The sequence below is a fragment of the Archangium sp. Cb G35 genome, assembly GCF_001896145.1.
Classification (GTDB): domain Bacteria; phylum Myxococcota; class Myxococcia; order Myxococcales; family Myxococcaceae; genus Archangium; species Archangium violaceum.
In genome coordinates this window covers 113,795-344,480 of sequence record NZ_MPOI01000007.1, presented here as the reverse complement: position 1 = coordinate 344,480, position 230,686 = coordinate 113,795, and the positions used below count along the sequence as shown (strand labels likewise).

At 69.0% G+C, this 230,686-nt stretch carries 180 protein-coding genes and 3 pseudogenes (2 of these 183 cut by a window edge); 107 read left to right on the top strand and 76 right to left on the bottom strand.

Annotation, left to right across the window (positions count from 1 at the left end; all coding sequences use genetic code 11):
- Positions 1-3,965, top strand: the 3' portion of a protein-coding gene (locus tag BO221_RS22895) for an ATP-binding sensor histidine kinase (protein ID WP_073562607.1). 1,333 nt of this gene lie to the left of the window's left edge; 3,965 of the gene's 5,298 nt are visible here — the last part of the coding sequence; its start codon lies off the left edge, out of view; it ends in the stop codon at positions 3,963-3,965.
- A gap of 6 nt (positions 3,966-3,971) precedes the next feature.
- On the opposite strand, the gene BO221_RS22890 is transcribed toward BO221_RS22895, so the two are convergent.
- Positions 3,972-6,374 (bottom strand): endonuclease MutS2, encoded by a 2,403-nt coding sequence (locus BO221_RS22890; protein WP_073562606.1) that lies wholly within the window; start codon positions 6,372-6,374, stop codon positions 3,972-3,974.
- An 80-nt stretch (positions 6,375-6,454) separates the two neighbouring features.
- Here BO221_RS22890 and BO221_RS22885 point away from each other — a divergent pair, with 80 nt between their 5' ends.
- The 14 genes from BO221_RS22885 to BO221_RS22820 all read left to right on the top strand — a co-directional run bounded on the left by BO221_RS22885 (position 6,455) and on the right by BO221_RS22820 (position 22,968).
- Positions 6,455-7,153 (top strand): tetratricopeptide repeat protein, encoded by a 699-nt coding sequence (locus BO221_RS22885; protein WP_073562605.1) that lies wholly within the window; start codon positions 6,455-6,457, stop codon positions 7,151-7,153.
- A gap of 60 nt (positions 7,154-7,213) precedes the next feature.
- A complete protein-coding gene (locus BO221_RS22880) occupies positions 7,214-8,485 on the top strand; it encodes an adenylate/guanylate cyclase domain-containing protein (RefSeq protein WP_083681282.1) in 1,272 nt (423 codons plus the stop codon).
- 18 nt (positions 8,486-8,503) lie between these two features.
- Positions 8,504-9,697, top strand: coding sequence for an exo-beta-N-acetylmuramidase NamZ domain-containing protein (locus BO221_RS22875; protein ID WP_073562603.1), 1,194 nt, complete (start codon positions 8,504-8,506; stop codon positions 9,695-9,697).
- Positions 9,694-10,377, top strand: a complete 684-nt coding sequence (locus BO221_RS22870) for a hypothetical protein (RefSeq protein WP_073562602.1) — start codon at positions 9,694-9,696, stop codon at positions 10,375-10,377. Before BO221_RS22875 ends, BO221_RS22870 begins: the two co-directional genes overlap by 4 nt.
- Positions 10,374-10,934 (top strand): nicotinate (nicotinamide) nucleotide adenylyltransferase, encoded by a 561-nt coding sequence (gene nadD / locus BO221_RS22865; protein WP_073562601.1) that lies wholly within the window; start codon positions 10,374-10,376, stop codon positions 10,932-10,934. Before BO221_RS22870 ends, nadD begins: the two co-directional genes overlap by 4 nt.
- Positions 10,931-12,259: an HNH endonuclease gene (locus BO221_RS56315; protein WP_233166215.1), complete on the top strand. Its 1,329-nt coding sequence runs from the start codon at positions 10,931-10,933 to the stop codon at positions 12,257-12,259. Before nadD ends, BO221_RS56315 begins: the two co-directional genes overlap by 4 nt.
- A 51-nt stretch (positions 12,260-12,310) precedes the next feature.
- A complete protein-coding gene (locus BO221_RS22855; protein WP_073562600.1) occupies positions 12,311-13,651 on the top strand; it encodes a hypothetical protein in 1,341 nt (446 codons plus the stop codon).
- Between the two features lie 71 nt (positions 13,652-13,722).
- Positions 13,723-16,536, top strand: a complete 2,814-nt coding sequence (locus BO221_RS22850; protein ID WP_073562599.1) for an HAD-IC family P-type ATPase — start codon at positions 13,723-13,725, stop codon at positions 16,534-16,536.
- 147 nt (positions 16,537-16,683) lie between these two features.
- A complete protein-coding gene (locus BO221_RS22845; RefSeq protein WP_073562598.1) occupies positions 16,684-17,148 on the top strand; it encodes a response regulator in 465 nt (154 codons plus the stop codon).
- Positions 17,145-18,683, top strand: a complete 1,539-nt coding sequence (locus tag BO221_RS22840) for an ATP-binding protein (protein WP_073562597.1) — start codon at positions 17,145-17,147, stop codon at positions 18,681-18,683. The genes BO221_RS22845 and BO221_RS22840 overlap by 4 nt, the downstream gene beginning before the upstream one ends.
- A complete protein-coding gene (locus tag BO221_RS22835; RefSeq protein WP_073562596.1) occupies positions 18,683-21,343 on the top strand; it encodes an ATP-binding protein in 2,661 nt (886 codons plus the stop codon). The genes BO221_RS22840 and BO221_RS22835 overlap by 1 nt, the downstream gene beginning before the upstream one ends.
- Before the next feature lie 94 nt (positions 21,344-21,437).
- Positions 21,438-21,977: an RNA polymerase sigma factor gene (locus BO221_RS22830; protein WP_073562595.1), complete on the top strand. Its 540-nt coding sequence runs from the start codon at positions 21,438-21,440 to the stop codon at positions 21,975-21,977.
- Positions 21,977-22,636, top strand: a complete 660-nt coding sequence (locus BO221_RS22825) for a DUF1109 family protein (RefSeq protein ID WP_073562594.1) — start codon at positions 21,977-21,979, stop codon at positions 22,634-22,636. Before BO221_RS22830 ends, BO221_RS22825 begins: the two co-directional genes overlap by 1 nt.
- The gene (locus BO221_RS22820; RefSeq protein ID WP_073562593.1) at positions 22,633-22,968 is read left to right on the top strand and encodes a Carotenogenesis protein CarS; all 336 of its coding nucleotides are present in this window, start codon (positions 22,633-22,635) and stop codon (positions 22,966-22,968) included. Before BO221_RS22825 ends, BO221_RS22820 begins: the two co-directional genes overlap by 4 nt.
- Before the next feature lie 20 nt (positions 22,969-22,988).
- On the opposite strand, the gene BO221_RS22815 is transcribed toward BO221_RS22820, so the two are convergent.
- The 3 genes from BO221_RS22815 to BO221_RS22805 form a co-directional block, all read right to left on the bottom strand.
- Positions 22,989-23,462: an SMI1/KNR4 family protein gene (locus BO221_RS22815; RefSeq protein WP_073562592.1), complete on the bottom strand. Its 474-nt coding sequence runs from the start codon at positions 23,460-23,462 to the stop codon at positions 22,989-22,991.
- Between the two features lie 87 nt (positions 23,463-23,549).
- Entirely contained in the window at positions 23,550-24,041 is a 492-nt protein-coding gene (locus BO221_RS22810) for a serine/threonine protein kinase (RefSeq protein WP_073562591.1), read from the bottom strand.
- Positions 24,042-24,057: 16 nt separating this feature from the next.
- Positions 24,058-24,936, bottom strand: coding sequence for a DUF2381 family protein (locus BO221_RS22805; protein ID WP_158079896.1), 879 nt, complete (start codon positions 24,934-24,936; stop codon positions 24,058-24,060).
- Positions 24,937-25,541: 605 nt separating this feature from the next.
- On the opposite strand from BO221_RS22805, the gene BO221_RS54920 reads away from it, so the two are divergent.
- Positions 25,542-25,688 (top strand): hypothetical protein, encoded by a 147-nt coding sequence (locus tag BO221_RS54920; RefSeq protein WP_158079895.1) that lies wholly within the window; start codon positions 25,542-25,544, stop codon positions 25,686-25,688.
- Positions 25,689-26,189: 501 nt separating this feature from the next.
- Here the strand turns inward: BO221_RS54920 and BO221_RS22800 are convergent.
- Both BO221_RS22800 and BO221_RS22795 read right to left on the bottom strand, forming a co-directional pair.
- Positions 26,190-26,651, bottom strand: coding sequence for a putative toxin-antitoxin system toxin component, PIN family (locus BO221_RS22800; protein WP_073562589.1), 462 nt, complete (start codon positions 26,649-26,651; stop codon positions 26,190-26,192).
- A gap of 2 nt (positions 26,652-26,653) precedes the next feature.
- Positions 26,654-30,088 (bottom strand): WD40 repeat domain-containing serine/threonine protein kinase, encoded by a 3,435-nt coding sequence (locus BO221_RS22795; protein ID WP_073562588.1) that lies wholly within the window; start codon positions 30,086-30,088, stop codon positions 26,654-26,656.
- Positions 30,089-30,263: 175 nt separating this feature from the next.
- Here BO221_RS22795 and BO221_RS22790 point away from each other — a divergent pair, with 175 nt between their 5' ends.
- Positions 30,264-32,156 (top strand): nitrogen regulation protein NR(II), encoded by a 1,893-nt coding sequence (locus BO221_RS22790; protein ID WP_083681281.1) that lies wholly within the window; start codon positions 30,264-30,266, stop codon positions 32,154-32,156.
- 10 nt (positions 32,157-32,166) lie between these two features.
- Here the strand turns inward: BO221_RS22790 and BO221_RS22785 are convergent, their stop codons facing one another.
- Both BO221_RS22785 and BO221_RS22780 read right to left on the bottom strand, forming a co-directional pair.
- The gene (locus BO221_RS22785) at positions 32,167-32,676 is read right to left on the bottom strand and encodes a hypothetical protein (RefSeq protein ID WP_073562587.1); all 510 of its coding nucleotides are present in this window, start codon (positions 32,674-32,676) and stop codon (positions 32,167-32,169) included.
- Between the two features lie 37 nt (positions 32,677-32,713).
- Positions 32,714-34,318, bottom strand: coding sequence for a hypothetical protein (locus tag BO221_RS22780; protein WP_073562586.1), 1,605 nt, complete (start codon positions 34,316-34,318; stop codon positions 32,714-32,716).
- A 321-nt stretch (positions 34,319-34,639) separates the two neighbouring features.
- Here BO221_RS22780 and BO221_RS22775 point away from each other — a divergent pair, with 321 nt between their 5' ends.
- Entirely contained in the window at positions 34,640-36,634 is a 1,995-nt protein-coding gene (locus BO221_RS22775) for an ELWxxDGT repeat protein (protein ID WP_083681280.1), read from the top strand.
- 71 nt (positions 36,635-36,705) lie between these two features.
- On the opposite strand, the gene BO221_RS22770 is transcribed toward BO221_RS22775, so the two are convergent.
- Entirely contained in the window at positions 36,706-38,307 is a 1,602-nt protein-coding gene (locus BO221_RS22770) for a bifunctional UDP-sugar hydrolase/5'-nucleotidase (RefSeq protein ID WP_073562584.1), read from the bottom strand.
- A 308-nt stretch (positions 38,308-38,615) separates the two neighbouring features.
- On the opposite strand from BO221_RS22770, the gene BO221_RS22765 reads away from it, so the two are divergent.
- Positions 38,616-39,725 (top strand): hypothetical protein, encoded by a 1,110-nt coding sequence (locus BO221_RS22765; RefSeq protein WP_143195621.1) that lies wholly within the window; start codon positions 38,616-38,618, stop codon positions 39,723-39,725.
- On the opposite strand, the gene BO221_RS22760 is transcribed toward BO221_RS22765, so the two are convergent.
- Positions 39,661-40,917: a styrene monooxygenase/indole monooxygenase family protein gene (locus BO221_RS22760; RefSeq protein ID WP_073562833.1), complete on the bottom strand. Its 1,257-nt coding sequence runs from the start codon at positions 40,915-40,917 to the stop codon at positions 39,661-39,663. The two genes, BO221_RS22765 and BO221_RS22760, sit on opposite strands and share 65 nt — an antisense overlap.
- 546 nt (positions 40,918-41,463) lie before the next feature.
- On the opposite strand from BO221_RS22760, the pseudogene BO221_RS57640 reads away from it, so the two are divergent.
- Positions 41,464-41,568: pseudogene (locus BO221_RS57640) on the top strand (hypothetical protein); the annotation flags it as partial.
- 156 nt (positions 41,569-41,724) lie between these two features.
- Here BO221_RS57640 and BO221_RS22750 read toward each other — a convergent pair.
- Positions 41,725-44,802 (bottom strand): cyclic nucleotide-binding domain-containing protein, encoded by a 3,078-nt coding sequence (locus BO221_RS22750; protein WP_073562582.1) that lies wholly within the window; start codon positions 44,800-44,802, stop codon positions 41,725-41,727.
- A gap of 84 nt (positions 44,803-44,886) precedes the next feature.
- Positions 44,887-45,867 (bottom strand): hypothetical protein, encoded by a 981-nt coding sequence (locus BO221_RS22745; protein WP_073562581.1) that lies wholly within the window; start codon positions 45,865-45,867, stop codon positions 44,887-44,889.
- Positions 45,868-46,011: 144 nt separating this feature from the next.
- Between BO221_RS22745 and BO221_RS22740 the strand changes: the two genes are divergently transcribed.
- The 6 genes from BO221_RS22740 (at position 46,012) to BO221_RS22715 (ending at position 55,866) form a co-directional block, all read left to right on the top strand.
- Positions 46,012-46,704: a hypothetical protein gene (locus tag BO221_RS22740; protein ID WP_233166213.1), complete on the top strand. Its 693-nt coding sequence runs from the start codon at positions 46,012-46,014 to the stop codon at positions 46,702-46,704.
- A 26-nt stretch (positions 46,705-46,730) separates the two neighbouring features.
- The gene (locus tag BO221_RS22735; RefSeq protein ID WP_143195620.1) at positions 46,731-47,729 is read left to right on the top strand and encodes a hypothetical protein; all 999 of its coding nucleotides are present in this window, start codon (positions 46,731-46,733) and stop codon (positions 47,727-47,729) included.
- Between the two features lie 243 nt (positions 47,730-47,972).
- A complete protein-coding gene (locus BO221_RS22730; protein WP_143195619.1) occupies positions 47,973-49,820 on the top strand; it encodes an ATP-binding protein in 1,848 nt (615 codons plus the stop codon).
- Positions 49,817-50,782, top strand: coding sequence for a FecR domain-containing protein (locus BO221_RS22725; RefSeq protein WP_073562580.1), 966 nt, complete (start codon positions 49,817-49,819; stop codon positions 50,780-50,782). Before BO221_RS22730 ends, BO221_RS22725 begins: the two co-directional genes overlap by 4 nt.
- A gap of 4 nt (positions 50,783-50,786) precedes the next feature.
- On the top strand, positions 50,787-52,718 hold the full coding sequence (locus BO221_RS22720) for a hypothetical protein (RefSeq protein WP_073562579.1): 1,932 nt from the start codon (positions 50,787-50,789) through the stop codon (positions 52,716-52,718).
- On the top strand, positions 52,705-55,866 hold the full coding sequence (locus BO221_RS22715; protein WP_143195618.1) for a hypothetical protein: 3,162 nt from the start codon (positions 52,705-52,707) through the stop codon (positions 55,864-55,866). The genes BO221_RS22720 and BO221_RS22715 overlap by 14 nt, the downstream gene beginning before the upstream one ends.
- Before the next feature lie 6 nt (positions 55,867-55,872).
- On the opposite strand, the gene BO221_RS22710 is transcribed toward BO221_RS22715, so the two are convergent.
- Together BO221_RS22710 and BO221_RS22705 are read right to left on the bottom strand one after the other, a co-directional pair.
- Positions 55,873-57,096: a sensor histidine kinase gene (locus BO221_RS22710; protein WP_073562577.1), complete on the bottom strand. Its 1,224-nt coding sequence runs from the start codon at positions 57,094-57,096 to the stop codon at positions 55,873-55,875.
- Between the two features lie 164 nt (positions 57,097-57,260).
- The gene (locus tag BO221_RS22705; RefSeq protein WP_073562576.1) at positions 57,261-60,188 is read right to left on the bottom strand and encodes a hypothetical protein; all 2,928 of its coding nucleotides are present in this window, start codon (positions 60,186-60,188) and stop codon (positions 57,261-57,263) included.
- A gap of 106 nt (positions 60,189-60,294) precedes the next feature.
- Here BO221_RS22705 and BO221_RS22700 point away from each other — a divergent pair, with 106 nt between their 5' ends.
- Positions 60,295-61,578, top strand: a complete 1,284-nt coding sequence (locus tag BO221_RS22700) for a hypothetical protein (RefSeq protein ID WP_083681275.1) — start codon at positions 60,295-60,297, stop codon at positions 61,576-61,578.
- Positions 61,579-61,695: 117 nt separating this feature from the next.
- Here BO221_RS22700 and BO221_RS22695 read toward each other — a convergent pair whose 3' ends face one another.
- Entirely contained in the window at positions 61,696-62,091 is a 396-nt protein-coding gene (locus BO221_RS22695; protein ID WP_073562574.1) for an SET domain-containing protein, read from the bottom strand.
- A gap of 631 nt (positions 62,092-62,722) precedes the next feature.
- Here BO221_RS22695 and BO221_RS22690 point away from each other — a divergent pair.
- Together BO221_RS22690 and BO221_RS22685 are read left to right on the top strand one after the other, a co-directional pair.
- Positions 62,723-63,766: a hypothetical protein gene (locus tag BO221_RS22690; RefSeq protein ID WP_143195617.1), complete on the top strand. Its 1,044-nt coding sequence runs from the start codon at positions 62,723-62,725 to the stop codon at positions 63,764-63,766.
- A 21-nt stretch (positions 63,767-63,787) separates the two neighbouring features.
- Complete coding sequence (locus BO221_RS22685) at positions 63,788-64,765, top strand: hypothetical protein (RefSeq protein ID WP_073562572.1); 978 nt, start codon at positions 63,788-63,790, stop codon at positions 64,763-64,765.
- Positions 64,766-64,772: 7 nt separating this feature from the next.
- Here the strand turns inward: BO221_RS22685 and BO221_RS22680 are convergent, their stop codons facing one another.
- Positions 64,773-65,624 carry a Rossmann-like and DUF2520 domain-containing protein gene (locus tag BO221_RS22680; protein ID WP_073562571.1) on the bottom strand — a complete coding sequence of 284 codons (852 nt, stop codon included), beginning with the start codon at positions 65,622-65,624 and terminating at the stop codon, positions 64,773-64,775.
- A 4-nt stretch (positions 65,625-65,628) separates the two neighbouring features.
- Positions 65,629-68,184 carry an AAA family ATPase gene (locus BO221_RS22675; protein ID WP_073562570.1) on the bottom strand — a complete coding sequence of 852 codons (2,556 nt, stop codon included), beginning with the start codon at positions 68,182-68,184 and terminating at the stop codon, positions 65,629-65,631.
- Between the two features lie 208 nt (positions 68,185-68,392).
- Between BO221_RS22675 and BO221_RS22670 the strand changes: the two genes are divergently transcribed.
- Genes BO221_RS22670 through BO221_RS22645 form a run of 6 tightly spaced genes read left to right on the top strand, consistent with a single transcriptional unit; the run spans position 68,393 to position 74,984 of the window.
- Positions 68,393-69,136, top strand: coding sequence for a YIP1 family protein (locus BO221_RS22670; RefSeq protein WP_073562569.1), 744 nt, complete (start codon positions 68,393-68,395; stop codon positions 69,134-69,136).
- Positions 69,133-70,461 carry a TolC family protein gene (locus tag BO221_RS22665; protein WP_073562568.1) on the top strand — a complete coding sequence of 443 codons (1,329 nt, stop codon included), beginning with the start codon at positions 69,133-69,135 and terminating at the stop codon, positions 70,459-70,461. Before BO221_RS22670 ends, BO221_RS22665 begins: the two co-directional genes overlap by 4 nt.
- Positions 70,458-71,732, top strand: coding sequence for an efflux RND transporter periplasmic adaptor subunit (locus BO221_RS22660; protein WP_073562567.1), 1,275 nt, complete (start codon positions 70,458-70,460; stop codon positions 71,730-71,732). Before BO221_RS22665 ends, BO221_RS22660 begins: the two co-directional genes overlap by 4 nt.
- Positions 71,729-72,493, top strand: coding sequence for an ABC transporter ATP-binding protein (locus tag BO221_RS22655; RefSeq protein ID WP_073562566.1), 765 nt, complete (start codon positions 71,729-71,731; stop codon positions 72,491-72,493). Before BO221_RS22660 ends, BO221_RS22655 begins: the two co-directional genes overlap by 4 nt.
- The gene (locus BO221_RS22650; RefSeq protein ID WP_073562565.1) at positions 72,490-73,722 is read left to right on the top strand and encodes an ABC transporter permease; all 1,233 of its coding nucleotides are present in this window, start codon (positions 72,490-72,492) and stop codon (positions 73,720-73,722) included. Before BO221_RS22655 ends, BO221_RS22650 begins: the two co-directional genes overlap by 4 nt.
- Before the next feature lie 32 nt (positions 73,723-73,754).
- Entirely contained in the window at positions 73,755-74,984 is a 1,230-nt protein-coding gene (locus BO221_RS22645) for an ABC transporter permease (RefSeq protein WP_073562829.1), read from the top strand.
- Between the two features lie 22 nt (positions 74,985-75,006).
- Here the strand turns inward: BO221_RS22645 and msrA are convergent, their stop codons facing one another.
- From msrA to BO221_RS22630, 3 genes are all read right to left on the bottom strand, one after another.
- A complete protein-coding gene (gene msrA, locus BO221_RS22640; protein ID WP_233166212.1) occupies positions 75,007-75,633 on the bottom strand; it encodes a peptide-methionine (S)-S-oxide reductase MsrA in 627 nt (208 codons plus the stop codon).
- 145 nt (positions 75,634-75,778) lie between these two features.
- Positions 75,779-76,987: a hypothetical protein gene (locus BO221_RS22635; RefSeq protein WP_083681274.1), complete on the bottom strand. Its 1,209-nt coding sequence runs from the start codon at positions 76,985-76,987 to the stop codon at positions 75,779-75,781.
- A 140-nt stretch (positions 76,988-77,127) separates the two neighbouring features.
- Positions 77,128-79,038 (bottom strand): hypothetical protein, encoded by a 1,911-nt coding sequence (locus BO221_RS22630; protein WP_073562563.1) that lies wholly within the window; start codon positions 79,036-79,038, stop codon positions 77,128-77,130.
- Between the two features lie 108 nt (positions 79,039-79,146).
- Between BO221_RS22630 and BO221_RS22625 the strand changes: the two genes are divergently transcribed.
- The gene (locus tag BO221_RS22625) at positions 79,147-79,410 is read left to right on the top strand and encodes a hypothetical protein (protein ID WP_143195616.1); all 264 of its coding nucleotides are present in this window, start codon (positions 79,147-79,149) and stop codon (positions 79,408-79,410) included.
- Between the two features lie 3 nt (positions 79,411-79,413).
- Here the strand turns inward: BO221_RS22625 and BO221_RS22620 are convergent, their stop codons facing one another.
- Positions 79,414-80,985 carry a GspE/PulE family protein gene (locus BO221_RS22620; protein ID WP_073562827.1) on the bottom strand — a complete coding sequence of 524 codons (1,572 nt, stop codon included), beginning with the start codon at positions 80,983-80,985 and terminating at the stop codon, positions 79,414-79,416.
- A 131-nt stretch (positions 80,986-81,116) separates the two neighbouring features.
- Between BO221_RS22620 and BO221_RS22615 the strand changes: the two genes are divergently transcribed.
- A complete protein-coding gene (locus BO221_RS22615) occupies positions 81,117-83,087 on the top strand; it encodes a lysyl oxidase family protein (RefSeq protein WP_083681273.1) in 1,971 nt (656 codons plus the stop codon).
- Positions 83,088-83,150: 63 nt separating this feature from the next.
- Here BO221_RS22615 and BO221_RS55485 read toward each other — a convergent pair whose 3' ends face one another.
- On the bottom strand, positions 83,151-83,681 hold the full coding sequence (locus tag BO221_RS55485; RefSeq protein ID WP_073562561.1) for a hypothetical protein: 531 nt from the start codon (positions 83,679-83,681) through the stop codon (positions 83,151-83,153).
- A gap of 138 nt (positions 83,682-83,819) precedes the next feature.
- Between BO221_RS55485 and mtgA the strand changes: the two genes are divergently transcribed.
- Entirely contained in the window at positions 83,820-84,719 is a 900-nt protein-coding gene (mtgA, locus tag BO221_RS22605; protein WP_233166210.1) for a monofunctional biosynthetic peptidoglycan transglycosylase, read from the top strand.
- A gap of 169 nt (positions 84,720-84,888) precedes the next feature.
- Complete coding sequence (locus BO221_RS22600; RefSeq protein ID WP_073562560.1) at positions 84,889-85,539, top strand: archaemetzincin; 651 nt, start codon at positions 84,889-84,891, stop codon at positions 85,537-85,539.
- Between the two features lie 4 nt (positions 85,540-85,543).
- Here BO221_RS22600 and BO221_RS22595 read toward each other — a convergent pair whose 3' ends face one another.
- From BO221_RS22595 to BO221_RS22585, 3 genes are read right to left on the bottom strand one after another with little or no spacing between them, the layout of a single operon-like run.
- A complete protein-coding gene (locus tag BO221_RS22595; protein ID WP_073562559.1) occupies positions 85,544-86,308 on the bottom strand; it encodes a Sir2 family NAD-dependent protein deacetylase in 765 nt (254 codons plus the stop codon).
- Positions 86,309-86,317: 9 nt separating this feature from the next.
- Entirely contained in the window at positions 86,318-86,770 is a 453-nt protein-coding gene (locus tag BO221_RS22590) for a hypothetical protein (protein WP_073562558.1), read from the bottom strand.
- 26 nt (positions 86,771-86,796) lie between these two features.
- Positions 86,797-89,595, bottom strand: coding sequence for an AMP-binding protein (locus tag BO221_RS22585; RefSeq protein ID WP_073562557.1), 2,799 nt, complete (start codon positions 89,593-89,595; stop codon positions 86,797-86,799).
- A 200-nt stretch (positions 89,596-89,795) separates the two neighbouring features.
- Between BO221_RS22585 and BO221_RS22580 the strand changes: the two genes are divergently transcribed.
- Positions 89,796-90,875, top strand: a complete 1,080-nt coding sequence (locus BO221_RS22580) for a DUF3616 domain-containing protein (RefSeq protein ID WP_073562556.1) — start codon at positions 89,796-89,798, stop codon at positions 90,873-90,875.
- 53 nt (positions 90,876-90,928) lie between these two features.
- On the opposite strand, the gene BO221_RS22575 is transcribed toward BO221_RS22580, so the two are convergent.
- From BO221_RS22575 to BO221_RS22565, 3 genes are all read right to left on the bottom strand, one after another.
- Positions 90,929-92,776, bottom strand: coding sequence for a monovalent cation:proton antiporter-2 (CPA2) family protein (locus tag BO221_RS22575; RefSeq protein WP_073562555.1), 1,848 nt, complete (start codon positions 92,774-92,776; stop codon positions 90,929-90,931).
- Between the two features lie 78 nt (positions 92,777-92,854).
- Complete coding sequence (locus tag BO221_RS22570; protein ID WP_073562554.1) at positions 92,855-93,466, bottom strand: hypothetical protein; 612 nt, start codon at positions 93,464-93,466, stop codon at positions 92,855-92,857.
- Positions 93,463-94,023 carry a restriction endonuclease gene (locus tag BO221_RS22565; protein WP_143195615.1) on the bottom strand — a complete coding sequence of 187 codons (561 nt, stop codon included), beginning with the start codon at positions 94,021-94,023 and terminating at the stop codon, positions 93,463-93,465. Before BO221_RS22565 ends, BO221_RS22570 begins: the two co-directional genes overlap by 4 nt.
- Positions 94,024-94,214: 191 nt before the next feature.
- Between BO221_RS22565 and BO221_RS22560 the strand changes: the two genes are divergently transcribed.
- The 5 genes from BO221_RS22560 to BO221_RS22540 are packed head-to-tail and all read left to right on the top strand — an operon-like array spanning position 94,215 to position 104,254.
- Complete coding sequence (locus BO221_RS22560) at positions 94,215-95,120, top strand: DUF2135 domain-containing protein (protein WP_073562553.1); 906 nt, start codon at positions 94,215-94,217, stop codon at positions 95,118-95,120.
- Between the two features lie 15 nt (positions 95,121-95,135).
- The gene (locus BO221_RS22555; RefSeq protein WP_073562552.1) at positions 95,136-95,717 is read left to right on the top strand and encodes a DUF1175 family protein; all 582 of its coding nucleotides are present in this window, start codon (positions 95,136-95,138) and stop codon (positions 95,715-95,717) included.
- The gene (locus tag BO221_RS22550) at positions 95,714-97,321 is read left to right on the top strand and encodes a hypothetical protein (RefSeq protein WP_198956161.1); all 1,608 of its coding nucleotides are present in this window, start codon (positions 95,714-95,716) and stop codon (positions 97,319-97,321) included. The genes BO221_RS22555 and BO221_RS22550 overlap by 4 nt, the downstream gene beginning before the upstream one ends.
- A complete protein-coding gene (locus tag BO221_RS22545; protein ID WP_073562550.1) occupies positions 97,318-102,036 on the top strand; it encodes an MG2 domain-containing protein in 4,719 nt (1,572 codons plus the stop codon). The genes BO221_RS22550 and BO221_RS22545 overlap by 4 nt, the downstream gene beginning before the upstream one ends.
- A gap of 7 nt (positions 102,037-102,043) precedes the next feature.
- The gene (locus BO221_RS22540; RefSeq protein ID WP_073562549.1) at positions 102,044-104,254 is read left to right on the top strand and encodes a SpoIID/LytB domain-containing protein; all 2,211 of its coding nucleotides are present in this window, start codon (positions 102,044-102,046) and stop codon (positions 104,252-104,254) included.
- 243 nt (positions 104,255-104,497) lie between these two features.
- On the opposite strand, the gene BO221_RS56305 is transcribed toward BO221_RS22540, so the two are convergent.
- The 6 genes from BO221_RS56305 to BO221_RS22505 form a co-directional block, all read right to left on the bottom strand.
- The gene (locus BO221_RS56305) at positions 104,498-104,860 is read right to left on the bottom strand and encodes a hypothetical protein (protein WP_233166209.1); all 363 of its coding nucleotides are present in this window, start codon (positions 104,858-104,860) and stop codon (positions 104,498-104,500) included.
- 429 nt (positions 104,861-105,289) lie between these two features.
- On the bottom strand, positions 105,290-107,179 hold the full coding sequence (locus tag BO221_RS22530) for a UvrD-helicase domain-containing protein (RefSeq protein ID WP_073562547.1): 1,890 nt from the start codon (positions 107,177-107,179) through the stop codon (positions 105,290-105,292).
- A complete protein-coding gene (locus BO221_RS22525) occupies positions 107,176-109,449 on the bottom strand; it encodes an ATP-dependent endonuclease (protein ID WP_073562546.1) in 2,274 nt (757 codons plus the stop codon). The genes BO221_RS22530 and BO221_RS22525 overlap by 4 nt, the downstream gene beginning before the upstream one ends.
- 319 nt (positions 109,450-109,768) lie before the next feature.
- Positions 109,769-110,422 (bottom strand): HAD hydrolase-like protein, encoded by a 654-nt coding sequence (locus tag BO221_RS22515; protein ID WP_073562544.1) that lies wholly within the window; start codon positions 110,420-110,422, stop codon positions 109,769-109,771.
- Positions 110,423-110,432: 10 nt separating this feature from the next.
- Positions 110,433-110,873, bottom strand: a complete 441-nt coding sequence (locus BO221_RS22510) for a hypothetical protein (protein ID WP_073562543.1) — start codon at positions 110,871-110,873, stop codon at positions 110,433-110,435.
- Positions 110,874-110,970: 97 nt separating this feature from the next.
- On the bottom strand, positions 110,971-112,224 hold the full coding sequence (locus BO221_RS22505) for a dipeptidase (RefSeq protein ID WP_073562542.1): 1,254 nt from the start codon (positions 112,222-112,224) through the stop codon (positions 110,971-110,973).
- A gap of 207 nt (positions 112,225-112,431) precedes the next feature.
- On the opposite strand from BO221_RS22505, the gene BO221_RS22500 reads away from it, so the two are divergent.
- Positions 112,432-114,081, top strand: a complete 1,650-nt coding sequence (locus BO221_RS22500) for a DUF692 family multinuclear iron-containing protein (RefSeq protein WP_073562541.1) — start codon at positions 112,432-112,434, stop codon at positions 114,079-114,081.
- A gap of 30 nt (positions 114,082-114,111) precedes the next feature.
- Here the strand turns inward: BO221_RS22500 and BO221_RS22495 are convergent, their stop codons facing one another.
- Positions 114,112-115,101 carry a hypothetical protein gene (locus BO221_RS22495; RefSeq protein ID WP_143195614.1) on the bottom strand — a complete coding sequence of 330 codons (990 nt, stop codon included), beginning with the start codon at positions 115,099-115,101 and terminating at the stop codon, positions 114,112-114,114.
- Positions 115,102-115,318: 217 nt separating this feature from the next.
- On the bottom strand, positions 115,319-116,260 hold the full coding sequence (locus BO221_RS22490) for a hypothetical protein (protein ID WP_073562540.1): 942 nt from the start codon (positions 116,258-116,260) through the stop codon (positions 115,319-115,321).
- Between the two features lie 238 nt (positions 116,261-116,498).
- Here BO221_RS22490 and udk point away from each other — a divergent pair, with 238 nt between their 5' ends.
- Positions 116,499-117,134: a uridine kinase gene (udk, locus tag BO221_RS22485; protein ID WP_073562539.1), complete on the top strand. Its 636-nt coding sequence runs from the start codon at positions 116,499-116,501 to the stop codon at positions 117,132-117,134.
- 15 nt (positions 117,135-117,149) lie between these two features.
- Here the strand turns inward: udk and BO221_RS22480 are convergent, their stop codons facing one another.
- Positions 117,150-118,151, bottom strand: a complete 1,002-nt coding sequence (locus tag BO221_RS22480; RefSeq protein ID WP_073562538.1) for an alpha/beta fold hydrolase — start codon at positions 118,149-118,151, stop codon at positions 117,150-117,152.
- A gap of 57 nt (positions 118,152-118,208) precedes the next feature.
- On the opposite strand from BO221_RS22480, the gene BO221_RS22475 reads away from it, so the two are divergent.
- Positions 118,209-119,114 carry a hypothetical protein gene (locus BO221_RS22475; protein WP_073562537.1) on the top strand — a complete coding sequence of 302 codons (906 nt, stop codon included), beginning with the start codon at positions 118,209-118,211 and terminating at the stop codon, positions 119,112-119,114.
- A gap of 28 nt (positions 119,115-119,142) precedes the next feature.
- Here BO221_RS22475 and BO221_RS22470 read toward each other — a convergent pair whose 3' ends face one another.
- A complete protein-coding gene (locus BO221_RS22470) occupies positions 119,143-120,201 on the bottom strand; it encodes a nitronate monooxygenase family protein (protein WP_073562536.1) in 1,059 nt (352 codons plus the stop codon).
- 107 nt (positions 120,202-120,308) lie between these two features.
- A complete protein-coding gene (locus tag BO221_RS22465; RefSeq protein WP_073562535.1) occupies positions 120,309-122,495 on the bottom strand; it encodes a PQQ-binding-like beta-propeller repeat protein in 2,187 nt (728 codons plus the stop codon).
- 103 nt (positions 122,496-122,598) lie between these two features.
- Here BO221_RS22465 and BO221_RS22460 point away from each other — a divergent pair, with 103 nt between their 5' ends.
- The 7 genes from BO221_RS22460 (at position 122,599) to BO221_RS22430 (ending at position 130,891) form a co-directional block, all read left to right on the top strand.
- A complete protein-coding gene (locus BO221_RS22460) occupies positions 122,599-124,884 on the top strand; it encodes an HTH domain-containing protein (RefSeq protein ID WP_073562534.1) in 2,286 nt (761 codons plus the stop codon).
- A 54-nt stretch (positions 124,885-124,938) separates the two neighbouring features.
- Positions 124,939-125,868, top strand: a complete 930-nt coding sequence (locus tag BO221_RS22455) for a HEAT repeat domain-containing protein (protein ID WP_073562533.1) — start codon at positions 124,939-124,941, stop codon at positions 125,866-125,868.
- Between the two features lie 5 nt (positions 125,869-125,873).
- Entirely contained in the window at positions 125,874-126,476 is a 603-nt protein-coding gene (locus BO221_RS22450) for a hypothetical protein (RefSeq protein ID WP_073562532.1), read from the top strand.
- 22 nt (positions 126,477-126,498) lie between these two features.
- Positions 126,499-127,824 carry a homoserine dehydrogenase gene (locus tag BO221_RS22445; protein WP_073562531.1) on the top strand — a complete coding sequence of 442 codons (1,326 nt, stop codon included), beginning with the start codon at positions 126,499-126,501 and terminating at the stop codon, positions 127,822-127,824.
- 107 nt (positions 127,825-127,931) lie between these two features.
- The gene (locus BO221_RS22440; RefSeq protein ID WP_073562530.1) at positions 127,932-128,936 is read left to right on the top strand and encodes a biotin--[acetyl-CoA-carboxylase] ligase; all 1,005 of its coding nucleotides are present in this window, start codon (positions 127,932-127,934) and stop codon (positions 128,934-128,936) included.
- Between the two features lie 15 nt (positions 128,937-128,951).
- The gene (locus BO221_RS22435; protein ID WP_073562529.1) at positions 128,952-129,722 is read left to right on the top strand and encodes a type III pantothenate kinase; all 771 of its coding nucleotides are present in this window, start codon (positions 128,952-128,954) and stop codon (positions 129,720-129,722) included.
- Positions 129,719-130,891: a hypothetical protein gene (locus BO221_RS22430; protein WP_073562528.1), complete on the top strand. Its 1,173-nt coding sequence runs from the start codon at positions 129,719-129,721 to the stop codon at positions 130,889-130,891. Before BO221_RS22435 ends, BO221_RS22430 begins: the two co-directional genes overlap by 4 nt.
- A 63-nt stretch (positions 130,892-130,954) precedes the next feature.
- Here the strand turns inward: BO221_RS22430 and BO221_RS22425 are convergent, their stop codons facing one another.
- From BO221_RS22425 to ald, 4 genes are all read right to left on the bottom strand, one after another.
- Entirely contained in the window at positions 130,955-132,667 is a 1,713-nt protein-coding gene (locus BO221_RS22425; RefSeq protein WP_073562527.1) for a response regulator, read from the bottom strand.
- Between the two features lie 182 nt (positions 132,668-132,849).
- The gene (locus BO221_RS22420; protein WP_073562526.1) at positions 132,850-133,674 is read right to left on the bottom strand and encodes an anti-sigma factor; all 825 of its coding nucleotides are present in this window, start codon (positions 133,672-133,674) and stop codon (positions 132,850-132,852) included.
- 78 nt (positions 133,675-133,752) lie between these two features.
- Positions 133,753-134,421: a sigma-70 family RNA polymerase sigma factor gene (locus BO221_RS22415; protein ID WP_043395563.1), complete on the bottom strand. Its 669-nt coding sequence runs from the start codon at positions 134,419-134,421 to the stop codon at positions 133,753-133,755.
- 215 nt (positions 134,422-134,636) lie between these two features.
- Positions 134,637-135,767 (bottom strand): alanine dehydrogenase, encoded by a 1,131-nt coding sequence (gene ald, locus BO221_RS22410; RefSeq protein ID WP_073562525.1) that lies wholly within the window; start codon positions 135,765-135,767, stop codon positions 134,637-134,639.
- A gap of 172 nt (positions 135,768-135,939) precedes the next feature.
- Between ald and BO221_RS22405 the strand changes: the two genes are divergently transcribed.
- Positions 135,940-137,244, top strand: a complete 1,305-nt coding sequence (locus tag BO221_RS22405; RefSeq protein ID WP_073562524.1) for a radical SAM protein — start codon at positions 135,940-135,942, stop codon at positions 137,242-137,244.
- Positions 137,245-137,331: 87 nt separating this feature from the next.
- Here the strand turns inward: BO221_RS22405 and BO221_RS22400 are convergent.
- Both BO221_RS22400 and BO221_RS57635 read right to left on the bottom strand, forming a co-directional pair.
- A pseudogene (locus BO221_RS22400) lies at positions 137,332-137,835 on the bottom strand (response regulator); the annotation flags it as partial.
- Positions 137,836-138,654: 819 nt separating this feature from the next.
- Positions 138,655-138,957 (bottom strand): annotated as a pseudogene (locus BO221_RS57635) (response regulator); the annotation flags it as partial.
- Positions 138,958-139,066: 109 nt separating this feature from the next.
- Here BO221_RS57635 and BO221_RS22390 point away from each other — a divergent pair.
- From BO221_RS22390 to BO221_RS22365, 6 genes are read left to right on the top strand one after another with little or no spacing between them, the layout of a single operon-like run.
- Complete coding sequence (locus BO221_RS22390; RefSeq protein WP_083681270.1) at positions 139,067-139,582, top strand: chemotaxis protein CheW; 516 nt, start codon at positions 139,067-139,069, stop codon at positions 139,580-139,582.
- Positions 139,579-139,965 carry a Frizzy aggregation protein FrzB gene (locus BO221_RS22385; RefSeq protein ID WP_073562523.1) on the top strand — a complete coding sequence of 129 codons (387 nt, stop codon included), beginning with the start codon at positions 139,579-139,581 and terminating at the stop codon, positions 139,963-139,965. The genes BO221_RS22390 and BO221_RS22385 overlap by 4 nt, the downstream gene beginning before the upstream one ends.
- Before the next feature lie 5 nt (positions 139,966-139,970).
- Positions 139,971-141,197 (top strand): methyl-accepting chemotaxis protein, encoded by a 1,227-nt coding sequence (locus tag BO221_RS22380; RefSeq protein WP_073562522.1) that lies wholly within the window; start codon positions 139,971-139,973, stop codon positions 141,195-141,197.
- 54 nt (positions 141,198-141,251) lie between these two features.
- Positions 141,252-143,546, top strand: a complete 2,295-nt coding sequence (locus BO221_RS22375; RefSeq protein WP_073562521.1) for a hybrid sensor histidine kinase/response regulator — start codon at positions 141,252-141,254, stop codon at positions 143,544-143,546.
- A 19-nt stretch (positions 143,547-143,565) separates the two neighbouring features.
- A complete protein-coding gene (locus BO221_RS22370) occupies positions 143,566-144,573 on the top strand; it encodes a chemotaxis protein CheB (protein WP_198956160.1) in 1,008 nt (335 codons plus the stop codon).
- The gene (locus BO221_RS22365) at positions 144,567-146,213 is read left to right on the top strand and encodes a protein-glutamate O-methyltransferase (RefSeq protein ID WP_073562519.1); all 1,647 of its coding nucleotides are present in this window, start codon (positions 144,567-144,569) and stop codon (positions 146,211-146,213) included. Before BO221_RS22370 ends, BO221_RS22365 begins: the two co-directional genes overlap by 7 nt.
- Before the next feature lie 4 nt (positions 146,214-146,217).
- Here the strand turns inward: BO221_RS22365 and BO221_RS22360 are convergent, their stop codons facing one another.
- Positions 146,218-146,538 carry a polyhydroxyalkanoic acid system family protein gene (locus BO221_RS22360; RefSeq protein WP_043395515.1) on the bottom strand — a complete coding sequence of 107 codons (321 nt, stop codon included), beginning with the start codon at positions 146,536-146,538 and terminating at the stop codon, positions 146,218-146,220.
- 194 nt (positions 146,539-146,732) lie between these two features.
- On the opposite strand from BO221_RS22360, the gene BO221_RS22355 reads away from it, so the two are divergent.
- The 3 genes from BO221_RS22355 to BO221_RS22345 all read left to right on the top strand — a co-directional run bounded on the left by BO221_RS22355 (position 146,733) and on the right by BO221_RS22345 (position 149,761).
- Positions 146,733-147,746 (top strand): hypothetical protein, encoded by a 1,014-nt coding sequence (locus BO221_RS22355; protein ID WP_073562518.1) that lies wholly within the window; start codon positions 146,733-146,735, stop codon positions 147,744-147,746.
- Between the two features lie 66 nt (positions 147,747-147,812).
- Positions 147,813-148,958 carry a DUF1015 family protein gene (locus BO221_RS22350; protein WP_073562517.1) on the top strand — a complete coding sequence of 382 codons (1,146 nt, stop codon included), beginning with the start codon at positions 147,813-147,815 and terminating at the stop codon, positions 148,956-148,958.
- 50 nt (positions 148,959-149,008) lie between these two features.
- Entirely contained in the window at positions 149,009-149,761 is a 753-nt protein-coding gene (locus BO221_RS22345; protein ID WP_073562516.1) for a tRNA1(Val) (adenine(37)-N6)-methyltransferase, read from the top strand.
- A 19-nt stretch (positions 149,762-149,780) separates the two neighbouring features.
- Here BO221_RS22345 and BO221_RS53900 read toward each other — a convergent pair whose 3' ends face one another.
- The 7 genes from BO221_RS53900 to BO221_RS22320 form a co-directional block, all read right to left on the bottom strand.
- Entirely contained in the window at positions 149,781-150,386 is a 606-nt protein-coding gene (locus BO221_RS53900) for a hypothetical protein (protein ID WP_143195613.1), read from the bottom strand.
- A complete protein-coding gene (locus BO221_RS22340) occupies positions 150,383-151,294 on the bottom strand; it encodes a PD-(D/E)XK nuclease family protein (protein ID WP_083681269.1) in 912 nt (303 codons plus the stop codon). Before BO221_RS22340 ends, BO221_RS53900 begins: the two co-directional genes overlap by 4 nt.
- A 20-nt stretch (positions 151,295-151,314) precedes the next feature.
- Positions 151,315-151,788: a hypothetical protein gene (locus BO221_RS53895; protein ID WP_143195612.1), complete on the bottom strand. Its 474-nt coding sequence runs from the start codon at positions 151,786-151,788 to the stop codon at positions 151,315-151,317.
- A gap of 216 nt (positions 151,789-152,004) precedes the next feature.
- On the bottom strand, positions 152,005-152,586 hold the full coding sequence (locus BO221_RS22335) for a hypothetical protein (RefSeq protein WP_073562514.1): 582 nt from the start codon (positions 152,584-152,586) through the stop codon (positions 152,005-152,007).
- A 346-nt stretch (positions 152,587-152,932) separates the two neighbouring features.
- Positions 152,933-154,069 carry a hypothetical protein gene (locus BO221_RS22330; RefSeq protein ID WP_073562513.1) on the bottom strand — a complete coding sequence of 379 codons (1,137 nt, stop codon included), beginning with the start codon at positions 154,067-154,069 and terminating at the stop codon, positions 152,933-152,935.
- A complete protein-coding gene (locus BO221_RS22325; protein WP_073562512.1) occupies positions 154,069-154,905 on the bottom strand; it encodes a hypothetical protein in 837 nt (278 codons plus the stop codon). Before BO221_RS22325 ends, BO221_RS22330 begins: the two co-directional genes overlap by 1 nt.
- Entirely contained in the window at positions 154,902-155,810 is a 909-nt protein-coding gene (locus BO221_RS22320) for an ABC transporter ATP-binding protein (RefSeq protein WP_073562511.1), read from the bottom strand. The genes BO221_RS22325 and BO221_RS22320 overlap by 4 nt, the downstream gene beginning before the upstream one ends.
- A gap of 242 nt (positions 155,811-156,052) precedes the next feature.
- Here BO221_RS22320 and BO221_RS22315 point away from each other — a divergent pair, with 242 nt between their 5' ends.
- Genes BO221_RS22315 through BO221_RS22295 form a run of 5 tightly spaced genes read left to right on the top strand, consistent with a single transcriptional unit; the run spans position 156,053 to position 160,689 of the window.
- On the top strand, positions 156,053-156,262 hold the full coding sequence (locus tag BO221_RS22315; protein ID WP_073562510.1) for a hypothetical protein: 210 nt from the start codon (positions 156,053-156,055) through the stop codon (positions 156,260-156,262).
- Positions 156,263-156,320: 58 nt separating this feature from the next.
- Positions 156,321-157,292 (top strand): porphobilinogen synthase, encoded by a 972-nt coding sequence (gene hemB, locus BO221_RS22310; RefSeq protein ID WP_073562509.1) that lies wholly within the window; start codon positions 156,321-156,323, stop codon positions 157,290-157,292.
- A 33-nt stretch (positions 157,293-157,325) separates the two neighbouring features.
- Positions 157,326-157,868 carry a hypothetical protein gene (locus BO221_RS22305; protein ID WP_073562508.1) on the top strand — a complete coding sequence of 181 codons (543 nt, stop codon included), beginning with the start codon at positions 157,326-157,328 and terminating at the stop codon, positions 157,866-157,868.
- 41 nt (positions 157,869-157,909) lie between these two features.
- The gene (locus BO221_RS22300; RefSeq protein ID WP_233166234.1) at positions 157,910-158,500 is read left to right on the top strand and encodes an RDD family protein; all 591 of its coding nucleotides are present in this window, start codon (positions 157,910-157,912) and stop codon (positions 158,498-158,500) included.
- Positions 158,485-160,689, top strand: a complete 2,205-nt coding sequence (locus tag BO221_RS22295; protein ID WP_073562506.1) for an ATP-grasp domain-containing protein — start codon at positions 158,485-158,487, stop codon at positions 160,687-160,689. The genes BO221_RS22300 and BO221_RS22295 overlap by 16 nt, the downstream gene beginning before the upstream one ends.
- Positions 160,690-160,757: 68 nt before the next feature.
- Here the strand turns inward: BO221_RS22295 and BO221_RS22290 are convergent, their stop codons facing one another.
- The 4 genes from BO221_RS22290 to BO221_RS22275 form a co-directional block, all read right to left on the bottom strand.
- A complete protein-coding gene (locus tag BO221_RS22290) occupies positions 160,758-162,098 on the bottom strand; it encodes a hypothetical protein (RefSeq protein ID WP_073562505.1) in 1,341 nt (446 codons plus the stop codon).
- Positions 162,095-164,158, bottom strand: a complete 2,064-nt coding sequence (locus BO221_RS22285) for a hypothetical protein (protein ID WP_083681268.1) — start codon at positions 164,156-164,158, stop codon at positions 162,095-162,097. Before BO221_RS22285 ends, BO221_RS22290 begins: the two co-directional genes overlap by 4 nt.
- A 233-nt stretch (positions 164,159-164,391) precedes the next feature.
- Positions 164,392-165,171 carry a GNAT family N-acetyltransferase gene (locus BO221_RS22280; protein ID WP_073562503.1) on the bottom strand — a complete coding sequence of 260 codons (780 nt, stop codon included), beginning with the start codon at positions 165,169-165,171 and terminating at the stop codon, positions 164,392-164,394.
- A gap of 23 nt (positions 165,172-165,194) precedes the next feature.
- The gene (locus BO221_RS22275) at positions 165,195-166,349 is read right to left on the bottom strand and encodes an acyl-CoA dehydrogenase family protein (RefSeq protein WP_073562502.1); all 1,155 of its coding nucleotides are present in this window, start codon (positions 166,347-166,349) and stop codon (positions 165,195-165,197) included.
- A gap of 179 nt (positions 166,350-166,528) precedes the next feature.
- Here BO221_RS22275 and BO221_RS22270 point away from each other — a divergent pair, with 179 nt between their 5' ends.
- Positions 166,529-167,473, top strand: a complete 945-nt coding sequence (locus BO221_RS22270) for an NAD(P)-dependent oxidoreductase (RefSeq protein ID WP_073562501.1) — start codon at positions 166,529-166,531, stop codon at positions 167,471-167,473.
- A 6-nt stretch (positions 167,474-167,479) separates the two neighbouring features.
- On the opposite strand, the gene BO221_RS22265 is transcribed toward BO221_RS22270, so the two are convergent.
- Positions 167,480-168,919 carry a carotenoid oxygenase family protein gene (locus BO221_RS22265; protein WP_073562500.1) on the bottom strand — a complete coding sequence of 480 codons (1,440 nt, stop codon included), beginning with the start codon at positions 168,917-168,919 and terminating at the stop codon, positions 167,480-167,482.
- Between the two features lie 163 nt (positions 168,920-169,082).
- On the opposite strand from BO221_RS22265, the gene BO221_RS22260 reads away from it, so the two are divergent.
- The 4 genes from BO221_RS22260 to BO221_RS22245 are packed head-to-tail and all read left to right on the top strand — an operon-like array spanning position 169,083 to position 172,428.
- On the top strand, positions 169,083-170,213 hold the full coding sequence (locus BO221_RS22260) for a LamG domain-containing protein (protein WP_158079894.1): 1,131 nt from the start codon (positions 169,083-169,085) through the stop codon (positions 170,211-170,213).
- A gap of 49 nt (positions 170,214-170,262) precedes the next feature.
- On the top strand, positions 170,263-170,910 hold the full coding sequence (locus BO221_RS22255; protein WP_073562498.1) for a TetR/AcrR family transcriptional regulator: 648 nt from the start codon (positions 170,263-170,265) through the stop codon (positions 170,908-170,910).
- Between the two features lie 32 nt (positions 170,911-170,942).
- Complete coding sequence (locus BO221_RS22250) at positions 170,943-172,277, top strand: P1 family peptidase (RefSeq protein WP_073562497.1); 1,335 nt, start codon at positions 170,943-170,945, stop codon at positions 172,275-172,277.
- A gap of 40 nt (positions 172,278-172,317) precedes the next feature.
- The gene (locus BO221_RS22245; RefSeq protein WP_047858218.1) at positions 172,318-172,428 is read left to right on the top strand and encodes a hypothetical protein; all 111 of its coding nucleotides are present in this window, start codon (positions 172,318-172,320) and stop codon (positions 172,426-172,428) included.
- A 48-nt stretch (positions 172,429-172,476) separates the two neighbouring features.
- On the opposite strand, the gene BO221_RS22240 is transcribed toward BO221_RS22245, so the two are convergent.
- A complete protein-coding gene (locus BO221_RS22240) occupies positions 172,477-172,971 on the bottom strand; it encodes a hypothetical protein (RefSeq protein ID WP_073562496.1) in 495 nt (164 codons plus the stop codon).
- A gap of 115 nt (positions 172,972-173,086) precedes the next feature.
- Between BO221_RS22240 and BO221_RS22235 the strand changes: the two genes are divergently transcribed.
- Both BO221_RS22235 and BO221_RS22230 read left to right on the top strand, forming a co-directional pair.
- Complete coding sequence (locus tag BO221_RS22235; protein WP_073562495.1) at positions 173,087-174,247, top strand: AI-2E family transporter; 1,161 nt, start codon at positions 173,087-173,089, stop codon at positions 174,245-174,247.
- A gap of 60 nt (positions 174,248-174,307) precedes the next feature.
- On the top strand, positions 174,308-175,990 hold the full coding sequence (locus tag BO221_RS22230; protein WP_143195610.1) for a hypothetical protein: 1,683 nt from the start codon (positions 174,308-174,310) through the stop codon (positions 175,988-175,990).
- A gap of 37 nt (positions 175,991-176,027) precedes the next feature.
- Here the strand turns inward: BO221_RS22230 and BO221_RS22225 are convergent, their stop codons facing one another.
- The 3 genes from BO221_RS22225 to BO221_RS22215 form a co-directional block, all read right to left on the bottom strand.
- Positions 176,028-176,768 carry a response regulator transcription factor gene (locus tag BO221_RS22225; RefSeq protein WP_073562494.1) on the bottom strand — a complete coding sequence of 247 codons (741 nt, stop codon included), beginning with the start codon at positions 176,766-176,768 and terminating at the stop codon, positions 176,028-176,030.
- Positions 176,765-178,045 (bottom strand): sensor histidine kinase, encoded by a 1,281-nt coding sequence (locus tag BO221_RS22220; RefSeq protein WP_073562493.1) that lies wholly within the window; start codon positions 178,043-178,045, stop codon positions 176,765-176,767. Before BO221_RS22220 ends, BO221_RS22225 begins: the two co-directional genes overlap by 4 nt.
- A 91-nt stretch (positions 178,046-178,136) precedes the next feature.
- Entirely contained in the window at positions 178,137-178,514 is a 378-nt protein-coding gene (locus tag BO221_RS22215) for a hypothetical protein (RefSeq protein ID WP_073562492.1), read from the bottom strand.
- A 138-nt stretch (positions 178,515-178,652) separates the two neighbouring features.
- Between BO221_RS22215 and BO221_RS22210 the strand changes: the two genes are divergently transcribed.
- The 8 genes from BO221_RS22210 to BO221_RS22175 all read left to right on the top strand — a co-directional run bounded on the left by BO221_RS22210 (position 178,653) and on the right by BO221_RS22175 (position 183,419).
- Complete coding sequence (locus tag BO221_RS22210; RefSeq protein ID WP_233166208.1) at positions 178,653-179,378, top strand: HesA/MoeB/ThiF family protein; 726 nt, start codon at positions 178,653-178,655, stop codon at positions 179,376-179,378.
- Entirely contained in the window at positions 179,366-179,608 is a 243-nt protein-coding gene (locus tag BO221_RS22205) for a sulfurtransferase TusA family protein (RefSeq protein ID WP_043395479.1), read from the top strand. The genes BO221_RS22210 and BO221_RS22205 overlap by 13 nt, the downstream gene beginning before the upstream one ends.
- 3 nt (positions 179,609-179,611) lie before the next feature.
- Entirely contained in the window at positions 179,612-179,884 is a 273-nt protein-coding gene (locus BO221_RS22200; RefSeq protein ID WP_043395476.1) for a ubiquitin-like small modifier protein 1, read from the top strand.
- A gap of 4 nt (positions 179,885-179,888) precedes the next feature.
- On the top strand, positions 179,889-180,500 hold the full coding sequence (locus tag BO221_RS22195) for a ThiF family adenylyltransferase (protein WP_073562490.1): 612 nt from the start codon (positions 179,889-179,891) through the stop codon (positions 180,498-180,500).
- Positions 180,484-181,002 (top strand): Mov34/MPN/PAD-1 family protein, encoded by a 519-nt coding sequence (locus BO221_RS22190; RefSeq protein ID WP_369865344.1) that lies wholly within the window; start codon positions 180,484-180,486, stop codon positions 181,000-181,002. Before BO221_RS22195 ends, BO221_RS22190 begins: the two co-directional genes overlap by 17 nt.
- A 163-nt stretch (positions 181,003-181,165) precedes the next feature.
- Entirely contained in the window at positions 181,166-181,942 is a 777-nt protein-coding gene (cysC, locus tag BO221_RS22185) for an adenylyl-sulfate kinase (RefSeq protein ID WP_073562488.1), read from the top strand.
- Positions 181,943-182,052: 110 nt separating this feature from the next.
- On the top strand, positions 182,053-182,934 hold the full coding sequence (gene larE / locus BO221_RS22180) for an ATP-dependent sacrificial sulfur transferase LarE (RefSeq protein ID WP_073562487.1): 882 nt from the start codon (positions 182,053-182,055) through the stop codon (positions 182,932-182,934).
- 320 nt (positions 182,935-183,254) lie between these two features.
- Positions 183,255-183,419, top strand: coding sequence for a ribbon-helix-helix domain-containing protein (locus BO221_RS22175; protein ID WP_073562486.1), 165 nt, complete (start codon positions 183,255-183,257; stop codon positions 183,417-183,419).
- On the opposite strand, the gene BO221_RS22170 is transcribed toward BO221_RS22175, so the two are convergent.
- Positions 183,416-184,279, bottom strand: coding sequence for a tRNA pseudouridine(38-40) synthase TruA (locus tag BO221_RS22170; protein WP_073562485.1), 864 nt, complete (start codon positions 184,277-184,279; stop codon positions 183,416-183,418). The genes BO221_RS22175 and BO221_RS22170 overlap by 4 nt on opposite strands.
- A gap of 78 nt (positions 184,280-184,357) precedes the next feature.
- Between BO221_RS22170 and BO221_RS22165 the strand changes: the two genes are divergently transcribed.
- From BO221_RS22165 to BO221_RS22150, 4 genes are all read left to right on the top strand, one after another.
- Entirely contained in the window at positions 184,358-185,314 is a 957-nt protein-coding gene (locus tag BO221_RS22165; protein ID WP_233166207.1) for an AgmX/PglI C-terminal domain-containing protein, read from the top strand.
- Between the two features lie 68 nt (positions 185,315-185,382).
- On the top strand, positions 185,383-186,015 hold the full coding sequence (locus BO221_RS22160; RefSeq protein ID WP_043395457.1) for a hypothetical protein: 633 nt from the start codon (positions 185,383-185,385) through the stop codon (positions 186,013-186,015).
- A gap of 205 nt (positions 186,016-186,220) precedes the next feature.
- Positions 186,221-187,498 carry an ATP-dependent Clp protease ATP-binding subunit ClpX gene (gene clpX / locus BO221_RS22155; protein WP_043395463.1) on the top strand — a complete coding sequence of 426 codons (1,278 nt, stop codon included), beginning with the start codon at positions 186,221-186,223 and terminating at the stop codon, positions 187,496-187,498.
- Between the two features lie 177 nt (positions 187,499-187,675).
- Positions 187,676-188,047: an endonuclease domain-containing protein gene (locus tag BO221_RS22150; RefSeq protein WP_198956158.1), complete on the top strand. Its 372-nt coding sequence runs from the start codon at positions 187,676-187,678 to the stop codon at positions 188,045-188,047.
- A gap of 78 nt (positions 188,048-188,125) precedes the next feature.
- Here BO221_RS22150 and BO221_RS22145 read toward each other — a convergent pair whose 3' ends face one another.
- Positions 188,126-189,640 (bottom strand): Hsp70 family protein, encoded by a 1,515-nt coding sequence (locus BO221_RS22145; RefSeq protein WP_073562483.1) that lies wholly within the window; start codon positions 189,638-189,640, stop codon positions 188,126-188,128.
- A gap of 62 nt (positions 189,641-189,702) precedes the next feature.
- Entirely contained in the window at positions 189,703-192,261 is a 2,559-nt protein-coding gene (locus BO221_RS22140; protein WP_073562482.1) for a hypothetical protein, read from the bottom strand.
- Between the two features lie 269 nt (positions 192,262-192,530).
- Between BO221_RS22140 and BO221_RS22135 the strand changes: the two genes are divergently transcribed.
- The 6 genes from BO221_RS22135 (at position 192,531) to BO221_RS22110 (ending at position 201,170) form a co-directional block, all read left to right on the top strand.
- Entirely contained in the window at positions 192,531-194,810 is a 2,280-nt protein-coding gene (locus tag BO221_RS22135; RefSeq protein ID WP_073562481.1) for a PrkA family serine protein kinase, read from the top strand.
- A gap of 134 nt (positions 194,811-194,944) precedes the next feature.
- Positions 194,945-195,835: a serine protease gene (locus BO221_RS22130; RefSeq protein WP_073562480.1), complete on the top strand. Its 891-nt coding sequence runs from the start codon at positions 194,945-194,947 to the stop codon at positions 195,833-195,835.
- A 73-nt stretch (positions 195,836-195,908) separates the two neighbouring features.
- Positions 195,909-196,373, top strand: coding sequence for a cytidine/deoxycytidylate deaminase family protein (locus tag BO221_RS22125; RefSeq protein ID WP_073562479.1), 465 nt, complete (start codon positions 195,909-195,911; stop codon positions 196,371-196,373).
- A gap of 239 nt (positions 196,374-196,612) precedes the next feature.
- The gene (locus tag BO221_RS22120; RefSeq protein WP_073562478.1) at positions 196,613-197,293 is read left to right on the top strand and encodes a histidine kinase dimerization/phospho-acceptor domain-containing protein; all 681 of its coding nucleotides are present in this window, start codon (positions 196,613-196,615) and stop codon (positions 197,291-197,293) included.
- A gap of 67 nt (positions 197,294-197,360) precedes the next feature.
- Positions 197,361-198,794 carry an enhancer binding protein Nla6 gene (gene nla6 / locus BO221_RS22115; protein ID WP_073562477.1) on the top strand — a complete coding sequence of 478 codons (1,434 nt, stop codon included), beginning with the start codon at positions 197,361-197,363 and terminating at the stop codon, positions 198,792-198,794.
- 354 nt (positions 198,795-199,148) lie between these two features.
- Positions 199,149-201,170 carry an ArsA family ATPase gene (locus BO221_RS22110; RefSeq protein WP_073562476.1) on the top strand — a complete coding sequence of 674 codons (2,022 nt, stop codon included), beginning with the start codon at positions 199,149-199,151 and terminating at the stop codon, positions 201,168-201,170.
- 139 nt (positions 201,171-201,309) lie between these two features.
- On the opposite strand, the gene BO221_RS22105 is transcribed toward BO221_RS22110, so the two are convergent.
- Together BO221_RS22105 and BO221_RS22100 are read right to left on the bottom strand one after the other, a co-directional pair.
- Positions 201,310-201,771 carry a hypothetical protein gene (locus BO221_RS22105; RefSeq protein ID WP_073562475.1) on the bottom strand — a complete coding sequence of 154 codons (462 nt, stop codon included), beginning with the start codon at positions 201,769-201,771 and terminating at the stop codon, positions 201,310-201,312.
- Between the two features lie 82 nt (positions 201,772-201,853).
- Positions 201,854-202,546, bottom strand: coding sequence for a tetratricopeptide repeat protein (locus BO221_RS22100; protein WP_073562474.1), 693 nt, complete (start codon positions 202,544-202,546; stop codon positions 201,854-201,856).
- 97 nt (positions 202,547-202,643) lie between these two features.
- On the opposite strand from BO221_RS22100, the gene BO221_RS22095 reads away from it, so the two are divergent.
- Genes BO221_RS22095 through cmk form a run of 3 tightly spaced genes read left to right on the top strand, consistent with a single transcriptional unit; the run spans position 202,644 to position 205,423 of the window.
- Positions 202,644-203,615, top strand: a complete 972-nt coding sequence (locus tag BO221_RS22095; protein ID WP_073562473.1) for an acetyl-CoA carboxylase carboxyltransferase subunit alpha — start codon at positions 202,644-202,646, stop codon at positions 203,613-203,615.
- A 27-nt stretch (positions 203,616-203,642) separates the two neighbouring features.
- Positions 203,643-204,737 carry a histidinol-phosphate transaminase gene (hisC, locus tag BO221_RS22090; protein ID WP_073562472.1) on the top strand — a complete coding sequence of 365 codons (1,095 nt, stop codon included), beginning with the start codon at positions 203,643-203,645 and terminating at the stop codon, positions 204,735-204,737.
- Positions 204,734-205,423, top strand: a complete 690-nt coding sequence (gene cmk / locus BO221_RS22085; protein ID WP_073562471.1) for a (d)CMP kinase — start codon at positions 204,734-204,736, stop codon at positions 205,421-205,423. Before hisC ends, cmk begins: the two co-directional genes overlap by 4 nt.
- A gap of 103 nt (positions 205,424-205,526) precedes the next feature.
- Here cmk and BO221_RS22080 read toward each other — a convergent pair whose 3' ends face one another.
- The gene (locus BO221_RS22080; protein ID WP_073562819.1) at positions 205,527-206,018 is read right to left on the bottom strand and encodes a GAF domain-containing protein; all 492 of its coding nucleotides are present in this window, start codon (positions 206,016-206,018) and stop codon (positions 205,527-205,529) included.
- Between the two features lie 215 nt (positions 206,019-206,233).
- Between BO221_RS22080 and BO221_RS22075 the strand changes: the two genes are divergently transcribed.
- On the top strand, positions 206,234-208,690 hold the full coding sequence (locus tag BO221_RS22075) for a hypothetical protein (protein ID WP_073562470.1): 2,457 nt from the start codon (positions 206,234-206,236) through the stop codon (positions 208,688-208,690).
- Positions 208,691-208,716: 26 nt separating this feature from the next.
- Here BO221_RS22075 and BO221_RS22070 read toward each other — a convergent pair whose 3' ends face one another.
- A complete protein-coding gene (locus BO221_RS22070; RefSeq protein WP_233166206.1) occupies positions 208,717-210,411 on the bottom strand; it encodes a serine/threonine-protein kinase in 1,695 nt (564 codons plus the stop codon).
- 212 nt (positions 210,412-210,623) lie between these two features.
- On the opposite strand from BO221_RS22070, the gene BO221_RS22065 reads away from it, so the two are divergent.
- Both BO221_RS22065 and BO221_RS22060 read left to right on the top strand, forming a co-directional pair.
- Positions 210,624-212,585 carry an ABC-F family ATP-binding cassette domain-containing protein gene (locus tag BO221_RS22065; RefSeq protein ID WP_073562468.1) on the top strand — a complete coding sequence of 654 codons (1,962 nt, stop codon included), beginning with the start codon at positions 210,624-210,626 and terminating at the stop codon, positions 212,583-212,585.
- 125 nt (positions 212,586-212,710) lie between these two features.
- The gene (locus tag BO221_RS22060; RefSeq protein WP_073562467.1) at positions 212,711-213,028 is read left to right on the top strand and encodes a hypothetical protein; all 318 of its coding nucleotides are present in this window, start codon (positions 212,711-212,713) and stop codon (positions 213,026-213,028) included.
- Positions 213,029-213,123: 95 nt separating this feature from the next.
- Here BO221_RS22060 and BO221_RS22055 read toward each other — a convergent pair whose 3' ends face one another.
- A complete protein-coding gene (locus BO221_RS22055) occupies positions 213,124-214,464 on the bottom strand; it encodes a hypothetical protein (protein ID WP_143195609.1) in 1,341 nt (446 codons plus the stop codon).
- Between the two features lie 215 nt (positions 214,465-214,679).
- Positions 214,680-215,534 carry a hypothetical protein gene (locus BO221_RS22050; RefSeq protein WP_233166205.1) on the bottom strand — a complete coding sequence of 285 codons (855 nt, stop codon included), beginning with the start codon at positions 215,532-215,534 and terminating at the stop codon, positions 214,680-214,682.
- 155 nt (positions 215,535-215,689) lie between these two features.
- Between BO221_RS22050 and BO221_RS22045 the strand changes: the two genes are divergently transcribed.
- On the top strand, positions 215,690-216,949 hold the full coding sequence (locus BO221_RS22045) for a dipeptidase (RefSeq protein WP_073562465.1): 1,260 nt from the start codon (positions 215,690-215,692) through the stop codon (positions 216,947-216,949).
- Between the two features lie 14 nt (positions 216,950-216,963).
- Here BO221_RS22045 and BO221_RS22040 read toward each other — a convergent pair whose 3' ends face one another.
- The 4 genes from BO221_RS22040 to BO221_RS22025 all read right to left on the bottom strand — a co-directional run bounded on the left by BO221_RS22040 (position 216,964) and on the right by BO221_RS22025 (position 222,260).
- Positions 216,964-219,087, bottom strand: a complete 2,124-nt coding sequence (locus BO221_RS22040) for a serine/threonine protein kinase (RefSeq protein WP_073562464.1) — start codon at positions 219,085-219,087, stop codon at positions 216,964-216,966.
- An 18-nt stretch (positions 219,088-219,105) separates the two neighbouring features.
- Positions 219,106-219,873, bottom strand: a complete 768-nt coding sequence (locus tag BO221_RS22035; RefSeq protein WP_083681264.1) for an RNA polymerase sigma factor — start codon at positions 219,871-219,873, stop codon at positions 219,106-219,108.
- A 102-nt stretch (positions 219,874-219,975) separates the two neighbouring features.
- Positions 219,976-221,619, bottom strand: a complete 1,644-nt coding sequence (gene lnt / locus BO221_RS22030; RefSeq protein WP_073562463.1) for an apolipoprotein N-acyltransferase — start codon at positions 221,617-221,619, stop codon at positions 219,976-219,978.
- Positions 221,616-222,260 (bottom strand): hypothetical protein, encoded by a 645-nt coding sequence (locus BO221_RS22025; protein ID WP_073562462.1) that lies wholly within the window; start codon positions 222,258-222,260, stop codon positions 221,616-221,618. Before BO221_RS22025 ends, lnt begins: the two co-directional genes overlap by 4 nt.
- Before the next feature lie 64 nt (positions 222,261-222,324).
- Here BO221_RS22025 and BO221_RS22020 point away from each other — a divergent pair, with 64 nt between their 5' ends.
- Both BO221_RS22020 and BO221_RS22015 read left to right on the top strand, forming a co-directional pair.
- Positions 222,325-223,215: a hypothetical protein gene (locus BO221_RS22020; RefSeq protein WP_233166204.1), complete on the top strand. Its 891-nt coding sequence runs from the start codon at positions 222,325-222,327 to the stop codon at positions 223,213-223,215.
- Positions 223,216-223,762: 547 nt separating this feature from the next.
- Positions 223,763-224,302 carry a hypothetical protein gene (locus tag BO221_RS22015; RefSeq protein ID WP_073562460.1) on the top strand — a complete coding sequence of 180 codons (540 nt, stop codon included), beginning with the start codon at positions 223,763-223,765 and terminating at the stop codon, positions 224,300-224,302.
- 29 nt (positions 224,303-224,331) lie between these two features.
- On the opposite strand, the gene BO221_RS22010 is transcribed toward BO221_RS22015, so the two are convergent.
- Positions 224,332-226,584, bottom strand: a complete 2,253-nt coding sequence (locus tag BO221_RS22010; RefSeq protein ID WP_073562459.1) for an ATP-binding protein — start codon at positions 226,582-226,584, stop codon at positions 224,332-224,334.
- A gap of 102 nt (positions 226,585-226,686) precedes the next feature.
- Between BO221_RS22010 and BO221_RS22005 the strand changes: the two genes are divergently transcribed.
- From BO221_RS22005 to BO221_RS21995, 3 genes are all read left to right on the top strand, one after another.
- Positions 226,687-229,080 carry a transglycosylase SLT domain-containing protein gene (locus BO221_RS22005; RefSeq protein ID WP_073562458.1) on the top strand — a complete coding sequence of 798 codons (2,394 nt, stop codon included), beginning with the start codon at positions 226,687-226,689 and terminating at the stop codon, positions 229,078-229,080.
- A 69-nt stretch (positions 229,081-229,149) separates the two neighbouring features.
- A complete protein-coding gene (gene selA, locus BO221_RS22000; RefSeq protein ID WP_073562457.1) occupies positions 229,150-230,574 on the top strand; it encodes an L-seryl-tRNA(Sec) selenium transferase in 1,425 nt (474 codons plus the stop codon).
- Positions 230,540-230,686, top strand: partial view of an HNH endonuclease gene (locus BO221_RS21995; protein WP_073562456.1) — the 5' end (the start) only. The gene runs 453 nt beyond the window's last position; only the first 147 of its 600 coding nucleotides appear in the window; it begins with the start codon at positions 230,540-230,542; its stop codon lies off the right edge, out of view. The genes selA and BO221_RS21995 overlap by 35 nt, the downstream gene beginning before the upstream one ends.

Genomic DNA, 230,686 nt, shown 5'->3' with positions numbered 1-230,686 from the left:
TCGCCACCCCGGAGCATCCGCTGGTCCTCTTCCTGGATGATCTTCAGTGGGCGGATGGGGCCAGCCTGCGGCTCATCAAACACCTGCTCACCCACCCGGAGACGCCGCCGCTGCTGCTCATCGGGGCCTACCGCGACAACGAGGTCAGCCCCTCGCACCCCCTGGTGTGCCTGCTGGAGGAGCTTCGCAAGGCCGGCGCGCAGCTCGCGGAGCTCCAGCTCGAGCCGCTGCGCATGGAGGAGCTCCAGCAGCTCGTCGCCGATACACTGCCCGGGGCGGACTCGGGGCTCGTCCAGCCGCTCTCGGGGCTCGTCCAGGAGAAGACCGGGGGCAATCCCTTCTTCATCCTGCAGTTCATGCGGACGCTCCACCAGGATGGCCTGCTGGCGCGCACGCCCCAGGGCACGTGGCGCTGGGATGCGGAGGGCGTCCGGGCGAAGGGCTACTCGGACAACGTGGTCGGGTTCATGGTGGGCAAGCTGCGTCAGCTCCCCATGGTGACCCAGCACCTGCTGCGTCTGGCGGCGTGCGTGGGGAACACCTTCTCCGCCGGAATGCTCACCATCATCTCCGACCAGTCCGAGCCCGGCTCGGTGGAACGGAGCCTGGAGCCCGCGTTCCAGGAGGGCTTGCTGGTGCGCGGCGGCCCGGAGCAGTACCGGTTCCTCCATGATCGCATCCAGCAGGCGGCCCATGCCCTCATCCCCGAGCAGGAGCGCAAGGCCGTCCACCTGCGCATCGGCCGGCTGATGCTGGCGAGCCTGTCCCCGCAGCAGGTGCACGAGAAGATCTTCGACGTGGTGAGGCAGCTCAACGACGGGGCGGAGCTGATCCACGAGCCCGAGGAGCGCCGCCGCGCCGCGCGGCTGAACGCCGAGGCGGGTGGAAAGGCCCGGAACTCGACCGCGTTCCGCTCGGCCGCCACCTACTTCGCCGCGGCCTTCCAGCACCTGTCAGAGGAACCGTGGGCGCTGGATGCCAGACTGGCCTTCGAGGTCCGGCTCGCCCAGGCGGGTTGCGAGTTCATGAGCGGCAACGCCGCCGAGGCCCGCCAGCTGGTGGAGGCGCTCCTTCCCCGGGCACGCACCTTCCCGGAGCTGGCGGGTGTCTGCCGGCTGAAGAGTGAGTTGCACCTCATCTCCAATGAGCACCTGGAGGCCGTCACCTGCCTGCTGGAGTGCCTGGAGCGGATGGGCATGCCGATGCCGGCCTTCCCCGCCTGGGAGGAAGTGGAGACGGCCAACGCCGAGGTGTGGGCCTTGCTGGGGGAGCGGCCCATCGCGAGCCTCATCGAGCTGCCCCTGGTGAACGATCCGGACATGGAGGCGATGATGAACGTCCTCGGCGCCCTGTTCGCGCCGGCGTTCTTCCTGAGCCCCTCGCTGCTCATCCTCCATCTCAGCCGGATGGTCTCGCTGAGTCTGCGCCACGGCCACACCCCCGCGTCCGTCCATGGGTACTCCTGGTACGGGGCCATGGTGGGTCACTCCTTCAAGCGGTACCAGGAGGGTCAGGCCTTCTGCCAGCTCGCCCATGCGCTCGTGGAGCGTTACGAACTGACGGCCCTTCGCGGCAAGGCGCTTCACACCCTGCAGCTGGCCAACTGCTGGACCGAGCCGCTCTCCCTCTCGCTCGAGCTGGCCCAGAGGGCCTTTCAGCACGCGCTCCAGGCCAGTGACATCCACATCGCCTGCTTCTCCGCCTGTCACCTCGTCACCAACCGCCTCACCTTGGGGCTCCCCCTGGACGAGGTCTACCAGGAGTCGATCGCCCGCCTGGACTTCGTGAGCAAGGCGGGCTTCGTGGGCGTGAGGGATGTGATCCACTTCACGCAGCGCTACGTGCAGCAGCTGCGCGGGCTCACGCCCTCGTTCGACTCGCTGAGCGGGGAGGGTTTCGACGAGGAGAGCTTCGAGGCCGAGCTGCCCTCCAACCAGAGCACCACGCGGTTCTGGTACTGGCTCACCCAGGCGCAGTCGCGCTTCCTGCGCGGTGCGTACCCGGAGGCCCTCGAGGCCGTGGAGAGGTCGTTCGAGCTGCGCTGGGCCTGCCTGGGTCTGCTCCCGAGCCTGGAGCTGCACTTCTTCCGCGCGCTGAGCCTCGCCGCCTGCCACGGGGGAATGGCTCCCGAGCAGCAGCGGCGGGCCCTCGAGGACATTCGCGTTCACCAGCGGCAGCTCGCGGAGTGGGCGGAGCATTGCCCCTCGACCTTCCGCGGTCCCGAGCGCCTGGTCTCGGCGGAGCTGGCCCGGCTCTCCGGTCAGGAGGGGGAGGCCCTCCGTGCCTACGAGCAGGCCCACCAGTCCGCCCGCGAGCATGGTTTCGTCCAGAACGCGGCCCTGGCGTGTGAGCTGGCCGCGCGCTTCTGGCGGGAGCGCGAGGTTCCCACCCTCGCCGAGGCCTATGCCCGCAAGGCCCGGGACGCCTACGTGCGTTGGGGGGCGAACGGGAAGGTCCAGCACCTGGACATCGAGTGGCCGCTGTTGGCCTCCGCCGGGCACTCCGAGGGGACCGACACGGATACGACCTCGACTCAGCTCGATGTCCTCACCCTGGTGAAGGCCCAGCAGGCCATCTCCGGGGAGATCGTCCTCGAGCGGATGGCCACCACGCTGCTGCGCGTCGCCATCGAGAACGCCGGAGCCCAGCGCGGTGCCCTGTTGCTGCCGCGCGGTGACACGCTCCAGGTCGTGGCGCTCGCGGGGACCACCTCCGAGGACTCCACCGAGGACGCGGACGAGCCACGCCTGCCCTGGTCCCTCATCTCCTACGTCAAGCGGACGCGGGAACACGTGCTCATCGGCGATGCCTCCCAGCCGCACCCGTTCGCGGCCGACTCCTGGCTCGCGCGCGGCCAGGCCCGCTCGGTGCTCTGTCTGCCGTTGCTGCGCCAGGAGGAGTTCCGCGGCGTGTTGTACCTGGAGAACGACCTCGCCCCCGACGCCTTCACGCCGGCCCGCCTCTCCCTGCTCGACCACCTCGCCTCCCAGGCCGCCATCTCCGTGGAGAACGCGCGGCTGTACGCCGATGTCCAGCGCGCCGAGACCGCCCTGCGACGCGCCAATGACGAGCTGGAGAAGCGGGTGGAGGAGCGTACCTGGGAGCTCAAGCAGGCCCAGTCCCGCCTGCTGGAGACGGCCCGCATCGCCGGCATGGCCGAGGTGGCCGCCAACGTGCTCCACAACGTGGGCAACGTCCTCACCAGCGCCGTCATCAACCATCAGGTGCTGCGCCAGACGGTGGACACCTCACGCGTGGGGCGGTTGAAGCAGGCCACCACCCTGCTCGCCGAGCACCGTCATGCGCTGGCGGACTTCCTCTCCCGGCATCCGCGGGGCATGCAGTTGCTGGACTACCTCTCCGTGCTCGCCGACGAGCTGCTGCGCGAGCAGACCACGCTGCGCGAGGGCATGGATTCGATGGGCATGCACATCGAGCACATCCGGGCCATCGTGCAGATCCAGCAGAACTACGCTGGCAGCACCCTCCTCACCGAGGAGTGTGAGCTCTCGGGGCTCGTCCAGGATGCCCTGCGCATCTTCATGCCCGCGCTCCAGCGCCATGGCGTCACCGTCACCCAGGAGCTCGCCGCGCTTCCTCCGGTGCGGGTGGACAAACACAAGGTGTTGCAGATCCTCATCAACCTCATCAGCAACGCCAAGAGGGCCGTGAAGATGCTCCCGGAGGGACAGCGCCACGTGCACCTTCGGCTCGAGGCCGTGGGCCGCATGGCGCGCATCCTGGTGGTGGACAATGGCGTGGGCATCGCCCCGGAGAATCGCGCGCGGCTGTTCTCCCAGGGATTCACCACGCGCGAGGGGGGCCATGGGCTGGGCCTGCACTCCAGCGCCCTGGCCGCGAGGGCCCTGGGCGGAAGCCTCTCCCTGGAGAGCGAGGGGCTGGGTCAGGGCGCCACCGCCATCTTCGAGCTGCCGCTCGATGGGGGAGGGGAGGCGCTGGACTGAGAGGCCTCAGGCCCTCAGCGCCACCACCGTCACGCCGTCTCCGCCCTCGTGGTTCTCTCCCGGGCGGAACATGCGGATGTACGGCGATGCCGCCAGGTAGTCGCGGATGGCCTGCCGCAGTGCTCCCGTGCCGTGTCCGTGGATGATCAGCGCCGCCTCCTCGCCGCTCCTCATCCCCCGGTCCAGGAACGACTCCACCTCCGACAGCGCGTCCTCGGCCCTCATGCCGCGAATGTCGCAGCGGTAGTTCGTCGCCTCCACCGCCTCCGGCGCCGCCGCCTTCGCCCTCGCCAGGTGCTGATCCTGCTTGTTGCGCTCCGGGAACTTCGACTCCTTCGGCTTCGGCGCTCTCGAGCCCGACAGCTCCGACACCGGCACGCGCATCTTGATGATGCCCGCCGCCACCAGCACCTGATCCCCGTGCACCTCCAGGATCTCCACGTCCTTGTTCAATCCCGAGTGCCGCACCCGCGCTCCCACCCTCAGCTCCGCCGGCGGTGGCGCCTCCACCTGGAACAGCTCCGCCCTCGCCGCCCTCGCCCGCTGGTTCGCCTCCTCCGCCCGCTGCAACAGCTGCGCCCTCGCGTCCGCCGCCGCCTTCTCGTTGGACTGCGCCCGCAGCGTCTTCAGCAGCTCCTGCACCTCGGTTGCCGCCTGGTCGCTCGCCGCCGCCACTTCCTCGTTGAAGCGCATCAGCCGCGCCTTGCGCTCGCGCTCGAACTGCTGCTTCTGCTCCTCCAACTGCGCGCGCAGCCGCTCGGCCTCCTCCGCCGCCACCTTCGCCCGGTCCAGCTCGTCCTGCAGCTTGCGCCGGTCGTCCTCCGCCGCCGCCAAAGCCTTCGCCAGCGCTCCTCCCGCGTTCATCGCGAGATCCCGGGCGCGCGTGCAGATGTGCTCCGGCAGCCCCATCCGCGACGCCACCTCGATGGCCGACGACGCACCCGCAGCGCCCAGCTGCAGCTTGTACGTGGGCGCCATCTTCTTCGCGTCGAAGCCCACCCGCGCGTTGAGGAAGCGCGGATCCAGGTGCGCCAGCGCCTTGAGCTCCTCCAGGTGCGTGGTCACCAGCACCACCGCCCCCTTCGTCAGCAGCTCCTCCAGCACCGCGATGGCGATGGCCGCGCCCTCGCGGGGATCCGTGTCCGCGGCGATCTCGTCGATCAGCACCAGCGAGTTCTTGTTCACCGACAGCGCGATGTCGCGCAGCATCACCACGTGCGCGCTGAAGGTGGACAGGCCCTGAGACAGGTCCTGCGCGTCACCCACCGTCGAGTGCACCGAGCGGTAGAGCGGCATCTTCGAGCCCTCGCCCGCCGGAATCGGCAGGCCCGCCCGCAGCATCAACGCGCACAGGCCCACCGCCGTCAGCGTCACCGTCTTGCCGCCCGCGTTCGGACCGGACACCACCAGCGCCCGCGCCTGTCCCTTCATCTCCACGTCGTTGGGCACCACCTCGGTGTCCCGCAGCACCAGCCTCGGGTGCCGCAGCCGCAGCAGCGACAGATCCTCCACCCCGGAGAACTCGGGCGTGTGGGCCCGCAGGTCTCCCGCCAGCACCGCCGCCGCCTCCACCTCGTCCAGCTCCGCCACCGCCGCGATGCCCTCGAGCACCTTCGCCGACTCGCGTCCCAGCTGGTTCGTCAGCTCCTGGAGGATGCGCCGCTCCTCCTCCGTCACCACCGACTGGGCAATGGCCAGATCGTTGCCCATGCCCACCAGACCCTCGGGCTCCACGAACAGCGTCTGCCCCGTCTGGCTCGCGTTGTGGACGATGCCCGGCACCTCGCCCCGGTAGTTGGACACCACCGGCACCACGTACCGGCCATTGCGGATGGTGTAGTAGTTCTCCCGCAGCTTCGGCAGGAAGCTCTCGTCGTGGAGCTTCTCCTCCAGCCAGCCCTTGATGCGCCGGTGCAGGCCGCGCACGCGATCCCGCGCCTCGCGCAGCTCCGGGCTCGCCCGGTCGGAGATCTCCCCGTCCGCCTCGAAGCTCCGGTCGATGCGCACCGCCAGCTGCTCCAGCACCGGCAGCCGCCGGGAGATGGCCGCCAGCCGGGGCACCACGTGCTGCCGCTCCTCCAGCGCCTCACGGGTGCGCACGAAGGCGAACAGCAACTGCGCCGCCGCGATGAGCTGCCGGGGCTCCAGCATGCCGCCCTTCGAGGCCAGCTCCAGCGCGCCCCGCAGATCCGTCACCCCGCCCAGGGGCAGGGAGAACTGCTCCTGGGCCAGGCGACGCGCCTCGGCGATCAGCTCCAGGGCCTCCGCCACCTGCTCCTCGCCATCGAGGAACGGCCGGGCGAGCGCGCGCTCCCTACCGGGCTCGGTCCGGCAGCGATGGGCGAGGGCGCGGAGCACATCCGCGAATCCAAGGTCTTCGAGCGTTCTCTGAGCAATCTGCACGGTCATGGGTTTCATGCGCCACCGGGGCGCCCGTCAAGAAGAAGGTAGGGTTTTGAAAGCCAGTCCCGCTCTGCTATCTGCCCGCCATGCTCTGGCTCGTGGTGGCGGGCACGCTCGCGGCGGCCATGGACGCATCCAATCCCGGGGACCTGACATCGGCCCTGGCCCGGGAGGCTTCGGGTGACAGCGCCGGGGCCCTGGAAGCCGTCCAGGGCGTCATGCGCGTCTGGCCCGCCGAGGCACTCCCCCGGCTGGAGGCGGCCCGGCTCCTGCTGAAGCTGGGGGGAGACCTGGACCAGGCGGAGACCCACCTCGACGTCGCCGCCGCCGTGGCCCCCGACAACCCCCGGGTCCATTACCTGCGCGGGTTGTTGTGGGAGGAACGGGGACACCCCCTGAAAGCGGCCCGCTCCCTTGAACTGGCCGTTTTCTATCGTTCCTCCTACGAGGATGCTCGTTTCCGGCTCGCCGGCCTCTGGGCCTCCCTGGGTGATTGGCTCAAGGCCGAGCTCCACTACCGCTTCCTCGCCCGCTCCCGCCCCGAGTGGGTGCAGGTGCGCCTCCAACTCATCCGGGCCATCGAGGAGCAGGGCAGGGCGGAGGACGCGGAGAAGGAGCTGCTCCGCTTGAAGGACGAGCAGCCCACCAACCCCCTGGTCATCCGTCGGCTGGTGGACCTCTACGAGCGCACGGGCCGGGCGAAACTCGCGGCGAGGCTGCGGGCGAGCCTGGAGCCGCCTGCTCCCCCCAAGAGGATGCGTCCTCTGCGCCCGTCGCGCCGGTAGGAAACCTTTCGTTTCCTCTGTGATTGCGTGGAAGGCGCCACTGCATACACTGCGCCCGCTTTGAAGACCGCCAACCTCGCCATCGTGTTCACCGACATCCAAGGGTTCACCGAGCGCACCAGCCGGCAGACCCTCGAGCAGAATCAGCGCCTGCTCAAGGTGCACCACGATTTGCTCACGCCGGTGTTCAAGGCCTTTGGCGGCCGCATCATCAAGTCCATCGGGGACGCCTTCCTCGTCACCTTCGAGTCGCCCACCCAGGCCGTGCTCGGCGGCATGGCCATCCAGGACCGGCTCTGGCAGTACAACCGCTCGGTGCTCGAGGCCGAGCGGCTGGATGTGCGCGTGGCCATCAACGTGGGCGAGGTGCGGGTCGAGCCCAACGACGTCTTCGGCGAGCCGGTGAACATCGCCTCCCGGGTGGAGGCCATCGCCGAGGCGGGCGAGGTCTTCTTCACCGAGGCCGTCTACCTGGCCATGAACAAGGCAGAGGTGCCCTCGCAGGAGGTGGGCGCCTTCGAGCTCAAGGGCATCCCCGGGAAGATCCGCGTCTTCCGGGTGCCCCGCGCGCCCTACCGCGTGGAGGTGCCCGCCGTGGTGCACGTGACGCCCGGGGCCCAGGCGCCGATCTCCAACGAGCAGCCGCCCTTCGGCAACCTGGCCCTCTCGCGCATGCCGGTGTCCTCGCACGTGCCGGGTCCGGACCTGGCCGCCACCGCGGCGGCCCTGGGCTCTCGCGCGGCCACCGTGGGCGGCCAGATCGTGGGCCATACCCGCACGGTCATCGAGTCGGTGAAGGCCGGACGGCGTCCCTCCGCGCTCGCCTTGCGCAAGCTGGCGATCGGCGGCGGCGTGCTGGCGCTGGTACTCGGCGTCGGCTTCGTGTTGCGGGACAGCCCCGCGGAGAATGCCATCGAGGCCGTGGCCGAGGCCTCCTCCTCCAAGGAGAAGATCCCGCTCAAGGAGAAGCTCGCGCTGGTGCAGGACGCCGAGAAGCTCATCAGCCAGGAAAAATCTCCCGGGGAGCGGGCCTGGCTCCGCGGGCAGCTCGCCGAGGCGCTGGATGCACCCGGCCAGGCGGTGGGCTTCTACCAGAGCGGTGTGAAGGCTGAGCACGGTGACGCGGAGGACCGGCTCATCGAGCTGTTGGAGCACCCGGAGTGCAGCGTGCGCGTCAACGCCGCGGATGCGCTGGGCAACCTGAAGCTGGACTCCGCTCGCGGCGAGCTGGAGGACCTGGCCGAGGACGGCGGCCCTGGTGAGGACCCGGGCCTGTTCGGCTGTGACTCGCGCGAGGCCGCGAAGAAGGCCCTGAAGCGGCTCGGCCGCTGACTGTTTTTGGGGGACGACATGAAACGGGTGAAGACAGGATTGGATGTCTGGGTGGAGCAGGGCTTCGCGCCGCTGAAGGGCAAGAAGGTGGGCGCCATCGTCAACCCCACCAGCGTGGACTCGAGCTTCCGCCACATGGCGGATCTGCTGGCGCAGACGCCGGGGGTGAAGCTCTCGGCCCTGTTCGGCCCCGAGCACGGCATCCGCGGCGAGGCCCAGTACATGGTGGCCGTGGACGAGGCGCGCGACCGGCGCACCGGCGTTCCCGTGCACAGCCTCTACGGCTCCACCTTCGAGTCGCTCTCGCCCCGCGCCGAGTGGTTGCAGGGCCTGGACGCGCTCGTCTTCGACATCCAGGACGTGGGCAGCCGCTACTACACCTACGTCTACACCATGGCCCTGGCCATGAAGGCCGCGGGCAAGGCGAAGGTGCCTTTCTACGTGTTGGACAGGCCCAACCCGCTCAACGGCGTCACCATCGAGGGCAACCTGGTGGGCGAGCGCTACCGCTCCTTCGTGGGCCTGTACTCCATCCCCAACCGGCACGGCATGACGGCCGGCGAGCTGGCCCGCCTCTTCAATGACGAGCAGGGCTTCGGCTGCGAGCTGACGGTGGTGCCCATGGAGGGCTGGCGGCGCGAGCACTTCTGGTCCGATACGGGGCTGCCCTTCATCTCGCCCTCGCCGAATATGCCCACGCCGGACACCGCGCTCGTCTACCCGGGCATGTGCCAGGGCGAGGGCACCAACGTCTCCGAGGGCCGCGGCACCTGCCGTCCCTTCGAGCAGTTCGGCGCTCCCTGGGTGGAGCCGGACGCGCTGATCGCCCGCCTGGAGCGCGAGAAGCTCCCCGGCGTCGCCTTCCGGGCGGTGGGCTTCACCCCTACCTTCGACAAGTACAAGGGTGAGTCCTGCAATGGGGCCTTCATCCACGTCACCGACCGTAACGCCTTCCTTCCGCTGCGTACGGGTCTGGCCATCTTCCAGGCCCTCTACGAGCTGGGCCAGGGTGGGAAGTTCGCCTGGCGCGAGGACGCCTACGAGTTCGTGGACGACGTGCCGGCCTTCGATCTGCTCTGTGGCACGGATCAGGTCCGCCGGGGGATCGAGGCCGGCTGGCCGCTCGATCGTTTGATGGAAGGCTTCGACACCCAGGCCCGGGACTTCGCCAAGCGGAGGGAGCGTCACCTGCTGTACGCTCAAGGGTCGTGAGCCAAGACGTCATCGGGATCCTGTCCGACAGCCATGGAGACCTGGCCGCTTTCGACGCGGCCTATGAGCTGTTGCGGGCCAAGGGCGCCCAGCGCTTCATCTTCCTCGGCGGCCGTTATTCCGACCTGGACGAGTGGATCCTCGACCGGCGGGAGCGCAGCAGGGGAGGCCGGGAGTACTCGGGGGCGGACTTCATCCAGGACGTGGCCAAATGGCTCGCCGTCACCGAGCAGAAGCCCCGTCCGCGCTCGCTGTCCGTTCCGGACGATGCCCTCAAGGAGCTCGAGGAGGATCCGCTGCTGGTGCGTGAGCACTTCCTGCGCACGCCGGAGCGGGACTCCATCCAGTACCGCGACCCGAGCATCCCCCGGAAGGTGCTGGACATGGTGGGCGACACACTGTGCTGCCTCACCTACGACAAGAACGATCTGTCCCGGGATGACCTGGTCAACGCGCTCATCTTCATCCACGGCAAGGAGTCCGAGCCGAAGCTGGTGCAGATTGGCCCGCGCTTCTTCCTGACGCCGGGCCGGCTGGCGGGGGCCGCTGAGCAGACGTGCGCCCTGCTGGAGCGCGTGGACAAGGATCTGCGTTTCTCCGCCTTCCGGTTGGATGGGAAGGCCGTCGTGGAGCCGCAGACGCTGGCGGTGGATCGCCGCAACAAGCTGTCCGTCAAGTGAGGCCCTCCGTGCAGGTCGCGCTCTTTGGAGGCTCGTTCAACCCGCCGCACGTGGGCCACCTGCTGGCGGCCCACTACGTGCGCGCCACCCTGGGCGTGGACGAGGTGTGGTTCATGCCCACGTTCGTCCATCCCTTCCGCAAGGCGGCGGTGTCCTTCGAGCATCGCGTGCGCATGTGCGAGTTGATGGGCCAGGACGCCACGGGGTGGATGAAGACCTCGAAGGTGGAGAGCGAGGTGGGCAAGGACGGGCGTACGGTGGACACGCTGGAGTTCCTCCAGGCGCGCCATCCGGAGCACCGCTTCTCGCTGATCATCGGCTCGGACATCCTCAAGGACTTGCCGCACTGGAAGGACTTCGACCGCATCGAGCGGATGGTTCGCGTGGTGGTGCTGAACCGCGCGGGCCACCCGGCCGAGGGCACCGTGGGGCCACCGCTGGCCATCGTGTCCTCCACCGACATCCGCGAGCGGTTGGCCCGGGGTGAGCTGCCCTCGGACCTGGTGCCGCGCGTGGTGCTCGACTACGCCCGCGAGCACCACCTGTACGGGCTGTGAGCGCCCAGGCCGCGGGACGGCGCTTCGGTCCGGTGCTTCTGGCCGTGGCCTCGCTCGTGTTGCTCGGGGGCTGTGTCACGGGCTACCCACGCGGGAGTCCGGCGAGCGGCTTCGGAGAGACGGCGGGAGGGGCGGGTGGTTTTCCCGGGAGGCACGCGAATACCGCCGGGGTCGCGCCTGCGCTGCTGTCTTGTGCGGGTGTGGCCCTGCCGCCGGACTGGCCCGATCTGTCCGCCGGGGACGAGGAATTGCTGGTGCCCTTGCTGGGGTGCTCGCCCGCCGAATTCGTCCAGGTGCAGCAACAGGTGGACATGCCCCGGCTGGTGGAGGCGTTGGAGGACTGGGGCGCCGTGCGGCTCGGTGCCCTGGGACCCGTGCGCGACGATGCCGCGCCCGCCCTGCAACGCAAGCGCGCCGCCTTCCTCCTCACCGTTACCGAATTGTACGGCCCGGCGTATGCCGAGGTGTTCGCCCTCTTCGTCCTGCACTCGGCCCATGACGACGAGGTGCGGGAGGTATTGCGGCTGCTGGCCAGGGACAAGCAACTGGGGCAGACGCTGGGCCTCATGCCGGCCGTGCGCGAGGAGCTGGAGTCGCGAGGCCTGCCGCTCTCGGACCATCCGGACCGGGCGGAGCAGGCCAGCGACGTGCTGCGGGGCCTGGGCCGAGCCGCCAGGGATGCCCTCTCCACCAGTCAGACGATTGACGGCCTCCGCTACATGACGCTGACCGCGCAACGGGGGCAGTTGCCGCCGCCCTATCAGCAAGCCCTGCGCGAGGTGGAGCGAGCCCTGATGGAGCGGCACTTCTCTCCGGGCCACGTGGTGTTGGGCTGCTTCGATTCGCTGACGTTCGGTGTTCCGCTGGGCTTCTACTCGCTGGTGGTTGGGACAGGCCATGGGGCGTACGCGCTGTCTCAGGGGCAATACGAGCAGGCCGCGCGGGAGCTGGCACCCGCGACACTGCTGGTAGCCCTGTACACGGGCGGGAAGGGCATGCGAGTGCTCTCCGGGGCTCGCGCTGAGTCGCGCATGCTCGCCCTCCAGGAGATGGCCGCGTGGTGGGAGACGAAGCTGGGCGTGGAGGGGCTGCGTGCACTGGCCAGGGACATCCGCGCCAGCCGTGAGGCGGGCCACTTCGTTACCGTGGGAGGTGTTGACGCGGCCCTGGCCTTGCGCGAGGCGCGGGGCGATGTGGCCAGGGCACAAGCCTGGTTGTCCCAGGCCAGGTCCCAGCGCGCGGGCCCCACCGCGACAAGAGCTCAGGGTTCGTCTCATCTACGAGGGCGGCACGCTCAAGCCGCAGGGTCGAGACGCGTTGAATGAAGCCGTAAAGAAGGCCCAGGCTCAGGCTCCGGGAGTGGAGGTGCTGTTGCAATGAAGGTGCTGAGGTCTCACGACTTGGATGCGGCGGACAGTCTTCGGTTCACGTTCGAGGGGGACTTTGACCATCAGGCGGCATTAGAACTTGAGCTGACGCCCTTCCTTCAGGCGCTCGAAGAGTATGCGGGCGAGTGGATGCCGGACGTCGTTGGCGGCAAGCGGCGACGCAAATATGTCCGTGCGGCCATCTGGAAGGCCTTGGAGGAGGAACGCAGCGAAAGAATTTCTCGCATCGGGCTCTATCGTACGAAGTGGCCGGCGTTGGACATGACGGTCCGCCTCTGGTTCCCGCCGCTTCTTCCCCAACTGGACGTCTCAATTCACGTGCAACCCCTTCACTTCTTCGTGAAGGAAGAGCGGAGCCGCGAGTTCGTGGCCATGGTTCGCGCCTGGGCTTCTCGCTACCCGGTCTCCTACGCTGCGGCCCACAGCCTGGCGGACAGGGATCTGGCGAACTTTCCCAGCTTCGGCCGCGACAAGGCCGTCTGGCACCGGGATGGGTTCGACAAGATCTACGAACTGTGCTGGCTCAACGTCTTCGGCCCCAGATTGGTGGAGACCGTCGGGCGAGAGCGCATGCTGTCCACGCCGGCCCACCTGGTGGAGGAATTGCCCAACGGCTGCATCCTCCTGGTGCTGAGGCCCACACCGGCGGACTTCGCCAGTGACGAGGCCCGCCAGATCCAGGCCCGCGCGCACGTCCACCTCCGGCCGGACCTCGACCTTCCCACCGTGCTGAGCACCCTGCGCGAGCGCAGTGACGCACTGGCCCCCGTCGAGCCCCGCTTCTACCCGGATCTGGCGCCACTCCTCCTGCGTACGTTGGACCGCTCCGCCGTTCACGAGCGCCAGCGAAGGATCGCCGAGCTCAACGCCTGGCGGCCGCCCGAGCCCGAGGAGTGGCTCCCCGCTGGCGCCACCCTGCCTTCCGACGTGGAGGACCCCGAGCGTGCTCGTGAGCACTACGGAGACCTCGCAGAGCACCTCGTGGCGCTGCTGCACTCCGATATGCCCTCCGTCTTCGAGGAGACCCCCGAGTCGCTCACGGACGTCGACTTCTACTTCTGGCGCGAGGAGTTCCCGAAGAGCCGGCTGAGGGATGCCATCGAGGCGCACGCCGTCCCCGCCATCGGCGCGTACCTGGGTGAGGTGCTCGTGCGCAACCTGGGCGGCCGGTGGATTCCGCGGCGGAAACTCGAGGAGGTGCAGGTGCTCGTGGGCAACCGCGCCTGGTTGCCCTTCGTCCGAGCTCGACGCTACATGCGCTCGTGCCAGGCCTTGCTGGACTACTCCCTCACCCAGCTCTACCGGGAAGCCGAGCGGCACCGCGCTTGAAGTCCTGACTGCTCTCCTTTTGGCCGGAGGTTGACGGCATCCACACATTGTCCGGGTGTGAGGAGCGCCCCATGAACCCGAGCAAGCCAGCGTCTTCAACGGACTCTCCGCGGCCCGAGGGCCCACCCTGGCATTCGCTACCGGCCGAGGCGGTACTCGGAACCCTCCAATCCAGCCCCGACGACGGCCTCTCCGGCTCCGAGGCCCGTGCCCGCTTCGAGCGCCATGGCCCCAACGTGTTGCAGCGCGTCTCCGGCGATAGCCCGCTCCAGCTGCTGTGGCGCCAGGTGAACAACCCCCTCATCTGGGTGCTGCTCGCATCGGCCGCCCTGGCCATCGCCCTGGGCAAGGTGACGGATGGTCTCATCGTCCTCGCCGTGGTGGTGCTCAACACCCTCATTGGTTTCGTGCAGGAGTTCCGCGCCGGCAAGGCCATCGAGGCGCTCACGCAGATGGTGCCGGAGAACGCCACCGTCCTGCGCGACGGCCAGAAACAGACGGTGCCCGCCGCCGAGCTCGTGCCCGGAGACGTGGTGCTGCTGGCCTCGGGCGACAAGGTGCCCGCGGATGTGCGGCTGCTCGCCGCGCGCAACCTCCAGGTGGAGGAGGCAGCCCTCACGGGAGAGTCCGTCCCCTCGGAGAAGCGGTTGGAGCCCGTCGACGCGAGCGCGGGTGTCGGGGACCGCACGAGCATGGCCTTCGGCGGCACCCACGTCACCTATGGCACCGGCACCGCGGTGGTGGTGGCCACCGGGAATGCCACCGAGCTCGGCCGCATCTCCCAACTGCTGCGCGAGGCGGTGGATCTCCAGACGCCCCTCACCAAGGCGCTCGCCATCATCAGCCGCTACATCACCGGTGCCATCCTCGTCATCTCCCTCGTCCTCCTGGGCGTGGGCCTGTTGCGCGGCTACAAGGTGGCCGAGTCGCTCATGGCCGCCATCACGCTGGCCGTGGCCGCCATCCCCGAGGGCCTGCCCGCCATCGTCACCATCGCCCTGGCCATCGGCGTGCAGTACATGGCCGCCCGCCGTGCCATCATCCGCAAGCTGCCCGCCGTCGAGACGCTCGGCAGCACCACCGTCATCTGCTCCGACAAGACGGGCACGCTCACCCGCAACGAGATGACCGTCCAGGCGCTCTGGACGCCCTCCAACACCTGGTCCCTCTCGGGCGTGGGCTACTCGCCCCAGGGCGAGCTGCGACGCGAAGGTCAGCCTCCCGGCCCTCCCACCGAGGACGCCCGTGAGCTGCTCGTGGCCGGCGTGCTGTGCAATGACGCCGCGCTCCGCCCGATGGATGGCGTCTGGGAGCTCACGGGCGATCCCACCGAGGGAGCGCTGCTCGCCGCCGCGGAGAAGGCTGGCTTGAAGGTGGACGATTCGCGCGAGCGCCACGCCCGCGTGGATGTCATCCCCTTCGAGTCCGAGAACCAGTTCATGGCCACCCTCAACGAGGACGGGAAGGGCGGCCGCGTCATCCTCCTCAAGGGCGCGCCCGAGGTCGTCCTGCGCCGCTGCACCCACGACGGTCCCGACGCCGGCAAGGTGCTCGCCGAAGTGGAGCGTCTGGCTTCCCGCGGGATGCGCGTGCTGGCCATGGCGAGCAAAGCCGTTCCGGCCTCGCACGGTGGCCTCCGGCCCGAGGACGTGACCGGCGGCTTCCGGCTCCTGGGGCTCGAGGGAATGATCGACCCGCCGCGCGAGGAGGCCATCCAAGCCGTCAAGGCCTGCCACACCGCGGGCATCACCGTGAAGATGATCACCGGCGATCACGCGAAGACGGCGGAGGCCATCGGCGAGCAGCTCGGCATCCTCGAGGGGGGCAGGGCGGTGACGGGCGCGCAACTCGCGGAGATGGACGAGACGCGGCTGCGCGAGGTGGCCACGTCCTCCAACGTGTTCGCCCGCGTGGCGCCCGAGCACAAGCTGCGCCTGGTGCGCGCCCTCCAGAAGGAGGGACACGTGGTGGCCATGACGGGCGACGGCGTCAACGACGCGCCCGCGCTCAAGCAGGCCAACATCGGCGTGGCCATGGGCATCACCGGCACCGCCGTGTCCAAGGAGGCCGCGGACATCATCCTCACGGACGACAACTTCGCCTCCATCGCCGCCGCGGTGGAGGAGGGCCGGCGCGTCTACGACAACCTCATCAAGTCGCTCGCCTTCGTGCTGCCCACCAACCTGGGCCTGGCCTTCATCCTCATCGTCGGCGTGGCCTTCTTCCCCATCATGCGGCTCGGCGGCGAGGACGTCCCGCTGCTGGCCATGCTCCCCACCCAGTTGCTGTGGATCAACCTGGTGGCCACGGTGGCGCTCGCGCTGCCTCTGGCCTTCGAGGCCCGCGAGCCGGACGTGATGCAGCGGCTCCCCCGTCACCCGGACGCGCCCGTCCTCAGCCGCTTCGTCCTGATGCGCACGATCCTGGTCGCGGTGCTCATGTGCGCGGGCGCCACCGGGCTCTTCCTCTGGGAGTACAACGCCGACCTGCGTAAGGGATTGCCACATGAGCTGGCGCTCGCCGAGGCGCAGACCATGGCCGTCACCACGGTCATCATGTTCCAGATCTTCTACATGCTGAACTGCCGCTCCCTGCGCGACTCCGTCTTCCGCATCGGCCTCTTCAGCAACCCCGTCGTCTACGCTGGCATCGGGCTGCTGGTGCTGCTGCAACTGGGATTCATCTACCTGCCCTTCATGCAGAGGGTGTTCGACACCGCGCCCCTGTCGCTCCAGGAGCTCGGGTTGTGCGCGCTCGTGGGGGCCGCGGTCCTGCCCGTCATCGGCCTGGAGAAGTGGTGGCGCTCGCGGCGAGCCCGCCGGCAGGATCGGGAGACAGGCGGCCGGCTCCCGTGGCGGGTGCCCCGGCGCGCCACGGTGGGGTAGTCCCTCTTGGCTTGTGGGAATCGCTTGGTGTTTAAAGGAATCCGAGTGTAGGTGCCTGCCTGGGTTGCTTCCCGGGAGGGCCTCTCGTCTACTACCTCCACAGGGCCCCCCCCGCCTTGTCCCCCCCCCTCTCGTGGCAGCCCCCCCATGCCGTCGTTGAAACGCATCCTGCTGGTCGAAGACAGCGAGAACGATGTCACCCTCATCCTGGCCGCCTTCGCCGAGGCCCACCTCGCGGACAAAGTGGTCGTGGCGAGTGATGGTCAGGAGGCCCTCGACTACCTGTACCGCAACGGTCCTCATGCCGGGCGTCCGGCGGACAACCCGTCCGTGGTGCTCCTGGACCTGAAGCTGCCCCGCGTGGACGGGTTGCAGGTGCTCAGCCGGATGAAGAGCGATCCGGACCTGAGGCTGGTGCCCGTGGTGATGTTCACCTCGAGCCGCGAGGAGGTGGATCTCGTGCGCTCCTACGGCCTGGGGGCGAACGCCTATGTCATCAAGCCCGTCTCCTTCCAGGAGCTCGAGTCCGCGTTGGAGGGCCTGCGTGTCTTCTGGACGGAGGTGAATGAGCCTCCGCCGGGCAGTGCGCCCCTCGTGAAGGGAGAGGCATGAGCCGCCCGCTCACCGCCGAGGTTCCCCTCGAGCTGAGCGCCAGGCTCGAGTCTCTCCTGAACGTGCTGCTGCTCGAGGACGATCCGTTCGACGCCGAGCTCATCCAGGAGCGGCTGGAGCGGGAAGGGTTGTCCGTGATGCTCACCCGCGTGGACTCCGACGGTGCCTTCACCGAGGCCCTGGCCGAGGACCACCATCAGCTCATCCTCGCGGACTACAACATCCCGGGCTTCCATGGCCTCAAGGCGTTGGAGCTGGCGCGCCGCACCCGGCCACAGTTGCCTTTCATCTTCGTGTCCGGAGCGCTCGGGGAGGAGCGCGCCATCGAGCTGCTCAAGCGGGGTGCCACCGACTACGTCCTCAAGGATCGTCTGGAGCGCCTGGTGCCCAGCGTCCAGCGCGCCCTGCGGGAGGCCCGCGAGAGCGCTGAGCGCCAGCAGGCCGAGCAGCGTCTGCGCGAGAGCGAGGAGCGCTACCGGCTGGTCGAGCGCGCCACCCGCGACGCGCTCTGGGACTGGGACATCCGGACGGGGCGGATCACCCGCAACATGGGCCTCTGGGAGCTGTTTGGTTACAGCACCGCGGAGGTGGGCACCAACGGGGACTGGTGGCGTGCCACCATCCATCCGGAGGATCTCGAGCGCGTGCAGCGCAGCCTCCTGGCGGTCCTCGACTCGCCGGGAGAGGAGCGCTGGGAGGATGAGTACCGTCTGCGCCGCAAGGACGGCACCTACGCCACGGTGTCCGATCGCGGCATCATCGTCCGGGACGAGCAGGGGCGGCCCATCCGGGTCGTGGGCGCCATGCAGGACGTGACGGCACACCGGGCCGCCGAGGCCGAGGCGCTCCATCGTGCCGAGTTCGCCCAGCAGCTCATCGGCATGGTGTCCCATGACCTGCGCAACCCCCTGGGCGCCATCTCCCTGAGCGCCACGGGGCTCGTGCAGCACGCGAACCTGGACGAGCGCCACGCCTTCTACGCCCGCTTCATCCTCACCAGCGCCGAGCGCGCCACCCGCCTGGTGCGTGACCTGCTCGACTTCACCCGGGCGCGCCTGGGTGGCGGCATTCCGCTGCATCGCAAGAACGTGGATCTGCACGCCCTCGTGCGGCAGGTGCTGCAGGAGGTGGGGCTGAACCACCCCGGGCGCGAGCTCCGCGAGCACTGCCAGGACGCGGGCAGGGGCCTGTGGGACGCGGACCGGTTGGCGCAGGTGCTCGGCAACCTGGTGAGCAACGCCATCCAATACTCTCCCAAGGACGGGCCCGTTTCGGTGACGGTGGTGGGCGAGGTGGACGCGGTGTCCATCCAGGTCCACAACGCCGGTGAGCCCATTCCTGCCACCCTGCTCGGCCGTCTCTTCCAGCCCCTGCAGCGCGGCGAGGACGCCTCCGACAACTCCCGCCGCAGCATCGGGCTGGGTCTGTACATCGTGGATCAGATCGTCCGGGCCCATGGCGGCACGGTGAGCGTCCGCTCGTCCACGCAAGAGGGCACCACCTTCCAGCTTCGACTCCCACGGATACCTTCCTGATGAAGACCCCCCAGTTCTTCTCCGACGTGAGTCACGAGCTGCGCACCCACCTGGCGCTCATCCTCGGACCGGCGGAGACCCTGCTCTCGCACGGCCACAACCTCACCGGCGTCCAGCGCAAGGACCTGGACGTCATGCGCCGCAACGCCGTCGTCCTGCTCCGGCACGTCGGTGATCTGGTCGACATCGCCCGGATGGACGTGGGGAGCATGACGCTGGCGTACACCGAGGTGGAGCTGGCCTCGCGGGTGCGCGAGGTGGCCCGGCACTTCGAGCCGCTGGCGCTCCAGCGGCACATCTCCTTCACCGTGGACGCGCCCGAGTCCTTCCTCGTGCAGGCGGACGTGGAGAAGCTGGAGCGGGTGGTCATCCACCTGTTGTCCAACGCCTTCAAGTCCACGCCGGATGGCGGGCGCATCCGTCTGGCGGTGCGCGGGGCTCCGGGTGAGCGGGCACTGCTGGAGGTGGAGGACTCGGGACAGGAGGGCGCGCGCGGAGTGGCGGGCATGGAGCTGGGCCTGTCCCTCGCGAGGGACTTCATCGAGCTGCACGGAGGGCTCGTCCGCGTGACGGAGGCGCCGGGCGGCGGAGAGCTCTTCCAGGTGGAGTTGCCCCGGCGGGCGCCCGAGGACACACGGGTGACGCGGCGGACCCCCGAGGCGGCCTGGGGGCTCGAGGCGGGCCTGGCGCTGCGCAGCACCCTGGAGTCACTCACCCCCCCCATGGATGAGCGGTCCCCGGTGGAGGTGGCGGTCCGGACGGAGGACTCCTCCCGTCCGGCCGTGCTGGTGGTGAAGGAGAATCCGGAGCTCCACCGCTTCCTGACGGACGCGCTCCAGGCGGACTACCGCGTCATCTCCGCCTTCGATGGCCAGGAGGCGCTCGAGAAGGCCCGCTCGCTCCGGCCGGACATCATCCTCACCGGCACCCAGCTCCCGAGGCTCAGTGGCGAGGCCCTCGTGACCGCGCTGCGCCAGGAGGAGTCACTCGAGGGAGTGCCCATCGTCGTTCTGTCCACGCGGGACGATGAATCGCTCAAGCTGAAGCTGCTGCGCGAGGGGGCGCAGGACTACCTGCTGAAGCCCTTCTCGGCGGAGGAGGTGCGCGTACGCGTGCGCAACCTCGTCCAGCTCAAGCGCGTCCGGGAGGAGCTGGAGCGGCGCAACCACGAGCTCGAGCGGCTCCGCTCCCGGGAGGAGGCGCACTACCGGGCCATCCTCGACGCCTCTCCCGCCGTCATCTACGTCAAGGATCCCCAGGGCCGCTACCTGCTGGTCAACAAGGCCTACGAGTCCTTCATACGCCGCTCGCGCGAGGACATCCTCGGCAAGACGGACGAGCAGATCTTCAACCCCGAGAACCCCGAGGTCGCCGAGGCGTTCCGCCGCAACGACGTGGAGGTGCTCCGCCGGAAGACGGCCATGGAGCTGGAGGAGCTGGCGCCCCACGCGGACGGACTGCACGTCTACTACTCGATCAAGTTCCCGTTGCAGGACATGTCGGGCCAGCTCTACGCCGTGGGTGGCATCTCCACGGACATCACCCAGTTGAAGCGCGCGGAGGAGGAGCGCGAGCGCTTCTTCCAGCTGGCGCCGGACATGTTCTGTGTCGCGGGGGTGGATGCCCGCTTCAAGCGCGTCAACCCGGCCTTCTCCCGGGTGCTGGGGTGGAGCGAGGAGGAGTTGCTCTCCCAGAGCTTCCTCGAGCTCGTCCACCCGGACGATCGGGAGCGGACGCTCCAGGAGGTGGCGGACATCGCCCAGGGCGAGAGCGCCCTCCACTTCGAGAACCGCTACCGGTGCAAGGACGGCTCCTGGCGGTGGCTGGCCTGGAGGACGTCTCCCGTGGCTCCGGATGGTGCCATCTACGCCGCCGCGCGTGACATCACCGAGCAACGCGAGGTGCAGGAGGCGGTGCGGCTGCTCAATCTCCAGTTGGAGCAGCGCGTGAGTGATCGCACCCGGCAGCTCGAGGAGGCCAACCGGGAGCTGGAGTCCTTCAGCTACACGGTGAGCCATGATCTCCGGGCGCCCCTGCGTCACATCACCGGCTTCGTCGGGTTGCTCGAGCGCCATGCCCAGGGCGCCCTGGATGCCAAGGCCCAGGGCTACCTGCGCACCATCACCGAGTCGGCGCGGCGGGGTGGTCAGCTCGTGGATGATCTGCTCGCCTTCAGCCGCATGGGCCGGGTGGAGATGCGCCAGTCCCGCCTCGAGCTGGAGCCGCTGGTGGCCGAGATATGGGAGGAGCTCGCGCCGGAGCGCGAGGGCCGGAACCTCGTCCTGGAGGTGGGGCCCATGCCGGAGGCGAGGGGAGATCCCGCCATGCTGAGGCTCGTCTTCAAGAACCTGCTCGGCAACGCGGTGAAGTACACACGGCCCCGGGCCGAGGGCCGGGTGGAGGTGACGGCCGAGGATGGCGAGGACGGCGTCGTCATCCACGTGAAGGACAACGGCGTGGGCTTCGACATGGCGTACGAGGACAAGCTGTTCGGTGTCTTCCAGCGGCTGCACCGCGCCAGCGAGTTCGAGGGCACGGGCATCGGCCTGGCCCACGTGCGGCGCATCATCACGCGCCACGGGGGCCGCACCTGGGGCAGGGGCGTGGTGGGGCAGGGGGCCACCTTCTCCTTCTTCCTGCCGGCGACCCCCGCTCCCTGAATCACCCTCGTGACGCGATGCGTCGTGCCCGGGGAGGGGTTTTCAAAAGGCGGCCAGAAACGTTTTCAGGGGTGAATCGTACGTGAGGCAGGAGATGCGGAGTCCCACGGACGAAGAGCTCATGGAACGCTTCTGTGACGGTGACCAGGCAGCCTTCGAGGCGCTCTTCGCCCGGCATGCCGGACGCGTGCAGGGCTTCCTGGCGCGGATGGTGCGGGATGGGCCGCTCGCGGAGGATCTGCTGCAGACGACCTTCCTGTCCGTCATCCGGGCCCGGGGCCGGTACGAGTTGGGTACCCGTGTCGCTCCCTGGCTGCTGACGATCGCCGCGAACGCGGCGCGGGATGCGCTGCGCCGCCGCCAGCATGTGGAGGCGTACTCGCGGGAGAGCGATCCCACGCCCTCGTCCGTCCAGCCGGGAGTGGGAGATCCCGGGATGCGCCGGCGGCTGGAGGACGCGCTGCAACAGCTGCACCCGGACCAGCGCGAGGCGGTCCTCCTGAGCAAGGTCGAGGGCTGGTCGTTCGAGGAGATCGCCTCGATGCGAGGCATCAGCGTGGGGGCGGCCCGGGTCCGGGCACACCGGGGCTACGAGAAGCTCCGGGAGTTGCTGGGTGGACTGGAGGAGGCCTGATGCGACCCTCCCTCGATGCATTGCTCGCGGAGGAGCTCCGCACCGATGGCGCGGTCATGGAGCGGACGCTGTCCGCCGCGCGCGAGGAGCTGGCCCAGCGCCGTCCGGTGCGGCGTTGGCGCACGCAGGCCACGTGGGTGTTCACGGCGTCGGCGGGCCTGACGGCCGTGGTGGCCGGGGTGCTGCTCGTGCTGGGGCGGACGTCCGGTGCCGTCCTGCTGGGCCGCGCGCCGCTCCTGGCGTTGCTGTGGGCCACCAGCGCGGTGTGTACCTGGGGGGCGATCTCTCCGCGCGGGCGCAAGCTCGAGCCCTGGGGCGTGATGATGGCCGTGGCCAGCGCGGCGGCGCTCGTCTTCACGCGGGGCCCGGCCTCGGGGGAGACGACCCTGCCGGAGTGGGTCTGCACGATCAGTCATATCGGAGTGGGACTCGTCCCGCTCGTCGTCGCGGTGGCCGTCTTGCGAGGCACCGCCTTCCGTCCCTTGCGTGCCCTCGTGGCGGGCCTGTCCGTGGGCACCACGGGCGCCTTCCTGGGGGAGCTCGCGTGCACCCTGAGCTGGCAGCACGTCGTGGGCTACCACCTGTCCGCCTGGGCGATCGTCGCCGTCGTGACGCTCGCCGTCTCCATGTCCCTCAAGCCCCGGTCCTTCGCGCCATGATCCAGGATGCCTCTCTCATCATTTTCGAGGACGTGGAAGGCGCTCCCGTGCGTATGGGTGAACGGGTGAAGATCATCAGCCACTCGGCGGATGACTCCGTGAACCAGCGCTTCCTCGGCCACACCGGTGTCGTGGTGGGGCTGGTGTTCGATGATCCGGACCTCCAGTTCCCGCATGATCCGCTCATCCAGGTGCGCGTGGACGACGTCGGCGAGGATCTGTTCTTCCCGGAGGAGCTCGAGCTGGGACCGGAGTGGGCGCGGCGGCAGCTCGCCGGATTGAGGCAGTCGGTGCGGGAGGCGGAGCGGCGCGGCCTGGAGCGGATGACCTGAGCGCGTGTTGAACTGGAACTTCACTCCCCCAGCCAGTAGAGGCCGCGCCGGGTGCGTAGCACCTGCTCCAGGAACTCCGAGAACGAGCTAGCGACTGGCCCGCAGTATTTCGGGTTGGGCCACGCCTCATGGTAGCCATCCGTCAGGGGATGACGGCCATTCTCCTGGCGGGCCACGTCCACCAACACGTAGTTGCCGTCCTGCACATCGCAGATGGCGTAGGCCGAGGCCGGGCCCCACTTGTCGTCATCCTCACCGTAGATGGCCACCCGCGCCCGGACAATCTGAGAGAGGGGGAGTATCTGGTAAGGCGAGTCAGGTAGCCGTTCGATCAACTCGGCGCCGTTGCAATGCAGATAGAAGGCACGCATGTCCGGGTCCAACTTCCACCCCACTCGCCGCTCGAACTCCTCGATCTCCTCGGGTGTGGCTGGGGGATAGGGGAAGTGCTCGCGGGAAATCTCTTCGAGCAAGCTGCTCATGGGGGGGGCCATCGTCAGTTGTCCGTGTAGGGATGACCTGAGCGCGTGTTGAACTGGAACGAGTGAGCAGAGACGGCCTTGCTCAGTGCGTACGGTGGTTCACCGGAACGAGTTCACGATGTAGAGCCCCGCACTGGAGAATTCGAGAATGGCCGTTCCCGGCTTGGACTCGGGTTTCTTCCTGAGTTGACCGCGTGCGAGCCGAGCCACGGCGCAAATCGGAATCGGCTCTTCATCCGGTGGATGCACCTCGTAATACCGGATGACGACCTGTTGGCCACCTGTCCAGACCCGTCCATAGAGACGGGTGACTGCCGGAAGCGTCCCGAGGGGGCTGTTCAACATGCTCTCCACGGGACCGTCGTACAGCGTGATGGGGCTAGCGTCGGTCTGGTTCACGTCCAGTTCGACATCGGAAGAGTCCCCAACGCTCAAGCCAAGACGCCGCATGGTTTCGAGCGCCTTTTCCGGGCACGCTTCCGGTCCGGGGCTGCCGTCCGGGCGAAGGGATACGCCCCCAGTCGTCGCGCAACTGGAGGACACGCAAAGCAGCAGGACAGAAGCAGGAAGCAGTAAGCGCACGGGAGCCATGAGAGGGCGGGGTCTACTAACGCAGTAGCTGTCGATCCAGATGAACCCATGCCTGCCGCAAACCGTCTCCTTGTCGGAAGAGTTCTAGAACGAGCCGGTCGGGGCCAGTCTTCGAGTCAAAGGCGCTCGCGTCCAGGACGACGGCGATCTGCCCACTCTGCCCACCAGGCCCCCAATACTCCTGGGAGGCACGCAGCGCGAACGGTCGTTCCTCTCGTCCATCATCCGTGAGCAAGCGGGCCTCCATCAGACTCCAAGGCTCGGTCGGGCTGTTGTTCTTCACCTTGAAGACCACCGCCGCTTTATCCCGGTTCCTACTGGCCAGCACGGAGACGCGGAACTCCACACCCGAAGGGCTCTTGAATAGCGCCGCGTACCGCTCCCGAAACGGCGTCTCTTTCGTGGCCCCTTTCGCCAGGAGCCCAGCGAGAGCGTGATTGACTGAGTCCTCTTTGCGATAACGCTCGACTTCCTCCTTGAGCTGCCCCTCCCTCCGCAGCGAATCGTATAGGGACGCAAGCACTGCTTTCGGGGCCTCGCGGTCACGGAACACGTTGACCTGTTGATCGCCCGTCCGGTCGTCGGTGGTCTTCTGCTGCGATGTCACGGTGAAGGGCAGTTCCGTTCCATCCGCGAGCGTTACCAGCAGCATGAGCCGGTCTTCGGGCTCAAGATCACGGAGGGGCTCAATAAGCACCCGTTTCCCGACACACTCCACAGGCTCGAAGCGACCTTCCCAGGCCAGCATCTTGGTTCGCGCTGAATCGCAGGGTTGCTCCAAGCGGAGGACGGTCACGATACCGCCGACGACGTACACGTCATGTGCCTCTCGGTTCGTATGGTCCGAGAGGTAGATGTTCCGCTCGTTGGGCTCGCGTTCCTTGGCCCCGGCCACGCACGCCACGAGGACGAGAAGCAGGGTTGACCGGCGAAGTAGGAGATTCCACATAGCGCGACCCAACTTATCAGAACGGGTCGAGGGTGACCAGCCGAGCGCACCCTGTCTCGTGCTGATGTTCCCTGTCCGATGGAGGGCATCCCGACAGGTAGACACGGTTGACGATCTACAAAGCAGGGGGGGAAGGAGTTAGGGCCCCCGTAAAGGAGGGGAAAGAAACGTTATTGAAGTAGCAGAGGGATGATGGCGCATTCCTTCAAGTTCCCCGCCAGAGGCCCTAGTGCGTTCATAGGGCATTACCCCGAGTCCCTGACCGGCCTGCACCCTTCTTCCCTTCTTTTTGGGGTGGGCATGGTGAGGCCGGTTCTTGTTTCCCAGGAGATGCATTGAAGGGCTCCCTGGGGAGCACCGGAGGGGAGCCGCTAGAGCCCGCGCACGGGGCATAGGAGAAAGGGTGCACGGGAAGACTCCCAGGAGCCCTGGGAAATGCGACCCGCTACCGTCGCATTCACCAGGGCTCAATGGCCCTGTCTGCCGAGTCGTTGACTCAGAGGGTTTGGCATGAACTTTAGAGAGTCGCCTTTTTCCTAAGGAGGCGACACGTGAAGAAAACCCCCAAGAAGAAGACCCCCAGCAGGAACCTGCGGCCCGTCGTGATGCTGATTGTTGCGGTGCTCGCGGGCGGAATGGTGGTCCGTTTCGATTGGAATAACCTGCGGTTCGAGCTTCAAGTCGGCAGGATCGCCTAAGCCAGCCGAAGTAAGTCCGTTCAGGGGTCTGTCCGCAGCTCGAAAGCAGGAGGGACCCCTCCGGGCACGGTCTCGCCAGACTTGTCCAACAGTTGGACAAGTTCGTGAAGAGAGCGCCCGGAAGGCGGACTCACTCACCCCTGAAAGGACTTTGTTCCGATGGCTTAGCGCAAGAGCGCGGGATAGCAGGGCGGGGGCGGGGGGCCTACTCACAGGAGAGTAGAGCCTCCACCGTCCCCACTCCCACAAAAGCCTTGAGGAGCCTCCAGGAGCCCCGGAAGAATCGAGCCGCTACCTCGACCCCCGAGGTCCCGAAAGAGGCCCACCGGGGCACTTGGGACGGAGGACCAGAATGAAGCCCAAAGGGCCAGCCAGAGGCCCTGGAGGGCATCTGCGAAGAACAGTCGGGGAGGTGGTTGGCGGGCCGGTCTTTTTCAGTATCTGGGTCCTCACGGCTCGACCTTGACCCTGGCGGTGCACACGCTCTGAGGCGGCGTCCGTTCAGCGCTCCCGCTGAAGCAACCGTTCCGCCATCTGCCGGGATGTGAGGATGTCGAACGGCACCTGCTTGTGCCCGGCGAGCGCGAGCACCCGCTTGTCCTTGCTCACCAGCCAGGACGCGCCCACGCGCGCGGCGAGGACGAGGAACTTCTGGTCATCCCGATCGCGGCAGCGGGGGAGGGGAGGCGGTGGCGCGCCAGGGTCCCCGGGCGCCATGCGCACGAGGCGCTGATAGCGCTCATGGAGCTCCCGCCGGGCCGCCTCGTCCAGGGCGAAGGAGGGATAGGCGAGCACGAGCTCCAGCTCCTTCAGCGTCTCCGCGTCCGCCCAGGCGGTGAGCTCGCCCGCCGACAGTGCCTGCGCCAGGGGCCGCACGTGGGGGTCATCGAACACCAGCAGATCCAACACCACGTTGGTGTCGAGGACCACGGGCAGCGGCGTGGAGGCGGACGGGGTGGACATGATCAATGCCAGGAGACGCCGGACGTGGGCCGTTCTCCCGTGATGGTCTTCATCCAGGTGAGCAGCGAGTCCGCGTCCGAGGGCAGCTCATCCGGCCAGATGCGCACGGAGCCATCCTGACCCGTGGAGACGAGGCTCCTGCCATCCGGGAAGAACTCCACCGAGCCCACCTGCCCGGTGTGACCGCGCAGCGCCCGGCCCTCGCCGGTGGCCAGGTCCCACAGCCACACCGTCTTGTCGAGCCCCGCGGCCGCCACCCGCGTCCCATCGGGCGAGAAGGCGATGTCGCGGATCTCCCCATGCGGGCCGTTCAGCGGCGGGCCCTGGAGCTGGCCCGTCCATGGATTCCAGAGCATCAATCGCCCGTCCTTCTCGCTCCGGCTGGCCACGAGCTCTCCCGTCGGGGAGTAGATGACTTCCAGGACGCCCGCGCCGCTCGCGTGCGCGCGCACGCTCTGGCCGGTGCGCGGATTCCAGAAGCGCAAGGAGTGATCCATGGCACCGCTGACGAGGTGCTGCCCATCCGGGGAGAAGGCCACGGAGCGCACGGCATCCGTGTGGCCCTCCAGGACCAGGAAGTCTCCCGAGGCCATGTCCCACAGGCGCACCGTCTTGTCCGAGCTCGCGGAGGCGAGCCGTGTGCCATCCGGAGAGAAGGCGAGCTGTGCCACCCGTTTGCCGTGACCGCCGAGCAACCGGCTTCTTCCGGAGGCGAGCTCCCACATGCGCACGTCGCCGCGCTCGTCCGCCGTGGCGAGCCACCGGCCATCGCCGGAGAAGGTCAGGGTGTGGAGCCGGGTCTGGTGGCCCTCGAGGACGCGCTCTCCGCGGCCGGTGGAGGCCTCCCACAGGTGGAGCCGGCCATCGGGCGTGCTGGCGGCCAGCCACCGGCCATCCGGGGAGAAGCCCATGGCGCTCGAGTTGAAGTCAGGCCGCTCCAGGAGGACCGCGCCCGAGGCCGCGTCGAGGAGATGGAGCGAGCCGTTCGAGGACAGGGTGGCCAGCCGCCTGCCATCGGTGGAGAGCCGCAGGGACACCCGCGTCGTGCGCACGCTCGAGAGGATGTGGTGGCTCTCCGCCTCCACCGGGAAGAGGCGCACCGTGCCATCGGCACTGGCCACGGCCAGGCGCCGGCCGTCGGGGGAGAACAGGACGGGGTTCGTCTGTTCCCGGGCGCCGCGCAGGAGGCGGACCTCGCGTGTGGAGAGGTCCCAGAGCCGGGCGATGCGGTCGGCACTTCCGGAGGCCAGGAAGCGGCCATCCGGAGAGGCGGACAGGCTGATGACCCGTCCCTCGTGGCCCTGCAACTCCGTCACCTGTCCGGTGGTGATGTCCCGGAGACTCACGTTTCCATCCATCCTGCCGATCGCCAGGGTCGTGCCGCCGGGGATGACGATGAGCGCCGTGATGCTCTCCGGCTTGTCCGCGAGGAGCCGCACCTTTCCGCGCACCGGCTCCCAGACGTGGAGCTCTCCCAGGCTGCTGCCCATGAAGAGTCTGCCATCCGGAGCGAACGCGCATGCCCAGACGATCCCCGCGTCCTTCATGAGCTGGAAGGTGCCGCGCGCCACGTTGCCGAGCGCCGATTCAGAGGCCAGCATCCGGTAGCCACGCAGGAAGACATGTTCCCCATCCGGCGAGGGGAGGATGTCCTCGATTCCCACGACGCCCGTGTGGAACGTCCGCGCCGCGCCCGTGCCCAGGTCCCACATGTGGAGCACGTCGTCCTTGCGGCTCGCGGCGAGCAGACAGTTGTTCCTACAGCCGAGGACCACCGCGGAGACCGGACCGGACAGGGTCGCGAACACCTTGCCCTCGCCCGTCTCCAGGTTCCACTCGCGCAGCGTCCCGTCCTTGCCGCTGGCGATGATGCGGCGGCCATCCGGGAGGAGTTGCAACCGCCAGACCTCATCGACGTGCCCCGGGAGGACCCGGCTCCTGCCCGTCTCCAGGTTCCAGACGCGCACCGAGTGATCATCGCTGCTGGAGACGAGGTACCTGCCGTCGCTCGTGAAGGCGGTGTCGTTGATGGCCTGCGTGTGGCCGCTCAGCACGGGAGCGAACCCCTGGGCCCGTGCATCGGCGGCGATGGTCCGCACCGCGGTCCAACGGTCGAAGCCGGCGGAGAGCTGCTGGAGCCAGGTCAGGGCCTGGTTGGGATCCTTGCCCACGGCGTCACGGGCCTGCATCAGCAGGAGCTGATCGGCCTGGGTCTGCGCCTTCTGTTGGGCCGCGTGGGCGAGGTCTCTCTCGGCTCGAACCCGGAGGAAGCTCAACACGCCCACGGTGGCCAGCAGCAGCAGGGCCACCCCCGTGACCATCACCGCGGCCTGGTAGCGGCGCATGAAGCGGCGCAGCAGCTCCGTCCGCGAGTAGCGGTACGCCCCGACGATCTGTCCCGTCTGGAAGCGCCGCAGATCCTCCGCCAGCTCGCGCGCGGTGGCGTAGCGCGCGGCGGAGTCTCGTGCCATGGCCTTGGTCACGATGGCCAGCAGATCCACCGGGATGTGCTTCTGGCGCTGCGAGAGCGGCGGCGGAGGGCCGCCCACCACGCGTTGCAGCACCTGCTCCGAGGTCTTTCCCTCGTAGGGACGGGTTCCGGCCAGCAGGTGGTAGAGGATGGCGCCCAGCGCGTAGACGTCGGCGCGCTCGTCCACGGAGTGCCCCGCGGCCTGCTCCGGCGGCATGTACGCCGGAGTTCCCATCACCGTGCCCACCCGCGTGAGTCCACTGTCCACGGCGGAGGCGGCGGGAGCCGGGTCCCCACCGGATTCGGCACCATGCTCGCGCGAGAGATCCTTGGCCAGACCCCAGTCGATGACGACCGTCTCGCCGAACTCCCCCACCAGCACGTTGGCCGGCTTGAGGTCGCGGTGGATGATGTGCTCGGAGTGCGCGTACGCCATGGCCTCGGCCACCGCGAGCACGTGTGGCAGCAGCGCCAGCCGCTCCTCGAGTGTCTTGCGCTCGGAGATGACGTCCGCCAGCGAGCGGCCGGACACCAGCTTCATGGCGTAGAAGGGTTCACCGCCCGGCCAGCGTCCCGCCTCGTACACGGGCACGATGGAGGGGTGTTGCAGGCGCGCGGTGACGAGCGCCTCGGCCACGAAGCGGGGCTCGGCCTCGCGGGCCGGCGCGAGCATCTCCTTGATGGCCACGGGCCGATCCAGTTGCACGTCCCTGGCGCGGAGGATGCGGCCGATGCCGCCACGGGCCAGCTCTCCGGCGACGGTGTAGCGGGACGGCTCCACCACCGGCAGCGTCCTGCCCGTGGCGCTCGCCTTGCCCTCTGGCGGGGAGGAGAGCACGGTGGTGCTGCTCCCGGCCTCGGCCGCCACGGGCCCGCCGCCGGGCTGCATGGTGTAGGTGCTGTCGGTGCCGGGAGTGTCCTGCGCGTCGATGGATCCGCCTGCCTCGGTCGGCCTGGCTCCGCTCATGGATACCCACCAGTCTACGGCAAGAGGCCCGCTGTCGGCTTCACCCGGCCAGAAGGCGCCTGCTCTCCCGCCTGCTGACGACCATATCCGAATGGACGCGGAGGCCTGCTCCCACGTTGCGCGGCTCGGCGGATGTGGCCGAAGCTCCCAGGAACCGGCTTGGACGGGGGGGAAGATGATCCAGGGTCCATGGGCATGGTTCGTCGCACGGTTGGATGGCTTTCTCTCGGAGTCCTTGCTCCGGGCATCTCCGCTCGAGCTCGGCCGTGCCCGGCTGCTGGCGGGCGTCTGCCTGGGTCTGCTCGTCTGCGATGCGCTGATCCTGGCCCTGATGCTGCGGAGCCCGGGCCCATGGAGCATCATCCTGGTGGGAGTGGTGTGCGCGGTGGCTTTCGGCGGCGCGCTGATGCTGTTGCGCCGCGCGTCCTCGACCCGGCCCCTGGCGCTGCTGCTGTGCTCGCTGGTGACGGCGGGGACGATCAACAGCGGCCTCCAGCTGGGGAGCCTGGAGGTGGCCACGCACGCCTCGGTGATGCTCGTCCCGGTGCTGTCGGTCTATCTGTTGGGGTGGCGCCTGGGCCTGTTCTTCTCCGCGCTCGCCAGCGTGAACGTGGGGCTCGTCTTCCCGCTGTACACCTGGGGCTCGCTGACGGCGCCCGGCCAGGCGCTGTGCTTCTTCGCGGCCCTCTACGTGCTGTGTGCCTGGGCGGTGGGCTGGCTCTTCATCTCCGCCAGGGACGAGGCACAAGGGCGGGTGGAGTGGACGCTGCGGACCCTGCGCGAGAGCGAGGACACGCTGGCCAGCATCATCGAGAGCACGGATGATCTGGTGATCTCCCTGGATGCGCGGGGGCGCGTGGCCACCTCCAACGACGCGGCGAGGCAGCTCTGCCACCTCGTGATGGGGAGGGAGCTGCACCCGGGGGAGCCCGCCTTCATCGACTTCCCACCCGAGGAGCGGGCCCGTTGGCTCGGATTCGTGTCCCGGGCGCTCCAGGGACAGCGCGTGCGCGAGGAGCTGCATCTGCCATTGAAGGATCGGGCGCTCACGGTGGAGATGACCATCAGCCCCGTGAGAGGGGAGGGGGCGCGCGTGGTGGGGACGACGCTCTTCGGGCGCGACATCACCACGCGCAAGGAGGCGGAGCGCCGGTTGAGCGAGATGCACCGCAACCTGTTGGAGGTCTCGCGCCAGGCGGGCATGGCGGAGGTCGCCACGGAAGTGCTGCACAACGTGGGCAACGCGCTCAACAGCGTGAACGTCTCGGTGGGAGTGGTGAAGGAGCGGCTGCGAGGCCTTCACGTGTCGGGAGTGAGCCGGGCGGCGGAGCTGCTGGACGCGCACGCGGCGGACCCGGGCGCCTTCCTCACCGTGGATCCCCGGGGGCGGCGGTTCCCGGCCTACCTGAAGGAGCTGGCCAGCAAGCTCACGGAGGAGCGCGAGCGCGCGCTGACGGAGATGCACCTGCTGTCGGAAAGCGTGGAGCACATCGATGCCGTGGTGCGCATGCAGCAGCGGCACGCGCGCTCCTTGGGGATGGAGGAGCGGCTGCCGGTGCCGGAGCTCCTCGACGACGCGCTGCGCCTGCACGCCCTCTTCTTCGAGCGGGAGGGCATCCAGCTGCGGCGCGAGTACGCCCCGGTGCCACCGGTGTGGGTGGACCGGCACAAGCTGCTGCGGATCCTGTTCAACCTCGTGAGCAACGCGCGGCAGGCGTTGTTGGAGAGCGGGCGCCCGGACAAGCAGCTCACGCTGCGCCTGGGGCAGGGGACGGCCGGGCGGCTGCGCGTCGAGGTGTCCGACAACGGAGTGGGAATCGCCCCGGAAAGCCTGCCACGCCTCTTCTCCCAGGGATTCACCACGAAGAAGGACGGGCACGGCTTCGGGTTGCACCTCAGCGCCCTGGCCGCCGCGGAGATGCACGGCACGCTTTCCTGCACCAGCGCTGGCGTGGGCCAGGGCGCCACCTTCATCCTCGAGCTGCCTGGCGGGAGCGAGCCACTGGCCGGGGAGTCCGGTGAGGACCGGCCAGGGCTCGGGACGAGGCATTCCCCGGTGGGGACGTGAGGCGTCCGCGTTACTGCGTGTCGGCGGGCATCACCTTGATGCGCTCACCCTCGGCGCCCTCGGCCTTGGTGGCGTTGGAGGAGCGCTGCGAGTCCGTGGGCGTGCCGATCGCGAAGGTCGCCACCCGCGACAGCTGGGCGCCCTTGAACTCACCGGACACGGAGACGGCCAGGTGCGAGCGGCCGGCGCCCGGCGTGAAGAGCACGTCATAGGTGGCGGTGGTGTCCCGCGGGAAGTTGACGTTGTGGGCGAGCGTCGGCCGGCCGATGACCACCAGTCCATCGAGGCCACGCGCTTCCACCCGCACGCCGGTGGCCGGGGCGTCGAAGCGGACCGTGATACGGGCGGACGAGGAGTCCTCGAACTGCACGTTCACCACCACCGGGGCTTGCATCTTTCCCTGCACGGCGGGCTCCGAATCGGTGGTCGAGGAGGGAGTGGACTTCGACGAGGAGGAACAGGCCGCCAGGGCCAGCAGCGCGAAGAGGCCCGGGAGGACGGCGAAGGTCTTGCGGTTCATGTGTGCTCCTGAATTCTTGGGCGGGGGTGGGGCCCTGTCACGGGCTCTTGATGGAGATGGCGACGTTGTAGCCGCCCGCGCTTTCCCTGAAGCCGGTCAACACCACCACGTACTTCGAGTTCTGCTGGGTGGTGAAGCTGGCGGTTTCCGTGCCGACGAGGAGCTCATCCGCCTGGCCCACCACCTCGCCCCGCTGGTAGACGGTGATCGCCACGTCATCGGCCGGGGCGGAGGCCGAGACGGTCACGCGGGAGCCATTCCCCGTGAACACGTAATACTGGTTCTGCTGCCACTTGTTGTACTCGTAGCCACCCTCGAACTCGATGTTGTTGCTGTACGGGAGCGTACGCGCCTCGGCGTACATGTTGCGCATCTTCGTGTCCCCGTCGCCCCACTCGGTGGTGATGGCGCCCATCTGGTAGCGGGCGAGCAGGGTGTTCACATCGGTCGCGTTCACGCCCGGCTGCGCCTTGAGCGCGGTGACGAACGAGGCGATGGTCGTCATCGAGTCCGTTGCCTTCTGCGCCCCCACCAGCACGTCGTAGATGGTGCCGAGCCCCGCCGCGACCCTGTCGTACGACTCCACCGTGCCGGAGTCGAAGATGTCGTAGAGGAGCCGGTGCACGCTCGTCTCCGAGAACACCCCGGGCGTGGGATCATCGGTGTCCAGCGGCTCGTTCTCCGCGTCGATGCCGAAGGAGGCCAGCGTTCCTTCTGCTCCGGCCCAGACGGTGTCCACGTACAGGGGCTCGGGCAGGAGCATGGCCGCGAGGGCGTTTCCGTAGCCCTCGCCAAAGGCGATGCGCGGATCCAACACGTCACCCCGGCCGTGCGGGCCTCCGGGGCTGTCCGAGCGCGACAGGTTGCCCTCGAAGTAGTGACCCCACTCGTGGACGATGACGTGGGCGTCGAACTCGTCGGTGTCCGCGCCCTCCTTGCCGAGGATGTAGATCTCGTTCTCCGTGGGCGAGAAGTGCGAGGTGCTGATGAAGCCGGCCGACTTGTCGCCACCCTGGGGAACGTTGTCCGGGCTCCAGTTCACCTTGAGCGCGGGGAAGGTGACCGTGCGGACCGCCATGAACGCCTTGGAGGCGGTGTACATGGAGTCGAGCACGGCGAAGGGAGCCGCCGTGCGGCGGGCCGCGTCATAGGCCGTTCCCGTCCAGCCGTGGCCCGCGTGCAGGTCCAGCGTGCTGTCGGTGGTGGGCAGCGTGCTGGTGCCGATGGCCCAGATGGCGTTTCCGTCCGTGTTGTCCTCGACCTGGATCTGCGGGTTGCTCGTCTTCGCGAGCACCTCGAGCGAGGTCGAGCCCTTGAGACTCCGCAGGAAGGAGAGCTGGTACTTGCCCTGCTCGTCGGTGTTCGTCGTGGCGAGGACCTTCGTTCCCTGGCGCACCTGGACGACGGCGTTGCGGACGGGCTTCTTGACGGCCGCGGCGAAGTCGAGCGGAGCCCTGTTGCGCGCATAGGTCGCCGGGACGAAGTCGTAGGTCACCGTGCCGTTGAGGGTCACCTGGGTGCCACCGCCCCCACCGCCACCGCCGCCTCCACCGCCGGGACACCCCGCCGCCAGGGCGAGGAGCATGGCGAGTGGTGGGACACGCCCGATCCGGCGTGACAATGCGCTGCTGAACAGGTGCATGCTGTTTCCCCCGCTGCCTTTCACGGCAACCAGTCTGGGCCCGGTTTCCTGTGTGGCTGTCAGGAATGAGACGGACGCGTTGAGCCTCGGGGCGTACCACCGTCTCTCACCGGAGCGCAAGCCGGGGGCCGGTGGGGACGTACCCGGGTGCGCCAATGACAATCATTCTTGCCATTTGACTGTTCCTTCCTTGCTCTCCGAGGAAGTGAGTTGTGCAGCACAGAAAGCCCGCCTCGTCCTGGAGCGCGAGTTGTCGTGTTGGAGCGAGTGCACAGAGTACGGCACCCCTCTCACTCATTCCTCAGACAGGAAGGTGGACCCATGCGTCGGTACTGGACCGGTGTGTCTTCACTGCTATGCATCAGCGCCCTGACCGCGGCGGGCGCCCCGCTCACGGCCGCTGCCTCTTCCGAGGCGGAACCGGCTTCCTGCCGCCCTGTCACCATGGTCAAGCCCATCGCCTCGGGCGGTGCCGGCTCCTTCCCGGACTACGACGTGCAGCCGCCCATGGTGCTGGGCAGGACGGCCTTCTTCGCCGCCAATGATGGGACGAGCGGTCTGGAGTTGTGGAAGAGCCGTGGCGGAGAGCTCGACACGGAGCGCGTGGCGGATGTCTTCCCGGGCGCGACGGGCTCGGAGCCGAAGTCGCTGACCGTGGCGGGCAACTCGCTCTTCTTCTCCGCCAAGGGCGATGGTGTGGGCCGCGAGCTGTGGAAGACGGATGGGACGCCCGAGGGCACCGTGCTCGTCAAGGATCTCCGTCCCGGGCCCGAGGACTCCGGCATCACGGCGCTGACGGCGCTGGGTGACACGCTCTTCTTCATCGCCGATGACGGCGTGCACGGCCAGGAGCTGTGGAAGAGCGATGGCACGCCGGAGGGCACGGTGCTGGTCGAGGATCTCGTCCCCGGCACCGGAAGCTCGGGAATCAGCTCGCTGGCCGTGTTCCGGGACGTCATCTACTTCGCGGCGGATGGTGGCCCCCGCGAGGTCGAGCTGTGGAAGAGCGATGGCACGCCGGAGGGCACCGAGCGTGTCGCCGTCGTCCGGGTCATCGAGAGTGATCCGAGCGAGGAGCTCATCCGCGGCCTGACGGTGGCGGGTGACACGATCTACTTCTTCGCCGGGTCGGACTACGCGAAGCAGTGGGATCTCTGGAAGAGCGACGGCTCGGGTCCGGGAACGGTGCGGGTCAGCACCCTGAGCCGCGGCCCCGAGGACTATGCCGCCGGCCCCGTGACGCTGACGCCCACGGGTGGACAGGTCTTCTTCGTGTCGGGGGCGGGTGGCTCCCTGTGGCGAAGCGATGGCTCCTCTGGCGGGACGTTCGTGATCAAGGAGTCCAGCGACGCCCGCTTCCTGACGCACCTGAATGGCCAGCTGCTCTTCACCGCCTGGGACGACGACAGCGGGTTCGAGCTGTGGCGGAGCAATGGCACGGTGGCGGGCACGGTGCTGGTGGAGGACATCCGTCCCGGACGCGACAGCGCGGCGCCGTTCTGGCTGACGGTGGTGGACGGCAAGGTGATGTTCAGCGCGGAGACCGCCGAGGAGGGCCGTGAGCTCTGGTCCACGGATGGCACCCGGGAGGGGACGCAGCTGCTGCATGACATCGTTCCGGGGCCTGGCTCCTCGGAGCCCTCCTGGCTCACCCCGGTGGGCCCGCGCGTCTTCTTCATCACCGACGATGGCACCGATGGTGCCGAGCCGTGGGTGCTGAACGACTGCACGCCGCCGGAGCTGGCCTGCCCGTCTGCCATGGTCGTGGAGGCGCAGGGGCCGTCGGGCGCGCCCGCCTCGTATGCGCTCGCCACGGCGAACGACAACAAGCCCGGGCTTCCGGACATCAGCTACAGCAAGCTGTCCGGCAGTGACTTCCCCATCGGCGACACCCAGGTCTTCGTCACGGCGTCCGACGAGTCCGGCAACAAGTCCACCTGCTCCTTCCAGGTGAAGGTACGCGACACCATGGCGCCCGGGCTCGTCTGCCCGCGCAACATGGAGGTCTGGCGGCAGTTCCGCTACGGCGCCAAGGTGGCCTTCCAGGCGAATGCCTCCGACTCGGTCTCCAAGCCGTCCATCACCTACGAGCCCGCGCCCGGCAGTGACTTCGTGGTGGGCCGCACCCAGGTGCGCGTCACCGCCTCGGATGCTTCCGGCAACGTCTCACGCTGCTCGTTCGAGGTGAAGGTGCGGCGGGACTACGATCCCCAGACCGAAAGCGGTTGCGGCTGCGGCGCGTCCTCGCCTGGCGTGCTCTCCGGCTGGGCGCTGCTGACGGCCGTGTCCATGCTGGCCCGGCGCCGCCGCAAGTAACGCCTGGAAACACGAGGGCCCGGTCTCCTCTCGGATACCGGGCCCCGTGAACCACCGTTGGATGGCGCGGACTACTTGATCAGCTTGTCCAGCGGCTTCGCCTCGGTGGTGGCCTTGTCCTTGGTCCAGTCGATGACGGGCGTCTGCCACGACATGCCCGTCTCGCCCGGCTCGGGATCCAGCTTCTCGAACTCGAAGCCGTCACCGCCGAAGTAGAGGTACTCGACCGTGGCGATCTTGTACTCCTTCTTCGGATCCAGCGGCTTGCCCTTGGCGTCCTTGAACTTGCCCTTGCCGGACGGCGTGAAGCCCGAGAACACCGCCTCCGGGTTGGCCAGCTGCTGCGCCAGGTCCGCGCCCTTCACCTCCACCATCATCACCGAGTTCTCGAAGGGCAGCACCGAGTACACGCTGCCCTTGGTCACCTTGCCCGCGGGCAGGCCCTCGCGGAAGCCCTTGCGGTTGAGCACCACGGCGTCCGCGCCGGTCTGCTCCCGGAGGGCCGTGGTCACCCAGCTGGTCAGCTGCTTGGAGTCCTTCGCGAAGGCCTTCTTGGTGAAGCCAATCTCCTCGCCCAGGGCCTGATCCAGCTTGGCCTTGAAGTCGGCGATCGCCTTCGCGGTGTCGGCGTCCGCGGCCGGGGCGCCCTCGCCACCGGTCACGCTCACCTCCGTCACCTCCACGCCCGTCACCTGCTCACCCTCGGGCTTGGAGCCGTCGAAGGTGTAGGCGGCGCGCAGGTACTTGTCGAAGCCACGGCCCAGCGACACGTAGGTGGTGTTGCCCTCCTTCGTGTTCACCGGCTGCGCGCAGCGGCCACCGGCCACCAGCGACACCTTCCACTCGGGGTGCTTGCCCACCACGGCCTGCAGATCACTGGCGCACTCGTCCGCGAGCACCACCACCGTGTCCGCGCCGGACTTCTGGGCCTCGCCCACCGCCTCCGTCAGCGCCTGCTCGTCGGGGATGACCTCGAGGCCCTCGGCGCGCCCGGCCATGGCCGTGGACACCGTCTTGGGCGACGTCAGGCCCACCACGCCGATCTTCAGGCCCTGGCGCTCGAACACCTTGAAGCCCGGCAGATCCCAGTCCTTGGCCAGCGCCGCGTCCTTCACCTTCAGGTTGGCCGCCAGGAAGGGGAAGCCACCGGCCCGCAGGTTCTTCTGGAACTGCTCGCGCCCATAGTCCAGCTCGTGGTTGCCCAGGGCGGAGGCGGCGAAGCCCATGCGGCCCATCACCGTGGACGTCGTCTCCCCGTAGAAGAAGGAGGAGATGGCCGGCCCGTTCCACGCATCGCCGATGGCCAGCGCCAGCGTCGAGGCGTCCTGACAGGGGGCCTGGCCATCCTTGAGCTGGCCGGCACAGTGCTTCTCCTTGGCGGCCCACCAGCCGAGCAGCTCCGCGGCGCCGGTGGCCGGCTGCTCGCCCTCGGCGGGGGTGGTGGACAGCAGCTGCCCGTTGGGGCTGCCGGTGACGAGCACGGTCACCGTGGTGGGCTTGGGGGTGGGCTTGGCCGCGGGCGCCTGGGCCGGCGGGGCGGCCGGAGGCGGGGGCGGGGTTTCCTTCTCGCAGCCGGTGAGCGCGCCCAGGAGGGCGAAGGCGACCACACCGGAAGCACGGCGCCACGGGCTCACTCCACCCGCCGCCGGCCTGGTAACGGACTCTCGAGGCATTGAGGACTCCGAATTCGTTGGCGATACGACCGCGCGAATACCACACCTCCCCCCCGGGGTCGTCAAAAAGGGCACCCCCGCGCGCCCGGGCCGGTCGTGCTAGCGTTCCGGGTGTGTTGACCCGCGAGAAGGATGCCCCGCCTCTTCCTGAGGAAGCGCGGGGTGGGGGGAGCCCAGGACCCGGACCGGCCACTGCTCGCGAGCGGTGGCTCTGGGAGGTGTGGGCGGACGTGCGTGAGGGCGCCGGACACTTCCCACAACGGAGTGTTGCGCTGCCAGTGAACCGGCTGGCGGAACTCGTCCACGGAATGTGCCTGCCGTTCCACCTGCTGCGCGACCTGTGGGCGGACCGGGCGCTGCGGCGGTACTACCTGAAGGTGGGCGTGAGCCAGGCGATCGTCGTCCTGGGGCTGGCGGTGCTGTTCACGGGCTCGGGCAAGGAGGCCGTGGAGACGGTGGGGCCCGGTGAATGGTCGGAGCAGCATCAGGAGGAGGTGGCGCGCGAGCTGGAGGAGGCGCGGGCCGAGCTGGAGGAGGCCGAGGCCGGAATGGAGAAGCTGCGCAAGCTCCAGAAGGCCGCGGAGGGCACGGGGATGCTCGCCAGGATGGCGGGAGCGGACGAGGAGAAGGTGCGCGCCGCGGTGGAACAGGCCCTGAAGGAGGCCCAGGCGGCCGAGGATCGCCGGCGGGCGGCGAGGGACGCCGCGGAAGCCAAGAGAGAGCAGGCCGAGGAGTTGGAGGGGAAGCACACGGTGCGCCGGGTCGTCTATTGGGCGGCGCTGTTCTCCATGCTGCAGATCGCTCAGTGGATCGTCATCGCCCTGTCGCGCGACTTCCACACGGTGCTCGAGCGCGAGGCGAGCCTGCGCACCGGACTGGTGCCGGAGGACGAGCCGCTCACCCCGCGTGTCTGGCTCAACCTGCCGTGGGTGCGGACCAAGATGAGGCGCCGCTGGCGGGGCCTGGTGTTGTTCGTCCTCGGGGCTCCCGTGTTGTGGCTGGCCACGCGGTGGGTGCCCTGGCGTGACGAGGTCCTCGCCACGCTGATGTCCCTGTGGGGCGCCTGGTGGTTCGTGGTCTTCACCGCGGGCAAGAGCTCCCAGGCCTGGAAGGAGGAGACCGCGGGCGAGCCCTGGTTCCTGCGCGTCTGGAACGGGCTCACCTCACGCGTTCCGGTGCTGAGCACCTACGGCTCGGTGTGGACGAACCAGACGCGCGAGGTGTTCTCCCCGGCCGCCACCGTGGAGCGGCGGCCCTGGGGCCTGATGGGGCTCGCGGTAGTGCGGGCGCTGTCGTCGCTGCCGCTGGTGAGGTGTTTCCTGCGCCCCTTCATCCCCGTGGCCGCGGCCCATCTCATCGCCAGAGCTGCTCCAGCAGCGCCGGAGGGACTCCCTTCGACTGGAGGAACTCCCGGGTGAAGGCGGGGTTCACGAACCAGGGGAAGAGGGCCCTGGGATCGTACAGCCCGTCGATCAACGCTCCGGCCACCGCGGGCACGTGGTGCGCCGAGGCGAGGACCGCCTGCTGGTGGGGCGCGGGCGGCAGGAGCAGGCCGGCCGTCACGCCCATGGCGTACTGGCCATAGCCGGTCCAGAAGTCATCGAAGGTCCGCTGCATCCACTCCGCGGTGAAGGGACGCCCGGCGTGCTCGCGGATGCGGGTCCGGTAGAAGTCCGCCATGTAGGTCGCGTTGTTGCCGCCCTGCGCGGCCAGCGGATCATGCAGCAGGATGGCGTCACCCAGGCCGAGTACGGCCCGGCCCGAGGGCAGACGGCCCACCGGGTGACGGACGGTGGGCGTGAGGGTGCCGCGAAGCCAGCACTGCTCGCTGGGGAGCTCCGCCTCCCGCAGATCCTCGAGCTGTCCGGGGAGCAACCTGGAGAGGGTCTGCTTGCACTCCTCCAGCAGCTCGCGGCCCGGCGGCGTGCGTGGAAGGAAGTCGAGCGGTCCACCCGGGATGCCCTCGATGAGGAGGATGCGTCCCTTGAACTGGTCCCGGCTGTAGAACGGGGTGTTGACCACCTCGCCGATTCCCGGCAGGACCCGGATGGTGCCGCTGCGGAGCTCGGGGCGGAAGTTCTTCAAGAGGAAGCAGGTGATGTGGCGCTGGGGCCTGTCGAAGGGGCTGCGCTGGGGATCCCTCGAGAACAGGGTGGAGATGGAGCCCTTGCCGGTGGCGATCAGCACGAGGTCGAAGCCGGCGGTGTGTGCGTCGAGCTCCTCCGGGTTCGCCAGGGGGACGACGCGAAGGGCCGCGCCGCGGCGTTCCAGCTCCCGCATCCAGGTGGAGTTCTTCAGCCGCTGATCGACGCCCCGATGCGGCCTCGGGACGGGCGGAGCGATGTGCAGCCCGGTGCCACCGTCCGGGTTGATCAGCTCGAGGATGGCGCCTTCTCCCCGCGTCATCACGTCTTCCCAGAAGGTGAGCCCCAGCGCGGCTTCCTTCTTCACCGCGTCCTCGAAGAGCCCCATGCCCGAGGGGAGCCGGCCATTCAGGATCGCATCGGGCGTCTGGTCCGAGAACAGGGTGACGTCGTGTCCATCCTCGAGCAGGCCGAAGCCGAGGAAGAGCCCCGCCTGGCCCGCGCCAACGATTGCGATGTTCGCCATGTGGAGATCATACATGCGTGCCCGTGCCCTGGAGGGCAGGGGGGTTGTTGTCCGGATGGCGCGGCCTATTTCCTTCCAGACACCGGCAAGCGCATGGGTTTGCGAGCGTGCCCCTGGAGCCGAAGAATAGGCGCTCCTGTGGACGGATCTGCGCGACGGGGGGCCGATGGGGCGCGTCCTGTTACTGGCCGCGATGTTGTGTATGAGCGCATGCGCGTGGGGCCCCGGCATGTCCATGGACGAGGGGGCCTTCCGGAAGCGCTACGCCGGGATGGCGGACGCGGGCACCGGGGATGATGCGTACGAGATCGTTTCGATCGACGCGGAGCTGCTGAGCAGGCAGCTGGCGGAGCGTGAGCGGACGCGGCCCCCGCCGCGGGAGGATCCGCTGGCGGCGCTCGCGGCGGACTATGACTACCGGGTGACGGCCCACGACGTGCTGAATGTCATCGTCTGGGAGCACCCCGAGCTGACGATTCCAGCGGGGGAGTTCCGGTCCGCGGAGGCCACGGGCCAGTCATCGAGCGGCCACAGCTCGATGTCCGCGTGGTGGGCTTCCGGGGGAAGAAGGTGCAGGTCACCGGCGAGGTGGTCGCTCCCGGCACCATCCCCATCACGGACGTGCCCCTGCGGGTGCAGGACGCCATCAGCCAGGCACGGGGCCCCACCGCCGAGGCCGACCTGCGCGGCGTGACGCTCACCCGGGGCGGGCAGACGTTCACCCCACCGTGCCGTCAGCGGGCAAAACGTCCCACGAGCGGAAGGGGAGTGGTTTCCCGGACAGCTCGAGCGGGTTCCGCTCCGCGCTCAGCCCGCCCGCTTCTGCTCCTCCGGGGGAGGGGTCTGCTCCTCCTTCGGCAAATCCATCACATGCGCCCCGCTCAACGGCGTCTGCTCGGACGCGTTGATGACGGCCCGCATCTGCTGCGTCACCGCGCGGAAGAAGCCCGTCAGCAGCTCCGGGCGGTCCGCCAGCAGATCGAGGAAGTCACGCCGGTCGATGACCAGCACCCGCGTGTCCTCCACCGCGATGGCGTCCGTGGGGCGGGGGGCTCCGTCCAGCAGGCTCAGGTCGCCGAAGGTCTCCTTGGCCCGCATCCGCAGCACGTGCTCGCCGTTGCTGCGCGCGTCCACCGCGCCCTCGATGATGACGTAGAGCGCGTCTCCCGGGTCTCCCTGGCTGAAGACGCGCTCACCCGCGCGGAAGCGGGCCTCGCGGGCAATGGCCGCCACCGCCGCCACGTCGTCCACGTCGCTCTGCGAGAAGACGTGCACCTCCTCGAGGAGGAACAGCTTCTGCACCGTCGCCTGGCTCATGTCTCCCTCTTGCGATGGCGGCAGATCCATGCCGATCCGCCCCGCCACGTAGCGCGCGCACGCGCGCAGCACCACATCCTCGCTGCGGCACAACCACGCCAGGTGCGCCTCCAACTGGCCCGGCGTTCCCGGAGGCAGATCCCGGTGGTGCGCTTCCACCTGCTCGCGCACCAGCGCCCGGTCCTCCTCGTTCGTCAGCGTCTCCAGCAGCTCCAGCGCATAGGCCCGCCGCCGCGAGTCCTGGCCCGCCACCTGCTGGTGCACGCGCCGCATCACATGGGGCGGGTGCAGCAGGCCCAGCAGGAAGAAGGACAGCTCCAGCGCCTGATCCAGCCGATCCCCCACCACGCGGGTGAGCAGCGCGTGCTCTCCCAGCTCCGCGCGCAGATCCCGGAAGGGCTCCACCAGGGCACGGTACACCTCGCGCCGCCGGCCCAGCGCCTCGCGCACCCGATCCTCGTCCACGGGGTGCTCGGGGTGCTCATCGCGCAGGCGCGACAGCTCGGCGCCGATGCGGAAGTGCAGCCGGGCATCGTCGCGCACGTTGGAGAAGAGCAGGGCGTGCAGCGCCCCCGGCGTGCCGATCAGGCGCAGCACGCGCGGCACCTGCAGCCGCATGGCCAGCGGCGCGCTCAGATCGTTGAGCGTCGCCTCCAGCAGGGGCGTCACCTCGTCACCCAGGCTGGCCAGGGCCTCGCGCGCCGCGCGCCGCTCCTCGCGCCAGGTGAGGAAGGTGAGCAGCTTCGGCGCCAGCTTCACGTAGCCGCCCTCGCCCACGGAGTGCACCGCCACGCGCCGCACCGAGCTGTCCGGATCGCCCATGTAGGGCGTCAGCATGGGCGTGTAGCTCGGGTCCTTCAGCCGCCCGAACAGCCGTGCCACCTCGCGGCGATCCGCCACCGGCGCCTGCGAGCCCCGGGCCGTCATCGCGCCCAGCGACACCTGCGCCGCCGCGCGCCACTTCGTGGTCAGCAGCGCCCCCACGGCCGCGCAGCGCAGCCCCACGTCCGCGCTCTGCAACAGCGGCGGCAGCAGCACCTCCGCCCGCTCCGGCGCCAGCTTCGCCAACGCCCCCACCGCGCTGTCCCTCGGCCGCCGCGCGCCCTGCGTCACCAATTGCTCGAGCTGCGGGGCCGTCTCGGTGGCGCCCAGCTCCAGCGCCAGGGCCACCGCGCGCTCCTGCACCCGCTCGTGCGTGTGGTGCAGCAGCACGGGCAGGTGAGGCCGCAGCGGCAGTCCCTCCTCCGCCAGGATCTCCAGCGCGTGCAGCACCCGGTCCGGCGCGCTCGAGCTCAACGCCTCCACCAGCAGCCGGCGATCCTCCCGGCCCAGTTCCTCGTCGTCCTCGCCGTGGGCGCCCACCTGCTCGCCCAGCGCCTCCACGTAGGCCGGCCGCAAGCGCAGCAGCAGCACGCCGAGCAGCCCGCACAGCCCCATCACCGCCAGCGCCATGGTGACGCCGTCGGCCGCTCGGCCCGCGCCGATCAGCAGCACACCGGCCAGCACCGTTCCGCCCTTGCGCAGCAGCCCGTCCACCGCGCCTCGCAGGGCCTCGCGCTCCTCGTCCGGCACCGCCGCGTACAGCAACTGCACACCCACCGGCAGCAGCGAGTAGTTGACCGCGTTCTCCAGCAGCCGCAGCAGGTGGACCGGCCACAGCTCCTTCGTCAGCAGCGAGGCCACCGCCAGCGGCGCCATCGCCCCGGGCAGCAGCGCCAGGTAGCTCATCAGCCCCATCCGCTTGAGGAGCCGCTCGGCCACCAGCAACTGGAAGAGCACGCACACCAGGCCGATCCACAACTGCAGCGAGCCGAAGAGCGCCGCCAGCCCGTCCTCGCTGAGCGTGTTCTCCACGCGCAGCCGGAAGAGGTAGTCCACGAAGGAGGACAGCACCGCGAAGCTCACGCCCAGCGCCGCCAGCACCCGGGCATAGCTGCTGGTGGAGAGGTACTCCCAGGCCGCCACGGGCGGGGCCATGTACCGGGGACGTGCCGCCCGCGGCCCCTCGCTCTGGTGGAAGTGGAAGGCCACTCCCGCGGCGTAGAGCGACAGCGCTCCGCCCACGATGATGGAGGCAGTGCCGAGCCGCTCGGCGAGTCCCTGCACCAGGAGGCCGCCCAGCATGCCTCCCGCCATGCCCACGCCGTTGAGCGCGGTGAAGGCCCGCCGCGCCTCGCGCGCGTCGAAGGCCGACGCCATCCGCCCCCAGAAGCGCAGGGAGATGACCGTGGTGAAGGCGTCCACGAAGAGGTACAGCACCAGCGCCGGAATCCGCTGGCCCATGGACACGCCCGCGGCCAGCCCCAGCACGATCAGCCCGGCCACTCCGGTGAGCACGCTGAGCGACTCGCTGCGGGCCTCCGGCTCCCGGCGCGGCAGCAACGTCAGCGTCGCCACGAGCAATGCGCCCACCAGGTACAGGTAGGGCATCGTGTGCGACTCGAAGCGCGACAACACGAGTGCGTTGGCAGCGGTCTTCAGCTGCGTCACGCCAGCGATGAGGGCGAACTGGAACGTCGCCGCGGGCCACAGTCGGTGGCCCCAGGACTGTGACTCTTGGGCAGCCACGGGCAGCCCATTCTATCTGTCGAAAACCGGGTTATCCAGGACGAAGCACCGGGGGCTCGCGGCTGGAGAGCAGGCGAGCGGGCGTCAGTCGTCCGCCGCGCCCCCGAGAATCCAGGAGCGGATGCGCACCAGCTCTCCCGGGTGGGCGTCGAAGTGGGTGGGATCGTTGCGCGGCATACGAGTGCCACACTCCGTGCCGGTCAGCTTCTTCAGGAGTGCGGATGCGTCGGGTTCACCCGGCGTCACCCTCATGAAGTCCGAGCACGCCCGGGTCAGCATCGGCGCCCCCACGAGCGCCGCATGGCTCAGGCCCGGTGACAGATCCAACCCTCCGCTCCGGCCGTGACAACTGGTGCACAGCGAGCTCCACAGCACCTGGATGTCCTGGGCATAGCGGGGCATGTGCACCGGCACCGTCACCGTCCCGCGCACCGGGGCGCCGTGGCCGTCGGAGACGAGCACCTCGAAGGTGAAGGCCGTTGCGGTGCCCACGGCGGGGGAGAACCAGGTGACGTCCGCGCCCTCCGGCCCCGAGACGAAGGTGCCCTGGGGCTCGGGAGCGAGCTGGCGCCAGAGGTACGTGAGGGCATCTCCATCCGCGTCCTCCGCCCGCACCGAGAGCGTGACGGTGTCCCCGGCCCTCGCCGGCCCGGGCGAGACCACCGGCGCCCCGGAGAGCACCGGCGCGCGGTTGTGCCGCCGCTCCGGGGGCTGGACCTTCACCTGGACCTCGGCCCGCGCGGTGCCTCCGTTCCTGTCCGTCACCGTCACCCGCAGCGTGAAGACCGTTGTCTTCTCCACCACTGGAGCCAGCCAGGTGGGAGCAGGCGAGGAAGCGTCACTGAACGTCCCGGCGGGCGACTCGGGCACCTGCTGCCAGGCGTAGGTGAGCGCACCCCCCGCGGGATCCACCGCCTGGATGGAAAGCTTCACCGGGAGTGGTCCCGTGACCTCGCCGGGCAGGGCCGCGGGGCCCCTGAGGATGACGGGCGCGGTGCATGCGCAGAGGAGAACACACGTCAACAGCAGCCGCGTGAACGCACGTTTGCCAACGGAAGACTGCATGGCCTCCCCCCTCCGGCGCACCACCGCGTTACAACGATCGAAAGCTAGTCAGTGATGGCCACCGTGCATGAGGCAAACTCATGGTTGCCTACCACCCGGGGCCTGTTTGAGTATGTGACGTGTTGGTCCTACGCTGGGGGCATCATGATCACCGCCGTACTCCTTGCCCTTCTCTGTTCGTCTCCCGACAGCGCCGCTCAAGCGCTGCCGCCTGGCGCTCTGGGCGCGCCTCCTCAAGCGGACGAATCACCGACGGCCTGGGCCTGCACCGTGGAGACCCTGCGGGCGGGCCGTGAATGTATCTTCGAGGCCGATGTGACCTCGTCCACGGATGTGCAGGCGCAGGCCGCCGGCAACGTCCGCACCCTCAAGGACATTGGCCACGCTCTGTGCACGCAGGCCGCGAAGCCGCCCACGGGAGTGACGGCGGACAAGAACCTCGTGTCGCAGTGCGAGCGCAAGTTCTCCGACGCCGCGGAGGACTACTGTGGCCTGGATGGGAAGACGCCCATCATCGACTCGAAGGGCCGCTTCGCCCCGGCCGCTCGGGCGTGCTACCGCCAGATGTCGCAGGTGCTGCAGGACACCACGATGATGGCGACGGTGGCCTCGGCGTGCTGCCAGTGCGCGGAGAAGCGCGGTTGCCCGGGAACGGGTGAGCGCTGCTACGAGAACGTGTCCCGCCAGGAGGTGGGCGCGTCCGCGCTCGTGTGCCTGTCCAACCAGTGTGGCGAGGCGTGCTCCCTGGTGATGCCGGCCTCCCAGGCCACGTCCGGGGAGGTGCGGCCCGTGCGGCAGCAGGCCCGGCGCTCGTCGCAGCTCTCGGGGTCGCTGTAGTGGCAACCGGCGGGATGGAGCGAACCATGTCAGTCATCCAGAAGATGTCGAAGGTGGCGGCGCGTTCGGGCGCCGCCCTGTTGTGCGCGGTGGCCATGGCGGGGTGTGGCTCCTCGAGGCACACGCACACCACGGTGGACGAGGTGCCGGCGAAGCCGCTGCTGGCCGAGGAGCAGCCCGAGGTGCGGCCCACGCGGACGGCCCGGGCGGATGCGGGCCCGGTGCCCTCGCGCCCGCACGAGAAGGCGTTTGGCGCCCGCTACGCGACCCCGGCCCAGTGCGAGGTGGCGGCGCGCAAGCTGCAGTCCACGTCTCGGGACGAGGCCTGGGCGGCGCTGAAGTCGTGTGTCGAGCGCACCCACTTCACGCTGCTCAACGCGGTGCTGAGCGACGCGTGGTACGAGGAGCTGCGGGTGCGGCCGGACGCGGCGCAGGTGATCGCCCAGGTGGTGGCCCAGCGCGGTGGCAGCGTGGATGGGGAGTTGCCGCTGCTGCACGCGCGCAAGGTGCCCATCTTCGCGTTGTCGGCCGCCGTGGCGCAGCCGGAGATGTACAAGGGGCGCTACCTGCTGCTGCGCGCCCAGGTGGCGGACGTGCGCACCGAGGATGAGAAGCCCACGGTATGGCTCGTGGAGCAGGGACTCGGCTCGGTGGAGCGGGCGCAGTCCGTGGGCTACGCGACCCGGAAGGACTCGGTGAAGGTGCACTCGGGCGCCGTGGGCGGGAACGTGGGGATGCTCGGTCCGTCCAATCTGGGCGGGCAGATCTCCACCAGCGAGCAGGAGGTGAGCTCGTCCACGATGCAGCGCTTCGACAACATCACCGACGAGACCGGCCGCGAGGCGCTCGGCCGTCTGCCGAAGGCGGATCCGTTCTTCGCCCCGGGCAAGGACTTCGTCGTGCTCGCGCGCTTCGACGGGCTGCGGGTCACCTCCAGCGGCGAGGAGGATGACGAGGACGCGCCCACGCTGCCGGTGCTCACCATCGTCAGCTACTACGCCCCGCATCCGCTCCTCGTGTACTGAGTCCCGGCGGCGTTGCCTCTCGGGGCCCGTCTTCCCTCATGGGTGATGGGCTCCGTAGGTGGTGAGGTGCGCTTGTCCCACGTACGGCGCCAACCCACCGTCTGATTCCGAGCGCAAGCGTCCTCCTGCCAACGCCTGCTGCCCGAGCGCGTTCACGGTGTGACGTCACACCTCACCCGGGTCGGATCCACGCCTATTCCCTGTGCTGCAATCGTCCGCGTCCGCTGGACAGGGGAATGGTCCGTGCCCGTGCGCTTCGTCTCCAGATTGATGCTCGTGCTGGCCCTGGTGGGGGTGGTGCCCGTCTTGTTGCTCGGCGGGCTGTCCTTTCACGCCAACCGCGATGAGTTGCACCGCCTGGTGGGAGGGCTCCAGACACAGTCCGCCACGGAGCTCGCGCGCTCCTGCCGTCAGCTCGTCCTCACGGGCGTGGACAACCTCCGCCTCGCCGCCGAGTACCTCCCGCTCGAGCAACTCGGGCCCAAGGAGGCCTCCGCGGTGCTGAGCATTCCCTTGCGTCAGCTCGCGGCCCTCAACCTGCTCGTGCTGGTGGACGCGCAGGGCCACGCCATCGCTCCGGCCGTCGTCTCGCCCGAGGGCGGCGGCAACCGGCAGCCCGTCACCGACGCCTCGTTGGATCTCTTCTCGCGCCAGGCGCCCGTGCGCGACGCCCTCTCCACGGGCGCCGCCATCGGCCTTCCGTACCGCACGCCCGAAACCTCCGGGGGCCGCGTGGCGCTCGCGGTCCGCGTGAGCGGGGCCGCTTCCCGTCTCCTGCTCGCGGAGCTGTCGCTCGCCGAGCTGGGGCGCCAGGTGGAGGAGCTCGCGGGAGAAGACGGACTGGCCTTCATCGTGGACGCCCAGGGCGTCCCGGTGGCCACCGCGCACGGAGCCGGCACCTTGAGCGAGGCGCAGCGCGCGCTGGTGGCCGAGGGGCTCTCCCAGAGCTCTCCCGTGGTGCGCACGGTGCACGACGCGAATGGGGCCGAGTTCCTCGCCGCCTTCGTTCCGGTGCCGGATCTCGGCTGGGGCGCGGTGGTGGGCCGCAAGGCCAGTGCCGCCTTCGCCCCCGCCGAGCACGTGCGGCGCTCCACGTTCTTCTGGGCCCTCATGGCGCTGGCGGCCACCGGCGTGCTCGGCTTCGTGCTCGCCCGGGGCGTGAGCCAGCCCGTCGCCCGGCTCTCCGAGGGCGTGGCCGCGCTCGCCGAGGGCCGCTACGGCGAGCGTGTCCCCGAGGAGGGCCGGGACGAGCTCGGGCTGCTCGCCCGCTCCTTCAACCACATGGCCGGCGAGCTGCAACGGCGCGACGCCGAGCTGCGGCGCTGGAGCGAGGAGCTGCAGCAGCGCGTGGACGAGCGCACCCGGCAGTTGCGCGAGGCGCAGGATCAAATCGCCCGCACCCGGCGGATGGCGGCGCTCGGCTCGCTCAGCGCCGGCATCGCCCACGAACTCAACAATCCGCTCACCGGCATCCTCGGCCTGCTGTCGCTCTCGTGCGAGGAGGTGCCCGCGAGCTCACCCGTGGGCCAGAGCCTGACGATGGCGCTCGAGCAGGCCCGGCGCATGGCGGGCATCATCCGGGAGCTGGGGCAGATGGCGGAGCAGGAGCGCGCGGGCGCTGGCCGTCCGTTGGATCCCGCCCAGCCGGTGCGCGCCGCGCTCCACGAGGTGCGCGAGGAGCTCCAGTCCCGCGGCGTCACCCTGTCCTGCGAGCTGGGCGAGCAGATGCCGCGGGTGCTCGGGCACGCGGATCAGCTCCAGAAGGTGGTGACGAACCTTCTGCAGAACGCACTCACCGCGATGCCCTCGGGCGGCACGCTCTCCGTGGGGCTCGCGGCCGTCGAGGGGGATGCGGTGTGCCTGTCGGTGAAGGACACCGGCAAGGGCATCCCCGAGACGATGCGCGAGCGCATCTTCGATCCCTTCTTCACCACCAAGGACGAGCCCGGCCGCGTGGGGCTGGGGCTGTCGGTGGCACACCGCATCGTCGAGGCCCACCATGGCCGCATCCGGGTGGAGAGCGACGCGGGGCAGGGCACCACCATCACCATCATCCTTCCCGCGGCCAGCGCGGAGGCACACCTCACATGAGTGATTCGTCACGAGACTCCCTCGGCCGGGCCCTGGCGCTCGGGCTGTGTCTGGTGGCCCTGCTGGCCACGGCGGGCTGGTTCTTCTTCGAGCGCTTCGGGGCCGCCCCTCCGCCGAGCACCCTGGCCGTCGTGTCCGCACCTCCCGCGCCATCTCCCGTTCCGGCCGTGGTCCGGGACGTGCGCGCCACGGTCGTCGAGGTGGTGGGCGCGGTGGAGTGGACCCATGACGGCAGGTGGGAGGCGCTGCGGGTGGGGCACGAGCTCGCTCCCGACGACTCCGTGCGGACCAGCCCCGGCGCGCGGGTGGACCTGAAGGTGGGAGACGAGGCCTCGCGCCTGTCCATCCCGGAGCGCTCCGAGGTGCGGGTGGGCGAGGTGACGCGCGCCGTCCACAACATCCGGCTGCAACGCGGCCGCATCCACGTGGACTACGATGGGCGCGAGGATCGGCTGCTGCGCGTGCAGGGCGAGGATGGCACGGTGGCCGAGACGCGGGCCGCGCGCTTCACCATGCTGCGCAATGGCTCCACGGTGGCGGTGGCCACGCGAGGGGGCTCGGTGAACCTGTCCTCCGCGGGCGTCACCGTCCAGGTCGCCGCCGGGCAGCAGTCGGTGGTGATCGATGGCGCGCAGCCGATCGCCGCGGAGCCCATCCCGCTCGAGGTGCTGCTGAAGGTCGCGTCGAAGGCCTCCGCCCGGGATTCGCTGTGCGTCTCGCTCTCGGGGCAGGTGCGGGTGGGGACGGAGGTGTTCGTGGAAGGCGAGCCCGCCGAGGTCTCCCGGGATGGTTCCTTCCGGGTGGACGTCCCGCGCCGCGAGGGCCTCGGCCGGGTGAAGGTGGTGGCGAGGGAGCCGGGTGGGGAGATACGGGAAAAGATGATGGCCTGCCGTCCGCCCCGCGCGCGCGCCAGTCCCCGGCAGGCGGAGTCGGTGAATTTCCGCTGGGACGAGGCGCACTGACGCCATGTGTTCGTGCCCGAGGACACTCCCGCTGCTCCTGGTGGGGCTGCTGGTGGGTGGGTGGCCCGGCCTCGCGGTGGGGGCGGACGCCGCCCGGCCGCCGCAAGGGGGCATCCGCATCCAGTGTGTCCCCGGGCATGTGCGGCTCGGCGTGGACCGGGAGGCCGAGGTGCGCATCGAGCTGGCGGCCGAGGCCACCGGACTCGAGGTGTTCGCCAGCAGTGGTGACCTGGGGCCGGTGACGCAGGTGAAGCCGGGCGTCTTTCGCGCCACCTACGTGCCTCCCCGTCAGCGTCTCCCGTTGGAGGTCATCCTCGTGGCGTTGGCCCGGGGTCCCCGGGGGACGCTCGATGGCTGGTCGGTGCTCCCGCTGTGGGGCCAGGGCGAGGCCGAGGTGCGCACGCGGGCCGGAGCGCCCGTCACGCTCCAGGTGGGAGGCCAGTCCTTCGGCCCGGTCCAGGCGGATGGCAGGGGCGTGGCGCGCATCCCCGTGGCGGTGCCGCCCGGCGTGCACGAGGCCTTCTTCGGCAAGCGGCGCATCGCTCTCGGGGTGCCCCCGCAGCCCTTCCTGCACGCCGTCGCGGAGCGCCGCGAGGTGCGGGCCGATCGCGAGGAGACGGTGGCCATCCGCCTCTACTCGTTGAAGCCCGGGAAGGCGTCTCCGCGTCCGGGTGACTTCTCCGTGTCGCGCGGGACGCTGAGCGCGCCGGCCGGGCTGGAGCCGGGCGTGTTCCTCCTGAAGTGGACCGTCCCCCCGGGGCCGGCCGGGAGTCTGGAGCTGAAGGGCTCGGTGACGGGGGACAGGGAGGGGGCCGTGAGCGTGCGGGTGGCGGCGGTGCCCGGTCCGGCGCGGCACTTCGAGATGCGGGTGGACCCCGAGGAGCTCGTGGCCTCCGAGGAGGTGCGGGTGGCGGTGGAGGTGTCCGCCCGGGACGCCGCGGGCAATCCGGCGCGTGCCGGCTTGCGGCTCGAGTCCGACTTCGCGGGAGAGGGAGCGCTCACCGAGCGTCAGGCGGGAGAGTACGCGGGAGTCTTCCGCTTCGCGCCGCGCTTCGGCACACGGGAGCAGGTGGAGCTGCGGCTGCTCGCGGGGGAAGCCTCGGCGCCCGTGTTGACGCGGACCCTGAAGCTGCGCCCCGCCGTGCCCGCGCGGGTGTCGGTGCAGCCGTTGCTGCCGATGCTCATGGCGGATGGCCGCTCGGAGGCCGTCTGGCGCATCTCCGTGGAAGATCGTTTCGGCAACCCGGTGCGCGAGCCCCGGCCCGAGGCCGTGCTCGCGCGGGAGCTGGCCTGCAAGCTCCTGCCGAAGGCGCCGGGGACGTACGAGCTGCGGTACGTGCCGCCCGTGGCCCGCGTGGACCACCTCTCGGAGCTGGAGGTGCGGGTGGGGGAGGCGCGCGGCCGGGGAACGCTCCCGTTGTTGCGCCGCCGTCCGGTGCTGCTGGTGGCGCCGCGCGTGGGCCTGGTGACGAACCTCGGGGATGTGCTGGCGCCGTCCGTGGGGCTGCGGCTGGAGGCGTGGCCATTGCCCCAGTGGCCGGCCCTGGGGCTGCTGCTCGACACCGGCTATCTGGGATTTTCGCGGACGGGCGGCGAGGTGGCGCCGGGCTTCACGGGGCGCAACGAGTGGTTCGACACCACCGTGGCGGTGGGCCTGCGCACCCTGAAGGAGAAGGGCCTCCAGGGCTGGGTGGCGGCGGGGCCATCGGTGACCCGGGTGCGCAGCCGCGTGGCGTGGAGCGAGGGGCCCGCGCTGGAAGAGGGCACGTGGGTGTTGGGCGCGCAGGCGATGGTGGGGATGGGCCTTCCGCTGGGACGGGGACAGCCCTTCCTCGAGGCGCGGTTCAGCTGGTTCGATGATCCGTCCCTGCGCGTGCTGCGTGGCGCGCTGTGGGGCGGCGGTCTCCACGTGGGGTATCGCCTTGAGCTCTATTGATCGTGGCCTTCCTCGTCTCGCCGTGTTCCTCGCCCTGTGCGTCCTGGCGGCCGCGTGTGACCGGAGTCCGGCTTCCACGCATGAGCCACGTCCCCTGCGCATGGTGCCGGCCTGGGGGATGAGCTCCGCGCCGGTGTCCGTGGTCATCGAGGGGGAGAACTTCCTGCCCCTCGCCACCCAGCACCTGGGCGGCAAGGTGCCGGTGACGATGGACCACCACTTCGAGGCCTTCCTCGGAGAGGTGGCGCTCGAGGATGTGACGTGGGTGGATGCGCGCACGCTGCGGGCCCGGGTGCCCGCGGGGATCGCGCAGGGCTGGCACGTGTTGAAGGTGGTGGGGCCCCTGGGCGGGCACGTGGAGCTGCCTCGGGCGTATCTGTCCTCGCTGGCGCAACTGGCGCGGCTGGAGGCCGGAGCCGTGTTGGAGCGGGGGCAGGTATCGGTCCAGACGCGGACCCGGCTGACGCTGACGGTGGAGAACACGGGCACCTCGGCGGCGCTCGCCGTCACTCCGGTGCTGCGTCCCGTGGGCGGGGGCAGGGTGGAAATCCTCTCGGAGCCCGGGCCCGCCGGCATCGCCGCGGGCGGGAGCGCGTCGTTCTCCTGGGAGCTCGGGGCGGTCGCGCCGGGAGAGGTGCACTTCGCGCTGGAGATCCGGGGAAGCGAGGAGCTGACGGGCACGGCGCTGCGGGCACCCGACGTGGAGGTGGGGCCGCTGCGGATCCGCGAGCGCGCGGTGCTCTCCGCCTCGTTCCTCGCCCCGGAGAAGCAGGTGGTCAACGAGGGCCAGCGGGCGAAGGTCTCGCTGCGCGTGACGAACACGGGGGAGACCGGGGCGATCGGGGTGGTGCCGGGTGAGCCCAATGCGATGGGGTCCGTGTCGACCGTCGTGTCGGGGCCGGTGCCCGGGAGCGCGGACCTCCCGCCTGGAGCGAGCCAGGAGTTCGCGTGGGAATATGTCGCCGGCGCCAAGGGCACCCTGGCCTTCCTGGTGAACGCGGTGGGGCGGGATGCCTCCAGTGGTGTGGAGGTGCGTGCTCCCGAGGCCCGCTCGGCCGATATCACCGTGCAGTCGCCCGCGAAGCTGACGGGGCACTTCCTCCCGCTGCCCACCAGCGTCAACGTGGGGCAGGAGTTCCTCGTCGAGGTGGAGGTGACGAACACGGGCGACTCGGCGTTGCTCGGGGTGACGATGGAGGACGAGGGGGCCTCGGGAAACTGCGGCCTGGAACTGGTGCCTGGGACCACCCCGTGGCCGGCTCGAGTGGACCGTCTCCCCGGCAATGCGCAGGCGGTGTTCCGTGCACGCCTCGTCGGCAAGGCCGAGGGCTCGTGCGCCTTCCACGCGGGGGCTCGCGGCGTGGATGAGACGGATGGGAAAACGGTGGTGCTCCCGCCCGTCAGTTCCTCGACCCTCCAGGTGCGGCGGCAAGCGGCGCTCACCGCCACGCTCTCGGCTCCCTCCCGAACCAAACCGGGGAACGTCTTCGACGTGACCCTGACGGTGAGCAACACCGGGAGCACCGTGGCCCGGGGGGTGAAGCCCATGCTCCTGGAGTCGAGCAGCGGTGTGGCGGAGCTCCTCATGGAACCGGCCGACTCGGGACAGGATGTAGCGGGTGGGGCCCGTGCCTTCTTCGCCTGGCGCTACCGTGCCACCAAGGTGGGCAAGACCTTCTTCAAGGCGGGGGCGGAGGGCCAGGATGCCAACACGGGCGCGGCCGTGACCACCGGGCTGGTCTCGTCGGGCGAGGTCTCCATCCTGCCCGAAGTGGAGCCGCTGCTCGACAACCCCTTCGGCGATGGCTCTCCCTTCGCCCACGTGCTCGGCTACGACGGCCGTGTCTACCTCGGCCCCAACAAGAGTGGCACCGGTGGCGTGAGCGTGGGCCTGAATGGGCTCGGGGGTCAGAGCTTCGGCTTCTTCCTGCACAAGGACATCACGGGTAACTCCAGCCAGAACAGCTCCGCGGCGCCCTATCGCTCCATCGGTGCGACGGGCTGCAGGGCCAATACGCCCGAGTGCGGCCCGGACAACGAGGATGGCCGTGGCTTCTTCTTCTCCGGCCTCGTGGGGACGCAGGAGTGGCTGGGGATGGGCGGGGGAAAGAGCGGAGGAGACCTGGACTACGTCTACCTCGGCCAGGACACCGATGACCTGAGCACCATGTACATGCGGCACGTGGATCTCTCGGCCATGCTCGGAGGGCAGACACGGGGCTTCTCCGCGGCCCTCTTCTTCCGGGATCGCCTCTACCTGGGCTTCCCGGACACCGGGGGCGCCCGGCCGTACCTCCTCGTCCTCAAGCGCTTCCCCACGGTGGATCCCGGCTACAACGCCGTCTCGGGCACGGACGTGGAGAACCTGATCGCCGATGAAATGCCCGGCATCGGCGTGGGCGGCTCGCCGAAGAACGGCGCCTCCGTGCAGATGATCGACACCCTGGCCGGGTTCAATGATCGTCTCTACGTCACCAACAACGGTGGGTGCGTCCGCTCGACGGCGCCCACGCCCCGCTCCTACGGCTCGTTCCCGGGGGATTGGACCTCCTGCACGCCCTCGCTCGAGGCCTGGAGCTCGCGCCTCAGCCGGACGACCACCAAGACGGCGGACCTCACGCCGGCGGACAGGGCCGTGCCGCAGCTGGCCGTGTTCCAGGGGAAGCTCTACCTCGCGCGCAACACCACCAGCTCGTCGGGGGTGAGGGGCCCGCAGCTCTTCGTGTGCGGCCCGGAGAGGACGGGCTCCACCACGGACTGCGATCCGGGAGACTGGTCGCTCGTGGCCCCCAACTCCACGGGGGACACGCAGCTCACCCAGTTCAATGACTCGGACAACGTCTCGATTTCGCTCCTGGTGGCCACCGCGAATGCCCTCTACGTGGGCTTCGACAACGCGTCGCGGGGCGCGGTGCTGCTGCGCGCCTTCACGGCCGCTCCCATCAACCGGGACGACTTCAAGGGAAGGGAGGGGTGCTCCGCCGCGCAGTTCCCCGCCTCGTGCGAGGGCCTGGCGGGCAACGGCCTGGGCACGGGGGCCACGCGCATCTTCGACGGGAAGGCGCTCGGCCCCAGCGGAAGCGAGTCCGTCTACCTCACCGCCGGGGATGGCATCGGGGCGGCGAGGCTCTACCGGGTGACGGACTGAGCCGCCTCACTGCGCCACGGCGCTCACCGGCTCCAGGGACATGGTGGCGCGGGAAGTCTGGACGTGCGGAGGCAGGGAGAGGCGGAACGTGGTGCCCTCGCCCACGCGGCTGTCCACGGTGATGGTGCCCTCGAACGCCTCGACGATGGACTTGCAGATGAAGAGGCCCAGCCCCGTGCCCTCGCCCGAGGGCTTGGTGGTGAAGAAGGGCTCGAACAGGTGCGCCATGTTCTCGGCGGGGATGCCCATGCCGGTGTCCCCCACCTCAGCGCAGGCCTCGCCGTGGGGGCCCGTCCACAGCCGGACGCGGATTTCGTGCTCGCACCCATCCTCGGGGATGGCCTGGGCCGCGTTGACCACCAGGTTGAGGAAGACCTGGGCCAGCCGGGCCTCGTTGGCCTTCACCAGCGGCACGTCCTGGTAGTCGCGCACCACGCGGGCCCGGAAGCGGATGTGCACCAGCGCCATCTTCAGCGCCGCCTCGAGCACCTCGCGCAGATCCACCAGCATGCTCGAGTCATCCGGGTTGCGGGCGAAGGCCTTCACGTCCCGCGCGATGTCGCGCACGCGCTCGGCCCCGTCGCGGATGTCGCGCAGGGTGTTCTCCACCGACTGGAGGCGCGCGGCCAGCGCCGTCAGCTCCTTGCCCGAGCCCTCGCGTGCCTGCTTCTGGATGCCCTCGCGCAGCGATGGCAGCTCCTCGTCGAGCCAGTCCAGGTTGGAGAGCACGTAGGCCAGGGGCGTGTTCACCTCGTGCACCACGCCGGCCGCCAGCAGGCCCAGCGAGGCCAGCCGGTCCGCCTGCACGAGCATGGCCTGCATGCGCTCGTGCTCCTGGCGCATGCGGTACTGCTCCAGCGCCAGCTTGAGGCGGTGCGCCAGCGCGTCCACCTCGAAGGGCTTGAGCAGGTAGTCGAAGGCGCCCAGGCGCAGGGCCTCGACGGCGCTGTCCACGTTGCCGTAGGCCGTGACGATCAGCGCGTTGCACCCGGGCTGCACCGAGCGCAGCCACTTGAGGAACTCCAGGCCATTCTCTCCCGGAAGGTTCTTGTCGATGAGAGCGCAGGCGAAGGTGTGCTTCGCGGCGAGCTGGCGTGCGGTGGCCGCGTCCGGGGCCAGCACCGGGACGGCGCCCGTGCGCTGGACGATGAAGGAGAGAATGGTGCGCAGCGATGGCTCGTCGTCAACGACCAGCACGGACTCTGGAGCGGGATTGGCACGGGTTCTCATCGGTGTCTGTCTCCCACCCGCTGAGCATTTTTTCAGAGGGTGGGACAAACTGAGGTCGCCGCGCCTGGGGCGCAAGGGAGCAGGCGTGCTCCGGCCTTCACGGCATTCACGGAAATGCCGGAAGCGTTGACGGACGGACATCGGGCCGCCCCCGAGGGCTGGTCCTACAGGGCGAAGCCCACCAGGTGCAGGTCCCCGAGCCCGTCATCGAAGCGCCGGGCGTATTGGTAGAAGAGGGACAGGGGGACCGCCTGCCCGAAGGTGGTGCGCAGGTAGAGCGCGCCGCCCACGGCCCGGTGGTTGTCCCTCAGGTCCGTGCGTGCAAAGGAGGCGAAGGCCTCCAGCTCCACCTGACTGATGAAGAAGGAGGGCAGCAGCCAGAAGAAGGAAGTCCAGCCGTAGTCGATGATGACACGGTAGCGGTAACGCGCCTGGGCCAGCAGGACGCTGCGGGCGCTGAGGGCGTAGTCCTCGTAGCCGCGCAGGTACTCGGAGAAGGAGATGCCCGGCTGGAGGCGCAGCGGCAGGCTGCGCGAATCCTCGGGGCCCTCGCGGAAGGTGAGCGCGGTGCCGGCCTGGATGCCGCCCACCTGGAGGAGCCCCTCGGGCGCGTTGGGCAGGAAGCGGGCGATGGCGGTGAGCTGGAGGTTGTCGCGCAGGAGCAGGGGCAGTCCCGGCAGGAAGGCGGTGGCCTCGGCGCGCAGGTCCGCGAAGGGGTTGGCGTTGTCGAAGGCGAGCGGGTACACGCCCGCGCCCAGCGACAGGCCCACGCCGCGCTGGGTGCCACCATAGGAGGTGCTCTCACCGGCGAAGTAGGAGATGGAGGCCTCGGGCCCCAGGAGCATGGTGCGTGCCGCGGGGCGCGTGTCGGTGGCGTAGTAGTCCCGGCGCAGCGCCAGCAGGTTGAAGCTCACGGGCGTGGTCCAGAATTCGCGGGACGTGGCCAGCGAGGCCTGCAGATCCCTCCGGCCGTCCTGGACGAGGCGCGCCACGGTCAGCGACGTGTACCAGGGAGCGGTGAGGGCGGTGGCGTAGCTGAAGGAGATGCTGGGATCCTTCAACTGCGAGTCCATCTGGGCGAGCAGCGCGTACTGGTGGAAGCCGAGCCTGTCCTGTCCCGCGAGGGCCAGGCCGCCGTAGAAGATGGGCCTGTTGTTGATGTTGTCCGGATCGGGGAGCGCGTAGAAGTAGGGGGCGCGCAGCTCGGGCAGGAAGAATCGCTCCATCGGCGAGTAGGGCTCGTCGGTGAGGATGTCCAGCGTGTGTCCCTGGTACGGGGCCGAGGCCTTCGAGGTGGCCGCGGCCGGCTCGGGAGCGGGGGAGGGCGCCTGGGCGAGGGCCTCGGCGGGCGCCACCGGGGCGATGGGGGCGCGATCCAACGAGAAGTCGAAGTGGTCGCGATTGAGGAAGACCACCTCCTCCGCGTTTCCGGCGGGGGCCACGTCCATGACGAGGTGTGGCGCGTCGGTGATGCGCCTCGGCGCGCCGCCGGCCAGGTCGAGGACATGGGCCTGCCACCGGCCCTCGTGCTCGCGCTGGAAGACGATCCGGTTCGCGTCCACCCAGCGGGGCGAGTAGTTGAAGTGCGCATCCTGGGTGAGCGCGCGCACGGTGCCATCGGTCTCGAGCAGCGCGAGGTTCCAGCCCTGCTCCGTCATCTGGGGGAAGACGACGCGTCCGTCCGCCGCCACCGAGGGCGGTCCCAGGGAGGAGTGTCCCTCGAAGCGGGTGAGCGGCACGCTCGCTCCGGTGGCGAGCTCCAGCCGGTGGAGGTTGGCGGTGTCGCCCTCGATATGGACGAAGACGTAGGCCTGGCCATCGGGGGTGACGCTACCGCCCATGCCCGCGAGGCCTTCCCAGGTCTTGATGATCTCGCCGGTGCGCGCGTCCACCTGCCACACCCGGGACAGGTAGCTGCCCAGCGAGTCGATATCCGCGGCCACGAGGAACAGGAAGGAACCGTCGGAGGTGAAGGACAGGCCGCTCATCACGGTGGGGAAGGTGGAGATCCACCGGCGCCCGGGGAGGAACTGGGTGAGGGAGTGGCTGAAGCGGACGGAGCCATCGTGCTCGCGCACGGTGAGGTGGGGGACGCGTTCACGGCCCGCGTCCACGGTGGCGAGGGCGCCATCCGGCGAGGCGGCGAGCCGGGCGAAGTAGCCCACGTTGGGGGCCAGCACCTGCTGGGTGGCGGGGCGCACCCGCTGCTGCTGGTTCCGGGTGAGCGACTCCGTGAACTCCTCGAAGAGCGAGCCGATGGTCCGGCCGTACACGTTGCTGAAGCGCAACGTCAGCGCGATGGGAGGAATGAGGGTTCCGCCCTGCACCTCCACCAGCTTCCACAGCCGCTCCTCGCCGTAGCGCTCCACGAGCCATTGGATGAAGTAGCTGCCAGTGAGGTAGTTGCCGCCGAGCGGATCCATCCGCCGGTGCTCGGGGGAGAGGTAGCCGGGGTGGAAGCGGCCGTCGAGCGACTGGGAGGCGGCCTCGAAGAAGCCGCGCCACAAGGGGCTGTGGGGGCGGCCCTGGGACTTGCCCAGCCGTCCCTCGTAATAGGTGGCGAGCCCCTCGAGGAACCAGGACTCGGTCAGGCTGTTGGGCTGGAAGAGGCCGCCGGTGATGGTGTTGACCAGCCACCAGATGCCGTGTGTCTGCTCGAGCTGCACGTAGTGGACGGACTCGTGGCAGCCCACCTCGCCCAGCTCGGAGGGGCCGAAGCCCAACAGGTTGAAGAGCTCCAGCGACATGTGGGCCGGCATCACCATCTGCTGGGGGATGCTGGAGTAGTCCGGGTTGACGTACGCGTTGTTGAAGTCCGCGCCCGTCAGGTAGACGACCACCCGCTCCTGGGAGCCGGGCTTGCGGGGGAGGCCGCGCAGGCGCTCGACACAATCCTCCAGACGGGCGGCGATGCGCAGGGCGGAGGGACGCAGCGGGGCCGGGTAGTAGAGCTCCAGGGTGCGCGTGGTGAGCTTGCGCATGTCGTCCCGGGCGAAATCCACCTGGACGTTCTGGGGGAAGCGGGGTGTGACGAAGGCACACCCGGCGAGGGAGAGGAGGAGCAGCAGGAGGGGGGGGAGGCGGCGAGGCATGCGCCCCCATCCTAGGTGCGCTCACAAATCGTGGCGATGAACTTGGTTTTCAGGGTAAGGGGGTCGACCGTTCTCACGTTCGCGTACCCTGAACAGGAATCCCTCCATGGCCTTCCCCGCTCCTCCCCATGTCCAATCCGCCCAGGCCCAGGTCGCCCAGGCCCTCCAGCAGGTCGAGGGCAAGCCGGTGGACCTCCTCACGGTCCCCTGGACGGAGGTGGAGACGTCCATCCCCAAGCTGCTCGGTGGCGCCTTCAACCCGAATGATCCGAACCACCAGGGCCTGGCCCTGGGTCTGGCCGGTGCACTCGCCGAGCGCCTGGGCAAGGAGCACAACGCCTTCTGGTTCGTGAACCGGGACTCGCCGGAGGGGGCGTCACTGGGCTTCCCCGAGCTGCCCATCGTGCTCTCGCCGTTTGGCGAGGTGATGAACGCGCTGGTGTCGGGCAAGCTGACGCGGCTGGACGAGGTGGCCGCGGGTATCCGCCGCACGCTGGGCGAGGCGCGCTTTGGCGCGGGCGGCAACCGGCCGAAGCTGGGCCCCGCGGAGTATCAGCGGATGGTGGATCCGGGCTTCATGCAGTTCCTGGTGGTGGATCCGGCCAAGGCGCAGAAGACGCTGGACACGAAGCCGGACGCGCTGGCGCGGGACATCCGCGAGGCGCTGGGCCGGGCCACGAAGCTGCCGGCCGAGGTGCGCCAGCAGTTCGAGGGCCAGGTGGTGGCGGTGCTCCAGCAGATGGACGCGACCAAGACGCTGGCGCAGCAGGTGGAGGTGGCGCCGCGCATCGCGGAGCTGATGATCCACCTGTACGCGACGCAGGGGAACACGGGGGCGGCGCAGAACGAGTTCTGGGGCCAGCTCATCCTTCCGCTGCTCTTCATCGGCGCGCCGCAGAGCTTCCCGCCGGTGGACGAGGAGGAGCTGGAGGCGTTCAACCAGGGCGTGGCGGCGCTGGAGCTGTTCGTGGACGTGGTGCCGCACACGGTGCAGGCGCCGGAGGACGGGCTGCTGGGTGCCTTTGATCGGTCGGAGGTGGGGCTGGTGCACCAGTCCTTCGAGCGCGCGGGGGTGCAGCGCTTCCTGAAGCTGAAGGCGGATCGGCTCAAGCCGCTGCTGGAGAAGTTCGACGCGAACCAGATGGTGGACGCGGTGCGTCGCTTCACCAAGTACATGGAGGAGAAGGCGGGCAAGGGCGCGCCGCCCAACCCGCAGAACGAGGAGATGCTGAAGGCGGCCACGGTGCTGCTGACGGATCTGAAGCGGGCGGTGACGCAGACCACTGGCGAGCTGTGCCTGCGGCAGATCACCGAGGCGGACGCGATGTCCGAGCAGGTGGTGGCGGAAGTCCGTCAGGCGCTCAGCGCGCCGCGCATCATCCTGGCCTGAGAGGAGTTCGCCCTCCCTCTCCCCCCGGGAGAGGGCCGGGGTGAGGGTGCCACGCATCACAGGGGCCACACGGGACACCCTCCCGTGGGCCCCTTGTCGTTTCAGCGGGGTTCATCCTCACATGCGCTCGGGCTCGATGATGCCGGCGAAGGGCTCCCAGCTTTCATCCATGATGGAGTAGTTGTCGGTGAGCTCCTCGTCCTTGGCGATGTCGCGCAGCGCGAGCGTCGTGAAGCGCCGGTTGGGATCGTTGCCGCAGCTGGAGTTGGGCGAGTGGTTCATGAAGCGCGCGTGGTCGCCGCACAGGACGAGCGTGCCCTGCTCGCAGTAGGCGTAGCGCGCCAGGAACGCCTTCATGAGGGGGGTCATCTTGGCCACGTCGGCCGGCGTGAAGCGCTGATCGATCGGCTCATCCAGCAGCCAGATGACGGTTCCCTTGGGAATGGGCTCCCCCGCGAACAGACCGATGCCGTGGATGCTCGAATGGGAGATGTAGCTCTTCACGCGAATCATGATGCCTCTCCACCTCGGACTTCGTGTCGTGATGCTCGCCAGTGGAGTCCTGTATCACGCCCGATTGACGGGAGGAGGACCATCAGGGGCGAGCAGTTGCTCCAAGGCGGAGCGGGCCTCGGGCCGGCGCTTTGGCCCGGCCACGCGCGCCCTTGAGGTAGGGTCTCCAGGCATGTACCCCCGCCCGTCTCGCTTCCTCTTGGGGCTGGTCATGAGCCTCACCGTGCTGACCGCCGCATGTGCCACCCGGCGGGAACAAGCCCCCACGGAGGCGAAGCGCGCTGTGGGGGCCGGGGTCCCTTCCGCCCGAGGTCACGAGGCTCCACAGGCCGGTTCTCCAGGCTTCATGGTCAATGCCACCGTGGAGGGGAGGCTGCCCGCTGGTTCGGACTTCCAGGTCCGTGCGCTGCCGGTGGGCATCCGAGAACTGGAGGGCGGGAGCGTCAAGGTATTCCTCCCTCCGAGGCTCCTCCCTCCGGCCTTTGACGTCATGAGCCTGGAGGAAGCCTTGTCTCTGAGTCAGGCCCTGCCACTGGCGATGGACACGCCCAGGCTCCGCCTCCACTTGGTGGAGACTCCAGGCCCGAGACGCCAGAGGAGCCCTGCCTCCTCCGCTCTGGTGGGGCTGCGAGTGCGCGAAGAGTTCCTGTCCGGATTCGGGCCCGGCTTGTTGCCGTTACCCGATGCCGTGGATGACAGCGCCTTGCTGGCCGCGTTGAGGATGTCCCCACGTTTCATGGGTGAGGGATTTCGTCAGGCCGCCGAGGAACTCTTCAACTCTCCGATCTTCATCCATGGCGTGTACCTCTCGGTGATGCTGTATTTCTCTGCATGGCTCGCGCCCGAGCCGTTCTTTTCCAAGGGTCTGGCCGCGGCGCTCACGGTCCGTCTGGCCCTGCTGGTGGGATTGGTGGAACTGGGCAGGGTGGCCCATGCGTGCCTGAGGCTGTACCAGGAAGCAGGGGAGGCCAGGACGCCGCGAGAGCTGGAGGAAGCCTCGGCACGCTTTGGAACGGCGCTAGGAGGCACTGGTTTTCGGGTTCTGGTGCTGGTGGCCACCATGGGACTGGGGCGGTTGTTACCCTCGGTGCCCGAAGGTGGCATCGGGGCTCAGGTACGTACCTGGGTCACGGCGTTGGAGGGAGGTGCCTCCGTGGGAACGGCCGCCACGGCCCGGGTGATCGCGGACGGAACACTCGTCGTTACGGGTACAGCGGTTGGGGTTTCCGTTTCTTCCGTCTGCTCCGCCATGGGGCTGTGCACCATGGCGAACTCCACTGGCGGTCACACGGCCTTGTCGACCCGCTATGGACCGCCGCACACCCGGAGCAATCCGCCCCACAATGAAGCCATCGAAGAGGAACTTGCCGCTCGGGAGGGTGCTGGACACATCAGGCTCGATAAGAACAAGGCGCAGACAAATGCCGCGAACAGACGTGTCTTCGATCCAGCGCCCGCGAGAGGTGTTCGCTTCCGCAGACCCGACGCTTCCTCGGTGCGTCCTGACGGTGTGCGGCACAACACCAACTACGTTTCCAATCCCGATGACATGAGACGTGAGTTGGAAGCATTCGAAGCCATGGTCCGCGCGGACCCCAGGGCCATCCACGAACTCTACAAACTCGATGGAACATTGGTCAGGAGGTACGTCCCCCCTGGAGTTGTTTTTCCGTAGCAAGCCGGACCGGAGTCATCCATGGCCCAGGAATTCGACATGGCGCAGTGGCAGTCGGAGTTGGTCGACGCCTTCCGGTCGGGAGACGAGGAGCGCGTACGCACGCTGGTAGCTACGTGGCGCGAGGCACGGCCTCGCGAAGCCAGGGCCGCGCTGGAGAAGATGCTCGAATCCCTTGATGTGCAGGAGCGCCAGGCAGCGGTCCTCGCGATGGGTGCGTGGGGAGGTCCGTCGAGCACCAGGCGTCTGGAGCAGCAGCTCGTCCTGGAGGAGGCGCGAGGTAATGACAGCGCGTCTGTCGTGCAGGTCATCCTCCAGTCGCTCGGGCAGCTCAAGAGTGCCAACGCGAGGGCGGCACTCGTGCGCAAGCTGAACCGTCTGGCCGCGGGGGCGCCAGAACAGACGGATGTGAATGATTTGACGTATGTGCTCTGGCGCAAGCGTCACCCCGAGCTGATACCCGCTGTTCGAAGCGCTCTGCAGCGGATTCCTCCATTGAACTCCCGAGCCTTGCGCGCGCTTCTGCTCTTGCTGGAGAGATCTCCAGAGCAGTTGGTCGCATGGATCGAGGATGGAACGGTGCCATTGGAGGACAAAACGGAAGTCCTGACCGTGCTGGACGAAGAAGTGCCAGCCGAGTTGGAACGATTGCTTCTTCCATTGATCTCGCTGGGCCGTGCCGTCATCGACGTGGCCGCGACACGGAACGGAGTGGAGAACGAGTTTTGTGAGCGGCTGCTGACCCTCTTGCTCCTGCACCGGGAGCGCCTGTTTCCCTTCCTTCCCCCCGGGTCACGCTCCGCGTTGCGCGACGTCGCACGCAGACTGGCGGTAGCGCCAGCGGCCCTTCGTAGCATTGGAGCCGCGGTCACCCTCCAGTACGTAGGACAGCGGGAGGACGCGGATCTCCTAGAGACTCACCGGCCTCAGGACGATGTGCTCGGTAAGGTGTTCGACGACACGGTGCTCACCCTGCGCAACCGTCCCACTCAGGCCTGAGTCCAACTCAAAGATTGTTGGGCGCGAGAAGTGCTTCCAAGGCGGAGCGGGCCTCGGGTGTCAACCGCTGCCCCACGAGTCGCAGTCCACGCCGGGACAGTGGCCGGTAGACATCAGCGGCCTCGGGAGGAAGCGCCTCGAGGTGCGCCGTCACCACTCCCGCGTCTCCCCGGGCGATGGGTCCGGTGTATCCGGCCGCCAGTCCCCGGGCCTCCACGCCCCGTAGCGCCGAGCGCGTCAGCGGCAACAGTGCGGCGAGGGCGTCCTCCTCGGAGATGCCCGCGGCGCGGAAGGCCTCCACGGCCGCGGAGAGGGCCGCCACCACGCCTCCCGCGCTCAGCACGGCTCCCGCATGGTAGGCGGCGCGCTGCTTCTCCGGCACCCGCAGGGCGCGCAGGCCCACGTCCTTCGCCATCCGCTCCAACACCTCGCGCAGCCAGCGGGAGCGCGTACTGAGGGCCACCGAGTTCCCCGCCAGCGAGTCGCGCGGATCCGACACCGCGACCAGCGGATGGAAGGATCCGAGTACCCGTCCACGCGGAGCACCCAGGGCCTCCAGCGACAGCGCGCCCGCGCAGTGCACCAGGGCGGCACCTCGCGCGAGCCGGGGCTTCAGCGCCTCGGCCACTCCGGGCACGGCCTTGTCCGGCACGCACAACAGACACACCCGGGCCTGGGCCACATCCCGCTCGGAGGCGGGCTTCAGCCCCAGTTCGAGCACACGGCGCCGGCCCTCTTCGGAGCGCGCCAGCACGCGCACGGGCCAGCGCTTCGCCGCGAGCGCGAGGGCCAGTGCTCCGCCCAGCCGGCCCGCGCCCACCACCACCACCTTGGGACGGCTGGGACGCGGGGGGCTCACGGGCTCAGCGGCTCTCGCGCAGGAACTGCAACTCCCCGGACTGCACGGAGACCTGCACCCGGTCCCCCGCCATGAACTCGCCCGCGAGGATCCGCTCGGCCAGGGGCGCCTCCACCAGCCGCTGCACCACCTGGCGCATGGGCCGGGCGCCCAGCTTCGGGTCGAATCCGCCCGACTTCATCAGCAGCTCCACCACCTCCGCCCCGGCCACGTACGCAATGCCCTTCTCCGTGGCCAGCCGCCGGCTGCTCTCCTCCAGCAGCAGGTTCGCGATACGGGCCACCTGCTCCTCCGTCAGCGGACGGAAGGGGAGCCGCTCGTCGATGCGGTTCCACAGCTCGGGAGGCAGGGCCTGACGCGCGGTGGCGCTCGCGGCGTCCATGTCGTTCTGGGGCTTGCTGGCCTCCGCCGCCGCCGAGCCGAAGCCCAGCGCGCGGCTCGTCTTGTGGAAGGCGTCCGCGCCCAGGTTCGTGGTGAGGATGACGACCGTGTTCGAGAAGTCGATGTGCCGGCCCTTGCCGTCCGTGAGGCGGCCCTCCTCCAGCACCTGGAGCAGGAGCAGTTGCACCTCGCGGTGGGCCTTCTCGATCTCGTCCAGCACCACCACGCACGAGGGCCGGCGGCGCACGGGCTCGGTGAGCTGGCCGCCCTCGCCATAACCCACGTAGCCCGCGGGCGAGCCGATGAGGCGAGAGACGCCATGGCCCTCGGACATCTCGCTCATGTCCAGGCGCACCAGCGAGTCCTTGCTGCCGAAGAGGACCTCGGCCAGCCCGCGCGCCATCTCCGTCTTGCCCACGCCCGTGGGGCCCAGGAAGAGGAACGAGCCCATGGGCCGGCGCGAGGCGAAGCCCGCGTAGTTGCGGCGGATGACGCGGGCGATGCGGGAGATGGCCTCCTCGTGGCCGATGACGCGCTCGCCCAGGTCCGCCTCCAGCCTCAGCAGCCGCGCCGAGTCCGTCATCAACAGGCGCTCCTCGGGGATGCCGGCGATCTTCGCCACCACCCGGGCCACGTCCGAGGCCTCCACCAGCTCCTTGCCCTCGCGGCGGCTGCGCGAGCCGGCCAGGTCCACCACGGAGATGGCCTTGTCCGGCATGAAGCGCTCCGTCACGTAGCGCGACGCCAGCGACGCGGCCGCCTCCAGCGCCTCGGGGGCGTAGCGCAGGCCGTGGTGGTCCTCGTAGCGGCCGATGATGCCCTGGAGGATCTCCACCGTCTCCGGCACCGACGGCTCGTGCACCACCACGGGGGTGAAGCGCCGCTCCAGCGCCGGATCCTGCGAGATGAACTTCCGGTACTCGTCGTGCGTGGTGGCGCCGATGCAGGGGAACTCGCCGCGCGCCATGGCCGTCTTCAGCTCGTTGGCGGCATCCTGCGGACCCTCGCCCGTGGAGCCCGCGCCCACCAGCGTGTGGATTTCATCGATGAACACCACCACGCGGCCATCCGCGCGCCGCACCTCTTCCTTGAGGGCGTTGAGCTTCTCGGAGAACGAGCCGCGCAGCTGCGTGCCCGCCACCAGCGTGGCCATGTCCAGCTCGAGGAGGATCTTCTCGGCCAGGGTGCCGCGCAGCTCGATCAGCCGCTGGGCCACGCCCTCCACCACGGCCGTCTTGCCCACGCCCGCCTCGCCCAGCAGGCACGGGTTGTTGGTGCGCCGCTTGCCCAGGATGTCGATGACCTCCTCGATCTCCTTGGCGCGGCCCACCACGGGATCCAACTTCCCCTCCTGGGCGAGCCGGCTCAGGTTGCGGCCCAGCGAGGTGAGCAGGGGGAAGCGCTTCTCGTCGAGCACCAGCGCGGGCGCCGCGGGACGCGTCTGCACGGGCGCCGGACGCGGCGGGGAGACGGGCAGGGGAGCCGGAGCGGCCGGCGCCGTCACGGGCGGGGCCAGGACGGCGGGAACCGGCGGCGGGGTGCGCGTGGGCAGCGGAGGCACCGGCGTGGGCTCGGCGGCGCCGGGCACGTCCTCGTTCACCTCGTCGATGAGGTCTCGAGGGGAGAGCGCGGGCCGGGACGGGGCGCGAGGGGGCGCCGGGGCGGGGCGGGGTGAGAGCGCGAGGGCGGAGGCGGGCGGCGCCGAGGGCGGGGCACCCAGGGGCCGGCCGGGGCGCGGCATGCCCATGGCCATCGAGTTGCGGCCCGGCTGGAGCCTCCGGGGCATGCTCCCGCTGAGACAATAGGAGAGGGCGGTATTGCCCAGGTTGATGAGGTGCAGGCCCGCCTTGGCCATCAGCTCGCTGGCGGCGCAGCGCACCCGGGTGAAGGCCACCAGCAGGTGCATGCAGTCCGTCTCGCGCGCGCCGCTGCTCTGGGCGATCTCCCTCGCCCGCATGCACAGCTCCCGCACGAGCCCCTCCTGCTCCGAGGGATGCGACGTCATCCTCTCCAGGAGGCTGTCCTCGTCGACGCCCTTCTCCTTCAGGAGGAGCTGCGCCCGGTTCTCCACCGTGAACAGTGCCAACAGTACGTGGGCCGAGGTAGGCTTCTGTGCCACGCTCTGTGCGATGTCATGGGCTTCGTGGAGAACCTGAGCGAGATCCGAGCTGTCGACCATTCGAGTTCCGGCAGGCGGGCAAGCGAGCAGCACATACACCCTTCGGATCCACTCGGCAAAATTTCCGCTACAGGTTGCTACGCCCCCCACGGGTCGTGAGGGGACCTGGGAATGGTCCGGCTGCTAGCCTGTTGGGGGGCCATTGTCATCCGGCTTGCAATAGGAGGCGCTCCTGGGCGTACATCCCGTTGCCCCGCCACCTCTCCTTATGAGCTCAATCGTTCAACCCACCCGTGTGCTCCTCGACCCGCTCGACGCGACCGGAGCCGCCATCGAGGCCCGCCGTTGGGTGTGGCCCCTCCTGCTCCTCGCCGTGTGCGTGTCCGCTTCTGGGACGGCATTTTCCCTCCGCTGGGACGCCGGCCCCGCGGTGGTGCAGCAGATGCAGATGACAGGCCAGCTCGGACGGGCCACGGAGACGGAAATCACCGAGGAGATCCAGACGGCCTCGCGCAAGGCGCTGGTGGCGGGGATCGCCAAGGGTGTCTTCATGATGCCTCTGCTCACGCTGGTGCTGGCGGCGGCGTTGTGGGTGGTGGCGTGGCTGGTCGATCGGAGCGCGCCCTTCGGCCAGCTCATGTCGGCGGCGGCGCTGGCCATGCTGCCCATCGCGCTCTACCACCTCATCTTCGCCCTCTGCGCACTCGCCCAGCACTCGCTCTCCGAGACGCGGGTGATGGACCTGGTGCCCTCGAGCCTGGCGGCCCTGGACGGGCTGTCGCCGAAGATGGCCAAGGTGCTGCGGGGCGTGGACTTCTTCAACCTGTGGAGCGTGGCCCTGCTGGGGTTGGGCTTCTCCTCGGCCACGGGGATGAGCAAGGGCCGTTCGGTGTTGCTGTTCGTGGTGCTCTACATCCTGTTCGTCGGGGTGTTCTTCATTGGCCTGCCCGCGATGATGGCCGGAGGTCCCGGCGGTCCGCAGGGGGCAGGTGGTCCGGGAGGTGGACGATGAACGTGCTCATGCTTACGGTGGCGCTCGCCACCCATGCGACCCCCATCCGTCTGGAGGATGCCCGTGCGAGGAGCCGGGAGAACGTCCAGGCACTCACCGCCGCCCTGGAGGCCTCCAGCGCCGAGCAGGACGTGCGTGTCGCCCGCTCGTCGCTGCTGCCCCAGGTCCGGTTCTCGGGCAGCGGCAACCTGACGTACATCGGCCCGCAGCGCTCCTACAACATCGTGCCCGTGGAGGGCGGCGGCTTCCAGCAGCTCGCGGTCGACACGCCGGAAGTGGCGTTCCCCAACCTCAGCCTGGGCGTCTCCATCTCGCAGCTCCTCTTTGACCGGGCCGTCTGGGCCCGGCTGGAGCAGAGCGGGGCGCAGCTGGAGGCGCAGCGCGGCGAGGCGCTCGAGCAGCAGGACACCTCCGAGCTGGAGGGCATCACCCGCTTCTACGCGCTCTTCCGCTCCCAGGCGACCATCCAGGTGCTGGAGGCCAACGTGCGGCGCAGCGAGCAGCAGCTCGATCGGGCACGGGCGCTCTTCCAGGCGGGCCGGGTGGGCAAGGCCGAGGAGCTGTCCGCGCAGGTGAACCTGGGCAATGACCGCATCGCCGTGGTGTCGCGGCAGTCGCAGCTGGCCACGGACCAGGCGCGGCTGACCACGTGGCTGGCCATGCCGGGCGCCGAGGTCGTGGAGGCCGTGGACCCGGGCGTGCTGACCCAGACTCCCGTGCCGGCCCCCACGTTGGAGCAGGCGCTGCAGGAGGCGAGGACCCGCCGGCCCCTGCTGGTGGCGCTGCGGCAGCGGCTGCGCGCGGCCGAGCTGCAGCGGAGCATCGCCACCGCTGGTTACCTGCCGCGCTTCTCCCTGGATGCGGCCTACCAGCGCCAGGGCCAGGATCCGGAGATCTTCTTCGGCCAGCCGTCGCGGCAGAACGTGGTGCGCGGCGGCCTGTCCATCTCCTGGGACATCTTCAACGGTTTCACCACGCAGGCGCAGACGCGCCGGGCCGAGTACCAGACCCGGGCGGCCGAGCTGAACATGCAGCAGTCCGAGCGCGAGATGGAGGGCACGGTGCGCCAGTCGCACGTGGCCCTGGAGGCGCAGATCGTCTCCGCGGAGCTGGCCGAGGCCAACCGCAAGGCGGCCGCCGACGCGCTGGTGCTCGCCGAGGAGCGCTTCAACGCCGGAGTCAGCTCGACGCTGGAGGTGCGCGATGCGCAGCTCAAGCTCACGCAGGCCGAGCTGACGCTGTTGGAGAACAGGATCAACGTCGAAATCGCCCGCTTCACGCTGATGCGGGCCATGGGCACTCTGGCCCCGGGAGATGCGAAATGAAGTGGTGGAAGGCGGTCATCGCAGGCGGGCTGTTCCTCGGGGCGACGGCCATCACGGTGGGCGGCTTGAAGGACCGGCCGCCCCCCACGGTGGAGGCGCAGGTGGGCAAGGCCCGCAAGGGCAGCATCACCCGCACCATCACGGGCGCCGGCAAGGTGCAGGCGGCCACCACGGTGAAGATCTCCTCCAACCTCTCCGGCGACCTGATGGAGCTGCTGGTGAAGGATGGAGAGCGGGTGGCCAAGGGCCAGGTGCTGGGCCGCATCGATCGCAAGCGCTACGAGGCCTCGGCCAAGCAGGCCCTGGCGGCGCAGAACGCGGCGCGCTCGGACGCCCAGGTGTCCCAGGTGGAGGCGACCCGCACCGAGGCCGAGCTGGCGCGCGTGGAGGAGCTGGGCAAGAAGGGCCTGGCCTCGGCGGCCGAGGTGGAGCAGGCGCGGGCGGCCCGGGACACGGCCGTGGCCCGGCTGGCCGCGGCTCAGCAGCGTCTGGCTCAGGCCTCCGCCGTGTCCGAGGAGGCGCAGACCAACCTCGCCCGGACGACCCTGTTGTCGCCCATCGACGGCAACATCATCGAGCTGTCGCGCGAGGTGGGTGAGCGCGTGCGCGGCTCGGACCTCTCCGAGGACGTGGTGATGACCATCGCCGCGCTCAACGTGATGGAGGTGAAGTTCGAGGTGGGCGAGCACGAGGTGGTGCACCTCAAGCCCGGCCAGCCCGCGGAGATCTCCGTGGACGCGCTGGAGGGTGAGTCCTACGAGGGCTCGGTGGTGGAGATCGCCCAGAAGGCGCTCATCAAGAACCCGGGCACCGAGGCCGAGGTCACCACGTTCCCCGTGACGGTGGCGCTCAGCCTCCGGCCGGCGCGGGTGCTGCCGGGCATGAGCGCCGAGGTGCGCATCTCCGCCGAGAAGCATGACGACGCGGTGCTCGTCCCCATCCAGTCGGTGACGGTGCGTCCGGAGAAGAGCCTGCCGGACTACCAGCCGCCGGTGGAGGGCGGGGGCCTGTCGGTGGCGCGCCGCGCGGAGACGCTGGCCAAGGTGGTCTTCGTGGTGGACGCGGACAACAAGGCGCAGCTGCGCCGGGTGCGCACGGGCATCGCCTCCGACACGGACCTGGAGATCCTCGAGGGGATCACCGAGGGTGACAAGGTGGTGGAGGGCCCCTACCGCACGCTGTCCAAGGAGCTGAAGCACGGGGACACGGTCCGCGAGCCGCAGATGGGCGGCCCGGGCGGCCCCGGTGGTCCGGGTGGGAAGAAGTCGTGAGCCAGGCCAACGGCGCCGGGTCCCCCCGGCTCATCGATGTCCAGGACGTCACCCGTGTCTTCCACGTGGGTGGCGAGGAGGTGCGCGCGCTGCGCGGCGTCTCCTTCGGTATCGGCCGCGGCGAGTGGGTGGCCATCATCGGCCAGTCCGGCTCGGGCAAGAGCACGTTGATGAACGTACTGGGCTGCCTGGATACGCCCAGCAGCGGCCGCTACATGCTCAACAACAAGGACGTCTCGCGCATGACGGACGACGAGCTCGCCGTGGTGCGCAACGAGGAGATCGGCTTCATCTTCCAGACGTTCCAGCTGCTGCCCAAGGAGACGGCGCTCTCCAACGTGGAGCTGCCGCTCGTCTACCGGGGCATGCGGGCCAAGGAGCGGCGCGAGCGGGCCAGGGCGGCACTGGCCAAGGTGCACCTGGAGCACCGCATGCACCACCGGCCCAACGAGCTGTCCGGTGGTCAGCGCCAGCGCGTGGCCATCGCCCGGGCGCTGGTGGCCGAGCCCTCCATGCTCCTGGCGGACGAGCCCACGGGAAACCTGGACTCGGCCACGGGCGAGGAGATCGTCCGGCTCTTCGAGGAGCTGCACCGCGCGGGCAACACGCTGGTGCTCGTCACGCACGAGCCGAAGCTGGCGGCGCGCTGCCCGAGGGCCATCCGGCTCAGTGACGGGGAGATCGTCGCGGATGGACCCGGGCGCCAGGTGGCCCTGGGAGACCTGCACGCGCCTCCGGCGCAGGTGGCGGGGGGCACATGAGCAAGGCCGTGCGCGTGGATGTGATGGAGGGGGCGCGCATCGCCTTCTTCTCGCTGGGAGCCAACCGCATGCGCACCGTGCTCACCACGGTGGGCATCGGCATCGGCGTGGCCACGCTGCTGGCCATCATCGGCATCATCCAGGGGCTCAACGCCTCCTTCGACAAGCAGCTGGCCTCGCTCGGCTCCAACACGCTGCAGGTCTCCAAGTTCCCCTGGGTCATCAAGGGGGACTGGTGGATGTACCGCAACCGGAAGAACTTCACCCTGCCGCAGGTGGAGCAGATCCGCGCGCAGGCGCCGTTCATCGCCGCCATCTCGCCCATCGTCGGCCGCAACGGGGACGTGGGCTTCAATGGCCAGCAGCTCTCCACCGTGGACGTCTTCGGGGTGACGCAGGAGTACTTCGCCATCGGCTCCTGGCAGGTGATGTCCGGGCGTTCCCTCACGGACGCGGATAACGCCGTGACCCGGCCGGTGGCCGTGATCGGCGCCACCGTGGCCGAGGGCCTCTTCCCGGGGATCAATCCCCTGGGCCGCTCCATCCGCATCGACGGCCGGCCCTTCCAGGTGGTGGGCACGCTGGCGCGCAAGGGCAAGCTGCTGGAGCGGGACCAGGATCTGGCGGTGATGGTGCCCTTCAAGACGTTCTACTCCACCTTCGGCAAGGGCCGCCCCTTCAGCATCTCCATGGCCGTGGATCAGGGGCAGGACATCCGCAAGGCGGAGGAGCAGCTCGTGGGCATCGTGCGGCGCGTGCGGGGCACACCCCCGGGCGCGGCGGACGACTTCTCCATCAACCGCCCGGAGCAGCTCGCCCAGACGTACGAGCAGCTCACCGGCGCGCTCTATGGCGTGGCGCTGGGCGTGGGTTTCATCACCATGCTGGTGGGTGGCATCGGCATCATGAACATCATGCTGGTGTCGGTGCGCGAGCGGACGCGGGAGATCGGCATCCGGCGGGCGCTCGGGGCGCGAAAGCGGACCATCGTCGTGCAGTTCCTCATGGAGGCGTCCGCGGTGTCCGCGGTGGGCGGCCTGTTGGGCACGATCGTGGGGTTGGGGACGGCCAAGGTGGTGTCCCTCATCACTCCACTGGCGGCGGACGTTCAGGCGGGCACCATCATGGGCGGCGTGGGCTTCGCCGCGCTGGTGGGGCTGCTGTTCGGCATCTGGCCGGCGGCGAGAGCCGCGAACCTGGATCCGGTGGAAGCCCTCCGGTACGAGTGAGCACGAGCATGTTCCGACGCTTCCAGGCCAACCTGCTGGCCATGGCCGACAACCTGCGGCTGGCCATGGGCACCTTTCTGGGCAACCCGCTGCGCACGCTGCTCACGCTGCTGGGCATCGTGATCGGCGTGACGACGGTGATCGTCATGATGGCGCTCATCGAGGGCCTGCGCCTGAAGGTGAACAACGACCTGTCGCAACTGGGCGCCAACACCTTCGAGGTGAGCAAGTGGCCCTCGGGCTTCGGCCGGGTGAACTGGCGGATGTACGCCAAGCGCAAGAACCTGACGCTGGAGGACATGCGGGCCATCCAGGAGTTCTGTCCCTCGGTGGGCGTGGTGTCCGCCTCGGACACGTCGGGTGGCCAGAAGATCTCCAGCTCGACGATCGAGACGCGGCCGGGAGTGCAGGTCACGGGCGCCACGTCCGAGTACATCAACACCAGTGGCATCACCGTGGCCGCGGGGCGCTTCTTCAGCCCGGTGGAGGCGGTGGACGGCCGTCAGGTCGCGGTGGTGGGCCTGGACGTGGCGGACACGCTGTTTCCGGGCATGGAGCCGCTCGGGCAGCAGCTGCGCATCAAGGGCCGTCCCTTCACCGTGGTGGGGGTGCTGCAGCGGCGGGGCAGCTTCCTGGGCATGGTGAGCATGGACAACATCCTCATCGTGCCCATGCGCTCCTATGAGATGGTCTACGGAGAGGTGGACTCCGTGGAGGTCGCGGTGCAGGCGCGTGAGCCGGAGCTGCTCGACAAGGCGAAGGAAGAGGTGACGAACCTCATGCGGCGCCGGCGCGACGTGGCCCCGTTGGCGCCCAACGACTTCGAGGTGCACACCAACGAGTCGATGACGCAGACCTTCAACAGCCTCTCGCAGGTGATCACCATCGCCAGCTTCGGGGTGTGCCTGCTGTCGCTCATCGTGGGCGGCATCGGCATCCTCAACATCATGCTGGTGTCGGTGACGGAGCGGACGAAGGAGATCGGCATCCGCAAGGCGCTGGGAGCGCGCAAGTTCCGCATCCTCGCGCAGTTCGCCACCGAGGCGGTGATGATGTCACTGCTGGGTGGAGCGATCGGCGTGGGGCTCGGCTTCGGGCTGGCCTTCCTGTCGCGGTGGGTGCTGGGCTTCAACACCGTGGTGCCCGGCTGGGCGGTGGCGCTCTCGCTGGTGATGAGCTCGGGCGTGGGCCTGGTGTTCGGCATCTACCCCGCGGCCCGCGCCGCGAGGCTGGATCCGGTGGAGGCCATGCGCTCGGAGTAGGGCGCATGGCCCGGGCCGCCCGCTACGGCGCGGCGGCCACGCCCACGGGGCAGCTCACTCCCGTGCCCCCGAGCCCGCAGTACCCGTTCGGGTTCTTCGCCAGGTACTGCTGGTGGTAGTCCTCGGCGTAGTAGTACTCGGGCGCCGGGCGCAGCTCCGTGGTGATGATGTCGTGGCCCGCCGCCGTGAGCACCTTCTGGTAGGCCTCGCGCGAAGCCAGCACGGCCTTCCGCTGCTCGTCCGTCGTCCAGTAGATGGCCGAGCGGTACTGCGTCCCCACGTCGTTGCCCTGGCGCATGCCCTGCGTCGGATCGTGGCTCTCCCAGAAGACCTTCAGCAGCGTCTCGAAGGACACCTTCTTCGGGTCGTACACCACCAACACCACCTCGGTGTGACCCGTGCGGCCGGAGCACACCTCCTCATAGGTGGGGTTGGGCGTGAAGCCTCCCGCGTACCCCACCGAGGTCGAGTACACGCCGGGCGTCTGCCAGAACTTGCGCTCGGCCCCCCAGAAGCAGCCCAGGGCGAAAATGGCCTGCTCCAGACCTTCCGGGAAGGGCGCCTCGAGCGGCGCGCCGTTGACGTGGTGCTTCTTGGGAACCGCCATCCGCGTGGAACGGCCCGGCAGGGCCTCCTCCGCGGAAGGCATCTTCAGTTTGCTGGGGTTCAGGATCCGCCACATGTCCCGAGATTAACGCGGCGTCCGGATGCTCGCCGGGAATGTGACGGGCCCGGCGCCCACTGGCGCACACCCGGGATCGTGCCGGGCGGCGCTCCCTCCCTCGCCCCGGCTCCTAGCGGAGCTGCTTGCCGGTGCCGGTGAACACGCCGGGTACTCCCTCGAAGCGCACCTGGGCCTTGGACATGACGTGGCGCACCGCCACCACCTGCAGGGCCGCGTTGCGGACTCCCTCGGCCGTGGCGGGGTTGGCCAGCGCCCGGCGTGCCTCCTCCAGCGACAGCCCGAAGGGCACCACCGCCTGCTCCAGCACCTCGTCCATCTTGTCCGGCGTGAGCTGCAGCTTGTCCCGCTCGATGATCGCCCTCAGGGCGAAGGCGATGCGCAGGCGCCGCTCGGCCTCCAGCCGCGTGGTGGGATCGTCCAGCCACCCGTCCAGCGACTCCTGCAGCTCGTCCGGCGCGAAGTCCTTCTGCGACAGCATGCGCGCCTCGGTGGCGCTCCAGGCCTGGCGGATCTCCTCGTCCACCATCTCCACCGTGAGCGGCACCTCGGTGCGCAGCACCAGCTCGTCCAGTACCCGCTCCTGCGCCTCCAGCCACATGTCGTCGGCCCGCTCGTTGGCGATCTCGTCCGCCAGCGACTCCATCACCGCCTCGAGCGTCATGCCGCGGCCGAGCTTGCGCACGAAAGCCTCGCTCTCGGCGTCCGGGACCGTCACCTCCCGCGCCGCCACCACATCCACCAGGAAGGTGGCCTGCACCCCGCGCAGGTGCTCCACCGGGTACGTGTCCGGCAGCGTCACCTGCACCTCCTGGCCTCCACCCACCGGCGTGCCCACCAGCCCCTCCGGCAGGCCGGGCAGCAGATCCGACGGCGCCATCTCCAGCTCCAGGCCGCTCCGCGCGCTGAAGGGGATGAGCCGGCCCTCGGCATAGCCCAGCGTGTCCAGCACCACGGTGTCACCCATCCGCACCGGCTCGCCCGGCGCCCTCTCCCGCGTGGCCGAGTGCGCGCGCACCAGCTCGTGGAAGCGCATGAGCAGCTCTTCCTGGGTGATGTCCGAGTCCTGCGGAACGGTGACCTGGAGGTTCTCCAGCGAGGGCGCCTTCACCGCGGGCAGCTTGAGCTCCTGGCGCTGGGGCGCCGCGCTCGTGGCGGCTGCGGACGCGCGCGCCGTCTGGGCCACCGGGCCGCCAGGGGAGGGGGATGCCTTGGCCGCCGGGCGCTGAGTGTTGCCCTCCAGCTTCCGGAGGATGTGATCACCCTCGATGGAACCGGTGCTGCCGCGGTGGGCTCCATTGCTGTCGTTACGAGAAGACACCGTGACTCCCTCGGGCCCCCGGGGCGGGCCCATCCTGTGAGAACGAAGAAGCGGGCGGCGACACCTGGGGTCACCGTCCGCTCGGTTCCTTCGGGATTAAAGCAGAAATCCTGTTTTGAGGGCACCCACCCCCTCGGGCCTCAGTTGAAGAGGCCGCCGATGAAGCTGGACACCGTGGAGACGGCGGCGCCCACCTGGCTGACGACGGGGATGTTGGTGGCGGCGGCGATGGAGCCCAGGGCGGTGACGCCGGCCGTCACGCGGGAGCCGACGCTGGCGTTCGGATCGCGCAGGGTGTTGACGAAGGCGGCGGTGTCCGCCGCGGCGATGGCCACGTTGACACCGGGCACGAAGCGGCCCGCGGCCCGGCCCGCCGCCGCGGCACCGGCTCGGGCGACGGTCGAGGCCGCGGCGCGGGAAGCCACCCGGCCCACCACCGAGCCGGCGACGCTGGAGGCTGCCCGGCTCGCGGCCTGGGCGACGCGGGCGGACACCCGGGGGGCCACGTTCTGCGCCACCCGGCCCAGGGTGCGCACGGCGTCGCGCGCCTGGGGCACCGACTCGGCGATGTCCCGGACGGAGCTGAGCGTCTCCCGGGTGGAGGTGAGCGCCCGGCCCACGTCCTCGGCGCTGCCCGTCCGGAATGCCTGGCGGATGTCGCGCAGGGCGGTGGGCGCCTGGGTGATGGCGTTGCGGACGTTCTGGCCGAGGTTGAAGAGGGTGCTGCCGGCCCCGCCGAGCCCGCGGGTGTTTTCACGCAGGTTGCCCAGCGCCTGGCCCACGCGCGACTGCGTGGCGCGGGAGATCAAGTTCTGCGCGGTGTTGCGCACGCGGGAGGCACCGAGGCGCTCGGCCACGTTGCCCGCCGCGTTGGCGGCGCGCTGGTACGTCTGGCCCAGGCGCTCGGCGGCCCGAGGGAAGGTGCGCGAGAAGTCGTCGCGGATGGAGCGCAGTGCATCCCGCGCCTCCCGTCCGGCGGTGACGGTGTCCCGGGCGCCCCGCACTGCGTCGAACGTGGAGCGCAGCGCCGTGCCCGCGTTGGCGAGGCTGGGGTCACGGAAGGCGTTGCGGACGTCGTTGAAGGCGGTGCGCGTCTGGCCGCCCAGGTTGCGCACCTGGCTGCCGAACTCCACCAGTGAGTGGGCGCTGCCCAGGGTGCGCTGGGTAAATCCCGCGGTGCGCCGGAAGGCCTGGGCGGTGGGGTTGTTGGCCACGCTCGAGGCCAGCCGCTGGGCGCTGGAGGCCACGCGGTCCAACCCGGTGCGCTCCGCCACGCGGGACGCCACCGAGGCGGCGCGCTGGTACGTCTGGCTCAGGCGTCCGGCGGTCCGCGGGAAGGTGCTGGCGAAGTCGTTGCGGATGTTGCGCAGGCTCTCGCGGGCCTCGCGGGCCTGGGTGACGACCTCTCCGGCGGACCGGGCGGTGTCGGTGACGGAGCGGAGCGCCTGACCGGCGGCCGAGAGGCTGCGGGTCCGGACGGCGTCGCGCACGTCACTCACGGCGGTGCGCGCCTTGCCGGCGAGCTCGCCCACGCCCTGGCCGAACGTCTGGATGTTCTGTGCGTGGCCGAGGGTCCGCTGGGCGAAGCCGGCGGTGCGGCGCAGCGACTGGGTGACGGGATTGGCGTTGATGCGCTCGGCCACCTGTCCGGCCGTCCGCTGCACCTGCTGCACGCCGTGCTGGGCCGCCCGCTGAATCTGGGCCGGGGCCTGCTGGACCGCATGGGCCGCGCCACCCACGGCACGTCCCACGTTCCTAACGCTCTGACGCGCCGCGGCGGAGACCTGGCCGAGGGCATTGCCCAACAGGCTCCGGGGCTGGGGCTGGGCGCGCGCGGCGGGGGGTCCACTGTGGGCGCGAGCGAGCTGCCGCGTGGCGGCACTGGCGGTGCGGCCCAGGGTCCGCTGCGCGATGGACCGGGCGGGGGTGAAGGTGCTCCGGGCCGTGTTGGCGAGCCGGGCGGCGGGCCTGCTGACCACGGCCGCGGCGACGCGCGCGGGGGCGCCGAGGAGCTGCTGGGGCCGACGGGTGAGCCGGCTCAGGAAACTCATGGAGAAATCCTCTCGGAAATCGAGACAGGGGATTATCGGAGGGAGACCCCGTCCAGGTGCGTCCGCGATGCGGGAGATGGCCTAGAGTGGGTACAGATGCCCCCCTCCATGCCCCCCGAGACTCCCGAGCCGGCCGCCTCCGAGCGGCCCCGGCTCATCATCAATGGGGAGCCCTTCCCACCCGAGGACCTCTGCCAGAGCCTGTCTCCGTCGGTCCTGTTGCGGCTGAGCGTCACCAAGGAGCCCTACGTACCGCCCGAGCCTCGCCGCCCCATGACGCTGCCGGCGCGGGTGGAGGCCCTCCCGGCACGGACCCTGGCGGTGATCCTCGTGCTCCTCGGCCTGGGACTGGCGGCGCTCATCCTCCTCTGACCCTCACCCCGACCCTCTCCCAGAGGGAGAGGGAGCATCCTTCTGGCCCTGCTGGCGATCCTCGCGGGCGGTCATGAGCTGCCGGTAGGGGATGACTCGCACCAGCTCCGCGAGCGTGGTCTGCCCGGAGGCGATCTTCTCCATCGCGTCCTCCACGAGGGTACGGAAGCCGTGCGCCCGCGCGTGGCGGCGGAGCTGCGCGCTGTGGGCCCCCTGGGCGATCAAGTCTTGCAGCCCCGGGCCCACCACGAGCAGCTCGTAGATGCCGGTGCGCCCGCGGTAGCCGGTGTGACGGCACTCCTCGCACCCGACGCCCGTCTGGGGCTGGATGCCGTCCAGCAGCGGACCGAGCAGCTCCTTCTGCTTCTTCGTGGGCTCGGCGGGCGCCACGCACTTCGGGCAGTTGCGGCGCACGAGCCGCTGGGCCAGCACCGCCAGCAGCGAGTCCGCGATGTCGGTGTCATCCAGCTCCAGGCCGCGGAGCCGGCCCACGGCGCCCACGGCATCGGCGGTGTGGAGCGTGCCGAGCACCACGTGCCCGGTGGCCGCGGCGTTGAGCGCCATGCTGCCCGTCTCCAGGTCGCGGATCTCCCCCACGAGCATCACGTTGGGATCCTGCCGCAGCAGCGCGCGCAGCAGCAGCGCGTGCGACATCTGTGAGGTGACCTCCTTCTGGTTCACCTTGGGGACGTAGTACTCGATGGGGTCCTCGGCGGTGATGATCTTCTTGCGCCCATCGTTGAGCTGCGCGAGCGCCCCGTAGAGGGTGGTCGTCTTCCCGCTGCCGGTGGGACCGGTGACGAGGATGAGGCCCTCGGGGTTGGAGAGCAGGTTGAGGAACACCCGCTCCGTGTCCGGGTTCATGCCCAGCTTGCTCACGGGGACGAGCCCCGCGCTCGAATCCAGCACGCGGATGACCACGTCCTCGCCGCCCGGGCTCGGCACCACGCTCACCCGGTAGTCGACGACCTTGTGCTCCTCGCCCTGGACGAGCACGGCGCGGATGCGGCCATCCTGGGGCCGGCGGCGCTCGGTGATGTCCATCCCGGAGAGGATCTTGATGCGGCTGACCACCTCCTGCACGGACTCCGGATCCATGTCCGTGAAGGCCTGATGCAGGATGCCGTCGATGCGGTAGCGCAGGTCCACGTCGTCGCGGTAGCTCTCGATGTGGATGTCCGAGGCCTTGCGCTCGAAGGCACCCGCGAGGATGTCATCCACCAGCTCGACGGGCGTGGGCGGCTGCCGCGAGGGCAGTCGCTTGCGGATGACGAGATCCGCCTTCGTCTGGGGCCCGGCCCCGAAGCCCGTTTGAAGGGCCGTTTCGATCTCGTAGCGGTTGAGCTTCACCGGCTGGATGGCCCGCTGCAGGAAGTCGGAGATCCGGAAGCGCAGGGACTGGTTGTCCGGATCCGCCATGCCGATGGTGACGGGCGCATCGGGCGCCTGCGCGTCGATCTTCCCCAGCACCACCACGGAGTGGCGGCGGCAGAACGGCTCCGGCAGCAGCCTCATGGAGTGGCGGTCGAGGGTGTACTGCGAAAGTTCGGAGAAGGTGTCTGACCCTTGGGCCATGCCGGTGGGCATAGCACGCCCGGCGCGGGCCCAGGACTCCAGGCGCACGATGACGGGGATGGGGCGGGTCCGTTATCGTCCGTTTTCGGGCTCGGGCCGGGGGGCTCTGTCACTCCGAGGGGGTTTCGCACATGAAGATGCGTCGACTGGTGGTCTCCACCGCGCTGGCGGTGGTGCTGGGGGGCTGTCCCACGCCTCCGCCGAAGCCGAATCCGGATCCGGACCCGAATCCACCCGAGGAGCAGGGTCCCTTCCTGTCCGATACGCCACTCTGGGTGCTGGAGGCGCCCGCGTCGCTCCGGCAGTCGTGCTTCGGCAGCTCCATCGCGCTCGGGGACGTGAACGGGGACGGGAAGAAGGACCTGGTGGTCGCGGCGCCTCCGTGCTCGTCGATGACGGGCAAGGGCTCGCTCGTCCTCTACGCCGGCAATGGCTCGTCGTTCTCCGAGCCCATCATCGCCGAGCTGGACTGGCAGAACCCCACCCCGACCGTCAGCGGGCGCGGCAGCGTGGTGTCCATCGGAAACGTGAACGGGGACGGCTTCGCCGACATCCTCGTCCGCTCCCAGTCCGCGGGGACGCTCGTGTTCGCGGGCAAGGCGGACCTCGGGGCGGTGCTCCAGGAGCCCCTGTTCCGCGTGCCGTTCATCGGCGTCCACTACGCGGCCTTCCTCGGTGATCTGAACGGGGATGGACTCGATGACCTCGTCGTCAACCAGGCCTCGACACGGCGGACCAGCATCTATCGCGCCATGAACGCGGTGGACGCTCCGTTCACCCTGGTGAGGACGTTCACGGAACGGGCGACACGGGCCCTCCGCGCCGGAGATCTCAACGGAGACGGGACGGGCGAGTTGCTGCTCGTGACGGCGGCGGGCTCCCAGCTCTACCCTGGCTGTAGGGTGGAGGAACCCGGGGTCTGCGAGGGAGGGCTGCGGGCCTCACCCACCTGGACGGCCCCCGAGTCCTTGATCGGGTTCTTCCCGGACCAGAATGGGGATGGCCACCGCGAGGCCGTGCTGAGCGCCCTGGGCCGGGTGGCGGTGCATCTCTTCCAGCCGGGAGGCGGAGTCTCCCCGGCGCCGATCTGGAGCATCCTCGCGGACCCGGCGTACCCCGGCTTCAGCCTGGCGGCGGGCCTCCCCCAGGTAGGGGACCTGAACCAGGACAACCGGGAGACCGAGTTCCTGTTGAGCGGGATCGGCCGTCTGTATGCGTTCTTCCCCAAGCAGGCGCTCTCCGCCGAGGTGCGTCCGGACTGGGCCTGGCCGAGGAGCAACTCCGTGGGCCCGGAGTTCCAGGGGCACGTGGGCTTCGCGGTCATTGGCGCGGGAGATCTCAACGGGGATGGCCATCCCGACTTCCTCGCGGGCCTTGCCCCGCCGGTGGACCAGTTGACGCCGACGATGCCGCTGCGGCCGGGACGGGTGGTGGCGTATGGAGGAGGCAAGGTGCCGTCCCTGGAGCCCGCGCCCTTCCTGCGGACGCCCGCCGCGTGCGGGCTGTCGAGCAGCGGGGGCAAGCCGGACATGACGGTGGACGCGGATGTCATCTCCCGCTCGGTGTACATCGAGCGGCGCGACTTCCCGGAGACGGCCTGCGAGGTGGTGGAGCGCTGCGTGGGTGCACCCGGAAACCGCCGGCTGCTGCGCTTCAGCGTGTCCATTCCGAACCTGGGCTCGGGCTCCGTGCGCATTCCGCCCCCCGAGACGCGGCCGGACCTCTATGAATTCGATTCGTGCCACCAGCATGATCACCTCGTCGGGTTCGCCAGCTATGAGCTGGTGGACTCGGGCAACGCGGTGGTGACCGTGGGCCGCAAGCAGGGCTTCTTCCTGGTGGACCTGGTGCCCTACTGCGGAGACGCGCCGCCCCCGTTCCTCGATCCCGAGGGCGCGCAGGGCATCTCGCCGGGCTGGGCCGACGTGTACGCCGGGGACTACCCGTGCCAGTGGCTGGACATCACGGATGTGCCGGATGGCACGTACGCGCTGCGCGTCGGCGTGGACAAGAGCGACATCGTCGACGAGGAGGACGTGCATCCCAACTCCGTCGACGTGAGGGTGAGGATCTCCGGCACCACCGTGGAGATCGTTCCGTAGAAGCGGCCCGTGCTCCGGGGCATGCACCCCCCGGAGCACCCGGGACCTGGCGGGCCCTACCTGCTACGGAGAGGCCGTACAGCCGCAGCCGCAGTCATCGGAGAAGGCGGACTGGCCCTCGGGGCAGGTGAAGCGGATGACCGCGCACTGCTCGGGATCCTGCGAGACGTAGGTGCGGGCCGGATCGTCGTAGTTACACGCGTTGGCCATGCAGCCGCAGCCGCAGTCGTTGAAGAAGGGGGACTGGCCCTCGGGGCAGGTGAAGCGGAGGGCGGCGCACCTGGCGGGATCCTTGGAGACGTAGCTGTAACCGGGCTCGTTGCCGGTGCAGCTCTTCTTCTCCTCTCCGGTGGCCTGGCAGATGCCACCGCAGTCGCGGCCGCCCTGGTTGGGGTCGCAATCATCGTTGGGATCGTCGACGCAGGTGAGACCCTGGGCGCAGGGGATGCCCGCGATGCCACCGCAGAACCCACCGTCCTGTGCTTCCGTCAGGGCCGCTGTCTGGCCGGCGGCCTCGGCCGTGGGAAGGCAGCCCGAGCCGAGAAGGGCGATACCCGCGGCCAGTACCCAGCGGGGAATGAGACGTAGGGGCATGAGAACTCTCCTTTAAGAGACAGAAATCGGCACGGAGAGTGCAGTTTGGGGGAGGCGGGCGGGCGGGCCCTCCGTGAGCAGGTGGGAGGGGGCTGTCCGTGGGGCGGTGAATTTTCCTCGGGAGTCCCTTCGAGGTAGATGGGCGAGGACATGGCCAGCCGGACGATGAAGCTGAAGCAGAGCACGGGCACCACGGGGAAGGTGAAGCAGGCGACCACGGGCAAGTCGCGCCAGGTGGCGAAGGCGCCCGCGAGTGGCGGATGGCTGAGCCGGGTGCTGATGGCGGTGTTCCTGGTGCTGGTGGTGTTCGCGTCCTACGAGTACGCGAGCCTGCCGTCGGCGGAGCCGTTGCTGAAGCAGAACCCGAAGCTGACGGCGCTGATGGAGCAGCGCGTGGAGGAGGCGCGGGAGGCGGGCCAGAAGCCGAGGCGCCGCCAGCACTGGGTCGGGCTGTCGAGCGTGTCACGGCACGCGATCGACGCGGTGCTGTTGTCGGAGGACGCGAGCTTCTACCTGCACGAGGGCGTGGACACGAAGGAGTTGGAGAACGCGCTGGAGGACGCGGTGCGCAAGGGGAAGCTGGGGCGGGGCGCGTCGACGATCACCCAGCAGTTGGCGAAGAACCTCTGGCTGTCGACGGACCGGAGCCTGCTGCGCAAGGGCAAGGAGTTGATCCTCGCGCACCGGCTGGAGGAGTCGCTGCCGAAGAACCGGATCCTCACGCTGTACATGAACGTGGTGGAGTGGGGGAACGGGGTGTACGGAATCGAAGCGGGGGCGCGGGAGCACTTCGGGGTCTCGGCCTCGGAGTTGACGCCGGCGCAGGGGGCGATCCTGGCGTCGATGCTGCCGGCGCCGCGCAAGAGGTCGCCGTCGTCGGGCTCGAGGGCGCTGAAGAAGCGGGCGCACTGGGTCATCGAGCAGATGGAAGTGGTGAAGCGGCTCAACGCGGAGCAGGCGAGGGTGGCGCACACGGAGATCGATCGGATCCTTGATGGGAAGCAGCCGGAAGGGTCCGAGGACGAAGTGGCAGGCTGAGTCCAATCACCCCGCCCAATCACACCCCGCCCAATCACACCCCGCCCAATCACACCCCGCCCAACCACCCCTCTCCCCTCGGGAGAGGGACGGGGTGAGGGTATCGAGGTTCCCAGGTTCACCTCCGCGTGAACGGAAACCCGTGCCCCAAGCGGCTACACTGTGAATCATGCGCACTCGCCGCGTCGTGGGCCTGGGGCTCCTGTTCATCACGATGGTGCTGGTGGGGTCCTTCCTGGCGCCCGCGGTGGCGGAGCCTTCCCCGGAGCGGGTGGTCGCGATCGTGCCGTTGGGCAAGGTGCGGCAGGAGTTCCTGGACAAGGTCCAGCAGGAGCTCCAGTCGCGCATGAAGGTGCGGATCCGCATCGATCCGGCACGAGAACTCCCTCAAGAGGCCTGGTACGCCCCGCGACGCCGGTGGCGAGCGGATCGCATCCTGGAGTGGCTGGACGCCAACCCACCACCGGAGGGGGCGTGGAAGGTGGTGGCGGTGACGGAGGTGGAGATCTCGGCCACGAAGGGGGACATCGTCGACTGGGGCATCGCGGGGCTGGGGATCGTCGGTGGGCCGAACTGCGTGGTGTCTGCGCACATCTACAAGAAGCACAGCAAGACGCAGGAGGCGCTGCTGCGCCGGCTGGGAGATCTGGCGGTGCACGAGTTCGGGCACACGCTGGGGTTCACCCATTGCGAGGAGAAGGGCTGCGTGATGGCGGATGCGAAGGGCAAGGCCATCTCGTCCGCGGACGCGAGCTCGGGGCGTTACTGCGCGAAGTGCCTCGGGACGTTGCCCGCCGAGGAGCGCGCGCTGGTGAAGTAGAGGCTCACCCCTCGCCGAGCAGCAGCGGCAGGATGTGCTCGGCGTGCCCCAGGAGCTCCACGTCGAAGTCGGGGTGGCGGGGCCGCATGGGCGTGAGGTTGACCAGCAGGGTCCGGGCCCCCGCGTACTTCGCCCCCCGGACGAAATTGGAAGCGGGGGACACCGTCCCGGACGTCCCGACGGCCAGGAAGAGGTCGCACTCACGCAATGCGTGTTTGGCCTTCCACTCGGCATCCACGGGGAGTGGCTCGTCGAACAGGGTGATGTCGGGCCGGAGGGGCTCGCCGCACGTGGGACACACGGGCGCTCGCATGTGCGCGGCGGAGTCCTCGAATGGGGCGAGCGTGCAGCGCGCATTGGTGCAGCGGGTGCGCCGCAGCGAACCATGGAGCTCGACGACCTCGCGGCTCCCTGCCCGCGAGTGCAGCCCATCCACGTTCTGGGTCAGGAGGGTGAAGGAGCCTCCGCACCGCCCTTCCCACCGGGCCAGCGCGAGATGGGCGGCGTTGGGCGCCGCGGTGCGAACCTGCTCACGCAAGGGACCGAAGAGGGACCAGACGCGCGAGACATCACGGGCGAGCAGGCCGGCATCGGGAACCTCCTCCAGGTCTGGCCGGGTCCACAGGCCGCCGGGGCCGCGGTAGGTGGGGAGCCCCGAGGCCACGGAGATACCCGCCCCGGTGAGCACCACGACGTGGCGCCACGAGGCCGCCTGAAGCCGCGTGCGCAGCGCCACCACCTCGGCGTCGCTCGTGAGGGAGTCCGTCATGGCGGAAGTCTACGGCTCCGCCAGCCCCTGGGCGAGCAGCGCGAGCCGGGTGACGATCTGCTCCTCCGAGGGCGGAATGACCGCGCTGACCGAGTGCAGGAGGTGGACGCGCAGACCGTTGCTCCTCAGCCAGGCGATCAGCTCGTCGGCGTTGATGGGATCGGGCCGGACGAGGAACTTCCGGGCGATGGGCACCCGGGACAGGTACAGCGCCTCGAGGGAGGACAGCTCGCCCTCGGGGCCGTCGTAGACGGGCTCGGTGTGCTTGAACCAGGGCTTGATGTCCTCGAGGAGCCATTGGACGCGGGTGCTCTTGAAGCGCTCGAGCTTCAGGAACTCCTCCAGGTGGTTGCGCTCCAGGAGGATGCAGTCGTCTCCCGCGCACCACGCCTCGATGCTGAGGTGATGGGCCAGGAGCCGATGCTGGCGCCGGCAATACTCGCGGTGGGGATCCATGGACATGTCCGTGCTCTCCTCGTCCTGACCGCTCAGACGGTGGGGGCGCTGGCCGGAGTTTCGAGCCGGGCCCGGGCCCTGTCGCGAAGGCGTACCATCTCCGGCCAGCCCCCGGCAGCCGGAATGAGCGGCTCGCCGATGGAGAGTGTGAACTGGCCGGGGTGCTGCAGGCGCGAGCCCGGACGGAGGAGGCGCCGCGTGCCCTCGAGATGGATGGGGACCACGGGCCGCCCGGCCTCGACCGCGGCCTTGAAGGCCCCCAGCCGGAACGGGAGCAGGGCGGGCCCCTGGGCGCACGTGCCCTCGGGGAAGATGAGCAGCGAGGTGCCCCGCCGGAGCACTTCCGTGACGTGCGCGGCGCCCTCCACTCCATGGAGCGTGTCGAAGCGATCCACCGTGAGGTGACCGGCCCGGCGGACCGCGGCGCCCACCAGGGGCCATGCGCGGACCTCCTGCTTCGCCACCGCTCGGAAATCCACGGGCAGGGCCGCGAGGAGGACCACCGAGTCCACATAGCTCACGTGGTTGGCCACCAGCACCCACGGCCCGGAGCCGCGCAGGTTCTCGAGGCCCTCGACGCGCACCGGGCACCCGGCGGCCCACAGCATCCACCGCGCCAGCCGGCGCACCAGACGAGCCGTGGAAGGCCCCGGGCGGACCACCACCAGCCCCACACCGAGCAGCAGCGCGGTGAACAGCATCACGAGGCACAGATGGACGGTGTAGAGCGCGGAGCCCACCGTGCCGGCCACCCGGCCTCCATGCGCCCGCAGGTGCGCCCCGGCCAGCCGGACGTACTGGAGCAGCACCGCGCGCCTGCCTCGCGAGAGCTCTCCGCGCACATGGGCCTCCCGGGTGGCGCTCCGGCGGATCTTCCCGCTGGACGTCTTCCGCACCGCACCGGGAGGGGCCAGCACCACCTCGTCCGGTGGCAGGCCGAGCACCGCCGTCACCCGATCGATGATCGCCGCGCGGAGCCGCTCCCGGGCCTGTTCTCCGCGCTCGCGCGTCTCCGCGACCACCACGAGCCGCTCGGTCCCGAGCTGTTCGCTGGGCAGACCGAAGGCGGCCACACAGCCCTTGCGGATGCCGGGAAGGTCTCCCACCGCCTCCTCGAGCTCCGTGGGGTACAGGTTGCGGCCGGCCTTGATGATGAGGTCCTTGCTCCGCCCGGTGACATACAGCTCCCCCTCGGCCAGGTAGCCGAGGTCCCCCGAGTCCATCCACCCCTCGTGAAGAATGGCGCGGGTGGCCCCGGGCGCGTGGAAGTAACCCGGCGTCACCGAGGGCCCCCGGAATTCGATTCGTCCCTCCACCCGCTCGCCGAGCGGGCGTCCCGCGCCGTCCACGATGCGCACCTGATAGCCCGGCAGCGGCCGGCCGCAGGAGACGAAGCGCAGCGGAGATTCCCCCTCGTGCGCGGGCCGGGCCTCGCGATGGCGCGTGAAGTGCTCGCGCTCGATGGCTTCCACATGGGGCGGCCGGCCCACGGGAGGGAAGGTCAGGGCCACGCCGACCTCCGCCAGACCATACGCGGGGAACATCGTGCCGGGCCGGAAGCCGTGCCGGGCGAAGCGCCGGGTGAAACGCTCGATCGTCTCCGGGCTCACCGCCTCGGAGCCATTGAGGGCCACGCGCCAGGAGCCCAGGTCGAGTCCCTCCAGCTCCGCGTCCTCCACCTTCCGGACGCACAGGTCGTAGGCGAAGTTGGGCGCGGCGGAGAGCGTGCCCCGGTGGTGGTGCACGGTGCGCAGCCAGCGCGAGGGGCGCGCGAGGAAGGCCAGGGGCGAGAGGAGCGCGAGCGGAATCCCGTAGTAGAGCGGCATCAGCCAGGAGCCGATGAGGCCCATGTCGTGGTACAGCGGCAGCCAGCTCACCGCGACGTCCTCGGGCTGGATGCGCAGCGACTGGCCGATGGCGCGGATGTTGGCGAGCAGGTGCTCGTGCGTGAGCAGGACGCCCTTGGGGGCACCCGTGCTGCCGGAGGTGTACTGGATGAGCGCGGGGTCCGAGGGTTCCAGCCGCACCGGCGGAGCCACCGCGTCCTTCCAGTCCAGGCCGGCGGGCGTGACGGTGTGCCGCAGGGAGGGCACCCGGGCCTTCAGGAGCGTGCCCACCCGCTTCGCCTCGTCGAAGGTGATGAGCACGCGCGCCCCGGCATTGCGCAGGATGCCCACCTGCCGCTCGACGTACTCCTCGAGCTGATCCATCCGGAAGGGCGGGTAGAGGGGAACCGGGACTCCTCCGGCGAGCAGGATGCCGAGGAAGCACGGGAAGAAGGCCCGCTCGGTGCGCAGCATCAGGCCCACGGTGTCCCCATGCTGGAGTCCCTCGTGGAAGAGGGCCGCCGCCACGGCCGAGGCCGAGGCCCACAGCTCTCCATGGTGCAGGGGTTGCTCCGAGCCGTCCTCCTGGCGCAGGAAGAGGTGGGGGCGCTCCGGGTGGTGTTCCGCATGCCAGCGGAGCACGTCCGTCAGCACGCGTGCCGAGTCCGGCGCGGCCATGCCTGGCGTCAGTGGAGCCTGGGGCGGGGAGAGCCGCTCCTCGGAGAGGGCGGGCACCGCCGTGGCGACGGCCCGGGCCAGGTCGCGCGGGGTGGAGGCGCTGGCCACGAGCGGATCCGGCAGCACCACGCCGAAGCGCTGCCCCAGCCGGAGCAACAACTCCACCCGCTCCAGGCTGCCGAGTCCGAGGTCATGATCCAGCGAATCGTCCAGGCCGATCGACTCCCCGGCGCGCGGCGGTGCCAGCTCGGCCACGAGAGTCCCGACGACGTCGAGCACGGCGCGCTCGAGTGCCTCCGGCCGGACAGGAGTGCCTTGGGGGAGCATGGGCCCGCCTCCACGTGTTTCAAATTGGGGACGTGCTCCCGGGTGTCGCACCCCCTGTCTTCCAGCGGGCTCGACGCAGGGCCCGGGGGTTGGCGCCAGAACAGGCGCGGGCCGGGTCCCTCGTTCCTCCGGGTGGCGGCCGTTGCCTCGCTCGAGGGGCATGTTTAAGCGGGAGATCTCCCTCCTGGAGGTCTTCCATCATGCTGCATGCCCCACTCCTTGGCCGTGTCCTGCTGCGCTTCGACGCTGGCAAGGAGGAACTCCACGAGGATCTCTCCGCGGCGGTGTTCTCCGCGGATGGGAGCCTCTGGGTGGCCTCGGACGAGCACCACTCGCTCGAGCGCTTCTCTCCGGTGACTCCGCGCGTCTTCGGCGAGCACCAGCACTTCGTGATGGCGGACCTGCTCGGGGAGGAGATCCGCGAGGAGGTGGACATCGAAGCGCTGGACTTCCAGGACGGGCACCTGTGGTTCGTGGGCTCGCACAGCGCGAAGCGCAAGAAGCCCAAGGGCAAGGCGATGGCGAAGGATTTGGAGCGGCTGGCCACCGTGGAGCACGAGCCCTGGCGTTTCCTGCTCGCCCGCGTGCCACTGCCGGATGCCGCGTCAGGCGCCGCCCGTCCGGCGAAGCTCGAGCGCGCGGAGGGCCGGGAGGACTCGGGGGTGAACGTGCTGGTGGAGATGCTGCGCCGGGATCCCCACCTGGGGCCCTTCCTCGCGCCTGCCTCTCCGGACGATCCGGATGGCGCCCTGGCCATCCCCAGCAAGGACAACGGGCTGGACATCGAGGGGCTTGCCGTCCATGGGGACCGGCTCTTCCTCGGGCTGAGGGGCCCCGTGCTGCGGGGCTACGCCGTCATCCTGGAGATGGAGGTGGAGGACGTGGGGAACGGCCTCCTCGCGCCCCGGCGGACGAAGAATGGCAGTGCCTACCGCAAGCACTTCGTGGACCTGGATGGTCTGGGCATCCGCGAGCTGTGCCGCCATGGGGAGGACCTGCTCATCCTCGCGGGGCCCACCATGCCGGTGGATGCCCCCATCCGGCTGTTCCGGCTGCACAAGGGGCTGCTGCTCACCGGAGACACCCTCCACCCGCAGGAGAAGGGCGTGTTGGAGCCGCTCTTCGATTTGAAGGAGGCGAGCAGGGACGACAACGCCGAGGGCGTGGCCGTGTTCTCCTGGTTCGAGCCCAATGACTCCGTGCTCGTCGTCTACGACACGCCCACGCCGCAGAGGTGCTACGGGCCGGACGGCGTGCTCGCCGACGTGTTCCGGCTCTGAAGGACATGAACCCCTCGCCGTCCACGCTGGTTCGCGCATGACGGTGGGGAGCGTCACGGCTGCCGCGGTGGAGGTGCTTTCGGAGCGTTGTCCTCCCCGTTCTCCTGGAGCTGGGCCTGTGTCTGGGGCCGGTTGTCCTGCTCGAAGAGCGAGCGCAGCTCCTCCCGGAACTGCTGCGACGTCTGGATGAGCTTCTCCTCGTCCTGGTACACCGCGTATTGCTTCTGGAGCAGTTCCTGATCGTACTTGCGGAAACGCTCGATGATGTGCCGGGCCCGTCCCTCGTCGAAGCCGAGCCCCTGGAGCACGAAGAAGGCCATCTCCAGGCTCGACAGCAGCGTCTCCCGGTTGAGGAGCTTCACGCCCTCGTCCATCAGCCGGTAGGCATGCGCGCGGTTGCGGGCCCGGGCATAGACGGGGAGCTGCGGAAAGTTGGCGCGCACGAGCTGGGCCGTGCGCACCGAGGCGTCCGGGTCGTCGATGGCCAGCACCAGGAGCTTCGCCTTGCCCGCTCCCGCGGCGCGCAGCAGATCCAGCCGCGAGGCGTCCCCGTAGTAGATTTTATTGCCGTAGCGGCGCAGGAAGTCGACCTGCTCGGGGCTCACCTCCAGCGCGGTGAAGCCGATGTCCAGCATGTTGAGCACGCGTCCGATGATCTGCCCGTACCGGCCAAAGCCGGCGATGATCACCGGCTGCTGTTCCGCGTCCTCCAGGTGGTCATACTCCGCGGGCACGGCCCGCCGCAGCTGGCGCTCGACCACGCGGTCATGCAGCGTCAGCAGCAGCGGCGTGGCGGCCATGGAGAGGGACACCACCACCACGAGTTGCTCGGTGAGCTCGCGGTCCAGCACCCCGGCGGAGGCGGCGGCCCCGAAGAGCACGAAGCCGAACTCGCCGCCCTGGGCGAGCGCCAGCGACATGATGCGCCGCCCCTGGAGCATCAGCCCCATGGGCCGTCCGAGCCAGAAGAGGACCGCGCCCTTGAGCGCCATCACTCCCACCACGCACGTGGCGATGAGCAGCGGCCGCTGGATGACGAGCCCCAGGTTCATGGACATGCCCACCGCGATGAAGAAGAGCCCGAGCAGCAGGCCCTTGAAGGGCTCGATGTCCGCTTCCAGCTCGTGACGGTACTCGGAGTCCGCGAGCAGCACGCCCGCGAGGAACGTGCCGAGGGCCATGGAGATACCAGCGAAGTTCATCAGGAGCGCCACGCCCACCACCACCAGGAGCGTGGCGGCGGTGAAGAGCTCCTGCAACTGGGTGGAGGCGATGAGCCGGAAGGCGGGGCGCACCAGGAAGCGTCCGCTCAGCACCACCACGGCCAGCACGGCCACCACCTTGAGCACGGACAGGAGGATGCCCTGGCCTCCGCCGCCCGTGTCCCCGGGGCGCTCGGAGAGCAGGGGAATGAGTGCGAGCAGGGGGATGACGGCGAGATCCTGGAACAGGAGGATGGCGAAGCTCTCGCGGCCGTGGCGGGCGGTGAGTTGCTGGCGCTCGCCGAGCAACTGGAGGGCGATGGCCGTCGAGGACAGGGACAGACCGAGCCCGGCGATGAGGGCGGCCTTCATGGACAGGCCGAGCAACATGCCCGCGCCCGTGAGCACCGCGGCGCTGAGCGCCACCTGTGCCAGGCCGAGCCCGAAGACGGAGCGCCGCAACGCCCACAGGCGTGCGGGCTGGAGCTCGAGGCCGACGATGAACAGGAACAGCACGACGCCGAACTCGGCGAAGTGCAGGACGTCCTCGGGCTTCCCGACGAACCCCAGGCCCGAGGGGCCGATGAGGGCGCCCGCGGCCAGGTAGCCGAGGATGGAGCCGAGCCCCAATCGCTTGAAGAGGGGCACCGCGATGACCGCGGCGATGAGGAAGACGGCGACTTCGTTGAGGATGCTCATCCGTGGGACTCCGGGGCCGCAGCCTCGCAGGTCTAGGAGGCTCCATGGGTGAGCGCAAGCGTGTGGAGGTGTCTCCGCTTACGGAGAAATATTCCGCGCGCTGGTGGGCTGGCTGCTGGAGGGCTGATTGCTGGCCGTCAACCAACGTTGGATGAACTCGATCAACGGGTGAAAGGCCTCGGAGGAGATGATCTTCTCGAAGTCGGACTCCGATAGTTTCTTCACCAACTGCTTCGCTCCAAGACCTGACCTGGGCTTCGGCAGCAGCTTGAGGAGCGCAGCCCGAGGACCCAGCGCGGCCCGGGCGATGTCCAGCTCCGAGACCTTCTTTCCGGTGACGCGTTCCAGGAGCCCACGATCGGAGAAAAACACGGCCTCGACCTCGGGCTTGGCTAGCACGACGAGCCACATGTGCTTGCGTGCACTGCTTCCAAACATCGTCTCGAGCTCGGTCTGCTGTTCCATCGTGAGATCGTGATCGATGGTGTCCGCGTCCACGATGAGTGCTGTAGGCCCTTTGCGGTTGGAGAGCAGTGAGTCCACGATTGTCCACGCACGCTGCTTGTTATCCGCGGCACGGACGTGAATCTCGCGAGCACTCTTGCCGAAGCGTCTGGTCAGAAGCGCCTGGATCAGTTCTTGGTCGAACTCGTTCTCCGTGACCACATAGGCTCTCACAGGGGATTTCATGTGTTGTTCTCCAGCACGTCATGCAGGCCGAGACCCTGCTCGACGCTGCGCCTGTACTTCTCGTTCAATCCTTTTCGGAACGCTCGGTGCTTCAGGGCGTGGGCGACCTCATCGCCCGTCCACAGCAGGATCGTCTGTGGAGCGACAAATTTGATGAGCGTGGTGACCGGGCGGGAGAACCCTCCTCGGCTGAAGATCAACCCCACCGTGCTCGACGGCCTGCGAAGCAACTGGTTCCGCATCTTGGCGATGGGAGCGATGTCCACCGTGGCGGCGGTGTCCTTTGCCTCCACGATGCAGGCGAGGCCATCCACGTAGATGGCCCCATCGATCTGCTCCGTCTCTCCGCCAGATTCCGAGAGGGAGACAGTGGAGACGTAGGGCCACTTCACCGTGGCGCCCTCGAGATCGAATGCCCGGAGCACCAGGTACTCGAACGCCTTTCCAGGCTCCCAGCCCTCCGTCCGTCCCTCGATGAGCCGCTCGTGAAAGGCCCTCAGCCGGGCCCAGTTCATGGCCCTGATCCACGACTTGTACGTGTCCTCGTTTCCCACCACGCCCTCCCTCCACCTCGCTCCACGACGTCAACTCCCGCCACCCTACCTCAGCCGTCCGACATGCTCAACCCATGACGTCATGTCCCCGGGGCGACCCGACAGGTGACCCGCCGGGGGCTTTCGCTGCTTGAATGCAGCGGCCACATGACGCAGGCTGTCCGCCGTTCCTCCTTCGACAGGACCTGTCCGCGATGCTGCCCGTACTCCTGGCCGTGCTGCTCTCCCAGGCTCCGACCGCCCCCTCCCGTCAGCAGGGCGTTCCCATCGGCCAGGGCAAGACGCTGCCCACCGTGCGTCTCACCGCTCCCTCTGGCGGTTGGACCGTGGACCGCATGCTGCTCGTCGAGGGCACCGTGAGCGACACCACCATCGACCCGGTGGTCATCTCCATCAACGGCGACCGCTACCTGATGCGCACCTTCAGCGGGCGCTTCAAGCGCAAGTTCCCCGCGGCCAGCGGCAAGAACGTCGTCACCCTCATGGCCACCAACCAGGCCGGCACCGCGCGCGCCCAGGCCACCAGCTACGCGCAGATTCCTCCCGTGCCCCTCAAGGCCATCCTCACCAGCGACACCCAGGGCGTCTACACGGACCTCCACATCTACGAGCCCACCCAGGACAGCATCTCCACCCCCAAGGCGGGCGAGGGGCCGGTGCTCGACCTGAAGAAGATGGGCCACGTCTACTGGGCCGACACCAACAGCCCCAGCGGCGGCACCTTCTACCTCAACGAGCAGGGCGACTCCTTCGACGACCCCGCTTACGGGCCCTACCTCTACGTCCACCGCGCGCCCCCCAAGGGCCTCTACCTCATCGCCACCAACTACTGGCCCAGCGGCGACAAGGCCCACACCGTGGCCACCCTCAACGTCGTCCTCTACGAGGGCACTCCCCAGGAGTCGCGCCGCATGGTGCGCATCCCGCTCGCCACCCCCGGCACCACGCGCGTGCTCGCCTGGATCAACGTGCTCGGCGACGGCAAGGCCGAGGTGTACGTGCCCTCGCAGGACCCCGCTCCCAAGGGCCCCTCGTGGCCTCGCAACCTGGGCGACGCCGTCAAGACGCTCACCAGTGGCGGCGTGGACTCGGAAGGCTGAGGCTCCCGGCTCGCCATGAGTGCGCTGTTCCTGCTCCTGATGCTCCAGGCGGCCACGCCCGCTCCCGCCGAGGCCCTCGAGACGCTGCTGCGGCGCGAGGTGGCCCAGGTGGCGCTCGCCCAGGTGCGCCGCATGGACCCGGCCTGGCACCCGGACCAGCGCGACTGCGCCGGCCTGGTGCGCTTCGCCTTCCGTGGCGCGTACCGGCGCTTCCGCCCCGAGCGGCTCGCCTCGCCCCTGTGGCTCGACGACAAGGGCCGGCCCGGTGACTTCGCCGATGCCGAGACGCTGCTGGCGCGCAGCTTCGTGCCGCTCGGCCGCGACGAGGCCACGCGCGAGTCGCTGCGCACGGGAGACCTCGTGGCCTTCCGTCAGGAGCGCGACGCGGGCCCCATCTTCCACCTGATGCTCGTGGTGCGCCCCGAGGACAAGGCGCACGCTCCCACGCGCATCGTCTATCACCCGGGCGACAAGGGGGCCGCGGTGCGCACCGGCGTCCTCCAGTCGCTCGTCACCGAGGCTCCGCTGGAGTGGCGCCCGGTACCCCAGAACACCGCCTTCCTCGGCTTCTTCCGCTTCAAGGAGTGGATGCGATGAACCCTCCGTCTCCCGCGCCGGGCGCACCGCCCCCGGCTCCCTCCGGGCCTCCCAAGGCCCTTCTCGTGGGCATCGGCGCCGCCGTGCTCGTCGTGGTGGCCGTGGCCGCCTTCTTCATCGGCCGGAGTTCCTCCGGTCCGTCGAAGGGGCCGGATGCCCAGGTTGGCTCCGGTCCCCCGGGTTCGTCCGGCTCCGGCCAGAGCCTGGCCCTGCAGGCCCTGCCTCCCGCTCCCGGCAAGCCGGGGCAGATGGCGGTGCCCACCGAGCCGGTGCGTCCGGCCTTATGGGTGGACGTCTACGCGCCGGGCAAGGTGCGTGAGGCGCTCACGGGCAATGCGTGGGTGAAGGAGCAGCTCCAGAAGCCGCTCGGCAAGGGCTTCGTGGGCGGGTGGGCCCCGTTCCTCGACACCCGCGGCGAGGAGCTGGGGGCCAGCTTCAAGGGCGCCGTGTTCGACGTCATGGCCGGACAGTTCCTGGCCGCCCCGTTCCGCATGGTGTGGTTCTCCGGGGACAACCGCGCGGGCACGCCCGCCATCATCGTTCCCGAGCCGGGCAACACCACCATGGCGGCCTTCGATTCGATGAGCCAGGTGGTGCGCCGCAACGAGCTGACGGCCGCGACGTGTCCGGGCGGGGAGGGGGAGGCGCCCTCGGAGGGCTTCACACTGCAGCGCTGGCTCATCGCCGAGCAGGCGCTGTGGGCCGCGCGCACGGATGACAAGCTGGTGTTCGGCCGGCACCCGGCGGTGGTGCTCCAGGGCCTGTGCGAGGGGCACCTGGATCTCGAGGCGCCCGAGGGCGTGGACATGGAGCTGGGCTTCGCTCCCGAGCCGCTCGGCCGCGAGGCGCAGATGCTCACGCATGTCATGGGCGTGGCCAACGGCATCCGGCTTCAGTTCGCCGTGGATGGCAACCGGCTCGTGGGCCGTGGCATCTCCGGACCCGTGGCGGACGAGCCCCGGCTGGACAGCGCGCCGCTCTCGGACGAGCTGCTGAAGCTCATCCCCGAGGAGACGCCGGTGCTGCTCGCGCTCCAGCTCAAGCTGCCCGAGCAGTTGGACAAGGACTCACTCAAGGCCTTCTGGTCCGGCAAGGGCGCCGCGGTGCCGCTGCGCACGCGTCAGGTGGCGATGGTGTGGACGCCTCGGGGCGATCAGGAGCTGCCCACCGAGGTGGCGCTGTTGTGGGGCCGGCCCGAGGACGCGGCCGCGCTGGGGCAGTTGTTCTCCGGGCCCAACAGGATGGAGTCCGCCACGCTGTGCGGACACCACGTGCTGGCCTCCACGCCGGACGTGCTCGCGCGGCTGCGCAAGGCGTGCGAGGGCCAGGGGCCCAACCTGCTCAACGCGGCGGCGCCGGTGGTGCAGGGGCTGCGCGCGCCGGGCTCGGTGTCCTTCGGCGTCAACACCGGGCGGCTGCTCGGCACGCTGATGGCGGATGGGTACTGGGCGCAGGTCAGGGAGTCGGGTTCGAGCAAGCCGCAACCGCGCGCGGCTCCGCCGGAGATCGAGGCGGCGCGGCGTGATCTGGAGACGCTGCCGTACATGGGTCTGCGCGGCACGGTGGATGGCAACAGGCTGGTTCCGGGAGGGTTTGGGTCATGAGGTGTTCCGCTCGCATCGCGGTGCTGGCCGCGCTGGTGTGCGCTGGCGTGGCGGCGGCCAAGCCGCTCTACATCACCGTTCCCCGTGCCTATGGCAGCAGTGAGCCGGTGGCCGTGGACGTGGCCTTCGAGAACAAGGGGCCCGTGGAGCTGCGGGTGCTCGAGCCCGCGGACACCGACGCCTTCATCCGCGCCCAGGGAGACGTCCGGCGCGCCTGGCAGGTCCCGCCCACCACGGCGAACCCTGGCCAGGCGCTCAGCCGTGGCTACAACGCCGCGCACTCGCCGGGCTCGTTCCTGCTGTTCGCCCTGAACGAGGACTTCCGCAAGTCCGTGGCGCCGGGCCTGCCCGCGCGTCCGCCCCCACCTCCGGGCCGTCCGCTCGCCCTCTTGTCCGAGGGTGCCGCGAAGCTCGTGGGCGTGCCCGCGGGCTTCTCCGTGGTGCGCAGCCAGTGGCTGAACCTGGACCTCGGCGGCTCCGATCGCGAGTTCAGCGTCCCGGGCTTCGATACCTCGTTCTACAGCGGCGGCTTCGAGGAGCGCCGCGTGACGCTCCCGCCGCTGCCGGTGGGCACGTACATCCTCCAGCTCGTCCAGGGCCGCGTGGAGGGGCAGGTGGTGCTCGTCGTCACGGATCTCACCGTGCAGCTCAAGCAGACGGACGGGCAGGTGCTGGTGCGCGTGGCGGGGAGGGACCAGAAGCCTCGCGCCGGTGCGCAGGTGCAGGTGTACCTGTCCTCGGGCAAGGGGCCCGCGGGCACCACGGATGACAAGGGCGAGGTGACGCTGGCCGTGAAGGAGCCGCGCCTCATCGCCACGGCGACGGCGGGTGGGGACACCGCCATCGTGGACACGGATTTCTACTCGTCGCTGGCGGTGGCGCCGGACGTGTTCATCTACAGCGACCGGCCCATCTACAAGCCGGGTGACGAGGTGCGGTTCCGCGGCCTGGTGCGCCAGCCGGACAGCTTCCTCGCGCGCCTCTTCACGCCTCGCCGGCGCGACGTGGCGGTGAAGCTCGTCTCGGCCGAGGGCCGGGAGATCCGGACGAACGCGAAGGTGGACGAGTTCGGCAGCTTCAACGGCACGCTGAAGGTGCCGGCGGATCTGGGCACGGGCGTGTTGCGCGTGATGGCCGAGGTGGACACGCAGCCGCACCAGGGCGAGGCGCGCGTGCAGGACTACGTGAAGCCCACCTTCTACCTGGAGCTGCAGCCGGAGAAGGAGACGGTGGTGCCGGGCGAGACGCTGCGGGCCACGGTGAGGGCGCGGCGGTACGCGGGCGGAGTGCCTCCGGGAACGAAGTACGAGGTGTTCCTCTACCGCTCGCTGCTGGACGCGCCGGCCTGGGTGGATGACGCGGGGATGGGCGGGCAGGGGAGCGCGGTGACGTACGGGAGTGCCTCGTCTTCGGAGGGCCGGCTGAGCGTCCCCGAGCGCCTGTACTCCACGGTGGCCGAGCGCGGCGTGGAGGAGGATCCGTGGGCGAGCGCCGCGGCGTTCGACGCCAACGGTGACGCGCAAATCGAAATCGCGGTGCCCGCGCTCAAGCCGGGCGAGGAGCGGCTGCCGTACCGCTACACGCTCACCGTGCGCGCGCGGGATGATCAGCAGACGTTCGCCAACGCGAGCGCCGCCTTCTTCCTCTCGAAGGTGGAGGTGCTGGGCAGCACGCGCTACTCGGCGGCGGTGGTGAAGAAGGGCGCCGAGGCCACGCTGGGCATCCGCGCCACCACGCTCTCCGGCAAGCCCTACGGCGCCACGCCGGGCGAGGTGGAGTTCGTGCTGCGCAAGGCGGATGGCGGCGAGAAGAGCCTGAGCAAGAAGAGCTTCACCACGGCGGCGGATGGCTCGTACCGCGAGAAGGTCCCCACCTCGGACGCGGGCGCGGTGGTGGCCCGTGTCACGGTGAAGGACAAGGGGGGCGAGGCCTGGACCGGTGAGGACCAGTTGCTCGTCATCGGCGAGGCCTCGGAGCCGGTGGCGCAGGTGCCCAATCTGACGCTGGCGTCGCTCTCGGGCACGCTGGAGCCGGGTGACACGGCGCAGCTCGTGGCGTTGTTGCCGGACAGCTGGGGCCCGGAGGGCTCGGACGAGGGCCCGGTGTGGGTGACGCTCACGGGCTCGGGCGTGTACGGCACACAGTTGGTGCAGCAGAAGGGCCGTACGCTGGTGCATGCCTTCGAGGTGGAGAAGCGCTTCGGCAGCGCGGTGTATGCCTCGGTGGCGTACCCGACGGCCTCGGGCCGCTGGGAGGAGCGCACGGTGGGCTTCCGCGTCATCCCCTCCGAGCGCACGCTCTCCGTCTCGTTGCAGCCCCGGCGCGCCGAGGCCACGCCGCTCACCGAGCAGGTCATCGACGTGCGGGTGACGGACCATGAGGGCCAGGGCGTGGTGGCGCAGCTGTCGGTGGGCGTGGTGGACAAGGCTGTCTACGCCATCCAGAACGAGTTCCGCCCGAAGGTGCTGGACTTCTTCTATCCGGTGGGCCGCAACAACGTGGCCACGTTCTTCTCCGCCGAGTTCCAGGGCTACGGCTACGGCGAGGCCCTGGCGCGGAAGATGGCGGGGCTGCCGGATCATGCCTTCGCCTCCATCAAGCCGCCCACGCGGCAGGCGAAGGATCTGGACCGGGACACGGCGTACTGGAGCCCCACGATCGTCACGGACCGGGACGGACGGGCGACGCTGCGCTTCAAGCTGCCGTCCAACCAGACGCTGTGGGTGGTGACGGGCGTGGCGGCGGACACCTCGGGCCGCTTCGGCGAGTCCACGGCCGAGTTCGCCACGCGCGGCGGGCTCAACCTGTACGCCGCGCTGCCTCAGTTCCTCCGGCAGGGGGATGAGGCCCTCGCATCGGTGCGCCTGTCCGCGGGCGAGCTGTCCAAGGGCAGCCAGTTGCTGGACGTGCGGCTCGCGGCGGCGGGGGTGCTCGAGTCCTCCGAGGCGACGCAGAAGGTGGAGCTGGGCCAGGGCGGAGAGCAGGTGCTGCCCATCACCCTGAAGACGAAGGGCCCGGGCTCGGCCGAGCTGGCGGTGGAAGTGACGGGCGGCAAGGAGCCCTTGCGTGACAGGCGCGCGGTGGCGGTGCGGCCGGCGGTGCTGGAGGAGCCGGTGAAGGTGTCGCAGTGGGGTGGCGGTTCGCTGGCCCTGCCCGCGGCGCAGAGCGCGACGGTGTCCGAGGTGCAGCTGGTGTTGCAGCCGTCGCTGGTGGACGCGGCGCTCTCCAACGTGCGCGAGCTGCTCACGTACCCGTACGGGTGCCTGGAGCAACTGGTGTCCACCACGGTGCCCAACGTGGCGCTGTACCAGACGCTGAAGAAGGCGGGCTCGCTGGAGTCTCTCGACACGGACAGCCAGTCGCTGCTGGCCGAGGCGCGCAGCCGCTCGGTGCAGGGCACGGCCCGCATCCTGGAGATGTCCGTGCGCGGAGGCGGCTTCACCTGGTTCAGCGGCTACAGCACGCCGGATGTGCCCATGACGCTCATCGCCCTGGACGGGCTGGCGTACGCGGTGGAGGGGGGGCTGGTGGACCGGAATGATCCGCGCATCACCGAGAGCATGCGCTGGCTGGAGGCCCAGGAGGGGCTGCCCTTCGAGTGGGACGCCACGCGGGCCTGGGTGCTGGCGCGGCTGGACGGGGAGCGGCAGGCGGCCCGGGTGCGTGCGCTGGTGGAGGCCGCGCAGCCGGGAGACCTGTACCCGTTGGCGCTGGCGGTGCTGGCCGCGGAGAAGTCGGGCGTGATGAAGGAGCCCGCGCTCAAGGGCCGCATCGACGAGCTGGTGGCTCTGAGCAACGAGGGCTTCGTCACACTGGCCAACATGCCCGCGCCGAGCGAGGCGCTGTGGCGCTACCCGCTGCGCCGGGTGGGCCTCACCGCGATCCTCGGGCACGCGGCGTCCTTCGGGAAGATGGACGTGGACAAGGCGCGCCGGCGGCTGCTGGAGGCGCTGACGGAGCCGGGGCTGTCCACCTTCGATCGGAGCACGGCGCTGCTGCATTCGATGTGGCTCATCGAGCGCGACGCGAAGGAGTTCCGCAAGCTGGCGCCGCCGGAGGTGAAGGGAGCGAAGGGCCCGGTGCGCTTCACGCCGCGAGGCATGGGGCTGGTGGCGACGCTGGAGCCGGGGACGCGCACGGTGGACGTGGCGGACTTCGCGGGCGTGGCGACGCTGAGGGCCACGGCGGCCACGCCGCTGGCGGAGGTGAAGCCGGTGGCCGAGGGCATGAGCCTCCAGCGCGCGTACTACGTGCTGCGCGAGGGCGGGCGGGTGAAGCTCGAGCCGGGTGTCAGCGTGAGCCAGGGCGAGGAGGTGTACGTGGAGCTGACGCTGGACGCGCGCGGCGACAACCGGAATCGCTCGGCGTACTACGTGTTGGAGGACGCGGTGCCGGCGGGCTTCGTGCCGCTGGTGGAGGACAAGGAGTTCCGCGGTCCGCCGCACGCGCTGCCGCTGGCTCCCGAAGCCCTCAAGCGCCGTTCGCTGAGCCCCGAGCGGGCCACGTTCTTCTTCGAGGAGCCCACGTGGTGGAGCGACAGTCCGCGCACGGTGGGGTACGTGATGCGGGCGCAGTTCGCGGGCACGTTCTCCGCGCCACCGGCCTTCATCGAGGACATGTACGTGACGAGCATCCGCGGGCGCACGGGAACGGATGTGCTGAAGGTAGCGCCGTCCCAGCGCAGCCCAGGCGACGTGGGGCCCGGCGGGTGGTGAAGCGGTGATGGGGTGGGCCGCCGTGACGGTCGCCATGCTGGCGGCCACCCCCGTCTTCCTCACGAGGGGAGACGTGACGCCCGAGGCGGAGCTGCGCGCCGAGGCCGAATCCACGTGGAAGGCGCTGGAGGCGCGCTACGTGGCCGAGGCCGGGGGCACTCCGAGCCGGGCCCCGGTGAACATCTCCCTGCGCCGGGGCGAGGCGATGTTGCCCTCGCGCAACGGGCAGGGGCGGCCGGGCGTGGTGGAGCTGCGGCAGGGCACGCCCGGAGTGCTGGACGAGCGGTTGCGCGTGGCACTGCGGCACGAGCTGGCGCACCAACTGCTGTGGTGGGCGTGCCCGGCCTCGGCGGAGGACCGGCTGTTCCACGAGGCCTTCGCGCTGGTGGTGAGCGGGGAGCTGGTCGAGTGGCGGGAGGCGCCCTACCAGTCTCTGACGAGTGCTGCGGCGGAGCTGGCGCGTAACCCGGACGTGGACACGCCGCGGGCCCGGCGGGCCCTGGCGCGCGTGCTGAACGAGAGCACGGGCTTTCCGAGAGCCCTGACGCGCCGGCTGAGGCAGTGCCAGGACGGGGCCCGGTGGCTGGTGCCGCTGTCGGTGGACGAGCTGGCTGGGGTGGCGCAGGTGGTGGCTTCCGCCACGGTGGTGCTCAGCCGTCACTCGGGCGAGGTGCTGTTCTCCGAGGGGGACATCCGCACGGCGATGCCGTACGGCTCGACGCTGAAGCCCTTCATGGTGGCCGGGAGCACGGCGCCTCCTCCGGTGCTGTCTCCGCGAGCGGAGGTGCCCGAGTGGGTGTGTGGAGAGCGGCTGCCCGGCAAGGTGGACGCGAAGACGGCGCTGGTGCGCTCGTGCAACGGGTACTTCCTGGACTGGGAGGGGCAGGGGAGCGCGCCGAGGGCCTTCGGTCCATGGGGCGCGGTGCTGACCGCGGTGGGCCTGTCCGGCGAGCCCCTGGACATGGCGGATGCCATCGGACTGCAATCGACGCTGCGCCTCTCGCCGTGGGGGCTGGCCCAGGCGTACCGGCTGTTGGCCGAGGCGCGGCCGGACCTGATGGAGGTGCTCTCGGGCAGCGCCGCACGCGGGACGCTGTCCGAGCTGCCGGCCTCGAAGGACTACGCGGGTGTCGCGGCGAAGACGGGGACGGTGCGGGACGCGGAGAGCCGGCCGAGGCTCGGGTGGATCGTCGCGGTGGACAGGGAGCTGGTGGCGGTGGTGGTGCGGCCGGGGAAGATGCCGCGCGCCTTCGCGGAGGCGGTGCCCGAGGTGCTGGCGAAGGTGCGCAAGAAGCGGAGCGGGCTGGAGGCCGCGCGGGCGCAGGTGCTGGGACTGGTGCAGCCGAGCGCCATCGAGGCCCGGTGCCAGGGCGCGGGTTTCCTCCTGGAGCAGGGCTCGCCGAGAGCCGTCCCCGAGGGCTTCGCGAAGTTGGAGCCGCTCGTGCAGAAGGGCGCGGTGGTGTGCCTCGGGAGCCCATGGCGGGTGCGCTTCCCGGATGCGCCCGCTGGCCGCGATTACGCCGGCATCTTCACGAACTCTCCGCCGCCGCCCTTCAAGCAGCCCGCCGGAGTGCCCACGAGCCCGAATGCCTTCAGGGCTCGGAGGGGCTCGGACTTCCTCTTCCGTACCACCCGGCTGCAATACACGGCGGGGGTGGTGGCGGCGGAGGACGCGTCATTGAAGGGAGAGCCGAGGGTGGCGCTGGCACGCGTGGTGGCGCACAACGAGCGGCATGCCCACAGCCGCCACCCGGGCCGGCCGGTTTGTGACACGACGCACTGCCAGACGTTCCTCGGAACCGTGCGCGTGCAGCCCGAGGAGGAACGCGCGCTCGCGGCACCGCCCCTGCGCTGGCGCGATTGGCTGCCGTTCTCACAAGGAGGCCAGGAACCGTGGAGTGAGACACGCCCGCGCGCGCAGGTGGAATCCCTGCTGGGCCTGGGCGTGACGGCGGTGCGCTTCGCGGACGGACGCGTGCACTACGTGCGCACGAAGCGGGAGGGAGGCGCTGTCTTCGACGCCGCGGAATCGCTGCCGTGCGAACTCTTGCGTTCAGCGCTAAGGCTCCCCGCCTGTCCACGCACCGCCCACTTCGGGGACAGGGAGGTCTCGTTCGAGGGGCGGGGCCAGGGCCACGGTGAGGGGCTCGACGTGGAGGCGGCGAAGGCGAGCGGCCTGGACGCCGGGCGGATCCTCGAGCGCGCCTACGCCAGGTGAGGCAACCCGTTCAAACACGCCACTCACTGGAGGATGTCCGTGGGTTGATGGGCGATGAAGTCCGGGCTCGCTATCCGCGTAAGCATCTCAACTCAACCGTCGCCGCCAAGAACTCTTAAGGAGTTCTAACCACGTTGAATCTCCCTCAGGATGCTTGGACTCGAAATCGTGCATCAGATGGAGAAGACGTTCCTTCTGTTTGCCCGAATCCCTGCTCTGGAAATTCAACGAGGAGGGCAGTGCTCAATTGTAACCATCCTTGATAGTGACATAAAGCCTGCTGACAGGAGACATGGTCAACTCGCAACTGCCGACACCGCCATGCTTAGATATTTGTGCTTTGATTGTGGTCTTCCCGGCAATAACTGTTGAGCGCCAATAGTGGTCGCTACCAACAAAGGGCACGAACATGCCGGGTGGCCAAGTCGTGGTATTGTAAGCTGCCGGCGAGAAAACCACTTGGCCATACGCTTCACGAGTATCAGGAACCCCATTACTTAAAAAGCGAATCCCGCAGGTTGCGTCCCCGCCCGTTGCGATTGCGGTTCCTGTTACAAATATTTCGATTCTTCTCATGACTGAGTCCGGGATGTTGTCGAAAGTCACGCTTAATCCAGGAATATCAATCCACGAACTGGTGCTTGTTGTCTTTATCGGAGCGGATTGGTACCCAGAGTAGCGCTTAAACATCGGCGCGTTAGGACCAGGGTCACCTTTTTCGCCAGCAGGACCCATTGGCCCCGGAGGCCCTTCGGGTCCCCTATCGCCATTTTCGCCAGCAGGACCCATTGGCCCCGGAGGCCCTTCGGGTCCCCTATCGCCATTTTCGCCAGCAGGACCGACCACGCCAGGGTTGCCCTTCGGTCCCACGGGTCCCGGATCTCCCTTTGGGCCGGGAGTGCAGCCGACAAAAAAAGACTCCAAGACAAGCAACATCAACAAGTGTCGGGTCATCTTTTCTCCATACACATATATTATCAAGATATGGTGTGAAGCGAGAGGCCAAGGCGATAAGTATGTCCAGTTTAAAAATATCTAGGACTCAAGAACATGCACATCCTCACGGGCGAATAGCCCCTTGGAAACAACAGCTTCTTTGGCTGCGCGCACATCGGAAGCAAAAAGAACAACTGCTAAGTCCCGTACGGCTCTGGAACAGCAAACATAAAAGAGCCGCCGCGTTCGACTGAGCACCGAGTCTCTTCCCTCGCCTAAGCTTTCTTGGTCTTTGTCCGACAGAGGTGTGATTCCAAAATACTTCCCGTAGGAAAATAGGTTGTAGTCGCTTTCCTCATCATCCAAGACGACGAGCACCCGCTGAAACTCGGCACCCTTGACGCCTTGCTGGGTGGCAAATGGGGACTGGTCTTCAATGTAGTTGCGATATCCCCACAACTGTGTCGCAGGGCAGGCAAGGAAGCGGTTTACGGTTGCCTGCTCAGGGTCCGCCTCGCCACCGTCGCTTGCGCCCGGAGCGCCTGACAGGAAACGCATAAACCGCTCGTCGAGGGATGTGAGCTTTTGCTCGTGAACGAAAATGAGTACATCCCGGATTGAGATAGCAGACTCGCCACTGAACATCTCGACCAAGCGAGCGACATTCTTCTTGAGCTGAGCAAGCACCTGGGCTGCGTTCTGGCCAAGAATGCGTTCTTTCTCGAGGAGCGGGCAATTGTTACGCAGAGCAGCGATGACATCGAAGTCAGCACCGGCGCGAGCCGCGAGCACAAGGGGGAGAAGATAGGTCATAAACGGACGGAGGACCCACGCAGTTCCGTCCAGCAGGCCGTCTTTCAAATTGGTCGGAGCGTCATCATCATTGAGCGCAGCGTAGAGATCGGCGAAGCCGAGGCGTCGTGCCGCCATGCGATGAACGAGGACGAGGACACGCACATCCCCGTTGACATCATCGCTCTCCCAGAGTGGGTCGGAATTGGCTTCGGCCAGCCAGCGGCGTACATCTTCGAGGCGTTCGCTTCGGCGGGCATCGGCCGGTAGGACGAACAGCCTCGCCGACCCCTGGGCAGTTTCTACTATGTCGTTGCGCTCGATAGTCCGCCCGCGGACTTGCTGAAGGCCGTCATCTTCAGCCCGAATTTGGTTGATCACATGGAGCACACTGCTTGGGCAGCGAAAGTTCTCTTGCTTCTTGATTTCGATCCAACCATTGCTGGCCGCGATCGGCCCTGCTCCAGCCGCGTAGATTTTCTGCATTGGGTCGCCGAAGAAACCTAGGCAGAAGTTGCCGCTGACAGTGTCCGCGATCTGCTTCAGTGCGTTGACAAGGGTTGGGTGCGTGTCTTGGCTCTCGTCAACGAAGACGAAAGGGAATCGTCTGGCGATTAGCGTGCGTAACAACTGCCGGTTGCCGATCAGTGACGGACCGATTTTCAAGACGTCGTCATGTCCAAGGATACCCTCGGTGTAATTGCTGCCCGTGCCGTAAGTGAAGCGCGCGACACGGTCCATCCTCCCTCGTTGGGTTCGATATCGCTCAATCTCGTGAGCGAGTCGGTCGCGCGTATTGGCGCGTGTTCTCGGCTTGGAGATCTTCTCCTCTGCTTCGGCGATTTTCTCGTCGAGCCTGCCCACTACCCACTGGCGCAAATCGTTCTGGAACGGCCGTACTACAGTCCATAGAAAGCTGTGGATCGTCGATACGTGAAACAAAGGTGCGTTCCCTACATCCGACCAGATCTCGCCTACGGCAACTTCGGTATAGGTGATGCATGCGATTTGCTGGCCCCGACGTCGCAACTCGGCGCCCCTGGTCTTCGCGAGATGGTCGAGTGCCTTGATAAGCGAAGTTGTCTTTCCCGAACCGGCACCGGCCACCATCACGAAACTGGCGGGCTGCTGCCCGTCGAGGCAAGCGCGTAATTGCTGGTCGGCTTCAGTATCAGGCTTTCCAATCCGACTCGTCATGTGGCCTCCACTGCACCTGCGACTGTGCCCCCGTCTGCGGCAACGGGTGTGGCTTCCGCAGCAATAGTGACTGGCACGGGAGACGGTATCGGACGAGGCGTGACCTCGTCTTGGAGCCACAGAAGGCCATCTGCGATGTAGGTTGGAACCGCCCAAGTCATAGGATCATGTGTGAGCAGAGCGAGCGCAAAGTCGGTCTTGTTGAAAGAAGAGTGTGTGACTCGCTTGTGCAGTTGTTTGGCTAGTTGCTGCACTGTGAGTGCAGTATTGTTGCGAATTAGCAGTTTGAGGTCAGCGTGCTGCTGGTCTTGGCACCAAGCGAGGTTTTCAAACGCGAACGCTTCTTCCAAGGTCCGGCCGATTAGGACTGCTGTTTTGCCACGCCAAGTGGCCTCGACCCGGGTCTGGTAAGCCACCCGGATTAATGCACGAGCGCTTTCGGTGCGCGGCTGGGTTCGATCTTCCTCAGTCGCTGTTAGGAGGTCGGCGATCGTCCTCCGGCGCGGTAGCCACTGAATAAGGGTTTGGTTGGAGGTCTCGGCGCCGGGTTCGTGCGCCATGCATGATTTGCCGACGCCCGCTTCGTCGCCGTTCATGTCTTCGGAGGGTCCTTCGCCTGCCCCTTCAACTGCGGGATCGGGCGCTCCAACCACGCTGTCTATGTCGGTGATGATGAGTGCGGTGATACCAAGGAACTCGATGAGTGAGCGAAAACGGTGCCCGAACGCTCCACCGATCTCGAGGATACTTAGACAGGCGGATTTGAGTTCTGGCGCTACCTTCTCGATCATCTGCGGGAGAAGGAGGCGCTCGACGTTGCCCTCGACCAGCACCGCGGCATCGGCGAAGAATAGATCGCAATGTGTGAGCTTGAGGTAGCGCTCCAAAAAATCGCGTGTCGAGCTTTCGGTCCTGCTGTAGAAGGCAGAGAGATTCAACACCTCGGATGATTGCGAAACACCAGTAGCACAGCGGCGAAAATAGCGGATCGGCCGAAAGCCCCGCTCGTAGAGAATGTGGGGCGAGTGTGTCGTGACGACGAGTTGGCTTGAATAGTGCGCTCGATCGTCGCCTTCGATCGACAATATGTCGAGCACCTTTCGGATGAAGACCTGCTGCAACTGAGCATGGAGATGTGCTTCTGGCTCCTCAATAAAGATGAGATGGATTGGCGGACGGTTCTCTTCAATGTCCAGCCATTGGGCGTGAAGATCGAGCAGTTCTACGACCATGTAGATGAGGTTCTTGAACCCGAGCCCATTATAGCGGTCTGGAAGGGTCGGCCCTTCATCACCACCCTGCTGATCTCCGAGCGCGTAATGAACCCGTGCTCCGTTGTGGCTGCCCATGAGCGTGGTAGGGTTCAGAGCCGATTTGATGACGAGTCGGGGGTTTGCCAAGCCGGGGTAAGCCAGTTCGCCTAAGCGACGCAGCGTTGGCGCGAATACGCGCGCCAAATGCTCATTGAGCATGGCTTCCGATCCTGTCAGCGCCCGTAGGGTATCGGTGTCGTTCTCACGCTTCTCTAAATTGCGCTCGTAGAAGCGGCTGAGGCGGTGAGACAGATCCTCGGCTCGGCTCCCACCACCACTATCGGACAGGTGTCGCTGTGCGTTGAGAAAGCCGACACGTAGGAGCGAATCCAACACCTCCTTACCGCCACGGCCCTTATCTGGGGTCAACTGTAGTGGCTTGTAATCCGCTGTTTCGACGAACGACGCATCGAAGCGTGCGCGATCGAGCACGTAGTATCGCAGCTCAAATTCGCGCCGAAGATTGTTAGCAAGATACTCGCTTAGGGTGCGTGGCGAGGGATGGTAGTCCACACCACCGTTGCTGCTGAGCCGAGCATTGGCTTGTGCCTTGGCGCGCGCTTCATGGAAACGAGCTACTAGCTCCGCTTCATCCGAGGCCGCAAACTCTATACGAACTCCAACGAAAGACTCTTCCCAACTCAAGCTTGGCAAGAGATCGACGACACGATGGAGGTCGGTAGACTCGACATGAAACCAAATATCGATCGAAATTGCTGGGAGCTTGACGTTTTCGACTTTCTCGCCGAACGCATTGATCTCGGCCCAGCACGCTGCGCTGAAATCATGAATAGAAAAACGTTCCCGCGATGCTCCCATGAAGAGTTGGAGGGCCTGTGCGGTAGATGTTTTCCCGCTGTTGTTGGCGCCAACGAAGATCGAGATATCCGGCGCAAGATCAACCTGGACGTCTCTAAGCCTGCGGAAATTTCTGATCCGCAACGTGTGAATATGCATGCTACCCCCCTCCGGTTGTTTAGGATATCGGGGGGCGTGTACTTGCGCTACTTAGTCGACTCACGTCACCGTGCTCGACCTCACTCGGGCGTCCGTTTGAGCTGTGCGCCATGATCTCCTTCATGGTTCGCGGAGCGGCTTGAGTGGCGTCGGAAGATGCCCGGAGAAGCGTTCGTAAACTCCCCGCCTGTCCACGCACCGCCCACTTCGGGGACAGGGATGTCTCGTTCGAGGGGCGGGACCAGGGCCACGGCGAGGGGCTCGACATGGAGGCGGCGAAGGCGAGCGGCCTCGATTCCGGGCGGATTCTCGAACGCGCCTACGCCAGGTGAGGCAACCCGTTCAACCCCGCCACCCACTGGAGGATGTCCGTGGGCTGATGGGCGATGGAGTCCGGGTTCACTCGCGTGAGGACGTCGAGGGAATCGAGCCCCCACGACACGGACAGCACGCGCAGCTTCGTCTTCCTGCAGGCCACCACGTCCCGCTCTTCATCCCCGACGTAGACCACCTGCTCGGGGGTCAGCCCGTACGTCTTCAGGTACCGGGAGATGACCTTGTCCTTGCCGAACAGGTTGCTGGAGCAGTGGACACGCTGGACCACGGACCCCATGCCGTTCCGGGAGATGAACCGCTGGATGTTCTCGGTCGCGTTGGACGAGATGATGCCGACCGTGAGGCCGTGGCGGTGGAGCGTCTGGAGCACGGACAGCATGCCGTCGAAGGCCAGCACCGAGTCCACGACGTTCCTGTAGCTCCGGGCGACCTCCACCATCAACGAGGGCACCTTGTAGAGCGGGACGCCCATCTTGCTGCATCGCTCCGGGATGGAGAGCCTGCTCAAGACGGGGATGTCCGCCTCGACCATCGGCTTGAACCGGTGCTTCTCCGCCACCTGGTTGTAGATGCCGAGGATCGCCGACTTCGAATTGGCGATGGTGCCGTCGAAGTCGAACACCACGTTGGAGATCATCCCGCGGACCTCAGTGCGCCGGCTTGAACGTCCCGGCCCGGGACGCCGCCGCCTGCTGCACGGCCTGCTCGAAGTCTTCCCGGCTGGTGTAGGTGCTGATGCCGCCCAGCTTGAGGCTGGCCAGCGACACCCCCATCAGCACCACCTTCGAGCCGAACAACACGCTCAGCGAGTTGATCTTCGGCGCGAGCGGGATGGCCCGCTCCGTCATGATGGTCCGCGCCTCGGTGGCGTAGAGCTCCATCTCCTCCCAGTCGTGGAAGACGTCCGTCTTCGTCTGGGTCGAGACGATTCCCTCGATGCTCATCATGGCGAGGTGGGCCAGGTGGGCGTCGTACATCGCTCCCTGGAACCGCGTCACGATGACGTGGGGGGCGGGCTGCCACAGCCGCAGCTCCCCGTTCGGGGTGGTCCAGGTCTTGGTTCCATTCACGACCGAGTGAGCGAGCATGCGGGGCGAGTTACGGCAGCCGACGTCCGGAAGCAAGGACTGACGCTTCCCAGCCGCCGATGTGTGATGGGGTAGGGGTTGCAACGTCGATCATAGGTCATTGGCCCGACGAGTGCTCCCCCCGGTCGAGGAAGAGGTCGTCCCGTGGGATGGGGAGGTTCCGAGCGGAGGAGAGGACGGAGGGGTCCGCCCGGCGCTCCACCGCTTCGAGCAGGCGCAGCAGCCGCTCTCCCGAGTTGTCCAGGGTGTCGCGGGAGAGGCCATGGGCCTCCAGGGCGGAGAACAAGGTGGGCAGGTCCCCCGTATGACGGAGGCCTTGGGCACAGGCACCTCCCGGCCGGGCGCGGAGGATGGCGCTGCTGAAGTCGCTGCCGAGCATGACGGCCTCGGGGCCCGCCTGCCGGGCGTAGTGCAGCCAGTGGGCCACGTCGTCATCGCAGGTTCCCGGTTGGAAACCCTCCCAGCGCTCGGAAAGGGGGACCTCCTGGAAGGGGGAGCGGAAGAGGCCGATGCCGATCAGCCCTCCGCCCTCGGCGATGCGTTGGGCGAGGGGCGTGCTCAGGCAGCGCGTCGCGGCCCAGCCGGCCCCGGTGTGCGAGTAGAGGAGCGGCGCCCCCGCGGGCCCGGCGATGGCGAGCACCTCCTCGATGGTCCGGTCGCTGGCGTGGGCCACGTCGATCAGGATGCCGAGTTGGATCATCCTCCGGACCGCGTCCACGCCGAGCGGCGTCAGGCCTCCGTCCCGTCCGTTGGCGAGGCCGCCCACCACCGCGCCGAACTGGTCATCGGCCGCGTCCGCCAGCGGGTTGTCGACGAAGTGGACGAGGGTGATGGATCTCGCGCCCGCGGCGTAGAGCAGGTCCACGTCCTCCACGCGCTGGATGCCCTCGCCACCCTCGATGGCGGGGATGAGCACGAGCTGTCCGTCCGCGAGCTTCCGCCGCGCCTCCGCGGCACCGTGGGCCAGCACGAAGTCGGGGTTGCGCCGCGTGAAGGCCTCGAGCTCCGTGAGTTGGTGGAGGGCCTCGCCCAGCGCGCTGCGGCCGGGACGGGTGGCGGGAGGAGGCCAGACCGTCGCGAGGATGAGCCGTACTCCCGCCCGCCGCAGCGCCGCCGCGTCCACCTGGTTGACGAAGCGCTCCGCGTGCGAGCCCGCCAGCACGCCATCCCCGGGCTCGCCCTGGAAGAGGGGCCCGAGCGCCGCACGCATGGTCACGTGCACGTGGAGATCGGCCCGGAGCACCTCGGGTGCCACCGCGAGAGCCGGTTCCTCTGGAGGTGGCCGCAGACCGGCGCACCCCAGGCTTCCCAGCAACATCAGCGAACAGAGCCACGTCCCCCGGATGGTCATTGTCTCTCCTCTGGCGGTGGATCATGCCGGAGCGACAGGGGGATTGTCGTGTTGCGCATGCTCCCTCTCCCTTTGGGAGAGGGCGGGGGGTGAGGGCCGTCACACGGTGCACGGAGGGGAAGACCCTCACCCTGGCCCTCTCCCAGAGGGAGAGGGGATGCCGGGAGTGCTGAGAATGGGCGCTGCCCGCTGTAGGGTTGACGCTCCATGAGTCACTCTGACGCGGCTGCCTGGCAGCTCCCCTGGCGCGGGCTGGGCCTGAGCAGCAACCTCGACGCGGCGGACCAGCCGCACCCCTACCGGCTGCTCGCCGAGTCTCCCGGCCTCTTCGACTACGTCGAGTACAGCGCCCCCCTGTCGCTCGACGAGACGCGGCGGCATGCCTCGCTCTTCCCCGAGATGTGGGAGCGCCGCGGCGACGTACCCGTGCTCTTCCACCCCGTGCACCTCAACCTCTATGGCCCCGAGCTGGAGCCCGTGAAGGCGCTCCAGGACCTGGACGCGCACGCGCGCGCCGTGGGCAGCGCCTGGGTGGGCAACGACATCGGTTGGTGGCACGCGGGCGGGCAGCCCTTCCCGGGCTACCTCTACTTCACGCCTCCCTTCACCGAGGCTGGCGTCCGCGACAGCGTGGCCCACGCGCTCCACGTCCAGTCGCACCTGTCCGTGCCGCTCGCGCTGGAGAACCCCGCCGCCTTCGCGAAGCGCGGAGAGCTGCACGTGCTGGACTTCCTGGCCCGCGTGCACGCGCGCACCGGCCTGCCTCTGTTGATCGATCTGGGACACCTGCTCAGCTACCAGCTCGCCGCCGGACTGCCCCTGGAGACGGGCCTCGATGGCTTCCCGTTGGACAAGGTCATCGAGATCCACCTGGCCGGTGGCGTCATCACACGGCGCAATGGACGGGGCTACTACGTGGATGATCACACCCAGCCCGTGCGCGAGGAGCTCTTCGGCCTGTTGGAGTCGCTGTTGCCGCGCTGTCCCTCGCTGCGCGCCGTCACCTTCGAGGGAGATGGACACCCGCCCGAGGTGGCCGCCCTCACGCTGCGCCGTCTGCGCAAGCTGGTGCCCGCCGCGCCCCCGAGGCCTCCGCTCGCGCTCACCCCGGTGAAGGAGCCCGCGCCGGCCCTTACCCGCGAGAGCGAGCCGTGGTCCCTCTACGACATCGGCTACGGCGTGAAGGCGGAGACCGGGGGCGACGAGGAGGGAGCCCGGGCGGAGGCGGATTTCCGCCTCGCGGTGGTGGCGGAGACGCTCGACCGGGACTGGCCGGTGTCGCGGCTGCTGCTCGCGGGCACGCGGGAGGGGCTGCGCGCCTTCACGGCCTCCAAGGAGTTCCGCGAGCTCTTCGAGGGCCTGGGCCGTTCACCGGGACATGCCTTCGCGTCCTGGGCGCGGCGCCAGTTGCGCGAGCGTCCGGACGAGGGCGCGGCGGCGGCGGTCACCTTCGAGACGTTCCTGCCCAACGCCTTCATGACGCGGCCCGCGCCGGCGCCCGGCCCGGGGCAGGTGGGGCTGGCCGAGGACGTACGCGTGGGCTCCTTCCCCGTGGACCTCACCGAGCTCGTCTTCGCCGCGAAGTCCCTGCGCCGTCACCTCACGGGGCGGGCGTGGGCGTGCGAGGTGCTGGACGTGAGTGGCCTCGAGTCGCTCGCGCAGGTGGCCCGGCGTCCGGCTCCGGGCCCGTGGACCTTCGTCGTGCGGCGCAGGGGCAGGGGGCTGGAGGTGCTCCCGGTACCGCCTTCGCTGTTGCAGGTGGTGCGCTCGCTCGCGCAGGCGCCCCGGGCGGTGGAGGAACTGCCCGCCCCGGTGCTGGCGGAGGGCAGGGCCCTGGGCGTGTTGCGCCGGGGCTGAGCCACACGAGGCCCGCCCCGGACTTCCACCTCAAGGCGTGGGGCAGGGGCCGCAGTCCTTGCCGCAGTCGTCGGGGGTGTTACCCGTGCCGCACGACTCGGTGTACTGGCAGACGCCGTCGCCGCACTTGAAGACATCCTTCTTGCTCATCCGCGTGGTGATGGGCCGGTAGGTGACGCCGTTGTAGGTGCACGAGGCGTAGAACTCCTTCTGCTCGTCCTTCTCACAGACCTTGTCGCACTTGAGCTGCATGCGGACGATCGGGAGGCAGGGCTGCCGCGTATCCTCCTTCTCGTCCGAGCGGGCACAGGCGCGTGCGGAGCTGTTCTCGTGGTGGAGCATGCGCCCATCGTTGCCGGTGTAGATGCCCTCGCTGTTGAAGAGGTTGCCGAAGAAGCAGGCCTCCCGCTCCGAGAAGTCCTCGAGCTCCTCCTTCGTGAAGGGGATGGCCTCGTTCAGGGCATTGCGCCCCAGGACGGAGATGGGCACCCGGACGCCGAACTTGTTCGTGTGGGCCGCCATGCAGGCGGAGATGAGCTGCTGCTCCTCCAGGGTGGCGGGCGCGCCGTTGGACCAGTCCGGCGCCAGCCCCAGGTTTCCCTGCCAGCTGTAGGTGATGCCAGTGGGCGCGGTGTAGCTGCGCGTCTGCCCGGCGGGGGCGGCGCATTGGACGAGGTACCGCATCACCATGTTTCCCATGGCGGGATCCGACTCGAACCAGGAGGAGAACTCGGCGGTGGACAGCCCGTTGAAGGCCAGGCCATTGAAGGCGAGCCCGTTGAAGGCCAGGCCGTTGAAGGCGAGTCCGTTGAAGGCCAGGCCGTTGGGGGACAGGCCGTTGATCTCGTACATCGTCTGCTGCAGGGCGGCGAGCTCCTGCTGCTCCTCGGGCGGCTCGGCCACGGGGCCGCAGGCGCTCGGAGTACAGAGCAGGAAGATCGCGCTCAGCAGGGCCATGGGGAAGGGAACCGCGGTGGAGTGCTTCTCCAGTGGAGACACGTCGACCATTTCGTGCTGCATGGCATGCCTCTTGTGAGGTGCGAGGTGGGGCCGGGTGAGGGACAGGACACCCGGGGAGCCGGGTGGCTCCACCTCACAAATTGTCGTCCGCTCAGGAATTGGGAAGCCGGGCGAACAGGAAATCCGTGTTTCATCCGGTGAGCGCCGGAGCTTCTGTGGAGTGGCGCTCGCCGCCGTGCCCGGAAAGGCTGGCGAGTGGAGGATTCTGGATGGTGCCTCAGGGGCAGGGGCCGCAGTCCCTGCCGCAGTTGTCGTAGGCCTCACCCGTGCCGCACTTCTCGCTCACCTGACAGGTGCCATCCCCGCACGTGTAGATGTCCGAGCGCAGCATCCGGGTGGTGATGGCCGGGTAGGTGATGCCGTTGTAGGTGCAGGACACGTAGAAGCGCCGCGCGGCATCCAGGGTGCAGAACCTCCCGCAGTCCTGCTCGACGCGCACGAGTGGTGCACAGGGCTGCTTCTCCGTGCCCCCCCTGCTGGACAGGGCGCAGGCGCGAGCGGTGCTTTCCCTGTCGTTGAGCGGGCGCCCGTCGTTACCGGCGTAGATGCCCTCGGCGTTGAAGACGTTGCCGAAGAAGCAGGCCTCCTTTTCCGAGTACAGCCGCAGTTCCCAGTCCGAGGTGGGGATGGCCACGCCCGTGGCGCTCAGGCCCTGCACGGAGATGGAGATGTGGAGCTCGTACTTGTCCACGTGGGCCGCCAGGCAGGCCGAGATGATGCGTTGCTCGGCCAGCGTGGCGGGCGCGCCGCCGCTCCAGTCCGGCGCGAGGCCCAGTCCCCCCGTCCACTGCCAGGTCCGCCCCGTGGTGGCGGACGTATAGGTGCGGCTCACTCCGGCGGGGACGGCGCACCGGACCACGTACTTCATCACCGCCTCGTGGAGCTCCGGGTTCTTCTGGAACCAGGTGTCGAACTCCGCGGTGGTCAATCCCTGGAGGGACAGGCCGTTGAGCGAGAGCCCGTTGAGCGACAACCCATTGAGGGACAGGCCGTTGAGCGACAGGCCATTGGGGGTGTTCAGATCCTTGAGTGCGTGGGTGCTCGGGACGAGCGGCTCGGGCCCGGGTGCTGCTTCCAGTGGTGCACAGCCGCTCGTGGCCAGCAGCAGCACCACGAGCCCCAGTCGACGGACACCTGCGGCGAAAACACGGGTTGGCATGGCTTCCCCCCAACGGTTGCGACGGGTCCGGGCCGGGGCCCGGGGAGCCTCGAAGGCGTGCTCGCGAGGAAGGCGTGCTCCAATTGAAGAATGGGCTTATGGGGGAAAGCAGTAAAGATGATGAACCCGGGTTTCCCAGAGAGGTGTCCGAGGTCCGACAAAGGGTCCGAAAGCGGGAGTTGTCCGGTTTCAGACGCAGCCTTGCGCGTGCCCACCCTGCTGCGGTAGTTGCCGCCTCATGTCGTCACCCCTCGTCGTTGGCATCGCCGGTGGTACCGCCTCTGGCAAGACGACGGTCGCCCGGAAGGTCCGCGAAGCGCTCGCCGACTGCCGCGTGGCCTTCATCGATCAGGATTCGTATTACCGGGATTTGTCGGACCTGACGCTGGCCGAGCGCCGGGAGGTCAACTTCGACCATCCGGACGCCTTCGACACGGACCTGCTCGTGGCGCACCTGCGCGAGCTGAAGGCGGGCCGGCCCATCCAGAAGCCGGTCTACGACTTCGTCACCTCCACCCGGCAGAATCACACCGTGCGCGTGGACCCGGGGGACATGATCCTCATCGAGGGCATCCTCGTGCTGCACATGAAGCAGGTGCGCGACGAGATGAACGTGCGCATCTACGTGGACACCGACGACGACCTGCGCATCCTGCGGCGGCTCGAGCGCGACATCCACGAGCGCGGGCGCGACTTCGATCACGTGGTGAGCCAGTACCTGCGCCACGTGCGCCCCATGCACATGGGCTTCGTCGAGCCCTCCAAGCACCACGCGGACATCATCGTCCCCCACGGCGGCAACAACGACATCGCCATCGGGATGCTCGTGGGCGCGTTGCGCGGCCGGCTGGTCCATCCCCACCTGCAGCGGTAGGACGGTCCGGAGTCCTCAGCTCCGGCGGCGCAGGAAGTCCCGCATGGGGCCATGCAGCCGCCGGGCTTGGGTGAGCAGGCTCGCGTGAGCGCTCGGCGCGGGCAGCTCGTGGTAGTGCGCCCGCACGCCCGCCGCGCTGAGCAGGTGGTACGTGTCACGCACCCGGGATGGCGGTGCCAGCGTGTCCTCCGCCGCCGCCACCATCAGCACCGGCGCCCGCACCTGCGCCAGGCTGTCGGTGACGTCTCCTCCCGCGTAGGCCGTGCACAGCAGCGCCCACGCGTTCGCGTCGAAGCCCTCCGCGAAGGCGTCCGCCTCGGCCTCCTGTGCCTGCTCGCCAGTGGGCCCATTCACCAGCCGCAGGTACTCCAGGTACTGCTTGCGCAGCGTCCGCTTCGGCCCCTGGCCCGGCGCGTACTGGCCCTCGTGGAAGTCCGGATCCAACCGCAGCAGGTGGCGCGTGAGGCCGAGCCGCTCGCGCCAGGCCTCGGGCAGGGTCCGCGCGGCGCCCAGCACCCCCACCGCCGCGGGCAATTCCGGGAAGAGTGCCGCGAGCCGCAGTGCCACCAGCCCCCCGAGCCCCACGCCCACCAGGGCCCGCACGTTCTCCACCTTCATGCCGCGGAGCATCGCCGCCACCGCGCGCGCCATGTCCGTCACCGTCACCGTGGGCAGTGCCGCGCCGTAGGGCAGTCCCGCCCGCGCGTCCACCGTCACCGGCGAGGTCGAGCCAAAGGGGCTGCCGAGCAGGTTCGGCACCACCACGTGCATCGTGGAGGTGTCCAGCGGCCGGCCCTCGCCGATGAGCTCCGTGCCCCAGCCCGAGGGCTGGAAGGCCGCCTGCTCCACGGGCTCGAGAGCACGGTGCGAATGGGTGAGGTCGTGCAGCAGCATCACAACATTGTCGTCGGAGCGCTCACCGTAGGCGGACCAGGCGAGCTGGGCCCCGCCCAGAAGGCCGCCCTCCTCTAGAGGAAGTGCAACCGGTAACGCCACGCTGCCGGTGGTCTGGTACACGCGAAGCAGGTCTCATATCACTACGGCCGTCATTTCCAGAGACAGGAGCATCTCCGCGTGAAGCGTTATTTCGGAGTCATCGTCATCATCGCCGGCGTTCTCATCGGCGGGCTGATGACGTACCGCGCCTCGAGTGCCAAGGCGCTCGCGGCCCAGCGTGAGGCGGAGTTCTCGCGCATCCAGGGTGCGTACCTGGAGCGCGTGGGCTGGATGCGCACCAACCCGGACGAGGCCTCGTACCGGCAGGAGCTCGCGCCCTTCTTCAAGACGTACTTCGAGCAGATCAGCGCGCACCAGAACCGCTTCAAGCTGAGCAAGGACTTCGACGCGTACCTGGTCGAGCTGGAGAAGCGCGGCGAGAAGGAGGATCGCGCCGCGGACCGCAAGGCCTACTACGAGTACACGCGCAAGGTGTTCGACCAGATGCGCGAGGGCCGCTACAAGCCGGAGTGGACGGCCACGGACAAGGGCATGCGCCTGGACGTGGTGAGCTCGGACGTGGTGCCGGTGCTGAACAAGCCGCAGGTGCGGCTGCAGCTGGCGCTCTGGGGCGCGCACCGCGAGGAGCGCACGGACGGCAAGGTGAAGAAGATGGTCACCAGCGCCTCGTTCAAGACCCAGTGGAAGCTCACCGACGAGCGGGGAAAGCTCATCGGCGAGATGACGGGGGAGGATCCGTCGATGAAGATCGACTACCCCGAGCGCTTCATCGCCGAGTTCCCGCCGCAGATGGTGCTGGGCCACTACGACATGGACCTGGTGCCCAACGAGGTGAAGAAGATGGAGATCACCTTCAACGTGAGCTCGCGCGCGGCGTCGGGCGGCGACGCCACGGCCACCTACGTGTGGAAGCTGGACGTGCCCTCCGAGTGGCGGCTGGGCGCGGGCGAGAAGTGGGAAGGCGCCGAGGTCACCGAGCGCTCCGAGGAGGAGATCGATCCCTCGAAGGCGCAGAAGAAGTAGCCGGCGCTGGAGTCCGGGCGGCGCTGCGTCACCCCAGCCGCTCGGACTCCGCGATGAGCTGCCGCATCAGCTCCGCCGCCGGAAGGCCGCGTGAGAGCGCGGCGGCCTGACCCGCCCAGAGCGTCATGAACCGCGGGTCCCCACGGGCCGCCGCGGCGCTTCGCAGCGCACCCGTGGCCGCGTGCTGGAGCGGGAAGGGGAGGAGGGTTCCCTCTTCCCGGAAGGACTCCGACAGCGCGTTGGCGATGCCCCGGGCCGGACGGCCGGACAGCGCTCGGGTGATGACCGTGGAGTCATCCCGAGCCTCCCGGAGCGCGGCCTTGTAGGCGGCGGAGGCGCCCGACTCGGGGCAGGTGAGGAAGGCCGTGCCCAATTGCACGCCGCTCGCCCCGAGCACCCGCGCGGCGGCGATGCCCCGCCCATCCATGATGCCTCCGCTCGCGATGACCGGGACGCGCACGGCATCCGCGATCTGGGGCACCAGGGCCATGGTGCCCACCATCCCCTCCTCGAAGGGCTCGGCGAACGTGCCCCGGTGTCCGCCCGCCTCGCTGCCTTGCGCGACCACGGCGTCGACTCCCGCCTCCTCCAGCAGCTTCGCCTCGCGCACGTTCGTCGCCGTCCCGAGGATCACCACCCCTCGTGCCTTCAGCTGTTCGAGCGCCGCGGCCGGTGGAATCCCCAGCGTGAAGCTGAAGATCGGCGCTCCGCTCTCCACCACGGCGTCCACCTGCTCCTCGAAGGGCGGGAACGGAGAGGTGGGGGGCTTCGGCGGCTCGAGCCCGAGCTCCTGGTGGTAGCGCGTCAGCTCCGCCAGCATCCGGCCCGGGTCCGTCCGGGCGGGCGCGGGCTGGGGTGCGAAGAGGTTGATCTGGTAGGGCCGATCCGTGAGCTCACGCACCCGCCGCGCGAGCTGCACGATGTCCGCGGGCTTCATGTAGGGCGCGCCGATGGAGCCCAGCCCGCCCGCGTTCGATACGGCGGCTACCAGCTCCGCAGTGGTGACGCCCGCCATCGGCGCCTGGATGATGGGGTGCTCGACCCCGAGCCGCGCCGCGAGCTGGCGCCATGCGTGGGTGACGCTCATGACCTGCCTCCAGGCGGGCTCGGGGCCCGCGAAGCGGATGCCTCACGGGGATGGTTGCGCCTGGACCATCATTCGCGCAAGTGAAAGCGCGGCGTGTGTTGATAAGTCTAGCTACTCACGACCGCGAAGTGCGAGACGAGCCGGTAGGCGGAGATCGTGCCGAGCTCGTCCAGGAAGTAGAGGTTGAGCTGGGAGTCGGCCTGGAGCGCCATCAGGCCCGCGCCCGCCCGCACCTCCGCGAGCACGTTGCCGCTGTCCGGATCCACCGCGCGCACGCGCTCGCCCGGCACCAGCACCACCCCGCGCGTGATGATGGGTTGCAGCGCCTTGGAGAGCTGCTCGCCCGCCGCGCCCACGCGCCAGTCCACTTCGCCCTCGTCGCTCACCCGCGTGGCCGCGCCCAGCGCCGAGGTCACCAGCACTCCGCCCGGGAGCCTCGCCAGCGAGAACGGCCCCGGGCCCAGGTGCAGCGCCCGTTGCCACCGCGTCTGGCCGTTCGCATCCAGGCACAGCAGTACGCCTTCGCCCTCCAACTCTCCGGCCACGTACACCCGCTTCCCGCTCGGCAGCGGCGCGGAGGGCAGGGCGAGTGACATCTCGTACGTCCACGCCGCCTCGCCCGTGTGCGCGTCCGACAGCAGCAGGGCGAAGTGCGAGCCCTGTCCCAGGGTGGCCACGAAGCGCCGTCCCCAGGGCACCGGGGGGCCCAGGAAGGGCAGGGAAGCGCTCACCCGGAAGCGCACCTGTCCATCCGACAGATCCATCCCGTACAGGTACCCCGAGTCCGTCGCCAGCAGCGCCCGGTGGGCGTGGATGCTCAGGTGGCTGCGTCTCGTGCGGGGAGGCGTCAGGCGCCACATCTCCCGGCCCGTCATCTCGTTGTAGGCCAGGGCGATCCGGTCATCCGAGAGCGTGAGCAGCAGCCCGTCCTGCCGCAGCAGCTGCGGGCCGATGCGCAGCCCATCGTGGTCGTGCAGCCAGCGCGCACCCGCGCCCCTCCCATGGAAGCCGCAGACGCGCACGGCGCTCGCCGCCAGGCTGTAGCCGTCCGTCGAGGCCGCCACGCCGTGGGTCGCCGCCCGCCGCCAGATCTGCTTGCCCGACTTGCGCTCGAAGGCGCACGCCATCTGCGGTGACGAGTACACCGGCCCCTGGCGTCCCAGCATCAGCCGCCCCTGGTCCGCGTCCGTCAGCTTGCGCTGCACCCACAGGTCATCGAAGCGCAGGCGGCGCAGGCGCCCCGGCACCTTCAACGGGCGCGAGGCCGCCGTCGACTGCGCCATCCGCGCCATCGCCATCCCGCTCTCCTCCGGAGGTTGCACGGCCCCCCGCAGGTGCGAGAGCCCCTCCCGGCAGCGCTCGGCCAGTTCCACCAGGTAGGGGTTTCCCGCGAGGGCCCGCTCCCGCTCGGACATGGCCACCACCAGCGCCTGCCCCAGGTGGTACATGGCCTCCACCAGCGCCTGGCCCGTCAGCGGGACGGTGGCCCCGCCCAGCCGCGCTTCTCCCGCCTTCAGGTCCAGCGTCAGCTCCGGACGCACGCCCGCGGGCTCCAGGCCGAAGCGAGGCTCGCCCAGCTCCACCGCCCGAGCCAGGTCCGCCGCCTGCCGCGTCAGCTCCAGCGCCGTCAGGAAGGGAGGCCCCAGCGCGCGCCACGCCACCGGCCGCTCGGGCAGCGACAGCCACACCTCTCCCGGACACAGCAGCGACGCCAGCTCCGGGCCCTTCTCCTTCGCCGCCCGCCGCAGCACGTCATCCGTGTCCTCCAGCGCGAAGCCGAAACCGGGTACTCCCGGGGGCGCTACCCGCCGGGTGAAGGGCTCGGGACGCCGCTCCTCCCGGAGGTGGGCTGGCTCCTCCAGCTGCCGCAGCGCCCGCTCGAGGGCCTGCTCGGTGGCCCCCGGCAGCCTCCGGGGGGCCACCTTCCGGATGTCCTCCAGGAAACCCTGGCCGGCCACCCGCGCCGCCTCCGCCAGCTCCTCCGCGTCCAGCCGCAATGGCGGGCGCAGCAGCCGGGCCGGCCGCGACAGGCTCGCCACCTGTAGCTCGATGTCCGTTCCTGAACGGCGCAGCACCAGCTCCAGGTGCGCCTCCGTCAGCGACACCTGCGCCAGCCGCCGCCCTCCCGCGTGCAGCTCCGCCACGGCCCCCACCAGCGCCGGCACCGCCTCCACGAGCGGTTCTTCCACCGCTCCCGGCAGCAGATTGACCCCGTCCAGCTCCAGCGAAACGGAATCGTGCGGCGCCTCCGCGGGTTCGCGCTTCCATCGATGTCCGATGCGAAAGCGGATCATCCCTTCCCCATTCGTTGACAAGCCAGAATAGCGATGGCTAGCATCCGCCGCCTATACGGACCTACATTTTTGTAACCGTTCGATTTTGTTGGGGAATTAGCCGATGACTTTTTATGAGGCCGCTCTCCGGGTGCTGGAGAGCGAAGGACGTCCCCTCACCTTCCTCGAGATCACCGAGAAGTCGATCGCCCAGAACCTGCTGTCCCACGTGGGCAAGACGCCCGAGCTGACGATGCTGTCGCGGCTCGCGGCGATGGCCCGCCGGACGCGCGATCGCAAGGTGGTCGTCACCGCCAAGGACACCTTCGCGCTCGCCGATTGGGCGTTGCCGGAGGATATCGAGGCGCTGGCGTTGACGGGGGTGATGGAAGCGCATCCCGAGGAGAGCCTGCCGCCCCTGCGGCCGGTCGAGCGTCACCCGGAGCCGCGCACGGACAACGTGCGGGTGGCCGGCCGTGGCAGCGAGCGCAAGCGCCGCCGGGACGAGGAGGAGGAGGCCGGACGGGGAGGGCGCCGCCGCCGCTTCCCGCCCATTCCGGAGGTGGTGTTCGAGATCCTCAGCGAGGCCGACCAGGCCCTGCGCCCGGAGCAGATCCTGGAGCAGGCGCGTGGCAAGGAGCTGGCCGCCGAGGACGCCACGGTGGAGGCGCTGCTCACCGCGCTGCTGGAGGACAACCAGCGCCGCATCGACGCGGGCCGCCGGCCCCAGTTCTCCTTCTCGAAGGAGACGGGAGCGGTGGCGCTGGAGCGCGCCGGTGCGCCGAGCGAGGCTCCGCCCCTGGAGCTGCAGGCCGCCTTCGCCGCCGCGCTGGGCATTCCGCTCGAGGATGGCCGTCCGGTGTTGCCGAAGGCAGGTGCCGCCGCCGCCGCGACGCCCGAGGCCCAGGCCGACGCCGCCCTGCTGACCACGGCGCGTGCCGCGGTGAAGGACGCGCGCAAGGCCGTGGCGCGGGTGCTGCGCAAGCGCCTGGGCGAGCTGGAGGTGGGCGCCTTCGAGAAGTCCGTCGTGAAGATGATGCACGCGCTGGGCTTCCGCGAGCTGAAGGTGGCCAAGCGCTCCAAGGAAGGCCCGCTGCTCACCGCCCGCAAGCGCGAGGGCAGCGTGGATCTGCGCTACGCCATCCGCATGCTCAAGGGCACGCCGTCGCTGGATCGCAAGGCGGTGCAGGAGCTGCGCAAGGACCTGGGCCACTACTCGGCGCAGGTGGGTCTGCTGGCGTGCGCCGGGGACGTGCGGGGCGATGCGCGCACCGAGGCCCAGGCGAGCGGCTCGCTGGTGATGCTCTGGTGCGGGGACGCGCTCGGCGAGAAGTTCCTCGAGGCCAAGGCCGCGGTGACCGTCACCACGGTGGAGCTGTACGACGTGGACGAGCGCTTCTTCGAGGTGGCGAAGCTCGAGGCCGACGAGGCCCAGAAGCGCCGCGAGGAGCGCCAGCGCGAGAAGCAGGCCCGCGCCGACGAGGGTGAGGAGGGCTCCGAGGAGTCCGAGGCCCCTCGCGAGGGTGGCACCACCGAGGCCGCGCCGTCGCGCCGCGAGGAGCGTCAGCGTGAGCGCGAGGAGCGCCGCCGCGAGCGGGAGGAGCGTCGCGAGGAGCGCCGCCGCGAGCGTAAGGCCGCCGCCCAGTCCGAGCAGGCCGAGGCCGCCGAGGCGGGGGGTCCCGCCGCTGTCGCGCCCACCGAGGCCGCCGCGCCCGCCGGGCTCTCCGAGGAGCAGGACGGCGAGGAGGGCGACGACGAGGGCGACGACGAGGATCTGGAGGCCGCCAGCGCCTTCGTGTCCGGGGGTGGCCAGCCCGAGGGAGGCGCGCCGGGAGAGGGCGCCGCCGCGGGTGAGCGCAAGCGCCGCCGGCGCCGTCGCCGGGGCCGTCGCGGCCGGGGTGGCCGGGGTCCCGAGGGCGCGCCGGGTGAGGCTGGTGCCACGCCCGCCGAGGGTGCCGCTACCGCTGGTGCCACGCCCGCCGAGGGTGCCACTGCCGCCGGTGCCACGCCCGCCGAGGGTGCCGCTGCCGCCGGTGCCACGCCCGCCGAGGGTGCCGCTGCCGGGGTGACGTCCGCCGAGGGTGGTGCGTCCACCGAGGCCGCCGCCGCTCCCGCCGAGGCCGCCGCCGCTCCCGCCGAGGCCGCCGGGGCCGTGCCCGCCGAGGGGGCCGAGGGCCTCGCGACTCCGGGTGAGGCCACGAGGACGGCCGCCGAGTGGCAGTCGCCCTTCCCGAGTGTGGAGAGCGCCGCCACGGCCGAGGCCCAGCGCACCGCCGCGGAGGAGTACGCCCGGGTGGCCGCCGAGAAGGCCGCGTCCGCCGCCGAGGGAGCCCCTGCGCCCTCGGAGCCGGAGCCCTCCAGCGGGCCTGCTTCCTCGGGGAGCGGCTCGCCGGAAGGTGGAAACGCCTGAGGTTCTCGCGCTCCCGCGTGAGAGGAGCGCGGGACTGCGTTAGGGTAGGCCGGTATGAAGCCCGGCCTGCTCATTGTCTTGATGGCGGTGATGCTCGGCGCCTGCCGTTCCCGGGAGCCGAGCTTTCCGGTCGCACGCCTCTCGATCCAGGGCGCCACGTTGGTCGACAACGGCCTGATCGGCTGGGCCTCGTCGGACGTCCACGAGCTCTTTTCCCGCACCCTGCGTGACAGCCGCCGCTTCGAGCTGCTCGAAGAGGGTGGCCAGGACGGGAAGGACCCGCGCGCGCAGAACGCCTGGTCCCTGACGCTCGAGCTGCCCTTCACCCGTGAGGCGCTCAAGGACGGCAGCGCGTACTCCTTCGCCGAGGTGGGGGTCACCCTCTCGATGGAGCGCCGGGGCGAGGAGACCGATCAGCGCTACCAGGTGGTGGGGCTGGGCGAGGTGCGCGTGGAGCGCAAGGACGCCGAGACCCGGCGCGAGGCCCTGCGCGAGGCCCTGCGCCGCGCGCTCACCCAGGTGACGCAGGCGGCCGCGATCCAATTGACGGCGGTGGAGCGCCCGGACGCGGCACTGGTTCAGGATTTGAAGTCTCAGGATGACCGCATCCGCGAGTTCGCGCTGCGCGTGCTCGCCGAACGGCGCCACCCCGCGGCGGCGCCGCTGCTCATCCGCCAGCTCGGGGAGGAAGATCCCCAGACGGTGCGCCAGGCCATCGGCGCGCTGTCGGAGATGAAGTCGCGGGAGGCCGTGCCCGCGCTCATCGAGCTGGTGAAGGACCGGGAGGTCCGCTTCGTGCAGGAGGTGGTCTTCGCCATCGGGGAGATCGGCGGACCCGAGGCCGAGGCGTACCTCTTCACGGTGGCCCAGGGGCACGACCAGCCGGATGTACAGGCCGCGGCCCAACGGGCACTGGATACACTCCTGGCATCACGCAAGCTGTCTGCACCGGAGGCGCGCGGCAAGGACCGCGCGGAACACTGACACCTATGAAGCTTTCGTCTGTCGTACGGTGGGGTCTCGGGGCCTCGCTGCTGGTGGTGGGTGCTGGCGCATGCTCCTCGAGCCGGCAGCAGGTGGTCGAGCAGGAGACCCGTCCCGCTGATTCCCTGGCCGCGTACTACCCGCTGGCCGTGGGCAACCGCTGGACGTACCGGGTCAATGGCCGCGCGGACCGGACGGTGGACGTGCAGGTGCTCAAGGAAGAGGACGGGTACTTCCACGACAACCAGGGCGGGCAGCTCTCCGTGGACGGCTTCGGGGTGCGCGATCGCAAGCGCTACCTGCTGCGCGGACCGCTCACCGAGGGCAACCAGTGGACCAACGTGGTGTCCGTGTCCTCCACCGAGCGCTACCAGATCCTCCAGGCGGGGGTGCCCTGCGAGGCGCCCGCGGGCTCCTTCCAGAATTGTGTGCGGGTGGAGGCTCGCAACCGCGTGGATGCGCAGACGACCCTGGTGAACGCGCTCACCTTCGCCGAGGGCGTGGGACTGGTTCGCATCGAGGTGTCCGCCGAGAAGAGCAACGGCGAGCGCCTGCCGCAGACGTGGTTGGAGCTGGCATCCTTCAAGCTCCAGGACTCGGGACGCTGAACACACGCAGGGAGGGAGTCACATGAAGGAGATCGGCATCGCCCTGCTGGGACTGGGCAACGTGGGACTGGGGACGTACCGGATCCTCGCCAACCACGCGAAGGACATCGAGCGCCGTCTGGGCGCACGGGTGCGCGTGCGCCACGTGCTGGTGCGCAACGCGGGCAAGGCGCGGCCGGAGGACGTGCCCGCGTCGCTCATCACCCATGACATCAAGACCATCCTCGACGACAAGGAGGTCTCCGTCGTGGTGGAGGTGATGGGTGGCCTGAGCCCCTCGCGCGAGTACCTCGAGCAGGCCATTGCCTCGGGCCGCCACGTGGTGACGGCGAACAAGGCGCTGCTGTCGGCGCACGGTGAGGCGCTCTACTCGAAGGCGCTGGCGAGCGGGGTGGACGTCCACTTCGAGGGCGCTGTCTGCGGTGGCATTCCCATCATCCGCACGCTGCGCGAGGCGCTCGCCTCGGACCGGGTGGAGTCGCTCACCGGCATCGTCAACGGCACCACCAACTTCATCCTCTCGGCCATGGCCAACGAGGGGGCCAGCTACGCGGACGCGCTCCGGCGCGCGCAGGAGCTCGGCTACGCGGAGGCGGATCCCACGCTGGACGTGAGCGGCATGGACGCGGCGCAGAAGCTGTGCCTGCTGGCCTCGCTGGCCTTCTCCGCGCGCGTGTCCCCCGAGTCCATCCTCGTGGAGGGGATTACGAGCCTCACCCCCACGGACATCGCCTACGGGCGCGAGGCGGGGTACGTGCTCAAGCTGCTCGCCACGGCGCGCCGGGCCTCCGAGGGTCTGGACGTGCGCGTGCACCCGGCCTTCATCCCCGCGGCCAGTCCCCTGGCGGACGTGAGCAGCGCCTTCAACGCGGTGCTGCTCCAGTCCGCGGCGCTGGGGGCCTCGCTCTACTCGGGCCGGGGCGCCGGAGACATGCCCACGGGCAGCGCGGTGGTGTCCGACATCATCGACACCTGCCGCAACCTCCTGGCCGGCGTTTCCGGACGGCTGCCGCTGCCGTGCCCGCCCCACGTGCACGACGTGCCCCTGCTGTCCTCCGGTGAGCGCCGCGGGCCCGTCTACCTGCGTTTCTCCGTCAGCGATGAGCCCGGCGTGCTGGGGCGCATCGCCAGCGTGCTGGGTGAGAAGGGGGTGAGCATCAACTCGGTGCTCCAGCGCCCGCCCCGCCCCGAGGACACCCACGCCACCATCGTCGTCTTCACCCACGACACCCGCGAGGCGGAGGTGGTGGCCGCGGTGAAGTGGATCGACTCGCTGCGCAGCACACGTGCACCTACCCAGGTCATCCGGATCGAGGAAGGCCCGGGAGTGTTGCTCGCCAGCCGTTAGGAGAGCAGGCGGGCATCCGAGCGAAGGTCCACCAACCGGCGGGGCCTGTTGAAAGCGGGGCCGCCGATCCCTACCCTGGGGGCCCTTTTCCCAGGGAGGTTCGCCGCATGGGTGTCACCGAGAACGCCGAGCAGACGCAGCAGGAGATCATCCTCGGCTTCCTCGCGGACGGGCGGGATGAGTTCCTCTCGGGCGAGGCGCTCTCCGCCAAGCTGGGCCTGTCCCGCACCGCGGTGTGGAAGCACGTGCAGTCGCTGCGCGAGAAGGGCTACCGCATCGACGCCGTGCCCGCGCGGGGCTACCGGCTGGTGGACGTGCCGGATCGGCTCTCGCCGCTGGAGCTGACGCCGCTGCTGTCCACCCATGATCTGGGCCAGAACATCCACTTCCATGACTCGCTGCCGTCCACCAACGAGGCCGCCTTCCGGCTGGCCGCGGACGGGGCCGAGCACGGCGAGGTGGTCATCACCGAGCAGCAGACGGCGGGCAAGGGCCGCCGGGGCCGCGCCTGGGCGTCGCCCCACGGGTTGAACCTGTACTTCTCCGCCATCCTCCGGCCGGAGCTGCCGCCGCAGCGCGCTCCCGAGCTCACCCTGGTGGCTGCGGTGGCGCTCGCCGAGGCGCTGCGCGAGGCCGACGCCGAGGCCCTCATCAAGTGGCCCAACGACGTCCAGATTGGGGGCCGCAAGGTGGCGGGCATCCTCACCGAGCTGTCCGCGGAACCCGAGCGGGTGCACTTCGTGGTGCTCGGCATTGGCGTGAACCTCAACGCGGGCCCCGAGCACTTCCCGCCCGAGGTGGCCACCACCGCCACCTCGCTCTCCCAGGCGCTGGGCCGGCGCGTCAACCGCGCGCTCTTCACCGCTTCCTTCTGGGGCCGCCTGGAGGAGTGGTTGGATCTGCACCTCGAGGTGGGCTTCGACCCGGTGCGCCAGCGCTGGAAGGAGCTGTCCGCCACGCTGCGCCAGGAGGTGCTGGTGCGTACCGGCGGGTCGGAATTGCGCGGTGTGGCTGAAGACATCGACACGTCGGGTGCACTGCTGGTGCGGACGGCCGGGGGCACGCTGGAAAGGGTGCTCGCCGGGGATGTGGAGCAACTGCGGCCCCGCTAGACTGCGCGGCGAGCCATGCTTCTCGCCATCGACGTCGGCAACACCAACACGGTGCTCGGGGTGTACGAAGGCAAGCGTCTCCTGGACCATTGGCGTCTGGAGACGAGTGCCCGCCGCACGTCGGATGAGTACGGCATCCTGCTGCGGCAGCTCTTCCAGTCGAGCGGGATCGATCCGGACAGGGTGCGCGCGGTGGCGGTGTCCAGCGTGGTGCCGCCGCTGCAGTTCAACCTGGAGCGGATGAGCGAGCGCTACTTCAAGACGCGCCCCATGTTCGTCGGGCCCGGTGTGAAGACGGGCATGCCCATCCTCTACGACAACCCGCGCGAGGTGGGCGCGGACCGGATCGTCAACGCGGTGGCCGCCTACGACAAGCACCACCAGGGCCTCATCGTCGTGGACTTCGGCACGGCCACCACGCTCGACGCGGTGACGCCCCGGGGCGAGTACCTCGGCGGGGCCATCTGCCCCGGCATCAACATCTCCATGGAGGCGCTCTTCCAGAACGCCTCGAAGCTGCCGCGCGTCGAGCTCGCCCGGCCCCCGCACGTGGTGGGCCGCAACACGGTGCACTCCATCCAGTCCGGCCTCTTCTACGGCTACGTGGGCATGGTGGATGGCATCTGCGCCCGCATCCAGTCGGAGCTCGGCTTCGACACGCGGGTGGTGGCCACGGGAGGCCTGGCGCCCCTGGTGGCCAGTGCGTCCTCACACATTCACGAAGTCGACGAGTTCCTCACGCTCGAGGGTCTCCGCATCATCTACGGAAGGAATCACGCCTCATGAGCACCCCTCCCCAGCAGATCCCCGCGGCCCCGGCGGGCTGTCCCATCACCGCCGAGTTCCTCCCGCCCAACATGCGCAAGCACGTGGATCCGGCCGCGCCCGTGCCCCTGCGGATGATGGCCGCCAAGGCCATGGTGCCGTTGGCGCCCTCGGACATGCTCGGTGCCCTCTTCATGCTTACGTTCGATGCGGACGCGGCTGTGCGGGAGACCGCCGCGAAGTCGGCCGCGGCCCTTCCAGATCGCTTCTCCGCGGGCCTGCGCGACGAGGGCGTCGCGGCCCCCGTGCTGGGCTGGTTCCTCTCGCTGCTGTCCGGCAAGGACGCCCTGGCGGAGATGCTCGTGCTCAACCCCTCCACGCCGGATGACGCCGTGGCCGAGGTGGCGCGCACCTGCAGCGCGAAGATCGCGGAGATCATCGGGCAGAACCAGCTGCGCGTGCTGCGCTCCGAGAACCTCATCCGTGGCCTGTGCGCCAACCCGAATGCGACCCAGGCGCTGATCGACAACGTGTGCGACTTCGCGGTGCGCAGCGGCATGGCCGTGGTGGATGTGCCCCAGATGCAGGCGGCCCGTGTCCGCGTCTTCGGGCCCTCCGCCGCTCCCCCCGAGCCCGGTCCCACCGCCGAGGAGATCCTCAAGGAGCTCGAGGACGCCACGCCCAAGACCGCCGCCGCGGGTCCGGCGGCCGAGGCGAAGGAGGGGGAGGATCCCACCGCCGCCATTCCCGAGGCCAAGAAGCTCAGCCTCACCCAGCGCATCATGAAGATGAGCATCGCCCAGAAGATCAAGCTGGCGACGCTGGGCAACAAGGAGGCGCGCAGCTTCCTCATCCGCGACACCAACAAGCTCGTCTGCACCGCCGTCATCCGCAGCCCCCGCATCACCGACGGCGAGGTCCTCAACTGCGCTGCCAACAAGGCGGTCAACGAGGAGGTGCTGCGCATCATCTACAACAGCCGTGAGTTCACGAAGAACTACAAGATCAAGATGGCGCTGTTGAAGAACCCCAAGCTTCCGCTCGCCGTGGGCATGAAGTTCCTCAGCACCCTGCGCGAGAACGACCTCAAGGATCTCAGCCGGGACAAGAACGTCCCGTCGGGCCTCCAGGGCGTGGCCAAGAAGATGGTGGATAAGAAGAACGAGCCCAAGAAGGACGACGGCAAGTAGGGCTCGTAGGTGGGGCAGGGGGCCCGCGCGGGTTCGAACCCGGGGCCCCTCTGGGGAGGGGACTCAGGCGACGGCTTCCTCGTCGTCCTCGACCGCCGGCTGCTCCTCCAGGAGCTGCGTGGCGATGGCCAGCGCCTTCTTCGTCTTCTCGCGCAGCTTCTCGTCCGACTTGATGCGCGTGTACAGCCTCGCCACGCGATCCTCGTTGCGCGCCACCTGCTCCTCCATCTCGGTGATGCGCTTGCGCAGCTCGTCCGCCTCCTGGCCCGCCTGCGCCTTCACCGCCTCCAGCTCCTCGCGCCAGCTGTCGCCCTCGCTCCTCGCCGCCGCCAGCTCCGCGTCCAGCTGATCCGCCCGCGCCCTCAGCTCCTCCACCTCGCCCGCCTGCGCCTGGTACTGCTCCACCTCGGTCTGCAGCGCCGTCGCCCGCGCCGTGGCCCCTCGCGCCTCCTCCTTCGCCGCCGTCAGCTGCTGCTCCACCCGCCGGCGCTCCGCCATCAGCTGATCCGCCTTCGTCTTCAGCGTCTTCAGCTCCGCGTCCCGCCGAGTGATCTCGTCCGTGGCCCCGTTGGCCTGCTGCTCCAGCGCCAGCAGCCGATCCTGCTGCTCGACGATCTCCTGCTCCTTCTGGTTCAGCTCGCTCTTGAGGCGGAGGATCTCCCGATCCTTCCGGTTGGACGCCTCACGCAGCGCCAGCGTGGCCGAGTCGTTCTTGCCCACGGAAGCCTTCGCCGTCTCCAGCTCCGTGCTCTTCGTCTCCAGCTCGGCCTCGAGATCCTGCACCCGCGTCTCCGCGGTGCTGGCCTGGCTCCGCGCATCCTCCAGCGCGCCTTCCAGCTCGGCCACGCGGGTGCGCAGGTTGCGCAGCTCGGCCGCGTCCGCCGCCGACATGGCCGGAGCCGCGGGGGTCGCCGAAGCCGCTCGAGGCGTGACCGTCGGCGTCGTGGGCGTGGGGCGGGGCGCGGGCGTGGCCGCCACGGGCGCCGGAGCCGGCCTGGCCACCGGAGCCGGAGTGGGGCGCGCCACCGGAACCGGGGCGGGCTTCGGGGCCGGTGCTGGCGGAGGCTCCGGCGGCATGAAGCCCACCACCGTCTTGTCGCTGTCCATTCCCAGCGAGTCGAGCGCGTTGTCGTCCTCGCCACCGTCCAGGCCATCCAGACCGGAGAAGTCGTCCTCGGGCGAGCTCAGCTCCGGCGGGGCCTCCACCGGCTCCTCGATGCTGCCCGTCACCGGCGGCTCGTCCACGCTGTCCCCGAAGGGGTTGTCCAGCAGCGCCAGCTCCTCGCCGTGGCTCTCCAGCGGCTCGCCCTCGATGGCCAGCTCCTCGCCCTGCACCGGCTCGTCGCCCAGCCCGTCCAGTCCGCCCAGGCTCAGGCCGTCATCGACGACCTCGCCCGCGGGCAGCTCCGGGAAGCCGATCAGCGCACCCGCGCGATCCACCAGCTCGTCGGCGTTCACCGGCTTGGCCACGTAGTCGTCCGCGTGCGCCTTCAGCTTGCGGTGCTGCGCGAAACCGTCCGGGTTGCCGATGATGATGATCGGAATCGCCTTGAGATCATCGTCCTTCTTCAGCTTGCCGCAGATCAGATAGCCGTTCTGTCCGGCCGAGAGATCCACCGCGAGCACCACCAGCTCGGGCCGATCCCGGCGGATCTGCTCCACGCTACCCTTGCCGTCGGTGGTCTCCTGCACCGCGAAGCCACGGGCCTCCAGGGCCTGCCGCAGGTTCGCGGAGAGGGCGGTGTCACTTTCGACGATCAGGATGTTCTTGGACATGGAAGGGCTGCCGGACCTGTTGGGGCGTGCGCGTCCCTCGTCGGAGACGAGGAACGGCGGCGCTGGAAAACTCGCTCGGGAGGCTATCGGTGCCTACCGGGACCGTCAATCTTCGGTCCAGCCGCATTTCCAGGCAGTCCAGCTCGTGGGGCAGGCGAGCGGCCCGCGCGCTCACGCCTGCTTCAGGGCTGTAGCACCACGGGCCGCGCGGCCACGTCCGGCGACACCGGGCGCGACGGCCGGCTCTTCGCCGCAGCCTGCTCGGCCACCATGCGGCGGATGTCCGATTCGTCCAGGTCGCTCACCAGCTCGTAGACGATCTCCTCATCCCGCCACACCGCCACGTTGTACCCGTGGCTGGAGCCCACCTGCACGGAGGGCAGGGGAGGGGCCTCCACCTCACGCTTGGCGTCGTCGAAGACGAACAGGCCGATGCGCCGGGCCGGAGCTCCCTGCTTGTCCGCGTTGCGCTCGTAGCTGATGTACGCGGCGGGGCGATCCGTCACGTTGGAGATGCGCGCGCCGGACAACTGCACGTCGGGCAGCCGGGGCACGGAGACACGGTGGTCCAACTTGCCGTCGAACCAGGCCTCCACGTGCTCGTGTCCGCCCGCCACCTCCACTGGCAGCTGCCGGGCGTGCCGCCGTGCGGCGTCCTCCACGAAGCGCTGGTGCTGCTCGGGCCGCAGCGCCATCCACGCGCCGCCGGCCATCAGCACCACCACGGCCGCGGCGCTCGCGCGCAACCACCACATCTGCGTGTCGCGGCGCTGCTCCTGGCGGATGCCCAGCTGGATTCGCGCCCGCAGGGCGTCCGGGGCGCGGGTGGATTCCACCGCGTGACGCGCGGCCCGGCGCAGCGACTGCCGCATCCGGAGCTCCATGTTCACCCGCTGCGCGCACTCGGCACAGCCGGTGAGGTGCGCTTCAACTTCCAGCCGCTCCTCGGGCTGAAACTCGCCGTCGAGGAACGGGTACAGGATGGAATCGAGTTCCTGGCAGGTCATGAGCGCTCAGGGCGGGAGATGGTTGGGGTCCCGTGGGAAATATCGTGAAGAAATATTTCCGGGGCCATCAACCTCGATCTACCCCACCTTCTTCCTGCGTCGGTAATCATCGAGGCTCGTTGTTGAGCCCGCGGCGGCCGTGCCCTCCTCGTTGGCCGCCTCGGCCCCCTCCTGACGCAGCACGCCAGAGCCCTGCGCGTACTCGCGCAGCGTCTTCTGCAGCAGCTTGCGTCCGCGGAACAAACGGCTCATCACCGTGCCCACGGGACACTCGAGGATCTCCGCGATCTCCTTGTAGGAGAACTCCTGCAGATCCGCGAGGATGACCACCAGCCGGAAGTCGATGGGCAGCGCGTCGATGGCACGCAGCACGTCGTCCGACAGGAGACGATCGAAGAAGTACTGCTCGGGGTTGGCCGCGAAGTCCGTCGCGTCCCGGCTCACGAAGCGCTCGTGCACGGCCTCGCGCTCCACACCTTCCACCACACTGCGCTCCTTCACCTTACGCCGGTAGCGGTTGATGAAGGTGTTGGTGAGGATCTTGAAGAGCCAGGCCTTGATGTTGGTGCCGCGCTCGAACTTGTCGAAAAAGCGGTAGGCCCTCATGCAGGTGTCCTGCACCAGGTCCTCGGCGTCCCGCTCATTCTTCGTCAGCCTCAGGGCCGCGGAGTATAGCGGGTCGAGGTGGGCCAGCGCCAGTTCCTCGAATTCCTGCTTCGTCCGGTTGTTCTGCCTGAAGTCCAGCATGCTCCCGCCTTCCAGAGGCCCGAAATTACAGGCAATTGAGTCGTTACCTACCCGGCAATGTATGCACGGGAACAGACTGGGCAACAACACAAAGCCCGCTGGCGCCGTTTGCACGGCTGCCCCAGCGGGCGGGAGACAACCGGCGGTGAGAATTATTCCCTGATTTGGGAGCAACCCCTCCGCCGGGGTGTCGCAGTGTGGACTACTGGAGACTACTACCGGCCCTTCGCGCCGATGGCGTCGAAGATGGACATGTAGTTGTAGCCGAGGTCCTTGGCGACGGCCTCGTAGGTGACCTGGCCGTTGTAGGTGTTGAGGCCGCGGGCCAGGGCCTTGTCGGCCTTGATGGCCTCGACGAGGCCCAGGTCGGCGATCTTCCGGGCGTAGGGCCGGGTGGTGTTGGTGAGGGCGAAGGTGGATGTCTGCGGCACCGCGCCGGGCATGTTGGCCACGCAGTAGTGCACCACGCCGTGCTTCACGAAGGTGGGGTTGTCGTGGGTGGTGGGGACGCACGTCTCGATGCAGCCGCCCTGATCCACCGCCACGTCCACCACCACGGAGCCGGGGCTCATCTCGGCCACGAGGGCCTCGGAGACGAGCTTGGGCGCCGCGGCGCCGGGGATGAGCACGCCGCCGACGACGATGTCCGCCTCGCGCACGCTCTTGGCGATGCTCTCGGTGTCCGAGGCCAGCGTGGCCACGCGGCCGAGGAACACGTCATCCAGGTAGGTGAGGCGCTCGAGGTTGATGTCGATGATGGTGACCTCGGCGCCCATGCCCACGGCGACCTTGGCCGCGCAGGTGCCCACCACGCCGCCACCGATGATGGTGACGCGGCCACGGCGCACGCCGGGCACGCCGCCCAGGAGGATGCCCTTGCCGCCGTGCGCCTTCTCCAGGCACGCGGCGCCGACCTGGATGGCCATCTTGCCGGCCACCTCGGACATCGGCTTGAGCAGCGGCAGCGAGCCGTCATCCAGCTGGATGGTCTCGTAGGCCACCGCGGACGCCTTCTTCTTCACCAGGGTGCGCGTGAGCTCCGGGTCCACGCCGGACAGGTGGAAGTAGGTGTAGATGATCTGCCCGTTCTGGATGCGCTCGTACTCGGGCGCGATGGGCTCCTTCACCTTGACGATCATCTCGGCGCGCTTCCACACCTCGTCCGCGCTCGGGACGATCTGCGCGCCAACGCGCTGGTACTCCGAGTCGGGGATGCCGGAGCCGACGCCGGCGTTCGTCTCGACGAGGACCGTGTGGCCCGCGCTCGTCAGGGCGCGAACGCCCGCCGGAACCATGCCGACACGGTACTCGCGGGTCTTGATCTCCTTGGGGACTCCGACAATCACTTGAGCTGCCTCCGAAATGTCCGCAATAAGGGACGCAAAAGCGGGCGGACCCTAGGCAGGGGCCCTGGGGGAGTCAAGACGCGGTCCGGCAAGGCGCCATCCGGCGAACCATACGGTTCGTGAATGCGCGGCGCGTCGAAAGGTCCGCCCGGCAATGATAGTTAACGAGGTCATGACTTTGGCACCGAAGCTGCTGTTCGCGGACCCGAAGGGGCGGGTGATGGAGCACCCCTATCTGCTGGCCACGTTGCGCAGCGGGGAAGAGCTCGTTCCCCCGCAGGACAAGCCCATCCCCCTGCCGTCCGCTGGCCGGCTCGTCCACCTGCCGGGCCGGCTGCCCGTGGGCATCGATCCCGAGACCGGGGAGCTGGAGCTGGTCCGCGAGATCAAGATGAACGGGAAGACCTTCGTGCCCAATGCGGTGGGCGCGCTGTTGCCTCCCGGCTACACGCGGACGTTCCTCCCGGGCGAGGTGAAGGCGGACGGTCCGGTGCTTCCGCAGTGGGCCTATACCGCCGCCGCCTGGGGCGAGGACGGCCCCGTGGCCTGGGCCATCCACACCGACAAGCGCTCGCACTGGGATCCGGAGAAGTACTCCACCCCCGAGCTGAAGAAGATCGTGGACGCGCATCTGGCGCGCTTCCCCGGCAACCGCGTGCTCAAGCAGCTCACCACGTGCGCGATGCTGTACCGGTGCTTCACCTCGCAGAACGTCTTCTACGTGCGCGACGAGGGCGCCATCCCCGCCTCGGTGATGTGCAATGCGCGCTGCGTGGGGTGCATCTCGGATCAGCCGGCGGATGGGCCTCCCGCCTCGCACGAGCGCATGAATGACGGGCCCACCGGCGAGGAGATGGGGCAGATCGGCCTGTATCACCTGGAGAACGCGCCGGGCCGCACCATGATCAGCTTCGGCCAGGGCTGCGAGGGCGAGCCGCTCACCCGGTGGAAGTTCATCGCCGAGGCCATCCGCTACATGCGCGAGCGCACCTCGCGCGGCTCCATCAACATCAACACCAACGCGAGCCTCACGAAGGGACTCGAGGCACTCTTCGATGCGGGGCTGGACGCCATCCGCGTGTCGCTCAACTCGGCGTCGAAGGAGCTCTACGAGGCCTACTACAAGCCGGTGAAGTACGGCTGGGAGGACGTGGAGGCGTCCATTGCCCTGGCGCGTGAACGCGGTGCGTACCTCGCGCTCAACCTGCTGCTCTTCCCGGGCGTCACCGATCGCGAGGGCGAGGTGAAGGCCCTGGAGCGGCTGGTGAAGAAGTACAAGGTGGACCAGGTGCAGACGCGCTCACTGTGCATCGATCCCATCCAGTACCTGGAAGTGGCGCGCGACAAGGGCGCGGGCGGAGAGCCCGTGGGCATCCGCACGCTGCTGCGCCGGCTCAAGGCGGCCCGGCCGGGGTTGATCATCGGCAACTTCGCGCGTGGGCTCGAGGAGCGGGAGAACGCGGCGAACGCCCGATGACAGGCTCGTTGAAGTAGGTCCTGTCAGGGGGAGGGCTTCCGGTGGCGCGCATCGCCGCCGGAAGGTGCTTCGGGGCGAGGGCGGGGGCTACTCCTGGAGCTCCTTCGCGACCAGGTGGCCCAGCACGGCGTCCTTCGGCACGTAGCCGTCGGCACCGGCCTCGCGGCAGATGCGCTGCAGCTCCTCGACGTTCTCGCCGGAGCACAGCAGCACCTTGATGCCCTTGAAGAGGCTGTTGCTCTTGATGAACCGGCAGAACTGCTCGCCGTTCACGTTGGGCATGCGCACGTCCAGCAGCACCAGGTCCGGGCGCGTCTGCTTCTTCAGGATGATCTTCGTCGCCTTGTCCGCGGAGTCGGCGATGTGCACCTCGAAGCCCTTGGACACCAGGTCCGCTTCGATGATGCGCGCCGTCATCTCACTGTCGTCGACGATGAGGATGCGGGGTTTCCTTCCGGCGGCCGCCGCCATCTTCGCGGCCGAGGGGAATCCACCCGTCGCGGCCGGAGCGGGCGCGGCCGGAGCCGGAGCAGGCGCGGCTGGAGCCGGAGTGGCCGCCGCGGCCGGAGGGGCCGCCGGGGCAGGGGGCGTGACGGGAGTCTGGACGGCCGCGGCCGCCTGAGGGGCCACGGGGACCGGAGCCGGGCCGTGTGCGGCGGCGGGAGCCGGCTGGGCCGGAGCGGCGTGGGCCGCCGGAGCCGTGGGATGCGCCGCGACGGGAGCCGCGGGCCGCGCAGGCGCCGTCGCCGGAGGAGCGGCATGCGCCGGGGCCGCCGGAGCGGAGGGGCGCGGAGCCGTCGGTGCGGACTGGACTCCCGCCGCTGGAGCGGGGTGCGTGCCCGCCGGAGCCTGCGCCACCGGAGGACGGGGCTGGGCCACCTGTCCCGCGACGGGCGCGCGAGGAGCCGCCGGTGCCGGATGGGCTCCCGCGGCGGCTGCCGGATGAGCGCCCGCTGGAGCCTGGGCCACCGGACGGGGCTGGGCCACCTGTCCCGCGACGGGCGCGCGCGGAGCCGCCGGATGGGCTCCCGCGGCGGTTGCTGGATGAGCGCCCGCTGGAGCCTGGGCCACCGGACGGGGCTGGGCCACCTGTCCCGCGACGGGCGCGCGCGGACCGGGGATCGCCTGACCCGGAGCCGCCGCGGGGGCGACGCGAGGCGGCGCGGCGACATTCGCCTGGGGAACTCCAGGTCCGGTGGGCCGGGGGCCCGGAGTGGCGGCGGGGGGACGGGTCGCCGGAGCCACCGCGGGCGGGCGGGGCGCCGCCGTGGTCCCCGCCGGGCGAGCGGCCGGGGCGGCGGGCGCTGTTGCTGGCCGTGCGGGAGTGGCCGCACTGACGGTGGTGGCGGTTGGAGCCCCCAGGATGCGCATGATGCCGCCGATCACCGCCTCGATGCCGCCTCCTTTGAGGATGTAGGCGTCCGCGCCCGAGTTCCGGGTCTTGGCCGCCAGCTCCTCCTCGGCGATGTCCGAGTAGAGGACCAGCTTGGAGGTCACCCGCTTCTGGGTGCGGAGGTACTCGACGACGTCGTCGCCGAACATCTCCGGCATGTTCACGTCCATGAGGATGAGCGCGAACGGCCCCTCGGCGAGCTTCAGGTCGAGGCTCGCCAGGTCGGTCGCTCCGGTGGCGTGGTAGCCAGCAGCGGAGAGGGCCCGGACCGTGAGTTCCACCAGCATCGGGCTATCATCGATGACCAGTACGCGAGACATCTGCCTCCTCAAGGAATACTGCCGTCACCCTACACCGTTGAGTGGGCCCGGACCATGTGATTCGGTCCACCCTTGACCCACTTCGCTTGCCTCCGGATACTTTGGCGCCTTGACCAATACTCCCCTTCAGCGTGCGCTTCGGAAGGCGCCCGACCGAGCCATCGCCGGCCAGGCCCGGCCCGAGCAGGAATTCTTCTGCTTCCGCGTGGGTGAGCTTCGCCTCGCGGTCCCCAGTGAGAATGTCCTCGAGGTCATTCGCACCGGGCTCCTCACGCCCCTTCCGCGAACTCCGTCCTTCCTCCTGGGTGTTACCGGCCATCGCGGCGAGGTACTCCCCGTGATGGATCTCCTGCGCTTCCTTGGCAAGGGGGAGGCCCGTGTCGGGGCCAGGACCCGGCTCTTCATCGGCACCAGCGGCAACTACCGTGTCGGAGTGGTAGCGGACGCGGTGCTCGGCCTGCGGCGCATTCCCGTGGCCGACATCCTTCCTCCTCCCCTGGGCGGGGATGCGGCCGTCGAGCACCTGCTCGGCGTTCACGGTGGCAACTCGCCCCAGGATGCCATCGCCCTCATCAACTTCACCAAGCTGCTCCAGAGCGCCCGGCAGCGGGCGGTGGTGCGATGATCTACGACGATCATTCATCCTCCGAGCAGTCCGAGCAGAACGAGGTCGACGTCCTCTTCTTCGAGGTCGGCGACGTCGTCTACGGCACCGATGCCCAGCAGGTGCTGCGCATCGATCGCTCGCACCCGGACGATCTGGAAGTGCAGGGGCTCGGCCCGCTCAAGCGCGGCGGCCGCGCGCTCGTCTTCGAGACTCCTGAAGGGGAGGGCCACCTGAAGGTGGACGCCATCCGCGGCGTGCGCCCCGTCCCCATCCTGGACCTGCGGCGCCTGCCGGCCGTGGCTGGCGCGGCACCGTATGCGGTCGGTGTGTTCCTCGATCAGGAACGCCCCGTGATGCTCATCGATCTTGTTGAAACCTTGAATGCTCAAGGAAGGCACTGAAGGCAATGTCCCCCGCTGACACGAAGAACGAAGTTGTCCCGACGGAGGGCGCTGCTGCCCCTCGCTCCAAGAAGGCCGGCTCCCTCAAGCCCCTCACCGACACCGTGATCGCGGTGCTGGCGGGCAACCTCGAGGCGCGCGTTCCCAAGAACGCCGTGGATGAAGATGCCGCCGACCTGGCCCAGCTCTTCAACCAGCTGCTGGACCGGCATGCCTCCTCCGAGCGCCGCAAGCAGGTGGCCGCCCAGGAGATCGATCAGGCCATCGACGCGCTCATCACCCTGGTGCGCGAGGGTGACCTGGCCCAGTGGAACACCTCCACCGAGGACGCCCAGCTCGGGCCCCTGCTCGAGGGCTTCGGCAAGGTGATCGAGACGCTGCGCACCTTCGTTCGCGAGATCAACGAGGCGGCCCTGCGCCTGTCCTCGTCCGCCAACCAGGTGCTCGCCGCCTCCACGCAGCACGAGACGAGCTCCACCGAGCAGGCCGCGGCCATCCACGAGACCACGGCCACCATGGAAGAGCTGAAGCACGCCTCGGCGCAGATCGCCGAGAACGCCGGCAGCGTGGCGCGCGTGGCCGAGGAGACCCTGGGTGCCGCTCGCGCGGGCCGGGGCGCCATCGGCGAGTTCATCCAGGCCATGCAGCAGATCCGCAGCGACGGCGTCGCCGTGGCCGACTCCATCACCAAGCTGTCCAAGCGCGTGGAGCGCATCGGCACCGTCGTCGAGGTCATCGACGAGATCGCCGACCGCTCGGACCTGCTCGCGCTCAACGCGGCCCTCGAGGGCAGCCGCGCCGGTGAGGCGGGCAAGGGCTTCTCCATCGTCGCGGCCGAAATGCGCCGCCTGGCGGAGAACGTCATGGAGTCCACCAAGGAGATCAAGAACCTGATCACCGAGATCCGCGAGGCCACGGCCGCCGCCGGCAGCGCCGCGGATGCCTCCAAGGAGGCCACGGAGTCCGGTGAGAAGCTGGGCGCGGTGGCCGCGCAGGCCGTCGAGGGCATCCTCGCCGGTGTGCAGGAGACGAGTGACGCCGCCCGCGTCATCAACCTCGCCACCCAGCAGCAGCGCACCGCCACCGAGCAGGTGGTGGCCTCCATGGCGGAGATCGAGGACGTGACGCGTCAGACCACCCAGGCCTCCAAGCAGGCCACGGGTGCCGCCGCCGAGCTCACGCAGCTCGCCGGCCGTCTGGCGGAGCTCATCAAGCGTTTCAAGGCCGACTAGTCAGGAGCGGGAGGGGCAACTCGGGGCGGATTTCCGTCCTGACGCCCTCTGGTCATGGACACCGAGTCCCTCAAGAGATCCCTCCTGTCGAAGTTCCAGGAGGTCAGCGCCGACCGTCTCCAGAAGATCCAGCTGGGCATTCTCGATCTCGAGAAGCCCACCGCGGATCAGGCGGCGGACGAGGTCGCGCGCGAGCTGCACACGATGAAGGGCGAGGCCCGCATGCTGGGCCTGGCCGCTATCGGCCAGCTCGCGCACGCGGCCGAGGACGTGCTGCGCGCCGAGCGAGACGGGAGGGCCGCCACCGAAGTGGCGACGGACCTCCTGCTGCGTGCGTGCGACACCATTTCGGACCTCCTGGAGGACACCGAGGGCGCCCAGTCGGGTACCCCGGCCTCGCAGGAGATGGTCGAGGCGCTCGCCGCGGCCTCCGGGCACGCGCCTCCGGCCATCGGGGGCGCCAAGGCCCCCTCGCACACGGCCATCCCCGTGGTGCCCGCGGCCCCCGTCCCCGTGGTGGAAGCCACCATCGAGGAGCACGCCGAGCCCGTGTATGTGCCTCCGCCCGCCGCGGCGGTGTCACCTCCACCTCCGGCCCCCGCCAAGGCCGCCAAGGCCGAGCACGACGAGGGTCATTCCCACAAGGCGCTCGCCGATCGCAGCATCCGCGTGAACGTCGAGGTGCTCGACTCGCTCGGCCTGCTCGCGGGAGATCTCCTGGTGGAGAGCGCGCGTGGCCGGCTGCGCGCGTCCGAGGCCGAGGCGCTGCTGCAGCGCTTCTCGCGCCTGGGCGACCGCTTCCTCAAGCTGGCCGAGCATCTGGCGGTCCCCAACTCGATGCGCAACGACCTCGAGCGCATCGAGGGCGACCTGCACATGCTGCGCGACGACGCGTTCCGCTTCGTGCGCCGCAATGGGGATGGCATCGAGACGCTGCACGGCAACCTGTCGATGATGGCGGACCACGTGGCCGAGGCCCGCCTCGTGCCGCTGTCCACCGTCTTCGACGCCTTCCCCCGCGCCGTGCGTGACATCGCCCGGACCCAGGGCAAGGAAGTGGACCTCGTCATCGAGAACGCCGACCTCGGCGTGGATCGTTCGATGCTGGCCGACGTGCGTGACGCCCTGGTGCACCTGCTGCGCAATGGCGTGGACCACGGCCTGGAGACGCCCGACGATCGCCGCATGCTCGGCAAGCCCGCCGCGGGCCGCCTGCGCATCCGCGTGCGCGCCGACGGCGACATGCTCAGCATCGAGGTGGACGACGACGGCCGCGGCATGGACCCGCAGAAGCTGCGGGAAGTGGCCGTGCGCAAGGGCCTGCTGACCGAGTCCCAGGCCGCCGCCCTCTCCGAGCGCGAGGCCATCGAGCTCGTCTTCCGCGCTGGCTTCTCCACCCGCCAGGAGATCACCGACATCTCCGGCCGCGGCGTGGGCATGGACGTCGTGAAGAAGAAGGTGGAGTCGCTGGGCGGCTCGGTGGGCATCGTCAGCCGCCTGGGCCGTGGCAGCGCCATCACCCTGCGCCTGCCGCAGTCGCTGGCCCTCATGAAGGTGCTGCTGGTGCGCCTGGGCGACGACGTCTACGGCATGCCCGCCGCCGACGTGGTGGCGGTGATGCGCGTGAAGCCCGAGGACCGGATGGAGGTCTTCGGCACCCTGGCGGTGAAGCACCGCGGCAAGCCCACCGCGCTGGTGGGCCTGGGACCGCTGCTCGGCGTCAACGGAGGCAACCGCTTCGACAAGCCGCCCGCCGTGGTGGTGCGTCATGGCGATGACCTGGCCGCCCTCGTGGTGGACGGCTTCGTGGACGAGCGCGAGGTGGCGGTGAAGCCCTGCGGAGGCGAGTTCCTCAAGGGCGCCGCCTTCATCGCAGGCACCGCCGCGCTGGAGGACGGCCGCATCGCCGTGCTCCTGCACGTGCCGGACATCATGACGGAGGTGCGCCGCATGGCGCGGCCCGTCACCCAGGGCCAGGCCGCCAAGCGCCTGCGGGTGCTGCTGGTGGACGACTCGCCCATCGCGCGTGCCACCGAGTCCGCGCTCGTCAAGGCGCTGGGGCACACCGTGGACGAGGCCCAGGACGGTGAGGAGGGCTACCTCAAGGCCCAGTCGCAGCAGTACGACCTCATCCTCTCGGACGTGCAGATGCCCCGGCTGGACGGCTTCTCGCTCACGCGGCGGCTCAAGTCCACCGTGGGACTGTCCCGCATTCCCGTCATCATCCTGTCCTCGCTCGCGTCGCCGGAAGACAGACGGCGCGGGGCCGAGGCCGGCGCGGATGCGTACCTGGTGAAGGGCGAACTGGGCGTGGAGAGCCTGGCGCAGACCATCGATCGTCTGACCTGAAGCGAGGCGAGGGGGAAGCTTGGACGTCGGCGCGTCCGCATATCGTGTGTTGCTGGTGGGCGAGGTGCTTCGGAGCGCCTCGCGGGGGTTGTTCGACGGAGTGGTGCTCGCTCCGGCCGGCAACGTCTGCGAGTTCTCCGAGGCCCTCGAGGGCGTTCAACGTCTGCATCCGGACGTGGTCGTGGTGGACCTGTCCGGACAGGACGCACTCAAGGCCATTCAACGGGTGATGGCGGAGCGGCCCGTGCCGGTGCTCGCGCTCCACCCGGGCGTGCTCTCCGGTGCCGAGGCCTTCCAGGCGCTCGCCTTCGGGGCCGTGGACGTGGTGGACCGGCCCGCCGAGCCCGGCATCGACTTCTGGCAGACGGTGGGCCGCAAGCTGATGCTGCTCGCCGAGGTGCGCGTGTCGCGCCCCGTGCAGGCCCAGAAGCTGAACGTGCGGCCCGCGCCCACCGAGGCGCCGTACCCCCTGGTCGCCATCGCCTCATCGCTCGGAGGACCCAAGGCCCTCTCCGTGGTGCTCAAGATGTTGCCCAAGGACTTCCCCGCGCCGGTGTGCATCTGCCAGCACATCAGCCACGGTTTCACCGAGGGCCTGGCCCAATGGCTCGGCTCCGAATCGCCCCTCAAGGTAGTGGAGGCCACCGACGGCGAGGAGATGGTGCCCGGCCATGTCTACATCGCGCGCTCGGGCTCGCACCTGGTGGTGCGTCCCAAGGGGCGGCTGGTGCTGGATCCCAGTCCTCCGGTGCGGGGTTTCCGGCCCTCGTGTGACGTGCTGCTGACGTCCGCGGCGGAGTCCTTCGGGACGCGCGTGCTGGGCGTCATCCTCACCGGCATGGGCCGCGATGGTGCCCGCGGACTCAAGGAGATCCGGGAACGCGGTGGGCGGACAATAGCTCAGGACAAGGCGAGCTGTGCCGTGTACGGCATGCCCAAGGAGGCCGTGCGCCTCGGGGCCGCCGAGGAAGTGCTGCCACTCGAGCAGATCGGACCAACCCTCGTGCAGTGGGTACAGTCATGCTGACGGTGACCTCCAAGGCCCTGCAGCAACTCTCGTCCCTCCTGCTGGAGCGGGCGGGGCTGAAGATTACTCCCGACGGCTACCACAGCCTCCGGCTGGCGTTGTCCACGCGCATGCCCGTGGTGGGCATCGTCAACGCCGAGGAGTACGTGAAGCTGCTGCGCTCCGCGGAGGACGAGCTGCGGGCGCTGCTGCCGCTCGTCACGGTGGGACACACCGAGTTCTTCCGCGACCCCAAGCAGTTCCGGGCGCTGGAGAGCCGCATCCTCCCGGATGCCCTGTGGAAGGCGCGGCGGGAGAACCGCCGGATCTCCATCTGGTCCGCGGGCTGCGCCACCGGCGAGGAGCCCTACAGCCTGGCCATGGTGCTGGCCGAGCAGGGTGCGCTCCCCATCGAGGTGGACCTGTGGGCTACGGACCTGAACCTCGCCGCGGTGGAGGCCGCGAAGCAGGGACGCTTCTCGGCCCGCCGCGTGGCCGGCATGCACGGTGATCGCCGCACGCGCTTCTTCCGGCCGGTGGAGGACGGGTACGAGATCGTCTCCTCGCTCAAGGACTACGTGCGCTTCGACGGGCAGAACCTCGCCGTCCCCGTCTTCGAGAAGGTCAAGCCGGAGTCGTTGGATCTCATCCTCTGCCGCAACGTCATCATCTACTTCGACCTGCCCACCATCCGCGCGCTGATGGATCGCTTCCTCGCGGCGCTGCGGCCCGGGGCCCTGCTGCTGCTGGGTTACTCGGAGAGTCTCTTCAAGGTCTACGACCGCTTCGAGATGGTGGAGATGGAAGGCGCCTTCGTCTACCGGCGGCCCGTGAAGCCGCTGCCGCCGCGCACGTCCATCGGCCTCGGGAACACGAAGGGGCAGTCCACCTCCTCGCTGCTCCCGTCCACCCGCGCCCTCAAGACGACGCTCGACACGTCCTCCAAGGTGCCCCCGGTGTCCCCGGGCGGCCCGGCACCGCGCAAGACGGTGGAGGTGCCCGTCAGGGCTCCCGAGGCACCCCAGGTGGCGAACCCCGCGGCCACGGTGGCCGATCCGCCCCGGAAGTCACTCGAGGCCTCCGCCGTGGGAGCCGACGCGGGCCGCACGCGCGGGAGCGAGATGCCCGCGTGGTCGCTGATGCTGGCTCCGGGCGAGCGGCTGAACGCGGCCGTGCGGATGATCGAGCGCGGTGACTTCGTGTCCGCGGTGGCCACCGTGGAGCAGCTCCTGGCGGACGAGCCGGGCCACCTGGACGCGCTGCTCACCCTGGGCAACATCTACTCGCTGAGCGGGCGGGTGGTGGACGCGCGGGATGCCTTCGCGCAGGCCATCAACCGCGAGCCGCTGTGCGTGGAGGCGCGGGTGTTCGGCGGACTGGCGGAGCTGCAGGCCGGAGAGCTCGCCGAGGCCCGCGCGGAGCTGGGCAAGGCGCTCTTCCTGGAGCCCTCGCTGGCCATCGGCCATTACCTGATGGCGCAGGTGCACGAGCGGCTGAAGGACAACGAGGCGGCGCGGCGCCACTACCGCAACGCCATCTCGCAACTGCGCTTCCCCCAGCGCCAGCTGGCCGGTCACTACCCGGAGCTGCCGGACTCGGCCGAGTCCATCTCCCGCGCGGCGCGTTACGCGCTCGCCGCGCTGGAGGAGGGACCGCTGTAGCCTGCTACGCCAGGCCCTTGTCGTCGTCGACGCCGCTCTTGGTGGGATCGAGCGCGGCCGTGAACTTCTTCTGCAGGTAGGACTTGGCCTGGCCGCGCAGCAGCATGCCGGGGTCGGTGCCCTCGCCCTGGATGGCGCCGTCGGTGATGGTGAAGTTGGCATCGAGGTTGATGCCCATCACCTTGCCGATCACCTTCGCGCCGTCCCCGGCCCAGTCGGCCTTCACGCCGTACTTCTCCGTCCAGTACTTGAGGAGCTGCTCGACGCGCTTCCTGGCCTCGTCCTTCGGGAGGGAGTGGGGGACCTCGAACTTCATCGTGCCCATATGGCGCTCCTGGGTTCGTGATGTACCCGTCCGGTCTAGGGATGCCGGAGCGGGAGGGAAACCCGGGTCTCGCCGCCGGGAGCGCGGAAGTCAACATTCCGGTGGTGCACTGTCCACCCTCTCCCTCTGGGAGAGGGCGGGGGTGAGGGTCTAATGACTCCGAGTCCGGACAAGGAGTGGTTCGAGTGTCCCCGATGACCCGTTGGTTGTGCATCGCCGCCGTCCTCCTGCTCGCCGTGCCGGGCGTGGCCCGCGCGCAGTACGCCTCCGATGCGCCGGTGCAGCAGCCACCGGACCTGCGCACCGGGCCCCAGGCGCCACTCACCCAGGAAGGGCAATTGCCACCCGCCGCGGTTCCGGCCGCCGACGAGCCCAGGATCAACGGGGCCATCCTCGATGGCCAACCGCGCTACGGCGCGTTCCTCTCCGGGCCGGGCAGCCTGTCCTTCATCCTGCATCACTCCATCATGGGGGCACTGGGCGGCTTCTTCACCCAGGGCATCGCCAACGGCTTCAGCTCCGAGCGCAGCTCCCGCGAGGCCATGCTGGCGGGCACACTCATCGGCGCGGGGCTCGGGTTCGGCTCGTCGGCGTGGTGGCAGTTCTACAACTGGGTCGGCAAGCCGATGGGTTACTTCGGCATCGGCAACTCCATCATCGGAGGCATGTTCGCCGCCGGCTTCATGGACATGCTCACGCGCGATGCGACCGCGCTGGCCTGGGCCTCCTTCGTGGGCGCCGAGCTGGGCGCGTGGCTCACCGCGACGATCGCCGGCGGCCAGTTGCCGCTCGATGACGGCATGCTGGTGGCCTCGGGAGGCGGGTGGGGTCTCATCTATGGCGCGCTGCTGCTGGCCGTCATGCACTTCTCTGGTTCGAAAGTCTCCGGGAAGACGTGGGCGGACGCGCTGCTGATCGCCCCGGGCATCGGCGCGACGGCGCTCGCGCTGGCCACGATGAAATTCGATCCCAGCCCCGGGCAGATATTGAGAGCGGACATCTTCGGCGTGGGCGTGGGCGCGGTGGTGCTGCTGCTGTCCGGACTGGTGCTTGGCTTCAATCAGCCCACCCCGTACGTGCTGTCCTTCCTCGGCTCGGCGGGGGCCATCGCCACCGTGAGCCTCCTCTGGGAGGAGGCCGCCGAGCGTCCGGGCCCGCTCGTTCTCGGCTCGACGCGCTCCAAGCCCTACCGCTGCGTGTGGTGGTAGCTCGCCTGCCGGGCGCCCGAGAGGGCTTCGTGGCGGGCGGGGAAGCGGGTCCCCATTTTTTCACATATGGCCCGCGTCCTCCCGTTCTCAGCCCTGCTTCCCTCGCTCGAATCGCATCTGGCGGCCGATGACGATGGTTGTCCCTTCAACGCTCCGCCCCGCTCCGCCTTCATCCGCCCCCTGCTCGACAGGGTGGATCCCACGGCGGAACTGGACCGGTTGAGGCAGGCGGGCTCCGTCCTGCGCGACACCCGCCCGGCCCTGTACCTGGCGGAGGTGTACAGCTCCGCGGGCCGGCTCGGAGGGCCTCCGGTCCGCTTCCTCCTGTGTGGCCTGGCGCCGGACGCCGCCGAGCCGCTGGAGCACGAGCCCTACCGGCCCCGCTCGGCGCAGGTGGAGCCCACCGTCACGCTGGCCGCGGACGACCATGGGGTACTCCGGGCCCTGCTGGCCGAGGCGGCCGAGCTCAGCAGCACCGTGTGGCAGGGCACGTTCGAGGACTCCCCGGTGTCCCTGCGGCGCATCGAGCCCTCGCCCGTGGCCCGGCGCATCCAGGCGGTGCTCGACGAAGCGCCCCTGCGTCCCCTGGCCGAGCTGGATGAGCGCAGGCCGAGTCTGGCGGCCGTCGTGCCGCTGTCGGATCCAGGCCTGCATTTCGAGCCGGTGCATCGCGCCATCCAGGGCCTGGAGACCTTCGAGGAGGAGACCTTCCTCACGCTCGTGACGGCGTACGCGCGCATCTACGAACTGGACGAGCCCCTGACGACGCCCCGGGGCGTGTCCCTGGCGAACGAACGGCTGGCGACGCTGGTGCGCGGACACCACGCGGTGCTGATGGTGCTGCCCGGGGGGCGGGGGAAGATCCTGCGCTTCCGGCAGGGTCTGGACCTGGCGCACCTGAAGGCCGCGCCGCGCAATCCGACGCTGCGCAGCCTGGACCTGGCGCTGCTCAACGCGCTGGTGCTGCGCACGGTGCTGGGTATCAAGGACCCCGAGGATCCAGGACACCCGCAGGTGTTCGCGGTGCAGGGGCTGGACTCGTTGGTGCGAGGCGTCCACGCGGGGACGTTCCAGGTGGGCTTCGCGCTCAACCCTCCGCCGTTGTGGGAGGTCCGCGCGGTGATGGAGGCGGCGCAGTCGCTGCCGCCCAAGACGCTGCGGGTGGAGCCCGCGCCGCCAGCGGGACTCCTGTTCCTCGATCCGGAGGCCTAGGGTTCCGGGTGGGTGCCCTGCTGACAGAAGCGTTGGAGTGGCCCCAGCGCATGCCGCTCGAGCTTCGCCCCGGGGCCGGGGAGACGCTCGATTCCGTCTGCGGGGGCGAGGTGAAGGTGCTCCAGCGCCGCCGGGGCTACCGTTTCACGTTGGATCCGGTGCTGCTCGCGCACTTCGCCGTCTTCGAGGCCGGAGCGGTGCGGGGCCGGCTGATGGATCTGGGCACCGGCTGCGGCATCATTCCGCTCATCCTCGCACGGAGGTTGGGCTGCGGGAGCATCACCGGGTTGGAGCTACAACCGCGCCTGTTCTCCCTCGCCGAGCGCAACGTGCACCTCAACCGTTGCGAGCGGGAGGTGTCGCTGGTGCGGGGAGACCTGCGCTGCGTGGACCTGCTGTTCCCGAAGGCCGGTTTCTCCTACGTGCTGTGCAACCCGCCGTACCGGGCGCGGGAGCAGGGGAGGATCAGCACGGACATGGAGAAGGCGCTGGCGCGGCACGAGATCTCCTGCGAGCTGCAGGACGTGGCGCGCTCGGCGGCGTATCTGTTGAGGGGACGCGGGAGCTTCTGCGTGGTGTACCCGGCCTCGCGGCTGTCGGAGCTGATGGCCGTGTTGCACGCGGCGAAGCTGGAGCCGAGGACCGCGCGCATGGTGCACTCCCGCGTAGGGCGCCCGGCGAAGCTGGTATTGATGCATGCCGTGAAGGGCGCGCCCACCGGGCTCACCGTGTTGCCCCCGCTCGTCATCCACGCCGATGACGAGCAGGCCTTCTCACGCGAGGTCAGCGCGATGGTGGAGTAGGAAGATGTTATCCGAGCAATTAGGTTAATGTGAGGTGGAGTTCGTTCCAGGATGGAATCAGAGTTTGCTGGGTTATCTGTGTCACCCATTGCATGCAGTCATTGACTCCTACGTCGACTGCTAGCTCCAGGGAATCAATCAAGACATAGTGTGCAGGCCAATGTTTGGCATCTGCGGCCCTTGCTGTCTTTATTCCTTTGTCTTGAAGTGTATGTATTACTTCGCGCTGTATTGCTTTTGATTTACTCCAGGATGCTATCCACAGGCAGAGTTCGGCTCGGCCATTTTGTGGAACGTTAATGGCAAGCCCTGCTTCCGCAAAGGCGTTGTAATCCGACGAGTAGAGATAAATTCGGAGGTTCCAGTCTCGGGTGAGTGTATTTCGCTGGTTTTGAGGTGCAGCATAGCGAACGCCCCTAAGGTTCAAGGATTTAATGAACTCGGTGGCGCCACTTCTCAGAAGACTCGTGGCTTGGGAACTCGCTTTGTTGATGACATCGCGCACCTTCTTCCACTTTTCTTGTGGAACGCTGGCGGGGGGGAGGTAGCCCAGGTTGTAAAGTGCCTCCATGTCCGAAAAGTGATCGACGTAGAAACGGAAACACTGCCCGATGGACACGTTCACCTAGCCACCTCCCGCTGAGCTTCTAGATACTGAACGAGTTGCACTTGCTCTGCCCTGTTGGGGGCCTCGCGCCACTCAAGCCCATAAATACCTCGCAGAATGCTGGCAATATACAACCGCAAAAAGGCCTCGCCTTCCGTTCCGGTGCCATGAAGGGTTGCGGAGAATGCACCAGCCAAGTCCAGAAAGCTGAGACCTCGCCATGCACCGTCCCCGAGCCCATCTGGAGAGAGCAAGACGCGAAGTGCCGTCCAGCCAGCGCCCAGACGCTTGAGCCGGAGTGCGATTGCCTCTTCGTAGGCCTCAAGTTGTCCCTCACGCACTACGTCGTCGACCTTGTTCTCGATCACGAGCAGGATCTTGTCGGATTCGCCACTCATTTCAAGCCATAGGTCTGTTTCTGGTCTGCGTGCCTTTCCTTCGCTACTCACAGGTAACCATGTGACCCGCTCGGCTTGCACCTCGACGACTGTTGCGTGCTTTGCTGCTGTCGTGAGTTGCTTGTTCTCGGGATGCCGCCACGTGATGGTGTTCAGCAGTGCGTAGAGTGCAGTTTGAGCGAGACCATGCGATTCACTCGGGTCCAGCAGGAATCGTAGGGCCTGGGTGTGAGTCGGTTCATGACGTTCAAGATGCAACGGTTCTAACAGACTTATCGGGGACTGGATCGGGTCAGTTGCTTTAGGAAATCCTGCTGCCTTCAGAGAGGCGGGATTCATGTCTAGTTTACCAAAGACTTCCTGAATGACTTCATTCCATACGGTGCGGAGTGTCTCGACGGCTAAATGGTCGGCATCTTCCTCTGCTTTGGCCTGCATGCCTACTTCAGCCGCCCAAACTCGCTCCAGATCGGGGAAGAGACGTTCTACTGTCGCAGTAAGTTCTAGATCACTCAAAGAGTTCGGCATCTGTTTGCTTCCCTCCCAAGTTAATAAGGCAGAGGCTTTTCGGTTAGGAAGTAGATACGGGCGCGTGCCTGCCCCTTGGGGATGTTGCGTAACCGCAGAGGGAGTTTGGTGGGGACAATCGTTCCGTTGAGGCTCTCAAGCAACTCATCGCGTTCTGCGGCGATGATGTTTGAGAGTGCGATCAGCCCTTTTGCTGTTGTGGGATAGCCACGCTGAGAGTACAGCGCATGATTCGAGAGGATTTCCAATCCAGGGCTTGAGTTGAGCGGAAGGTACCTGTGGAACAATCCTCGGCCGAGGTATGTGTTGTTGAGGTCAGCATCGCCATAGAACGCCACCGAACTCTCCCCAGGAACTAATCCCGTCAGCTCCTTTGTCGTGACGAGGTAGGTATATTTCGCCTGCTTGGATGTTCGGACGTGCCATGCAACCTCTTCACGTGGTGGTGGCGGTGCATGGCTTGAGAGCATAAGTAGAACGTTGCGAATCGGCATGGATAGCGCTGTAATGACGACTAAAGGGTGCCCTAACTAAGCCCCCGGACATGAATGTTGTACACCTCTGGCATGAGGCCTTACTGCGTTACCGCTCCAAGTGCGGCGCAGGTAGACAGACTTGGCCAGGAGCGTAGAGCGGGCTGGTACGGCGGCACGCCTCCAGCCCAGATGCACCGAAACGAGACTAAGCGCCCACGACCATGAGCGTCCGGCTCAACGCTCTTCTCCCGATGGTCCTCCTTGAGTATGTCGAGCACGGACCTTCAACATAAGCGCACGGGCGATTCTCCAGGACTCACGTAGGCCGTCGTCTACTTCGGCGTCGTCTAGCGTCTCCGGATCCAACTCCATCAACTTCTGGTTGAAGTTCTCGCTGAAAAAGCGATCGAAGGCGCGATGGACGCGCTTCGCCCAGTCTGGGAAAGCCTCGTTGTTCAGGACGCCGAAGACCTTGGGCGATTCGGGGTAGTTCTTCTGAAAGTGGAACAGCGCGTTCCTGTAGAGGCGGAGCTGGTCGACGTTCTTGCTCGCGAGGAGCGAGTCCAACTGGCCGTCCACCAGCTTCAGTTCGCGGTACCCCTCGATGACAACGTAGAGCATCGCGTACCAGATGCTGATGACCCTCATGAACTCCATGGCCACCAATTGGTCGCGGAACTCGCTCTTCTCCGGCAGTTCATCGAGAACCTCTAACCATGGCGCCCCTGCCTTTTGGCACGCCTTCACCAACTCGCGCATGATCGAGGCCTGCATGAAGTAGTGGTGCAGGATGCCCAGGTCCGTAAACGTCGCCATCTTTGTAGCCTAACCCGTGCGAACGTGGTCCCCAAAGTTGTACCGAGGCCGGTGTTCGACTGGGGAACCCATGTGAAAACGACGTTGCTCTAGCGCCGCCCAGTTAGTGGGATCACACGGGCCGGAGGGCATCCGGCCATTTTCCGGGCTGACGACAAGGCGCTCATCCCGGAGCTACATATCGGGTGCGGCGCAGGTAGATAGCATCAACGTCCAGGGGGCTTAGTGGGCTGTCTAACAGGTTTCCCACATAGAAGGGGGCGGCCGATTCTCAGTGGCCTGAGATCAACCGCCGGGCTCCTTGCCTGGGCGAAGTCCCCTCCCCACGACTACTTGCTGTGCGTTGTCACGGCGTGGGGCTGGCCTCCTGGGACTTCGCGTCCTGGGCGCTCTGCTGCTCCCGGCAGAAGGCGAGCTGCTGCTTGATGGCCTCGAGCGGCACCGCCAGCTCCAGCTTGAACTCGTCGCCGTCCGGCCGCACCTTCGCGAAGTCCAGGAGCTGCGCCATCTCCGTCTTGCCCTCGGCCTGCGCCTGCATCCGCGCCAGCGACAGCGCGCCCCCGAGCGACTTGCCCAGGTCCGTCACCTTGGCCGCGTCCGGCCCCTTCACCTGCGCCGTCATCGCGAAGTCCGAGCTCGCGTCCACGTGCAGCTCCACGTTCTCCGCCACCTCGGCCAGCCGCGCCGCCAACTCCTGCTGCTCCTTCGGGAACAGCTTCTTGAGCTGCTCCGCCGAGATCACCCCGTACATCTCTCCGTACGTGCTGCTCTCGGAGATGACGGGCGGCTCGTCCGGACCGCGGCCCTCCACCCGGTCGATGACCTGCTTCACTCCATCCGCCGAGCGGCCGAACACCAGCATCTGGTTGTTCCACAGGCCCACCTGCGGCCCGTTCCGCCGCCTCTCCACGCTCCCGTCCGGCAGGGTGCGCTCGTTCTGGGGCTCGAAGAGCCTCGCGCTGTCCCCGTAGTCGTAGTTCGTCGAGCCCCGGCTGCTGAGCAGGTTCTTCAGGCGATCGTCCCCGAAGTTGCCCGAGAGGATGACCCCGTCATCCGTGAGCACCATCCGGTCCAGGTCCTGGAACGGGTCCACGCCCGTCTCCTTCTTGAACCGCTCCAGCTCCGCGCCCTCCCGGTTCATCAGGCACTCCAGCAGCATCTCCCCGATGGGCGAGTGACGGATGGCGTTGGCCTCGATGACCACCGCCGTCTTCCCCTTGCCCCGGGGCAGTGCCGCCAGCACCGGATCGCTCGGACGGATCGGCTGCTGCTGCGCCACCGTGCCCGCGTCCACCACCGGCGCCACGTACGTGCGCCGCTTCTCCATGCGCTCGCGCTCCGCTGGCCTCATCCGGTTCGGAAACGCCACCTTCGGCGGGGGAGGGGCCTCCTCCTCGCCCTGTCCCGACAGCATCAGCCACGCGGCCAGGCCGAACAGCACCACCGCGAACACCAGCCACAGTCCACGACGCCGCTGCCGCATCAGTAATCCCTCCCCTCGAACCACCAGAAGCCCAGGGCCAGCACGCCCAGCCCGAACACGAACACTCCCGCCAACAGCATCGTCAGCGACTGCACTCCCAGCGCCGTCGAGGCCGCCAGGTCCATTCCCGCCTTCGCCAGCGAGGACAGCCTCGGCAGCACCAGCGTCACTCCCTTGAAGAGCTCCCGGCTCATCCCTTCCTCGATGAAGGGCGCGATCTTCGTCCGGAAGCCCGCGATGATTCCCGCCACCAGCGTGATGCCTCCCAGCGCCGCGCACAGGGCCGCGCTGCGGATCAGCGTCGCCGTCGTCAGCATCACCGAGTACACCGCCGCGAAGCTCACGCACGCCAGCAGGGCTGAAATCACCGGCCCCATCGTCCAGTACCCCGTCTTCACTCCGAAGATGAGCACCAGCCCCACCGAGCCGTACAGCGAACCGAGCAGCGCCAGCGACATCACCCCCAGGAACGTGCCCGCCAGGATGTGCCAGCGGCGCAAGGGCAGGGCGAGCAGGTGCTCGATACGGCCCGGCGACAGCAGGCTCGTCGCGAAGTCCGAGCACGAGACGATGCCGAACAGGATGCCCCCGTAGAAGACGATGCCCGCCGCCGCCATGAACACCGGCTTGAGCGCCACATCCACCGCGCGGATGTTGATGTCCATCACCTCGCCGAACAGCCTCGAGGCCGCCAGCGCGCCGTCCACCACCTCGATCTTCAGGCTCAGCGACAGCGTCACCAGCACGCCCGTGACGCCCAGCAAGAAGGCCAGGATGAACTTGCGCGAGGACGCCTCACGCAACACGTACCCCGCGATTCCCAGCACGCCGTTCATGCCGCCACCCCCATGGTCGAGGCCAGCACGCTCTCCAGATCCTGCCCGTCCCGCTTGAGCTCCATCAGCAGCGCTCCCGCCGCCCGCGCCTTGTCCAGCGCTGCGTTCAGCCCCGCCACGTCCGCCGCCTCCACGTGGTACTGGCCCTCGGTGCCCGCCGCCGTGAAGCCCGCGGCGCCCAGCGCGCCCGCGTCCGCTCCCGGCGCGAAGCGCACCACCCACCGCGCCCCGCCCCGCGCCAGCTCCTCCAGCCGCCCCTCGCGCAGCACCTTGCCGTTCCCGAGGATCGCCACCCGATCACACAGCCGCTCGGTCTCCGCCAGCAGGTGCGAGTTGAGGAAGAGCGTCGTGCCGCGCTGCACCTCCTCCTGGAGGATCCGCCGCACTTCCACCCGGCCCATCGGATCGATTCCGTCCGTGGGCTCGTCGAGGATCAGCAGATCCGGGCTGCCCAGCATCGCCGCCGCCAGCCCCAGCCTCTGCCGCATGCCCTTCGAATATCCGCCGATGCGCCGGTCCAGCGCGTCCCCCAGTCCCACCCGCTCCAGCAGGCGCAGGTTCGCGGCCTTGTCCGGCTTCAGTCCCTTGAGGCCCGCCACCGTCCCCAGGAAGACCGGCGCCAGCCACGAGCCCGGCAGGTGCAGCCGCTCGGGCAGGTAGCCGATCCGGGCACGGATTTTTGGATCCTCGGGAGAGCCGCCGAGCACCCGCACCGTCCCCTCCGTGGGCTGCACGATTCCCAGGATGCTCTTGATGAACGTCGTCTTCCCCGCGCCGTTGGGGCCGATCAGCCCGAACGCGCTGCCCTCCGGCACGGAGAGGTCCACACCCCGTAGCGCCTCGTGTCCGGCGCGGAACGCTCGCCGGTAGGTCTTACGGAGTCCAATGACTTCGATGGCTGGCACGATGCGCACTCTACGACGGAGCCCGGCGCGCGATTGCCCTGCACGCCACACAAGCCAGCACCCGAGCCCGTGTCCTGGCCGCTCGCGAGCGCTTCTGCGCACCCGGGAAATGCGGTTCGCACCTTTTTTCCGGGTGCTTGGAGCTCCCAATTTTTCCGACCTTCGTGGTTTCGCGCCCTTGCGAGGCACACCTGCATGGCCCGCCGTATGCACAAGCCCTGGTGCACAGGAGGCAACACCCCATGTCCACGATCAAGATGATGGAGCAGGAGCTGTACGCGGCGCGCCGGGAGCTGGCGGAGGCGGAGCGCTGTCTGCGCGAGAACACCGAGGCGGCCCGCACCCGCTATGCCCGCGCCGTCCACGAGGCGGAGCTCGCCGAACGCATGGCCGCTCGCATGTCCAGGCAGCGCAGCTGGCTCGACGAGAGCTGGCGCCTGGCTGCTGTCTGAGCGGCCCTATCACGAGATTTCCTTTCCGGGGCCCGCCAACGGTTTATACCGTCGGCACATGGCTTATCCGATCCACCGACCCCGCCGCCTGCGACGCAGCGCGGTCCTCCGTGAGATGGTGCGCGAGACCACGCTCGCGCCCTCGGACTTCATCTATCCGCTGTTCGTCGTCGAGGGCCGCGACATCCGCCGCCCCATCAGCTCCATGCCCGGCATCTCCAACCTCTCGGTGGAGCATGCCGTCGCCGAGGCGAAGCAGGCCCATGCGCTCGGCGTGCCCGCGGTGCTCCTCTTCGGCATCCCGAATCACAAGGACGCCCAGGGCTCCCAGGCCTACGCGCGCGAGGGCATCGTCCAGCGCGCCATCCGGGAGATCAAGAACGCCCTCCCGGACATGCTCGTCATCGCCGACGTGTGCCTGTGCGAGTACACCGACCACGGCCACTGCGGCATCATCGAGGGCGGCCACGTCGCCAATGACGCCACGCTGCCGCTGCTCTCCCAGATGGCGGTGACGTGCGCCCAGGCCGGCGCGGACATCATCGCCCCCTCGGACATGATGGACGGGCGCGTGGCCTCCATCCGCTCGGCGCTGGACGAGGTGAAGCTCACCGAGGTCCCCATCCTCTCCTACGCCGTCAAGTACGCCTCGGCCTTCTACGGGCCCTTCCGCGAGGCCGCCCAGAGCACGCCCCAGTTCGGCGATCGCCGCACCCACCAGATGGACCCGGGCAACGTGCGCGAGGCCCTCAAGGAGACCGACCTCGACCTCGAGGAGGGCGCGGACATGATCATGGTCAAGCCCGCGCTGTCCTACCTGGACGTCATCCACCGGGTGCGCGAGCGCGTGGACGTGCCGGTGGTGGCCTACAACGTGTCCGCCGAGTACTCCATGGTGAAGGCCGCCGCCCAGAACGGGTGGATCGACGGAGATCGGCTGATGTTGGAGATTCTCACCTCCATCAAGCGCGCCGGTTCGGATCTCATCATTACCTATCACGCGCTGGAAGCCGCGAAGCTGCTCGGTTGACGGTCGGGCACGACGTCTCTACAGAATCGGCACATGGCCACTCGCAAGAAGAAACGGCCCCCAACTCGCAAGGCGGCACCCCCGGCGGCCCGGCGCACCCCACGCGCTGGCAAGCGCCCGGGTGCCGCCCGCACCGCCATCCCCGCCGCCGCCGTACGGCCCGCGGGGCCCCTGCAATACAAGGTCGTCGAGCTGTCCACCGTGGACGAGGGGACGCTCGAGCGCACCGTGAATGAATGGAGCCTCCGGGGTTGGACCCTGGATGGGGTGCAGTTCGCCATGCGCGAGTCCTCCAAGCGTCCCGCCATGGCCTTCGTCTTCTTCACCCGCGAGGGAGATCCCGCCGCCCAGGACGTGGAGGGCGCGCGAGGCCGGTTGCGGCAGATGTCCGAGACGGGCTCGCCCACGGCCCAGCTGGTGGCCTCGCCGGACTTCACCGGCAACGCCGCCGCCTCGTCCTCTTCGTACCAGCGGCCTCCCGGCATGGTGAGCGCCCATGAGCGGCTCGCGCAGCTCGCGGGCCTGGACGAGCCCGAGCGCCCCGAGCGGGGCCTCATTCTGGAGCCCGAAGAGTGAACCCCTCCCATCAGGTCTTCTCCAACCCCCGCCGGCCCGGCCTGCGCGTGGTCCACGGCGGGGATGAGCAGCCCGTTTCGCCCTATCCCAAGGCCTCGCTGTGGATGCGGCTGGGCGCGCGCATCGTGGACGTGGCGGTGGCCTGGGGCCTGTGCGTGGTGTGCGGCGCCGCCGGCGAGGTGGTGGCGCTGCTCTTCCTGCTGCTGGCCGATGGCATGCTCCAGGGCCAGAGCGTGGGCAAGCGCATCTTCGGCGTGAAGGTGATGCACCTGCCCACGCAGTCCGCCGCCCGCCACCGCGACAGCACCCTGCGCAACGCGCCCCTGGCCCTCATCGTCCTGCTGGGGATGATGCCTCCGCCCCTCGGGCTGGTGGCGGGCCTCGCTGGCCTCGTGGTGATTGGCGGCGTGGAGGCCTTGCGCGTGGTGAGGGATCCGCTCGGCTGGCGGCTGGGGGACACGTGGGCCCAGACGCAGGTGGTGGACGGGAAGGTCGTCGCCGGAGCAACGGTTGCAGCACGCACACCTGTGACGCCCGCTCGCGTCCCAGGCAGATTCTTGTCCGCGGCCCGGCTTCGCCGGATCCGCCATTTCAAGAAGTCCAGAAGGGGAAAGCCTTGCGCATCGCGCTGACGTACAACCTCCGGTTGTCCGACTCGGAAGACGAGGCGGAGTTCGACACTCAAGAGACGGTGAACACGCTGGCCTCGGCCATCGAGCGGCTCGGCCACCGGCTCGAGCGTTTCGAGGTGAGCGGCCCGGCTTCCCGCACCGTCGCGCGGCTCGAGGCCTACAGCCCGGACCTCATCTTCAACATCGCCGAGGGCCGCCGCGGCCGCTTCCGCGAGGCCTTCTTCCCGGCGCTCTTCGAGGAGCTGGGCTTCGCGTACACCGGCTCGGACGCGTACGCGCTGGCGGTGACGCTGGACAAGCAGCTCACCAAGCTGGTGCTCTCCAAGCACGGCATCCGCACCCCGGGCTGGCAGTTCGTCGAGAAGCTCAACGAGCTCAAGGCCGAGGACCTGCGCTTCCCCGTCATCATCAAGCCCAACTTCGAGGGCTCCTCCAAGGGCATCACCCAGGACTCGGTGGCCGAGACGTTGGAGCAGGCCCGCGAGAAGGTGTCCCAGGCCCTGGCGCGCTACCCGGCCGGGGTGCTCGTCGAGGAGTTCATCAGTGGCACGGACATCACCGTCCCGTACCTGGCGGCGGTGCAGAACGACCATGACGGCGTGCTCAGCCCGACGGAGTACGACATCGATCCGGCCGCCATCGCCGGCCGCAAGTACGCCATCTACGACTACGAGCTGAAGACGAAGAAGGAGAACGCCGTCAAGGTGCGCGCCCCGGCCAAGATTCCTCCGAAGGTGGCCGAGGAGATGCGCACCATGTCGACGAAGATCTTCCAGGCGCTCGACTGCCGGGACCTGGGACGGATCGACTTCCGGCTCAGCGACGCGGGCGTGCCGTACTTCCTGGAGATCAACGCGCTGCCCAGCCTGGAGCCGGGCGCCGGCATCTACGCCGCGGCGGCCCTGGAGGGCGTGCACCTGGACGGGGTGGTCAACGCCATCATCCAGAGCGCGGCGCGGCGCTACAAGATCAAGGACGGCAAGCGCCAGGGCAAGCCGGCACGCAAGACGGGCCCGCTGCGCGTGGGCTTCACCTACAACGTCAAGCGCGTGAAGCCGGCGTTGGACGGCCAGGCGGTGGAGGACAGCGAGGCCGAGTACGACTCGCCCACCACGCTGCAGGCCATCCGCGAGGCCATCGCCTCGTGGGGTCACGAGGTGGTGGACCTGGAGGCCACCGCGGAGCTGCCCAGTGTGCTGGCCAGCACGCCGCTGGACATCGTCTTCAACATCGCCGAGGGCTTCAAGGGCCGCAACCGCGAGAGCCAGGTGCCGGCCATGCTGGAGCTGCTGGACATCCCGTACACGGGCTCGGATCCGGCCACGCTCTCCATCGCGCTGGACAAGGCGCTGGCGAAGAAGATCGTCCGCCAGGCGGGCATCCACACGCCCAACTTCCAGCTCATGCACACGGGCAAGGAGCGGCTCAACAAGGACTTCACCAACTTCCCGCTGATGGTGAAGCCGGTGGCCGAGGGCTCCTCCAAGGGCGTGGTGAGCAAGAGCGTCTGCCACAACGAGGCGGAGCTGCGCGAGGTGGTGAAGGAGATCGTCACCAAGTACCAGCAGCCGGCGCTCATCGAGGAGTACATCGGCGGGCGTGAGTTCACGGTGGGCCTGCTGGGCGAGCGCCGGCCGCGCGTGCTGCCGCCCATGGAGATCGTCTTCCTGGACAAGGCGGACAAGACGCCCATCTACAGCTTCGAGCACAAGCTGGATTGGACGGATCGCATCCGCTACGACGCGCCGGCGAAGCTGGAGCCCGCGCTGCTGGAGAAGCTGAGGGCGGCGGCGCGTGGCTCGTTCATGGCGCTGGGATGCCGCGACGTGGCGCGCATCGACTTCCGCATGGACGACAAGGGCCGCATCTACTTCATCGAGTGCAACCCGCTGCCGGGTCTGACTCCGGGGTGGAGCGACCTGGTGCTCATCGCGCAGGGCGCCGGCATGGACTACCGGGGCCTCATTGGCGAGATCATGGCCCCGGCCATCCGCCGCTACAAGGAGCGCGAGGCCCGCCGCGCCGCCGACGAGAGCGCGCTGATGAAGCTGGCCATGGAGAAGGCCGCCCTCGAGAAGGCCGCCATGGCCGATGAGAAGACCGGGACTGTCTCCGTGACGGGCTCGGGCTCCGGGTCGTCCTCGTCCGGTGGCGAGGGGCCGGTCCGCATGGACATGAAGGCCCACTGAGACAGGGCTGAGACTTGGAGCCAGGGGCTCGGCATCCCGGGGGAGACCTCGGGGGCCGGGCCCTTCGTTCAGGAGCGGTGCCGCTCGGCCACGCGGTAGAGCCGGGTGAGGGAGTAGTCCAGCAGGGATTGGCGCGAGCCCATGTAGTGGCGTGCGCGGACGAAGGGGAGCCAGACGCGGTTGCCCACGAGCACCTGGGCTTCCTCGAGGTTCTTGCGTGGGATCCACCGGCCGCCGAGGTGGCGCACCAGCACTTCGCCCAGATAGGCGCCGATGGCGGGCACCGCGCGCTGGTCGATGGCTTCGCGCAGGCGGCGGGTGGGGAACTCCTCGTGCCAGAAGTAGAAGTCAGCGTCGGTGAGGGACTCGGGCGAGGCGTCGAAGACGGAGGGCACCTCGGTGTGCAGCAGGGCCACGAGGTGCTCGGCGAGGAGGCTGTAGTGCTCCAGGGCGCGCTCGATGTCGTCCACGTCCGGAGGCAGGGCGGAGCCGGCGGGGCGCCACTCCTCGGGCTCGGGCGGCTGCCACGCGTTGAGCTCGGCGATTTTTCGCTGACGCTCATGACTGGCGGTCCGGTCCACCACGCGTGAGAGGAGCGGAGCCATGTCCGGGTGGAAGCGGGGCTCCACGGGGGCAAGCACGGCGCTGCGCTCGCGCAGCATGCGCAACACGGTGGAGAAATCCAGGTCCGGCCGGAGGTGGGCGTGGGCACGGGCCTGGGCCAGACGTGCCTCATCGCTGGCGAAGTCCGCGGCGGTGGGCCATGTCACCAGGAGGACGCAGCCGTTGGGCAATTCCTCCACCCGCCAGGCTGGTGTGGACAGCATGCGCTCGCGGCCGACGCTTTCCACCAGCTTCGGACCGAAGACGTTGAGCCAGAAGAGTTCGTAGACTTTGTTGAAACCGTCCCTTCGCCGGGTTTCTTTGTCACGGCCGAAGTTGGGGAAGTCCGTCAACACCGCATCATCACTGCTGTGCGCCACGGCATGGGAGACCGGGTATCGCGAAGCCCAGGTGCGCACCATCTCCACGAGGTGGCGACAGCGTTCCGTCTCCGCGAAGAAGGAGAGCGGTTTCACCTTGAGGATGATGTCCAGTTCGGGAGGCTGGGGCGGCAGCCAGAGCCAGAGCCGGCTGTCGATTGCGGGCCACTTCGTCCGGTAGAGCCCAAAGGCAGTACTGTCCCCATCGCGTCGTTCATCCAGAGCCTTCCAGATGGCGGTGCGTGCATACTTGCGTTGACGCTTGCCGTTGACGACATCGGGCATCCACCCGTCAGCGTGTTGCTCGAGCGCGAGGAACAAGGGCTCCAACTCGATGTCCAGTACTGCCTGAGAATCAAAGGCACCCTGGAAAGAAAGCCAGAGGTAGTCCTCGTTCTTCGAATCGTGGAACTCCAGCACCTTCATTGGAATGAAACCTCCACTCCCCTGACCTTGAACTCTGTATTGTCTACGGCTCTTCCCAAGTTCACGTCCTTCGCGGGCTCGAGTTTGCCCCCTTCATAGATGAGGCGGACCCGCTGAACGCGCACTTCGCTGCCGCCGAGTAGAAGAGGTTGGAGGGCGCTCCGGCGGATGTCCAGGGTCCCTCCGTATTTCCCGAGAGCCTCCTTGGCGTCCACAACCATCTGTGCTTCCAGTGCATCTTCACGCAGCCCCGAGAGGTCGCGGCTCTTGAAGCTGAACGTCTCGATGCGAGGTGGCCCGTTGGAGGGCCCACTCTCCTCGATGACGAGCACATCCGCATAGCGCAGGCCGGTCTCCGGTTTCTGCACGCCCACGGACCTCAGGACGCGAGGTTGGATGAACGCCCCGAGGAAGCGGCGCTGTGTCCGGGGCAAGGCGGCATCTGCTTCCAGCAATGCCACCATGAGGCGCTCGAAGTCCAACCCTCGGGTGAACCATCCCCGCAACTGCTCGTAGGGGGCCCAGTGCAGAGGCCCCTGTGTGGCCTTGCCCTGTTTGAGCTCTCCCAGGCGCTTCTCGTAGTAGGCAACGTACTCTCCCCAATGTGGATTGCCCTCGGCTCCGGGTGGCGGAGCATCGGACGAGGGGCGTTGCTTCTCCAGCACCGCCACGTTCCGGGGTAGACGCGAGCCCGGGGCCTCCAACTCCGCCAGCGCCAGCCGGGTCTCCACCACCTCCCGGGTGAGGCCCGCTGCCTCGTCCACCAGCGCGGCCAGTCCGCCGAGGCGTTCCGTGGCACCAGTCTCGTGGGTGGCGCGTGCGGCCTCGTCCGCGGCCGTGGCCACCTGCCCGGGGTCCTTCCGCGCTCCGCTCTTGCCTGTCGGCGCACCCGTGGCTCCAGCTTTCGCCCTGGACATGAACGCCTGCGCCCGGGCCACATCTCCCCGGGCTTCGTGCAGCGCCAGCGCGGCATCCACTCCCCCCGCGGCCACGAACTCGCCCACTTCCCGGCGCGCGCGGATGTTCCGAGCCAGCTCCCGCAGGCCCTCCGTGCCCAGCTTCGCCTCCACCTGCCGCGCCAGTTCCCGTAGCGCCTTCCACCGGGCCTCCATGGCCTGGAGTCCGCTGAGCGCGGGCGTGCCGGCACCCGTTGCGTTCCGGGTTTCGGACAAGGCACGCAGGCCCTTTCCTCCGGCATACAGCGCCCCCAGCAGCAGCGCGGGTGCCAGCTCGCGCGTGGCCTGCTCGTAGTGTCCCTGGGCGAGCGAGTGCGCTCCCTGTCCCGTATTGACCGCCAGGTAGTAGAAGCCCAGCGGCACCCCGAAGGTCAGGGAGTCGAAAGTGCCCAGCGTCACGCTGCCCGCCGAGAAGTGCCGTAGCGCCAGCGCTCGCTCCACCTCGCGAGCGGCCTGCTGGTAGGGCGATGGCAGTTGCGCCCACCGACCGGTCATCTCCATGTAGCGTGAGCCCTCCACCATCGGGCTGGTGGCGAGCGCGTCGCGGGCGGCGCGGCCCAGGCCCCGCAGCACATCGCCGGACTGCTCGGCCCGCTCCGGGTAGCGGGAGAGGGGTAGTCCCCGTGCCTCCAACTCCTCGCGCACGGCGGGCATGAGCGCCAGCGTCTGCCCCAACAGCTTGTCCCGGGCCAGCAGCCGTAGCACCGCGTCCACTTCGTCATCGTGGGCCGAGTGCAGCACGAAGAGGGCGAACACCTCGGCGTGGAAGGGGCCGTAGCGCTCGGTGGCGCTCACGAGGAAGGCGGCGCGCTTACGCTGCAACACAGGGGCGGTGTCCTCTCGCACCGGCCCCAGGGCTCCCAGCCGCACCGCACTCCACTCGTCCAGGGCCTCTACCAACCGGCGCATGTCCACGCGCTGCTGGAGTGCGACGAATTCGGCGGGCGAGGCGCAGGTGAGGAAGGGCGCCAGCAGCTCGTTTTCATCTCCGGAGGAGAAATCGGGCCAACCCGGGGGAACGGCCTGTCCACCGCAGGTGGCGGGGCCTTGGGAAGTTATCCTGGTGTCCGAGCCGAGGTTCCAAGCGGTGTAGTGCTGATGCAACCGTCGCAGCCCACCTGCTCCACGGGAGGAGAGCAAGGAGGGCAATGGGGGTGAGCCCAGGAGGGCACGCGGGCCCTGTGTGCCGCTCGTGCCCGGTAGCGGTGTCAGCGAGACGCAGCCAGTCGTGTGAAGGGCGGCTCCCAGCAGCAGGAGCGCCCACCTGGGCGCCAGGCGGTCAATGCGCATGCTCCACCTTCAGTCCCAACCCCCACTTCGAAGGGGGGGAGGGCGCCTCAGTCGTTGGTGAAGATGGGAAATCGGCAGAGCGTCTCGAAGCCGAAGCGTTCCAGCAGGGGCCCGGAGGTGCTCGCGCGGGAGTGGACGGTGGCGACGGGAATGCCCCGTCTGGCGGCGTAGCCCAGCCGCGCGGTGACGAGGGCCCGGTACAGTCCTCGCCCACGGAAGGCTGGGAGCACGACTCCCCCGAGCAGGTACACGGAGCGCTCGAAGGTGACGAGCCCCGACGTGCCCGCGGGCATCCCCCGATACCGTGCCAGGAAGAGTTCGTGGCGCCGGCCGGGGTGGTTCAGGATCAGCCGGTTGAACGCGGTGATCGGCCCCGGGTCCATCTCCCAGCCCTCGGCCATGGTCCGCGAGTACTCCTCCACCGTGTGCTCGTCCACCTGCTCCACGGTGATGTCCCCATCGGGAATGGCCGGTACCGAGGTCCCGCGAATCATCCCCAGCGTCTCGTTCCGGCGCAGGCCCCGGCGTTCGAGCCGCTCGGCCAGATCCGCGGGCCGGCAATCGGGCCCCACCGTCCAACGGAAGCGCAGCCCCAGCCGGCGGTATTGCTCCAGCGTTTCGTCGATGACGGCATCGGCCTCCTTCTCGTCCAGGGCCGAGTACGCCACCTCGTTGAGGCCTCCCTGGCGCAGCGAGGGCGTGATGAGCTGCAGCCAGCCCGGACGCTCGATGACCTGTGTGTCCGGCAGCGGGATGAAGGCTCTTCGGGGCGTTTCCAGCACCTCACGGAGGCGCTCGGCCCTGGTCTCGAGATCACCGGTCGGCATGGGCCGACGCTAACATGGCCCCCTCAGAGCATGACGGTGTTGGCTTCCACCCCGAGCAGGACGCTGCCAATGAGCTCCAGCGTGGACGGGGCCACCATGGCGTGCTGCGTGGCCACGTGGATGTCGCGCAGGCAGCGCTGCAACGGGCTGGCGCGGTAGACGGCCGTGCCTCCCGCCGCGTCGTACATCCGGTCCACCACGCGCGCGGCGCTCCGCATGGCGTGCGTATAGGACAGCCGCAGCTCCGCCCGGTGCTTCACCGTCACCTCACCGCGCGTGGCGGCCTCGAAGGTGGTGTTCACCGTCTCGAGCAGGAAGGCGCGCGCGGCACGCAGGGTGGCCTCGGCCTCGGCCACCGCCTCCTGCACCGCGGCCCTCTTGGCCAGCAACTGGCCACCGTGTGCCATGAGCTTCTTCTGGTGCGCCAGGGCCGTCAGCTCGTCGATGGCCCGGCGGGCGATTCCGAGCGCGACGGCCGGGATGCCCACCGCCAGCAGTCCGAAGGCGGGGAACGCGTAGAGGGGCCGGGCGATGCTCGGGCGCTCCGTGATGAGCGACATGCTTCGATCGGCGGGAACGAAGACATCCCGCACCTCCATGTCGCCGCTGCCCGTGCCGCACAGCCCCGAGGCGTGCCAGGTGTCGTGCAGCGTCACGTCCGAGCTGGGGAAGAGGAACAGGCGCACCTCGGGCACCGGCCCACGCATCTGGGGGGCACCGTCCTTCGTCACCACCGCGCCTCCCACCAGCCAGTGACAATTCTGGCTTCCACTGGCCCACGCCCAACGCCCGGTGACCCGGTAGCCGCCCTCGACGAGCTCGGCGCGGCCCATGGGGGCGGCCACTCCGCCGGTGATGACGTCCGGCGCATAGATGGCGCGGGCCTGCTGCTCGGGCAGCCACGCCGAGCACATGGCGGTGAGCGCGCCGATCATGACGCACCAGCCCGTCGAGCCGTCCGCCCGCGAGAGTGTCTCGACGGCCTCGACGACGGCGGCGGGGTGCAGTTCGAGGCCACCGTAGGCCTCGGGCACCACCATGCGGAAGAGCCCGGCCTGGGCCAGTTCCCGGGCGAGATCGGCCGGCAGCCGGCGGGCTGTTTCGATCTCCTCGGAGCGGGCGGCGATCCTGGGCGTGAGTTGGCGGACGGTGGCGAGCACGGCGGCGGAATTCGTCATGCCGGGAGCGTACGAGGAGCCCGGCCCCGCTTGCCAGTGATGCCCCCGTGCACCGCCTCCCTCCGGGCGCGCTCTTGTCGAACTTGTCCGACAGTTGGACAGGTTTCAAAGGACCGGGCCCGGAGGGTCCTCCTGCTCCCGGGATTCGCTTGTTATGTCTCCCCGAGGAGGAACGGGGCATGCGCATCTTCGTCGCGGGAGCCACCGGCGCCATGGGGATTCCGCTGGTGAAGCACCTGGTGGCGGCGGGCCATCAGGTGACGGGATTGACCCGGAGCGAGGCGAAGCGGCCTCTCCTGGAAGGACTGGGCGCCACGGCGGCGGTGGCCGATGTCTTCGATCGCGAGCGGCTCGGCACGGTGCTCCGCGAGGCCCGGCCCGACGCCGTCGTGCACCTGCTGACGGCCCTGCCCAAACAGGGTCCCAGGCGTCCAGCGGATCTCGTGGCCACCAATCGTCTGCGCACCGAGGGCACGAAGAACCTCGTCGAGGCGGCCATCTCGGCCGGGGCGCGGCGGCTCGTGGCCGAGTCCATCGTGCTCGTCTACGGCTATGGGGACCACGGCTTCGCGCCGCTGACCGAGGCACACCCGGTGGCCAGCTCCTCCCCCAGTCCCTGGCTCAAACCCACCATCGATGCCAGCCTGGTGCTCGAGGACACGGTGCTGTCAGCCGCGAGGGCAGGGCGGATCGAGGGCGTGGTCCTGCGCTTCGGCTTCATCTACGGCGCGGGTTCCGGTTCCACCGACGCGATGATCGGCATGGTGAGGAAGCGCTGGATGCCCCTGGTGGGTGATGGGAGTGGCGTCTGGTCGTGGATTCACGTCGATGACGCCGCCAGGGCGACACTGGCGGCCATCGAGCGGGGCAGAGCCGGCGAGGTGTACAACATCGTCGACGACGAGCCGGTGGCGTGGCGTGACTACCTCTCGCACTGTGCCCGGGTGCTCGGCGCGCCGGGTCCCTTCCGGGTGCCTGTCTGGCTCGTGCGGCTGGTGAGCCCCTACGCCTTCATCGTCCTCACGAGCCGGTTTCCCGTCGCCAACGACAAGGCCCGGCGCGAGCTCGACTGGCGGCCCATGTATCCGACGTATCGCGAAGGACTCGCCACCCTGGCTTCCTGATGGCCCCTACGCCGCTGGCACCCAGGTGCCGTGGAAGGTGAACGGGAAGCCATGGTCCAGCCAGGCGCGAGCCACCGGGCCCGCCTCCGGCGTCTTCGCGTCCAGCACCGCCACGTAGGTCTTGTCGCTCGCCGCGTCGTACGTCTGCGCCAGCAGCCAGCCATCGTCCTCGGCCGAGCCGCCCGGGCGCGGGATGAACATGGGCTCGGAGGCGTAGTGCTCGCGTCCCAGCGTCACCACCGTCTCCCGGCCCGTCTCCATGTCCACCTTCACGACCGTGTCCTGCGGCCCCCGCCACACCTCCTGCCCCGAGTGCGCCGCGAGGTACACGTAACGGTGGCGCGTCCCCGCGAGCAGCGGCGTGGCCCCGGGGAACTCGCAGCGCCGATCCGATACCTGCTCGGTGCGCAGCGTGCCCGCCTTCGGATCGATCGTCGTCCGGTGCAGCCGGCCCTGCGCGTCCGTGGAGGCCCACCCGTTGAGCTGCTCGGCCAGCCACTGGTTGCTGCCGAAGTCCGGGTAGCGCACCGAGTCCACCACGATGCGTCCTTCCTGCTCGAACGCATTGCCGAAGTGCCACGTGTGGAAGGGCTCCGCCTGGAAGCGCATCACCTTCGAGGGCTCGTCGATGGGGATGACGAGCACCTCCGTTCCCAGCTCCGGCCGCCACTCGAAGTTGTCCGAGATGCTGCCCAGGCCCAGCATCACCCGGAAGATGCCGATGCGGACCGGGGCCACGAAGAAGACCAGGTGCCGCTCGGTGGCGATGAAGTCGTGGATCATCACCAGCCCGGGCAGGGGCACGCTGCCCATCCGGCGGATGGCTCCCGCGTCGGGTACCTCATACAAGTCCAACTGGGGAACCCGCCCGTAGCGCACACCGAAGTTGTACGCCGCCCGCCGCGAGCCCACGCGATGCGGGTGCGCGGAGAAGGCCGGGCCCACCGCGCCCTCGAGCGTCGTCTCCCCGAGCGTGCGCAGATCCTCCAGGGACAGCTCCGTGGGCACGGTGGACTCCACCAGCGCGAACAGCCGCCCATTCCACGTCATCGCCGAGGTGTTGGCCGCGTTCTTCGGCTCGCCGAACATCCGGCGCCACAGCGAGGGCGCCGCCGTCCCATAGTTGCTGTAGAGGATTCTGCCCGCCTCGCGCTCGGCCCGGATGCTCGGGGTGTCGATCGCCCGGGCCGCTCCCCAGGCACCGCCCTCCCCGAAGCGCACCGCCAGCGCGCCTCCATCTCCGTCGAACCAGTGGCCATAGCGTTGTCCGCCCACGCCGAAGGTCACTGGACCCACTCGCACCAGCGTGCCCTTCAGCTCCTCGGGAAGCCGGCCCTCGAGCCGCATCGGCTGGAAGCCATGGCCCCCCGTGAAGTCGCGGTAGGCGTTGAGCCAGGACGGCTTGCCAGGAGAGGGCAGGGGGGCGGTGGCGGCACTCGGCGTCATGGAGCGATCATGGCCTTCCACCCGGGAGCACGACAAGGGAGCGAGGGCCCGCCTTCTCGTTCGTGGAGCGAACGGCACCCGGCCCTCCAGGGCATCACGTCCTTCCCCGCTCGTCTCCACCCTTGAAGTGCAAAACGCGCGGATGTCTTCAAGGGAGGCGCGCATGGTTCGCGGATTCGCCATTACCACGTCCACTTCCTCGATCCGGTTGGATGGTATGGGCCGGGGAGAGCTCACCTTCACGGTCTCCAATGCGCTGGGGCGTCCGGTGCGGGGCCGTGCCGTCGTCGAGCCCGAGGGCACGGCCTCGCGGGACTGGTTGGCGCTCGACGGGGAGGCCGAACGCGATTTCCCTCCCGATGGCACCCACCAGTACACCGTGAGGGTGAACGTTCCTCCTGGCACGCCCCAGGGGCAGCACGCGTTCCATCTCTCCATGGTGAACGTGGCCAATCCCGACGAGGAGTTTACCGTCGGGCCCTCCGCGAGCTTCCAGGTCCCGCTTCCCCAGGCTCCCGCGCCGAAGAAGAAGCTCCCCCTGGCGTGGATCGCGCTAGCCGCCGGCATCCTCGTCATCGCCCTGGGCACCTTCCTCGCGCTGCGTGGCGGTGGTGACGAAGACAAGGGCGTCGGCGGCGCGGGTGAGGCAGGGCAGGCCCCGGAGAAGAAGGCGTTCCTGAGCCTCGATGGCAAGCAGTCCTACGTCGAGCTGGGCAACCCGCGGGAGCTCATCTTCTTCGGCCCCATCACCATCGAGGCGTGGATCCGTCCGCGGTCCCTCAATGGCATCCGCAACATCGTGGTCCACGGCCACACCAACTCGCCGCAAGCCGAGGTCTATCTCCGCATCATCAACGGGAAGTACCAGGTCGGCTCCTTCAACGGGCAGGACTTCTCCACGAGCGCCGATGTTCCCCCCACGGATGTGGGCCGGTGGGTCTATCTGGCCGGCGTCTACGACGGCGCGCGCTGGGTCCTCTACCGGGATGGAGAGCTGGTGGCGTCCTCGCCCCAGACGCTCGGCGCCTTCTTCGTGGATGGGCCCTGGGGCATTGGCGCCCGGGGCGGCGGGCGCGAGCGCTTCTTCCAGGGCGACATCCGCGACGTGCGCATCTGGAACCTGCCCCGGGGCCAGCAGGAGGTCCGCGCGGACAAGGACCGGACCTTCAAGGGCGACGAGCAGGGCCTCGTCGGCTACTGGCCCTTGAACGAGGGTCAGGACGTCGTGGCCCGGGATCTCTCCCCCAGCAAGAACGATGGCCTCATCCGTGACGCCACCTGGGGCTCGGAGTGAGAAGTTTCCACCGTTCACATTAGGAGTGAACGGTGGTTACATTCGAGGCATGGCCACCCGTGGCACCCGGAAGAAGACGGCGGAGAAGCCCCACTACCACCATGGAGATCTGCGCCGGGCGCTGCTGGACGCGTCGCTGGCGCTCATTTCCGAGGAGGGCTTCGGGGCGCTGTCGCTCCGGGAGGTGGCCCGGCGGGCGGGGGTGACGCACGCGGCGCCCTACCGTCACTTCGAGGACAAGGAAGCGCTGCTGGTGGCCGTGGCCGAGGAGGGTTTCCGCGTCATGACGTCCCGGATGAGGGAGCGCATGGCCCGGGAGACGTCGCCCGATGGCCGTCTGGTGGCGTGCGGCGTGGCCTACGTGCTCTTCGCCATGGAGCACCCCGCGCACTTCCGGGTGATGTTCGGGCCGCACTTCACCCAGCCGCCCAAGCTGGGACCGCCCGGCGGGGACACGGATGCATTCGGGCTGCTGGTGGACTCCATCACCCAGGGCCAGCGGTCCGGCGTGTTCCACGAGGGCGAGCCGCTGATGCTCGCGCTGACGTGCTGGTCGCTGGTGCACGGACTGAGCTCGCTGATGGTGGACCGGAAGCTGGAGTTCTCGGGGGTCACCACCGCCGCACACGCCGAGGCGCTGGCCCTGGAACAGACGCGTCTGTTGCTACGAGGGCTGATGCGCGCGACGAGCAATTGACCGGGAGAGTGTCTCGGCTAGGTTGGCGCCCCATGGCCAACCCACTCCAGAGCGAGCCCACCGAGAAGCGCGTCCGAGCCCGGGAGCTGGGCCTCCCGCTAGGCCGGTTCAAGACGGGCCGGCACAACGCCATCACCGACGTGGAGGGCGTGCTCGTCGGGCACAGCACCATCATCCGGGGCGAGGGTCCGCTGCGGCCGGGCCATGGCCCCGTGCGCACGGGCGTCACCGCCATCCTCCCCAACCGCGGCAACATCTTCATGGAGCGGATGAACGGGGGCGGCTTCGTGCTCAACGGCGCCGGCGAGGTGGCCGGCATGACGCAGCTCATGGAGTGGGGCCTGGTGGAGACGCCCATGCTCCTCACCAACACCATGTCCGTGGGCGCCGCGTCCGACGCCCTGGCCCGCCACATGGTGGAGAAGTACCCGGGCATCGGTGACGAGCACGACGTCATCATCCCCATCGTCGGCGAGTGCGACGACAGCTACCTCAACGACATCTCCGGCCGGCACGTCCGGGCCGAGCACGTCTTCGAGGCCATCCGCAACGCCTCGGACGGCCCCGTGCCCGAGGGCAACGTGGGCGGCGGCACCGGCATGGTGACGTGCGACTTCAAGGGCGGCATCGGCACCGCCTCGCGCAAGCTCCCCGAGGCCCTCGGTGGCTACACCCTGGGCGTCCTCGTCATGTCCAACTTCGGCAAGATGCACAACCTGCGCGTGGGCGGCCTGCCCGTGGGCGAGGTGCTCGCCGAGAAGTTCAAGGACACGCCCCGGCGCGGGCAGACGTATGGCTCCATCATCGCCGTGGTGGCCACGGACGCCCCGTTGCTCAGTCATCAGATCAACCGCCTGTGCAAGCGCGTGTCGCTGGGCATCGGCCGGGTGGGCAGCTACGCGGCGCACGGCTCGGGGGAGATCGTCGTCGGCTTCTCCACCGCCAACATCATCCCGCGGCGCACCCAGAAGATGGTCTACAAGCTGAAGATCCTCCTGGATCAGCGCCTGGACCCCCTCTACGAGGCGGTGATGGAGGCCACCGAGGAGGCCATCCTCAACTCCATGTGCATGGCCACCTCCATGAAGGGGGTGAACGACAACTACTGCCCGGCGCTGCCGCTGGACGAGGTGCGGCGCTTCGTCCAGGCCTGCCGGCCCATCTTCGCCTCGGTGAAGAAGCGGCCCCAGCAGACGAGCGCCCCCGTGGGCCGGGACAAGCCGGCGGACGTGGATAAGGAGGGCGAGGTGACGGCCGGAGCGGTGCTCCCCACCGAGGTCCGGGGCGCCGAGGGCATCCCGTATCCCACCCGTCCGGCACCGGACGATATCGAGGACTCCTCATCCGGTGGATCTTCTGGTAGTTAGGCGCCCCTCGTTTGTCCTACCTCTCTCAGGAGACGCCTACATGGCCCGCAGCAAGAGCAAGCACCGCCGCGTTCAGAACAAGATCAAGCAGAAGTGGAAGCGTCAGTTCAAGCGCAAGGCGGCCAAGGCGGCCGAGGGCGAGAAGAAGTAATCTCGCTCGGTTGCCTCGGACCCGCTCCACGCGAGCACGCTCGCCTGCCTACTGGTGGGCCGCCGTGAAGGAGCGGGTCACCGAGCATCGCCGGGTGTTGCCGGCCGTGGTGCTCGAGTAGTTCCCCTGCCAGTCCCCCACCAGCCTGGGTACGCCGCCGTCCCCGATCGCGGGGATGTAGCGCCCCGAGAGCAGCGCCGAGTCGGGCCCCCGGGTCCCTCCGTCCATCTCCTGCCCCAGGTTGTTGCCCACCAGGTTGAAGTCGTACGTCGCGTAGAGCGTGCCGCGCAGCGTCATGCGATCCAGCGTCGCGGTGACGTCGCTGCCCTGCCGGCTGACGTCGATGGGACCCACGGGCAGATCCACCTGTACGCCATCGCAGGCGGAGGGGAGCGTCCCCGGGTCCAGGGCCAGGCCGTAGCGGCCCTCGATGGGTGGGCAATCGATGCAGCCCTGGGAAGGGCCCCCACACCCGGAGGCGACGAGCAGCACTCCGGAGAACGTGAGGGCGAAGGTAGGGAAGCGGAAGCGTCCAGAAGTCATGGATCATCTACCTCGGTCTGGAGCCCAGGCTTCCCGCTGGGAAGCGACGTTCCTACGTTCTGTCGCGTCCTGGGCGGGATGGCGTGGGGTGTGTCGTGGGGGTGGAGGGGTGGGCGTGACTGGGCTCGACACGAAGCGGTGGTCCAATCTTATCTTCGCCGGGCTCTTCGCCCTGGCGCTGATTCTCTTCTCGAGAATCCTGCTTCCTTTCCTGATGCCGGTGCTGTTGGGGGGCTTCCTGGTGGTGCTGTTCCGGCCACTGCAGGATGTCCTGTTCCGTACCCGGCTGAGAGCGTACCCCTCGCTGTGCGCCGGCCTGTCCACGGTGGCCGTCTTCCTGCTCATCCTGGTGCCGCTGGCGGTGGTGGGCTGGCTGGTGGCGCGCGAGGTGCTCGGGATGATGGAGCACGCGCAGGTGCTCCTGGACCGGATGGAGCAGGGCCAGCTCGCCGCGAGCCTGCCGAGGGGGCTGCGGCGCTACGTGCCGGCGAACCTGCACGGCTCGCAGACGGAGCAGGTGCTGATGGGGGCGATCACCAGCGGGGCCTCGGTGCTCAAGGACGTGCTGGGGGCCGGCACGGCGCTGATCATCGATTTGTTCCTGATGGCGGTGGCCATGTACTACTTCTTCCTGGATGGCCGCCGCCTGTGGGCCGAGTCCACGCAGCTGGTGCCGCTGGACAAGCGCTACATCCAGGCGTTCGCGCAGGAGTTCACCGACGTGGCGCACGCCATCGTCTACGGCAACACCATCACCGCCTTCGTGCAGGGGGCCATGGGGATGGTGGGGCTGCTGCTGGTGAAGGTGCCGCACGCGGGGGTGTGGGGCGCGGCCATGGTGCTGGTGTCGCTGGTGCCGGTGGGTGGCACGGCGCTCGTCTGGGGCCCCATCGGGGTGGTGCTGTGCATGGCGGGCAAGGTGAACGAGGGCGTCTTCCTGCTCGCCTGGGGCGCCTTCGTGGTGGGCAGCATCGACAACGTCATCCGGCCGAAGCTGTGCGGCTCGCGCATGGCGCTCCACCCGCTGCTGGTCTTCCTGTCCATGTTCGGCGGGCTGGCGGTGTTCGGGATGATGGGGCTGCTGGTGGGGCCGCTCATCGCCTCGCTCTTCATGGCCATGGTGCGCATCTACCGGCGGGACTTCCTGGGCCTCCAGCCGGCCGTGGTGCCGGCGGTGTCCGCCCCCGAGCCCGCGCCGATGTCCGTGGCGGTGCCGCAGCCGGTTCCGGCGCCCCAGCCAGTGATCGCTCCAGGACCAACGGTCGCCGAGGTCTGAGGCCCGGCCTCCACGAGCCTGGACAAGCGCCCACACGCTGGGTGAGTCTGCTGGCCATCCATGATGGCCTCTGGACGCTGGTTGTCTCGCTGGGGCGTGGTGTTGGCCCTGGCCCTGATGCTCACCTCGCAGGCCGCGCGCGCCGAGCGCGTGGCCGTCTCCGCGCTCGAAGGAGACAAGAACAACAAGCTGCGTGCCCAGGTGACGGGGCTGCTGCGCAAGACGCGCAAGGTGAAGGTGCTGCCACCCGCGGCCTGGGCGATGGCCGCCGCGAAGCAGAAGCTGCGAGGCCCCGCCTCGGTGGATCCCCGGGCGGTGGCTCGTCTGGCGCCGAAGCTCAAGGTGGACGCCGTGCTCACGGGCTCGGCGGGGCGGACCTACAGCACCTTCAACGCCCGGCTGCTCGACGAGACGGGCCGGGAGGTGTGGTCCGGGGAGTTCGTGCTGCAGCGCGGGCTGTTGCCGAAGTACGAGGCCCAGAAGTTCACCCGGGCGGTGCTCGAGGCGGTGAAGACCTCGAACCAGCCCGCGCCCGAGCCGCCCGTGGCCGCGCAGGAGGCTCCCAAGCCGCCAGGGCCCGTGGTGGGTGCCACGCCCGAGCCCCAGCCGGCGCCCGTGGTGGAGCCGCCCGCGCCCCAGCCCCATGCCGCGAACCAGGGTGAGCCGGAGGCGATGAAGCCGGCCCCCCTGATGGAGTCCGCGCCGCCACCCGCGAAGGGGACCGCCTCCGCTCCGAGGGCCGAGGCCACCCCTCCAGCGCCGAAGCCGGTGCTCGTTCCGGAGTCGAAGCCCGAGCCCGTGCCCGCCTGGGAGGAGCTGGACGAGGAGTCGCACACGTACCTCACGGAGCTCGAGGGCAGTGGCGGAGGATTCCCAGAGGAGGGAGGGAGCGCTTCGGCCGCGGGGCGGATGCCTCCGCGGGTGAAGGTGCAGCTCGGGGCGGCGGTGACGTGGCGCCGGTACTGCGCCCGGCCGGGCGTGATGGCGTCGTGCAGCGAGTACGATGCCCTGCCTCCGGAGCAGCAGACGGGGGACATCTCGGACTTCACTTCCAATGCGCCGTACGTGGGGCTCGCCGCGGAGGCGGAGGTGTTCCCGCTGGCGCACTGGCCCACGCTGGTGCGCGGCGTGGGGCTCACGCTGGGCTATCAGCGCAGCTTCGCCCGGACGACGGTGCAGGTGTCGACGCCCGTTGGCGAGACGCCCGAGCGCGAGGTGTACGCGACGGACACGGCCTATGGGGCCATGCTGGCCTGGCGCTACTTCTTCGACCTGGGGACGCAGGAGACGCCGCTGTGGGGCCACGCCGGGGTGCGGCTGGGGGCACGCGGCCGGGAGTTCGACGTGGGCGAGCGGATGGAGACGCCGTTGCCGGTGGTGCACCGCTTCTACCCGGCGGTGGGGGTGGACGTGTCGGTGCCGCTGATGCGCGCGGTGCGCATCGAGGGCTCGGGCCAGTTCTTCTTCCAGCCCACCCCCGGGCAGTCGCTCTGGGGGGATCCGGATGGCTCGCTGGTGGCCGAAGTGCGCGACTACGGCGACTCGGTGTCGAGCCTGGGCTGGGCGGCGGAGCTGGGCGTGGCGGGAGACCTGTGGGGCCCGTTCGGCTACTCCGTGCGCTTCCGGCTGGAGTCCTACAAGGATCGCTTCACGGGGCAGGGCTCCCGGCGCGGCTGGACGGATGGCGGCGTGGCCGAGGAGTCCTACTCGAGCATCCTCGGGGGCATCACCGCCGCCTGGTGAGATTCCGGGGAAGAGGCCGGGGGAATGCCCCGGCCCGTCACACCGAGATGAGGCCCTTGCGGATGCCCTCGGTGACGGCCTCCACGCGGTTGGTGACCTCGAGCTTGCGGTAGATGTGCTCGAGGTGGGTGCGGATGGTGGCCTTGGAGAGGTTGAGCAGCCGGGCCGCCTCGCTGTTGGACACGCCCTTGGCGATGAGCTGGAGCAGCTCCGTCTCGCGATTGGAGAGCGGCTTGAGCAGGGGCTCGCTGGCCTCGGAGGAGGCGGGCGGCGTGGCGGACCCGGGCGCGGGAGGTGGGGCCACGGGCTCGGTGGGCACGGGGCTGGAGTCCGGCTCCACGCGGAAGTGGCGCAGCAGCCGGCGCGCCAGGCTGGGCTGGATGACGGTGCCACCGGCGCGCACTTCCTTGATGGCCTCGATGATCTTGTCCGCGGGCGTGCCCTTGAGCAGGTAGCCCGAGGCGCCGGCCTTCACCGCCTCGAGGACTCTGTCCTCCTCGTCGAAGATGGTGAAGATGAGGATCTCCACCTGGGGCCAGCGCGCCTTGACCTCGCGGGTGACGTCGATGCCGCTCATGCGCGGCAGGCCCAGGTCCAGCAGGAGGACGTCCGGGGTGACGCGGGGCACCTCCTCGAGCGCGGCCTCGCCGGACAGCGCGGTGCCCACGATGGTGATGTCCTGGTTGCTCTCGAGCAGGCGGAGCTGGTTCTTGAGGATCTTCGTCTGATCCTCGACGACGAAGACGCGGATGGGGGAGGGCGCGATCGCTTCGGTCATGGGCTGGAGGGGAGGGAGAAGGATACGCGGGTGCCGTTACCAGGCGCTGAGTCCACGATGAGGGTACCGCCGAGCTTCATGGCCCGCTCGCGCATGTTGAGCAGGCCGTAGTGGCCGCGAGGCGTCTGCTTGGGCTCGAAGCCCTTGCCGTCGTCGCGGACGGAGAGGTGCACCTTGTCCAGGTCGTAGTCGAGCTTCACCTGCACCTGCTTGGGTTGGGCGTGCTTGACGGCGTTGGACAGGCACTCCTGGAGGATGCGGAAGAGGGCGAGCTGCGCATCCGGGGACAGCTTGCGCGGCAGGCCGGTGCGCTCGAAGCGCAGGTCCACCTGGGTGCGCAGGCCGAACGTCTTCACGTAGTCCTCGAGCCCCTGGGTCAGCTCGAAGTCCTCGCGCATCATCTGCAGGTTGCGGCGCAGCTCCTCGATGGACTCCTCGGCGGTGTTCTTCAGCTCCTGGATTTCCGAGCGCAGGGAGTCCTCCCTGGCCATGCCGAGGATGTACTCGGCCTGGATGATCATCGAGGAGAGCGAGGCGCCCAGGCCATCGTGGATCTCCCGGGCCAGGCGGCTGCGCTCCTCGACCACGGCCAGCTCCTTGAGATCGCCCTGGAGCTCCACCACCTCGCGGTGGGAGGCGGCCTCGCGCTCGCTGAGGTACACGAGCACATAGACGATGGTGAAGTTGAGCGCCGAGTACCAGAGGACGGTGAGCACCTCGACGGCGGTGACCTCGCGGTTGAGGATCAGATCCAGCTGGGCGGTGATGGGCAGCGCCAGCATGGAGGGAATGAGTGCCAGCGGCTTGGGGAAGAGGATGGCGAAGAGGGTGGTGAAAACCAGCTGCGTACCGAGCAGCGGGCTCTGCAGACCTCCGCCCACCTGGGGCTTGACGATGAGCACCACCGTGATGAGCAGATCGAAGCACAGGGTGATGTACGTCACCCACCGGCCGGCCTTGGGGTGATCGATGACCGTGTAGTTCGCGACGCTGTAGAGCAGCATGGCGAAGTAGCCGGCGAAGGCGAAGTTGCCCTGGAAGTTGAAGTAACGGGACCAGGCGGGCACCGCGAGGATGGCCAGGCCCAGGGTGAGGAAGCAGAGGCGGGCGTAGAAGAGGGCGCGGGCCCGGGCCACGAAGCGATCCTGCTCCCAGGAAGCGGCGGCCTGCTCGGCGGAGATGTTGTCGGTGAGCTTGCGCCGCTCGAGCACCGCGCGCACGCGAGCACGCCGGTGCGAGTCGGGATTGTCGTCTTCGAGCGCCAGAGCGGGTTCCATCGGACCGGCAGCTTAAGGGACCTGCCGGGTTTTCGGGAATACCACCACTCTTGAAGACGCCTGCCCCCCTGGTGTTGGGGGGCGGCGGGGACTACTGGGCGCTCGGGGTGGCGCAGGCCTTGCGGGCCTCGGGCTGGCGCTCGAAGACGAACTCGAGCCGGTCCCGGGACTCGCCAGTGGCCTCGTTGAAGAGCGGGGTGCCACCCGCGTACATGGTGCCCTCGGCGTTGCCGTAGCGGTCCAGCTTGCGCTCCTGGAGCCAGCGGTCCACGCAGGCCTCCACGGCGGCCTCGGTGCCCCCCTGCACCTTGGTGCCGGAGTCGGCGGGGGCGGTGAGGGAGGCCCCGCTCGAGCCGGTCTGTCCAGCATCGTTGGCGGCGGGGTTGTCGGCGGGCTGGTTCTCCCCGGTCTTCTTGGGGCAGCCGGTGGCGAGCAGGGCGACGGCGAGGAGGGCGAGCGCGTGTCTCATGGGTCCTCTGGACAAGGCGGGTGAACGTATCGGGGTGGCGACGAAGCGGGGCGGGAAGATATTCGTTCGGGTGCGGGCCGGGGCGGCTTTTCGCCGGTGGGGTTGACGGCGGACAGGGGCTCGGCGAGGGTCGCGCGCGTGGAACGAGTGGCTTCGGCACGGGTGCTGGTGGTGGGCGCGGGCGGGTTGGGCTGTCCGGCCTCGCTGGCGCTCGCGCGCGCGGGGGTGGGGCACCTGACGCTGGTGGACCCGGATCGGGTGGACGTGACGAACCTCCACCGGCAACTGTGGCACCGCACCCCGGACGTGGGCCGGCCCAAGGTCGAGTCGGCGGCAGAGGGGCTGAGGCGGGCCTTCCCGGCCCTGCGCGTGGAGCCGCTCGCCGAGCGGGTGGACGAGCGCAACGCCGCCTCCCTGTTCCAGGCCCATGACGCGGTGGTGGATGCCACCGATGGCACGTCCACGAAGCTTTTCCTGTCGGACGTGGCGGTGGCCGCGGGCGTGCCGCTCGTCTACGGCGGGGTGCTGCGGATGCAGGGGCAGGCGATGCGCGTGGAGCCCGGCGGGCCGTGCCTCCGCTGCCTCTACGAGGAGCCTCCTTCGCCGGACGCGGTGCCCACGTGCGCCCAGGCGGGAGTACTCGGCTCGATGGCGGGGCTGGTGGGGGCGTTGCAGGCCATGCTGGTCCTGGAGCGGTTGACGGGGGAGGCCCCGGTGGCGGACGGATCGGCCACCCTGCACGTGCTCGATGGCGCCTCGCTGCGGGGCCGCCAGGTGCGCGTGCGCCGTGCTCCCGATTGCGAGGGCTGCGCCCGCCCGCGCCCGCCCGTCTTCACCGAGGAGCTTGCCCGATGCACGAGGTGACCCGGACGTTGGACATCACCCGCGAGGTCTGCCCGATGACCTACGTACGCACGAAGCTCGCGCTGGAGGCGCTCGACGACGGCGCGGTGCTGGAGGTGGTACTGCGGGGAGACGAGCCGTTGAAGAATGTCCCGCGCAACGCGCGCGAGGAGGGCCACGAGGTGCTCGTGCTGGAGCCTCGGGGCGATGGAACCCACCGCCTGCTGCTGCGCAAGCAGGGAGGAGTCTGAGCGATGGCCACGATTCGCATTCCCACCACCATGCGGAGTCTCACGGGCAACAAGGGCGAGGTGCGCGTCTCGGGCGCCACGGTGGGCGAGGTGTTGAGCAACCTGGAGAAGGCGCACCCGGGCATCGGCGCGCGGGTGTTCGACGACAAGGGCGCGGTGCGGCGCTACGTGAACGTGTTCCTCAACGACGAGGACATCCGTTTCCTGCAGGAGCTTTCCACGCCGGTGGCGGACGGGGACCGCATCACCCTCATCCCCGCGATCGCGGGAGGGTAGGGCGATGGCGCTGCGCGAGGAGCAGATCCTCCGCTACTCGAGGCAGATCCTCCTGCGCGAGGTGGGCGGGCGGGGCCAGGAGAAGCTGCTCGCGGGAGGCGTGCGGCTGAAGGCCACGGGGACGGCGGGCCTCACGGCCGCGGCGTACGTGGCGGCTGGAGGCACGGCGGTGGAAGCGGGCCTCGAGCCCCTGGTGCCCGGTGCCGAGGGCTTCCTCGTGAAAGCGGACGAAGTGGGCCGGCCGGGTCTGGAGGTGCTCGCGCGGGTGCTGCCGGACGTGAATGCGGACGCGCTGCCCGTGCGGAGTACGGGGCGGCTGGCCGAACTGCCCGCGGCGTGGGACGGCGAGGGCCCCTGGGTGGCGCTGGGCGGCGATGGGACGCGGGGCGTGGCCGTCTTTCGGGGCACCACGGGATGTCCCGGCTGCTTCGAGGCCACCACGGCCACGCTGGGGCCGCCGCCCTCGGGAGCGCTCGGGGTGGGGTTGGGCGCGCTGGGAGCCCTGATCCTCCAGCGGCTGCTGCTCGGGATGGAACCGGTGCTGGGCGCCCGCGGATGGGAAGCACCCGGCATGCTGACGGACCAGCCCGTGCGGCGCTGTGGCCGGTGTGGCTGAGCCAGGAGCCCGCGTGAGCCCTCCGTTGCCGGAAAATCTGTCGGACATTCTCCGACACCTGGAGGCCTGCTACCCAAGGGAGGGCTGTGGGGTGCTGCTACGGGCCGGGGAGTCTGGGCCCTGGCGGGTTCGCCCCCTGCGCAACGCCCAGGACGAGCTCCACGCCCAGGACCCTGTGCGTTTTCCTCGCACCTCCCGGACGGCCTACGCCTTCGAGCCACGTGAGTGGCTCGGCGTCCTGCTGGAGGCGGATGCCCGGGGCGAGCACGTGGCGTGTGTGTTCCACTCTCATGTGGACAGCAGTGCGGAATTCTCCGACGAGGATCGGCGCCAGGCCGCCCCGGACGGACAGCCCCTGCTTCCCGGCGTTTCCTACCTCGTGATGGCCATCCACGCGGGGGGCGTCAGGGCTGTGAAAATTTTCTGGTGGGACTGCGGATTTTTTCAGGGCCGTCAGCTTTTACTTGACTTCGAGACGGATCAACCCTTGGAAATCCCTTGAGAAGGCGGGCACTTGGCTGTCTGCCCCCCCTACCTGCGGAAAGGTGGGTGCGAATTGTCAAACGCCCGGATCTTCGTCTATAACGCCCCCGACTTTTGATCTGCCGCGCTCTTGGGGGGCACGGATGTAACCTCCTGGAGGCGCAGGGAGTTTGGGACCCGTTATGGCGCAGACGACTGGTTTTACCGTTTGGCTGACCGGCATGTCCGGGACCGGCAAGAGTACGATGGCTGCCTACATCGCGGCCCGGCTCAGGCAGGTGGATCGCAACGTGGAGATTCTCGACGAGAACGAGCTCCGGGACGATCTCTGGCAGGGACTGGGAGACAGCAAGGACGAGCGCAACACCATCGTCCGCCGGCTGGGGTATGTGGCCGGGCTGCTCACCCGCAACAACGTGGCGGTGCTGGTTCCCTGCGTGAGCCCGTACAAGGGTGGGCGCGAGGACAACCGCCGGACGATCGGCCGCTACATCGAAGTGTACGTGGACTGCCCGACCGAGAAGTTGATCGAGCGGGACGGCACGGGCCGGTACAAGAAGGCGCTGAGCGGGGAGATCCCCAACTTCATCGGCATCACCGAGCCGTATGAGCCGCCGGCCTCGGCCGAGGTGGTGATCCACTCGGACGTGGAGAGCGTGGAGGACGGCGCGGCGAAGATCTTCCAGTCGCTGCTGGACCTCGGCTACGTGACGGTGGACGAGCTGAAGATCATCACCGGCAAGAAGATGAAGGCGCAGCCGCCGACGAAGACCGAGGTGACGCGCGTGTCGTCGGCTCCGTCGAAGCCGGGCAAGGCGGCGCCGGCGGCGAAGGCGGCGGCTCCCGCGGCGAAGGCTGCGGCGGGCAAGGGCGCCAAGGCGCGTCCGGCGGCCCGGGCGGCGCGGGTGGCCAAGCCGGCGGCCAAGAAGGCGGCGGCTCCGAAGCGCAAGGCCCGCTAGGCGGGTGGCCCATCCCCCTCCTGGCGAGGGAGGGGCATGAGTCCGACAGTCTCGAGGACCCCCAGGTTGCGTGGGCAACCCGGGGGTTCTTCGTTTATAGAGGTGCCCCCATGCTGACCCCCGAGCGGATCCAGGCCCTGTGTGACTCCTCCCGCCCCAAGCTGGACGCGATGCGTGCCGCGTTGCGCGCGCACGGCTCGGCGCTGGTGGCGTTCTCGGGCGGGGTGGACTCCACGTTCGTGCTGAAGATCGCGGTGGAGGAGCTGGGGGAGCGGGCGCTGGCGTTGACGGCGTTGTCGGCGTCGGTGGCGCCGGAGGAGGAGCGGGAGGCGCGGGAGCTGGCGGCGAAGCTGGGGGCGCGGCACGTGGTGGTGTCGAGCGACGAGCTGGCCAACCCGAGCTACGCGGCCAACCCGACCAACCGCTGCTACTTCTGCAAGACGGAGCTGTACGACCTCTGCGAGGCGAAGCGGAAGGAGCTGGGGCTGGAGGTGGTGCTGGACGGCTTCAACGCGGACGACTTCAAGGATCACCGGCCGGGGCACCAGGCGGCGAAGGAGCACGCGGTGCAGTCGCCGTTGGCGAAGGCGGGGCTGACGAAGGAGGAGATCCGGGCGTGGAGCCACGCGCTGGGGCTGCCCACGTGGGACAAGCCGCAGATGGCGTGTCTGGCGTCGCGGATTCCGTACGGCACGTCGGTGACGCGGGAGCGGCTGTTCCAGATCGCCGGGGCGGAGTCGGAGCTGCGCAAGAGGGGCTTCCGGCAGTTCCGGGTGCGCTACCACGACGAGATCGCGCGCATCGAGCTGGCGGCGGAGGAGTACGAGCGCTTCCTGTCGGCGGAGCTGCGGCGCGAGGTGGACAAGGCGCTGAAGGCGCTGGGGTTCAAGTTCGTGGCGTTGGACCTGGAGCCGTTCCGATCGGGGCGGATGAACGAGGCGGCGGGAATCCAGAAGCCCGTGGATGCCCATCCGCTGCCCGTGGTGAGCTGAAACCTGATCCACCAGGTGATCCAAAGCTGATCCAGCGCTGATCCCCCCGCTGATCCCATTCAGATCCGCGGATACCACCCCTCGCCCGCCGGGAGAGGGTCGGGGTGAGGGTATCTCGCACCCGTGCTTACCCCCCGTAATTACAGCCGGAATTTGGATCCACGCGCGGATCCGCCTTAGAGCAGAGCGCGGCGTGCGCGGGCGGCCCGTGATCCGATTCTGATCCCAGCCGATCCCCACATGATCCAACGGGTACGGGGATTTTCTTGCGATCCGATGCGTCTGTGAGACTTTGTGCGCACCTGTAGGAGACAACGCACATGGACATGAATCCTCGCCTCACCTCGGTGGTGTTCCGTCTCAACCGCGAGAAGCTCGATGCACTGAAGGAGCTGTCGCGCTCGACGAGGATCCGCCAGAGCGAGTACCTGCGCGAGGCGATCTCGGATCTGCTGACGAAGTACGAGGATCGCCTGGTCGACTAGGCGGCGGCCGCGGAATCCGAGCCGGCCGGGAGGGAGAAGGGAGGCGCCAGGGGGAGACCCGGGGCGCGGGCCCGCTCCTCGGCGGGGAACGGATCCACGGCGGGCGGGTAGAGCACCTCCCAGAGCAGGAGTCCCTGAGCCGGGGCCTTGAGGCCGGGGATGGAGGTGCCCCTGTCGAGTGCGGAGCGGAAGAGCTCCTCGGAGAGGACGCCCGCGGCGGTGAGCAGGGTGGAGCCCACGAGGTAGCGCACCTGGTAGCGCCCGAACCCATCACCTCTGAGCCGGGCCTCGAAGAGGCCATTGCCGAGCTCGTGCAGGGTGGCGGACTCCAGGGTGCGGGGTTTGCACAGGCTGGAGTTCTCGTGGAAGGCGCGGAAGTCGCGGCAGCCCACGGCGGCGCCGAGCAACTCCGCGACGCGCTCGGGCTTCAACGCGGTGCCCTCCATGAGCCGGGGCTCGGCGGAGGGCTCCATGACGAAGGGCCGCCAGGGCTCGGAGACGGTGCCGCCGAGCTGGATGCGGTAGCGGTACTCCTTCCCCACGGCGCTCCACTGGGCATGGAAGCCATCGGGCGGCCGCCGGGCGACACACAGGCCGAGATCCGGCGGGACATGGGGTGGGAGCCGCTCGGACAGCATCTCCGAGGTGTAGCAGGGAGGCAGCCGGACACTGACCACCTGCATGCGGGCGTGGACGCCGCGGTCGGTGCGGCCGGCGCCCATGACGGTGTAGGGGACACCGGCCTTGCGGAGTGAGGCCTCGAGGGTCTCCTGGACGGTGGGACCTTCAGGCTGGCGCTGGTAGCCACGGAAGTGGGTACCGCGGTACCAGATCCACAGGGCGGCGGGGGTTCTTTTCACGGACGGTCGAGGGAGCGAGCGGAAGGGAGTGGAAGGGGCGTTGTGGTGGCCCGCGCGGCCTGGGATACTTCCCGGCCCATGTCGGCCGCACAAGACCTCCATGATCCCGAAAGGGAACAGCTCGATACCCAATGGCTCTACCGCCAGGGGGATCTCGTCCTCGGTCCCCTGACCGGCCACCAACTGGTGGAGAAGCTGTACGCGGGGCAGGTGACCGGGAAGACGGAAGTCTCCGCCACCGGCCCGAGCGGCTTCCGCAAGCTCGAGGAGTTGGACGCCTTCAAGTTGCACGTGTCCAAGGCGGCGGCGAAGCAGCGCGTCGAGGCCGAGGCCCGGGCACTGCGCGCGCGGCGGTTGCGCCAGAAGCTGTTCGCGGCGGCCGTGGCGGCGGTGGTGCTCGGCGGGTTGGGAGCGGGGGCGTGGCAGATCGCCCGCTACTCGTCGGTGTACCTGCCGGGCGTCAAGCGGGACGAGCTTTCCATCGAGGTGTCCACGCCGGTCATCACCGTGGCGAAGCCCTCCCGGCCCGAGGAGCTGTTCGAGTACCCCGGCGAGCCGAAGCAGCAGACGGCGGAGCGGCCTCCCATCAAGCCCCCCGAGACGGCGCCGGACAAGCCGGAGACCAAACCGGACAACAAGCCGGAGAAGGTGGCCTCGGCGTCGGTGTCGAAGCCGGATCGCCGTCCCACGGGTGGGCGCCCGACGGGCAAGGTGATCACGGACTCGGATGGCCTCTCCACGGAGGTCAACTACGACCAGGCCTCCATCAACAAGGTGGTGAAGCAGAGCCAGAGCACGCTCTACCGGTGCTTCAAGGAGGAGGCCGAGCGCCGTCCGGGCTTCGCCGCCAAGGTGCCGCTCGAGTTCACCATCGGCAACGACGGCCGGGTGGCGCAGCTGTGGGTGGACCATCCGCAGCTGAAGAAGGGACCGCTCTTCGACTGCCTGCTGGGCGAGATGAAGAAGTGGCCCTTCAAGCCCTACAAGGGCGAGCGGGCGACGGTGAACCTGGCGTTCACCATCGGTAAGAAATGAGGGGTAGATGTAGGATGTAGCAGGCTGGTTTTTTGCCCCCCCGGTTTTCCTGCCCGATACAGGTGGGCATGGTGACCGCCGCTGAAATCGACATTGAGAAGAAGGCCGCCTCCGTGCCCCCGGGGACCTTCCGCCACACCGTCCTGGTGGCGGCCAAGCGCTTCAAGTCCACCTGGGCCGAGCTGGGCAAGCTGCTGGTGCAGGTGCGGGACGAGAACCTGTGGGAGGCCTGGGGGTACAACTCCTTCGAGGCGTACGCCCTGAAGGAGCTGCACATCAAGAAGCAGACGGTGCTGAAGCTGACGCGATCGTTCAGCTTCCTGGCCAAGCACGAGGCCCCCGAGGAGGTGTCCCAGCCGGACTTCCCCGAGAAGGCGCCCCCCTTCGAGGTCATCGAGGTCCTGGCGGACGCGGAAGAGCGTGGACAGCTGTCTCCGCAGGAGTATCGTTCACTGCGTGACAGTATCTGGAACGCGGAGAAGCCGGCCAACGAGCTGAAGAAGGAGTTCGTGGAGCGGTTCCCGAAGCCGCCCCCGGAGCCCCCCCCGGAGAGCCAGCAGGTGAGAAAGCTGGCGCAGATGGCTCGGAAGCTGGCCGCCGAGGTGTCCGGGTGTCGCCGGGTACCTCATGCCATTGCCGAGCGGGCGGGCACCCTGGCCGAGGACCTGGAGGAGCTCGCTTCGGGCGTGAATGACGCCTGAACGAGTGTTACTCAACGCTGACCTCGTCCGGCGGTGCACAGCCCGCCGGTCGACACATCCGAGATGGGCTTCCTGCGGATTCAACCGGAGCCTATATTTTGTCGGACGGCTGTTCGAGACGTGGGCAGCCAGGCAAATAGGGTGTGGTGAGGGTGTCGGCTAGGTAGGCTCCGGGGAACCGGGGTCGGTGAACTCGGAGGCGGCAGTGAAGAAGGAGCACCACGTCAACCTGTCCTGCTCGTTCTGCGGCAAGTCGCAGCGCGAGGTCCGCAAACTCATCGCGGGCCCGACGGTCTACATCTGCGACGAGTGCATCAAGCTGTGTAACGACATCATCGCGGACGAGAACGAGCGCGAGGAGGGCAAGCCGCAGGTCAGCTTGCCGACGCCGATGGAGATCAAGGCGTTCCTCGATGATTACGTCATCGGGCAGGACCAGGCGAAGAAGGTCCTCTCCGTTGCCGTGTACAACCACTACAAGCGCATCTACCAGAAGAAGCCGACGGCACGGCCTCGACCTGGGATGAAGCCCTCGGGTTCGGAGGATGTGGAGCTCAGCAAGAGCAACATCCTGCTGGTGGGCCCGACGGGAAGCGGCAAGACGCTGCTGGCGCAGTCGCTGGCGCGCTTCCTCAACGTGCCCTTCACCATCGCGGACGCCACGAGCCTCACCGAGGCGGGCTACGTGGGTGAGGACGTCGAGAACATCATCCAGAACCTGCTCCACAACGCGGACTACGACGTGGAGAAGGCGGCGCGGGGAATCGTCTACATCGACGAGATCGACAAGATCGCGCGCAAGGGTGACACGCCGAGCGCCACGCGTGACGTGGGTGGCGAGGGTGTGCAGCAGGCGCTCTTGAAGATCATCGAGGGAACGCGGGCGAATGTGACGCCGCGGGGTGGGAAGAAGTACAACCAGCAGGAGTACGTGCAGGTTGATACGACGAACATCCTGTTCATCTGCGGCGGCGCGTTCCACGGCATCGATGGAGTGATCAAGCGCCGGGTGGGTGAGAAGGGCCTGGGGTTCGGGGCGAAGATCACCCACCGGGAAGAGCGCAGCGTGGGCGAGCTGCTGGCGATGGTCGAGCCGGAGGACTTGATGAAGTTCGGGATGATTCCCGAGTTCATCGGCCGTCTGCCGGTGGTGGCGACGCTGAACGACCTGAAGGAAGAGGATCTGATCACGATCCTCACGCAGCCGAAGAACGCGCTGATCAAGCAGTACCAGAAGCTCTTCGAGATGGAGAAGGTGAAGCTGACCTTCACGAAGGAGGCGCTGAAGGCGATCGCGAAGGAGGCGATGCGGCGCAACTCCGGAGCGCGTGGCCTGAGAGCCATCCTCGAGGACGCGATGCTGGACATCATGTACGACGTCCCGTACCGGGATGGGGTGAAGGAGTGCAAGATCACCGAGACCGTGGTGACCAAGCACGAGCCGCCCCAGCTGGTGATGGAGAAGGAGAAGAAGTCGGCGTAGCCCTCGCCACGTAGAAAAGCCCCCGTTGCCCACCGAGGCACGGGGGCTTTTTCATTTGGATGGCTGGAGCCATCTTCCCTGTGCCACTTTCGCCTCAATTTCCCCTCTCCCCTCGGGAGAGGGACGGGGTGAGGGTGCGTGTACAGATCGTCACACGGTGAACTGGATCGACTCGGGTTGCTCGCGCTGTGTCGGCGGCTCCGAGTGGACACCACGGATGCCGAGTCCCTGCTGTGGAGACTGATGCGGGCCCGTCGGCTGGTGGGAGTGAAGTTCCGGCGTCAGCACCAGTTCGGTCCGTACATCCTCGACTTCTACTCGCACGAGGCGAAGCTGGTGCTCGAGTTGGATGGGGACGGTCACGCGCGGCCGGAACAGCAGGCTCGGGACGCGGAGCGCACGGCGTTCCTGGGAGCCCACGGGTTGACGGTGCTGCGGTTCTCGAATCGGGAGGTGCTGCAGGAGACGGAGGCCGTGCTCACACGGATCTGGAACCAGATGAGCACGAACCCTCACCCCGTCCCTCTCCCGGGGGGAGAGGGGAAATAGGCGCGGAGGGGCAACAGGCGCGGAGAGAAGCAGGCGCGCGGGGGACACGTGCGCGCAGTCAGGCACCAGAACCAGGGTTCAGCTCACCCGCACCGTGGTCTTCATCTCGCGGCCGGTGGCCGGGTCCCTCGCGCGCATGGTGAGGATGCCTTCCACGTTCACGTCGAAGGTGATTTCCACCTGCACCGTGCCCGCTCGGGCAGGGCGGATTCCCGAGAAGGTGAACTCGCCCAGCATGTCGTTCTTCGCGACCATCTCGTGGTCGCCCTGGAAGATGCGCATGGCCAGCTCGGTCTGGTTGTCCATGCTCGTGGTGGCCACCACCTGCTTGGCGTTCGGAATCGGCGCGTTGCGGGGGAACACCGTGTGGAACGCTCCGCCCGCCCGCTCCAGTCCGATCGCCATCGGAATCACATCGAGCAACTGCAGCTTCATGCTCGAGTTGTCCTCCAGCGACTTGGCGTACAGCGCCGCGCCCACGGCCACGGCCTCGTCCGGGTGGACGCCCTTGCTCGGATTCTTGCCGAAGAACTTCGTCAACCGGTCCTGCACGATGGGCATGCGCGTCTGCCCACCCACCAGCAGCACCTCGTCGATGTCCTTGGTGCTCAGCCCCGAGTCCACCAGCACCCGCGCCACCATCTGGAGCGTGCGATCCACCAGGTGGTTCGTCAGCTTCTCCAGCATCTTGCGCGTGAACTTCATCTCGATGTTCAGCGGCTGGCCCTGCGCCGTCATCGTGATGAAGGGGATGTTGAACTGCACATCGTCGCGCGCCGAGAGATCGATCTTCGTCCGCTCGGCCAGATCCTTGATGCGCTGCATGGCCACCGGATCCGTGGCCAGGTCGATGCCCGTCTTCGACACGAAGTCCGTCAGGACGTGGTGGATGATGGCGTTGTCGAAGTCGATGCCGCCCAGGAACACGTCACCGCCGGTGGCCTTCACCTCGAAGATGCGGTCACGGATCTCGATGATGGAGACGTCGAAGGTGCCGCCGCCCAGATCGTAGACGAGCACCTTCTTGTTCACGCCCTTGCCGGCGCCGTACGCCAGGGCCGCGGAGGTGGGCTCATTGATGATGCGGACCACTTCGAGGTCGATGAGCTTGCCCGCCTCCTTGACCGTCTGGCGCTGCCGGTCGTTGAAGTAGGCCGGCACCGTCACCACCGCGCGCCTGATGGGCGTCTTCAGGTAGTTGGCGGCGACATCCCGGATCTTGTTGAGGATCTTGGCGCTGATCTCCTGGAGGGAGAACTCCTTCTTGCCCACGTCCAGGACGACGTCGTTCTTCTTGCCGGGGCGCACCGAGTACGCCACGACCTTCTTCATCGCGTCGACGATGTCGCTCTTGTAGCCGCGCCCGACCAGACGCTTGGAGCCGTAGATGGTGTTCTTCGGGTTGAGCTGCCACTGGCGCTTGGCCTCGTAGCCGATCAACTCGTTGCCCTTGTCGTCGATCGCGAAGATGGAGGGGATGGTGTACTCGCCGCCCTTGTAGGGGATGAGCTTCACGTTCCCACCGTCCTCGACGATCGCGGCGCACGAGTTGGTCGTGCCGAGGTCGATGCCGATGATGGGATCCTTGTGCATCTCGCGTGAACTCCGGGGGAAGGGGGAGACTCGGCTTATCAACTCGCGAGGTTAGTGCAACTTCACTGGGGTCGCGAGCGAGAGTAGGCGTCCAGCACGACGGGGAACTGGAGCAGGTTCACCCCGGGAGTATCCAGGAGGCCCTCGGCCGACACCCCAGGGGCCAGCCGCAGTGCGGCGATCTCCAGCGACACCCCGGTCTCCCCCGCGGGATCCGCGCTCGCCCCGGTGGGCGAGTCCGGCACCCGGATGGCCGCTCCACCCGAGACCAGCGCGAAGAACATCACGTGCCGCCCCTGGGCGCCGGTGAGCGTCACCCGGGCGAGCCCCGCGCCCGCTCCGGCCAGGGCGTTCCAGCTCGTCACGGAGGGGGTGAGGGTGCGGCTCGCGGGGGTGTAGGCGGCGGTGGGCAAGGGCAGGAAGGCGGGCACGGAGACGCGGGTGGGAAGCGACGCCGCACGGACGATGCTCCCGCTCACGGAGGCCCCCGACGTGGCGGAAGCCGCGAACGCCCACACTCCGGGTGTGCCCGCCTCGGCCCCTCCGTACGGGGCACCACTGCGCAGCAGCACCGGCGGAACGGGCCGGCTTCCATCCGGCTGAGCCGCTCCGGCCGTCTGGGAGGCGAGCCCCACGGGCATGACCCCCGCCTCGGAGGAGAGCTCCACGGCGGCGATCACGGCCGTGTCGAACCCGGAGGGCAGATTCGGAAGCACCACCTCCGTGCGGCGGAGTTGCTCGCGGCGGGGACGGTGGGTGAGGCCGGTGAAGCGGCTGTAGGCCGGGAGATCCTCGCTGCCCGTGCAGCGCGTGGTGTCCGAGCACAGGCCATCCCCATCGAGGTCCGTCTCGTCCGGCGCGTAGGGCAGGTGGGTGATGGAGGTGAAGGCCTGGAGGGCGTAGTCCATCGCGCCGGTGTAGGCGAGCAGATCCGTGGCGCGGAGGTTCGTGGCCCGGGAGAGCGGCAGCTTGCCGGCGAAGGCCACCGCGGTGCGGCGCCCGGCCTGTCCCAGTCCATACGAGCGCGTCTTGAGCTCCGTGTTCCCCGCCAGTCCGAGGGACGCGGACGCCACCACGCTCCCGGGAACGGGGATGCGCTGGGTGAGGCCGGGGAGGGGAACGAGGAAGCTCTCCCCGAAGAGGTTGGAGAGGTCCACCGCCGTCGGATCGCCAGCGGACAGCACCGAGACACCGAGCGACAGCTCGCCGGAGGAATGCACCTCGTTGAAGCTGATGCCCGCGTTGAAGCCGGCGGCGCCGTGGACGGGGTTCTCCCAGAGCGGCAGCAGCACGTCGCGCGCGGGCGTGGAGACCACGGAGACCCGATCGTACCGGGGGCGCCCGTCCGCTCGGAGCTCGCCCGAGGCGGCGGAGAAGCTGGCGGTGGCGCCGATGAATCCAGGGAAGAGGGCCACGCCGGCCGCATCCGTCGTCACCGTGACGGGAGCGGGGCAGGGGCCGGAGGCGGGCGGCGCCTCACAGCCGAGCACCTCCACTCCGGCGATCGGACGCCGGGAAGCCGCCTCCACCACGATGAGCCGCCGGCCGCTTTCCAGGGCGGGCAACACGGTGAGGGTGGCCTCCTGGGGAGACACCGCCGCGCCCGCGGGCCGTGCCTGCACGCGCACCGTTCCGGCGGACACGGCCGTCACCAGGCCCGAGGACGACACCGTCACCGCGCCGCTGGGCGAGCCGCTCGAATCCAGCGCGGAGAAGTTTCCTTCCGCGAGGGGAAAGCTGGCGCCGTCCAGCGTGAAGGCCACCAGCGAGAGCCGCGTGGTGTCACCGACCACGAGCGTGGCCACCCGGGGAGTCAGGGCGATGGAGACGATGTTGGCCGCTGGAGGCGCGGGGCGGCAGGCGCCATCCGTGCAGGCCTCGCCCGAGGCACAGTCGGCATGACCCCGGCAGCCGCCCGGCACGCACCGGCTCGCCACACAGGTGAAGCCCGAGGCGCACTGGCTGCTGTCCGTGCACACGGCGCCCGGCTGGCAGTGCGAGTCCCGGCAATACGCGGCGCCGGAGCAGTCCGAGTCCAGCAGGCAGCGCGGCAGCTCCTGGCAGATCTTCGTCGCGCAGTCGAAGCCAGGGGGACAGGTGCCCGAGGTGAAGGCCCGGCATTCGGTGTTGGGGCCACATTCCGCGTTGGAACCGCAGACCTGGTACTCGAGGCAGCGGCCCGCGGTGGCGCTGGTGCAGTACTGGCCCGAGGGGCAGTCGGCCCGCGTGGCGCACCCGGCTCGGGCGCACGTCCCGGCCTCGCAGATGAAGCCCGCGCCGCAGAGCTGATCATTCAGGCACTGACGCAGACAGTCACCCGCCTGGCACACGTAGAGCAGCGAGGCCACGCGCGGATCCACCCCGGGAGCACAGTCCGTGGCCTGGGCACAGGGGGCCTGACACACGCCCTGGACGACCTCGCAGCGCTGTCCGGCCGGGCAGTCGGCCGCCGAGGTACACGCCGCGGCCGTCACACACCGGCCATCACGGCAGGACTGGTTGGCGGCACAGGCCGCGTCCGAGCCACACTGACAACGGCCTTCCGTGCAGGCGAAGCCCTCGGCGCAGTCCGTGGCCTGGGTGCACTCGGGACGGGGAGCGCACGAGCCTCCCGCGCACACCTGCCGGCCTCCGCATTCGGTATCATCCAGACAGATCGGGCCACATCCGCCCAGACGGCAGCGGCCGTCGGGACAGTCCGAGTCCGTGTCGCACGGCGTCGTCGAGGTAGGCGGGCAGGCGGAGAGCACTGCCAACAACACAACGGAAAGAAGAGCCCTGGACATCCCGCTCCCCGAGGGGAAAGTTCCGGGGGGTCCGCGCGAGACATGGCGGCGACCGGCCGGTGTGGTTAGTGGGTTCCTGAACTACAGCACAGAGGAGTCATCCCGTGGAAGCCAAGCGATACCTGCAGGAAGTGGGCGCTCAGGTGTCCGACGACTTCGTGAAGAATCGCTCCATCCTGTCCTTCGAGGAGTACGTCACGCTCTTCATGGGCGATCCACGGGGACAGTCGCGCAACGCCGCCCAGTACCTGCGCGACGTGATGGACCATTACGGCACGGAGCTGGTGTCGCACCCCACGGGGAAGATCCGCCGCTTCAAGGTCTTCGACGTTTCCTCCAGCGACCGGGATGGCCACGTCGGTGTCGCCGGCCAGGAGGAGGTGCAGAACGCCATCTACCGGCTGCTCGGCAACTTCACGCGCGCTGGCCGCATCAACAAGCTCATCATGCTGCACGGGCCCAACGGCAGCGCGAAGTCCACGCTCGTCAACGCGCTCAAGGCCGGCATGGAGGACTATTCGCGCCAGCCCCAGGGGGCCCTCTACCGCATCAGCTGGATCTTCCCCTCGGAGAAGCTCGTCAAGGGCTCCATCGGCTTCGGCGGCGAGCGCGCGGCCTCGGCCGCGGCGGCGGCCTCCGCGGGCGGGGACATGTCCACCTTCGCGCACCTGGACGCCGAGTCCATCGACGTGCGCATCCCCTGCGAGCTGCGAGATCACCCGCTCTTCGTCGTCCCGCCCTCCGAGCGCCAGCGCCTGCTCGAGGGCGCGCTGAAGAAGAAGGGCCTGGGCAATGGGGACGGGCAGGGGGACAGCGACTTCGTGCTCTCCGACTACATGGTGCACGGGGAGCTGTGCCACAAGTGCCGCAGCATCTACACGGCGCTGCTGTCCAACTACAAGGGCGACTACCTCCAGGTGCTGCGCCACGTGCGCGTCGAGCGCTTCTACATCTCGCGCCGCTACCAGGTGGGCACGGTGACGGTGGAGCCGCAGATGAGCGTGGACGCCATGTACCAGCAGGTGACGGCGGACCGCACGCAGCTCAACGTCCCGCCCGCGCTCCACAACGTAGCCCTCTTCGAGCCGCATGGCCCGCTGGTGCACGCCAACCGTGGCCTCATCGAGTACTCGGATCTCCTCAAGCGTCCGCTGGAGGCCTTCAAGTACCTGCTGGGCTTCAGCGAGACGTCCCAGGTGCCCCTGGAGCACTTCGTGCTGCAGCTCGACGAGGTGCTCATCGCCTCGTCCAACGAGAAGCACCTGGGGGCCTTCAAGGAGCTGCCGGACTTCGCCTCCTTCAAGGGCCGCATCGAGCTGGTGCGCGTGCCCTACCTGCGCCGCTTCAAGCAGGAGCAGCAGGTCTACGACGCCCAAATCACTCCGACCACCGTGGGCAAGCACGTGGCCCCGCACGCCACCGAGGTGGCCGCCATGTGGGCCGTGCTCACCCGCCTCAAGAAGCCCATCCCGGATCGCTACCAGCCCGAGGTGAAGGAGCTGGTGGATCAGGTGACGCCGGTGGAGAAGATGCACCTGTACGAGGAGGGCGTGGTGCCGGATCGGCTCAGCCTCTCGCACGGCAAGGAGCTGCGGAAGCTGCGCACGGACATGTACGAGGAGTCCGACGCCTACCCCAACTACGAGGGCCGCAGCGGCAGCAGCGCCCGGGAGATCAAGACGGCGCTCTTCAACGCCGCGCAGAACCCCGACTACAAGTGCCTCAACGCCCTGGCGGTGCTCGAGGAGCTCGAGGCCATCTGCAAGGACAAGAGCGTCTACGAGTTCCTCCTGCAGGAGGTGGTGGACGGCTACCACGATCACGAGGAGTTCGTGCGCGCGGTGGAGGCCGAGTACCTCGACCGGGTGGACGAGGAGGTGCGCGAGTCGATGGGGCTCGTCTCCGAGGGCCAGTACCGTGAGCTGGTGGAGCGCTACGTCTACAACGTGAGCCACTGGGTGAAGAACGAGAAGGTCCGCAACCGGATCACCGGCGCCATGGAGCGCCCGGACGAGCAGCGCATGGCGGAACTGGAGGCCATCGTCATGCCGCGGGGCGAGGATCCGGGCGAGTACCGCCGTGGGCTCATCTCGCAGATCGGCGCGCACAAGCTGGACAACCCGGACGCGGACATGGACTACCCGCGCATCTTCCCGGACATGTTCCGCCGCCTGCGCGACCACTACTTCGAGGAGCGCAAGCGCGTGCTGCGCCGCAACAAGGAGAACGTCCTCAAGTACCTCTCCGAGGAGCGCGGCTCCCTGTCCTCGCGCGAGCAGGCCCAGGTGGAGAGCACCCTCAAGACGATGCACGAGCGCTACGGCTACTGCGAGCACTGCGCCAAGGACGCCATCCTCTTCCTCATGAAGAAGCGCTACGGCTGATTCCCCGGAAGCAAGCGGGCATCCGGGCGCCCGCTGGCCGTGATGCTTTCCGAAAACGCGTTACAGCGGGGATGATGGGGACTCTTTAAAGGTTGAGGGATTTTGTTCCCTTCACCTCCCTGCTCGGAGCGTCGATGAACCGTTTCTCCCTGGGCCTGCCCGCCCTCTTCACCATGCTCTCCTGCGCCGCCGCCCCGACTCCTCCGCCCGCCGAGACGGCGGGGACTGGCGGGGCGGGTGGCTCGCCGGTGGTGATGCAGCAGGTGGGCGCCTTGACTCCCCGGCCCACGCGCAAGGAGCAGGTGAAGCGGATCCTCCCCCACAACGTCCGGCTCTCCATCCTCGAGGATGGCAAGGCCCGGCGCACCGCCTCGGGCGTGGTCATCGGCAGCGAGCAGACCCCCGAGGGGCTCGTCAGCTACGTCATCACCAACGCGCACGCGGTGGAGATGGACGATCTGCAGAACCCGCACCTCATCGCCATCGTGGACGATCGCGCCGACTCCACCGAGTACAAGGCGCACGTGGTGGCCACGGGCGCGGTGCCGGACATGGACCTGGCGCTGCTCAAGGTGCCAGGCCTGCCGCTGCGGCCCGCGCAGCTCGCCGCGGACGCGGAGCTGGAGCTGGGCGATGACGTGGTGGTGGCCGCCTCGCCCTTCGGCCGGGCCCTGTCGCTCTCCGGTGGCATGGTGTCCCACGTGGAGTGGGACAAGGAGAGCAAGACGCCGCGCATGGTGAAGACGGACGCGGCCATCGGCTACGGCGCTTCCGGCGGCGGCATCTTCAGCCTCGAGTCCGGCAAGCTGCTCGCCATCGTCGAGGGCTACCGCACCGCCAAGGTGGGCTTCGCCGTGGCCGAGCAGAACTTCAGCTTCGACGTGCCCATGCCCGGCGAGACCTTCGCCGCTCCCAGCGCCAAGGTGCGCCTCTTCCTCCAGCAGAAGGGCTTCGGCCGGCTGCTCGTCGAGGGTGCTCCAGGGAAGGGCCCGGGCACGGGCGGCTCGCAGACCGCCAGCCGCTGATCCTCACGGCTCCGGCCGGAAATTCGACTGCGGGCCCCGCCACGGTACATCCGCCGCAGGCGGGGTGACACGCATGGGCAATGACCGGAGCTCGTGGGATCAGTACTTCATGGACATCGCGCGTCAGGTGGCCAGCCGCGCCACCTGCGACAGGAAACACGTGGGGGCGATCCTGGTTCGCGACAGGACCATCCTCTCCACCGGTTACAACGGTTCCATCCGTGGCCTGCCCCACTGCAGTGACGTGGGCCATATGATGGAAAACGGACACTGTGTGGCCACCGTCCACGCCGAGGCCAACGCCATCATCCAGGCGGCCAAGAACGGCGTGCGGATCGACAGCGAGCGCGACAAGCCCACCACGCTCTACACCACCGCCAGCCCCTGCTGGCCGTGCTTCAAGCTGATCGCGAACGCGGGCGTGCACCGCATCGTCTACGGTGAGTTCTACCGTGATCCGCGCATCTTCGAGTACGCGGGCCGGCTGAACATCGAACTCGTGGGGCCGGGCCCCGCGGAGCAGCCAGGCGGGCGTTGATCACTCCCCGCACACTGTTGACCGGTGCACGAACGGCGCGTGGACTCGAACCCCAGTACGAGTGAAGCGTCTTGTCTGGGACATCCAGACAGCCGAGTGGCCGACGGTTCGTTGTGGGAATTCCTCGCAGCCAGCAAGAATTACCGCCCCAGGGTTGACGGTACTTGGGCGGCTCCCTAAATCCTCGCAGCGACAGGGCGGCGGGTAGGAAGGGCGCCGGTCAATCTCTAGGAGCTTTCGTGATCAACTCCACGGCTGCGAGCAGCAGTGCGCCCTCGGTGCGCGAAGGGGTGGACCCAGTGGTGGATGCCGCACGGTACGGTGCGGTGCCCTCGCTGATGGACAGCCTCCTGCACGATGTGCGCAACCCCCTGAATGCACTCTCCATCCACCTGGAGGTGCTGTCCGAGAAGTTGAAGGGCGACACGGGCCAGGTTCCGCCCTCGCAGGAGAAGAACCTCAAGGCCATGCGCGATCAGATCCAGCGCGTGGATGGGATCCTCCGGCGCTTCGCCGAGTTCATCGTGCACCGCCCGGGCGCGCCCGGTGACGCGGACCTGTCGGAGGCGGTGACGCGCGCCCTGGACGTGTTGGCGCACGAGAGCCGCAAGCGGCGTCTCCAGGTGCGTCAGGCCATTTCCACCGGCGTGCGGGCGCGGCTGTCGGACACTGGCGAGCTGGGCTTCCTGGTGGTGCAGGCGCTGATGCGGGCCTACAGCCGTTCGGAGCAGGGCGCGGACGTCCTGGTGGCGGTGCATGCCGAGGAGTCCCGGGCCGTGCTCGAGGTGGTGGATTCCTCCTCTTCCCCCGCGGAGACCGCCCCGGAGGCGGCCGCGGCCCTGGAGCTGCGGTGTGCGCAGCTCGGCGTGGAGCTGCACCTGCGCGCGGGGATGTGCCGGATTTCCTTCCCACTCGTCTGATCCAGACCGAGTGGTGGTCGCAACCTTTCTCTTACACGAGTTGTTCTAGATGTCTGGAGGTACTCACGTGGGCAGCGCGCGAATTCTGGCCGTGGACGACGAGCGCGATACGTGCGAGGCGCTGGCGGAGATGTTGACCGCCTGGGGCCACAAGGTCGAGACCGCGTTCGACGCGCACGACGCTCTGCGCAAGGCGGGCGAGTTCCGCCCGGACGTGGTCCTGTCCGACCTGGCGATGCCGGAGACGGATGGTCTCGGTTTGCTGCGCGCCCTGCGCGATGAGCTGCCGGACTGTCCGGTGGTTCTCCTCACCGGCCATGGCACCATCACCGCCGCGGTGGAGGCCATCCGCGAGGGCGCCTATGACTTCATCGTCAAGCCGCTCGACACCGCGCGGCTGAAGGTCTGCATCGACCGGGCGCTGGAGAAGAAGGAGACCATGCGCGAGGTGCAGGGTCTGCGCCGGCGCCTCAAGCAGCTCGGCTCCTCGGACTTCATCGGCCAGTCGACGGCCATGCGCAAGGTGTTCGAGCTCATCGAGAAGGTGGCCCCCTCCAAGGCGAGCGTGGCCATCTCCGGCGAGTCCGGTACGGGCAAGGAGGTGGTGGCGCGCTCCATCCACAACCTGTCCCAGCGCCGCGACAAGCCCTTCGTCGCCATCAACTGCGCCTCCATCCCCGCCACGCTGATCGAGTCGGAGATCTTCGGCCACGAGAAGGGCGCCTTCACGGGCGCGGATCAGCGCCGGCCCGGCGTCTTCGAGCTGGCCCACGGCGGCACGCTCTTCCTGGACGAGCTCGGTGAAATCCCCATCGAGCTGCAGGCCAAGCTGCTGCGCGTGCTCGAGGAGAGCAAGCTGCGGCGGCTGGGCGGCAAGGTGGAGCTCGAGGTGGACGTGCGCGTGCTGTGCGCCACCAACCGCGATCTCAAGAAGGAGATCGAGGCCAAGCGCTTCCGCGAGGATCTCTACTTCCGCCTCAACGTCTTCCAGATCCAGCTGCCGCCCCTGCGCGAGCGCCGCGACGACGTGCCCATCCTGGTGCAGCACTTCGTGGAGAAGTTCCGCGGGGACTCGGCCAAGCGCGTGACGGGCGTGCACCCGGACGCCATGGAGACGCTCAAGAACCACGAGTGGCCGGGCAACATCCGCGAGCTGCGCAACGCCGTGGAGCGCGCGGTGATCCTCTGCGACGGCGAGCTCATCATGCGCGAGCACCTGCCCCCCGACATGGCGGGCAAGAGCCCCGAGCGCCACACCTTCCGCCTGCCCTACGGGCTGTCGCTCGACGCGGTGGAGCGCGAGTACATCCTCGGCAGCCTGCAGAGGAACGGGAACAACAAGGCCCGGACGGCCGAGGTGCTCGGGGTGAGCGAGAAGACGCTCTACAACAAGCTCAACCGGTACGCGGCCGAGGCGCGTCAGCAGGGTGGCAAGGAGCCGGCGAATACCCTGTCCAGCCACGGTGGCCCCTCTCTGGGCAACACCTCGGAAATCCGCTGATCGCCGTCCCACCGCTGCCTACCTACTTCGGCGGAACCTGCTCCGGAGCCAACCTGCGCGGTTGGCCCAGCATGCACTCCCGGTCCACGTCCAGATACCGGGAGAGCGTGCGCCAGGGCGCATGTTCCGTATGAGAACGAGGCATGACGCGGTGCGCGAAACACAGGGTAGGATAGCCCGTCTTCGCTTGACTCACAGGGTCACTGCGGGCGATCCTTCTGGTACACACACCCACGGGGTAACCGGTGCCACAGCTCCCTACTCAGGAGCACCTCCGGTGTGCCCGCTCCGCGGTTGTCCAGAATAGGACGGAGACCCGCCACGCCCGTGGGCGTCACGGAAGGCCACGTTTTCATGAGCGACGCGCGAGTTCTTCACTTCTTCGGCGGCAAGGGCGGGGTGGGCAAGACCACGCTCGCGGCGGCGTACGCGCTGCGGCTCGCGGATGAAGCGCCCAAGGAGAAGGTGCTGCTCGTCTCGTTGGATCCGGTGAGATCGCTCTCGGATCTGCTGGAGAAGAAGCTGTCGGCGAAGCCGGTGAAGGTGGAGGAGGACGAGGCGGCGGCCGCCAAGGAATCCAAGCCGGAGCCGAAGGGCAAGGGCAAGGCGGCGAAGGCGGCGAAGGCGGATGGGGGCGTGTGGGCGATGGAGGTGGAGCCCGCCGCGCTGGCCAAGGGTTTCCTGGCGAAGTACGTGCCGGCGCTGCAGAAGGCGGCGGTGAAGGGCCAGCACCTGTCGGAGGAGGATCTGGGCAAGCTGTACGGCCAGGCCACGCCGGGGCTGGAGGAGCTGCTGGGCCTGCTGCACGTGGTGGAGCTGGCCGAGAGCGGCGAGTTCGACCGGGTGGTGGTGGACACGGCGCCCACGAGCCACACGCTGCGTCTGATCGACATGCCGGTGGGGCTGCGCAAGTTCCTGGGCATCGTGAAGGCCGGGGCGGAGCGGGCCGCTGGCAAGGGCAAGAAGGCGGCGGCGCCCTCGGAGGAGCAGGTGTTCCTCGAGGAGTTCGCGGCGAAGGCGGAGAAGCTGCTGGCGCAGCTGAAGGATCCGGCGCGCTCGGCCTTCCACCTGGTGGCGTTGGCCGAGCCGGTGCCCGAGGCGCAGACGCGCATGTACTTCGCGCAGCTGCGCGAGCGGGGCATTCCGGTGGTGGAGGTGGTGGTCAACCAGGTGGAGGACAAGGAAGGCTGTACGGCCTGCCTCGGCCGCCGTGGACTACAAGCGCCGCACGTGCGCAAGTACCAGGCGCTGGACAAGAACGTACCGGTGCACCTGGTGCAAAAGCGCGAGGTGGCGCCGAAGGGCCTGGAGTTGCTCAAGCCCTTCGCCAAGGAGTGGGCGAGCGGCAAGGAGACGAAGACGCTGGAGTTCGCCGCGTCCGAGGGCCCGCCGGCCCTGGTGCGCGCTCCGTCGATGCCGCCGATCGCGGCGCCTCCGCTGCCTCCCACGCGGCTGATCTTCTTCGTGGGTCAGGGCGGGGTGGGGAAGAGTTCGTGCGCGGCGGCCGCGGCGGTGACGCTGACGGAGAAGGAGGGGCCGGTGCTCCTCATCTCCACGGATCCGGCGCACTCGCTGTCGGACGTGCTGCAGAGCCGGCTGACGGACGTGGAGACGCAGGTCAAGGGAACCAAGGGCCTGTACGCGCGCGAGCTGGACATAGCTGGGTGGTTCGGCAACCTGCGCAAGCGCTGGAAGGAGAAGGCGGAGAAGGCCTTCGAGGGCGCGCCGAAGACGGGCAACGAGGTTCCGACGGATCTGCTGTTGTTCCGCAACCTGCTGGACGCGGCGCCTCCGGGCATCGACGAGCTGGCGGCGATGTCGTGCCTGACGGACGCGCTGGTGCAGGAGCGCTTCAAGCGGATTGTAGTGGACGGGGCGCCCATGGTGAATTCCATGCGCGTGGTGGAGCTGGCGGACACGGCCAAGGGCTGGTTCACGGCGCTGCACGGGGTGCTGTCCAAGTACAAGTCCAAGGGCCTGGGCGAGCTGGCCGACGACATGGCGGCGTTCCTCAAGCACATCAAGCGCTTCGAGGATGCGCTGGCCTCGCCGAACGAGTCGCGCTTCGTGGTGGTGACGAGGGGTGAGGAGCTGGCGGCGGCGCGCACCGAGCGGCTGGTGGAGTACCTGAAGGAGCGCAAGCTGCAGGTGGAGCGCGTGCTGGTGAACCGGGTGGGTCCGAAGGCGGACTGCCCGAAGTGCGAGAACCGGCGGAAGAACGAGCTCAACGCGGCGAAGGTGATCGAGAAGAAGATCGGTCTGCCCGTCACCGTGGCGCCCGCCCTGGGCCGTCATCCGGCCGGTCTGCGCGAGCTGAAGGCGTTCCGGACGGCTTGGTACGCGCTGAGCGCCACGGCGAAGACCAAGGCCGCCTGAAGAAGAGGCAGCTGAGGAACCATCCTCCGCTGTGAATCCCTCCCTCGCCCTCCGGGAGAGGGTCGGGGTGAGGGTGCCAGGACCCCAGGTTGAGCCCGTGTCTACCCCCTCTCCCTCTGGGAGAGGGTTGGGGTGAGGGTCACCACGCGCCCAGCCGAGGCAGACGCGGAAGCACGTGGGGCAACTGGTACCTGAGCCGTTCCGCGAGCTCCCGGGCCGGGTGGAACCGTTCCGCGCGAACCACCCCCACACCCCGCTCGAGACGTACGGCGAGTGCGGGCCCCGCGAGCGTCAAACACAGCGCGGGGACGATGCACAGCCCCATCGGCACGCTCGTCGCGATCACCAGCCCGAACGCACGGCGAATCGGCGATCCAGTCACTCCAGGCGAGCGTGAGATCGCGCCCAGACAGCCCGCGAACACTGCGCCACCCAGGAGTCCGAGGATCGCGGCGAGCCCCCAGCTCGCGCCACCGAGCGCCGTGCCGAGTACGGGCTCGACGAGCCCTGGCGAGGACGCCGCGAGCAGGAAGGCGAACAGGAACGGAGTGCTCGCCACCATGGCCACCAATCCCCACTGACGCCCCGCGAGTCGCACCATCCCCCGGTACCTCCTGGAGGGAGGGTGAGCAGGGGGGGCTCGACCGCCAAGTCCCCCGGGAGGGCTCCGAGAGCAATCCGTCCTAGGCTTCGCACTCGGACGGAGAGTCCTGGAACGTTCCCAACTCCTCGAATTCAAGCACTCCGCGAGTGCTCATCGTGCCCTTGAGGGGCTTCCGATCCGGGAACTTCAACGTGATGGTGCGTCCCTTGACGGTGTACGTGCCGGTCTTCTCCTCGGTGCGGGTGGGGTCCTCGATGATGCGGCGCCAGAGCACGACGCGCTTGCCATCGGGGAAGGTGAGCTTACGGGTGGAGCCATAGACGCCCTCACCGGGGGAGAACCAGGAGACGCGGCGGAGGAGCTCGGGGACATCGGCCTGGCGCGAGGGCGAGCGGCCCAGCAGCTTCTGCCAGCCGAGGGTGTCGCGGATGGGATCCAGGTCCGCGTCCTCCTTGGCGCGGGCGAGCCGGCGGGAATCCAACTGGATGGAGGTGTTCAGCCGCTCGAGGATGGTCTGCCGGTGGGCCGAGTACGGGCAGATCTGCCCCTGCTTGCGCAGCACGCCGAGGGTGGCGGCCACGTTGTAGTGGGCGAGGGCGAGCTTGGGATCGGCCTGGGCAGCGGCCTCGAACTTCTCGAGGGCTTCGGGGTACTTGCCGTCCTGGTAGAGGCGGAACCCCTCGGTATTGAGGGCGCGGGCCGACGGGGTGGCTGACTGGGCGGCCGAGGGGGCGGCGAGGACGAGGGTGAGCAGGAGCAGCAGGCGGGACATGACACTCCGACGGACGAGAGGGAAAGGGGATTCTACGCACCGCGTAACGGGTTGCGCGTTGTAAAGGCCCACGGGCAGGTGATAGGGGTCCGGCGCCATGGCGAACGGCATCAACTATCCACTCGATTTCGAGCGCCCGCTCATCGAGCTGGAGAAGAAGATTGACGAGCTCAAGGCCCTCTCGGCGAGCGGCTCGGTGGATTTCACCTCGGAAATCTCCAAGCTGGAGAAGAAGGCCAAGAAGCTGCAGACGGAGATCTTCAGTGATCTCTCGCGCTGGCAGGTGGTGCAACTGTCGCGCCACAGCTCGCGTCCGTACTTCCTCGACTACGTGCAGCACCTCTTCACGGACTTCACCGAGCTGGCGGGGGATCGCCGCTTCGGGGAGGACCCGTCCATCGTGGGCGGCTTCGCGCGCTTCGAGGGCCGGACGGTGATGCTGATCGGCCACCAGAAGGGGCGCAACACGAAGGAGAACATGGCGCGCAACTTCGGCATGCCGCGCCCCGAGGGCTACCGCAAGGCGCTGCGGCTGATGGAGATGGCCGAGCGCTTCGACAAGCCCATCCTCACCTTCGTGGACACGCCGGGCGCCTACCCGGGCATCGGCGCGGAGGAGCGCGGCCAGGCCGAGGCCATCGCGGTGAACCTGGAGGTGATGAGCCGGCTGAAGGTGCCCATCATCGCCACGGTCATCGGCGAGGGCGGCTCCGGCGGCGCGCTGGCCATCGGCGTGGGCAACCGCGTGCTGATGCTGGAGAACAGCGTCTACTCGGTGATCACCCCCGAGGGTTGCGCCTCCATCCTCTTCCGTGACGCCACCAAGGCGTCCAAGGCGGCGGACGCGATGAAGCCAACGGCCAAGGACCTCAAGGAGATGAACATCATCGACGAGGTCGTCCCCGAGCCGGCCGGCGGCGCGCACCGCGACTACGCCAAGGCCGCGGACAACCTGGCCAAGGTGCTCCGCAAGAACCTGGCCGAGCTGACGCAGCTGTCGGGCGATGAGCTGGTCCAGGACCGTTATCGGAAATTCCGCGCGCTCGGCGTGTTCTCCGGCGGGCGCTAGCCGTACCCACGAGGAATCCAGAAGCCCATGAGACCGCTCGTTCCGCCGTACATCGAGACCCTCAAGCCCTACGTCCCGGGCAAGCCCATCGAGGAGACGGAGCGCGAGTACGGGCTCACGGGCGTCATCAAGCTGGCGTCCAACGAGAACCCGCTGGGGCCCTCGCCCAAGGCCATCGAGGCCATGCGGGTGGCGTCGCAGAAGGTGCATCTGTACCCGGACGCGAGCAGCTACTCGCTGGTGCGCCGGCTGGCCGAGCACCTGGGTGTGAAGCCGGAAGAGGTGGTGCTGGGGTGTGGCTCGAACGAGATCATCGAGCTGCTCATCCGCACCTTCACCACGCCCGAGGACGAGGTGTTGCTGTGCAAGGGCTCGTTCCCGGCGTACCGCATTTCGGTGCAGGCGCATGGCCGGCCCTTCGCGGAAGTGCCCATGCGCGAGGGGCACCGGTATGACCTGGAGGCGATGGCGAAGGCGATCAACCCGCGCACGCGGATGATCTTCATCGCCAACCCGGACAACCCCACGGGGACGACGTTCGGCCGGAAGGAGTGGGAGTCCTTCCTGGCGAAGGTGCCGGAGCACGTGCTGGTGGTCCACGACGAGGCCTACTTCGAGTTCGTGGACTGGCCGGAGTACTTCAGCGCGGTGGAGTACTTCCGCAAGCACCCGAACGTGGTGGCGCTGCGCACGTTCAGCAAGATCTACGGGCTGGCGGGGCTGCGGCTGGGGTACGGGGTGATGGACGCGCGGCTGGTGGCGTACCTGCAGCGCACGCGGATGCCCTTCAACCTGACGATTCCGGCGCAGATGGGCGGGCTGGCGGCGCTGGAGGATGGGGAGCACGTGCGGCGCACGCGCGAGCTCAACAGCGAGGGGCTGCGCTACTACCAGACGGAGCTGCCCAAGCTGGGGGCGAAGCTGGCGGAGAGCCACGCGAACTTCGTGCTGGCGGACTTCGGGCGGCCGGCGGTGGAGCTGTACGAGAAGCTGCTGCGCAAGGGTGTCATCGTGCGGCCCATGGCGGGCAACGGGTACCCCACGTCGCTGCGCATCTCGGTGGGGACGCGCGAGGAGAACGCGCGCTGCGTGACGGCGCTGCGGGAGGTGCTCGCTTCATGAGCGCGCGCCCCTTCATCGTGGCGATCGACGGCCCGGCGGGAGCGGGCAAGTCGACGGTGTCGAAGGTGCTGGCGCGGCGGTTGGGCTTCGCGCTGGTGGACACGGGAGCCATCTACCGCAGCGTGGCGCTGAAGGCGCGGCGCGAGGGGCTCGCCTTCGACGACGACGAGAAGCTGGGCGAGTTGCTGAGCCGGGTGCACATCTCCTTCCAGGTGGTGGGGGAGGACAACCACGTGTTCCTGGATGGAGAGGACGTGTCGGGGGAGATCCGGACGCCGGAGAACTCGATGGCGGCCTCGCAGGTGTCGAGCCGTCCGGTGGTGCGCGCGGGGCTGCTGTCGTTGCAGCGGCGCCTGGCGTTGCAGGCCCCGAAGGGAGCGATCCTGGAGGGACGTGACATCGGGACGGTGGTGTTCCCGGACGCGGACGCGAAGTTCTTCCTGGAAGCGGATCCGAGCACCCGGGCGCGGCGCCGTTTCGAGGAGCTCTTCCAGAAGGGCGTGGAGCGCTCGCTGGAGGATGTGCTGGCGGATCAGATCAAGCGGGACCAGGACGACGCGTCGCGAGCGGTGGCGCCGTTGAAGCCGGCGGAGGACGCGGTGCGGCTCGACTCGACGATCATGCCGCTGTCCGAGGTGGTGCGGGTGTTGGAGCAGACGATCCTGGACCGGATGTCCAAGCGATAAACCTGCTGGCCACTCGCCCCCATTTCCCCTCTCCCCTCGGGAGAGGGACGGGGTGAGGGTGCCCGGACCCCGGGTTCACCCCCTCGCCCCAGACCGCGCGCCCCTACTTCCGGCGCGAGAACCAGCCCATCAGCTCCTCGAGCGCACGGCGGTCCACGTCATCAAAAGTGGCCTTGTGCTCGGAGTCGATGTCGAGCACGGCAATCAACTCGCGGTTGGGCCCGAAAACAGGAACGACGATCTCCGAGGCCGAGCGCCCGTCACACGTGATGTGACCGGGGAAGGCGTGCACATCGGCGACGACGACGGTCTCGCCCTTGGCGGCGGAGGTACCGCAGACGCCCTTGCCGAAGCGGATCTCCAGGCACCCGAGGGTTCCCTGGTAGGGGCCGACGCGCAGCAGCTTGCCGGGCTCCACGACGCGGTAGAAGCCGGTCCACAGGTGGCCGAAGGCGTTGTGGATCAAGCAGCTCATGGTGGCCATGGCGGCCACGTCGTCGTTGATGCCCTCCAGGACGGCCTCGATGTGCGTCTTGAGCTCGGCGTAGGCCTCGGCCTTGGGCGTGCCGCGCAGATCCAGGGTGACTTCAGCCATGGTGTTGTAGTCCTCGAAACGGAGCCCGGCGGGGTGTCGCACCGGCGCGGGGCGCATCTTTAACCTGATCCGGATCCTGCCGCGATACCGGGGGCACATGGGGCCCGGAAAGTGGCATTCCCACCTACCGTGGAACGGGAGCGGAGGGGACCCTCCGGGCCGATGTTTCCTCGGAGCCGCGTCTCCAGCTTGCCGCCACCTGGATGGGAGGGGCCATGGGAATGTGGGGCGGGAGGCGGCTCGCGCGATGGCTGTGCGGGCTGGGAGCCGTCTGGGGGGCACTGCTGCTCGCCTGTGAGCCGGTGCCGGAGGAGGCCGCGGAGGGGGCGCTCGCGGAGACAGGGGCCACGCTGTCCTCGGGAGCGGGAGCCGTGTCCGCCGGGTTCCCGGTGAACCCGGCCGTGCTGCGGACGCTGGAGACGCTCGCTCAGGAGCGCCTCCCCGCCGGGCCCGCGGTGGCCTTCGATGGGGAGCAGTACCTCGTGGTCTGGTCCGATGCGCGCCGGGAGGTCCCCAATCTCTTCGGCGCGCGGGTGCGCAAGGACGGCACGCTGCTCGACCCGCTCGGCTTCATCATCGCGGAGCTCCTTCCGGAGAGCCGTGTGCTCATCCAGGGCGGCTCACCCGCGGTGGCCTTCGACGGCACGCGCTTCATCGTGCTCTGGCAGGGCCGGGAGGACAGCCGGGAGCTCTTCGCCACGCGAGTGACGCGGGATGGCCGTTCGCTCGACCCCGCGGGCATCCCCTTGCCGCCCATCCTCAGCGGTGTGGGCGTCACCCCGGACATCGCGTGCGACGGCCGCGGGACGTGCCTGGTGGTGCGCAAGGAGTTCTCCGAGGAGGACGAGCCTCCCCCCGGAGAGGACGAGGTGCTGGGCGGTGTGCTGCTGCGGGACGGCGCGGTGGTGGGGGACGCCTTCCGCATCGGCGGCCGGGACAGCCTTCCCCGCAACCAGGCGGTGGCGTGGTCCGGCCGCGAGTTCCTTGTCGTCTGGCAGGACCAGCGTTCCGGCGGCGGCGAGGACGACATCTTCGGCGCGCGCGTGACGCGGGAGGGCTCCGTGGTGGATCCGGACGGCTTTCCCATCTCCACCGCGCCCGGAGCACAGACGGCGCCAGACGTGGCGTGGACGGGCAGCCGGTTCCTCGTGGTGTGGGAGGACAGCCGTGCCGGCGAGCGCGACATCTTCGGCGCACGTGTGACGCGGGAGGGCACCGTGGTGGACCCGGACGGCTTCCCCATTTCCACCGCGCCCACGGAGCAGACCCAGGTTCGCATCGCCTCGGGGGGAGGGACCACGCTCGTCGTCTGGACGGATCTGCGCACCGGCCGTCCACGCATCCGTGGGGCGAGGGTGGAAGGAGACGACGTGCTCGACCCGTCTGGCTTCGCCGTCTCCACGGCCTTCTTCGCCCAGGACACGCCCGCGGTGGCCTTCGGGGGAGGACGCTTCCTCGTCACCTTCGCGGCGGCCCAGGACGCGGCGCGCCCGGGAGCGAAGACGGTGCTGGCCGTGCGCGTGGACGACGACGGGGACACGCTCGACTCTCCCGCGCTCCGCGTGCTGCGCGGGACACCCGCACAGCGGTTGCCCGCGGCGGCCTTCGGCGGCGGCAACTACCTGGTGGCCTGGCAGGACTTCCGCGACGACGAGGGGCCCCACATCCGCGTGACGCGCGTGCGGCCGGACGGCACCGTGCTCGACAAGAACGGCCTGCGTCTGCCGAGCGCTCCTGGCGCCGCGGGCCCGGTGGTGGCCTCGGATGGGCGTGACTTCCTCGTTGTCTGGCGGGAGCCGGGCGAGGCCGAGGGAGAGACCCTCATCCGCGCGGCGCGGGTAGGGGGCTCGGGGACGTTGCGCGACGCCACCGCCCTCGAGCTTGGGACCTCGACCGGACTCGAGCCGCGCCTGGCGGTGGCGTTCGGAGGAGGCCGCTACCTCGCGGTCTGGCCGGGCAGTGAGCCGGGTTCTCCTCCCTTCAGTCCCCAGCACATCCGCGGCGCGCGCGTGGCGAGGGACGGCACCGTGCTCGACCCGGGCGGCTTCCTCCTCTCGCCCTTCGGGCCAGGGGAGCAGACGACGCCCGCCGTGGCCTTCGTCGGAGGGCGCTTCCTCGTCGTCTACCGGGACTCCTTCACCACGTTTCCCTTCTTCATCAACCGCATCCTCGGCACGCGGGTGACGCTCGAGGGCATCGTGGTGGATCCGGAGGGTTTCCTCGTCGTGGAGCGGAGTGGCTTCGAGTTCTCTCCGGCCATCGCTTCGTCCGGGACGCAGGCGCTGGTGGTCTGGACCGACAGCACCTCCGTGGAAGTGGACCTCTTCGGCTCGCGAGTGACGGCGGACGCCACGGTGCTCGACCCGGATGGCTTCCCCATCTCGACGGCACCGGGGAACCAGCTCCTGCCCACGGTCACCTTCGACGGCCTGCGCTACCGGGTGGCCTGGGAGGACGACCACGAGCGCCGCCAGGACATCTTCGGCGCCCGGGTGCTCACGGACGGGACGGTGCTGGATCCGGAGGGCGAGCCCATCGCCACCGAGCCGCTCGACGAGGAACTCACACCCGCCCTCGCCTCGGACGGGAGGGGCGGCGTCGCGGTGTTCTACTCACGCTTCACGCGTGGCCCGCTGCTCAACTTCCGCGTGCGCGGGCGGTTCCTCGAATAGCGGCGAGCTGCCCGGGAACCCCCGGGCTACTCGAAGATGGGGACGGAGTCGTCCTTGTTGTCCCGGCTCTGCTTCGTGGGGCGTGAAGGACGGGAGGGCTCCGCCACCGGCTCGGCCTTCACGGGCTCCAGCGTGGCGCTCACGGTCTCCGCGTCCGCCACCACGCCATTGAAGTCCAGCTTGCGCTTCATGTCCTGGTGCCCCGCGAGCTGGAAGGTCAGCTCGTGCACCTCGTCCCGGCGCAGCCGGCGCTCCAGCGGGGCGGTGCCGATCTGCACATCCCCCGCGAAGACGGTGGCGCCTTCGGGTGTGGAGCTGATGCGCACCAGGATCATGGTGTCCACGGCGGGCGCTGCGGGCTTTGGCGCCGGCTTCATCTCGGCGACTCGATCCGGAGGAGGCTCGGCCGGAGTGGCGGGACGCAGCACCACGACCGCGGCTCCCGTGGCGATGAGCAGCAGCGGCAGCGCCACGAACGCGATCTTCCTGCCCATGGAGCCACGCGGCACATCTTCCGTGACCGAGTGGTTGGAGTGGGGCGCCGGAGCCGGAGCGGGAGCGGCGGCCTCGGGACGCGGAGGGCGCGGACGGGCGGCCGAGGCGGAGCCACTGCCTGCCCGGGCGGGGGCGGCGCTGGAGGGCTGGGAGCCGCGGGCCGCCGACGGAGCGGCACGGGCCGCGGAGGGCTGCGACCCCGCACGAGCCGCCGGAGCGCCGGGACGGGAACGCGACTGGCTCGGGGACGAGCGGCCCGGCTTCGACACACTGCGCTGACCCGGCTTGCTGCTGCTGCCGGCCCTGCTGCTCTTGCTGCTGCTGCCCGCCTCGGGGACGGAGTTGGTGGGGAGCGCGTCGAGCTCCGCGGGAGACAGGTCCGCCACCGCGTCCAGCATGGCGTCGATGAACTCCTGGGCGTTCTGGAAGCGGTCCTCCTTCTCGCGGGAAAGCGCCTTCGCGAAGAACTCCTCCAGGGCCTGGGGCACGGGAGCGCCCTGGCGCTTGGAGGCCACGGTGGGCGCAGACTGCGTCAGGGCGGCGGTGAGCGCCTTGCGCACCGTGTTGGCCCCATACGGCGAGGTGCCCGTGAGGCAGTAGTAGAGGACGCCGCCCATCGAGTAGAGGTCGGAGCGGTGATCCACGTGCTCGCCGCCGGCCTGCTCGGGAGGCATGTACTGGGGCGTGCCGAGCACCTGGCCGGTGGAGGTGAGCTGATGCTCGTCCTCCGCCTCGAGCGCCTTCACCAGGCCGAAGTCCAGCACCTTGACGAAGTCCCGCCGGTCGAGCTGCTGCACCATGATGTTGTGCGGCTTGATGTCGCGGTGGACGGCGCCCTGCTCGTGGGCGTGGGCGAGGCCGCGGCAGGCCTGCTCGATGACGTCCACGGCGCGGCGCAGGGTCATGGGGCCGTCGCGCTTGACGAGCTCGCGCAGGCTCTCGCCCTCGAGCAGCTCCATGACGTAGTAGCAGGTGCCGTCCGGGGCGCGACCGAAGTCGTAGATGGTGATGACGTTGGGGTGGCGCAGGCGGCTGGCGATCTCCGCCTCGCGCCGGAAGCGCTCGAAGAACTGGGGCGCGGCCGCCAGCGAGGGGTTGAGCGTCTTGACGGCCACCGGGCGCTGGACGGACGTCTGGGTGGCACTGAAGACCATGCCCATGCCTCCCTGGCCGAGCACGTCTTCAATCTTGTAGCGGCCATCGAGCACCTGGCCAATGAGGGCCATCTGGGAGGCGCTACACAGGTGGTCGGAGCCGTCGGTGCTACCGCAGTGCGGACAGGGAGAGGCCATCAGGGGGCCGAGTATAGACAGACCCGGGTATCGCCGGGCAGGGGTCCTGACGGGGGGCCGCCCCGGGTTTGGGGTGGGGGAGGGAGCGGGCGGGCACATCGGCCGTTCCCGGAAGGCGCCTGGGCTGTTACACCCCCGAACCCGCCATGAGCCTCGTCATCGCCCAGGACATCTGCCTCTCCTACGGGAAGAAGGTTCTCTTCGACAACGAAAGCTTCGCCCTCAGCCCCAAGGACCGCATCGGCCTGGTCGGGGCCAACGGAACGGGGAAGAGCTCGCTGATGAAGATCCTCGCCGGGGTCCAGAACCCGGACTCGGGGACACTCACCTACCGGCGCAAGGCGCGGATCGGCTACCTGCCCCAGGAGCTGGCGGGCCTGCCCGAGGGCTCGGTGGTGGACGCGGTGATGAGCACGGTGCCGGGCCGTGACGCCCTGGAGGCGCGCCTGAGGGAGACCGAGGAGGCGCTCGGCAAGGCGGCCAACGAGGAGGAGCAGCTCGAGCTGGCCCAGACGCTGGCGGACCTGCACACGGAGCTGGACCACTTCGAGGAGCACTACGGCCGACATCACGCCGAGCGCATCCTCAAGGGCCTGGGCTTCCGCGAGGCGGACCTGGCCAAGCCCACGGGGGCGCTGAGCGGTGGTTGGCGCATGCGCGCGGCGCTGGCGGGCCTGCTGCTCCAGGACCCGGACCTGCTGCTGATGGACGAGCCCACCAACCACCTGGACGTGCCGACGCTGGCGTGGTTCGACGGTTTCCTGAAGCGCTCGAACAAGGCGGTGGTGCTCATCTCGCACGACCGCGACTTCCTCAACCGGCAGGTGGACCGCATCCTCTCGCTGGAGATGGAGGGGCTGCGCTCGTACGTGGGCAACTACGACACGTACAAGCGGCAGCGCGCCGAGGAGATGGAGCAGCTCAAGGCGCAGTCCGAGCGCGTCGAGGCGCGCAAGGCGGAGCTGCAGGCCTTCATCGATCGCTTCGGTGCGAAGGCGACGAAGGCCCGGCAAGCACAGAGCCGCGCGAAGATGCTGGAGAAGATGGAAGACGTGCAGGTGCTTGAGGAGCGGGCCACCATGCGCTTCCGCTTCCCGGAGGTGGAGCGCTCGGGGCGTGACGTGGTGACGCTGGAGGGTATCCAGAAGCGCTACGGGGAGGCGGTGGTGTACTCGGGGCTGGACGCCCGGGTGGAGCGCGGGCAGCGCATCGCCGTGGTGGGCGCGAACGGCGCGGGCAAGACGACGCTGCTGAAGATCATCGCGGGCGAGCTGGTGCCGGATGGGGGCACGGTGAAGCTCGGGCACAACGTGGTGATGGGGTATTACGCGCAGCACCACGGCGACAAGCTGAACAAGCAGAACAGCATCATCGAAGAGGTGAGGCCGCTGGCGGCGGACAAGCCGGAGAGCTTCGTGCGCGGGGTGCTCGGCGCGTTCATGTTCTCGGGAGACGACGTGGACAAGCCGGTGGGCGTGCTGAGCGGTGGCGAGCGGGCGCGCGTGGCGCTGGCGAAGCTGCTGCTGGTGCCCTCGAACCTGCTGCTGATGGACGAGCCGACGAACCACCTGGACCTGGACTCGACGGAGATGCTGATCGAGGCGCTGAAGGGGTACGGGGGGACGCTGGTGTTCGTGTCGCACAACCGGAGCTTCGTGAACGGGCTGTCGACGCACGTCTGGGACGTGGTGGGCGGGAAGGTGGTGCCGCACCCGGGCAACCTGGACGACTACCTGTACCACCAGGAGCAGCAGCGGCTGGCGGCCGAGGCCGCGGGGCTGGGCGAGAAGGTGGCGGAGAAGGGGCCGGCGGCGGGGCTGACGGAGAAGGACCGCAAGCGGATGGAGGCCGAGGCGCGGCAGAAGCGCAGCGCGGTGGAGGGCCCCATCAAGAAGGAGATCGCGAAGCTGGAGGAGGCGATCTCCAAGCTGGAGGCGGCGCAGAAGGAGCGCGAGACGCAGCTGGCGGATCCGGTGCTCTACAACGACTTCGCGAAGGCGAAGCCGTTGATGGACACGCACCGCGAGGGCAAGTCGCAGCTGGAGCAGCTCTACGCGCAGTGGGAAGCGGCGCAGGAGAAGCTGGCCGAGGCCTCCGCGTCTCTCTGATGCATGACTCGCAGTGCGGATCGTTCTCGATCGCCCTCGTCATACGGATGGTTTCTGGTCGGATCTGGCGCGGTGGGTAATCTGCCGCGCCGCCAGCATATGGCTGGCAGAAAGGTCGCGACGCAATGAACTCCATCCGGAAGATGATGCCTGTGCTGTTCGCCACTCTCCTCTCGGTTTCCACGGTGGCCTGTGGGCCCGTTTCCAAGGACTCCGAGACCGCGAAGCAGGAGCCGACGAATCAGCAGCAGACCGAAACGAACCAGTCCGCCCTGGCGGGGCCGGACTGCGACAGTGTCTGCGAGTTGGAGTGTCCGGCCACTGGTCAGCGCTACCTCTACAACTCCGCATCCCTTTGCCCGGGTCTGGATGAGAACGAGGCGCTGGCGCGGTGCGAGGCCGAGTGCACGGTAAGCTGCGTGGGCCCGGTCTATTGCTCGTAGTGGGCCCTCACTCCTTCTCCTTCTAGCGGAGGCTGGCCCCGGCGCGAGGGCTCCCCAGGCCGCGTGGTGTTGAGGCTCAGGCCGCCCCAGCCAGGTTACTCCTCGAGGGGCCGCTTCGTCCCGGAACCGCTGATATCCGGTACGTTTTGGGCGAAGCCCTCGTTGACGAGCCTGTCCCGGAAGGAGTTGGAGATCACCTGGCCCTGGGTCTGTCCCGGGGTGGTGGTGGGGGTGTACGCGAACTGATGTTTGTCGTAGATGGGGCCATTCTTCGAGCCCCCGGGGGTCGTATCGTGGATGCGTGAGGTCTGGGCCGCATCCTGGGGATTGTATCCCCGGTTCTCATTGGGGTAGTTCGCGTTGAGCTTGGTGTTGAGATTGCCGGCGTAGCGATAGGCTCCAATCAGGTTGAGCCGGCTATCGGTGTTGTTCATGTCGAGCCGCTGCTGGAGCGCGGTGTTGTCCTTGCCGTGATTGAAGAGATCCCGCTGATAGGTGTTGTCCAGCAGGTGAGTCGAGTCGCGGTGGAACGCGCTCGAGGGATTCGCCGCGTCGTAATCGACCCGCTTCATCGTCGGAGGAGTCTGTCCCGGCGTTGGGCTCTGTCCCACGATGTCATCCGCCTTCTGACGGGTGCCATAGGTGAGGCTGTGCGACTTGTGGAGATGGTCATCCGGAATGGCGACGGTCACTCCCTGATCGTAGACCTGCTGGGCCGGCCCGCCGGCGTTTCGCCTCTTGAGGGACTCGCCCGAGGGGACGTGATCCCTGTTGGAATTGAAATCAGCCTTGGCGTCATTGACCCGGACCAATTCCGACCTGGGATTGTTCGGGTCCACCAGGAGATTCCTCTTGTAGGGGCCCACATCGCCGGGCAGCAGCGGGTTGTTCGTGCTGTTACGATCAGCTCGTGAGCGGTCCAGCAACTGATGGGTGTCCAGCTGCTGCTTGAGCGCGGCGTTGTTCTGGGGATCGATAGGGTTGCCCTTGTTTCCGGGCCGGGTCTTGTCGAACTCGTAGAACTGCTGCGTCTGCTTGTCGTAGGCGTAGTTCTTGCCGGTGAGCGGATCCGTCACCTTGTTGTTGCCGGTGCGCTTGCCCCCGTTCTTGAAAGCGACGAAATCGCCTCCGTCCATCGAGAAGTAGTCGTTCTTGTGCTGGAGGCGCGTCGCCGGGGTGTCCTGGCTGGCCAGATGAATCTTCTGCCGATCATCGATCCGCGCCTGGACTCGCGGCGGCGTCGCCGGTGCCGCCGTCCCGGGCGAGAAGGAGGAGGAACCGGGAGGGTTGTTGCTACCCGAGGGCGTGGGATCGGGTGATGACGTGCGCTGCCGCTTGGCCGGAGGGGGAATGTTCCGCGTCGAGTTCGACGGCGAGGAGGTGGTGGGGAGCTTGAAGCTACCGAAACCCAGCTTGGACGAACGACCCAGACCCATGGAGGTACCCCAATCGGGAAGTGAGGTGTGACTGCGATACCCGATTGGAGTGCTTGGTTCGTGCCATCGTGGCGGGTCGAGCCGCCATCGTGGGAACCCCTTGGGATTCAAGGGTTTGGGGGCTGGTGAGCACGCGAGAGCCGGTCGCGGGTCCGGGCTGGGAGTGGTGACTCCTGTCATCACCGGTGACGGCTGTCACCACCCCTGGAACTTCCCTACCGGTGATGCCCACCACCCCGGTGACCGCCGCCTCGGCCGCCGCGATGATCGCCCCGGTGGTGGTCACGGTCACGGTACGGGCTCGCATCGTGGTAGCGGGGCCCGTGACGACGGCCCCAGCCCCAGGGCCGGTTCCATTCGTGACCGCGCATCACCGGGTAGCGCCGCCAGGTGTGGAAGAAGTAGTTGGGGTGTCCCCACCGCACGGCGACCCTCGCGTGGCGGTACTCCGGAACGACGATCCGGACCGAGCCGCGCGGAGCCCAGCCACCGTCGATGAAGACCCACGAGTGGCCACGACGGGCCCATCTCGGCGTGACGAAGACCAGGCCCGGCTGGGGAGGCGAGACCCAGGTTCCATCCACCCAGACGTACTGGGTGCCGGACCAGTACCAGTAACCGGGGGCCCACGTGAGATTCGGGGCGGGCGGCGGCGGCCGGGCCTCCGCCTGGAGCTGGGGAGGCGCCTGGGTCGTCGCGACCTCCTCGCTGCTCACGTCGATGGGGATCTCCACGTCCGTCGTACCGGGCCTCGCCCAGCCACCGGAGATCCAGCGCCAGGCGTTTCCATCCTGTTGCCAGTAACCGTTGACGAACTGGTAGCCGGGCATCCGAGCGATCCAGGCGCCGGGCTTGAAGCGCCACTCGTCGCCATCCCAGTACCAGTGTCCGGAGGTCCACACCGAATCGGGGAAGGGCCGCTGCGTGGGCCTCTCCATGGGAAGCGCTGGAGGAGGGGAGGGAGCCAGGGGCTCCAGATCCACATCCTGTTCCTCGGTGTACCCGAACTCCGGAGCGGGGGCCGGGGCCGTCTGCGCATGGACGGCCGGAGCCGCAAGACCGAGAACCAAACAAACCAACCAACGAGGCGTCATGACGTCGTCTCTCCCTGACTGCCGCTTCATGTGGGTAGGACGTTTCCCTCCCCGATTTATTCACGGCCCTTGAGGGTCTGTACCCTGATGCCGATGACGCGCCCCTGCCAGTGCGCTAATCGGGTGGCCCCATGAGACCGACCACCGCGTTCCTCAGCCTATTCCTGCTCGCCGCCTCGTCCTGCACCCATGGCTCCAACCGCCAGGAGACTCCGGCGAGCCCCTCGTCCATGGACCCCGCCGAGCGCGGCCGCGTGCTCGCCCAGCGCGTCATCATCGCCGATGGCCACATCGACGTGCCGTACCGTCTCCACGAGAAGCTGGGCCCGGATGGCGAGCCCACCGAGGACATCTCGCAGCGCACCGCCGAGGGCGACTTCGACCATCCGCGCGCCGTGGAGGGCGGGTTCGACGTGGCCTTCATGTCCATCTACATCCCCGCTGACCTCCAGACGAAGCCCGGGGCCTCGAAGGCCCTCGCGGACTCGCTGGTCGACATGGTGGAGAAGATCGCCCGCCAGTCGCCCGGGAAGTTCGCCATGGCCCACTCGGTCGAGGAGGCCCGGCGCAACACCCAGGAGGGAAAGGTGTCCTTCGCGCTGGGCATCGAGAACGGCTCGGCCATCGAGGACTCGCTCCAGAACGTGACGCACTTCCACCAGCGCGGCGTGCGCTACATCACCCTCACGCACTCCCGGGACAACCAGATCAGCGATGCCTCCTTCAACACGGGCAAGCGCACCTGGAACGGCCTCAGCCCCTTCGGCAAGCAGGTGGTGGCCGAGATGAACCGCGTGGGCATCATGGTGGATGTCTCGCACCTCTCGGATGACGCCATCCGGCAGGCGGTGGAGTTGAGCCAGGTGCCCGTGATCGCCTCGCACTCCTCGTGCCGCCACTTCACGCCCGGCTTCGAGCGCAACATCAGCGACGAGCTCATCCGCGCCCTGGCCGCGAAGGGTGGGGTGGTGATGATCAACTTCGGTTCCGCCTTCCTGACCCAGGCCTTCAACGACTACGAGCGGCAGGTCCGCGATGCGGTGGAGACCTTTGGCAAGGCGCGCGGCCTGTCTCCGGGCGCCCCCGAGATCCGGACGTTCCTGGAGACCTACTGGCGCGAGCATCCCGCCCCGCTCGCCCGAGTGGAGGACGTGGCGGACCACATCGACCACGTGGTGAAGCTGGTGGGCATCGACCACGTGGGGCTCGGCTCCGACTTCGATGGCGTGGGCCCCACGCTCCCCACCGGGCTCAAGGACGTGTCGCAGTACCCGAACCTCTTCCGCGTCCTGCTCGAGCGCGGCTACAGCGAGGCGGACATCGAGAAGATCGCCTCGGGCAACGTCTTCCGCGTGTGGCAGAAGGTCGAGTCCCACGCCGCCGGCCGCTGAGTGCCCTCTGGGCCTCACGTCTCCCGGGATTCGCGCCACCGGACCGTCGCGCGCCAGGCCGACCACAACACCAGCCCGAGCAACGCTTCTCCGAGCAGGAAGGGCACGCCGCCCCACAGCACCAGGCGGCGGGCCAGCGTTCTGTCCATCTCGAAGGCCGCGTCGGCGGGCGTCTGCACGATGACGATGAACCCCGTGTAGCCCACTGGCGCGAAGGCCGCGAGCCAGGGTCCCTCCCGTGTCGCGAGTGGATCCCGGTGCTCGGCGAGCGTCACGGTGGGCCAGGGCTCGGGCATCCGGAGTTGCTCGCCCTCCTCGCTGGCCAGGGACCTCCGCACCTCGTCGAACTCACGGGCCAGGCCTCCATCCAGAGGGAGTGACTCTCCGTGCCCGAGCGCCTCGTGGAGCAGGATGATGTAGCCCCCTGGCGCCGGTTGCCCGGCCTCGCTCCGGTTCCTGTCCCGAGGCGCGACGAGCACAGCGGTCCGGTGGCGGGCCTCGTCCGGATCGCTCAGACGCAGGGAACCCAGGGTGGCGCCCGTGCCCACCATGCCCACGAGCACTCCCCGCCATTCTCCCTCCGCGCCGAGCAGCGGAATGGAGATGGCGAAGCGGTGGCGATCATCCGCCTCCGACAGGAACGCGCGTGAGATGTAGGGCTGGGCCCGTTGCGCGAGCGCGTTGCGTTTCGCGCCCTCGAAGTAGTCGCGCCACGCGAAGTTCTTGCCCAGGAAGTCCCGGGATGGCTCGGGCCAGCGGGCCAGGACCGTCCCCTGGGCGTCCACGATGAACCAACTGTCGAACGGAGACTCCCCACCCGGGAACTTCAGGCCGAGCCGTGGATCCTCGTGCGCCTCGTACATCTCCCGGCAGAAGCGCTGGAGGGCGGGAAGATCGTGGCGCAGGAGCGGCTCGCGCAACCCGGGCGAGCTGGCGGCCCGCTCGATGGCGTCGCTGTACTCCTCGAGCCTGAAGAGCACCGTGCCCGCGACCGTGCGGGCGGCGTAGATGTTGGTGCTCAGCTCCTCCCTGCGCCGATCTTCCACCTGTGCCCGCGCCACGGTGAGGGCTGCCCCCGCCATGACGAGCAGCAGCCAGGCGATGCTTCCCACCAGGCCCGCGGGGACCGGGTTCCGCCGGCACCACCGCCACACGCGCGCGGCCCTCCCCATGGGCCGGGCGAGGATGGGCTCGCCCCGGAGATGGCGCTCCAGCTCCTCGGCCAGCTCTTCCGCCGAGCCGTAGCGCCGCGCCGGGTCCTTCTCCAGGCACTTGAGGCACAGCGTCTCCAGGTCCCGATCGATGCCGGGCGCGAGCTGGTGGGGCGGCGTGGGCTCGGTCTCGAGGACCCGCCGGAGGACCTGGGTGGGCGTGTCCGCCGTGAAGGGAGGCTGGCCCGTGAGCAGCTCGTAGAGGATGGCGCCCAGGCCGTAGACGTCGGTGGCGGTGGTCAGGTTCCTGGAGCGTCCAGCGGCCTGCTCCGGTGACATGTAGCCCGGCGTGCCCACCACGATGCCGGAGCGGGTGTGGTCGGCCTCCTTCTCCAGGTGCCGGGCCACGCCGAAGTCCGCCACGTGCGGCCGTCCCCCCTCATCCAGGAGCACGTTCGCCGGCTTCAGATCGCGATGCAGGATGCCGCGCTGGTGTCCGTGGTGCACCGCCCGCGCGAGCACCGCGAGCACCTCGGCCACGCGCCGGCCATTGCCCCGGAACCGCTCCAGGTTCTCGGCGAGGTTCCCTCCCTCCACGTACTTCATCGTGAAGTAGGGGCAGCCATCGTGCTCGCCCACCTCGTAGATGGGGACGATGTTCGGATGATCCAGCCGGGCCGCGGCCTCGGTCTCGGCGCGGAAGCGGTGCAGCTCGGCCTCGCTGGCCAGCCCGCCCCCCACGAGCATCTTCAAGGCCACCACACGCTCCAGGCGCAGGTGCCGCGCGCGGTACACCCGGCCCATGCCTCCCCGGCCCAGGAGCTCGAGCAGCTCGTAGTCACCAAAGCGCGAGGGGAGGCCGGAAGCCGGGTGGAGCTCGGGCTCCTCGTCGAGCGCGCCGAGCAGCAGACAGCGGGGGCACAGGCCCGCCGCGCTCAGGTTCGAGCCACACTGGGGGCACACGGGCGTGGGCGCGGGGGTCGTCATGTGCTTCGGGCCGCGGTGCTATTCCAGGGAGACCAGCAGCAGGCGGATCTCATCCTCGATGTCCTCGGGGCGCTCGACCGTCTGGGCGATCTCCTCCCGGAGCAGCTCCCGATACCGGCCACGCAGCCGGTGGGCCGCCACCTTCACCGCGCCCTCGCTCATGCCCAGGGCCTCGCCCACCTCCGTATAGCGGAGCTGTCCCGCGTCTCCCGTCAGGGTGCCGCGCAGCTTCTCGAAGAGCGGCTGCCTGCCGAGCCGGGCGCACTCCTGCTCCAGCGTGGACAGCACGTGCTCCAGCAACGTCAGGGCCCAGCGGCGCTCGTAGAGCTTCTCGGGCGTCAGATCGTGCGAGGGCTCGTGCTGGTAGAGGCCCTCGGCGGTCTCGGCGTCGATGGACAGGGGCGTCAGGCCGCCGCCGCGCTTCTGGGCTCGCTCCTTGTCCCACTCGTTGATGAGGTAGTGCTTGAGCGAGGCGAGCAGCCACGTGCGGAACCGGCCGCGCTGGCGATCCACGCCGGCGAGATCGTTCTTCTCCAGCAGCCGCGTGAAGAAGCCCTGGACGAGATCACACGCGTCCTCGGGCCCGCGGCCCTGGCGCCGGGTGAAGGCATAGAGCGGGTACCAGTAGAGCCTGCACAGCGTGGACAGGGCCTCGTGCGCCTCGGACGGGGTGCCCTGGCCCGCGGCGAGGACCAGACTCCAGCGCGTCGTCGAGAACTTCCTGGGGCCGGCCCGAGGGAGTCCCTCGAGTGCATCCTCACCGGTGTCTCGCGTGGGTGCTGACATGGGCTCCCCTGATGGATTCGTGGCGGGAGCCTAGCCTAGGGCCGGGCCTGCTCGGGTGACGAATCGAGGACGGGCGCCGGGGTTACGCCTTGAACAACCGGCCTACGCGGCCTGCCGTGCCTTGCGCCGCGCCAGGAGCGAGGGCGCGAGGAGCAGCACCATGCTCAGCACCAGGGCGGTGGGACCCAGCCAGTCCCCCCAGGCCACCATCAACGTGGACACGCGGGGAGTGAGGGGCACAGTCACGGCCAGACTCGCGCGGTGATCATCCGGCACTTCGGCGAGCACCTCGCCCGTGGAACTGATGAGGGCGGAGATGCCCGAGTTGGTGACGCGCACCTGCGGCAACCGCGTCTCGATGCTGCGAAACGCCGCGTGCATCAGATGCAGCTTCGGCGCGGGCGTACCGGAGAACCACGAGTCATTGGACAGCGTGATGATGAGCTCGGCCCCCCGGCGCGCCTCCTCGGCGACGTAGCTGGGGAAGATGGACTCGTAGCAGATGAGGGGGGCCACGGTGATCGCCCGGCCTCCGCCGAGCTGGAGTGCCATCGTCTGGGGACCGGGCCCTCGCTTCCAGTAGCCCGTCCAGGGCAGCCGCTCGCGCAGCCACTGCGAGTCGATCAGCTCGGGGACCCACTCCGTCAGCGGGAAGAGCATCGTCTTGCGGTAGGCCGAGCGCTCCAGCGTTCCGTTTCGCCCCGGGCCCAGGAACATGGCGGCGTTGTACTCGCGCTCCTGCTCCAGGTCGTACGTGCCGAAGAGCAGGGGCACCTCGGCGCGCGAGACGAACTCGCGGATCTCCGCGTCGAACTCGGCGCCCGCGTCGCTCTTGGGTGTGCCGAAGGTCGTCGGGTACACCGTCTCGGGCCAGATGAGCAGATCCAGCTTCCGGTTCTGGAGCAGCTCGGCCGAGAGCCGGTAGTGCGTGTCGAGGATCATCCGCACCACGTCGTACGTGCCCATCTCCGCCGCGAGCTTCTCGTACTTCGTGATGTTGGCCTGGACGACACCGGCAGTGAGCTGCTGCGCGGGGGACTCGAGCGCGGCCACCTGCCGGTAGCGGAACTGGCCGTACCCGAAGCAGGCCAGCACGAGCGCCGCCCCCATGGCCACCGGAGCCAATGCGCGCCGCGAGCCCTCACGTACACCGTGGGCCACGAAGACCCTGCCAGCCTCGAGCACGCACGTGTTGACGATGACGAGCACGAGCGTGAGCCCATGCGCCCCGGCGATGTCGGCGCCCTGGCGCAGGGACTCGGAGGCGATGAAGCCCTGCCCGAGGGTCTCGGCGAAGAGCTTGGGGCTCACCCACTCGGTGCCCACGTACACGAGCGCGCCCGTGAGCGTGACGCGCCAGAAGGCCCGGGGGTCCTCCCGGGTGGTGCGCCGCAGGTGATAGCGGGTGAGCGCGAAGGTGATGAACTGCAGCTCCATGAAGGGCGCCAGTGCCAGCAGGGCGAGCCAGCACAGCGCCAGGGGCGCTCCGGAGTAGCTCTGAAGGGCTCCGGGGAACCATCCGAAGATGGCGGCCGTGAAGACCAGCCCCATCACCACGCCCGAGAGCACGGCCTCGCGCCGGCTGTCGACGCGGTCCAGCACCAGCAACCAGGGCACGAGACACACCCAGGTCACCGCCACCCAGCGGGCCTCCAGGCTTCCGAAGAGCCACACGAGGCCCGCGGTGCCCGCCGCGCCGAGCAGCTGGAGCGCCAGGCGCTTCGCGCGGACCGCCAGCGTGCTCATGGAATGGGCTCCACTCCCTCTGGCCCTTCGGGCAGCTCCAGGATTTCGATGGGCATGCCCGAGGGCGCCAGCTCGGGCGGGACGACCCGGTTGGAGGGCAGCTCGACCGGCTCTCCCTTCGAGTCCACCGGCTTGTAGTCCGGATGGAACATGAGGATCGGCTTGATGCCCTCTCCGTTGTCCGTGGACTGGTAGTGGCGCACGTAGCCGGGAGGCAGCTCGAAGTTCTCGGGGACGATGATGCCCTGTTTGAGGGGGCTGGTACCCTGGCGGTACAGGTTGATGCCCTCCGCGGGTCCTGCGGGCGCCGCGTCCTGTGGCACGGGCTCCTCCTGGGGGGCGGGCTCGGAGGACGGCTGGGCCGGGAGGTTCTGGGGCCGCGGGGTGGTTTTCGGTGCGGAACGGGACGGAGTGGGGGAGGGCGCGGGTGTTCCCTGCGCGAGCCTCACGGGTTCGGTCTCGGGAGTGGCGGGCACGGGAGCCGGCGAGGACACGAGCCAGGCACTCAAGAGCAGACACACGACGGTGAAGCCGAGCCCCAGCCCGACGATCCACATGCCGCTGCTGGTGCGCTTGCGCTGGATGCGGGTCACGCCGTCGCTGTCGACGTGCCGCTCGTACTCGGGATGCTGCGAACCCATTCTCGCCCCTGTTCTCCGGGACTCGTATGCTACGGGCCCCCTGCCGCCCGGGCAATCGTTCCCCATGAGCCCCATGCCAGCCGCCGATGCTCCCGTAGTGCCTTCCGCCCACGGCCAGCCCGTGGCCCCGCGCTTCCAGGTCCACGCCTACCCGCTCGCCCTGCGTCTCGTCAGCTCCCTGCTCCAGGTGCTGATGAGGGCCGATCTCCTCTGCGCCTCGGCGCTCGTCGTGGCCGGCACCTTCACGGGGGCGATGAACCCCAAGCCGCCGGCCCTGGCGGGTTGGCTCGTGTTGATCGCGCTGGGCCTGTTTGGCCTCAACTGGCTCATCCGCTGGCTCTCCGCCGCGACCTTCTCCATCGAGCCCTCACAGTTCGTGTTGGAGCGCCGAGGCGATCGGTTCGAGATTCCCGTCGCGTCGGTGGAGTCCGCCCGGGTCTGGCGGTTGCCGTTGCCGGGGGCGGGACTGTCGCTGCGGATGAAGTCGGGGCGAGGCTTCCAGTACGAGTTGCAGGTGGCGGATCCACTGCCGGTGTTGGATACGATGGGGAAGGAGGCGGATCACCCCCTCACGGCCTTCGCGCACGCCCGGGCCACGGTCATGCGCCAGCGCTGGTACTACCTGGCGCTCAAGTTCGTGCTGTTCCCGCTGGTGCCTGGCATCATCATGTTCCAGCTCAACCAGCGCATCACCTTCGGTGGGCCGTTCGCACAGTACCGCATGTACGGGCTGTGGCCGTACCTGCAGAGCTTCTTCACATACTGGGCCTACTTCACCGCGTTGCTGGTGCTGTTCGCGAGCATCTGGCGCGTCCTGGCCGAGCTGGTGGCCTTCGCGGGGGCGTGGTTCTCCCCGCGGCAGGCGGGGGGCGTGCGGCGGTTTGTGGAGGTCGCCAACACGGTGCTCTACTACGGAGGCTTCTGCTCGCTCGTGGCGTGGAAGTTCCTCCAGTAGAGCGTCTGTCGAGCACGGAGCCGGGGCATTGGCGTCCAAGTCGGGTGTTGGACGTTGGGCTGCGTGGGCTGCGCATTCGAGAAAGAAGTTGGTGCTTGGATGAAGGAATGCACTCCTTCGTCTGGCTGTCTCTGACGTGCTTCTGTCTCGTGGGCTGTGTTGGCGTCGGTCCGCGGCAGTTGCATCAGTCCGTGGGACCCGGACCTGGTCCAGACTGTGCGAGCACGCTGGATTGTGCGTGCAAGAATGGATCGGCAGCAGCCTGTGAACAATTGGGGATGGCGCCCAAGGCGCCCAGACCTAAAGGCCCCGGACCGGTCATGCCGCCCGGTACGGGCGAGGAACTCGTCAAGGGTGAAACGGTTGACCCGGAGCGGGGTACCAAGGATCGATGCGAAGACTATTACGTCAGGTGTACCGAGGCTGGCGGCGGCAGCATGAGTGGTCATGCTGCGGGCTATAGCCGCTGTGCTTCGTGTCTGGCCTACTGCACATCCAATGGTTTCTGGCCAGAAGCGATCTACACGTGGAATGGAGTACGCCTGCCATGTCCAGGCATCTGACCAAGGTAGAGGAGGAGGGGTTGGGGCGGTTCGCCCAGAAATGGGATCGCTTCTACCTGTCGCTTCTGCGCGCGCCCATCGCCGAGAAGATTCCGGCAATCAAACGGTTCGAAAAGCGATCTCTGAAGGAGATGCGTACCGCGACCGGCAAAAGACAAGTGCAGAGGCGGATCACCAAGACCCTGCTCATGGAGACGCGTTCCGGTCCTTGGAGAAGGTTTTCGCCGTATTTGCGGCGGATGGAACGGCTCGGCTTCTCCTCAATGGACGATCGCTTGTTGGTCTGTGGCTGGGCGGCGCAGGCAGCCAGAGGGTCTCAAGTGGGGTTGCGCAGGACGGCCGCGCTCATCGCTGACTTCGAGCGGCGGGCTCGCATCAAGCCGCCGCATCCTGCGGCGCGGGAGCAGATCGAGTTCTCGCTTGAGCGGGCCAAGAGTCTCATCGGTCTTGGCTCCGAACAGGCCCCGGAAGAACCCAAACGCCGCAAGAAGCCCAAGGCTCGTGGCCGACGCTCAGTCGAGTAGCTGGCGCCCCGGTCTTCTCGAATGCTCCCTCAGCCCGTGCGGCGCTTCTTGTCGCGCTTCGGCTTGCGCTCGGGTTTGGGCGGCGGCGTGCTGCTGTCCGGGAGGCCGCCATCTGATGCCTTCCCCTCGGTGGGTTTCGTGGTGGGGAAGGGCGTTCCGTCCATGAGGATCGGATCCGGAATCGGAACCGGTTCGGACGGGGGCGCGGGCATGCGGATGATGAACGTGGCCCCCTCGTCCGGCTTGCTCTGCACCGACAGCGTTCCACCGTGGTTCTTCACGATGCGCTGGCAGATGGCCAGTCCCAGTCCCGTGCCCTTCTGCTTCGTCGTGTAGAAGGGCACGAAGATGTGCTGCTGCTGATCCTGCGGAATCCCCGGGCCCGTGTCCGTCACGTGCAGTTCCACGAACGAATCCCCGGTCGGGCGGAAGTCCGTGAAGCGATCCGGCCTCACCGTCTTCACCGTGATGATGCCCCCGGTGTCGGCCATCGCCTGCATCGCGTTCTGCACCAGGTTGATCAGCACCTGCTTGAGCTGCTCCGCGTCCGCCTCCACCCTCGGCATGGACTCTTCCTGCTCCACCTTGAGCTCGATGCCCGGCGGCATCTCGTTCTGGATGAGCCGCACCGTCCGCGTCACCACCTCGTTCAGATCCGTGGGCCCGAAGGTCTGCTTCAGCGGCCTCGCGTAGTCGAGGAACGCCGACACCACCCCGTTCAGGCGGTTCACCTCCTCGACGATCACCTCCAGGAACTCGCCTTCCTCCCCTGGCAGCCGCTTCGGATCCAGGCACTGCGCCGCGCCCTTGATGGCGCCCAGCGGATTGCGGATCTCATGCGCCAGACCCGCCGCCATCTCACCCAGCGCCGCCAGGCGATCTCGCTCGCGGATCTTCTCGTACAGCTTCGAGTTCTCCAGTGCCGTCGCCAGCCGCTCGGCCACCTCCAGGATGAGGGCGATCTCGTCCGAGGCGTACGCCTCAGGCACCCGCTCGTCCCACAGGTTCAGGAAGCCGATGACGCGGTCATTGCCCAGCAGCGGCACCGTGATGCCGCCCTTCATCTGCAACAGCGCCGCCCGCGTGTCGTTGAGCCGCTTGAGCTCGTCCCGGAAGCGCTTGCCCTCCACCGCCTGCTGCCGCAGCACCGCGATGCGCCGCTCCACGTTCTCCAGCAGCACCGCCTTCTGTCCTGACGCCACCGCGAACAGCACGCCCCTCGCCGCGCCCGTGTCCAGGAAGCTCACCGGCGCCGGTCCCCGGGCGTCCAGCAGCCGGTAGCCCGGCCTGTCCTCCGCCAACAGGTACAGCGAGGCATGAGTAATGCGCCCCGACTCGTGCAGCGCGTCCAGCACCATCCGCGCCAGCTCGGAGATTTCAATGACGCCCGCCATCCTCGCCCGCGCGTTGCCCAGCACCCGCAGCAGCTCGAAGCGCTCGCGGAAGAAGATGGCCACCACCTGCTCCTCCACCTTCACCCTCAGGGGCTCCAGGAGGATGAGCACCACGAAGGCCGCCACCACCGTGTTGAACACGAAGAGCGAGGTGTTGTTCTGGTCCACCCACACCGTCAGCACGGTGAACACCGCGGCCAGGATGGTGGCCAGCACCGTCTGCGAGGCGATCTTCCCCAGCAGCTCGTGCAGGTCCATCAGCCGCAGCCGCAGCAGCGTCTGGGCCAGGAAGAACAGATAGAGCGTGGTGAAGACCGGCCCCAGGGTGGGGAAGGGCAGGCCGTAGCGCTCGAGCAGATCCAACGCCGTGAAGAGGATGGACGCCCCCGCGCCGATGGCCAGGTACGTCTGGCGCAACCGCTCGATGCGCGACTCGGTGGTGCTGACTCGTCGGAGCAGCAACGACACCGAGCCCAGCAGTGCACCGAGCACCCAGGCGCCCATGGCCAGCTTCGCCCACCCATTGTGGGCCAGGGGCGACACCGCCACGCCCAGGCCGAACACGGCGGAGAGCACGGCGAGCCGCCTGCCGAGCAGATGTGTTCCCTTGCTGACCCCCAGGAATTCGAGGAAGAAGGCAACGGCCGCGCCAGGAATCAGCGAAGCCAGTAGAATGGTGGCACCCACCGCCACCCTCGACACCCAGGGGTACTCGGCGCGTGAGAAGAGGCTGTGGAAGAAGCTGGAGAGGTAGTACCCGCCTACTGTCAACGCGAAGACGGAGTAGAGCGTGAGCACCCGTGGACGTCCCGCCCTCAACAACATGGAAACGCCCAGCGCCAACCCGATGATGGATGCGAGGAGTGCGCTCTGTGTCCGGATGTCCATGCGTGGTGCGCAGTCTAACCTCCGTTCGTTCGCGGAAATTTTTTCCCTGCTTCCAGTTGTCTCCGTGGCTGCCCAGGCCCATCACCTGAGGGCCCATCCCGTATGAAAGCCTTCGTTCCCCTGCTTGCCGCCGCCGCCGCGGCCACCTCCCTGGCCTTCGCCCAGGCGCCCCTCACCGAGGAGCCCTCGGCGGCTCCCCAGGCGCTCACGGGCCAGGCCCCGTCCGAGGCCCAGCTCTCCCCACCTCCGGATGCCGAGAAGGTCCTCGTGCCTCCCGGGTATGTGGAGGTGCTCAACCCGGCCTTCCCGGATCCCCCTCCGCCCGCGCCCGTCGCGCCGAAGATCTTCAAGGGCCGCGCCTACAACCTGGACGACCTGGCGCCCTACTTCGCCAAGGGCAAGCTCCTGGAGGCCAAGCAGGCCTTCGACAAGGGCTTCTACGTCCGCGCCCGAGAGCTGCTGGAGAAGGAGGGCAACGCGCTGCCCGTGCGCTACCTGCGCGCCCTGAGCGCGGTGCGCGCCGGGGACGACAAGCGCGCCGCCGAGGAGATGTCCGCCCTCGCCAAGGACTACCCCGCGCTGGCCGATCGCTGCCTCACCCATGCCGGCGTGGCGCTCGAGTCGCTCGGGCGCTTCGCGGATGCCGCCGTGCTGCTCGCCCAGGTGCCCGAGAGCTCCCGGCTGTACGCCGATGCCCGTCTGGCGCTCGGCCGCGTCCTGCGCAAGGCCAAGGACTCCGAGGCCGCGTTCGCCGCGCTCGCGCCCCTGTCTTCCCGCACCTCGCCGTCCTGGGGCCGCAACGTCGCCGCCGAGGCCCTCATGGCCAGTGCCGACATCGCCGCCGAGAAGAAGGACAAGACGCGCGAGCGTGAGTTCCTCTGGCGCCTGTGGGCCAACCATCCCCTGTCGGCCCTGGCCCAGCAGGCCGAGAAGCGTCTCAAGGGGCAGCAGGCGCCCGTCGAGATGAAGGTGGCGCGCGCCGAGCAGCTCATCGAGCTGCACCGCAACAAGCAGGGCCTGGACGTGCTCGAGCCGCTGCTGCCCAAGCTCAAGCTGCCGGACGCGCTCGCCTGCCGTGCGCACTTCGCCTTCGGCAAGGGCCTGCGCAAGGAGCGCCAGCACAGCCGCGCCATCGCCACGCTCACCCCCGTGGTGGACAAGTGCCAGGAGCGCGATCTGCTGCCGCGCGCCATGTACGTGCTCGGCTCGTCGCGCTCCATCGTGGACCAGGTGCAGGGCCCGCAGACGTACGAGCGGCTCGCCCGCGACTACCCGGACCACTCCTTCGCCGACGACGCGCTCTTCTACGCCGCGGATCTCTACGTGAAGACGGGCCGCCTGGAGCTGGCCTCGCAGCGGCTCAAGGAGCTGGTGAAGCTCTACCCCCAGGGTGACTTCCTCGGCGAGGCGCTCTTCAAGGATTTCTGGATCTCCCGCACGCTGAAGGCCGCGGACGGTGGGGTCCCCATGCTCCTGGAGATCGAGAAGCGTTTCGCCGACGCGGACGAGACGTACGATCTGGAGCGTGCGCAGTACTGGCGGGCGCGCACCCTGCAAGACAAGGGCGACAAGAAGGCCGCGGCGGATCTCTTCGAGACGCTCGCCGTGGAGCACCCGGCCACCTATTACGGACTGATGGCCCGCACGATGCTCGCCGAGCTGGAGCCGGCGCGCATGGAGCGCGTGGCGCCGCAGATCGACTTCACCCAGCAGGAGCGCCGTGGCCCGTGGCCCCTGCACGCGGGGGCGATGGAGAAGGATCCACACTTCACCGCCGCCGTGGAGCTGATGCGCCTGGGCTTCCCCGAGGCCGTCTCCTCGGAGCTGCTCGCCGTCAACCGCACGAACCTGCCGTCGGAGAATGTCCGGCTGCTGGTGCAGCTCCTGTCCCTGTCCGGGGACGAGCGGGGCGCGCATGCGGTGGCCCGCGTGGCGCTGCGCCGCGATCTGAGCGGCCGCATCACCCCGGAGACGCGGCCGGTGTGGGAGGTGGCCTATCCCAACGCCTTCCGCCCGCTCATCGAGAAGCACACCGCCGCGGCCGGCGTGGAGCCGGATCTGCTCCAGGCGCTGATGCGCGAGGAGAGCGCGTTGGATCCGAAGGCACTGTCCTGGGCGGGCGCGCTGGGCCTCACCCAGCTCATGCCCTCCACGGCGCAGGCGGTGGCGCGTCAGCTCAAGCTCAAGAAGGTGACGAACCAGTCGCTCCTGGAGCCGGAGCTCAACATCCGGCTGGGTGCGCACTACCTGGGCTCGCTCATCAAGCGCTTCTCCGGGCACACCCCGTACGCGGTGGGCAGCTACAACGCCGGTCCCAACGCCATCAACCGGTGGCGCGAGGATCGTCCGGGCGTGCCGCTGGACGCGTGGGTGGAGGAAGTGCCCATCGCGGAGACGCGGGGTTACATCAAGCGGGTGCTGCGCTCCTACAACACCTACCAGCTGCTCTACGGGCGGCCGGCCAAGGTGACGGGAGTGCAAGCGGCCAGCCGGTAGTGTGAACCCGGTGTGAAGGGCAGGGGAGCCGGGTGGCGCGCGAGCCCCCGTCCCCTTACAATCCGGTTCGTGGGTGCACCCTCGACCGAGAACGGGGGGAAGAACGCTCTGCTGCGAGCGCTCCCCTCCATTGAGCAGCTCCTGCGTCGGCCCTCCCTGGAGGAGAAGCTGGCGGCGATTCCGCGTCCCCGGGCCGTGGCGGCGTTGCGGCTGGCGGTGGCCCGCGTGCGCGAGCGTCTGTTGCGCGGCGAGGCCCGTCCCTTCGAGGACTCGGACGTGGACGAGGCGCTGCGCGTGCTGGCCACGCCCAACCTGCGGCCCGTGCTCAACGCCACCGGGGTGGTGTTGCACACCAACCTGGGCCGGGCCCCGCTGGCCCCCGAGGCGGTGGCCCGCGTGGCCGAGGTGGCCCGGGGCTACTCCAACCTCGAGTACGACCTGGACGAGGGTGAGCGCGGCAGCCGCTATGCCCCCGTGGTGGAACTGCTCACCCAGCTCACCGGCGCCGAGGACGCCCTGGTGGTGAACAACTGCGCGGGCGCGGCGCTGCTGGTGCTCGCCACGCTGGCGGTGGGCCACGAGGCCATCGTCTCGCGCGGCGAGTTGGTGGAGATCGGCGGCGGCTTCCGGGTGCCGGACGTGATGAAGCAGTCCGGGGCGCGCCTCGTGGAGGTGGGCACCACCAACCGCACGCGGCGCTCGGACTACGAGTCGGCCCTCACGCCGGACACGGGCGTGTTGATGAAGGTGCACCGCTCCAACTTCGCGGTGGTGGGCTTCACCGAGGAGGTGGAGGTGAAGGACCTGGCCGCGCTCGGCCGCGCGCGCGGGGTGCCCGTGTTCGTGGACCTGGGCTCGGGGGCCCTGGTGCCGCTCACCGGCGAGGGTCTCACGGGAGAGCCCACCGTGCCCGCCACGGTGGCCGCGGGAGCCGACGTGGTGGCCTTCTCCGGCGACAAGCTGTTGGGAGGGCCACAGGCGGGGATCATCGTGGGGCGCGCGGAGCTGATCGCCCGCATCAAGAAGCACCCGCTGACGCGGGCGTTGCGTATCGACAAGATGACGGTGGCGGCCCTGGAGGCCACGCTGGAGCTGTACCGGGACGGCCGGCCGGAGGCCATCCCCACGTACCGGATGCTCACCTGGCCGGTCGAGGAGCTGCGCGTGCGTGCCGAGCGCCTGCTCGGCCTGCTGGTGATGAAGGGAATCAAGGCCCGGGTGGCGCCCATCTCGGGGCAGGTAGGCGGGGGAGCGATGCCCCTGGCCAGGTTGCCGTCCTATGCGTGCATCCTCACCGTTGGGGAGCCAGCAGCGTTCCTGGAATGTCTTCGAGGAGCGGGAGTTCCGGTGATTGGGCGGATCTCGGACGGCGAGGTGGTTATGGACGTCCGGTGTCTGGCGGAGGAGGACCTCGGGCCGGTCGCTGACGCCGTCGGTACGGCCTCACAGGAAGGCACCCATGTTGAACAGCGCCGTTCTCGTCCTGAACCGTAATTATCAACCGGTGCACGTCACCTCGGTGAAGCGCGCCCTCTCGCTGCTCTACCTGGGCGTGGCCAAGGCCATCGACGCCCAGTACCGCCTCTATGAGTTCGAGGACTGGGCG

Excerpts from the sequence above, each read along its gene's own strand:
- BO221_RS22890 (WP_073562606.1), bottom strand. The coding sequence starts at position 6,374 with ATGACCGTGCAGATTGCTCAGAGAACGCTCGAAGACCTTGGATTCGCG.
- BO221_RS22885 (WP_073562605.1), top strand. The coding sequence starts at position 6,455 with ATGCTCTGGCTCGTGGTGGCGGGCACGCTCGCGGCGGCCATGGACGCA.
- BO221_RS22875 (WP_073562603.1), top strand. The coding sequence starts at position 8,504 with ATGAAACGGGTGAAGACAGGATTGGATGTCTGGGTGGAGCAGGGCTTC.
- BO221_RS22855 (WP_073562600.1), top strand. The coding sequence starts at position 12,311 with ATGAAGGTGCTGAGGTCTCACGACTTGGATGCGGCGGACAGTCTTCGG.
- BO221_RS22850 (WP_073562599.1), top strand. The coding sequence starts at position 13,723 with ATGAACCCGAGCAAGCCAGCGTCTTCAACGGACTCTCCGCGGCCCGAG.
- BO221_RS22845 (WP_073562598.1), top strand. The coding sequence starts at position 16,684 with ATGCCGTCGTTGAAACGCATCCTGCTGGTCGAAGACAGCGAGAACGAT.
- BO221_RS22840 (WP_073562597.1), top strand. The coding sequence starts at position 17,145 with ATGAGCCGCCCGCTCACCGCCGAGGTTCCCCTCGAGCTGAGCGCCAGG.
- BO221_RS22835 (WP_073562596.1), top strand. The coding sequence starts at position 18,683 with ATGAAGACCCCCCAGTTCTTCTCCGACGTGAGTCACGAGCTGCGCACC.
- BO221_RS22830 (WP_073562595.1), top strand. The coding sequence starts at position 21,438 with ATGCGGAGTCCCACGGACGAAGAGCTCATGGAACGCTTCTGTGACGGT.
- BO221_RS22825 (WP_073562594.1), top strand. The coding sequence starts at position 21,977 with ATGCGACCCTCCCTCGATGCATTGCTCGCGGAGGAGCTCCGCACCGAT.
- BO221_RS22820 (WP_073562593.1), top strand. The coding sequence starts at position 22,633 with ATGATCCAGGATGCCTCTCTCATCATTTTCGAGGACGTGGAAGGCGCT.
- BO221_RS22815 (WP_073562592.1), bottom strand. The coding sequence starts at position 23,462 with ATGGCCCCCCCCATGAGCAGCTTGCTCGAAGAGATTTCCCGCGAGCAC.
- BO221_RS22810 (WP_073562591.1), bottom strand. The coding sequence starts at position 24,041 with ATGGCTCCCGTGCGCTTACTGCTTCCTGCTTCTGTCCTGCTGCTTTGC.
- BO221_RS22800 (WP_073562589.1), bottom strand. The coding sequence starts at position 26,651 with ATGTCCACCCCGTCCGCCTCCACGCCGCTGCCCGTGGTCCTCGACACC.
- BO221_RS22795 (WP_073562588.1), bottom strand. The coding sequence starts at position 30,088 with ATGAGCGGAGCCAGGCCGACCGAGGCAGGCGGATCCATCGACGCGCAG.
- BO221_RS22790 (WP_083681281.1), top strand. The coding sequence starts at position 30,264 with ATGATCCAGGGTCCATGGGCATGGTTCGTCGCACGGTTGGATGGCTTT.
- BO221_RS22785 (WP_073562587.1), bottom strand. The coding sequence starts at position 32,676 with ATGAACCGCAAGACCTTCGCCGTCCTCCCGGGCCTCTTCGCGCTGCTG.
- BO221_RS22780 (WP_073562586.1), bottom strand. The coding sequence starts at position 34,318 with ATGCACCTGTTCAGCAGCGCATTGTCACGCCGGATCGGGCGTGTCCCA.
- BO221_RS22775 (WP_083681280.1), top strand. The coding sequence starts at position 34,640 with ATGCGTCGGTACTGGACCGGTGTGTCTTCACTGCTATGCATCAGCGCC.
- BO221_RS22770 (WP_073562584.1), bottom strand. The coding sequence starts at position 38,307 with ATGCCTCGAGAGTCCGTTACCAGGCCGGCGGCGGGTGGAGTGAGCCCG.
- BO221_RS22765 (WP_143195621.1), top strand. The coding sequence starts at position 38,616 with ATGTGCCTGCCGTTCCACCTGCTGCGCGACCTGTGGGCGGACCGGGCG.
- BO221_RS22760 (WP_073562833.1), bottom strand. The coding sequence starts at position 40,917 with ATGGCGAACATCGCAATCGTTGGCGCGGGCCAGGCGGGGCTCTTCCTC.
- BO221_RS22745 (WP_073562581.1), bottom strand. The coding sequence starts at position 45,867 with ATGCAGTCTTCCGTTGGCAAACGTGCGTTCACGCGGCTGCTGTTGACG.
- BO221_RS22740 (WP_233166213.1), top strand. The coding sequence starts at position 46,012 with ATGATCACCGCCGTACTCCTTGCCCTTCTCTGTTCGTCTCCCGACAGC.
- BO221_RS22735 (WP_143195620.1), top strand. The coding sequence starts at position 46,731 with ATGTCAGTCATCCAGAAGATGTCGAAGGTGGCGGCGCGTTCGGGCGCC.
- BO221_RS22725 (WP_073562580.1), top strand. The coding sequence starts at position 49,817 with ATGAGTGATTCGTCACGAGACTCCCTCGGCCGGGCCCTGGCGCTCGGG.
- BO221_RS22720 (WP_073562579.1), top strand. The coding sequence starts at position 50,787 with ATGTGTTCGTGCCCGAGGACACTCCCGCTGCTCCTGGTGGGGCTGCTG.
- BO221_RS22710 (WP_073562577.1), bottom strand. The coding sequence starts at position 57,096 with ATGAGAACCCGTGCCAATCCCGCTCCAGAGTCCGTGCTGGTCGTTGAC.
- BO221_RS22705 (WP_073562576.1), bottom strand. The coding sequence starts at position 60,188 with ATGCCTCGCCGCCTCCCCCCCCTCCTGCTGCTCCTCCTCTCCCTCGCC.
- BO221_RS22700 (WP_083681275.1), top strand. The coding sequence starts at position 60,295 with ATGGCCTTCCCCGCTCCTCCCCATGTCCAATCCGCCCAGGCCCAGGTC.
- BO221_RS22695 (WP_073562574.1), bottom strand. The coding sequence starts at position 62,091 with ATGATTCGCGTGAAGAGCTACATCTCCCATTCGAGCATCCACGGCATC.
- BO221_RS22685 (WP_073562572.1), top strand. The coding sequence starts at position 63,788 with ATGGCCCAGGAATTCGACATGGCGCAGTGGCAGTCGGAGTTGGTCGAC.
- BO221_RS22675 (WP_073562570.1), bottom strand. The coding sequence starts at position 68,184 with ATGGTCGACAGCTCGGATCTCGCTCAGGTTCTCCACGAAGCCCATGAC.
- BO221_RS22670 (WP_073562569.1), top strand. The coding sequence starts at position 68,393 with ATGAGCTCAATCGTTCAACCCACCCGTGTGCTCCTCGACCCGCTCGAC.
- BO221_RS22665 (WP_073562568.1), top strand. The coding sequence starts at position 69,133 with ATGAACGTGCTCATGCTTACGGTGGCGCTCGCCACCCATGCGACCCCC.
- BO221_RS22660 (WP_073562567.1), top strand. The coding sequence starts at position 70,458 with ATGAAGTGGTGGAAGGCGGTCATCGCAGGCGGGCTGTTCCTCGGGGCG.
- BO221_RS22650 (WP_073562565.1), top strand. The coding sequence starts at position 72,490 with ATGAGCAAGGCCGTGCGCGTGGATGTGATGGAGGGGGCGCGCATCGCC.
- msrA (WP_233166212.1), bottom strand. The coding sequence starts at position 75,633 with ATGCCTTCCGCGGAGGAGGCCCTGCCGGGCCGTTCCACGCGGATGGCG.
- BO221_RS22630 (WP_073562563.1), bottom strand. The coding sequence starts at position 79,038 with ATGAGTTTCCTGAGCCGGCTCACCCGTCGGCCCCAGCAGCTCCTCGGC.
- BO221_RS22625 (WP_143195616.1), top strand. The coding sequence starts at position 79,147 with ATGCCCCCCGAGACTCCCGAGCCGGCCGCCTCCGAGCGGCCCCGGCTC.
- BO221_RS22620 (WP_073562827.1), bottom strand. The coding sequence starts at position 80,985 with ATGGCCCAAGGGTCAGACACCTTCTCCGAACTTTCGCAGTACACCCTC.
- BO221_RS22615 (WP_083681273.1), top strand. The coding sequence starts at position 81,117 with ATGAAGATGCGTCGACTGGTGGTCTCCACCGCGCTGGCGGTGGTGCTG.
- BO221_RS55485 (WP_073562561.1), bottom strand. The coding sequence starts at position 83,681 with ATGCCCCTACGTCTCATTCCCCGCTGGGTACTGGCCGCGGGTATCGCC.
- mtgA (WP_233166210.1), top strand. The coding sequence starts at position 83,820 with ATGGGCGAGGACATGGCCAGCCGGACGATGAAGCTGAAGCAGAGCACG.
- BO221_RS22600 (WP_073562560.1), top strand. The coding sequence starts at position 84,889 with ATGCGCACTCGCCGCGTCGTGGGCCTGGGGCTCCTGTTCATCACGATG.
- BO221_RS22595 (WP_073562559.1), bottom strand. The coding sequence starts at position 86,308 with ATGACGGACTCCCTCACGAGCGACGCCGAGGTGGTGGCGCTGCGCACG.
- BO221_RS22590 (WP_073562558.1), bottom strand. The coding sequence starts at position 86,770 with ATGTCCATGGATCCCCACCGCGAGTATTGCCGGCGCCAGCATCGGCTC.
- BO221_RS22585 (WP_073562557.1), bottom strand. The coding sequence starts at position 89,595 with ATGCTCCCCCAAGGCACTCCTGTCCGGCCGGAGGCACTCGAGCGCGCC.
- BO221_RS22580 (WP_073562556.1), top strand. The coding sequence starts at position 89,796 with ATGCTGCATGCCCCACTCCTTGGCCGTGTCCTGCTGCGCTTCGACGCT.
- BO221_RS22575 (WP_073562555.1), bottom strand. The coding sequence starts at position 92,776 with ATGAGCATCCTCAACGAAGTCGCCGTCTTCCTCATCGCCGCGGTCATC.
- BO221_RS22570 (WP_073562554.1), bottom strand. The coding sequence starts at position 93,466 with ATGAAATCCCCTGTGAGAGCCTATGTGGTCACGGAGAACGAGTTCGAC.
- BO221_RS22560 (WP_073562553.1), top strand. The coding sequence starts at position 94,215 with ATGCTGCCCGTACTCCTGGCCGTGCTGCTCTCCCAGGCTCCGACCGCC.
- BO221_RS22555 (WP_073562552.1), top strand. The coding sequence starts at position 95,136 with ATGAGTGCGCTGTTCCTGCTCCTGATGCTCCAGGCGGCCACGCCCGCT.
- BO221_RS22550 (WP_198956161.1), top strand. The coding sequence starts at position 95,714 with ATGAACCCTCCGTCTCCCGCGCCGGGCGCACCGCCCCCGGCTCCCTCC.
- BO221_RS22545 (WP_073562550.1), top strand. The coding sequence starts at position 97,318 with ATGAGGTGTTCCGCTCGCATCGCGGTGCTGGCCGCGCTGGTGTGCGCT.
- BO221_RS22540 (WP_073562549.1), top strand. The coding sequence starts at position 102,044 with ATGGGGTGGGCCGCCGTGACGGTCGCCATGCTGGCGGCCACCCCCGTC.
- BO221_RS22530 (WP_073562547.1), bottom strand. The coding sequence starts at position 107,179 with ATGACGAGTCGGATTGGAAAGCCTGATACTGAAGCCGACCAGCAATTA.
- BO221_RS22525 (WP_073562546.1), bottom strand. The coding sequence starts at position 109,449 with ATGCATATTCACACGTTGCGGATCAGAAATTTCCGCAGGCTTAGAGAC.
- BO221_RS22515 (WP_073562544.1), bottom strand. The coding sequence starts at position 110,422 with ATGATCTCCAACGTGGTGTTCGACTTCGACGGCACCATCGCCAATTCG.
- BO221_RS22510 (WP_073562543.1), bottom strand. The coding sequence starts at position 110,873 with ATGCTCGCTCACTCGGTCGTGAATGGAACCAAGACCTGGACCACCCCG.
- BO221_RS22505 (WP_073562542.1), bottom strand. The coding sequence starts at position 112,224 with ATGACCATCCGGGGGACGTGGCTCTGTTCGCTGATGTTGCTGGGAAGC.
- BO221_RS22500 (WP_073562541.1), top strand. The coding sequence starts at position 112,432 with ATGAGTCACTCTGACGCGGCTGCCTGGCAGCTCCCCTGGCGCGGGCTG.
- BO221_RS22495 (WP_143195614.1), bottom strand. The coding sequence starts at position 115,101 with ATGCAGCACGAAATGGTCGACGTGTCTCCACTGGAGAAGCACTCCACC.
- BO221_RS22490 (WP_073562540.1), bottom strand. The coding sequence starts at position 116,260 with ATGCCAACCCGTGTTTTCGCCGCAGGTGTCCGTCGACTGGGGCTCGTG.
- udk (WP_073562539.1), top strand. The coding sequence starts at position 116,499 with ATGTCGTCACCCCTCGTCGTTGGCATCGCCGGTGGTACCGCCTCTGGC.
- BO221_RS22470 (WP_073562536.1), bottom strand. The coding sequence starts at position 120,201 with ATGAGCGTCACCCACGCATGGCGCCAGCTCGCGGCGCGGCTCGGGGTC.
- BO221_RS22465 (WP_073562535.1), bottom strand. The coding sequence starts at position 122,495 with ATGATCCGCTTTCGCATCGGACATCGATGGAAGCGCGAACCCGCGGAG.
- BO221_RS22460 (WP_073562534.1), top strand. The coding sequence starts at position 122,599 with ATGACTTTTTATGAGGCCGCTCTCCGGGTGCTGGAGAGCGAAGGACGT.
- BO221_RS22455 (WP_073562533.1), top strand. The coding sequence starts at position 124,939 with ATGAAGCCCGGCCTGCTCATTGTCTTGATGGCGGTGATGCTCGGCGCC.
- BO221_RS22450 (WP_073562532.1), top strand. The coding sequence starts at position 125,874 with ATGAAGCTTTCGTCTGTCGTACGGTGGGGTCTCGGGGCCTCGCTGCTG.
- BO221_RS22445 (WP_073562531.1), top strand. The coding sequence starts at position 126,499 with ATGAAGGAGATCGGCATCGCCCTGCTGGGACTGGGCAACGTGGGACTG.
- BO221_RS22440 (WP_073562530.1), top strand. The coding sequence starts at position 127,932 with ATGGGTGTCACCGAGAACGCCGAGCAGACGCAGCAGGAGATCATCCTC.
- BO221_RS22435 (WP_073562529.1), top strand. The coding sequence starts at position 128,952 with ATGCTTCTCGCCATCGACGTCGGCAACACCAACACGGTGCTCGGGGTG.
- BO221_RS22430 (WP_073562528.1), top strand. The coding sequence starts at position 129,719 with ATGAGCACCCCTCCCCAGCAGATCCCCGCGGCCCCGGCGGGCTGTCCC.
- BO221_RS22425 (WP_073562527.1), bottom strand. The coding sequence starts at position 132,667 with ATGTCCAAGAACATCCTGATCGTCGAAAGTGACACCGCCCTCTCCGCG.
- BO221_RS22420 (WP_073562526.1), bottom strand. The coding sequence starts at position 133,674 with ATGACCTGCCAGGAACTCGATTCCATCCTGTACCCGTTCCTCGACGGC.
- BO221_RS22415 (WP_043395563.1), bottom strand. The coding sequence starts at position 134,421 with ATGCTGGACTTCAGGCAGAACAACCGGACGAAGCAGGAATTCGAGGAA.
- BO221_RS22405 (WP_073562524.1), top strand. The coding sequence starts at position 135,940 with ATGACTTTGGCACCGAAGCTGCTGTTCGCGGACCCGAAGGGGCGGGTG.
- BO221_RS22385 (WP_073562523.1), top strand. The coding sequence starts at position 139,579 with ATGATCTACGACGATCATTCATCCTCCGAGCAGTCCGAGCAGAACGAG.
- BO221_RS22380 (WP_073562522.1), top strand. The coding sequence starts at position 139,971 with ATGTCCCCCGCTGACACGAAGAACGAAGTTGTCCCGACGGAGGGCGCT.
- BO221_RS22375 (WP_073562521.1), top strand. The coding sequence starts at position 141,252 with ATGGACACCGAGTCCCTCAAGAGATCCCTCCTGTCGAAGTTCCAGGAG.
- BO221_RS22365 (WP_073562519.1), top strand. The coding sequence starts at position 144,567 with ATGCTGACGGTGACCTCCAAGGCCCTGCAGCAACTCTCGTCCCTCCTG.
- BO221_RS22360 (WP_043395515.1), bottom strand. The coding sequence starts at position 146,538 with ATGGGCACGATGAAGTTCGAGGTCCCCCACTCCCTCCCGAAGGACGAG.
- BO221_RS22355 (WP_073562518.1), top strand. The coding sequence starts at position 146,733 with ATGACCCGTTGGTTGTGCATCGCCGCCGTCCTCCTGCTCGCCGTGCCG.
- BO221_RS22350 (WP_073562517.1), top strand. The coding sequence starts at position 147,813 with ATGGCCCGCGTCCTCCCGTTCTCAGCCCTGCTTCCCTCGCTCGAATCG.
- BO221_RS22345 (WP_073562516.1), top strand. The coding sequence starts at position 149,009 with ATGCCGCTCGAGCTTCGCCCCGGGGCCGGGGAGACGCTCGATTCCGTC.
- BO221_RS22340 (WP_083681269.1), bottom strand. The coding sequence starts at position 151,294 with ATGCCGAACTCTTTGAGTGATCTAGAACTTACTGCGACAGTAGAACGT.
- BO221_RS53895 (WP_143195612.1), bottom strand. The coding sequence starts at position 151,788 with ATGCCGATTCGCAACGTTCTACTTATGCTCTCAAGCCATGCACCGCCA.
- BO221_RS22335 (WP_073562514.1), bottom strand. The coding sequence starts at position 152,586 with ATGGCGACGTTTACGGACCTGGGCATCCTGCACCACTACTTCATGCAG.
- BO221_RS22330 (WP_073562513.1), bottom strand. The coding sequence starts at position 154,069 with ATGCGGCAGCGGCGTCGTGGACTGTGGCTGGTGTTCGCGGTGGTGCTG.
- BO221_RS22325 (WP_073562512.1), bottom strand. The coding sequence starts at position 154,905 with ATGAACGGCGTGCTGGGAATCGCGGGGTACGTGTTGCGTGAGGCGTCC.
- BO221_RS22315 (WP_073562510.1), top strand. The coding sequence starts at position 156,053 with ATGTCCACGATCAAGATGATGGAGCAGGAGCTGTACGCGGCGCGCCGG.
- hemB (WP_073562509.1), top strand. The coding sequence starts at position 156,321 with ATGGCTTATCCGATCCACCGACCCCGCCGCCTGCGACGCAGCGCGGTC.
- BO221_RS22305 (WP_073562508.1), top strand. The coding sequence starts at position 157,326 with ATGGCCACTCGCAAGAAGAAACGGCCCCCAACTCGCAAGGCGGCACCC.
- BO221_RS22290 (WP_073562505.1), bottom strand. The coding sequence starts at position 162,098 with ATGAAGGTGCTGGAGTTCCACGATTCGAAGAACGAGGACTACCTCTGG.
- BO221_RS22280 (WP_073562503.1), bottom strand. The coding sequence starts at position 165,171 with ATGCCGACCGGTGATCTCGAGACCAGGGCCGAGCGCCTCCGTGAGGTG.
- BO221_RS22275 (WP_073562502.1), bottom strand. The coding sequence starts at position 166,349 with ATGACGAATTCCGCCGCCGTGCTCGCCACCGTCCGCCAACTCACGCCC.
- BO221_RS22270 (WP_073562501.1), top strand. The coding sequence starts at position 166,529 with ATGCGCATCTTCGTCGCGGGAGCCACCGGCGCCATGGGGATTCCGCTG.
- BO221_RS22265 (WP_073562500.1), bottom strand. The coding sequence starts at position 168,919 with ATGACGCCGAGTGCCGCCACCGCCCCCCTGCCCTCTCCTGGCAAGCCG.
- BO221_RS22260 (WP_158079894.1), top strand. The coding sequence starts at position 169,083 with ATGGTTCGCGGATTCGCCATTACCACGTCCACTTCCTCGATCCGGTTG.
- BO221_RS22255 (WP_073562498.1), top strand. The coding sequence starts at position 170,263 with ATGGCCACCCGTGGCACCCGGAAGAAGACGGCGGAGAAGCCCCACTAC.
- BO221_RS22250 (WP_073562497.1), top strand. The coding sequence starts at position 170,943 with ATGGCCAACCCACTCCAGAGCGAGCCCACCGAGAAGCGCGTCCGAGCC.
- BO221_RS22245 (WP_047858218.1), top strand. The coding sequence starts at position 172,318 with ATGGCCCGCAGCAAGAGCAAGCACCGCCGCGTTCAGAACAAGATCAAG.
- BO221_RS22240 (WP_073562496.1), bottom strand. The coding sequence starts at position 172,971 with ATGACTTCTGGACGCTTCCGCTTCCCTACCTTCGCCCTCACGTTCTCC.
- BO221_RS22230 (WP_143195610.1), top strand. The coding sequence starts at position 174,308 with ATGATGGCCTCTGGACGCTGGTTGTCTCGCTGGGGCGTGGTGTTGGCC.
- BO221_RS22225 (WP_073562494.1), bottom strand. The coding sequence starts at position 176,768 with ATGACCGAAGCGATCGCGCCCTCCCCCATCCGCGTCTTCGTCGTCGAG.
- BO221_RS22220 (WP_073562493.1), bottom strand. The coding sequence starts at position 178,045 with ATGGAACCCGCTCTGGCGCTCGAAGACGACAATCCCGACTCGCACCGG.
- BO221_RS22215 (WP_073562492.1), bottom strand. The coding sequence starts at position 178,514 with ATGAGACACGCGCTCGCCCTCCTCGCCGTCGCCCTGCTCGCCACCGGC.
- BO221_RS22205 (WP_043395479.1), top strand. The coding sequence starts at position 179,366 with ATGCACGAGGTGACCCGGACGTTGGACATCACCCGCGAGGTCTGCCCG.
- BO221_RS22200 (WP_043395476.1), top strand. The coding sequence starts at position 179,612 with ATGGCCACGATTCGCATTCCCACCACCATGCGGAGTCTCACGGGCAAC.
- BO221_RS22195 (WP_073562490.1), top strand. The coding sequence starts at position 179,889 with ATGGCGCTGCGCGAGGAGCAGATCCTCCGCTACTCGAGGCAGATCCTC.
- cysC (WP_073562488.1), top strand. The coding sequence starts at position 181,166 with ATGGCGCAGACGACTGGTTTTACCGTTTGGCTGACCGGCATGTCCGGG.
- larE (WP_073562487.1), top strand. The coding sequence starts at position 182,053 with ATGCTGACCCCCGAGCGGATCCAGGCCCTGTGTGACTCCTCCCGCCCC.
- BO221_RS22175 (WP_073562486.1), top strand. The coding sequence starts at position 183,255 with ATGGACATGAATCCTCGCCTCACCTCGGTGGTGTTCCGTCTCAACCGC.
- BO221_RS22165 (WP_233166207.1), top strand. The coding sequence starts at position 184,358 with ATGTCGGCCGCACAAGACCTCCATGATCCCGAAAGGGAACAGCTCGAT.
- BO221_RS22160 (WP_043395457.1), top strand. The coding sequence starts at position 185,383 with ATGGTGACCGCCGCTGAAATCGACATTGAGAAGAAGGCCGCCTCCGTG.
- BO221_RS22145 (WP_073562483.1), bottom strand. The coding sequence starts at position 189,640 with ATGCACAAGGATCCCATCATCGGCATCGACCTCGGCACGACCAACTCG.
- BO221_RS22130 (WP_073562480.1), top strand. The coding sequence starts at position 194,945 with ATGAACCGTTTCTCCCTGGGCCTGCCCGCCCTCTTCACCATGCTCTCC.
- BO221_RS22125 (WP_073562479.1), top strand. The coding sequence starts at position 195,909 with ATGGGCAATGACCGGAGCTCGTGGGATCAGTACTTCATGGACATCGCG.
- BO221_RS22110 (WP_073562476.1), top strand. The coding sequence starts at position 199,149 with ATGAGCGACGCGCGAGTTCTTCACTTCTTCGGCGGCAAGGGCGGGGTG.
- BO221_RS22105 (WP_073562475.1), bottom strand. The coding sequence starts at position 201,771 with ATGGTGCGACTCGCGGGGCGTCAGTGGGGATTGGTGGCCATGGTGGCG.
- BO221_RS22100 (WP_073562474.1), bottom strand. The coding sequence starts at position 202,546 with ATGTCCCGCCTGCTGCTCCTGCTCACCCTCGTCCTCGCCGCCCCCTCG.
- BO221_RS22095 (WP_073562473.1), top strand. The coding sequence starts at position 202,644 with ATGGCGAACGGCATCAACTATCCACTCGATTTCGAGCGCCCGCTCATC.
- hisC (WP_073562472.1), top strand. The coding sequence starts at position 203,643 with ATGAGACCGCTCGTTCCGCCGTACATCGAGACCCTCAAGCCCTACGTC.
- cmk (WP_073562471.1), top strand. The coding sequence starts at position 204,734 with ATGAGCGCGCGCCCCTTCATCGTGGCGATCGACGGCCCGGCGGGAGCG.
- BO221_RS22080 (WP_073562819.1), bottom strand. The coding sequence starts at position 206,018 with ATGGCTGAAGTCACCCTGGATCTGCGCGGCACGCCCAAGGCCGAGGCC.
- BO221_RS22075 (WP_073562470.1), top strand. The coding sequence starts at position 206,234 with ATGGGAATGTGGGGCGGGAGGCGGCTCGCGCGATGGCTGTGCGGGCTG.
- BO221_RS22070 (WP_233166206.1), bottom strand. The coding sequence starts at position 210,411 with ATGGCCCTCATTGGCCAGGTGCTCGATGGCCGCTACAAGATTGAAGAC.
- BO221_RS22065 (WP_073562468.1), top strand. The coding sequence starts at position 210,624 with ATGAGCCTCGTCATCGCCCAGGACATCTGCCTCTCCTACGGGAAGAAG.
- BO221_RS22060 (WP_073562467.1), top strand. The coding sequence starts at position 212,711 with ATGAACTCCATCCGGAAGATGATGCCTGTGCTGTTCGCCACTCTCCTC.
- BO221_RS22055 (WP_143195609.1), bottom strand. The coding sequence starts at position 214,464 with ATGGGTCTGGGTCGTTCGTCCAAGCTGGGTTTCGGTAGCTTCAAGCTC.
- BO221_RS22045 (WP_073562465.1), top strand. The coding sequence starts at position 215,690 with ATGAGACCGACCACCGCGTTCCTCAGCCTATTCCTGCTCGCCGCCTCG.
- BO221_RS22040 (WP_073562464.1), bottom strand. The coding sequence starts at position 219,087 with ATGACGACCCCCGCGCCCACGCCCGTGTGCCCCCAGTGTGGCTCGAAC.
- BO221_RS22035 (WP_083681264.1), bottom strand. The coding sequence starts at position 219,873 with ATGTCAGCACCCACGCGAGACACCGGTGAGGATGCACTCGAGGGACTC.
- lnt (WP_073562463.1), bottom strand. The coding sequence starts at position 221,619 with ATGAGCACGCTGGCGGTCCGCGCGAAGCGCCTGGCGCTCCAGCTGCTC.
- BO221_RS22025 (WP_073562462.1), bottom strand. The coding sequence starts at position 222,260 with ATGGGTTCGCAGCATCCCGAGTACGAGCGGCACGTCGACAGCGACGGC.
- BO221_RS22020 (WP_233166204.1), top strand. The coding sequence starts at position 222,325 with ATGAGCCCCATGCCAGCCGCCGATGCTCCCGTAGTGCCTTCCGCCCAC.
- BO221_RS22015 (WP_073562460.1), top strand. The coding sequence starts at position 223,763 with ATGTCCAGGCATCTGACCAAGGTAGAGGAGGAGGGGTTGGGGCGGTTC.
- BO221_RS22010 (WP_073562459.1), bottom strand. The coding sequence starts at position 226,584 with ATGGACATCCGGACACAGAGCGCACTCCTCGCATCCATCATCGGGTTG.
- BO221_RS22005 (WP_073562458.1), top strand. The coding sequence starts at position 226,687 with ATGAAAGCCTTCGTTCCCCTGCTTGCCGCCGCCGCCGCGGCCACCTCC.